Below are 230,686 nucleotides of genomic sequence, written 5' to 3' on the forward strand. Positions count from 1 at the left end.
GGCGGCGTCGTTCAGCTTATCCAGAAAGCGCTTGAGCATGGTGTTGGCGCTGTTCACGCTGCCAGCGGCGGGCGACAAGGCTTCGCGCAGCGCGTGGTAGTTGGCGTGGCCGTCTTCCTCCATGTGGGCAAGCAGTATTTTGACCCCGGTTTGTTGCGCCGGGCTGAGCGTGCGCGCCAGTTTGGTCAGGGATTTTTCGGCTAAGTAGCGGTTGAGAGTGGGCATGTGAATGGCTCCTGATTTCTGTGGTTAAGTGGTGAGCATCATGCCATGGGTAGGTTTTGGATTGCAAGTGCAGACTTTGTTGTTTAAGTTGTAATTAAGTTGTTTCTGGATGTGTTTTTATTGTTTTCATAAAAATTACAATAAAAATCATTTGTTTATTGATTTTTGTATCTTGTGGTTTTTTTTTGGGGCATGGGCTATGCGTGTCATCCATCGTGTAGCTTAAGGTGGGTCTTGGCGGATTTTCGCCGCCACAGCCACAATCCGCCATCCCTTGTCTGTCGTCGCCCTTGTGCGCAAGGGTGATGCTTGCACTATCTGATAGTCGAATCTTGTGCAGCCAGTTTTGCGGCGGCTTTGTATAAAATTTGCCTACACCCGCCCGCTGTGCGCAACGCCGCAGTGGGCAGTTTGTGACGGTTTGCGTCGCGTTGACGAACAAATTTGCCGCGTTTTTGTACGATCCTGTCCCCTCTGCGCACGACCCATGCCAATGGTCTGTTTAAAATATTGTGTAAGTGCATGATTCTGCTTTAATAATGCGACGCACAAATTCCATTTGCCCGAGGGGGGGTGAAGTCTTACAATCGAAACATTTTCTTTATCAGTTCTGTAGGCAACGAAGCATGGAAAGACAGCAGTGGTTGCAGGGCACGCTCTACCGCCCAGACTTTGAACAGGACAGCTGCGGCTTTGGTCTGATCGCCCACATGGACGACAAACCGAGCCACTGGCTGGTTAAAACCGCAATCAGCTCCCTGGCGCAGCTGACCCATCGTGGGGCCGTGGCCGCCGATGGCAAGTCAGGGGACGGTTGCGGCCTGTTGTTCCGCAAGCCAGATGGCTTTCTGCGCGAAGTGGCGGCTGAGGCCGGCATCGCCCTGAAGTCGGTATATGCGGCGGGCCTGGTATTTTCCAATCCTCAGGATGGCGAACGCAGCTCGCTGGTGCGCCTGACTGAAGCGCTGACCGCCCAGGGGCTGGAAGTGGCGGGCTACCGCGAGGTGCCGACCGATGTGTCGGCCTGCGGCGAGTACGCGCTGAAAACCCTGCCGGCCATCCGCCAGGTGTTCGTCAACTGTCCGTTCGGCATGGACGAGCTGCGTTTCCAGCGCGGCCTGTACATGGGCCGGCGCATGGCAGAAAAAGCCAACGCCGACGATCCGTTCTTCTACATTCCCACGCTGTCGCCGTTTACCCTGTCGTACAAGGGTCTGGTGACGCCGGATAATCTGCCGGTGTTCTTCAGGGACCTGCAGGACGAACGCTTCGAATCCAGCCTGGCGGTGTTCCATCAGCGCTTCTCCACCAACACCTGGCCGCAATGGAAGCTGGCGCAGCCGTTCCGTTTTGTGGCGCACAACGGTGAAATCAACACCGTACAGGGCAACCGCAACTGGTCGCGCGCGCGCGAACAGATCATGCAGTCCGAACTGCTGGACATGGACGCCGTGCGGCCAATCGTGCAGACCAATGGCTCGGATTCGATGAGCCTGGACAATATGCTCGAAGGCCTGCTGATGGGCGGCATTCCGCTGTTCCGCGCGCTGCGTATGCTGGTGCCGCCGGCCTGGCAGAATGTGGACAGCACCGACAAGGACCTGCGCGCCTTCTACGAATACAACTCGATGCACATGGAGCCGTGGGACGGCCCCGCCGGCATCGTGCTGACCGATGGCCGCTACGCCGGCTGCCTGCTGGACCGCAACGGCCTGCGCCCGGCGCGCTATGTGGTCACCAAAGACCGCATCCTGACCATTTCGTCAGAAGTGGGCGTGTGGGACTACAAGCCGGAAGACGTGGTGAAAAAGGGCCGGGTCAAGCCGGGCCAGATTGTCGCGGTTGACCTGCACAACGGCGAACTGCTGCTGCCGGAAGCGATTGACGAAATCCTCAAGACGGCGCAGCCGTATCGCCAGTGGATTCGCCATAACGCCCGCCATCTGGAAATCTCGCTGGAAGAAGATTCCACCATGCCCAGCATGGCCAAGGACGAGTTTTCCCGTCAGCAAAAGCTGTTTGGCCTGAGCTTTGAAGAGCGCGACCAGATTCTGCGCGTGCTGGCCGAAGATGCCCAGGAAGCCGTGGGTTCGATGGGTGACGACACGCCGATGGCCGTGCTGTCGCAGCAGGTGCGTTCGCCGTTTGACTACCTGCGCCAGCAGTTTGCCCAGGTGACCAACCCGCCGATCGATCCGATCCGCGAAGCGGTGGTGATGTCGCTGAACACCTGCTTTGGCCCGGAACGCAGCATGTTCCAGGAATCGGCTGAACACGCCAAGCGCCTGGAAGTGCGTTCGCCGCTGCTGTCCTACGAAAAATTCACCTTTGTGGTGTCGCAGGCCGAATCGCAGTTCAAGGCCGCCCGCTTTGACCTGAACTACGACCCGGCCAGCCTGAGCCTGGAAGCCGCGCTGCGCAAGCTGACCAGCGAAGTGATTGCCGCCGTGCGCGAAGGCACGGTGATTGTGGTGCTGTCCGACCGCGCCATTGCCGCTGACCGTCTGCCGATTCATGCGCTGTTTGCCACCGGCGCGGTGCATCACGCGCTGATCGACGCCGGTCTGCGCTGCCAGGCCAATCTGGTGATTGAAACCGGCGCGGCACGCGACCCGCACCAGATTGCCTGTCTGGTGGGCTATGGTGCCACGGCGGTGTATCCGTACCTGGCTTACCAGGCCATTCTGGACATGATCGCCACCGGCGGCATCCAGGCCGACCCGGTGGATGCACTGCGCAACTACCGCAAGGGCATCAACAAGGGCCTGCTCAAGGTGCTGTCGAAGATGGGGATTTCCACCATCGCCAGCTATCGCGGTGCCCAGCTGTTTGAAATTGTCGGCATGCACGACGAAGTGGTTAATCTGTGCCTGCGCGGCACCGTGTCGCGCGTGTCTGGTGCGCACTTCTCCGACTTTGAAACCGACCAGAAAAAACTGGCCCGTCTGGCATTCAACCCGATGCGCCCGATTGCCCAGGGCGGCCTGCTCAAGTACGTCCACGGCGAGGAATACCACGCCTATAACCCGGACGTGGTGATGATGCTGCAAAAGGCGGTGCAGAACAGCGATTACGATGCCTACCAGACCTACGCCGATCTGGTGAACACCCGTCCGGTGGCGATGTTCCGCGATCTGCTCAAGCTCAAGACCGACCAGTCCATCCCGCTGGACGAAGTCGAGCCGGTGGAAGCCATTCTCAAGCGCTTTGACTCGGCGGGCATGTCGCTGGGCGCGCTGTCGCCAGAAGCCCACGAAGCGCTGGCCGAGGCAATGAACCGCCTGGGTGGACGCTCCAACTCGGGTGAGGGTGGCGAAGATCCGGCCCGCTACGGCACGATCAAGATGTCCAAGATCAAGCAGGTGGCGTCGGGCCGCTTTGGCGTGACCCCGCATTACCTGGTCAACGCCGAAGTGCTGCAGATCAAGGTGGCTCAGGGTGCCAAGCCGGGCGAAGGCGGTCAGTTGCCGGGCGACAAGGTGAGCCCGCTGATTGCCAAGCTGCGCTGTTCCAAACCGGGCATCAGCCTGATTTCGCCGCCGCCGCATCACGACATCTACTCGATTGAAGATCTGGCCCAGCTGATTTTTGACCTGAAACAGGTCAACCCGACTGCGCTGGTGTCGGTCAAGCTGGTGGCCGGTCCGGGCGTGGGCACCATTGCCGCCGGCGTGGCCAAGGCCTACGCCGACCTGATCACCATCTCCGGTTACGATGGTGGTACCGGTGCTTCGCCGCTGACCTCGGTCAAGTACGCCGGCACGCCGTGGGAGCTTGGCCTGACCGAAGCTCAGCAGGTGCTGCGTGCCAACGGCCTGCGCGGTCGCGTGCGCATGCAGACCGACGGCGGCCTGAAAACCGGCCTGGACGTGGTCAAGGCCGCCATCCTCGGTGCCGAAAGCTTTGGCTTTGGCACCGGCCCGATGGTGGCGCTGGGTTGCAAGTTCCTGCGTATCTGCCACCTGAACAACTGCGCCACCGGCGTGGCCACCCAGGAAATCAAGCTGCGCCAGAAGCACTTCATCGGCCTGCCGGAAATGGTGATGAACTACTTCACCTTCATCGCCCGCGAAACCCGCGAGTGGATGGCCAAGCTGGGCGTGCGCAGCATGGAAGAGCTGATTGGCCGTCTGGACCTGCTCAACCTGGAAGGCGCCAGCACCGACAAGCAAAAGGGTCTGAACCTGAACGCGCTGCTCAGCCAGGGCACGATTCCGGCTGACCAGCCGCGTTTCTGCACCACCACCGGCAACCCGAGCTTTGACAAGGGCGAGCTGGCGGAACAGATGGTGATCGACGCCGAACCGGCGCTGTCGGCCACTCAGGCGCAGCTGCTGGAATACCCGATCCGCAACATCAACCGGTCGATCGGTGCGCGCCTGTCGGGTGAAATTGCCCGCCGCCACGGTGCCGCCGGCCTGCCGGATGGCATGCTGAAGGTGAAATTCCACGGTTCTGCCGGGCAGAGCTTTGGTGTGTGGAACGCCAAGGGTCTGGCGCTGGAGCTGGAAGGCGACGCCAACGACTACGTGGGCAAGGGCATGGCTGGCGGTTCGCTGGTGATTTACCCGCCGAAGAACTCGTCGTTTGCCAGCAACGAAGCCATCATCGTCGGCAACACCTGCCTGTACGGTGCCACCGGTGGCGAGCTGTACGCTGCTGGCCTGGCTGGCGAGCGCTTTGGCGTGCGCAATTCCGGCGCGCTGGCGGTGATTGAAGGCGCAGGCGACCATTGCTGCGAATACATGACCGGCGGTTGCGTGATCGTGCTGGGTGAAACCGGCTACAACTTCGGCGCGGGCATGACCGGCGGCTTTGGCTTTGTGTTTGACCGCGAAGAAAAGTTTGCCTACCGCTACAACAACGAGCTGATCGACATCAACCTCATCAACGGCGAAGCCATGGGCCAGTACCGTGCCTTCCTGCTGGACAAGCTGGCACGTCATGCCGAGCTGACCGGCAGCGCCCTGGCCGCCGACATGGTGAAGAACTTTGACGATTACGTGGATTACTTCTGGCTGGTCAAGCCGAAGGCTGCCAAGCTCGACAGTCTGCTGAAGGATTGATCGCACTGGGTGGCGGCGCGCCGCCACCCAGGTGACAAGGACGCACTAAGCGTGCTGCCTGCCGTGGGCAACGGCAGCACTTGCGAGGAACATCATGGGTGACGTATTCCAGTTTATGAATTTGCAGCGCAACCCCGGCGACAAGATCGCCGCCGAGGTGCGCAAGCAAAAGTTTTTTGAAATCTACGAACCGCTGAAAACCGCCGAAGCCGGCGAGCAGGCCGGGCGTTGCCTGGGCTGCGGCAACCCCTACTGCGAATGGGAATGCCCGGTACACAACTACATCCCCAACTGGCTGAAGCTGGTGAAGGAAGGCAAGCTGTTCGAAGCCGCCGAGTTGTCGCACAAAACCAATAGCCTGCCGGAAATCTGTGGCCGCGTCTGCCCGCAGGATCGTCTGTGCGAAGGCTCATGCACGCTCAACCAGGGCGGCTTTGGCGCGGTCACCATCGGCTCGGTGGAAAAATACATCACCGACGAGGCCTACAAGGCCGGCTGGCGTCCGGACATGAGCCAGGTGGTATGGACCGACAAGAAAGTGGCCATCATCGGTGCCGGCCCGGCGGGCCTGGGCTGTGCCGACGTACTGGCGCGCAACGGCGTCAAGCCGGTGGTATTTGACCGCTACGAAGAAATCGGCGGCCTGCTGACCTTTGGCATCCCCGAGTTCAAGCTGGAAAAATCGGTGGTGCAGCGCCGCCGCGAGCTGATGGAAGGCATGGGCGTCGAGTTCCGCCTGAACACCGAAGTGGGCCGCGACATCACCATTGGCCAGCTGCTGGGCGAATACGACGCCGTGTTCATGGGCATGGGCGCTTACCAGTACATGAAGGGTGGCTTCCCTGGCGAAGACCTGCCGGGCGTGGCCGAAGCGTTGCCGTTCCTGATCAACAATGTGCGCAACAGCATGGGCACCCTGGGCGATGCGCCGTTTGACAGCGTGGCCGGCCAGCGCGTGGTGGTGCTGGGCGGTGGCGACACCGCCATGGACTGCAACCGCACCTCGATCCGCCAGGGCGCGGCGCGCGTGGTGTGCGCCTACCGCCGTGACGAAGCCAATATGCCGGGCTCCAAGCGTGAAGTGACCAATGCCAAGGAAGAAGGCGTTGAGTTTCTGTGGAACCGTCAGCCGGTGGAAATCGTCCAGCACAATGGCGCGCTGGGGGTGAAACTGGTCACCACCCAGCTGGGCGAGCCGGATGCCAAGGGCCGCCGTGCGCCGGAAGTGGTGCCGGGTTCGGAAGAAATCATCGAATGCGACCGCGTGATCGTGGCCTTTGGTTTCCAGGTCAAGCCGGAAAACTGGTTTGAAGCCGCCGGGATCAAGACCGACGGGCGTGGCCGTACCGTGGCCCCGCTGAGCCAGGCGTTCAAGCATCAGACCAGCAACCCGAAGATCTTTGCCGGCGGCGACCAGGTGCGCGGCGCTGATCTGGTGGTGCGTGCGGTGTACGAAGGTCGTCAGGCTGCAGAAGGCATGCTGGGTTACCTGGGTATCTGGTAAGCCGAACACGCTGTGCTGTGTGACAAAAAGCCCGCCTTGGCGGGCTTTTTGTTGTCTGAGCGGGAGGTGCCGGGTTGGGCCAACCCCCGTCATCCTGCTTGCCCCACGGGCCAATTTGCGCTGTAATGTTACATTATTACATTTATGGGCGTCGCCATGGCCTTGCTTCCTGTGACCGTGCTGTCCGGTTTTTTAGGCGCGGGTAAAACCACCCTGCTCAATCATGTGCTGAACAACCTGGATGGCCTGCGGGTGGCCGTTATTGTCAACGACATGGCCGAGGTGAATATCGACGCCGGGCTGATCCGGGCGGGCAGCCAGCTGCACCACACCCCGGCACGCATGGTGGAACTGAGCAATGGCTGTATCTGCTGCACCCTGCGTGAAGACTTGCTGGTGGAAATCAGTCAGATGGCCCGCGCCGGCTGTTTTGATTATCTGCTGATTGAATCCACCGGCATTGGCGAGCCCTTGCCGGTGGCCGAAACGTTTACGTTCCGCGATGAACACGGCCACAGCCTGTCCGACCTGGCCCGGCTGGATACCCTGGTGACCGTGGTGGATGCAGCGGCGTTTCTGGCCGACTATCAATCCAGCGATTCGCTGGCAGAGCGCGGCTCGGTGGCAGGTGAGGAGGATAACCGCGCGCTGGTGGAATTGCTGATCGAGCAGGTGGAATTCTGCAATGTGATTGTACTGAACAAGATTGACCGGGTCAGCCCAGCCGACCGGCTGATCGTGCGGGCCATCCTGCAGCGGCTGAACCCCGAGGCGCAACTGATTGAAGCCGAGTTTGGCCGTGTGCCGCTGGATCGGCTGCTGAACACCGGCTTGTTCGATTTTGCCCGCGCTGCCGAAGCACCGGGCTGGCTGGCCGAGCTGCGCGGGGCGCATGTGCCGGAAACCGACGCTTTTGGTATTGGCAGCTTTGTCTGGCGCGCGCGCCGGCCCATGCATGCGCAACGCTTCTGGCAGTTGATCCACCAGCCCTGGCAGGGGGTGTTGCGCTCCAAGGGCTGGTTCTGGCTGGCCAGCCAGCATGATATTGCTGGCAACTGGTCGCAGGCCGGGGGGGCGTGCCGGCATGGCCCCGCCGGCCTGTGGGGTGCTGCCGTGGCCGAAGAGGACTGGCCCGCTGACCCCGACTGGCTGGCCGAGGTGCGCGAGGTGTGGGAAGCCCCATGGGGCGACCGGCGTCAGGAACTGGTGCTGATTGGCATTGACATGGATGAGCCCGCGCTGTGCGCTCAGCTGAACGCCTGTTTGCTGGACGATGCCGAGCTGGCCGCCGGGCCTGCACAGTGGGCCACGTGGGAAAATCCATTTGGCGACTGGCTGGCGGACGAAGGTAGCCAGGAAACGTAATCGCACGCTAAACCGTCGGACGCATCGGTGGGCGTGTGCGGAAAGACATTTGTTCGGATAAATTGAACAAAACCGACAGAACATTCCGATTTTTTTTCTGGGGCAGGGCTCGTATCCTGTGTCTATCAGCTTTGCCACAGTGTGCCGGCGCATCGGGTGCCGCGCTGTGGCATCTACAGGAGAATTGACCATGACCACCTTGCTGCAAGTGAATGCCAGCCTGTCGCCCCTGGGCCAGTCCGATCAGCTTGCCGACCGTTTTGTTGCCGCCTGGCGCGCCAGCCATCCGGATGCCCAGGTGAGCGTGCGCGACCTGTCGGCCCAGCCGCTGGCGCATTTGTCGGCAGACGAAGTGGGCGCATTCTTTACCCCGGCAGACGCCCGTAGTGCCGAACAACAGGCGCTGGTGGCCGTTTCGGATGCGCTGGTGGCCGAGTTGCGCGCTGCCGATGTACTGGTTTTGGGTGTGCCGATGTACAATTTCGGCATCCCGTCCACGCTGAAAGCGTACTTTGACCGGCTGGCCCGCGCCGGGGTAACGTTCAAATACACCGAAACCGGCCCGGTTGGCCTGCTGACGGGCAAAAAAGCCTATGTGCTGGCCGCCCGTGGCGGGATGTATCAGGGCACGCCCAAGGATAGCCAGACGGCCTACCTGAAAGATTTTCTGTCGTTTATCGGCATCGAAGACGTAACATTTGTCTACGCCGAAGGTCTGAACATGGGCGAGGCTGGCCGCGATGCCGCGCTGGCTGCCGCCCACCAGCAGATTGCCCAACTGACTGCCTGATTTGCCTGCCTGAGCAGGGTCGCCCGGTGCGCCCTTGCCGGCGGGACAGGCTTCTTTTCCTGCCCGCAAGGGCGTTTTTGTTGTACGACGACCGCTGCCATGTCTATTTCTGCTGTTGCTGCCGAGCTGCCGGTATTTGCCGGCCCGGCCCGTCTGCCCACCCGCTGGGGTGAGTTCCGTTTGTATGCCGTCAGCGAGCCGCACTCCGGCAAGGAGCACGCCATGCTGGTGATGGGCGACGCCTTGGACCAGGGCGAGCCGGTCTTGCTGCGCGTGCATTCCGAGTGCCTGACCGGCGATGCCTTCCACAGCCGGCGCTGCGATTGTGGTGATCAGCTGGAGCGGGCCATGGCCATGCTGGCCGAAGCCGGGCGTGGGGTGATTCTGTATCTGCGCCAGGAAGGGCGCGGCATTGGCCTGCTGGAAAAGGTCAAGGCCTACATCCTGCAAGAGTCTGGCCTGGACACCCTGGACGCCAATCTGGCGCTGGGGCATCAGGGCGACGCCCGCCAGTACGCCATTTGCCAGCCCATGCTGGATTTTCTGGGGGTGAAGGCAGTGCGGGTGCTGACCAACAACCCGGACAAGCTCGACGCGCTGTCGCCGTGGGTGAATGTGGTGGGGCGCGTGCCATTCTGGGGCGAACAGATGGCCGACAATGCCGCCTACCTGGCCACCAAGCAGGCACGCATGGGGCACTTGCCGGGGTGAGGTGGGCGTCTCGCGCTGGCCACGGCCAGCTGGCATGTGCGCAGCGCAACATCCGCCCCTGCCGCCCTCTGCTAAAATTGGCCGATTGTCCCACGAGCGTCTGCCATGTCCCTGCACCAACTCAATCCGCCACAAATGGCGGCCATTCACTATCTGGACGGCCCGCTGCTGGTGCTGGCTGGCGCGGGCAGCGGCAAAACCCGGGTGATCACCCAGAAAATTGCCTATCTGATCCAGAAAGCCGACTTTCCGGCCCGGCATATTGCCGCCATTACCTTTACCAACAAGGCGGCGCGCGAGATGCTGGAGCGGGTGGGCAAGCTGCTCAAGCCGGGCGAAGGGCGCGGGCTGACCGTGTCCACCTTTCATTCACTGGGCATGCATCTGCTGCGGCAAGAGGCGCGTGAGCTGGGCTATAAGCCACAGTTTTCCATTCTGGACGCCGCTGATGCCGGCAAGATTGTTTCGGATATTGTCGCCAGCACCGACAAGCAGGAAATCCGCCGGGTGCAAAACGCCATTTCGCGCTGGAAAAACGCGCTGATCAACCCGGCCAGCGCGCTGGCGCAGGCCGACAACGAGCTGGATCTGGCTGCTGCGCGGGTGTATCTGTCTTATCAGGAAACCCTGTTTGCCTACCAGGCGATGGACTTTGACGACCTGATCCGCTTGCCGGTGGAGCTGCTGCGCGACAAGCCTGCGGTGCTGGAGCGCTGGCAGAACAAGCTGCGTTATCTGCTGATCGACGAATACCAGGACACCAACACCTGCCAGTACCAGCTGGTGAAACTGCTGACCGGCGCGCGCGGCATGTTCACCGCCGTGGGTGATGATGACCAGTCGATCTACGCCTGGCGCGGGGCGAATATGGAAAACCTGGCGCTGCTGCAGCAGGATTTCCCCCGGCTCAAGCTGATCAAGCTGGAGCAGAATTACCGCTCGACGCTGCGCATCCTGCGGGCGGCCAACAGCGTGATTGCCAATAATCCCAAACTGTTCGAGAAAAAACTGTGGAGCGAGCTTGGCCACGGCGACCCGCTGACCGTGGTGCAGTGCAAGGACGAGGAAGGCGAAGCCGAAACCGTCACCGCTCGGCTGCTGGCGCACAAGTTTGAGCACCGCACGCTGTTTTCCGATTACGCCGTGCTGTATCGCGGCAACCATCAGGCGCGCATCATCGAGCAGGCGTTTCGCAACCAGAAAATCCCCTATTTGATCTCGGGCGGCCAGTCGTTTTTCGACAAGGCCGAGATCAAGGACATCCTGTCCTGGCTGCGCCTGCTGGTGAACGAAGACGACGACCCGGCCTTTATCCGCGCCATCACCACGCCCAAGCGTGGGGTGGGGGCGGTGACGCTGGAAAAACTGGGGGCTTACGCGGGCGAGCGCAAGATTTCGCTGTTTGCCGCCACCCAGGAAGAAGGCCTGCGCCACCGCATGGCCGAGACGCAGCGTGCGCCGCTGGAGGCGTTTGCCCAGTTCATCCTGCGCTACCAGCACCGCGCCAGCCGCGAGGCAGCCGGACCGCTGATTGTCGAGCTGGTGGCCGGCATGGGCTACGAGGCCTGGCTGTTCGACAGCGAAGAGCCGCGCCCGGCGGAAAGCAAGTGGAAGAACGTGCAGGAGCTGATGCGATGGCTGGGCGAAAAAGGCGAGCGCGACGGCAAAAGCCTGATCGAACTGACCCAGACTATTGCGCTGATCACCATGCTGGAGGGGCGCGAAGAAGGCGAGGTGGACGCGGTGCGGCTCTCCACCCTGCACGCGTCCAAGGGGCTGGAATATGGCCATGTGTTCCTGATTGGCTGCGAGGAAGGCATCCTGCCGCATCAGGAATCGATCGACAACGAGCAGATCGAGGAAGAGCGCCGGCTGATGTATGTCGGCATCACCCGCGCCCAGCGCAGCCTGACCATCAGCCACTGCCACAAGCGCAAGCGCGCTGGCGAATGGCTGTTTGTCGAGCCGTCACGGTTTATCAGCGAACTGGTGCAGGAAGACGTGCGCTACATCGGCAAACCGGGCGCGGCGGCCACCACCAACCGCGAAGCCGGCCAGGCGCGGTTGAACGCGCTGAAAGCCGCCATGGCGCGCAGCAAGCAGGAGCGGCAAAACGGCGACGCCGGCTGACGCCGCACCGGCCTTAACGCAGCTAACAAAAACTCAGCGCAGCGGTTCTGACGACTAGACCGCTTTCGGCTGAACCTTACCAAAACTTGTCGTTCCCGCGCAGCCGGGAACCCAGGCCGCGCCACCGCGTGCGCCGTGGGCGTGGGGCAGGTGGGACGGTCGTGAGCGCATACCCCCGCTGCACGCTGTGGATGCCCCTGGATTCCCGCCTGCGCGGGAATGACGGGGTGGGGCGCAGAAGATAGTTCGCTGTGGCAAAGTAAAGCTTTGTTTTAACAGAAATTAAACCAAGATACCCGGCATGAACTTGCTCGTATGAACCCTTGTGTTTCAACGTGACTGACGACTAGACCGCTTTCGGCTGAACCTTACCAAAACTTGTCGTTCCCGCGCAGGCGGGAACCCGGACCGCGCCACCGCGTGCGCCGTGGGCGTGGGGCAGGTGGGACGGTCGTGAGCGCATACCTCCGCTGCACGCTGTGGATGCCCCTGGATTCCCGCCTGCGCGGGAATGACGAGTGGGGCGCAGAAGACAGTTCGCTGTGGCAAAGTAAGGCTTTGTTTTAACAGAAATTAAACCAAGATGCCCGGCATGAACTTGCTCGTATGAACCCTTGTGTTTCAACGTGACTGACGACTCGACTGCTTTCGGTTGAATCTCACCTTACGTGTCGTTCCCGCGCAGGCGGGAACCCAGACCGTGCCACCGCGTGCGCCGTGGGCGTGGCGCATGGCGGGACGGTCGTGAGAACTCATACCCGCTGCACGCTGTGGATGCCCCTGGATTCCCGCCTGCGCGGGAATGACGATTTTTTCAGCGTGTCCTTAATGTCCGAGGTTTTTCTTCATTTTCTGTGTGCCCCACCACACCCCGGCGGCCACCAGTGGAATGGCCAGGCCGGTAGTCAGCTCCGGGTTGATTGGCATGCCGGCCACTTTCAGCGCCTTGGCCACATAGCCAATCAGGCCCACGGCATAGTAGGTGAGCACCCCCACCGACAGTCCTTCCACGGTTTCCTGCAGCCGCAACTGCAGCTCGGCGCGGCGGTCCATCGACGCCAGCAGCGCCTGATTCTGCCCCTGCAGCGCCACCTCCACCCGCGTGCGCAGCAGCGCCGTGGCGCGCTGGATGCGCGCGGCCAGCTGGGTTTGCCGGCTGCTGACGGTTTCGCAGGTGGCCATGGCCGGGGCCAGACGGCGGATGGTGAATTCACGAAACGGCTGCACCCCGCCCAGCCGGGCTTCGCGCAGTTCCTCGATGCGCCGCTCCACCTGACGGAAATACGCCTGCGCTGCCGAAAAACGGTACTGGGTGCTGGAAATCACGTCTTCCAGATCGGCGGCCAGTTCGGTCAGCTGGTCTAGCAGCGCATCATCACCACTGCGCGAGCCCGCCTGGCCGCTCATCTTGGCGGTGAGTTCGCGCATGCGGCTGCCCAGCGTGTCCATGGTGCGCATCTGCGCCTTGGCCACCGGCAGCGCCAGCAGGGCCAGCATGCGGTAGGTTTCCAGCTCGAACAGCCGCTGCAGCATGCGCCCGCGCTGCGATGGGCTCATGCCGTAATCCAGCACCAGCAGGCGGGTGACCCCTGCGCCCAGATTGCGGTCGGGATGCAGGCGCAGGTCGGTCAGCGCCAGTGCATTGCCGTCGCCAATGCTGGCACCGATCAGGTCATTGCCGGCAAACCATTGCTGCGCCAGCGTTTCGGTGTCGGCGTGGCCGGCGTCTTCCTGCGGCAGGATGACGGCGTGAATCGCCACCAGCAGCGGGTCGGGCTGATTGGCCAGCCAGTCCAGTGGCAACCCTTCAAACGCGCTGTCGGCAAATGGTTCGCCAGTGCGTCCCCGGCGCAGCAGGGTGTAGCGGGCAAATTCGGTGTGCAGCCCCCAGTTCAGGCGCAGGCCGGGCAGTTCGGCCTGGTATTGCACCGCGTCTGCTGCGGGCAGCGGCAGGCCCAGTTGCTCGGCCAGGCGCGCCAGCGAGGCGCGCTGGCTGCCGCCGTCGCCGTCAAAGAAAAACGCCAGGGAGGTGACCTGCGCCGGCGAGGGCACCGAGGTGGAGGTGCGCGCGTGCGCTTCGTTGTTCAGCAGCTGGCGCTGCGGATGCAGGAAAAAGGTGTCGGTCATGGTGTGGTGATGACGGAAGCTCAAAAGGGAAAGACGTCTGGCGCACTGTGCGCACACTAAAACAGCGGTTTGATATTGGCAATGCGCCTGGGGTGCCGCTGGTTAGCGGCTCGGCCATTGGGTATATCACCGTTTAGACTGTTTTGCTATTAGCAATTGGTATCTAGTTTTTTCTGGCTATATAAAAATCCCGGATACTGGCCCTCGACATCCGCACACCCCGTAATCTGTCAGGAGCCATCATGAAAACCAAATTGTCACTGCTTGTGGCCGGCGCGCTGGTCCTCGCCCCGTCGGCGTGGGCAGCCTCGCTGCTGAATGTGTCCTACGACCCCACCCGCGAACTGTACAAGGAAATCAACCCGGCCTTTATCCAATCCTGGCAGAGCCAGACCGGTGAAACGCTGACCATTCAACAATCACACGGTGGTTCTGGCAAGCAGGCGCGCTCGGTGATTGACGGGCTGACTGCTGACGTGGTGACGCTGGCGCTGGCGCACGACATTGATGAAATTGCCGAAAAAACCAAGCTCTTGCCTAGCAATTGGCAGGCCCGCCTGCCGCACAACAGCTCGCCGTACACTTCCACCATCGTTTTTCTGGTGCGCAAGGGCAACCCCAAAGCCATCAAGGACTGGAACGACCTGGTCAAGCCGGGCGTGCAGGTGATTACCCCCAACCCGAAAACCTCGGGCGGCGCACGCTGGAATTATCTGGCCGCCTGGGGCTATGCGCTGAAACAGCCGGGTGGCAACGAAGCCAAGGCGCGTGACTTCGTCAAGGCACTGTTCAAGAACGTGCCGGTGCTGGATACCGGCGCGCGTGGCTCGACCATGACCTTTGTCGAACGCGGCATTGGCGATGTGCTGCTGGCCTGGGAAAACGAAGCCCTGCTGGCCAAGAAGGAACTTGGCCCGGAAAAATTCGACATCATTGCGCCGCCGCTGTCGATTCTGGCTGAACCCCCCGTGGCCGTGGTGGACAAGAATGCCGAGAAAAAAGGCACGCTCAAGCAGGCCAACGCCTATCTGAAGTTCCTCTATACCCCACAAGCACAGACCATCATTGCCGAAAACTACTTCCGCCCGATCGACCCGACGGTGGCCGCCAAGTACGCCACCCAGTATCCGAAGGTGAAGCTGTTCAATATTCAGGACCTGGGCGGCTGGCGCAAGGCGCAGACCGTGCATTTCAGCGATGGCGGGGTCTTTGACCAGATCAACGTCCGCTAAGCCGGTCTCTGCCGTATTCTTGCGCCCTGTGCCATCCGGACAGGGCGTGATCTTTCGCATCTGGCCCCGTGCGCTGCCTACCCGCAGGCCGGGCCGTGTTGCCTGAATTTTGAGGAAAACGTCATGTTTCGCGCCACTCTTCGTCGTGTTGCCCTGTTATGTGCGCTGGTGTCCGGGTCGGTGTGGGCCGATGCCACCCTGCTGAATGTCAGCTACGATGTCACCCGTGACTTCTATAAGGATTACAATCCGGAATTCCAGCGCTACTGGAAGGCCAAAACCGGCGAGACCGTCACCCTGCAGCAGTCGCATGGCGGCTCCAGCAAGCAGGCGATGAGCGTGGTGGCCGGGCTGGCGGCGGACGTGATCACCATGAACCAGGCCCCGGATATCGACCTGCTGGCGGAACGCGGCCAGCTGGTGCCGGTTAACTGGCAACAGCGCCTGCCGGACAATAGCTCGCCGTTTACCTCGACCATTGTGTTCATCGTGCGTCAGGGTAACCCCAAGGCCATCAAGGATTGGGCCGACCTGGCCCAGCCTGGTGTGCAGGTGGTGGTGCCCAATCCGAAAACCAGTGGCAATGGCCGTTACACTTATCTGGCGGCCTGGGGGCAGGCCCAGCTGACCGGCAATGCCGCGCAGGCGCAGGACTACGTCAAGCGGCTGTTTGCCAATGTGCCGGTGCTGGATGCCGGTGGCCGCGCCGCCACCACCACCTTCATGCAGCGCCAGATTGGCGATGTGCTGGTGACGTTTGAAAACGAAGCCGAAATGGTGGCCCGCGAGTTTGGTCGCGGCAGCTTTGAAGTGGTTTACCCGAAAGTGTCCATCCTGGCGGAAAACCCGGTGAGCGTGGTAGATAGCGTGGTGGATAAAAAAGGCACGCGCAAGGTGGCCCAGGCTTATCTGGAATACCTGTGGAGCCCGGCAGGCCAGGAATTGGCCGCACAAAACTACCTGCGCCCGCGCAACCCGGATATTTTGAAAAAATACGCCAAACAGTTTCCGCCGCTGCGCACGTTTTCGGTGGAACACACCTTTGGCAGCTGGCGCAAGGCGATGGACACCCACTTCCGCGATGGCGGACTGTTCGACCAGCTGTACACCAAAAAACCCACTTGAGCAGGGAGATGGAAACACCATGACCGACATCGCGCCAAATTTTGTGGACTGGCTGAATGCGCGCTTCATTCAGCAAGGGGCTGAAGTGGAGTTTCGTCACGACGGCCACAGCATTGCCGCCCACGGTTTTGGCGTGGCGCTCGGTTCTGCCTTCCAGCCCATTATTGGCGCGGTTTCCGGGCGCACGCTGGGCTGGGAAGGCCTGGTGCGTCCGCGCAACCTGGCAGGCCAGGCCCTGCCAGTGGCGGCGTTTCTCGACAACTTTGCCACCGGCAATGAAATGGCCAGGGTAGACCGCATCTGCCGCAGCCTGCACCTGGCCAACTTTGTTCGCGCCGCACCCAGCGACGGCTATCTATTCCTCAATCTGCATCCACGCCACCTGCTCAGTACCCGCCACCATGGCGAAGTGTTTGCCCGCATTGCCGAGGCCGCCAATGTGCCGCCCCAGCGCATTGTGATGGAAATCCTCGAACACAAAACCTCGGACGAAGCCCAGCTGGCCGAAGCGGTCAAGGCGCTGAAAGCCCGGGGTTTCCTGATTGCGCTGGACGACTTTGGCCAGGAAGGCCACAGCGTGCACTACGACCGGCTGACCGCGCTGAAACCCAATATCGTCAAGTTCGACCGCAGCCTGATTGCCGGCGGCAGCGACGCGCGCCAGTACCTGCTGCGCCGGCTGGTGGGGGCCGTGCATGCCTTGGGTGCCACGGTGGTGGCCGAAGGGGTGGAAACCGACATCGAAGCCAATATGGCGCGCGAGGCCGGGGTGGACATGCTGCAGGGCTATCTGATTGGCCGACCGCATGGCGAGCTGAGCGAGGGGCGCTTGCCGGAGGGGGAGACTGCGCCTGTTTCATCGTACGCACCCACTCACACATACGCCCACATTTCAGCAATGCCCTGAACCATATTGCTCAGTTGCTTGCATTGCTTCCCGATGTGCTCACTGATGGCATGCACCACGCGTGCTTCCGCTCCTTCATTGACCGCTATCGCGCCGATGTGCTGACGGGCCTGTGCGGTTTGCTTGATGAGGCGGGTCAGTTCGTGTTGCAGCAGCCTGACGGGAATGTCTGCCTGTTTGGCAAAATTTGCCCACTCGTAGGCGCACAGTGCCGCTGGGTCAAAGGCGTCGCCAATTGCCATGGCATAGGTGTCTGCCAGATTAAGATCAGCGTAAGGGTGCGCGCATACCAAGTCGTAGGCTGGTGCCAGGCTTAATCCGCCTGGCCCGGTTTTGAAGCTCAGGTTTTTGGCATGGGCATCGGTATTGCTGATCAGCACTTGAAAAATAACCCAGCGCAGCAAGGCCAGGCGCTCAAGTGCCGGGCGGGCGCTACACTTCAATACCTCAAACAGTTTGGGCAATGAGGCTCCCGCCCGATACTCCCGCACATCTCGTCCATCGCCGTGTGGACGCTCATATTTTGCCGCTACTGCCAGCCCGAGCGCCTGGCAGCCGTCGATGACTGGCTGGCGCTGGATTGCGCCAGTGTGCAGGCGTAGGCGGTCGAAACGTTCAATCAGCAATACCGGTTCTGGAATATGCCACAGGGTCACTGGCGCAACGGCCAAACCTGCTGCCTGGGCCAGGCGCATGCAATAGAATTCATTGCTGGTCAGCCCAGCCAACTGCGGGTTGAGGGGGTCTGGCTTCAGGATGTGTGTGGATGCCAGCGCCGGGCCATCCGCCAGCGCCCACTCGCCCGGGGCTGTTTCGTGGACGGCCAGTTTGTCCTGATAGCCGGCGATGGAAAGGCGTACTTTCTTATCCCAGATGGAAAAAGCCTGTTCGCGCCGTTTCTGGATGCGTTCGGACAGCTCTTCCCACGGTACCGGGCGCAAGCTGCTGACAGCGGGCTGAGCCTGATCGGGGGGCACAATCCGCAAGGCACCGGCAGATTCACCACCAATCACCGCCAGTAGGCCCAGCACGCTGGTTTTGGATACCGCACACAGAATCGACACATCGTCCAGTGCCTGACCTTCTGGCAGCAAGTTTTCAAAGAAGGTGCGCACTGCGCGGCTATGGGCTTCCGCACTGTGTGCAATGGGTATCAGGGGTAGCGATGGGCACAGGGCAAATGCATCGGTGCGGTTTAGCCAATCTGAGCTGTATTCAAAGGCATACTGATTGGCGTGGATATCGTGTGCAAGCCATCCCATAAAGGCGTTGTCCATCCAGACTTCCAGGCGCATTTCATGCCTCCTTGGCGGGCACTGGCTCGCTGCTCAGCAGCCGTCTGACGCGTTCTTGCTGCTCGCTCTGAATCGCAAACAACGATACCCCCAGCGCTCTGGCTACCATCATGACCGTGCCCAGCCCTACCGTGGCCGGATTGGTTTCAATGTTCTGCATGGTTTGTTTGGCCACGCCCACGCTGAGTGCGGCTTCTTCCAGCGTGAGGCCGCTTTGGGTGCGCGCCGCACGGATATGTGCGCCCAGTTCCTGCGCGTTGGCAAGCAGTGGGTTGGTCGGCGTGGGCAGGGGTTTCACGCTTTTCATGAGGGATCCTGACGTTGGGGGCAGCCGATGACCAGAATAGCAATATAAATCCTATTGTAGTAGGTTAATAGTGGTGATTATCGCGGATTCTGAATTAAATCCTAATTTAGTGGGATTTAAACTGAGGTGACTCCGCGGGCAAAATGACGCGTTTTCCACTGTTCAAACGGCTTTATTGTCCTGCGAGCAAGCACACGCTGGCTTCCCGATACCTCCCCTGCTGTTCTTTTAGATCTTCTTATTATAAAAAACACACTCATAAGCTTTGACCGTTCCTAGCGATCCCCAGTGTAATCAGGCCTTCCGTGACCTGATTCTGGCAAATGCTCCCATGCAACTCAAACAACACAGTGTGCTTCCCGGCTTTGGCCTGGGCCTGGGCTACAGCCTGTTCTGGCTGTGTCTGATCGTGCTGCTGCCGCTGGCGGCGCTGGTGCTGAAAAGCGGCATGCTCGGAATAGAAGCCTTCTGGACCACCGTCACCACCGATCGGGTGCTGGCTTCCTTGCGGCTGTCGTTTGGCGCGTCGCTGCTGGCGGCGGGGCTGAATGCGGTGTTTGGCCTGCTGGTGGCCTGGGTGCTGGTGCGCTATCCGTTTCCCGGCAAGCGGCTGATTGATGCACTGGTGGATTTGCCGTTTGCCCTGCCCACGGCGGTGGCCGGCATTGCGCTGACCACACTGTATGCGCCCAATGGCTGGTTTGGCCAGTTGCTCACCCCGCTGGGCATCAAGGTGGCGTTTACCCCGCTGGGGATTGTGGTGGCGCTCACCTTCATCGGCCTGCCGTTTGTGGTGCGCACGGTGCAACCGGTGCTGCAGGATCTGGAACCCGAGCTGGAAGAAGCCGCCACTTGCCTGGGCGCGCGGCGCTGGCAGATTGTGCGCCGGGTGATTTTTCCGGCGGTGCTGCCCGCGCTGCTGACTGGCTTCACCCTGGCCTTTGCCCGCGCCACCGGTGAATTTGGCTCGGTCATCTTTATTGCCGGCAATATCCCCATGGTGTCGGAAATTACCCCCTTGCTGATCATCAGCAAGCTGGAGCAGTACGACTACGCCGGTGCCAGCGCGATTGCGGTGCTGATGCTGGGCATCTCGTTTGCCATGCTGCTGACCATCAACCTGATTCAGTGGTGGGCCAGCCGCCGTCCAGGCCTGGCGCGCTGATTTCCCCTGGTGTGCTCCGACCCCCTGTTGCTTACCTTTCGAGGATTTTCCATGCATGCAATTTCTGCGGCGGACGCCCGCACTCAGTCCACCACCGAACCGGCACCGGTGCGCTGGCTGCTGACGGGCGTGGCACTGTGTTATCTGGCGATTTTTTTGCTGACGCCGTTGGTCAGCGTGTTTTACGAAGCCCTGTCCAAGGGTGTGGCGCTGTACTGGGCGGCACTGATCGACCCGGAGGCGCGTTCGGCCATCGAGCTGACGCTGTGGGCCACATTGATTGCCGTACCGCTGAACCTGGTGTTTGGCGTGGCGGCGGCGTGGGCGATTGCCAAGTTTGAGTTTCGCGGCAAGCAGGTGCTGATCACCCTGATTGACCTGCCGTTTTCGGTGTCGCCGGTGGTGGCCGGGCTGATCTACGTGCTGCTGTTTGGCGCACAAGGCTGGCTGGGGCCCTGGCTGTCGGCACACGACGTGAAAATCATTTTTGCCATCCCCGGCATTGTGCTGGCCACGGTGTTTGTCACCTTTCCGTTTGTCGCCCGCGAGCTGATTCCGCTGATGCAGGCGCAGGGTACCGATGAAGAACAGGCGGCGCTGGTGCTGGGTGCATCGGGCTGGCAAACCTTTTACCGGGTGACGCTGCCGAATATCAAATGGGGCCTGCTGTATGGGGTGATCTTGTGTACTGCCCGGGCGATGGGCGAGTTTGGCGCGGTCAGTGTGGTGTCCGGGCATATTCGCGGCGAAACCAACACCATTCCGCTGCATGTGGAAATTTTGTACAACGAATACAACTTTGTCGGCGCCTTTGCCTGCGCCTCGCTGCTGGCGCTAACCGCCTTGCTGACGCTGGGGCTGAAGTCGCTGGTGGAATGGCGCGCCAGCCGTCCGGCGGCCAGCCGGGCCATCCCGACCGAAGTGCTGGCCCGCGCCGCAGCCAGCCCTGCTGCCGACGCGCCAGGTGCCCCGGCGGCCCGGCTGCCGATGGCTGAAACCTACTGATTGCCCCGTCGACTTGCTTCCAGGATACGACCATGAGTATTGAAATCCGCAACCTGCGTAAAACCTTTGGCCAGTTCGACGTGCTCAAGGAACTGAGCCTCACCGTTGAATCTGGCGAACTGCTCGCCCTGCTCGGCCCGTCCGGGTGTGGCAAAACCACCTTGCTGCGCATCATTGCCGGTCTGGAAACCGCCGACGCCGGCCAGGTGCTGTTTCACGGCGAAGACGCCACCCAGCGTACCGTGTCCGAGCGCCAGGTGGGCTTTGTGTTCCAGCATTACGCGCTGTTCCGCCATATGACCGTGTTTGACAATGTCGCGTTTGGCCTGAGCGTGCGCCCGCGCGCCAGCCGGCCCAGCAAGCTGGAGATCCGCGAACGGGTGATGCGCCTGCTGAAACTGGTGCAGCTGGACTGGCTGGCCGATGCCTACCCGGACCAGTTGTCCGGTGGCCAGCGCCAGCGCATTGCCCTGGCACGCTCGCTGGCGGTGGAACCCAGCGTGCTGTTGCTAGATGAACCGTTTGGCGCGCTGGACGCCAAGGTGCGCAAGGATTTGCGTCGCTGGCTGCGTCAGCTGCACGACGACATCCACCTGACCAGCGTGTTTGTCACCCACGACCAGGAAGAAGCGCTGGAAGTGTCTGACCGCGTGGTGGTGATGAACCGTGGGGTGATTGAGCAGGTGGGCCGTCCGGAAGAGATTTACGAACACCCGGCCAGCCCGTTTGTCACCCAGTTTCTGGGCGATGTGAACCTGTTCCATGGCCGGGTCAACGTCAATCAAGTGGAAATTGGCGATTACGCCCATCCGCTGGAAACTTCAGTCAGCCACCATGGCAATGGCGACGCCAGCATTTATATCCGCCCGCACGACCTGGCGCTGAGTCGCGAGCCGGGCCAGGCGCTGGCCACCGGCACGGTGGAGCATATCCACACCGTCGGCCCGATTGTGCGGGTGGAGCTGCGCCGGCAGGGCAGCGGCGATTTGATCGACGCCGCGCTGACCCGCGACGACTACCAGACTTTGCGGCTGATGTTGGGCGATACGGTGTATGTGCGCCCGCGCAAGCTGGCGGTGTTTCTGGATGATGGGGCGAATATTTGAGGATACGCTGAGAACGGGGGCATTGCCGCGAAGGGGGGCTCCAGGGTGTTGATTTTACTGGATGTTACTTTTGGCAAACACGACTTTCTGAACCAGTCAGCGCGTCCTTAAGCAAGGCTGAAAACCTCGTTGCCTGGCGCAACTGGGTTAAGCGCCGCTCACAAAACCCTCCTGGCGTTGTTGCGCGGCCTTGCCGTATTGCTTGTACTGTCTGCGGCCGCACGCCTAGCCAGGCGCGCTGCGCTGAGTTTCGTGAGCGGCTCTCATCCCGACGCACAGCCCCCGCCTGGCACCTTGCACGGCCCGCTGGCATGACGCTGGCGGGCCGTGGCGTTTGCAGGGGGACGCTCAAGCGTGACCAATACGGGGGCGTTGTTCCGGATGCGCGCCCTGATTCAGCCTGCGGTGCGTCATTCATGCGCTTGTTCCACTCCGCCCGCGTCCCGACGACTGTTGTATGATGGCGCAATCCCCCAACCCTCGCGAAATCCCTGCCATGAATCTTGTCACCTACCTGGGCAAACAGGTGCTGGGCGTGCTGGCCAGCTATCGGAACGGCGATATCGCCGTGGACATCTGCGGCGTATACCCGCAATGGGACAACCGTCTGCGGGTGTTTTTTCCGCGCGGCCACAGCCTGCAAGTGGGCGAACTGGCCACCCTGCATCTGGACAATCGCAGCGGGGTGGACGAGTTTGACTCGGCCATCCGTGTTTACCGCGCCTCGTACAAAGGCCGGGTGCTCAGCGTGGAAGACGATTGGGCGCTGCTGGAGCCGCGCGAGTGCGTGCTGATGCACAGCTTTACCCCAGCGGTGGAAATCACCGAACCGGGCTATGCCTTTCCGCCCGATGCCCGTCCGGAGCACCCGGTGCCCGTCTCGCCGCTGGTCAACTTGCCACGCATCGAGGGCCGCGATCGGGAAAACAAGGTGGGCGTGCTGATCACCCAGGCACAAGAACAGCCGCACACCACCGTGCTGGCGTTCTTGTCCAGCGAAGACGACGACATCTTTTTGATCACCTTCCCGGAAACCTTCAAGTCGCGCCTGCTCAAGCGCAACCCGCACTGCTTTTTTGTGATGGACGAACGCGCCACCTTTACCTTTGAGCGTGCCATCCAGTGGAACTACACCATCATCGAAGGCGACGCCCACCAGATTGCCAACGGCAGCGCGCTGTTCGAATCGGTGCGCCAGGCCTTCATCGACAAGAATCCGTGGGAGCTGCCATTTTTCCTGCGCGAAGACCTGGAGATGTACCACATCCGCTGCCAGCGCGTGGTGTGCCCCGGCATTCGCCACTGAGCCGGCGCGCCGGTATGCCGCTGGCGCATACTGGTCATCACGCCAGCCAGATGGGAAACCCCGGCTGGCCTTGTTACAGTGTGATGACCTGTAGCCTTGTTCCGATTTTTTTTTGTTTATTTCAGCTAAGGAAAACACCATGTTGCTGTCCCGTCTGAAAACCCTGGCCGTCGCGCTGACGGTGGCTGTTTCCGGCCTGGGCGCGGCCCATGCCGCTGACCCGGTCAAGGCCGGCTTTGTTTATATCGGCCCGACTGGCGACCACGGCTGGACCTACGCCCACGACGTGGGCCGCAAGGCGCTGGAAGCCCAGTCTGGCGGCAAAGTGGCCACCACCTTTGTCGAAAACGTGCCGGAAACCGCCGACGCTGAGCGGGTATTCCGCGACCTGGCGCAAAAAGGCCATAAAGTGGTGTTTGGCACCTCGTTTGGCTACATGAACCAGATGGTGAAAGTGGCCAAAGCCTTCCCCAACACCATCTTCATGCACGCCACCGGCTACAAAACCAGCGCCAACCTGGGCGTGTACGACGTGCGCACCTACGAAGGTGCCTACATGCTGGGCGTGGTGGCCGGCAAGATGAGCAAGGGCAACAAGCTGGGCGTGGTGGCCTCCATCCCCATTCCGGAAGTGATCCGCAACATCAACGCCTTCACCCTGGGCGCGCGCAGCGTCAACCCGGCCATCACCACCCGCGCCATCTGGGTGAATGCCTGGTTTGACCCGGGCAAGGAACGCGAAGCCGCCCTGGCGCTGATTTCGCAAGGCTGTGACGTGCTGATGCAGAACACCGATTCGCCCGCCGTGGTGCAGGCCGCGCAGGAAAAAGGCGTGCTGGCGTTTGGCTGGGATTCCGACATGAGCAAGTTTGGCGGCAAGGCCCACCTGGCTGCTTCGGTGCTGAACTGGGGGGTGATCTACAAGAAAACCCTGGACGAAGTGCAAGCCGGCACCTGGAAAACCGGCGACCTGTGGTGGGGCGTGAAAGAAGGCGCGGTGAATATCGACAACTTTGGCCCGGCAGTGCCTGCCGACGTCAAGAAGCTGGCCGAACAACGCCGCGACGCCATCAAGGCCGGCAAGCTGCACCCGTTTGGCGGCCCGATCAAGGATCAGTCCGGCAAGGAAGTGCTGGCCAGCGGCAAAAGCTATACCGATGCCGAGCTGAAAAAAATGAGCTTCTACGTGCAAGGCGTGGAAGGCAATATTCCCAAGTGATCCAGCTTGCCTGAGCGATCCTGAAGGGCGTTTGCCCTGTTCTGCATCACGCCACGGCTGCCCTGCGCCCGTGGCGTGATGCGTTATCCCCAAGGAGTTTTTCATGACCGCAACCGCCGACACCGCCCTGCAACTGGCACTGAGCATGCCCAAGGCTGAACTGCATGTGCATATCGAAGGCACGCTGGAGCCCGATCTGGCCTTTGCCCTGGCCCGACGCAACGGTATTACCCTGCCCTACGCCGACGAAGCCGCCCTGGCCGCCGCCTACGATTTCGACAGCCTGCAATCCTTCCTCGATCTGTATTACGCCTGTGCCGACGTGCTGCGCACCGCAGACGACTTCCGCGACCTGATGCTCGCCTATCTGGAGCGTGCCGCCGCCGACCATGTGATCCACGCTGAAATTTTCTTCGACCCGCAAACCCACACCGCGCGCGGCATTCCGTTTGCCACCGTGCTCGACGGCCTGGAAGACGGCCTCAAACAGGGCCAGGCGTGCTGGGGCATCAGTGGCCGGCTGATTCTGTGCTTTTTGCGCCATCTGAGCGAAGCCGACGCCTTTGCCACCCTGGCCGAAGCCGAACCGCATCTGGCCCGTATTGACGGCTTTGGCCTGGATTCCTCAGAACAAGGCAACCCGCCCAGCAAGTTCCAGCGCGTTTTTGCCCGCTGCCGCGAGCTGGGCAAACCGGTGGTGGCGCACGCTGGTGAGGAAGGCCCGCCAGAGTACATCAGCCAAGCCCTCGATTTGCTTGGCTCGACACGTATCGATCACGGCGTGCGCGCCCTTGAGGATGCCGCCGTGGTCGAACGCCTGGTGCGCGAAGGCGTGCCACTGACGGTGTGCCCGCTGTCGAATATCCGGCTTTGCGTGTTCAAGGACATGACCGAGCACACCTTGGGCAAGCTGTTGGCGCAGGGGGCCAAGGTCACGCTGAACAGCGACGACCCGGCGTATTTTGGCGGGTATCTGAACGACAACATCCGCGCCGTGCAGGCGGCGTTTCAGTTTGACGTGGCGACCTGGAAACAACTGGCAAAAAACAGCTTTGAGGCGAGTTTTGCCAGCGATGCCGCAAAAGCCCGCTGGATTGAGCAGCTGGATGCGTGCTTTACGCCAGCTTGAGGCCGCAAGGGTGTTCGGGCACCTGCACTTCAAATCTTGAGGTGTCGGTCCCATGGTGCGGGGTCCCCGCTGAACCGCGCCGCCAGAAAATCCACCAGCAGGCGCAAGGCCAGTGGCTGGTGCTGGCGTGACAGATAAATGGCGTGGATGCCCAGCACCTCTGGTGCATATTCAGGCAGCAGCGGAATCAGATGCCCACTGCGCAGGTCGTCTCCCAGGTAATAGGTGGGCAGCATGCCAATGCCGGCTCCGGACAATACCGCCCGGCGCAGGACGGCGGTTTCGTTGGTGTGAAAGCGCCAAGTGACCGGCACGCTGATGGTTTCGTCATCCCGGGTCAGGCGGTATTGCTTGCCAATTCCAAAGGCATGGGCAATGCAATGGTGCTGGCGTAAATCTTCTGCGCTGCGCGGCATCCCATGGCGTTGTAAATACGCCGGGGCGGCACACAGCATGGAGCGACAGCGCGCCAGTGGTCGCGCAATGATCGTGGGGTCCAGCGTGTTGGTGGTGCGCACCGCCAGATCTACCCGCTCAGCCACCAGGTCGGTGGGTTTGTCGCCGACGGACAGCACGATTTCCACCTGCGGATACAGCGCCTGAAATTCAATCAGCGCTGGCGTCAGCTGGGCGTCGGCAAACGAGCCGGACGTGGTCACGCGCAGCAGGCCGGCGGGCTCACGGTTGCGCTGCGCGGCAATGTCGCGCGCTTCTTCGGCAAGGCCCAGCATTTGCCGGCAGGCGGGCAGCGCGGCCAGGCCGGCATCGGTGAGGCTGACCTTGCGCGTGGTCCGGTGCAGCAAGCGGGCATCGAACCAGTCTTCAACGGCGGCGAGGTAGCGGCTGACCATGGCCACCGACATGTCCAGGTGCTCGGCGGTCTGCGTCAGGCTGCCCCGGTCAGCAATCTCGACAAAAACCTGTACGGCAGTCAGGCGGTCCATTTTATTAATCCATGCAATAAACAATCAACTGATCTGAACTTTATCAATTATTTTGCAAAATATAAAGTGCGTGTCACCCCCATTGTTTATCGCTTCAAGGAGATCTCCATGGCCCATACCCGCACCCTTACCCACCTGGTTTTTTCTGCCCTGATGACGCTGGGCATGGTGGCGGCAACCGCTGCCCACGCCGAAGTGACCGCCCCGCTAAAGCTCAAGATTTACCACGCCGACAGCGAGAGCTTCCACGTCAATGCCGTGGTGGTCAGCGGCAAGAGCGAGGCCATGGTGATTGACACCGGCTTTACCCGTGCCGATGCGTTGCGCGTTGCCGCCAATGTGCTCGACAGCGGCAAAACACTGAAAACCATCTTCATCAGCAACGCCGACCCGGACTTTTATTTTGGTGCCGAGGTGTTGAAAGGCATTTTTCCGCAGGCCCAGGTGCTGACCACTCCGGCAGTGCGCGCACAGATCCAGGCCAAGCTGGCTGACAAGGTGGCTTTCTGGGGGCCGAAGATGGGGGCCAACGCCCCCCAACAGCCCATCGTGCCAGACCTGCTGCCAGGCAATACGCTGACGGTGGATGGCGAAACCATCGAAGTGCGCGGCACCACCGGTGAGCTGGCGCATCGCCCCTATGTGTGGATTCCGTCGATCAAGACCATCACCGGCAATATTGCCATTTTCAGCAATTTGCATGTGTGGACGGCTGACACCCAAAAAGCCAGCGAACGCCGGGCATGGATTGCGCAGTTGAATGAAATTGAAGCACTCAAGCCCGCCACGGTGGTGCCCGGCCACATGACCGCCGGCAGCGCACTCAACGCCAGCGCCATCCGCTATACCCGCAACTATCTGCAGCGCTTTGATGCCGAAGCAGCCAAGGCCAAGACCGGGGCCGAGCTGATCCGGGCGATGACCAAAGCGTATCCGAAAGCTGGTGAAGTGATGGCGCTCGACATTGGTGCCAAGGTCAACAAGGGCGAAATGAAGTGGTAATCGGCCCGGTCTGGCCCAAATCGCCCCGACAGGCGTTGCGGGCCAGGCAAACCGGCCTTTACCCCACAAGACATATTGATTGGAGTCCCGGATGAGCACCCTGCATTACCTCTACGATCCGCTCTGCGGCTGGTGCTACGGTGCCGCGCCGCTGGTCAGCGCTGCGCGCCAAGTCATCACCGTTCAGGCGCACGGCGGCGGCATGATGACCGGTGCCAACCGCCAGCAGGTGACGCCGCAACTGCGCGCCTACGTCCAGCAACACGATGCGCGCATCGCGCAACTGACCGGCCAGGCCTTCGGCCCGGCCTATGTTGACGGCCTGCTGCACGCCAGCGATGTGATGCTCGATTCCGAGCCGCCCACGGTGGCCATCCTGGCTGCTGAAGCGATCGCCGGGCGTGGGCTGGACATGCTGGCAAAACTGCAGATCGCGCATTACGTCGAAGGCCGCCGGATTGCCGAACCTGCCACGCTGCTTGAGATCGCTACCGAACTCGGCCTCAATACGCAGGCCTTTGCCGCAGCGTTCGCGCAACATTCTGGTGCCGCCGTCCAGCGCCATATCGAGGAAACCCGGCATTTGATGGAAGAGGTTGGTGCCCGTGGTTTTCCCTCATTTGTACTCGAAACCAATGGCGTCTTGCAGGGCATTGATATCGGGGGCTACTTGGGCCAGCCGCAAGCTTTTCAGGATTGGTTGCGTAGCCGGGTTTGGATACCGGGGGGCGGGAGTGCCGGTGATGCGCCGGTCTGCGACATTAATGGTTGTGCGATCTGAAGCGGGGAGGGGCTGGATGGTTTGTGGCTGGTTCTCGGCCAAAGCAGTCATTGCTTGATGTAACTGGCAATGACTGCTTTTGTCTGAACAGTGTCGTGCTCTAATCTTTTCGAACAATCCGATAGATGGATCAATCCCCCCACCCCAAGAACATCGAACATGCCACAAACCCGTCGCAACTTCACCGCCGAGTTCAAACTCGAAATCGCCTAAAAAATCGTCGACCAATAACACAACATCGCAGAGCTCTGCCGCGACCCTGGACTCGGCGAAACCGCTGTCTGGCGCTGGGCGGCCCAATACCGCGCTGAACTCAGTGACCAACCAAACCACTGACCCCAGACCAGCAACGCATCCGGCAACCTGAAGCTGAACTGCGCTCGCGCCGGGTGATTGTCTGGGCGACGGAGCCACACATGCGCGTCGAACAGGCTGATCATGGTGCCCGTGCAGGCTTGAGCGGCTGACTCCCTATCGGGGTGTTCGAAAAAACTTGACCAGTACACGTGTATTTCTATGCGCGTGCATTTGAGCTGCCGTTCATGGTCAGCGATGCCACCTCGGGCAGCCGTGCGGTGTGGAAATACTACCAGCAACACGCACAAAAAGAATTTGCCGCCTACAAGGTGCTGGCGTTTCAGGTGGATGGCGGCCAGGCGGTGAACACTGCCAAGCGTGAGGTGAAAACCCTGGCCGACTGGCAGGGATTGAAGCTGCGCAGCTCCACCCGCCTGGGGGCCAAAACGCTGGCGGCGCTGGGCGGCTCGCCGGTGGCCATGCCGCCGGCGCAGGTGACCGAGGCTATCGCCAAAGGCGTGGTGGATGGCGCGCTGGGTGCCTGGGAAATGGTGATTCCCACCAAGATCAACGAGGTGGCCAAGTTCCACAGCCAGCCGGTGGCTGGCCAGCCCTATCCCACCGCCACGGTGCTGATGGTGCTGATGAACAAGCAAAAGTTTGATGGCCTGCCTGCCGACCTGAAAGCCATCATCGACAAGCACAGCGGCGCGGTAATGGTGGACAAGCTGGGGCAAACCTTTGACGACGAAGCGGCCGCTGCGCGCAAGAAGATTGCCGCCCAGGGCAACAAGATTGCCGAGTTCAGCGCCAGCGAGCTGGCGGCCATGAAAAAAGCCAGCGCCGGGGTGGAGCAAGAATGGGTTCAGCAACTGAACGCCAAGGGGCTGGATGGCGCCGCGCTGGCGGCGGCGGCCCGCGAGCTGGCCGGCAAGAAGTAATGCAGCCCGGCGGGCCGGCAACAACCCAGGCGCTGGCGGTGATCCCGCCAGGGGCACACCGCCCCGTCTGGCTGCCGGCCCGGTTGATGACCCACAAGGGAGATTGAAATGCACGATCCAATGGGCCTGCCCCACCAACTGGTTGAACACGACCGGACGGAGCACTGGCTGATTCTTGCCAGCAAAGCCATGGCGGTATCCGGGGGGCTGTTGTTTGTCGGGCTGATTGCCATGTCGCTGGTGTCGATCATTGGCCGCAAGCTGGGCTTTGGCTCGGTCAACGGCGACATCGAACTGATGCAGGCTGGCACCGCCGTGGCGGCGTCGGCGTTTTTACCGTATTGCACCTTGCTGGGGGAGCACATCAAGGTGGATTTCTTTACTGAAAACATGCGTGCCTCGCGCAAGCGCCCGATTGATGGCGTGGCCGAGCTGTTATTGGCCGGTGTGGCCGGCGTGCTGGCCTGGCGCACCCTGCTGGCCGCCGAGGCCATTCACGAAGCGGGCGAAGTCACCACGCTGGTGTCGCTGCCAGTGTGGATGCCCACTCTGGCGCTGGTGCCGGGGCTGGCGCTGATGGCGCTGTGCGCGCTGTATCGGGCCTGGGCGTCGTTCAAGCCAAATAAAACCCTGCCGGGGAGAGCATGAGCATGAGTGGCACCACTGTAGGCTTGATCGGATTTGCCGTGCTGCTGGCCATGCTGGCGGTGCGGGTACATATTGCCGTGGCGATGTTTTTAACCGGATCGGGCATTTATCTGGTGATCAACGCCGGGATGATGGATGGCTTGCTGTATACGCTGAATAATCTGGTGTATGCGCGGGTGTCCAATTACGACCTGGCGGTGATTCCGCTGTTTATCCTGATGGGCCAGTTTGCCACCCATGGCGGCTTGTCCAAGGCGCTGTTCAAGGCGGCGGGGGCCTTGATTGGCCACTGGCGCGGCGGGCTTGCCATGGCGGCCACGGCGGCGTGTGCGGCGTTTGGTGCCATTTGTGGTTCGTCGCTGGCCACCGCCGCCACCATGGGCCAGGTGGCGCTGCCCGAGCTGCGCGCGCATGGCTATTCTGGCCGGCTGGCCACCGCCACGCTGGCGGCGTCGGGCACGCTGGGCATCATGATTCCGCCGTCGGTGCCGCTGGTGATTTACGCGGTGCTGACCCAGGAATCCATCGGCAAGCTGTTTGTCGCCGCCGTGGTGCCGGGCATTCTGGCGGCGCTGGGGTATTTGCTGGTGATTGCCATCATTGTGCGCCGCGACCCGAGCGCTGGCCCAGCCGGTGAAAAAACCCCGTTTGCCGAGATGATCCGGGCGCAGATCAACATCATTCCGGTGCTGCTGGTGTTTCTGGTGGTGATTGTCGGTATCTACGGCGGCTGGGCCAACCCGACCGAAGCCGCGTCGATTGGCGCGGCGGCCTGCGGCGTGCTGGCGGTGGTCACTGGCGGCATGCGCAGCAAGGGCTTTCTGGACAGCATTTACGGCACGGCGCACGCCACCGGCATGATTTTTATGGTGCTGATCGGTGCGGACTTGCTGAACGCCAGCCTGGCGCTGTCGCAAATGCCCGGTGAGCTGGCGCACTGGGTGAAGGATAGCGGCCTGCCGCCGTTGTTGGTGCTGTTGTCCATTCTGCTGATCTACATTCTGCTGGGTTGCGTGATGGATTCGCTGGCAATGATCCTGCTGACCATCCCGATTTTTTACCCGATGATCATGGGCCTGGACTTCTTCGGCATGCCAGTGGAAGACAAATCGGTGTGGTTTGGCATTCTGGCGCTGATGGTGGTGGAAATCGGCCTGGTGCATCCACCGGTGGGGATGAATCTGTACGTGATCAACAAGCTGGCCAAGGACGTGCCAATGAAGGAAACCGCCATCGGGGTGATGCCCTTCCTGGCGTCGGACTTCCTGCGCATCATCCTGCTGGTGTTTGTGCCGGGGCTGAGTCTGGCGCTGGTGCACTGGCTGGGCTAACCCGTTGGCGCGACGCCCGGCATACCGGGTGTCGCGCCATGCATCGGCTTGAAGCCCGGCGACTTTCTCGCTTATAGTGGCCGCTCACTGATATTTTTTGATTGTGCATTCCGCCCATGTCTGCCTGCCGACACGCCCTGCCTGCTGTGCCCACTGCCGCCCTGACGGTTGGGCTGGCCTGCGCGCCGGTTGCCTGCGCCGGTTTGAAATCGAAAAAACGACGCCTCCGCTGACCCGGTGCGCGGCAAGCCCCGCCGTTCAGGGCGGGGAAGGATAGCGCGGACGGCGTAGCCGTCCTTGCCGTCGATGGGGGTGGGCTGTATAAAATACCAGTATGCAACGCCTTCAAGCCTACAAATACGAACTGATGCCGACCGGCGAACAGCAGCGCGACATGCGCCGCTTTGCTGGCTCGTGCCGGTTCGTCTTCAACAAGGCATTGGCCTTGCAAAAGGAGCGCTACGAGCAAGGCAAGAAGAAGCTCGGCTACGCAGGGCTGTGCAAGCTGCTCACCGAGTGGCGCAATGGATCTGAAACGCCATGGCTGGCCGATGCGCCAACGCATCCGCTGCAGCAGACGCTCAAGGACCTGGAGCGCGCTTACACCAACTTTTTCGCCAGGCGGGCCGACTTCCCGCGTTTCAAGAAAAAGGGCCAGTCCGACAGCTTCCGTTATCCAGACCCGAAACAGATCAGGCTCGATCAGGCCAACAGCCGAATCTTCCTGCCCAAGCTCGGCTGGCTGCGCTACCGCAACAGCCGGGAAGTATTGGGTGCGGTGAAAAACGTGACCGTCAGCCTGTCGGCAGGCAAGTGCTTCGTCTCGATCCAGACCGAACGCGAGGTCGAACAGCCGATACCCAACGGCGGTTCAGTCGGCATCGACCTGGGCGTGGTGCGCTTCGCCACGCTCTCGGATGGCACGTTCTACGCACCGCTCAACAGCTTCAGGCGGCATGAAACGGCGCTGCGCAAAGCGCAACAGGCCATGAGCCGCAAGACCAAATTCAGCAGCAACTGGAAGAAGGCGAAAACCCGCGTCCAGCGCATCCATTCCCGCATCGGCAATGCCCGCCGCGACTTCCTGCACAAGGCCACGACCACGATCAGCCAAAACCACGCGATGGTGTGTATCGAGGACTTGCAGGTGCGGAATATGTCCAGGTCGGCGGCAGGTACAACCGGGCAGCCGGGCAGAAACGTTCGGGCAAAATCCGGGCTGAACAAGGCCATTCTGGATCAGGGATGGGCCGAGTTCAGGCGGCAACTGGACTACAAGCTGGCGTGGAACGGTGGGCATCTCATCGCCGTGCCGGCGCAGAACACCAGCCGCAGGTGTCCATGTTGCGGCCATGTGTCGGCGGACAACCGGCGCACACAGGAACGGTTTGCGTGCGTTGGATGCGGTTTCGAGGAAAACGCCGATCTGGTCGGCGCGATCAATGTGCTAAGGGCGGGACACGCCCAGTTAGCCTGTGAAGTGAGCGGTGCGGTCATGCCGCCAGCAGCAGGAACCCGCCGAAGCGACTCATGCCAGCTTGATGCCGAGATGAGCGCCGTAGGAATCCCCCGACTTTAGGCGGGGGAGGATGTCAAGGGGATGTCGTGTCCTGTCGGGCGGATTGCCGGACGGGATGTCAGTCGTGCCTTATTGCCACACCTGCTTTCAGTCTGCGGCCCTGCCGATGGGACGGTGTATCCGTTTCCCACTTCCGACTGAAAGGTTTCTCCCATGCAAACGTGTTTTTCAGGTGTCTGGCTGCCCATTCTCACCCCGTTTCACCACGACCACATCGACCACCCCGCACTGGCGCAGCTGGCCCAGGACCGGGTAGCGCAAGGCGTGGCCGGCCTGGTGGCCGGGGCCACCACTGGCGAAGGCGTGCTGCTGCACCCCTGCGAGCAAGAGGCGATTTTTGCCACCCTGCGCGCCGCCGTGCCCGACACGCCCATTGTGCTTGGCGTCACCCAGTTTGCCAGCCACGCTGCCGTGGCCCAGGCGCGCAGCCTGGCCGCGCTGGCCCCGGATGGCCTGCTGGTCACGCCGCCCAGCTATGTGCGTCCCTCGCAGAACGGCATGCGCCGGCATTTTGAAGCAGTAGCCGAAGCCAGCGACCTGCCGCTGCTGATTTACGATATTCCCTATCGCACCGGTGCCACCCTCAGCCTGGACACCCTGCAGGCGCTCAGCCAGGACCCACGGATTGCCGGCATCAAGGCATGTGGCTGCACGGTAGAACGCTGGATGCAACTGATCCACGCCACCCGGCTGCAGGTGCTGTGCGGCGACGACGCGCAAAATTTCACCGCGCTGTGCCTGGGCGCACACGGCACCATTGCCGCCTCGGCCCATGTGCTGACCCGCTGGCATGTACGCCTGCAAGCGCAGATTGCCGCCGAACAGCTTAACCATGCCCGCCAGATTGCCGTGGCGCTGGACCCGCTGATCCAGCTACTGTTTGCCGAGCCCAATCCGGCCCCGCTGAAGGCGCTGCTGGCCCGCAGCGGCGAATGCCGGGACGAACTGCGCGCCCCTTTTGCCCCAGCCAGCGCGGGGCTGGGCGAAGCGCTGTGGGCGGGGTATCAGCAGGCGCAGGCCAGATTGGCCGAGATGGCGGATTAACCCTGCCTGGCGGGCCATCGCCCGCTGAAAAGGCCATCTCCCTGCCCGCGTTCAGCTACGCGCGCGCCGAGTAAAAACTCCACTCGCCCTGCGCATTGCGCTGCGGGGTGATGGGCCAGGCAAAGGCGTCGTGCAGGATGCTGGCGGTCAGCACCTGTTCCGGCGCACCCACGGCGCGCAGCTGGCCTTCAGCCAACAGGATGATCCAGTCTGCGTAGCTGGCGGCCAGTTCCAGGTCGTGCAGCACTTGCACCACGGTCTTGCCCTGGCGGGTCAGTTGGCGCAGCAGGCCCTGCACGCCGTGCTGGTGACGGATATCGAGGTGGTTGGTGGGTTCGTCCAGCAGCAGCAGCGGGGTGTCCTGCGCCAGGGCGCGGGCGATGGCCACGCGCTGGCGTTCGCCGCCAGACAGGCTGGCAAAGCGGTGGCTGGCCTTGTGGCTGAGCGCCACCGCCTGCAGCGCGTGGTCCACTGCCTGCTGGTCGGTGGATGACGGCAGCTGAAACCAGGCCTGATGCGGCTGGCGGCCCAGCGCCACACAGGCGCGCACCGACAGTGGCAGCTGGCTGGGCGGGTGCTGGGCCACCCAGGCCAATTGCCTGGCGCGTTGCGCGGCGGACAACTGATCAAAAGACACGCCAAACAGGGTCATCTGGCCCGACTGGCTGGGCTCCAGCCCGCCCAGCAGACGCAACAGGGTGGATTTGCCCGCGCCATTGGGGCCAATGATGGCGGTGACGGCACCATGGGGAATCTGCACGCTCAGCCGGGCCAGACGCCGTTGTGCGCCCTGCTGGCGGCTGATGTCACTGGCGCACAGCGCCCACGGCGAATCAAGCCTGTCCATGTGCTTCCCGTCGGTGGCGCTGCCACAGCAACCAGATAAAAAATGGTGGCCCGGTAAACGCGGCCAGCAGGCCGGCGGGCAAGTCCACCGGGTAAACCACGCTGCGGGCGGCGCTGTCGATCAACAACAAGAACAGCCCGCCCACCCAGGCCGAACGCACAATCAGCTGGCGACGGGTGCCGCCCAGCAGCAGGCTGAGCGCATTGGGTACCATCATGCCGATAAAGCCAATTACCCCAGACAAGGACACCGCTGCCCCTACCGCCAGTGCCGCGCCCAGCGTGGTGAGCAGCCGGGTGCGCGCCACGTCGATGCCCAGTGCCTGGGCAGATTCTTCGCCCAGCAACAACGCATCCAGCTGGCGGCCTACCGCCAGCAACAGCGCCAGCCCAAGCAACATGATGAGGCCGGCGCTGCCCAGTGAGGCAAAGCCCGCCTCGCCCAGATTACCGGCCAGCCAGGCCATTGCCCCGCGCAAGGTCAGGTCATCCGACAAAAACAGCAGCAGGCTGGTCAGTGCGCCACAGCACGCGCCCACCACCAGGCCAATCAGCAGCAAGCCGGTTTCGCCGCCGCGCACCAGGCCGTTGAGCAACACAATCAGCTGGGTGACGGCCAAGCCGCCCGCAAAGGCTGCCAGCGGCACGCTCAGCCCACCCACCCCACCCAAAAACAGCAGCAGAATCACCCCGAGCGCGGCCCCGCTGGCGGTGCCAATCAAGCCTGGGTCGGCCAGCGGGTTGCGAAACAGCGCCTGCAAGGCCGCGCCGCTGGCAGCCAGCGCCGCCCCCACCAGCAGCGCGGTCAGCACGCGCGGCATGCGCAAACCGTGCACCATCGGATCCTGCCAGTCTGGCCAATGCCAACTGCCGCCGCCCAGCCCGCAGGCCCACAGGCCCAGCGCCACGCCAGGCAGCAGCCAGACCAGCCACGGTGTCATCCCGCGCCTGTTCATAGCGCCCGCAGCTGCCGGATAATCTCCGGGCTGTCCAGGGTAATCATGAACACCTCATGCGCGCGCATTTCCACCACCTTGCCCTGGCGCACCGCCGGGCTGCCGGCCAGCTCGGGCCGGGCCTTGAGCGCGTCCACGCTGCCGTACACGGCGCGATTATGGCTGGCGACAATCACCACATCCGGGCGGGCTTGCTGCCAGGCTTCACGGTTGAGCGGCTTGATGCCGTCCACCTGCCCGGCGGCGTTGATGCCGCCGGCGGCGCGAATCAGCGTGTCGGCAGCGGTGCCGCGCCCGGCCACCATACGGCCATCGTAGCTGATCAGATAGCGCCTGCCGCTGGCCGGCTGGGCCGCCATGCCGTCCTGCCAGCGTCTGGCCAGCTGGCGGGCGTCGGCATCGCGGCCCAGCCATTGGCCAATGCGCACAATGGCCTGGGCAAAGTCGCGGCCATCTTCGTGGCTGGCCACCTGGCGGGCGGGAATGCCCAGGGTGTCCAGCTGCTTCCAGATGCCGGGCGGCTGTGCCTGTTCACTGCCCAGCACCAGGGTGGGCTTGAGCGGCACAATCGGCTCGGCGTTCAGCGAGCGGGCAAAGCCGATTTCCCGGGCGTGGGCCAGTGCCGGATGGCGCGACGAGCGGTCGCGCCCCACCACCTGTGGTGCCGCGCCCAGTGCCACCACAATATCGGCCACGTCGGAGGTGAGCACCACAATCCGTTCGCTGGCCTGACACAGTGCGCTGGCCAGCAGCAAGGCCAGCATCGCCAGCGCGCGCGACGGCGGCTTAGCCATGGCGGGCCTCTTTGGGCAGGCTGTCCATCAGCGCTTGCCAGGCGGGCTGTTCGGGCTGGCCGGGTTTGCGCGCGCCAAAAAAGGTCACCACCGACTGGCCATCGCGGTCGAACAGCTCCAGCGAGGTCACCACACCGCTGTCGCCTGGCTTGTGCGTCACCCAGGCCGCGTCGATCAAGTCTTCGCGCAGGTGCAGATTAAAACCGGGGTCGAGCACATTCAGCCAGGCACCCACGGTTTCGATCCGTTGCACCGGCCCGGTGTGGATCTGGATCATCCCGGCATTGCCCACAAACGCCATGATGGGCAGTTGCCGGCTGGCGGCGCTGCGCAGCATGTGCTCGGTGGCGTTCAACGTCACCCGCCAGGCTTGCCCCGGCGGGGCCAGGCGAAACCCCTGCTGGCGGCTGACGCCAAAATCACGCAAGAAACCATGAAACTGGTGCACATCGTTCAGTGCGCGCCAGCCGGCATGAAACGCCGCCAGGTCGATGTCACGGTCGGCGCGTTCTACCCCCCGCGCCGGGCGCGGCTCGGGGGCCACGCTGCGCGGTTCTGGGTGACGCCAGGCCGCAACCAGCGCGTCAAATGCCGCGACATCGCTGTCGGCGGTCAGAAACACTTTCTGGATGGCGTCGCCGTGGCGATCAAAAAACTGCACGCTGCGCTGTGGGCCGCGTTCGCTGTGGTGGGTCAACGCAAACGCGTGCCGCCAGTGAAACAAAAAGATGCGCAGGTCGATGTCCGGATTCAGCGCCAGCCCTACCTTGCCGTCAAAGCTGAGCTGGTCGTACACGCCGGTTTTTTCATGGACGCAGGCTTCGTTGCGGGTCAGCGCCATCACCCGGCCCAGGCTGGCCAGCTGGCCCAGCAAGCCAGGCCAGTCATCGCTGCGCAAAGGAAGGCTGGCCGGATCGGCAGCCACCAGTTCGGCCTCGCTGATCTGCAATTGCTGGGCCGCATCGCGGGCGCGCAGTTGCGGGGTGTCGCGCTTGAGGGCTTCGTAGGCTTGCCAGATGGCGGGGGCGGCTCGTTCCATCACATATCCTTTCAGTTCACAGGGCAATAGGCCAATTACAGAAAACGGTATTCAAACGACGCCGACAGATTGCGTCCCGGCTGGGTGTAGCGCGGCAAGGCCGGGTCGCTGGCCAGCTGGCCGCGCATGTCCGACCACTGCCAGTAGCGGCGGTCGAACAGATTGTTCACCCCCACCGTCACGCGCGCGGCCTTGCTGAGCTGCCAGTAGCCACTCAGATCCAGCACCTGATAGCCACCGGGGCGGAAGTAGCTCGGGTCGCTGACCCGGCTTTTGCGCGCTACCGCCGTCAGGTAGCCACTCACCCCCCATTGCTCGCCGCGATAGCCCAGATTCAGCACCCATTTCAGTGGATCGACGGTGTCTTGCGGCTGGCCAGTGGTTTGGTTGTCGCCCTGCGCCCAGGCCAGTGAGCTGCCCAGCTGCCAGTGCGGGGCAAACTGCCACTGGCCCTTGAATTCCAGGCCATGAATATTCACCCGACCGACATTGCGCACCTGGTATTCCAGCGGCACGCCGTTGCCATTGGTGTCGCGTGACGACAGCAGGGTTTGCTCCAGAAAATCGCTGTAGCGGTTGTAAAACGCCGTGGCCGCCAGGCTCAGCCCGGTCCACTCGCCCTTTACCCCCAGCTCCAGCCCGCGCGAGCGTTCGGACTTCAGATTGGCGTTGGGCAGTACCTCGTAGCCGTAGGTGCGGTTGGCAAAGGCCATGGTGGCGTCGTCAAACGGCGGTGCCCGAAAGCCGGTGGCGGCCTGGGCAAACAGCGTCAGCGGCTCGCTGACTTGCCAGGCGGCGGTCAGCTTGGGCGACAGCGCCGAATCCTTGAAGGTGGCGATGGGGTAATTATTGGGGTTGATCACGTTAAACAGCGCGTCGGTGTGCGGGCGCATGCGATACCAGTCAAAGCGCACGCCCGGCGTCAGGCTCAGGCCGTTGTCCCAACGCATTTCATCCTGCACAAACACCCCCAGCCGGTCGCTGGTGGAGTCGGGGAAATTGCGCTGCGGAAACGGCTCGCCGGCCACCAGCTTGCTGGTGCTGCCATTGGCGTTGATCTGGGTGCGGTCGCGCAGCCGGCTGGTTTCGCTGCGGCTGGCTTCCACGCCGTACACCAGGCTGTGCGCGGCGTTGAAGGCGGCAAAGCGGCTTTCCAGCTGCGCCTGCGCGCCGGTCTGCGTTTGCTCGAAAGTGTTGTCGGTCAGCCGCACAATATTGCCGGTGCGTGATTCGCGGGCTTTTTCCGTGGCCAGCATGTTCTGCCAGTACACCTGCCACTGCGCGCGCTTAAGCCACGGCAGGTTCAGCTCCATGGCGTGCGCCAGGCTCACCCGGTCGCGGCTGACGCTATCGCTGACCGGCTGCGCCACAATGGCGCTGGTCTGCGAGGAAATCAGCTCGGTGTCGGTATCGCGGCGAAAGCGTTCGTAGGTCAGCGTCAGCGCATGGCCATCCGCCGGCTTGAAACCCAGCTTGGCCAGCACGTTGTCGCTATGCCAGCGCTGTGGATTGGGTGTGCTGCGCAGGCTGCCCTGGCTGCCAGACAGATCGGCATCGCCCCGGTTGTCGGTTTCCTGGCCATCGCGGTGGGTGACACGCACCAAGGCCGACAGCGCCTCGCTGCGCCCGGCCAGGGTGGCGCTGCCGCCCACGCTGCGGTCGGCGCTGTGGGCAAAGCCTTTAACGCTCACATGCCGGCTTTCGCCCGCCGCCAGCAAATCCTCCACGCCCAGCGTGCGATACGCCACCACCCCGCCAATGGCGTCGCTGCCATAGCTGCCAGAGAACGGCCCCTTGAGGATTTCTACTGATTTCAGGCTGTCCAGCTCGGTGTAATCACGCCCGGCAATCGCCCCGGAACCGCCGCCGCCCTTGTATTGATCGGGCAGGCGCACGCCATCCACCAGCATCAGCACACGGTTGCCGTCGATGCCGCGAATGGTGTAGCCCGCATGGCCGCGCCGGCTCGGGTCGGTGAGCACCGACACGCCCGGCTCCATGCGCACCAGGTCCTTGATGTCGCGCACTGGCGCGCGCAGCGGTGAATCCGGCTCAAGTACCGCCACGCTGGGCGCGGTTTCATTCAGGGGTTTTTCCACCCGGCTAGCCGCTACCGACACGGTGGGCAACTGCAAGGCCAACCGCGCAGGCGCTTCATCGGCATGAACAAACAGCGGAAAAGCCGCCAACACACACAGGCCAGCCTCAGACAGCGAGCACGCTTTGAACATACACACTCCAGATAAAAAGAAGTGCGCGGGCTGGCGGCAAGCGGGCTGGCGCGGGGGCGTAGAAACGCCAAGAGAGAATCACACGGGTTGATGCCGTCAACCCCCCCCCCCGGCATTGCCGGGTGCCCCCTTGGGGGCAACAGGAACAGACAGGCTTACTTGGTCAGAATCAGCTTGCCCTGCCGGGTTTGCCGCAACCGGTACACCTCCCCCTGATGGGTGATGTAAATCTCCGTCTGCCCAGCCAGCAGCTGGACACTGTCGAATACCCGCGCAGCCTCAGGCAAGGCGCTGGCGGATAGTGGCGGGACGGAAGACGGCGGCAAGGGAAGAATGGGGGTGTTCATGGCGTTAACGATAATAGTTATCGTTAACTTAGTCAAGCACGATGGGGCACACGCAAATGGTGCCGACCGCATTCAGCCGGCACAGATCCGAAAAAACCCACCGGTGATGCGCCAGCAGCAGTGGCAAACACGCCGCCAGCGCACCTTACTGGGCAAATACCCCGGCCAGCGTATCGGCATCCAGCGCCCGATCCAGCCACAATTCCAACTCGTCCACACGGGCGGTTTGCAGGCGGGCGAGCACGTCTTCAGACAGCGGGCCAAAGCGTTTTTGCAGCAGGCGTTGCAAAGCGTAGGCTTCGCCCTCGGCACGTCCCTGGATCAATCCCTGCTGCATCCATTTTTCGCTATACAACTGCTCAACAGAAGTGACGTAACGCATTTTCTCTTGCTCCTCAAGCACTTCGATATTGTGCCACAGCGACCGTTTCAACTGCTCTGGCAGTCGCATCATCCAGTCCATCACGCTGAACAGATCAATCACCCGCTGTTTATCCCAGCCACGCTGGTATAACAACTGCACCAGCTTCCACTTGGCGGCGAAGCGGGCATTCATGTCCTGGCGGGTGGCCTGGGTCAGCAGGTGGGCCAGGGTCACCAGGGCGAACGGGTTCGGGTTGGCGTACAACCCCGCTTGATCTTGGGTGTAGTCCAGCAGTTTTGCCACGGGAAAGCATAACTCGTGCTTGCAGCCCAGTACGGCAAATGAAAAGTGATCTGGCCGCCAGTGTGGGGTGGTGTCGGCCAGCAGCGCCAGGCTGGCCACCGGCTGGCGGTAGCGGTCATACAGGCGGTAGTTGTAGACAAACATCTGCTCGGCAAATTCTGCCTGGGCGCTGCCCTGTACTTCCAGATGGACATACACCCAGCGCTCGCTGCCGTCTTGCAGAGCCACTTTGGCCAGTTTATCGACAAAGCGTTTGCCCAGTTCAGCATCCTGCACCACGGCGCGCAGTTCCTGATCGAGAAATTCATGACCACGCGCCCAGTTTATTTGCTGGCTGGCATCGGGAAAGTAAAAGGCGATGAACTCGGGAAAGTAATGCTCAACGGCGTCTTTCCACGGGCTGTCGTAGTCGTCGGGGGTGTCCATGGGGATTAGCCTGAACTATGGAGGAGGTGTCAGCATAGGCCAAAATAAAGCCATTAACCATATTTTGAGTGACGGCATTGCTCGGCGGCCATTTACGCTGCCGACAGCACACTGTGGCACTGACTTTATTCCCGCGCCACACAGGAATATCCCATCCCCAAGCGGGAACACACTGCACCAAGTGCGCCACGACCGTGCGCCCTACCCCACCACCAAATGGTTATCCCACATCACTGCCAACCTCCGCCCGCGCGCCGGGTCCACCTCCCGCGTGCCCGCATCCACCCAATGCAGCTCACCATGCTCATTGCTGACCACCCAGGCGCGTTGGTCCGGGGTTGCAGCAATCCCTGCGGGGCGGGGGGTGGCGAATTCGCCCAGGTATTCGCCGTTGCGGTGCCAGAACAGCACGCGGTGGCCACGGGTGGCGGTGATGGCCAGCACCGGGCCGCAGGCGGCGATGCTGGCGGCGTAGCCCAGGCAGGCGGTTTCGATGGCTTCGGGGGCGCGCAGCAGGCTTAGGCCGTGGTCGCGATGCCACACGGCGGCCAGTGGCAGGCCGTGGTCGAGGTTTTCCGCTTGCAGGGCGACGCCATGCCAGCCGTCGCCGGCGTCGGCCAGGTGGCGGATGGACAGTTGTGCATCGGGCAGGGTCCAGCGCTCGCGTAGGGTGCCGCTGGCGGGGTCCAGCAGGCAGAGGTCGGGCTGCATGGTCTGGCGGTTGAGTTTGATGCGGCCGCTTTCCGGCAGGGTGAGGATGCCGCCGTTGGCCACCAGCAGGCTGCCATCGGTGCAGGCCAGCAGTTGGTGCGGGCCGATGCCGGCGGAGGGAAATTCGCGGCGCACTTGCAGGGTGTCGGGGTCGCGCACGGCAATCAGGCCGTGGCCGGTGTCGATATCGCTGTCGGTGGTATATAGCTGGCCGTGGGCGTAGACGCCGTGGCCAAAGCCGTGGCGGTTTTCCGGGTAGTCAAAGCGCGCCAGGGTGCGGCCGCGCTGCCAGTCAATATACTGGATTTCGCGGCCAGGGCGGCGGGCAAACACCCAGGCGCGGCCCCGGCGGCGTGGGTCGGGCTCGATGTGGTGGCCGCGTTGCGCCAGCGGCACGCCGCGCTGACCGTCCGGGCTGCCGGCGCGGTGTTCGCTGCGCGACAGGCTCCAGGCGGACAGCACTGCCAGCGGCGCGGCACCGGCGCGCGCCGGCAGGCTGACAGCCAGGCAGCCGGCGGCCAGGCCGTGCAAAAAGGTGCGTCGGTCAATCGCCATCGGATTCATTAAAGCTCACCGTAATGCCCAGCGCGTCGGTCACCGGGTTTTCCAATAGGGTTTGGGTGTGTTTCAGCGCTTGCGCGGCGGCCTGGCCGGCACCGGGTTTGCCGGGGGTGAGCGGGTCAGGCAGGGCGGCGATGGCCTGGCGGCTGGCTTCCAGGCTGTCGCGCAGTTGGCGGGCCAGCACCGGTTTGTCGGCGGCGTGGTCCAGGTAGTCCGCCAGGCCGCTGTGGCCGTCGGCACCGCGAATCAGCGTGCGCAGGGTGTCAAACTGGCGCAGTACGGCAGCCTTGCTGCTGCCGCTGCGCTGGCCGGGCACGGCGTCGGCTTTCAGGCGCGGCAGCTTGAGCAGGGTTTTGTCGCGCAGTTCGTTGATACCGGCAATCAGCAGATTGGCCAGTTCTTCGATGGCGGCGCTGGCCTTGGGGTAAAGCTGGGTGTCGGCCTGGCCAGCGCGGGCCAGTTGGCCGGCAAACTCGCGCCAGTCGGTGGCCAGTTGGGCGGTGTGGGCGGCGGCGTCCTGGCCTTGTTGCGTCAGCCAGGCGCAGCGCGCCGGCTGGCTGAGTTGGGCCGGGCGGGTCCACAGCAGGTATTCGATGGCGGCCAGGCCACGGGCGGGTGCGCCCACGCGCTGGGCGGCGTCGGGCTGACGACCTGCATCGGCGCTGATGGCCTGTTCAATGGCGTCGGGACGGGCGGGCTGGAAGGCCAGTTGGCGGTGGCTGCGCGCCAGCGCGGTGGGGCCCCAGTTCAGCGGGGCGACCGCCATCCAGTCCAGATAGGCGTCGCGCCAGCGCTGGCGGGCGGCATCCAGCCGCTGGGCGTCGGGCGCGGCGCACAGCGTATTCAGCGCCTCGGACAGGGTCTGGCTGTGGCGGGCCAGTTGCTGATAGCGCGGCAGCAGGGTGGTTTCGCCCACTTCGCGCAGCAGCTGGCCGTCGCGCGGGCCGGGTTCGACAGCCAGCGCCGCTGGCGCGGTGGCCAGCATGGGCAGCGCCAGCAACAGGGAAAGCAATCGGATCATGGTAGGGCTCGGCAAGAAAAATGCGCCCGTCGGCAGGCCGGCGGGCGCAGGGGTTACAGCGAGTTCAAAAAGCTCAGCAGGGCGTCGCGGTCAGCCTTGTTGAACTGCACAAAGCGTTGCTTGGCGGCTTCGGCCTCGCCGCCGTGCCAGAGAATGGCCTCGGTCAGGTTGCGGGCGCGGCCATCGTGCAGGTAATGGGTGTGCTCGTTGACATCATTGAACAAACCGATGCCCCACAGCGGCGGGGTTTTCCATTCGCGGCCATCGGCCAGCCCATCCGGTCGGTGGTCGGCCAGCCCTTCACCCATGTCGTGCAGCAGCAGGTCGGTGTAGGGGCGGATGCGCTGTTTAGACACTTCCGGCACGCCGGCCAGCACACCGGTGGTGTAGTTGGCCACATGGCAGCTGGTGCAGCGCGCCTGGTTGAACAGCCATTGACCACGGCGTACCTGCTCGCTGTCGGCGTTGCGCTGCGCCGGCACGGCCAGGGTGCGGCTGTAAAAAATCACCGCGTCCATTTTATTGGCGGGGATTTCCGGCTGGCCGCCGGACGGCGCGCGCAGGCAGTCGGTTTGCGCTGGCATGCATTCTTCGTGGCGAAATTTGGGCGAGGTGATGCCGATATCGCCTAAAAATGCACCGGCGGATTGGTGGGCGACGGTGGCAACGTTGGCTTTCCAGCCAAAGCGGCCAATCAGCTTTTTGCCGGCGTAGGCGTCGTGGACGTAGTTGGGCCGGCCAGACACGCCGTCAGGGCCGGTTTTTTGTTGCTGGGCAATCGCCAGAATATCCTGCTCGCGGATGGCTTCCAGCAGGCCCAGGCCAATCACTTGCGGGGCGATGCGCGGCGAGACTTCCACTTTGGCGTGCATCGGGCCGTAGCCCAGCTCGGTGAAGGCGTAACTGGGCGCGCGCAGGCTGTAGGCTTCGCCATCGGGGAACTGGCCTGGCTGTTCGCGGTAGCTGATCTGCACCTTGCCTTCTGGCTTCACGCCGGGAATGGCGTCGTTGTTGAACTGGCCGCCGTACACCGGTTCGGGCTTGCCGGCCACCGACAGGCGAAACAGCAAGGCCATGGGCTGCTCGGCCTGCAATTGATGGTCAAAGGCCGGCGGCGCGCCACGGCCATCCAGGGCATGACAGGCCCCGCACGAGCGGGCAATGAAATGCGGGCCCAGGCCATCGCGGGCGGTGGTGGACGATGGCGCTTCCACCCAGGCTTTCTTGAAGAAAGAATTGCCGACAAAAAACTGCGTTTGCCGGTCGGTGTGCATATTGGCCGCCGGCAGCGAGAAGGCGTTGCGGCCGGTTTCATATACGGTGGTGTCGCCGCCGAGTTTTTCATCGCCGGGGCGATAGTCGGCCAGTTGATTGGCGGCAAAGCCGGTGGTCAGCGCCACGGCTGAAACGGCCAGCGCCGCCCCCAGCCAGGGACGAAGGGTAAGAATAGACATCAGACACTCCCGAACAGATCAAATAAAGAGGCTTGCCGGACCAGGGCTGGTGGACACGGCGGGCAAGGCTGGCTGGCCTTCTGGCTGGCTGGCGGATCAGTCGGGAAGAAGGCGGGCGCAGGCGTCCCGCTGGCGCGGCCATAGCCGCCGCGCCCTGGCCGGCGGGCGTTTAACCCTTGACGTTAAGCTTGCGGATGCCCAGCGCCTTGGCGGCTTCCACCAGGCTGTTGGCCTGTTTTTTCAGGGCGTTGATGGTGGCTTGCACGCGCTTGCGGCCATCGGCTTGCACAATTTCCTGGTCAAACGGGGCTTTGATGCCCTGGGCGGCGGCCAGGGTGGCGTCCATGTCGGCGCTCACCTTGTCGGCGGCTTTGGCGTCTTTGTCGGCCACCAGGTCGCGCAGGCTGGGGCCCTTGAGCACGCTGCCGTCCAGGCGCTGGTATTCACCCAGCCAGACATTGCGGATGCCCAGCGCATTGGTGAGGATGTCGCGGTGGGTGTTGTCGGAGAAGCACGAGTGTTCGTCTTCCTGGTTTTTGCTGTCCAGCGCCACTTCCATGCGCTCGCCGGCCAGCTCGGCGCGCGACAGCACGCCAATGCCCACCATCATCTTGCGCAGCGCGTCCGGGTCTTTTTCAAACTTGGCGCGGTAGTTGGCGCTATTGGCTTGCCAGGCTTTGGCCACGCTGGCGATATCTTCCACCAGCAGGTCGGCAATGATTTTCAGGTAGTCACGGCGGCGGTCGGCATTGGCGGCCTGGCCATCGACAAAATCATTCCAGCTGCGTTTGCCGGGGCCGTTGGCGTCAAAATCCTGGCCCCACAGCAAAAATTCGATGGCGTGATAGCCGGTGGAGATGTTTTCTTCGCCGCCGCGCTCGTTCAGTGCCGCCAGCTTGTCCTTGCTCAGCACAATCTTGCGGTTGTTGATGATGCCGCTGTTGGCCTTGCCCTTGACCGAATCAATATAGGCTTCGTCCAGCGGCCAGGCATTGATGCGGCCTTCCGGGCCTTTGGCGTCGTCAATCGGGCCGCTGTAAAAACGGAAGGCTTCGGTCTGGCCGTAGGGTTCGCGCGCGGCCAGCCAGGCCTGGCGGGCGCTGGTCAGCGTGGCTTCGCTGGGGGTGGCGACAAAAGCATGGATGGCGTCGCGCAGCAAGCGGGCGCTGGTCAGCGTATCAGTGTAGCTGGCTTCCACCACGGTGGCGTAATGGCGGGCCACGTCTTCACGCGACACCGGCCCGGCAAAGGCGGAAGACGACAACACAGCAGCAGACAGGGCAAAACCAAGCAGGGTGTGACGGAACATGGCGGGTATCCCAAACGGAAGTGAGCGTATTTGAACGAAGATGATAGTTGCTATCATTATCAGCAGTCAATCGCCGCGCCGTCTTAAGAGTTGATATGAATCAACCTTATTCCCGCCCGCCTCCCCGCCCCAGCAACAGGCATCACACTCCTGACACCAGGCTGTCAGGAGCAGGTGATTATCATGACTGTCACGCATTACCCCCCTTGCCCAGCCACTTGCCGTATGGCCACCCCAGTGGGTGGCCTGATGGGAATTCAGGGGGTTTCCCTGTGTGTGTTACCTGCTTATTTAAAGGAGTTTGCCCATGTTATCTCCCAATATGACCATTCTGGTGGTCAGCGACCCGATGATCAGCGCACGTTTTTATCAGGCCGTACTGGGCCTGGCACCGGTGGAGCTGTCCGCTACTTTTGCCCTGTTTGTGCTGCCCGGCGGGCTGAAGCTGGGCCTGTGGCAGCGTGAGGGTGTGGTGCCCAGTGTGACCGCAGCGCCCGGCTGCGTTGAACTGGCCGCGGCGCTGGCAGATGAAGCCAGCTTGCAGCAGATGCACCAGCACTGGCAAACCCTGGGGCTGGAGGTGATTCAGGCCCCCACCGCCATGGACTTTGGCCTGACCATGACTGCCGCCGACCCGGACGGCCATCGCTTGCGGGTGTTTGTGCCGGCGGCAATGTAAGCCACGCACCGGGTTGGCCCAGGCAATGCCCATGGCGTGGCGGATGGCAACGGGTTTAGCCAAATCAGCCCGGTGGGGCATGCCGACATGCCGCCGGGTGCGACAGGGCAATCGCATGAATGCCATTGCCCTAACGCCTACAAGCCATGACGCCCCAGACTGTTCACCTGCCCCTGATTTGTGTAGCGTCCCGCTTTTTGGGAGCGACTCATGGAGACAGAAGGCAAGTTGCAGCTAGCGGATGTGTTTGTCTCCATCACCGACCCTCGCCAAACCCGCAAGACACGGCACGATCTGGTCGAAGTGCTCGTGGTCGCCGTCAACGGCGTACTGGCCGGTGCCGACACCTTCGTCGAGATCGAAGCCTGGGCCAACGAGAAACTGACATGGTTTCGTCGCTATCTCAAGCTGGAACACGGCATTCCCTCTCATGACACGTTTGGGCGGCTGTTCGGGCTGATTGATCCAACAGAATTCGAGTCTGCCTTTCAACGCTGGGTTCGCAGCATACTGCCCGCTCTGGCTGCTCAGGATGTGGTGGCAATCGACGGCAAAACCAGCCGACGCTCCGGCAAGGTGGACGCCACCGCACTGCATCTGGTCAGCGCCTTTGCCGCCGGGGCCGGGCTGGTGATGGGACAAACGGCAACGGCAAAAAAATCCAATGAAAAAACCGCCATCCCGACGCTGCTCAATACCCTGGCGCTGGAAGGTTGCATCGTGACCATCGACGCGATGGGCACGCAAACCAACATTGCCCAGGCCATCCGCGACAAGAAAGCTGACTATGTTCTGGCGGTCAAGGACAACCACCCTACGCTCGCCGACTCAATGCGCGACTTCTTCACACAGTTCCAATCTGCCCCGGCGGAACAAACCCCGCACAGCTTTCATGAGCAGATAGAGAAGGATCACGGACGTATTGAACATCGTCGCTGCTACGTCTTCGACCAACTGGATTGTCTGTACAAACCAACGCAATGGCCTGATTTATATGCTTTTGTGGTGATGGATTCAGAGCGTCTGGTCAAAGGCAAAACCACCCGCGAGCAGCGCTACTACCTCACCAGTCTGGCAGCGGATGCACAACGCCTGGCGCATGCCATCAGGGCGCATTGGTCAGTTGAGAACCGCCTGCACTGGTGCATGGACGTGGTGTTTGGTGATGATCAGATGCGTGCCCGTACGGGCCATGCCGCGCACAACCTGGCGGTGCTCAAGCACATCACGCTGAATCTGATTCGGCTGGATCCGATTCCGCGCAAGGGGGGCATCAAGGTGCGCCGACTGATTGCGGCGACGTCGGATGAATACCGTGAGCAGCTCTTCGGACTTGGGCGGGCGTGAATTCATGCGATTGCCCTGGCTGGTCCAGCAGCAGAGCAATCGCATGAATGCCATGATCCTAACCACCGGTAGCTGTAGAAGTCGCGACCAGATCTGACAGTCTCCCGTTCTGACGGTGCTGGATTGTCAGATCAAATTCAAGCTTGCGACTTTCTCGCTCCACGCCTCCTTCCCTGCAATCAGGGTTTGCACAGGCGTGCGTCCGCAGCACATCTTACCCTGATGAGTTCGCTCATTGTTGTAATAGGCCATCCAGGCATCAAGATCAGCCTGTAACTCGTCCAGCGACAGGTACAGCTTGCGCCGGAACGCCACCTGATAAAACTCCTGCAAGATCGTTTTGTGGAAGCGCTCGCAGATGCCGTTCGTCTGTGGATGCCTCGCCTTGGTCTTGGTATGCTCAATGTCGTTCAGAGCCAGATAAAGCTGGTAATCATGGGTTTCCGGCTTGCCGCAATACTCTGTGCCGCGATCGGTCAGCATGCGGATGATGCCCATGCCGTGTTCGTCAAAGAACGGCAACACCCGGTCATTCAACAGATCAGCGGCGGTAATTGGCGTCTTGGTCGTGTAGAGCTTGGTCATGGCGACCTTGCTGTAGGTATCGACGAAAGTCTGCTGATAAATCCGCCCAACACCTTTGATCGTGCCGACGTAGAAGGTGTCCTGCGACCCGAGGTAGCCGGGATGGGCGGTTTCGATTTCGCCATGGGCCAGATCATCGTCCTGCTTACGCTCCAGCGCCGCCACCTGGGCATCAGTCAGCAGGATGCCTTGTTCGGCAGCCTGTTTCTCCAGTGCGGCCAGACGCTGCTTGAACGAAGCCAGACTATTGCGCAACCAGATGGAACGAACGCCAGACGGTGAAACGAAGATGCCTCGCTGGCGAAGTTCGTTGCTGGCTCTGACCTGACCGTGGGCAGGTTGCTCAATGGCGTAGGCGAGAACAGCCGTTTCTGTGGCTTCTGCCACCCGATTCTTTGGGTTCGGTTTACGCCGGTTGCTGTCGAACAGTGCTTCGACACCGCCTTCGGCAACGGCATTCTGGTAACGGTAGAAGGTGTCACGGGACAGGCCCATCACCTTGCAAGCTTTTGAGACGTTGCCCAATTCGGCGGCCAGATTCAGCAGGCCGATCTTGTGACGAATGACATTCTGGTTGAAACTGCTCATGGGGTTGCTCCCTGGCGCTCTCGCGCTGTTTTGATGAAGATTCGCACCTCTATCAAAACGGGTAACCCCACCCTTTGGCAAGGCCCTGCTGTCAGATCAAGTCTGAACTTCTACACAACAGCTGCTCACGATAGCCCACATTCGACAACGCCCTCATCTTGCGTCGGCGCATGCTCAATGTGCTCTCATCATTCACCCGCATCATGTTCAACGCCATTCGCCGAATCACCCCCAGATTCGACGCCGCATGCTTTGCACTTGTCTGATTGTCATCTTCTCCAAATTGCACATCCAGCACCCAGTGTTGCTGGTTTTCAATCCGCCAGTGCTCTCGGATCGCCTGGGCTATCTTTTTCGGATCACTGATTGAACTCAGGTAGTAGCGCCGCTCCACGCTTGTCTTCCCCTTGATATGGCGGCTGGACTCCACCATCGCCACCGCTTTCAGCCCTGCCCATTGGGTCCGTTGCGCCAGCCAGGCCAGATCGGTGCTCACCGCCACTCGCCGGGTTTCCAGTCGGCCATGGTCTTTCTCCACGCTCTCGGTTTGCCGAACATAGCCCTGGCTGTCGCAGTCATCCAGCCACACACTGATGTCTTCGTACAGATTGGGGTGGTTTTCTTTCAGGGCGAGCACGTAATCCGCTTTGTTGTCAGTGAGGATTCTGGCTACGGATTTCTGACAGCCCATGGCGTCAATGGTGACGATGGCGCCTTTGAGCTCCAGTTGCGCCAGTATGTTTGGGATGGCGTGGATTTCATTATGTTTCTTGTCCACTTCCTGCACGCCAAGCACCAGCCTGGCCTGGGTGGCGAAGGCTGTCATCAGATGCACGCTCGATTGCGCGCCACGAGCGCTGCCGCGCAGGGTTTTGCCATCCAGCGCGATCTGATGACCAGCCAGGCTGGGCAGGGCTTCTTGCACCCAGGCGGAGAAAGCCTGGCTGAAGGCGGTTTTGTCGATGCGGCCCATCACGTCACTGAGTGTGTCGTGCGAGGGGATGCCGTTGGGCAGCGCCAGAAACGTGCGCAGCCAGGCTTCGTGTTCATGGGCAAAATCTTCGATGCCAACCCAGTCTTCCTGGCCGCAGAGGGTGGCGCACAGGGTGATCATCACGATGTCTTCGAGTGCGTGCAGTTTGTTGCGAGTGATGCGGCGAGGGTCAGGAAGTGTGGCGAAGTGGCGTTGGGGTGAGTTCAGGGTTTGCACAATGGGCTCCGGGCTTTGGCTGAGCTGACTGTTGTTTTGTCGATTGTGCGGGCAGGGCTCCCTTTTTGCATAGCGCGATTGCCCTGCGAAAAAAGCCAAAAAATGGTTAAAGACAGCCATTTTCTGCTATCTTGAGGGCAACTTTCCTTCCCGGATGTGTGTACGGAAGAGATGTGTGTCGCGGGATGACTTAATCCCTATATTTGCCTTGCACGCACCACTAAATTATGCTAAAAAAGTCACTGATATGACTTGGCTCACATAATGGCACCTGACCATAGAGTTCGTCTCACAACTAGGAGCACGATGTTGCCAAGGCAATGTTACCGAGTGAGTGAGATAGTGGCAGAAGGCGTGACGCCTCTACCAACTGAGGCTCCGGCTAATTCGCAACCTAAGGCCCTGTGCCTGATTTGCGAAAATATGCAGCAGCCTACTCCGGGTCATATTAGTAACTAAGTGCCTTTGTTCGTTTTGAGTCACTCTTTTCAGAACAGCTTAGGAGGCAGAAATAACTGCCGGACCTTGGTAAACCTTCCCTTTAGTTTGGCCGTGCGCCTCACTGAAGAAGGCAGCTTAGAATCCCACGTTAATAGTTAGCTATGCAGAAATCCTGCTAGTCAGCACCCCCCCGATGCTCGCCTACGGGGCTCAACTCAACTTAAAAGAGGAGTAATGTGTTTATTGTTCTTCAGTATCCGTTTGCAGATATGCGTGATTTCTTAAGAGCGAATGGATGGCGACTCTCCAAGCCATGGCTTTTGTCTAACCCAAGCGTGGATTTTGTACGGGCGTCTGGCCTAATTATGGATCGTAGACAAGGAGGTATCGAGGAGTGGGCAGGGGAAGAAATTTATGGCGATGCATCTTTAGCTCTTCGGCTTCCAAATTTTTTAAAAAAAACTTCCTCTACTCACCTTTCAGGTAATAGCTCTATAAGCCATGTATTCAGGAGATTTTATTCTAACGGCATAACATCAAGAATGGATATTGGCTTCAAAATAAAACCACAAGAAGAAATTGAAGAGCCTATATGCATAAATGCATCAAATGTCTTGAGGCACTTAACCACCCTCCCCGCCAGAGCAAGGGTCCAAAACGGATATCACCCCTCCCTACCTCTGATAGAGTTAGGCAATATGCTCGCTCAGCATTTTCTTAACGCCACCACTGACAGAAAAAGAGTCAAAGGAAAAATCCATCCATGGTGGTTTAGCGCCGGGGAACCCGTTGTTATATTTGAATGCCCAAAAAAAATACCTTTACAACTTCCAAAGCATTGCCGCCACATATTGGCCATCCCAAATGAAGACATAGCAATCCTACATACACGCCTAAATGTCAACAAGAAAAATTATAGCTGCTGGTTTATGATTGTAGGGGATAGCGACCCGGACGCCGTTAGGCGAGTTAGAATTCACCTCGGTCGCTTACATGCCGAGTGCGAAAGCGTAAAGCAAGTGCTAGTAAATTTATATAAGGAAAAAGATTGGGCTAACTCACTAGATTCGATCACCTCAGACCTTCTGCAAAATTATATCAATACAACTATCAGCTTAATCGAAAAACCAAAAAGATTTGGCATTCAAAACAAATGTCTTTTAGCTGCCGCCAGAACTGCCATCAAACTAGCCCCAGAAGGGCGGATAACATCGCTGGTTTCCATGCGCCGTCAGGTAAAAGCAAAAATTGAAAGATATATTATGGAGTCTCAATCCAACCACAACAAAGAAAAGGACATGAAATCCATGCCTGAAATTAACCTCAAGGACATATCGATTGACGGGGATTTTAATTTTAATTTAATCGCTGGCAACAATAATAAAAATCTTAACAAATCAAGCAGCGAGACTCCGTCTGAACTCCAGGAAAAATTAAAGTATTTGTCAGACACGATCTTCAACTTGACTACAAGACTTGAGAAAAATGACGCAGCGGAGGCCAGCAAAAATCTAGACCTGTTGTTAACAGAGGCAGAGTCAAGAAGTCCAAACAAAGCCAAGTACGAAAGATATGCGGAAACACTTATACACCTTGCACAGAAAACAGCAGAGTTAGCTGAGCCAGCCACCAAGGCTATTCAAGCAGTTATTAAACTACTACAGCAATAAGTATTTCTGCAAAATAAACTGGGAGACTAGGGATACGCTGAAAAAATCGTCATTCCCGCGAAGGTGGGAGTCCAGAGCTTTTATTTTGCTGGGTTTTGCTTTTGGCAAAAACGGTTTTTCTGAATAAATCAGCGTGTCCCTAGGGATGCGCGGGGGAAATTGCCACTCCCGCGAAGATCGAACGGGCCAAGGTTGAACATCCGTTTTCAGGATCATCAAGAACCTCTTCGGTTTGAAGAAGGTGCCCTACCGTGGACTGGCAAAGAACACGGCGCAGCTGTACACGCTCTTTGGGCTGACGAACCTATTGATTGGTAAGTCCTTGAGCGCTCGCAATACCCAAAATAGGTACAAAAGAGACAAAGCAAGGGGGTGTGCTGCGAGATAGTGTGACTTCTGACTGAAAATAGCGCTGGGCAGGTGTTTTTTACTCACCGATGCCCCATTGCCAAATTAAGGTGAGCAGCGTTGCTCGCCTTTAAAGGGTGTTTACAAAACCTAAGTAGTCAAGCGGCGGAGCAACAAGCGCGCACCAGCCAGCCACACCCATGTCTCGGAAACCTGTGGCAGTCGATCATGATGCATGATCAAACGACGCGCCCGCTCGTTCCAGGCATGGGTGCGTTCAACCACCCAGCGCTTGGGCTGCACGACAAACCCCTGCGCATCCGCCTGAACGGTGAACAGATCCGCTTGTTTGTCGTTTACCCAGCGTCCAACGTTGCGGTTCGCCGGATGACGCACCACCTGTGTCCGGATGTCATGGCAGTGGGAAACCAGTTGCGCACATTTCCCTGCATAGGCGGAGTCCACGAACAAAGTCTCAATCGTCGGATACTTGGCCATCATCCTGCTCACCACCGGATATGCACCATCACGATCTTGCACACTGGCGGCGGTCACGCTCACCGCCAGCAATAGGCCCAAGGTGTCCACAACCAGATGGCGCTTGCGCCCTTTGACCTTCTTGCCCGCGTCAAAGCCACTGTCGCCGCCCTGTGGTGAGCTGCGCGTGGATTGTGAGTCAAGCACGGCGGCGGTTGGTTCATCGTTGCGCTTGGCGCGCTCTCGCCACTGCGCGCGCAAGCGATCATGCATCAGTTCGAATTTGCCCTGCTCGCTCCAGCGCCGAAAGGTGCGGTAGACGTTCTGCCAGCGTGGAAAGTCCACTGGTAGCATCCGCCACGAGCATCCGGTGCGCACCACGTAGCAGCAGGCATCCACCAGCTTTCGGCGGCTGACAGTGGGCGGAAGGCCACGCCCACCGGGGTTTTCAAACAGATCACGCACCAACGTCCATTCGGCGTCGGTCAGGCTGCTGGAATAGCCTTGCTCGGGTTCGTGCCGTCGATGCGCATTGGTATAGCCGTAGCGACGCGCGCTGGGTTTGCGCTCGACGCAGACGGCCTGCTCGCTGGGCACGCGCTGAATGCCAAGCTTGCGCAAGGTTTTAACGATCGTCTGCTCATGCACATCAATGCCGGTGCGCCGCTTGAGTTCGTGGCGGATTTCAGTCAGCGTGGCAGTGCGGTCTGATTCGACGATGGCCACAAGTTGCGCGGCGTCGTCTGCCTGAATTTTTGCTGGGCGCCCCATTTTGGCCATGTGACTTGCTCCCTTAGTCGTTAGGGGCAAGTTTACATTTTTTTGTAGACACCGCTCTTAGCGTGAAAGAGCCCACCACCAGGACGAGCGCCACCCTGGCCCGAAGGCCATGTAAAAAAACGCCCATGCAGAATCAGGCGCTGGCTGGCGTGATAAAACCAAATTTAGTCAGCGCCTTGATCCAGCGTGGGGCATTGCGCTGAACAGAGAGCGCCTCGTAATCCGTCGCGCAATCCCGGTAATGCTCGCGCCGCTTGAGCATGAAGAACAGCGTGCGCAGAATTTTGTGACCAATTGCAATAATGGCGCGTTTGTAGCCACGCCTGACCACAAGAGCCTGGAACTTCGACTTGAACACCGATGTGGTGCGACTGGCGGCATGCGCAAACTCGCACAGCAGGCGGCGCACATATGGGTTGCCCTTGCGGGTGTGGCCTGACTTGCGCTTGCCCGCCGACTCGTTGTTGCCCGGGCAAACGCCAACCCACGAAGCCAAACGATCTGCGCTGCCGAAGGCGCCCATGTCCGAGCCAATTTCCACCAACAGCATCGCCGCGCCGATCAGGTCAACGCCAGGGATCGTTTGCAGCAGCGCCAGCGTGCCCCGCTCGGATTCAAGCCCAGCCAGCAATCGGACGTCGAAGCGGTCGATCCTGGCTTCGATCTCCTCAATATGCTGCATCAGTTCGTCGAGCACGAAGCGGTGACTGGCGGTCAGCTCGCCTTGCAGGGCATCGAAGATCTCCTCACGGCTGGCCTTCAGTCGGCGGCTGGCCAGGTTGATCACCTGTTGTGGGGCTTGCCCGGCGATGATCGCCTTGACCATGGCGCGGGCAGATTGCCCATGCAGATCGCTGACCACTACGCCAAGGCGAATTCCACTGTCGGTCAGCACTTTGTGCAGCCGGTTCTTCTCAGAGGCCAGTTGGCCAACCAGTTTCTGTCGCTGACGGGCAATCAGGCGCAATTCGCGCAATGCTGCAGGCGGGACAAACGAGGCGCGCAACAAACCGGCCCGCGCCAGCATCGCCAGCCAATGGGCATCGCCCACATCGGTCTTGCGGCCCGGGACATGCTTGACGTGGCGGGCATTCACCACCTTGGCGCGGATGCCGACTGCCTCCAGCGCGGCATACGGGCTCTTCCAGTAGATGCCGGTGCTCTCCATCACGACTTCATCCGGGTGCAAGGAAGCGGCCCAATCCGCGAGTTCCCGGCGGTCGCGGGCAAAGCCGCCAAACTGCCGCTGCTCGATGCGCGTGCTGCCATCGGGTTGCTGAATCAATGCGCAGGCGGTGATTTGCGCCTGATGGACGTCGAGTCCGATGACGCATTTGTACAGTGCTGACAGTTCCATGGCGCTTCCTATCGATTTACACTTGAGGATGGAAGGAGGCGGGCACCAGGACTGAATGAGCCTGAAGGCGACAAGTCGCCAACGGCCTGTTTAGCGTGCGCTCTCGATGGAAGCAATCCGGGGTGCGAGTCAGTCTGGCAGGTCACGTTAGAGGCTGGGTCAAGCCGCAAAGTACTAATACGACCTCGACCCGCCAACTTCCACCCGATAGTCTCTTTCATCTTCTGGGGTGGCGCTACTCTCCATGATCGTTAGAGCGGCCAACAAAACTCAGCGCTGCCCCCCCCCCGGCCAGACGCGCAGCCACAGATACCGGGAAAGACTGCGCCTGCGCGCCCTTAATGTTGCCCCACCATGACGAGGGCCATGCCGAACACCGTACAATTTTTGCAAGATCTTGGTAAACCTTATGGTCGATGCTGCGTTAAAGGTGTGTTATGGCCTTGCGTCCGGGTGCGGCAAGTGTCTGACTGGCGTGCGCTGCCCAAGCCGGGCCGTGCACCGATTTTTAAGCCTGCCACCCTGTTGTGTTTCTGCCAAGCCTATGAAAAAGAAAGACATTGAATTTCTCGATGTCCTGTCCCTGCGTGGACCTAACATCTGGACGTATCGCCCGGTGCTGGAAGCCTGGATCGACATTGGCGAACTGGAAGACTTCCCGTCCAACACCCTGCCCGGTTTCAACGAGCGGCTGAGCGCCTGGTTGCCGTCGCTGATTGAACACCGCTGCAGCATTGGCGAGCGCGGCGGTTTTCTGCAACGACTGCGCGACGGCACCTGGCCGGGACACATCCTCGAGCATGTCACCCTGGAGCTGCAAAACCTGGCCGGCATGCAGGCCGGATTTGGCAAGGCGCGGGAAACCCGCGAACGCGGGGTGTACAAGGTGGTGGTGCGCGCGCGCAACGAACAGGTATCGCGCGCCGCGCTGCAGGCCGCCCGCGACCTGCTGATGGCGGCCATCGAAGACCGCCCGTTTGACGTGGATGCCACTCTGGCCCACCTGCGCGACCTGGTGGACGCCCACTGCCTGGGCCCGAGCACCGCGTGTATTGTTGATGCGGCCACCGAACGCGGCATTCCGTCGCTGCGGCTGAACGACGGCAATCTGGTACAACTGGGCTATGGTGCCAGCCAGCGCCGGATCTGGACCGCCGAAACCGACCAGACCAGCGCCATTGGCGAAAGTATTTCCCGCGACAAAGACCTGACCAAACAACTGCTGGCCTCCTGCGGCGTGCCGATTCCGGAAGGCCGGCTGGTGGACAGCGCAGAAGACGCCTGGGCCGCCGCCGAAGACATTGGCCTGCCGGTGGTGGTCAAGCCCTACGACGGCAACCATGGCCGTGGCGTGTGCGCCAACCTGAATTCGCGTGAAGAAGTGATGGCTGCCTACCCGGTGGCGCGCGCCGAAGGCAGCGGGGTGATTGTCGAACGCTTTATTTTCGGTGCCGAACACCGCCTGCTGGTGGTGGGCGGCAAGCTGGCCGCCGCTGCGCGCGGCGAAGAAGCCGCCGTGGTGGGCGATGGCCGCTCGACCATTGTCGAGCTGATCAACAGCCAGCTCAACACCGACCCGCGTCGCGGCGAGGAAGAAGAATTCCCGCTCACCCCCATCCTGCTGGAGCGTGAACCCGCCGCCCGGCTGGAGTTGTCGCGCCAGGGCTACGATGGCCAGTCCATCCCGCCCGCCGGCCAGCGCGTGCTGGTGCAGCGCAACGGCAACATGACCTGCGACATCACCGGCCTGGTCCACCCCGACGTGGCCGCCGCCGCCGTGCTGGCCGCCCGCGTGGTCGGGCTGGACATTGCCGGGGTGGACGTGGTGGCCGAAGACATCCGCCGCCCGCTGGAAGACCAGCGCGGGGCGATTGTCGAAGTCAACGCCGGCCCAGGCCTGCTGATGCACCTGAAACCAGAATCCGGCGAGCCGCGCCCGGTGGGCCGGGCGATTGTCGACAGCCTGTTCCCGCAGGACAGCCAGGGCCGCATCCCGATTGTTGGCGTGACCGGCATCAACGGCAAGACCGTGGTGGCCCAGTTGGTGGCCAGCCTGCTGCGCCTGAGCGACAAGCGGGTGGGGCTGGCCTGCAGCGACGGCCTGTTCCTCGACCAGCGCCGGATTGGCCAGGGCGACGGCTGTCACTGGGACGCTGCACACAAGCTGCTGGTCAACCGTGCCATTGAAGCCGCCGTGATTGAAAGCGACACCCAGCACATCCTGCGCGAGGGCCTGGTCTACGACCGTTGTCAGGTGGCGGTGATCACCGGCATTGGCGAAGGCGACCATCTTGGCGAATACGACATCCACGAACCGGAACAGCTGTTTACCGTGCTGCGCACCCTGGTGGACGTGGTGCTGCCGGGCGGTGCCGCCGTGCTGAACGCCGCTGACCCACAGCTGGTGGAAATGGCCGAACTGTGTGATGGCGAAGTGATTTACTTTGCCCGCGACCCCGAGCTGCCGGTGATTCGCCAGCATCTGGCGGCAGGGGGTCGGGCAGTGCTGGTCAAGCAGGGTCAGCTGGTGCTGGCGCAGGGCCGGGAAGAAACCGACCTGGGTGCCGTGGCCGGCGTGCCGCTGACCTACGATGGCCGGGTGGCCTTCCAGGTGGACAATCTGCTGGCCGCCATTGGTGCCACCTGGGCGCTGGGGCTGAGCGCAGACCTGATGCGCACCGGGGTGGACACCTTTGATGTCGGCCAGGCCGGCGTACCGGGGCGGTTTACCGTATTCCAGCGCGGGCTGGCCACCGTGGTGGTGGACGACGCCCACAATGCCGACGCACTGCGCGCGCTGGTGGCCGCGCTGGATACGTTCCCTGGTCAGCCGCCGCGCAGCGCGGTGTTTGCCCCCGGGCTGGCGCGCAATGCCGCCGCCTGGCAGGCACAGGCCGCCATTCTGGGTGCAGCGTTCGATCAGGTCACGCTGACCACTGACAGCAGTGTGCCCGCTCTGGCGGCAGACACCCGGCGGGAACAGCTGGATCTGGCCTTGCGCGCCGGCCCGCGCCTGCAGCAATGCGTGCATCAGCCGGATACCCGGCTGGCGATTGAACATGCCCTGGCCGCCCTGGGGGACGATCAGGGCGTGTTGTGGATTCAAACCGGAGAAGGACATGGAGGGGCAACCCTGGCGCTGGAACTCGCGCGCCAGTGGGCAGGCCGGGCCTGATTCCGTTTACACGGAGCGGGCGCAGGTCGGACAGACACACTGATTACAACAACGGTTGCTTGTGGCCGCCGAGGGCCGGCCACAGGAACAACCGGGCATCACAGGAACCATTCTCAAGCTATGGACGTATCTCGTATCCGCGCCCTGCGCGGCCCCAATCTGTGGAGCCGGCACACGGCAATCGAAGCCATTGTGTCGTGTGCAACGGCAGAATGCGCCATCAGCGATCTGCCCGGCTTTGAAGCCGGCCTGCGCGCCCGCTTTCCGGCCATTGGCGAACTGGGCCACCGGGGCCAGGCGTCGATGGCCGACGCACTGGAAGCCGCCGCGCTGGCGCTGCAGGCGCATGCCGGTTGCCCGGTCACCTTCAGCCGCACCTCGCCCACCATCGAACCTGGCGTGTTTCAGGTGGTCGTGGAATACAGCGAGGAAGCCGTTGGCCGGCTGGCGTTTGATCTGGCCCGCCAACTGTGCCAGGCCGCGCAGGACAACGCCCCCTTCAACCTGGACGCCGCGCTGACCCAGCTGCGCGACCTGGACGAAGACGTGCGTCTGGGCCCGAGCACCGGAGCCATTGTCAGCGCCGCCGTGACACGCGGCATTCCGTTCCGTCGCCTGACCGATGGCAGCCTGGTGCAGTTTGGCTGGGGCAGCCGCCAGCAACGCATCCAGGCGGCGGAAACCAGCCGCACCAGCGCGATTGCCGAGTCCATCGCCCAGGATAAAGAACTGACCAAGATGCTGCTCGAATCCGCTGGCGTGCCAGTGCCCACCGGGCGCTCGGTGAGCGACGCCGAGGATGCCTGGGCCGCCGCCTGCGAGCTGGGCGGGCCGGTGGTGGTCAAGCCACGCGACGGCAACCAGGGCAAGGGCGTGGCGGTGAACATCGCCACCCGCGAAGAAGTGATGGCCGCTTATGCCGTGGCGGTCGAGTTCCGCGACGATGTGATGGTGGAGCGCTACCTGCCCGGCCACGATTACCGCCTGCTGGTGATCGGCAACCAACTGGTGGCTGCCGCCCGGCGCGACCCGCCGCAAGTGATTGGCGACGGCGAGCACACCATTCGCGAGCTGGTGGAAATCGTCAACCGCGACCCGCTGCGCAGCGACGGCCACGCCACCTCGCTGACCAAAATCCGTTTTGACGACATTGCCCTGGCCACCCTGGCCGGCCAGCATCTGCAAGCCACATCGGTGCCAGCGCGCGGCCAGCGGGTGATCCTGCGCAACAACGCCAACCTGAGCACCGGCGGCAGCGCCACCGACGTGACCGATGATGTGCATCCGGACGTGGCCGCCCGCGCCGTGGCCGCCGCGCGCATGGTGGGGCTGGACATCTGCGGCGTGGACGTGATTTGCGAAACCGTGCTGAAACCGCTGGAAGAACAAGGCGGCGGCATTGTCGAAGTCAACGCCGCACCAGGCCTGCGCATGCACTTGTCGCCGTCGTTTGGCAAAGGCCGCGCCGTCGGTGAAGCCATTATCAACACCATGTTTGCGCCGGGCGACAATGGCCGCATCCCGGTGGTGGCGGTAGCCGGCACCAACGGCAAAACCACCACCGTGCGCCTGATTGCCCACCTGCTGGGCAGCAAGGGCCTACGCGTGGGCATGACCAACTCCGATGGCGTATACATCCAGCGCCGGCGCATCGACACCGGCGACTGCTCCGGCCCGCGCAGCGCACGCAATGTGCTGATGCACCCGGAAGTGGACGCCGCCGTATTTGAAACCGCCCGGGGTGGCGTGCTGCGCGAAGGCCTGGCTTTCGACCGCTGCGACGTGGCCGTGGTCACCAATATCGGCATGGGCGACCATCTGGGGCTGTCGTATATCAGCACCGTCGAAGACCTGGCTGTGGTCAAGCGGGTGATTGTGCAAAACGTCGCCCCCACCGGCATGGCCGTGCTCAACGCCGCCGACCCCAATGTGGTGGTGATGGCCAATAGCTGCCCCGGCGGCGTGACCTTCTTTGCCAACGACCGCAACCACCCGGTGATGGCCACCCATCGCGCCCAGGGCCACCGCATTGTTTACGTGGAAGACGGCCAGATCGTCGCCGCCCAGGGCGAAATGCGCCACCGCATCGCCCTGACCGAAATTCCGCTCACCCAGGGTGGGCGCATCGGTTTTCAGGTGGAAAACGCCATGGCCGCCGTCGCCGCTGCCTGGGCGCTGGGGCTGGAATGGCCGGTGGTACACGCTGGCCTGGCCTCGTTCATCAACGACGCCGCCACCGCGCCGGGCCGCTTCAACACCTTTAGCTACAAAGGCGCGATGGTCATCGCCGACTACGGCCACAACCCCGACGCCATGCTGGCACTGGTGCAGGCCATCGACAACCTGCCCAGCGAGCGCCGCAGCGTGGTGATCAGCGGCGCCGGCGACCGCCGCGACGAAGACATCCGCGAGCAAACCCGGATTCTGAGCGCCGCGTTTGATTCGGTGATCCTCTACCAGGACGCCTGCCAGCGCGGCCGCGCCGACGGCGAAGTGCTCGGCCTGCTGCGCCAAGGCCTGGAAGGCGCAGCGCGCACCCGCCACAGCGAAGAAATCCTCGGCGAATTCAACGCGATTGACCGCGCGCTGGAACAGCTCAAGCCGGGTGATTTGTGCCTGATTCTGGTCGATCAGGTGGAAGAAGCGCTGGCGCATATCGCCAAGCGGGTGGCGGAAGTGGGTTGAGGTCGGGAGAGGCGGCGGGCGGTGGGATCAAATACGCTGCCTGGGATGCCTGAAGAAAATGACAAAGGCCACGCCGGAGACGGCGTGGCCTTTGTCATCTATGGCGCTCAATTAGCGGCGGGCGGGATGGGCAAGCCGAGTTTGCGCATGCTGGCCTCAATAGCCGCCACATCCGCCAACTGGAGCTGACGAGCGGCTTGTAAGACTTGAGCGAACAACTCAGCAGCGCGAGTGCGGTCGCAGTCGGTGTTGCGTTGCCAAAGCAAAATAGCGATATTGGCACGGGCAATAGTTTTCCCACGAATATCGCCCAGTTGCTCGTACACCGGCAAAACTTCTTGCTGGAGAATACGCAAGGCTTCGTCGAGCTGGCCGCGCTGAGTCAAAATATCGGCAATCTTACCCCGCGTCACTGCACGCTCACGAATATCCCCCCGTCGCTCGAATACCGGTAATACTTCTTGCAGATGAATGCGCAAAGCTTCGTCAAGCTGGCCGCTCAGGGTCAAAATATCGGCAATCTTGCTATGCGCCACCGCACGCTCACGAACATCGCCCAGTTGCTCGAACATTGGCAGCACTTCCTGCTGGCGAATGCGCAAGGCTTCGTCGAGCTGGCCACGCATGGTCAAAATATCGGCAATCTTGCCCTGCGTCACCGCACGCGAACGAATATCGCCCAGTTGCTCGTACACTGGCAACTGTTCCTGCTGGAGAATGCGTAAGGCCTCGTCGAACTGGCCGCGCTGCTGAAAAATGTTGGCAATGCGCCCTTGCGTCACTGCGATACTGTACATATCGCCCAGCGCCTCCTGCAAGCGCAGCACATGCTGCTGATAGGCCGCCAGCGCCTGCTCCCACCAACCTTGCGAAGTGTAGATATCCCCCAACTCCCCCCACAAACGCCAAGCTAATTCCGGTTCCATCTCTCCTTGCAGCCAGTCGCGCAATTCGGCAATCCGTTTGCCGGCTTGCACTTGCGTCGGGCGTTTTTGATAGCAATCAAATTGTGGCTGCCATTCCTCTGCTCGTAGGGGCATCGGCGTTGGTTCTGTGCTGAACACATACACCCCAGCACGCCAGGCCCACCAATCCGGGGCGAGGGTGAGCAGTTGCTGGATGCCGTCGGCGTCCAGCCACAGCAACAGGCGGCGGGGGACGTGTTCGGCGATGCGTTCGCGGCGGATGTTCAGCGCGTCCCAGCGGCCAGGCCGCTGTTCGGCGTCCAGCCAGGCGCGTGCGCCCAGGCAGTGGATGACTTGGCTGCGCTCGGCCAGTTGCCGCAGCTGTATTTCCAGCGCGGCCACGTCGCTGGGAACGTCGTCGGCTGGCTGGGCGGCAGTGTGCAGGGTGAGGGTGGCGGCGTGCAGGCCGGCGGCGTCCAGCACCGGGTTCAGGCAGTCCAGCTGTTGGCGGCGCAAGCGCTCGTCGCGGCAATCCAGCAGCAGCAGCTGAAAATCCGGGCCATACACCAGTTTTTTGCTGAGCCGTTTGAATTCAGCAAATTGCGCGGTATTCAGCTGTTGCGCAACGGTGGAAATCGCGCGCTGGATGGCAAAGCGCCGGGCGTCGTCGCTCATGGCTGGGCCAGCGCCTGCTGGGCGCGGTGATAGCCTTCCAGCGTGCGCACCACCGGATGGCTGCGCCGCCAGCTGCCGTCGTTGTATTCCAGCAGCGCCAGTTTATACAGCAGTTGCTGGATGGCTTCGGTGTTGCCGTCATGCTGAGGGGTGGTGTCCAGCTGCGCCAGAATCGTGTAGTCGTCCGGGCTGAGAAAGCGCCGGTAATCCGCCGCCAGCAGTTTGACAGCGGCGTCCAGCACGGCGCGGTCGATCAGTTCATCATCCGCCACTTCGCAGCACAAGCCCAGCAGGCGCAACAGCTCGCGCGGGTGGCCGCCGCAATAGCCAATCAAATCGTCAATCAAGGCCGGCTCGGCAAACAGCGCCAAGTCAATGCGCCGGGCCAGCAGTTCGCGCAGCGCCGTCCAGCCCGCCTCGCAGCGCGCGCCGTCGCGCTCGTGCAGCTTGATCATCGGCAACACCAAGTCTTGTAGCTTGCCCACCAGCTTGCCGGAGTATTTCAGGTGCAGCGGCGCGGTGTAGATGACAAAGGCGTCAATCGCCAGCAGTTGCTCGGCGTCGTGGATAAAAAACTGCTCGGTGTCGTCGCCGCGCAGTTTGTCGGTGCCGTCAATTACAAAGGCAATGCGCGTGCGCTGGCCGCGCGCGCCGCTGAGCTGGGTTTCCAGCTCGCGCAACAGGGTGTTGAAGTGCTCGGCCAGGGTGGTAAAGCGGTTGCGCACCTCCTGCCGCCATTGTTCTTTATAACTGGCCCCGGTTTTGGCCGAGGCGGTGATTTTGGCCAATACCTTGGCGATCACCCCCAGGCTGATTCCAGCGCTCAACTCGCCCTTGATTTCGTGATTCAGCGTGCTTTCGCATTCATGCACCACCCGGTTGAACCAGTCGTGCAGCGGCTGCAAGGTGGCGGCCGGCACCACGCAGCCATCGGCGCTCAGGCGCTCGACCAAGGCTTCGGCCATGGCCAGCAGCACTTCGCTGTATTGCAGGTTGTTGCGGTCCAGCCGGCTGAGCACATCCACTTCCACGCCATAGATAAAGCCGCTGTCGGCCAGCGCGCGGGCGTATTGGCGCAGCTCGGTGGTTTTGCCGCTGCCGACATGGCCAAAAAACAGCACATGGGCGCTGGCCGGCGGCAAGAATTTGTGTTGTTTAAAGTCGCAACCCAGTTTTCTGGTCAGCCGGCTTAACGTGTGCTGGCTGCCGCGCGCCTCACGGGTGTCCACATAGCGCGGGTCATCAGCGCTGAGCGCGTCTTCGTAGTGCAGGGATTGCAGGACTTCCAGCAGCGAGGTGGGCAGGGTCATGGCGAATTCGAGGGAGGAGGGGGCAGGGGTTTCTCCGGCCTGGCTAAGTCGGGCAGCGTCTTGCAGCGCTTGCAAAGCCAGGTGTCCGGGGTGGATGGGCAAAGTAACGCGAAAATAACTGCGTTGTTCGGCGTCAAAATCAAACTGCGGAGGCGGCGAGCCATTGTCAGCCATGGCGCGGCGGATTTTGGGCAGGCCGCTACCTCGGCCTTCGGCCAGTTTCAGCTCTTTGAGAAATTCGCCAATACGGCGGTTGCGCGCCGGCACAGGGGGCGCGGGTTTGTCACTGTTCAGGTGTGCGGCGTCAATACCAGGCACCGGCCCAGGATAGCTGATGATTTCCATCCGGTCCGGGTAGAGATGCACCTTAATGGGCTCAGGAGCGTTGCTCTCGTAGCTGCGGTGATACACCGCGTTGGCCAGCGCCTCGCGCACCGCCAGCAACGGATAGCTAAGCTGATGGGTTGCCTGAGCTTGATCGTGCTTGTGAATAGTGCGCGCCGACAGGGTTTCCAGGTAGCTCAGGCAGTCGCGCAATTGTTCATGGATAGGGCTGTGAGCAAAACGGTGCTCATCCAGCACATTGCTGCCGGCTTCGCCAGCAAAGCGCGCCACTTCGATGCGCGCACCAGCAAACCAAATTTCCGGGTTCTGGCTGAAAAACAGCAAGCCGATATTGCGTGGAGCGTCGTGACCATTGACGGGTTCGGCAATGCGCAAATTGCGGTATAGCGTGCGGGTGTCGCGTTCTTCAAGCAATCCACTGCCGATATCGTGCAGAAATTCGCGCACCTTGGTTTCCCGCAGCTCATGCACACTGACATCACGGGCGCGCTGGTCGTCAAACGGCACCCGGGTAGTGAGGTGCAGCAGTTGGGTTTTCAGCGCAGGATCACGCTCGGCATCCACGGTGTCGGCACCCAGGCGGATGTAATATTTGCGCACCGCGCCTTTTTCACCGGATTCCGGCGCTTGGTGCGGACGCATCTGGCTGCCCGGTGCCCACAACACCAGCAGGTGGCGATCTTCATGGCACTCGGGCGACATCACCGGGAAATACACTGGGTCGATGGTGTTGCAGCGACCGCGCAGCCAGTTCTGTGCGGCTTCCAGTTCTTCGATGCTCAATCCCTTGGCCGGCAGTTGTGCCTGGCCGTTACGCTCTGCCACACCAATCACCACATAGCCGCCATTGAGGTTTTGAAAATCATTGGCAAAGGCACATAGCGTGCGGACCACCTGCGGGCCGGTGGTTTTTTCATCCCAGGAGGCTTTGAACTCGACGCGCGCGGATTCGATATTGCGCCCGTACAGCAGGTCGTCCAGGTTGATGGGCAGAATCGACGGCATTGGGCATTCCTTGTGGTACGGGTGGGGTCAGTTCGTTCTGCGCAGAACCACCGCCTGGCTTGCGTCGGGAAGCAGCCAGACGCAGATAGTGCGGAAAACCAATCTACGCAGCCATCACCCGCAAGATGACGGTGTAAAAAAGACCGCCAGCGGGTGCGGTTTCCTGGCAAGGGCGCACGAAATCACACTGGACGGGCAGAATCTAAACAATGGATTGTAGCGGTTTTACCGCACTTAGCGGGATACGCCCCGAGCCATCGCCATCTAAGCGACCATCACAGGTCAGCAGCACGACACCCCTGCCGCCTCAGCTCCGGCTAAACCGCCCAATCCCCTCGGCCATGCGCGCCAGCGGCAGCACTTCTGCTGCGCCGCCCAGGCGGATGGCTTCCTTGGGCATGCCAAACACCACACAGGAGGATTCGTCTTCGGCCAGGGTGTGTGCGCCGGCGTCGCGCATTTCCTTCAGGCCACGGGCACCGTCGTCGCCCATGCCGGTCATGATGATGCCCAGGGCATTGCCGCCGGCGCACTTGGCCACCGAGCGGAACAGCACGTCCACCGACGGTTTGTGCCGATTGACCAGCGGGCCATCGACCACGTCCACCACGTATTGCGCGCCATTGCGCTTGACCATCATATGCCGGCCACCCGGCGCAATCAGCGCCAGGCCGGGCAGCACCCGGTCGCCGCTGCGCGCTTCGCGCACTTCGATCTGGCACAGGCCGTTCAGCCGCTGGGCAAACATGGCGGTAAATTTTTCGGGCATATGCTGCACCACCACCAGGCCGGGGCAGTCGGTGGGCAGGGCGGTCAGCACGGCTTCCAGCGCCTGGGTGCCGCCAGTCGAGGTACCAATCGCCACCAGCCGGTCGGTGGTGCGCCCCAGCGAGGCCGGGCCGGCGGGCAGGATCACGTCTGCCGACAGGCTGGGCGTGGGCTGCAGTATCGGGTTGGCCGGGCGGGGCCGGCTGCTGACACCGCCGCTGCTGGGGCGGGATTTGGCAGCGGCCTTGACCGCCTGGATGATGTCGTTGGCGGCGTTGTCCAGAAAAGCTTTCAGGCCAATTTTCGGCTTGGTGATCAGGCTGACTGCACCGGCAGCCAGCGCGTCAAGCGCCACTTGCGCGCCCTGTTCGGCCAGCGAGGAACAGATCACCACCGGGGTGGGCCGTTCGGCCATGATCCGGCGCAAGAAGGTCAGGCCGTCCATGCGTGGCATTTCCAGATCGAGCACAATCACGTCGGGCCAGTTGGCTTTCATTTTTTCCAGGGCAAACAGCGGGTCGAGCGCCGACCCGATCACCTCGATGCCGGGGTCGCGCGACAGGGTTTGTGTCACCACCTGGCGCACCACGGCAGAATCATCCACCACCATGACTCGGATTTTGCGGCTCATGACAACGGGTCTCCCAGGGAAGCATAACGGTCAGGGCGGGCCAGCCACACATCGCCGCTCCACAGTTCAAATACCAGCTTGCGGTGCGCGTTGCCGCCCACATGTTCGGCAATCAGCGCCATGCCGGCCTGGGCCAGCAGGTCGCGGCCAATTTCGATATTGCGCCGACCAATGTCCATCACCCCGCCCATGGCGTTTTCAAACATATTGCCGCCGCCAAACAGCTTGGCCTGATATTCGGCAGGGCGTGAGCCGGTTTCGCGGATGCGCGCCAGCAGCCATTCCATGGCTTCGTCGCCATAGCGGCCACACAGCGGCCCGTTCGGGCGCTGGCGATTGGGCAGCATGTAATGGCACATGCCACCCACTGCCAGCCGGGGATGCCAGACCGTGATCGACACGCACGACCCCAGCAAGGTAGCAATCCGGGTATTGCCGCCGCCAAAGTAAAACTCGCCAGGATGCAAGAACACCGTGCGGGGATCGGTCAGGCTGTCGGCCATGGGAGCAAACATGTCAATGTGCGCCAGACAGACGATAAATGGTGGGCTTGACCAGCTGCACCCGCTCGCTGACGTTCTGCAGGGTTTCGGCGTGGCCGATAAACAGGGTGCCGCCAGGCTTGAGCCGGCTCAGCACGTTGTCCACCACCCGGCGCTTGGTTTCCAGATCAAAGTAAATCATCACGTTTCGCAAGAAAATCACGTCAAACCGGCCAATATCCGGCAGCGGGGCCAATAGATTAGCGGGTAAAAAGTGGGTGCGCTGCACCAGATGCGTCATCACCCGCATCGAGCCAGCCTGGCTGCGCACGCCGCGCAGGCAGTATTTTTTCAGCAGGGCAGGCGGAATCTCAGTCGAGCGCTCAATTGGATACACCCCCAGCCGGGCCTGGGCCACCACCCGGTGGCTGATGTCGGTGCCGACAATTTCCCAGGCCGCGTCGCCAAATTTTTCTGCCAGCTCAAACGCCAGGGTATAGGCTTCCTCGCCGGTGGAGCTGGCGGCGCTCCAGGCGCGAAATGGGGTACCGGCAGGATGGTGCGGCAGCACTTGCTCGCGCAGAAACACAAAATGCTGCGGCTCGCGAAAGAAATGGGTTTCGTTGGTGGTCAGCAGATCAATCATCCGCTGCAGCTCCACCTCGCCGCCCGCGCGGGACACCCGGTCAAAATACTCACCAAACGAGTCGATTTCCAGCTCACGCAGGCGTCGTCCCAGCCGGCCAATCAGCAGCGGTTGCTTGTTATCGGCCAGATGAATGCCGCTCTGCTGATACAGCAGGCGACGAAAACGCTCAAAATCGGCAGTCGAAATCGTGTCCAGCGCCATACGGCGGCTCCCTCCCGACGGGGTCCAGTGCCTTGACCAACCACATTGGCCAGGGGAAACGAACAGTGTGCCTGATTTTAGGACAAATGGGAAATGGCATGCGCAGGAAACCCGGCCTGTCCGGGCAAAACCAACGGCCCGCCAGGCACAAGGCCGGCGGGCCGTTAGGGAAAGGTCACACACGCAGCGTGCCGGTCAGACGGCGTGCTGGGGGCCACGCCTCACAAGGTGCTGACGCTGGTGGTGTCGATATTGTCGTGTTCGCCCAGCGAGGCCAGGGTGGCAATTTCATCCACCGACAGCACCCGCTCGATATCCAGCAGGATGACAAAATGGCCGTCCACCTTGCCCATGCCCACAATGAAATCGGCGCGAATCCGCGCGCCAAACGCCGGCGGCGGCTCGATTTCGCTGCTGGGGATGTCCAGCACCGCCGACACGCTGTCCACCAGCACGCCCAGCGTCTGGCAGCTGTCTTCGTGACGGATTTCCAGAATGATGATGCAGGTGCGCCGCGATGGAATGGTCGGCGTGTTGCCAAAGCGGGCGGCCAGATCAATCACCGGTACCACCGCACCGCGCAGGTTGATTACCCCGCAGATAAACGCCGGCACCATTGGGATTTCGGTGACCGAACCGTACTCAATAATTTCCTTGACCGTCAGAATGCCCACGCCAAACATCTCGCCGGACAGGCTGAAGGTGAGGAACTGCTGCGAACCAGCCAGGTTCGCTGTGGTGTCATGTTGTCCCATACCCAATCCTTCTGCCCTGTCAGAAACGCTCAAAATCCTGCTCATTGACCGGACCGCTCGCCAGGGGCAGCGTTGGCGGGGCGGCAGCGTGATGCGCATGCCCCTTGTTCCCAAGCGGCTTGCCGGTCGATGCCGCTTTGCTGGCCGGTCGGCTGACCTTGCGACCACCGTCATCTTGCCCCAAATGGAAGAAGGTCATCAACTCCTGCAATTGCTCGGCCTGGCTGCCCAGCTCTTCGGCAGTGGCCGCCAGCTGTTCGGAAGCCGAAGCGTTTTGCTGGGTGGCCTGATTGAGCTGACCCATGGCGCTGTTGATTTGCGACACGCCGGACGACTGCTCGGACGACGCGGCGGCGATTTCCTGCACCAGATCGGAAGTCTTGCGAATCGACGGCACCATTTCGTCCAGCAGGTTACCCGCACGCTCGGCCAGCTTGACGCTGGAACCGGCCAGTTGGCTGATTTCCTGCGCAGCCACCTGGCTGCGTTCGGCCAGCTTGCGCACTTCGGCGGCCACCACGGCAAAGCCCTTGCCGTGCTCGCCAGCGCGGGCGGCTTCGATGGCGGCGTTCAGCGCCAGCAGATTGGTCTGGTAAGCGATGTCGTCGATGATGCCAATCCGGGTGGCAATGTCCTGCATGGCGCTGGAGGTGCGCCGCACCGCATCACCGCCTTCCGCCGCCTCTTGCGACGCCTTGGAGGCCATGCCGTCGGTGACTCTGGCATTTTCGGTGTTCTGGGCAATCGATGCGGTAATCTGCTCGATGCTGGCCGTGGTTTCTTCTACGCTGGCAGCCTGCTCGCTGGACGCCTGCGACAGCGACTGCGCGGTGGCCGACACCTGAGTGGAGGCATTGGTCAGCGCGTTGGCCGAAGAACGCACCTCACCAATAATCTGCGTCAGCTTGGCCACCATATTGCGCATGGCGTCGAGCAACTGGCCGGTTTCATCGCGCGACACGCTGTTGATGCGTACATCCAGCTGGCCATCGGCCAGTTGGCCGGCGATGGCTACCGCTTCTTTCAGCGGGCGGGTAATCGAGCGGGTCATCATCACCCCGGTCAGCAGGGCAAACAGCAGCGCCAGGCCAGAGGCACCGGCCACCACTATCAGCGTCTGGTTAACCCGCTCCTGGGTGGCCAGGCCAATATGGTTGACCTGCTCGCCTTCATACTGCACCAGCTCGTTGACCGCGCCAATGTAGTTGCGGAACAGCGGACGATAGTCGGTGTACATCAGGTGCAATGCCTGCTTGTGGTCACCGGCCTTGACCAGACGATTGAGGTTGGCAACCCCGGCAAAGTACACCGCCCGGTGTTCTTCAATTGCTTTGGTAATCTGCCGCTCGCGGTCGGTGTTGGCCAGCGCAATCAGCTTGCGCGAGCCTTCTTCGATGCGCGTTTTGGCTTCCATCACTTTTTGCAGCTCGCTGTCCATGCCCTGGCTATCGCCAATCAGCATGGCGTTACGAATGGCAATGCCCGCCGCGTTGACATCGGCAATCATCTGGTTGGCCATCGCCACCTTGGGCGTATGGTCGTTGATGATGTCTTCAACATCTTCATTGATGGTGGTCAGCCGGGCCAGGGCAGTCAGCCCCACGGCCAGCATCATGACGATCAGGACGGCAAAACCGATGGCCAACCTTACGCCGATTTTCAAGTTGGAAAACACGTTATGTCCCCTTTAATTCCTACTTCAGATTACGGCTGTTTATGGGTGCGGGGGGCCGGCTCAAAGCTTCGGGCTTCACGCCGGCTGGCTCGGCGTGCCAGCAGCGGAACATCCAGAATCAGCCCCACATCGCCACTACCCAGGATGGTGGAGCCGCCAATGCCGCGCAAATTGCGGAACAGCGGACCAAGTGGTTTGATCACCGTCTGGAACTCCCCGTGCAGACGGTCAACCACCAGGCCCACCTTGTGCCCGGCATACTGCACCACCACCACACTTTGCCGTGTCGAAGGCTCGCCATCCAGTTCAAATTCCTCGCGCAAGCGCAGGAATGGCAGCACCTCGCCACGCAAATTCAGATACTCCCGCTCGCTGACTGTGGGCAGTTCGATGCACTCCACCACGGTGTCCAGCGGGACAATAAAGAAATTGTTGCCGACAGCGGTCAAAAAACCGTCAATGATTGCCAGCGTCAGCGGCAGGCGGATGATGAAGCGCGAGCCCTTGCCTGGCTGGCTTTTGATTTCCACCGTGCCGCGCAGCGACTGAATATTGCGCGCCACCACGTCCAGCCCCACGCCGCGCCCGGACAGATTGCTCACCCGGTCGGCGGTAGAAAATCCAGGACGGAAAATCAGCGCGGCAATTTCATCTTCGCTCAGCGCCTGATTGGCCGGCACCAGCCCCTGCGCCACAGCCTTGGCCAGAATCTTGTCGTAGGGCAGGCCGCCACCGTCGTCGATCACCTCGATCACCACGCTGCTGGAGTCGTGGTAAGCGTTCAGCTCAATCCGCCCGCGCGCCGACTTGCCGGCGGCCAGACGTTTTTCCTGCGACTCGATGCCATGGTCCATCGCGTTGCGCACCAGGTGCATCAGTGGGTCGCCCACTTTTTCAATCAGGGATTTGTCCAGTTCGGTGTCGCCGCCGCGAATCACCAGGCCGATATCCTTGTTCAGCTCATGGCTGACATCGCGCACCACCCGGTTGAAGCGGTTAAAGGTTTCGCCAATCTGCACCATGCGCAGCTGCAGCGCGCTGTCGCGAATGTCTTCCACCAGCCGGGACAGCAGCGATGTGGCTTCCACCAGCGCATTGGCCCCGGCCTGACGGGCCAGTTCCGTAGCGCTGGCACCGGCAATCACCAGCTCACCCACCAGATCGATCAGTCGGTCCAGCTTGTCGGCCTGCACCCGCAGCATGCGCGCTTCAGCGGCGCTGGGGCGGGCGGCTTTGGCCGGTTTGGCCGGCGGATGGTCGCCAGCCTGCGCCGGATGCGGCTGCGCCTCATGCAGCGCCATGGCCTGCGGCTCTACGGCCAGATGGCCATCAACCGGGTCCTGTTCAAGCTCGGCGACGGGTTCATCCTGAATCAGCGCACTTTGCTTGTTGATGGCCGCCGCCACCACTTCCGGGCGCACGCTCTTGTGTTCAATCAGAATCTCGCCAATGGGCGGGCTGGCGTCGGCATATGCCTTGGCCAGCTGCTGGCTGTCCAGGCCAATCGCCAGCTCCGATTCGGTCAGCGCGCCGCTGCGCACCAGCATCTCGCCCAGCAGCAGCGGATCGCCGGGCAGGGCGTTGATCAGGGCAATATAGTCTTCCGAGCGGCTTTGCGGCGGCAGGATATGCAGTTCACACTCGTCGCGGACAAAATCGAACACCGCTTCGATTTCGGCCTTGCCTACGCTGGTTTCCAGACGGATTTCAAAGCCCAGATAGCAGGCTTCCGGGTCCATCATGTTGGCGGATGGCATGCTGTCGGCCAGCATTTGCAGGTCGCGGATCTCTCCCAGCGAGGCCAGATAGCGCAAAAAGGCAATCGGGTCCATGCCGTTGCGCAACACATTTTCGCCAAAGCGCACCGAAACATGCCAGATATCTGCCGACCCACCGCCCGCTGGTGCGGCGTCGGCCAGCACCACGGCGGTGTCTGGCGCAGCTGGCGCATCAATGGCCTGCTCCAGCCGGTGGCGCAATGCCTCATCGTCGGCTTGCAGATCGGCGTCCAGCACGGTTTCGCCCCGCTCCAGCAGCCCCAGCAGCTGGCCAATATGGTCAGCGCAGTCCAGCAGCAGGCTGATGCGCGCCTCGGTAGGATTCAGCCGACCGTCGCGCAGTTGATCCAGCAGGTTTTCCACCTTGTGGGTAAACCCCTCGAGAAACGCGCACTCAACGACCCCCGCGCCCCCTTTAATGGTGTGCGCGGCGCGGAAAATGGCGTTGATGTCACTGGCGTCTTCCGGGTCGGCTTCCAGCGCCAGCAGGCCGGCTTCCATCTCGGCCAATTGCTCCCGGCTTTCCTGGACAAATACGCCGGTCAGTTCATCCATAGTTTATGCAGCCTCCACAGCAGGCTCCGCCACAACCGGTGCGGCAAAATCGCCGGTCAGACGACAAAAGGCCAGCAAGTCGGCCACAGCCGGGCTGACTGCCACAATATTCAATGCCCGACCTGCGGCGCGCGCCTCCCGGCGCAACAGCCACAGCAGTTGCAGACCGGCAGTGTCGATTTCGGCCACCTGGGACAAATCCAGGCGCAATTCACCTTCAGAGTGGTTGAATGCCTCCAGCCAGCGTTGCTTGATGGCCTGGGCGTGGTAAATGGTCAGATCGTGGTCGGCATACAGCATGGGGGCAAGCGAGGTCATGTCCGGCATCCTGTTCAGGGTTGCGAGGTGGGCAGGCCAGGCTGGCCGGCCCACTTCGGAAAAATTACGGGTATTGCATGGGTTTGGCAGAGTATGCCTTAAAAATTTGTCATTCTGGTGGCCTGTTGCTGCGACGTTGTCACCACCACGCCCGGGCTCAGCCATCCTCCATCAGCCAGATGGTTCAAACAGGGTTTGCTCCAAAGCAAGCAGGGTGCGCCTGCTTCAGCCAGCACGGGCCGTTTGCGCCGCAGGCAACCCGGTCGATGAACCTATTTTCAGCAAGCCAGACCATCCCACATTCTCTCCCGGTTGCGCAACCCTGAATCCAGCTCAGGCTGGCCTGGATCAAGTTTTTGCCCGTTCAGCAGCAGAGTTTAAACGCGATAAGGGCAGCGATGGATTGCCAGAAATGCCCATATTCAATATATAAGGCGTTTCGATAGTATGCGACTATGCCAAGCCGTATAGTTAAAGCCTATTCCTATAATTGCCCTGACATTTTGTACACTGTGGCCCATGATAGGTCATCGCATCCGGGAAGCCCGAAAACTCCGCGGCTATAATCAACAATGGCTAGCCGAGCAGGTCGGTGTTTCCCAACCCTCCGTCAGCGACTGGGAATCCGGTCGCAATGATCCCACCATGGACAATCTGGCCATGGCTGCGCGCGTGCTCGACGTTCATATTGAATGGTTGGCCACGGGCCGTGGCCAGCGTGATTATATCGAAACCGCGCCCCTGGCCACGCTCTGCCAGGATCCGCCAGAAGCCTATGTTTATACACAGAAAACCTTGATTCCACCGCCCAGCCGCCAGGAAACCCTGGAAGTATCGCGTCTGTTCCGCCGCCTGCATCCCACCCAGCGCGATTTACTGCTGGGGGTATTGCGCAGCCTGCTGGATGGCGTGTCTGAGTCAAAAGGCATTTAGCTGCCGGCCACCCGGCGCTGAATGCCAGCAAAATACCCCGCGCCCCAATTGCATCATGGCCTTGGCCCAGTAATATTCCAGCAGCACACCCAGCCAGAATGCGGCATATGCCACATTCGGAACACCCATTCTTTTTGCATGTTTATCCGGCAACCCCGACAAAAAATGGCTGAACGATTCACTCAGTATCGTTCAGCCATCGGCGATCGGCCAGCAGGACTCAGTGCCTTCAGAACAACTCTACCTTGGGTCCTTCACTGCCCGCCCCCGCGCGGGCAGTGCCGCCACCGCTCAGGGTGCGCAGATGGGTGTCGCGCTGTTGCGACATCACATACTGGTCAAACATGGCGCTCAGATGCTCGGACAACGGGGTGAAATCCATCTGTGGGTTTTCAAAGGCACGCAGCCGCTCCGCCAGCATGATGGCGTGGCTGTCCAGCCGGCGCAGGGCGGCACCCACATGCTCCAGCTGCTGGCGGGTAACGTCCTGAAACTGCACGCTGGCCAGGGTGTCCATGAACATGGACGACAGTTCGGTGCTGCATTCCTGCACGGTGGCCAGCACATTCTTGACGTTTTCCGTGGCTTCTTCGTAGCTGCGCGACAATTCGGCCATCTGTTCGGAAAACACCTTGAGAATCGCCCGTTCCTTGTCCACCTGCTGGGTGGACAGCGCGTCGCTGAACTGCTCTTCGATGGTGGTGGCCACGGCCTGAATACCCTGGTTGATCCGGGTCACCGCCTTGTCACTTTCCTGCGACAGCTTGCGCACTTCGTCGGCCACCACGGCAAAACCGCGCCCGGCTTCGCCAGCGCGGGCCGCTTCAATGGCGGCATTCAGCGCCAGCAGATTGGTCTGGGCGGCAATATCGCGGATCAGCTGCACCAGCGACTCCAGCGCCCGTGCCTCGGCCACCACCTGGCTGACCCGCTGCTGGTCGGTTTCGGCGGCGGCAATCCGGCGCTGGATGTATTCGGTCATCTTGCCGATCATCGCCCGGTTTTGCGCAATGCTGGCTTCCGAATCCTCGATGCGCTGCAGCGATTCGCTGGTGGTGCGGGTGACAAAATTGTCCAGCCGGCCCACCACCTGGTCGATGGTCTGCAGACGCTGGGTCATGTCGAAGGCAGCCGATTCGGTCTGGTCCACCACGCCGTCCAGCTGATTGCGCACCACGTCATCGAAGGTTTTCACCGCCAGCAATTCGCCAGCCACTTCGTCGGCCACCAGGCGCATTTTTTCCCGTTCTTCGCGCATGCGGGTCTGCATGTGGGCCACGCCAAACATTTCGTCGTTAAACAACGTGCGTGACACCACCAGTTGGCCCACCAGCGCGGCCATCATGGCCAGCAGGGTGCCCAGGGCATCGCCCAGCGCTACGCTGACACCCAAAGTGGGCAGCAGGCTGGCGTGGTACCAGCCATGAGCAAGAAAAACAAACCAGCAGGTCACCACGGACACACCCAGCGTCACCAGGATGGAACGCAACATGATCTGGCGCGGCTTGCGCGGGGAAGATGGCGACATGGACAGGCCTCAGCGGAGCACGAGTTTGATGGTATTGAGCAGGGATTCCGCCGTGGCCGGCTTGACCAGCCAGCCCGACGCCCCGGCGGCCTTGGCTTCGGCTCGCTTGGTTTGCTGGGATTCGGTGGTCAGGAACAAAATGGGCATGAAGCGGTAATTGGGCAGCTTGCGCACTTCCTTGATCAGCTCGATGCCATTCATGCCCGGCATGTTCAGATCGGTAATCAGCAAGTCCACCTTGACCCCGGACTGAAATTTGCGCAACGCTTCTTCGGCATTGGCGGCCTTTTCAGTTTCAAATCCGGCCTTGGTCAGAATATTGGAAATACTCAACAGAATAGTGGCGGAATCATCCACCAGAAAAATACGTTTACTCATGGTAGGGTAACTCTTTCTTCAGGTCATGGAGACGGCAACACGCAACACCAGCAGACCGGATTTCCCGGATATTGTTCGGTTGTTGCCACATGGCTCGCTCTTTAGCTTTCACCTCGCCATTACCCTGGGCCGTTACCCTGACGGCTGCCCTGGACAAAAGACGAAGTGCATTCAAGCGCCAAAACAAACGAGCATTCTACGGTGCCATCCCGATGCACAGTTGATGCCAGTCAAAATTTTGCATGAACACTGCGCGACTTAAGCACTGATTTGACCGCTTGGCAACCGTAAAACTACGGATTCCCCTACGGCAGTGCCATCGAAAAATCGGAAAACAGGGGAAACGTCTTTCAGAATAGCCCGACCTGCCAGAAAATCCAGCGTCATCCCATGCTCGGAGGCACGCGCATGATGGCATGGCACGCGGCTCAGGAGAAGGGGTTTACTCGTGCATCAGCCCTGTCTCCAGGCCGATTTGCGGCGCATTCAGGCACAATCCGGCCTGGCTGCCGGCAGAAAAACCGTCACCCGCAAACCCGCGCCCTGATGGCCGTGACTGAGCTGAATCTGTCCATGCAAGGCCTGCACGCACTCGGCCACAATCGCCAGACCCAGGCCGCAGCCGGTTTCCTGGCTCTGGCCCAGCACCCGGTAAAACCGCTCGAATACCCGCTCGCGCTCGCTGACGGCAATGCCAGGGCCGTTGTCTTCCACGCTGAGTAGCCAGCCACCTTCGGCGCAGGTCACCCCCAGGGTGATCTGCCCGCCGGGCTGGGTGTAACGAATGGCATTGTCGGTCAGATTCACCAGTAATTCATGCACACACAGCGCCTGGCCAACAATCCACGCCGATGCCACCTCGGCGTCCAGCGCCAGATCCTGCTGGCGCGCGCGCGCCAGCGGTGCCATTTCCAGCGCCAGCTCACGCACCATCGCCACCAGCTCCAGCCGCTCGCCAGGCAGATGGCTGTGATCTGGTTCCAGCCGTGACAGAGACAGCAGTTGATTGGCCAGGCGGATGGTCTGGCCGGTATGGGCATGCAGTGCGGTCACCACCTCGCGCAGCGCCACCGGGTCGGTCTGTCGCAGGGCAAATTCAGCCTGGGTGTTCAGCAAGGTGAGTGGGGTGCGCAGCTGGTGCGAGGCGTCGGCAATAAAGCGTTGCTGCAGCCCACGCTGGGCAGACAGACGATGCATGTACTGGTTGAGCGCCGCCACCAGCGGCGACAGTTCGCTGGGCACGGTGTGTTCTGGCAGCGGCGTCAGCGAGGTGGCGTCACGCTGCAAGATGGCGTCGCGCAGACGCAAGACCGGGCGCATGCCGCGAGCTAAGCGCATCCCACAGGATGCTATGGTTGACATCCTCCCCCGCCTAAAGTCGGGGGATTCCTACGGCGCTCATCCCGGCATCTAGCCGGCATAAGTCGCTTCGGCGGGTTCCTGCTGCTGGCGGCATGACTGCACCGCTCACTTCACAGGCTAACCGGGCGTGTCCCGCCCTTAGCACATTGATCGCGCCGACCAGATCGGCGTTTTCCTTAAAACCGCATTCAACACACTGGAACCGGGCTTGCGTCTGGCGGTTGTCCGCCGACACATGGCCGCAGCACGGACACGTCCGGCTGGTGTTCTGCGCCGGCACGGCGATGAGATGTCCACCGTTCCACGCCAGCTTGTAGTCCAGTTGCCGCCTGAACTCGGCCCATCCCTGATCCAGAATGGCCTTGTTCAGCCCGGATTTTGCCCGAACGTTCTTGCCCGGTGTTTCGGTTGTACCTGCCGCCGACCTGGACATATTCCGCACCTGCAAGTCCTCGATACACACCATCGCGTGGTTTTGGCTGATCGTGGTCGTGGCTTTGTGCAGGAAGTCGCGGCGGGCGTTGCCGATGCGGGAATGGATGCGCTGGACGCGGGTTTTCGCCTTCTTCCAGTTGTGGCTGAACTTGGTCTTGCGGCTCATGGCCTGTTGCGCTTTGCGCAGCGCCGTTTCATGCCGCCTGAAGCTGTTGAGCGGTGCGTAGAACGTGCCATCCGAGAGCGTGGCGAAGCGCACCACGCCCAGGTCGATGCCGACTGAACCGCCGTTGGGTATCGGCTGTTCGACCTCGCGTTCGGTCTGGATCGAGACGAAGCACTTGCCTGCCGACAGGCTGACGGTCACGTTTTTCACCGCACCCAATACTTCCCGGCTGTTGCGGTAGCGCAGCCAGCCGAGCTTGGGCAGGAAGATTCGGCTGTTGGCCTGGTCGAGCTTGATCTGTTTCGGGTCTGGATAGCGGAAGCTGTCGGACTGGCCCTTATTCTTGAAACGCGGGAAGTCGGCCCGCTTGGCGAAGAAGTTGGTGTAAGCACGCTCCAGATCCTTGAGCGTTTGTTGCAGCGGATGAACGGGCGCATCGGCCAGCCACGGCGTTTCAGATCCATTGCGCCACTCGGTGAGCAGCTTGCACAGCCCTGCGTAGCCAAGCTTCTTCTTGCCTTGCTCGTAGCGCTCCTTTTGCAACGCCAGCGCCTTGTTGAACACGAAGCGACACGACCCGGCGAAGCGGCGCATGTCGCGCTGCTGTTCGCCGGTCGGCATCAGTTCGTATTTGTAGGCTTGAAGGCGTTGCATACTGGTATTTTATACAGCCCACCCCCATCGCCGGCTGAATGGCCAGATCAGCGAGGTGCGCGATGGTCGCGCCAGGATCAGCGGCGAGGGTTGGTCGTTCTGGGGCAGCCTGCGTGGCGACGCCCAGCCCGGCCGCGCCGCCACGGCGATGATCCGCCTGGAGCGCGTGCGCGTGGCCGACGGCCCCGGCGACAACCACATTGCCCTGCCGCTGGTGACATCAATGTTCCTTGGCGACCGCTGGGAATACCTGTTCCACCCCGGCCACACCCGGCTGCGCGCCTACGGCGAACGGGCGCTGGGGGCGGGCGAGCACTGGCTGGCGCTGCCAGAACAGGATGTATGGATTTTTCCGGGCTGATACTAACGATAGCTGGCGGGCACCAGGATCCCCTCCTGGTACCCGCCAGCCTCTGCATCCCCAGCCTTGTGGCGGGCCGGCTTGATCCCGGCGTTGGCCCGCCATTTTTTTCACTTCCCCGAATCGGGCATGCGATGATTCCGGAGATGAATGTGCCCCGTGCTGGAGAATGTGATGTCTGTCCGGAGTGTTCCGACTGTTGTGCAACTGTTTACCGGGTTTTCCACCGTCGCCCTGTCCGGGTTTGGCGGCGTACTGCCCATCACCCGCCGCACCCTGGTGGAAAAACGCGGCTGGCTGGATGAAGCCGAATTCGTTGAACTGCTCAGCCTGGGTCAGTTATTGCCTGGCCCGAATATTGTCAACCTGGCGGTGATGCTGGGCGACCGCCGCCGGGGCCTGCCCGGCGCGCTGGCAGCAGTGGCCGGCCTGTTGACCGGCCCGCTGATCGTGGTGCTCAGCCTGGCCACCCTGCACCAGCGCTATGGCCACCTGCCGGTGGTGCAGCACGCCATCAGTGGCATGGCTGCCGCTGCCTGCGGTCTGCTGGTGGCCATGGGCCTGAAAATGGCCTGGCTGCACCCGAAAAACCCACGCACCGTGGCCGTGGCGCTGCTGGCCATGGCCGCCATCGCCGGACTGGGCTGGCCCTTGCTCAAGGTGCTGCTGATTGCCGGCCCGATGGCGCTGCTCTGGGCGGCACGCGAGGAGCGCTGACATGCACGACGAAAGCCTGTGGCCAGAAATTGCCTGGCTGTGCCTGATGATTTCGCTGATGGCCATTGGCGGTGCCAACGCCATGGTGCCGGAGATTCACCGCTATGTGATCGAGCAGCGCGGCTGGATGCGCGGCGACGAATTCGCCGCGCTGTTTGCCATTGCCCAGGCCTCGCCCGGGCCGAATGTGCTGTTTATCACCCTGATTGGCTGGAAAGTGGCCGGCTGGCCGGGGGCGGTGGCATCCACGGTAGCCATGTGTGGCCCCTCGTCCACCCTGGCGCTGCTGGCGGGCCGTGCCATGGCGCGCAACCCGCAAGCGCGCTGGCGGCGGGTGATCAAATCCGGTCTGGCCCCGCTGACCATCGGCCTGATTCTGGCTGCCGGCTGGGTACTCACCCGCAACACCGTGCACAGCTGGGCCGATGCCGCGCTGTGCGCCGTGGCGGTGGCGGCCTCGCTGCACGGGCGCATCAACCCGGTGTGGCTGATTGGCCTGGGTGCGGCGGCGGGAGTGATAGGGGGCTAAAGCACAGGTAAGACACACAATTGATATTGCAATAATCCGAAGGGCATCACCCCACCGAGGACGCCCTTCTCCTGACCGGGCCATCCGCCTGGGTCAGGCAGGAATCCGGGCAGGGCGGCTACCCGCCACCCTGCCCATCCGCGTCGGGGCAATACGCTCCGACATCCTGGAGCCAGGCACAAAACACCTTTCAAGGTGTGGCGCTGGGCCGTACTGCATGCAGCTACGGCAGGCCACACACGATTGCGTTTTGTGCCGCGCTCAGTGTGTTGAAAAAGAAGGTCTCTGAAAAATGGAAATTTCAGTTCAGCAGTTTGCCGGGATTGCACATTGCTTTCCCTTGCAACGCGGCAATTTGACATCCTCCCCCGCCTAAAGTCGGGGGATTCCTACGGCGCTCATCCCGGCATCGAGTCGGCATGAGTCGCTTCGGTGGGTTCCTGCTGCTGGCGGCATGACCGCACCGCTCACTTCACAGGCGATCCGGGCTACGGTTTCCCGCCCGGCGGAAGCGTCCGCCGTGTCCTGCCCTTCGTCTCGCAATCGTTGCATCCCGCGAGACAGGATGTTGATCGCGCCGACCAGATCGGCGTTTTCCTCGAAACCGCATTCCACACACTGAAACCGTGCCTGCGTCTGGCGGTTGTCCGCCGACACATGGCCGCAGCACGGACACGTCCGGCTGGTGTTCTGCGCCGGCACGGCGATGAGATGTCCACCGTTCCACGCCAGTTTGTAGTCCAATTGGCGGCGGAACTCGGCCCATCCTTGATCGAGGATGGACTTGTTCAGGCCGGACTTGGCCCGAACATTTCTTCCCGGTGCATCTGCCGTGCCTGCTGCCGACCTGGACATGTTCCTCACCTGCAAGTCCTCGATACACACCATCGCGTGGTTTTGGCTGATCGTGGTGGAGCACTTGTGCAGGAAGTCGCGGCGGGCATTGCCGATACGGGAATGGATACGCTGGATTCTGGACTTTGCCTTCTTCCAGTTGTTGCTGAATCTGGTCTTGCGGCTCATGGCCTGCTGCGCTTTGCGCAAGCGGGCTTCGTGTCGCTTGAAGCTGTTGAGCGGGGCATGAAAGGTGCCATCCGAGAGCGTGGCAAACCGTGCAATGCCCAGGTCGATGCCGACTGCACCGCCCTGCGGGATGGGCTGCTCGACCTCGCGTTCGGTCTGGATCGACACGGACCATTTGCCGCAGGACTGGCTGACGGTCACGTTTTTCACCGCACCCAACACTTCCCGGCTGTTGCAGTAGCGCAGCCAGCCGAGCTTGGGCAGGAAGATTCGGGCATTGGCCTGGTCGAGCTTGATCTGTTTCGGGTCTGGATAACGGAAGCTGTCGGACTGGCCCTTCTTCTTGAAACGCGGGAAGTCGGCCCGCTTGGCGAAGAAGTTGGCGTAAGCGCGCTCCAGGTCCTTGAGCGTCTGTTGCAGCGGATGAACCGGCGCATCGGCCAGCCACGGCGTTTCAGATCCATTGCGCCACTCGGTGAGCAGCTTGCACAGCCCTGCGTAGCCGAGCTTCTTCTTGCCTTGCTCGTAGCGCTCCTTTTGCAAGGCCAATGCCTTGTTGAACACGAAGCGGCACGAGCCAGCAAAGCGGCGCATGTCGCGCTGCTGTTGGCCGGTCGGCATCAGTTCGTATTTGTAGGCTTGAAGGCGTTGCATACGGGTATTTTTACAGCCCACCCCCATCGACGGCAAGGACGGCTACGCCGTCCGCGCTATCCTTCCTCGCCCTGAACGGTGGGGCTTGCCGTGCACCGGGTCAATCTGTCAATGGTGAGTGACACGTCCGATACTGACACGGTCCTGGCCGACCCAAGCACCACGCAGGATACCCCCAGCCGCTACCGGGTTGATGGGCCGCGCCAGGTGATGCATCTGCGCACCACCCTGCCCGCTCAGCGACACGCCAGTGCCGCCAGCACGGCGTCGCTGAGTGCCGCCGGGTGGGCCGTGATGCGCAGCAGGTGATTGGCCGCCGGGTGCGGCGGTCGGTGCAGGGCAATCCCCTGCGCCAGCAAAGCCTGCTGGATGCGCTCGGCTTCCTGGCTGTCGGCGCAGGCCAGGCAGACAAAGTTGGTCGATGACGGAAACGGCTGCCGGCCACGCGCCAGCAAGGCGGCGCTCAGTTGTTCACGCAGCTGCAGCGTATGCTGGCACAGGGCCGGCGCGTAAGCCGGATCGGCCAGCACGGTCTGCGCGGCCGCCTGCGCCCAGCTGGACAGGGCAAACTGCGGGCGAATCTGGTCTGCCTTGGCTATCAGGCTCGCCTCGCCCAGCGCATAGCCCACTCGCAAGCCGGCCAGCGCATACGCCTTGGACAAGGTGCGCAAACGCAGTGTGCCCGGCAACACCCCAGCTGGCGGAGCCTTGGCCGGGTCGATGAACTCCACATAGGCTTCATCCAGCAGCAACAGCGTGTCCGGATTCAGCGCGGCACGCAACGCCAGAATCACCTCTGCCGGCCAGGCGTAGCCGGTTGGGTTATCCGGATTGGCCAGATACAGCACCGCCGCGCGCTCCGCGTTGGCGGTTGCCACCAGCGCCGCCCAATCCGGGCGCAGGCCCTGTGCATATGGCTGGTAAGGCACCTCCACCAGCCGCGCGCCCACCCCTTCGGCAAAATAACGAAAAGTCGGATAACTGCCCGCCGTGGTCACCACCGGATCGCCAGGATTCACGCACAGCCGCAAGGCCAGCAGAATCAGGCTGTCTGCTCCGGCGTCGATCACCACCTGCTCGGGCTGGCAGCCGGCCAGGGTGGCCAGTTGCTCGCGCAGCGCCAGTGCATACGGGTCGGGATAGAGCCGGGCCAGATCCGCCAGCGCCGGGCCAAAGGCCGCCACCAGCGGCGACGCCGGCTCGGCCAGGCCTTCGTTGGAGCCAATGCGCACCGGCACGGCATGGCCCAGCCGACGCTCCAGCTTCACAATGCCGGGAAAGGGGTTGACGATGGTGTGTTCGGCCAGATGGCGGGCGTAACGAGGCATGCAGACGACTCCTGACAGACTGCGCCCAGGCGGCGCAATGGACAAGGCGTCAGTATCGCCCAGCCCGCGAGGGCGCGCATGTCCGGAATGTGCTGAGCTTATGCAGAGGAGGGGGGATGCAGCGGCAGGCGGCCTTGCCAGGCGGTGACGCACAGCGCCCGGCAAGGCAAGACGGCTTAATCCTGCAGGCGGAATTCCGCGCTGCGTGCGTGCGCGGTCAGGCCTTCACCGTGGGCCAGGGTGCTGGCGATGCGGCCCAGCGTCTGTGCGCCAACGGCGGACACTTCAATCAGGCTGGTGCGCTTCTGGAAGTCGTATACCCCCAGCGGGCTGGCAAAGCGGGCGGTGCGGCTGGTGGGCAGCACGTGGTTGGGGCCGGCACAGTAGTCGCCCAGGCTTTCCGAGGCAAAGCGGCCCATGAAGATGGCACCGGCGTGCTTGAGCTTGGGCAGCCAGGCCGCTGGCTCGGCCACCGACAGCTCCAGATGTTCCGGGGCAATGAAGTTGGCAATCTGGCAGGCTTCATCCAGGTCAGCCACCTGAATCAGCGCACCGCGACCCGACAGCGAGGCGCGGATGATGTCCTGGCGCGGCATCTCCGGCAGCAGGCGCTCGATACTGGCACGCACACGGGCAATAAAGTCGGCATCCGGACACAGCAGGATGGCCTGGGCGATTTCGTCGTGCTCGGCCTGGCTGAACAGGTCCATGGCAATCCAGTCCGGGTCGGTCTGGCCGTCGCAAATCACCAGGATTTCCGACGGGCCGGCCACCATGTCGATGCCAACCACGCCAAACACCCGGCGCTTGGCGGCGGCCACGTAGGCGTTGCCGGGGCCGGTGATCTTGTCCACTGCCGGGATGGTTTCGGTGCCGTAGGCCAGCGCGGCCACCGCCTGGGCACCGCCGACGGTGAACACGCGATCCACGCCGGCAATGCGCGCGGCGGCCAGCACGATGTCGTTACGTTCCCCGCCCGGAGTCGGTGCCACCATAATGATTTCGCCCACGCCGGCGACCTTGGCCGGGATGGCGTTCATCAGCACCGACGACGGGTAGGACGCCTTGCCGCCGGGTACATAAATGCCGACGCGGTCCAGCGCGGTGACTTGCTGGCCCAGCCGGGTGCCGTCAGCCTCGGTATAGCTCCACGACTGCATCACCTGGCGCTCATGGTAGCTGCGCACGCGCTCGGCAGCGGCTTCCAGCGCGGCGCGGGTGGCGGCGGGCAGGCGTCGCAGCGCGGCGTCGAGTTCCGCCTGACTCAGCTCCAGCTGGCTGGCGTCGGACACGCTCAGGCGGTCGAAGCGGGCGGTATATTCCATCAGCGCGGCGTTGCCACGGGTTTGCACGTTGGCAATGATCTCGGCCACGGCATGGTCCACCGCCGGGTCCTGCGCGGTTTCAAACGCCAGCAAGTGGTGCAGCGCGGCGTCAAAGCCAGGCTGACGGGAATCAAGCAGATGCATCATGTCGGGTATCCAGCTAAAGGAATGTTAAACAAGGTCATCGCACCCGCTGCAAAAACAGGGGGGAAGGGGCAGGCTGCGCGGCGCACCAAGGCGGATGGAGGCAAGCGGGCGCGGCACCCGGTTACGACAGGCCAACCTTGACCCCCAGCGCCACCAGCACCCCGCCCAGCAGGCGGTCGATGCGGCCCTGCACCCGGCGCAGGCTGCCCAGCACGGCAGGATGCTGCACCGCCAGCACCACCAGCGGCCAGTACACCACCCCCAGCAGCAGGATGATCAGGCCGATCAGGGCTTTTTCGGCCAGGCTGGAATCAGGGCGCAGCAGCTGGGTGAACACGCTGAAGAAAAACAGCGTGGCCTTGGGGTTGAGCAGATTGCACAGCAGGCCCTCCCAGAACGCCCGCCGCAGGCTGACCGGCTGGCGTGGGTGTGCCGTCGGACCGTCGCCCAGCGCGTCGGTGCGGCTGAACAGCGCCTGCACGCCAATCCAGATCAGGTAGCCGGCCCCCGCATACTTGAGCAGGCCAAACAGCCAGGGCGTCTGGGCGATGATCAGCGCCAGACCCAGAATGCAATAGCTCATGTGCACGGCAATGCCCAGATTGATGCCCAGCGTGGTCATCAACGCCGCCTGGCGCGAATGGCGCGCGGCGTTTTTCACCACCAGCACAAAATCCGGGCCTGGGCTGACCATGGCCAGGGTGGCAATCACCGTCACGGTAAGGGCGGATTCCCACATTGGGCGTCTCCTGACGATCCGGCCTGCGCCGGATTCAGCGGGTGAGCGTGGCCGCGAAGGCGTCGATCACCGGGCGGATGGCGGCGTGCTTGAGCTTGAGCGCCGCCTGGTTGACGATCAGTTGCGAGCTGATGTCGAGAATATGCTCGACCGGGGTCAGGTTATTGGCTTTCAGCGTGCCACCGGTAGACACCAGATCGACAATCGCATCGGCCAGCCCCACCAGCGGGGCCAGCTCCATCGAGCCATACAGCTTGATCACGTCCACATGCACGCCCTTGGCGGCAAAGTGTTCGCGGGCAATATTCGGGTACTTGGTGGCCACCGACAGGCGCGCGCCATGCTGCACGGCGGCGGCGTAGTCAAAGCCATTGGGCGCAGCCACCATCATCTTGCAGCAGGCAATGTTCAGGTCCAGCGGCTGATAGAGGCCAGCACCGCCATGCTCGATCAGCACATCGCGCCCGGCAATGCCCAGGTCGGCTGCGCCGTGTTGCACATAGGTGGGGACATCGGTGGCGCGCACAATCACCAGCCGGACGTCGGGCTGGTTGGTGGCCAGAATCAGCTTGCGGGAGGATTCCGGGTCTTCGGCGGGGATGATGCCAGCCGCAGCCAGAAGCGGCAGCGTTTCATCAAAGATCCGCCCCTTGGAGAGGGCAATGGTGAGCATGCGGGCAGCGCCGTATCAAGCAAAACCCCGATTTTAGCGGGATCAGGCCGAAATGGACAGGCCGGATGCCGCGCCCAGGGCGTTTCGGGGCGGGCGCAGGCCGGCACCCTGCCGCGTGTGCCGCAGCCAGTGCCTTGGGGAAGCACTGATTTATTCAGAAAAATCGTGTTTGCCAAAAGCAAAACCCAGCAAAATCAACACCCTGGATTCCCGCCTTTGTGGGAATGACGATTTTTTCAGCGTTTCCTCAGCAAAGTATTCTCTCGGTGCATTTGGCACGACCCTCAATCAATATGCCAAAGCATAATTCTGACAACATCCCCTCAAAAACAAGCATCCACACCATCATCACGCTTCTTGCCGCATTGCGCCAAAACAAGCAGCCAGCATATGCTCGGATCACATAATTAAAAAGCATAATTCTGACAACCAACCCGGCTTAATCTCGATCAGACAAGGAAAAGCCCGACGCACAAAACCATTTTATTTGTAGGGATACTTCGATCCTGCTACCCTGCCAGCGCCGGATAACCATGTATTTGTATCGCAAAGCAATTTTATTTCATCCTGAGCGCGGTATAATTCGGCTAATATTCAGAACAATCATCTTCCGCCACGCCTGCCAAGGATACGCTGATTCATTCAGAAAAACCGTGTTCGCCAAAATTAAAACATAGCAAAATCAACATCCTGGCCTCCCACCCTCGCGGGAATGGTGGTTTTTTCAGCGTCCCCCTAAATTCACGCCCGCTAAATTGTTGAGGAGCTTCAAATTGGCCCATTTGCCAAACCAACTGCGTTTCCCGCCAGGGCATTGGACCAGGGGGGCGGTGTTGTTGTGCGTCAGCAGTCTGGCCATGGCGCAGGAAGTGCCAGGTATTCCCGCGCTGGACCGCCAGGTGGATGAAGCGTTTCGTCAGGTGCTGAAAACCCCGGCCAACCATGAAATCGGCCTGCAATACGCCCGGCTGCTGATTGCCGCCGGCAATTACGAAGGCGGCGTGGCCGCGCTGGAGCGTCTGCTGCTGAACGCCGACCCGCAGCCGGCCATCCGGGTGGAGCTGGCGGTGCTGTACTACCGGCTGGGCTCATACCAGATGTCGGAAAGCCTGTTGCGTCAGGCACTGGACGACGCCCGGCTGGCCAGCGAACAGCGCACGATGGCGCAAACCCTGCTGCGCGATGTCAGCGCCCGCAATCAGCCCTCGCAGCTGACCGGGGTGGTGATGCTCGGCGTGCGCCGGCAAAGCAACCCCAGCGCACGCAGTGACGCCGCGCAGGTATACGCCGCCGGCAGCCTGACGCCGCTGGCCGAAGGGATCAAGCCCAAGGCTGACACCGATGTGCAGCTGACCGCCCGGCTGGACCACCGCTACGACCTGGGCTGGCAGAACGAAGCCGCGCTGGTCAGCTCGCTGGTGGGGCAGATCACCGACTACCAGTCATCCACTGGCCGGCAACTGCGCGCCAATCAGGAAGACCCTTACGATCTGGCCTTTGGCGAGCTGACCACCGGGGTGCGCTTCAAGCCGGCAGCCATTGCCCTGCCTGGCCTGCGCGTGCGCCCCTACCTGATTCTGGCCGAGCTGGCCGCGCAAGGGCATCGCTACCTGAGCAACCGTGGGCTGGGGCTGGACGCAGACTACCAGATTGACGAAAAAACCCTGGCCAGCGCCACGTATGAATATCGTCGCACCCACTACGCCAACCGGGTGGATGTGCCCGCCGCCGAGCAGCTGAGCGGCCCGGACAACCATCTGCGTCTGCAACTGAGCCGGGAAATCGCCCCTGGCCACCTGCTCAGCGCCGAACTGGGCTTGCGCCATCACCAGACTGGCCGGGCCTACTATGATTACAACGGCCAGGAGCTGCGCATCACCTATTCCACCAGCTACGCCAGCCCGCTGTCCGGCGTGGCCGGCGGCTACTGGAGCAACGCACTGTGGGCCGGGGCTGGGCAACGCAAGTATGGCGCGGCGGATCCGGACATCCACGCGGGCGTGTCGCGCAAGGACAATGACTGGCGCGTGGGGGCCAGCCTGTCGGTGCCGATCAGCAGCAGCTGGTCGGTGCTGATGCAGCTGGAACACGTCAAAACCCATTCCAACCTGGCCAACTACCAGGCCAAGAACACCTCGCTGATGGGCGCGGTGGCTTACCGTTTCTGAATCGACCCCATATGCCTTTTTACCTGACGCAATCCGGCGCTGATCGCCCAAGGAGTTTGCCATGAGCCCACCCTTTTACCGCGACTGGTGGCTCGCCGCCGCGCTGACCAGCACTGCGCTGCCGGTGGGCATTGCCCAGGCAGCGGACATTCCGGCACCCGTGGGCGTGGTCACCGCGCTCAGCCCGAGCAGCACGCCCGCCGATGGCGGCAATACCCTGCACGTGGGCAGCGACATCACCCCGGGCATGCGTCTGCACACCCAGAGTGATAGTCCGCTGCATGTGCTGTTTCTGGATCAATCGGCGCTGACGCTGGGCCCGGATTCGGAACTGACCATCGATGAATTCAGCTACGACGCCGACGCCCGGCAAGGGCAGATTCGCCTGGGGCTGAACAAAGGCTCGTTGCGGATTGTCGGCGGCCATATCAGCAAAAATAACGCGGCAGTGATCACCACGCCGGATGCCACGGTGGAAGTGCTGGGCGGCATCACCCTGGTGTCGGTGTCCGGCGGCGGCACCCAGTCTACTTTCCTGTTTGGCCAGCAAATGCGGGTGAGCAATGGCAGTGGCTCGCAAACCGTCACCCGGCCAGGTTTTTCGGTGCGCAGCAACAGCAATGGCCCGTCTGCGCCCACCCGGATGGAACCCCAGCAGCTGACCAACCAGCTGACCCAGCTGGAGCGGACCCAGGCCCGTCCCAACCAGCCGCCACCACCACCCACCCCGCCGCAACCGCTGGTCAGCCTCAGCGACCGGCCCGGCAGCCCCAACCTGCCCGAGCAGCAGCTGGCACCAGACCGCGTGCGCACCAATACCGACAGCACGCAGCAGGCCAACCCCACCCTGGTGCTGAACACGCTGCTCAACAGCAATTCCAGCACCATTCAATCCTGATGGCCAGCGGGCAGACACTCCGCTGACGATCGTTTTTCCCAGCCAGGCAGGCGAGCATGCGTGTTCTTTTTGTGTCCAACTACCCTCACCTGCCTGACATTCACGGCGGCTTGCAAACCACCACCCACGACCTGTGCCTGGCAATTCAGGCCATGGGCGGCCATGCCGCCGTGCTGTGTGGCCAGCCCAACGCCAGCGCCACACCCCTGAGTCAGGACAGCCAACTGGGCTATCGGGTGATGCGCGCGCACCACCCAGAAACCGCGCTGGCCGAGGCAGCGGCAAGCTGGCACGCCGAGGTGATAGTGGTGCAAACCGGAACCAGCCTGCTGCCGATGGTGATTCGCAGCCTGGCCACCGGCCTGCCCACGGCGGTGTACCTGCACAATGTGGAAACCCACCAGCTGGCCGGCACGCTGACCCCCGATCCCTCGCTACGCTACTTTGCCAATTCCGACTTTACCGCCCAACGCTGGCGGGCGCTCAGCGGCATCGACTGCTGCGTGATTCCACCGATTGTCGACCCCGAACGCTATCTGGTAGCGCACACTGGCGAGCAGGTGCTGTTTATCAATCCAACGCCAATCAAGGGGGTGGAAATCCTGTTTGCCCTGGCCGCCGCCTGCCCGGAGCTGCCGTTTCTGGTGTACGAAAGCTGGCATCTGGCCCCGGCCTGGCGTGAGCATTGCCTGGTGCGCGCCCAGGAGCTGGGCAATATCCACTGGTGTGCGCCCACGCTGGACATGCGTGAAGCGTATGCCCAGGCCAAGGTGCTGCTGATGCCGTCGATCTGGGAAGAATCGTTTGGCCGCACGGTGATCGAGGCCCAGCTCAATGGCCTGCCGGTGCTGGCCAGCCACCGGGGCGCGCTGCCGGCGCTGGTGGGCGAGAGCGGCATCACGCTGGACCCGCACGCGCCCATGGCCCACTGGGCGCAAGCACTGCGCCAACTGTACGCCACCGCCCCCGACTACCACCACACCGCCCGCCAACGCGGCATGCGCCACGCCGCATCCACCCCGCTGGTGGTGGGCCGGCTGCTGACCGAACTGGCGCTGCACGCCGCTGCGCGCGCGCCGCACTGAGCCGCCGACGCCCCATTTACCGCTGACTTAACAAGGATGATTACCGATGCCTGCCCAAGCGCACACCCAGCCGTTATTTGCCACGTATCCCCGGCCTGCGCGCCAGGACTGCAGTTTTTATCACTCGTTTGACCTGGCTGAAGGCGAGGTCATCGGTCAGTGGGATTTGCGCCAGCATGCCGCCCAATACCTGGGTGGAGTGAGCCTGGATCAGCGCTCGGTGCTGGAAGTGGGGCCGGCCAGTGGTTTTCTGTCGTTTTACATGGAAAGCCAGGGCGCTCGCGTCACCTGCGTGGAACCGCCGCTGTCCTACCTGTGGGATGCCGTGCCGTTCGAGGGCTACGACTTTGCCGCCTGGCGGCGTGAATTCACCGCCGAAATCCAGAAGGTGCGCAATTCGTTCTGGTATGTCCACCACGAAAAACACTCGCACGTGCGGCTGCTGGAAACCGACCCAAACCAGATTCCGGCTGAAGCCGGGCAGTTTGACATCGGCCTGCTGGCCTCAGTGCTGCTGCACTGCCGCCGCCCGTTCGACCTGCTGGAAAGCGTGGCCAGGCGCACCGAACGCACGATGATCATCACCGAAGTATGGAACCCGACGCTGGGCGACGGGCCAGTGTGCATGCTGCTGCCGCATCAAGGCATGAAACAGGTGCACACCTGGTGGCATTTCACCCCGCAGTTTTTCATTTCGGCGCTGGGCATTCTGGGCTTTACCGACGCGCGGGTGAGCTTTCACACCCAGGGCCAGCCGGCAGAAGGCCGCGAAGTCACCCTGTTCACCGTGGTGTGTGAACGCCCCTTGTCAACTTCCCCCCAGCGCTGACCATGCACGCACCGAATCCTCTCGACCCCCTGCTTGAACACGCCTGGCAATGCAGTGCGGCTGGCGATGTCGCCAGCGCGCTGCAACTGGCGCAACAAGCCTACGCCCAGGATCCAGGCCACGCCCCTGCCGCCACGGCGCTGGGCTATTTTCTGCTGCATGCCGGCCAGCATGAGGCAGCCCACGCGGTGCTGGAACCTGCGGCCCGACAGTGGCCCCAGTCGGCCACCCTGCAGTGGTATGCCGGGCTGGCCCAACGCCAGCTGGGCCACGCCGAATCGGCCATCACACTGCTGCGCTGGGCCTGCACCCTCGACCCCAGCTTGCACGACGCCGCCTTTACCCTGGCCTGGGCGCTGCACGACCATGGCGAACAGGAAGAAGCGCTGTACTGGGCCCACCATGCGCTGGCCGCCCAGCGCAGCGCGCCGCGCCTGCTGCAAACCGGCTGGCTGCTGCAACGCACCGGACAGCATGCCGCCGCCGTCGAACACTATCAGCACGCCATGGCCGGCTATCGCGCCGATGCCGCTGAACAGCGCCAGCTGCACCTGCAACTGGCCGAGTGCCAGCTGCTGCTGGGACACAGCACGCAGGCCGGGGACACCCTGGAAGCCGGTCTGCGCCGCTTTCCGGACGACCCCGGCCTGCTCACCACCCTGGCGCATCTGCAGTGGCAGCGCGGCGACCGGCTGGCGGCGATTGCCCTTGCCCGGCAACTGACCGAGCTCGACCCGGAACGGGTGGCCAGCTGGCACCTGCTGGGCGCGTTCCTGCAGGATTCCGGCGACTGGCTGGCAGCCGACCCCTGCTTTGACCAGGTGCAGCGACGCGACCTCAGCCAGAGCGATGCGCTGTTCCGCCGCGCGCAGATTCAGGCGCGCGCCGGCAGGCCGATCGACGCGCAATGGCTGCTGCAACAGGTGCTGCACCATCAGCCCGACGCCCAGCCAGCGCAAACGCTGATGGCGCAGGTGCTGCTGGACATGCGCCAGGCCGACGAGGCGCGCCGCTTGCTGCTGCGCTGGCTGCGCGCCGCCCCCCGCCACAGCGAACGCTGGCGTTTGCTGGCCATCGCGCACCAGCAGCGCGGTCGCCCGGCGCTGGCGCGCCGCGCCCTGCAGCGCGCCCTGCGCCTGGATCCCGACAATATCGAAGCCCTGCGCCTGCTGGCCTGGGTGGCGCTGGCGCAACACGACCGCCCGGCGGCAGTCCACGCCGCCAACCAGCTGCTGGCCCGCCGGCCTGACGATGTCAGCACGCAGATTCAGGCGGCGTTTGTCCATGCCATGGCCGGCGACCGCGCACTGGCGGCGCGCTGCGCCGAACAGGCGGTGGCCCATGCGCCAGACAACGCCGAAGCCTGGCGCGCGCTGTCGCAGGTGCGCTACCAGCAGCAACGGCTGCATGAAGCAGAAGCAGCCATTGAAATCGCCCTGCAACTGGCCCCCGACCGGCTGGACAGCCTGCGCCAGCTGGGCTGGATTCTGATTGCCCGGCAACGGCTGGGGCATGCCGAACTGGCATTCCTGCGCGTGCAGGCGCTGACCCCGGACGACCCGGTGGCGCTGCTCGAACTGGCCGAAGTGCGGCTGCGCGCCGGCCTGTTTGCTGCCGGACTGGCCAGCATCCACGCCCTGAAGGCGCTCGGCCCGCTGTCTGCGCCAGCCCAACTGACCCAGGCGCGGCTGCTGATCGAAGGCGGCCAGGCGCTGCAGCAAGCCCAATGGCACGCCGACGCATTGGCCATCTGTCGCCGCCTGCTGGCCGACCCGGCCCGACTGGGCGACGCCGCCGAGCTGCTGGCACGCCTGCGCGGGCTGGGGGTGGAAGCCGCCCGGCCACTGTGCGCCATGCTGCCGCACTCGCTGTGGCGACTGAGCTGCCAGCAGGCGCTGAACACCGCCATCACCCGCCATGGCCACCGCTACCTCAGCCAGTTGGCCAAGCTGGCGCGCGAAGCATTTCCCGACCAGCCATGGCTGGCGCTGGCAGCGCTATACCAGGATTCACTGTCGGCACACAGCACGCCCGAACAGCTGGCCTGGACGGCGCGCAATGCCTTTCGCCTGCTGAAACTGCACAGCGGGCTGTCGCCGGCGTGGGGCAGGCGCCGCCCACGCGCCCACGCCAGCCGCCTGCGCATTGCCTATGTGGCCAGCCAGCAGCATGAGCGGCTGCTGCAACGGGTGCTGGCCAGCCACGACCCGACGCAGGTTGAGGTGTTTGTGTTCACCTCGCTGCGTCTGTCCGGTCTGCCAGCGCATCTTCATTGCCAGCCGCTGGATCTGGACCAGCTGGAGGCCGCTTGCGCCGCCAACCAGATTGACGTGCTGATCGACGCGGGCGGTCTGCAACCGTTTGAAGGCCAGTACGCCCTGCTTGAGCGCTACGCCAGACGGCTGGCTCCGGTGCAGGTGGGCTGGCTGGGCAGCTGGGGCAGCGCCGGCGGTCTGTTTGACGCGCTGCTCACTGACCGGACTGGCGTGCCGCTGGCCGATGAAGCCCACTACGAAGAAGCCATCTGGACGCTGGACGGCGGCCAGTGGAGCTGGGACCCGCCGCTGCACGCGCCCACCCCGCAGCCGTCCCCGGCAGCCACCTATGGCTGGGTAACCTTTGGCGTCACCGCCCGTGGCTTGCGCCTGAACGACGACAGCCTGCGCGCCTGGGCGGCGATTGTGGCGGCCATGCCCTTGTCGCGGCTGCGTTTTATCGGCGCGGTCAGCCTGGACTGGCCACAACGGGCAGAGATTCTGGCCACCCTGCAGCGCCACGGCGTGGCTGCCGAACGGGTGACGTTTGACCCACCCGGCGACTATGCCAGCTGGCTGGCCTGGTTCCAGCAGGTGGACATCGTGCTGGACAGTTTTCCTGGCAATGGCGGGCTGAGCCTGCTGGATGCGCTATGGATGGGGGTGCCGGTGGTCAGCCGCAGCGGGCGCTGGCTGGGGGCGCGCCAGGGCGCGTCGATCCTGCACAGCCTGGGGCAGGACGACTGGGTAGCCGACAGCGAAGCCGGCTTTATCGCCGCCGCCGTGGCGCTGGCGCAGGATCTGCCGGCGCTGCAACACGCCCGCGCCCAGTTGCGCCAGCGCATGCGGCACTCGCCGCTGCTGGATGGCCAGCGCGTCGCCCGCCAGATTGAACAGCATTGCGCGGCCTGGCTGGCGCACCACGCGGGGGTAACCGCTGGCGGCGACCTCAAGCAAATGGTACGCAGCCATGCGCAAGGTGGGCTGCAAACCTGGCTGGACAAACCCGCCAACGCCATCCGCCTGCCCAGCCTGGCTGCCGATGACACCCCGGCGCTGTCGGTGGTGCTCATCCTGTACAACCAGGCCGGGCTGACCCTGCGCACCCTGCAGGCGCTGGCCGACCAGCGCGGTACCACATTCGAAACCCTGATCATCGACAACGCCTCCAGCGACCAGACCAGCGAATTGCTGGCGCGGGTACACGGCACGCAGATTGTGCGCAACCGCGACAATCTGGGCTTTGTGCTGGCGGCCAATCAGGGCGCAGCAATGGCGCGTGGCCGGCATCTGCTGCTGCTGAACAACGACGCCATCGTCCAGTCCGGTGCGCTGGCCGCCACCTGTCGGCGGCTGGACGCCGACCCGACCCTTGGCGCACTGGGCGGGCGGATTGTGCTGATGTCCGGCGGCCTGCAAGAGGCCGGCAATGTGATTTTCCAGGATGGATCCACTGCCGGCATTGGCCGGGGTGAAGACCCATTCTCTCCGGCAGCGCTGGCCCGCCGTTGCGCCGACTATTGCTCGGGCGTCTACCTGGCCGTGCCGCTGGCGTTGTGGCGCATGCTGGATGGCTTTGACCGCGACTTTGTGCCGGCCTACTACGAAGATGCCGACTTCTGCCTGCGCGTGTGGCAGGCCGGCTTCCGGGTGGAATATGCGCCCGAGGTGCTGGTGGAACACCTGGAATGGGGCAGCGCCGGCAACAACGAAGCCCAGCAGCGCATGCGCGACAACCGCCTGCGCTTTGTCGCCAAACATGGCGACTGGCTTAGCCGCCAGCCGCGCCCTGGGCGGACCTCACTGGACGACGACCGCTGGCGCAGCCCGGCTGATGCGCCGCGCCTGCCACGGGTGCTGATTCTGGACAATGAAGTGCCGCATATGGCGCGCGGCGGCGGCCTGCCGCGCGCGCGGCTGATGCTGCAGGCGCTGCGCGACTGGCCGGTGACGCTGTTTCCGCTGTGGTCATTCGACGACGACTGGGCGCAGGTACACGCCTCGATCCCGGACACAGTGGAAGTGATGCTCGGCCTGGGTCTGGCTCAGCTGGAAGGTTTTCTGGCGCGCCGGCGCGGCCTGTACGACGTGCTGTGGGTCAGCCGCCCCCCCAATCTGCAGGCGCTGGCTCCGCTGCGCGCGCGCCGGCCCGAGCTGTTTGCCGGCATGCGGCTGATTTACGATTCGGAAGCGCTGTTCGCCCTGCGCGAAATTGGCGAGCTGGCGGTGAAAGGCCGGGCGCTGACGCCAGCACAGGCGCAAGCGCGGCTGGACAAGGAACTGGCGCTGGCACAGGGGGTGGATCAGGTAGTGGTGGTGTCCGAACGCGACGCCAGGCATTTCCGCCAACGCGGCCACCCGGTGGCGATTCTCAGCCATGCCATGCCCGTGCGCCGCAGCGTGCCCAGCCCGAAACGCCGCGCCGGACTGGTATTTGTCGGTGCCTTGCACCCGGACACCCCCAACGAAGACGGGCTGCTGTGGTTTGTCGAGCAGGTGGCACCGCGCTTGCGCGCGCTATTGCCCGAACCGCCCACCCTGGACGTGGTGGGCGAATGCCGCTCGGAGCGGATTGCCGCGCTGGCCAGCGCGGACATTCGCCTGTTGGGCCCCCAGGCCGACCTGCGCCCCTGCTACGACCGCGCCAAGGTGTTTATCGCGCCGGTGCGCTTTGCCGGCGGGGTACCGGTGAAGGTGATCGAAGCCGCCGCCCAGGGCATTCCCGTAGTGGCTTCGGCCATTTTGCTGCGTCAGCTGGGCTGGCAGGATGGCCTGGAGATTCAGGGTGCACGCGACGCCGAGGCCTTTGCCCGCGCCATCGCACGCCTGCTGACCGACGACGCGCGATGGCGTCGCCAGCAGGCCGCCGCTTGGGCGCGCTGCGAAGCTGACTACCATCCCGACGACTTTGCCCGGCAGACCCGCGCCCTGCTGCTGGCCCATTCCGCCCAGGAGGCAACATGACCCCCCATCCGCTGGACACCGCCGCCATGCGCCATTACCGGCGCTGGATGGCCAAGGGCAACCGGGTGCAAGCCGAAACCAGCCTGCGCCGAATGCTGGCGCGGGAAGCCAATCTGCCCGCCGCCCACTCGGCGCTGGCACGGCTGCGCTGGCCCGGGCCCGACTACCGCGCCTGGCTGGCCTGGCTGCATCGTCAGCTCGCCCCCCGTGTGTATGTGGAAATTGGCGTGGAATCCGGCGCATCGCTGGCGCTGGTGCAGCCGGACACCCAGGTGATTGCGATCGATCCCGAGCCGGTGGGCAACCCCTTGCACGCCTGCCCGGGCGTTGGCCAGTTGTTTGCGCAGACCAGCGCGGCATTTTTTGCCCAGTCGTGTGCGACCAGCGGATTGAGCCACACCGGCTTCAATCTGGCATTCATCGATGGCGACCATCGTTTTGAAAGTGTGCTAGACGACTTCATCGCCCTGGAGCGCCACGCCGCCCCCGGTGCCGTGGTGCTGCTGCACGACACCCTGCCGCTGACCGAATCCACCTCGGGCGGCGAACGGCACACCGGCTTTTACAGCGGCGACGCCTGGAAAGTGGTGCCGTGCCTGCGCGCGCTACGCCCCGACCTGCGGCTGACCACGCTGCCCACTGCGCCGACCGGGCTGACCGTCATCACCGGGCTTGACCCCAGCTCACGCGTGCTGGACACCCGGCGGGCGCTGATTCATCAGGTGTACGCCCGCCTGCCCAGCGCCCACGCGGTGGCGCATCCGCACACGCTGTTCAATCTGGGCGAAAACGATCCGGCGTGGCTGGCGCGCTGGCTGGCGCACGGGCAATAACGCAGGCAAAGTCATGGTCGAGCTGGCCGGCCTGATACAGCTCGTCTTCAGCGGCCATGACACTGCGCAGATACGCTTCACCTGATGTGCCGATGAAGTTCTGCGCCACCCCGGCCAGCAGCATGTGCAAAATCGCCCCGCCGTAGGGGCGCACGCGCACCGCGCTGAAATACTCGGGCAACAGCGGCAAGAGCCGCGACGAGCAAATCGCCTCACTGGGGTCTACCGCCACCACTTCGGCCACACTGGGGCGGCGGAAATCACGCTTGCAGCCACCGTCGCGCAGGGTCATCAACGCCTCGGGCAATAGTCGGGCAATCTGGTTGAGGCGCTGCATCTGGCTGTCGGGCCACTGAAACTGGTCCGGCCCGACGTATTCATCCAGAAAAAACCAGCCGCCCGGTGCCAGCAATCGCCCAATGTGGCGGTACAGCAGTGCCAGATTGGCGCAATGATGCACGCTGGACACCCCCAGCACGGCGTCAAAGCTGCCCGGGGTGAACGGTGGCTGTCCTACCGGCAGGTGGTTCATGTCGGCCTGAAAATAGCGGATGGCGTCCAGCCCCTCGGCCTGCGCCTGCGCGTGCGCCACTTCCAGCACCTTGGCCGACAGGTCAATCGCCACAATCTCGCGCGCCCAGCCATGCTGGGCGATTTCCCGCTCCAGCGTGCCGCTGCCACAGCCCAGCACCAGCACCCGATCCAGCGGCAGCGGCTGTTCAGCGGCGACCATCCGGAAAAACCAGGCCAGCGGCGACACGCTGGCGTCGCCGCTCACCTTGCGATTGATGGCCGCGCGGATTTCCGGCAGATGAGTCCAATGCAAGCCCTGGGCCGTCCAGGTGTCCGGGTCGCCCCAGGTGAGGTCCAGCTGGTCGGCCAGACCGCTATCAATGGCGCCCAGCGGGCAGATAAGTGACATGAGGGCGGGTCGCAAAAGAGTTCAGGAAGGGGAAAAGTCTAGCATGACTGCCCTGACCGGGCGGACGGGCGCAACCACGGTGCTCGCCGCCCGGAATGGTCGGTGCTCAAGTGGACCGCCCTTGCTTGACACGGTCCTCGCTGGCCGCCTGCCAGGCCAGCACGGCATCGCTGCCGTGCACCCGGCCATTCATATAGCGCCCAACGCGATCCAGCATGCGCTGGGGGTGGCGGGCCAGTTGGGCCTGGTCCTTGAGGAACACCGCCACCTGATCGTTCCAGATGTCCTGATCCTGATAGGCAGTGAAGGATTCCAGCAGCACGCAGGCAAATCCGCTGCGCTGGCCCCAGCGCGCCAGGGCCACACCGGCATCCGGGTAAAAGCGCCAGCAGTCCACCGGGTAGCGGTGAAAATCGCCATTGGCCGGGGCGTTCAGATACAGCAGGCCGCCCGGTGTCAGCACGCGCAGCGCCTCATTGAACATCAGCCAGAAAAATTCGATGTGCTCAAAGCACGAGCTACTCACCACCACCTCCACGCTGGCGTCGGCAAACGGCAGGTGATAGGGATCGTCCAATACCATGTCCACGCCGGGGCCGGGGACAAAATCCACGCCGATATAGCGGCAGCCAGCGGGTGCGCCATGGCGCAGGCTGCCGTTGATGTCCTGCGCGCCGATATCGACGATGGTAACGGCGGCCTCGCGACCAAGGTAGGTGTCAAAAAACAACTGTCCGTGCTTCAATGCGCTGACATGCATGGTGTTTCCTCTAGTGCGAGACGAAGGGCAGGACACGGCGGACACTTCCGCCGGGCGGGAAACCACAGCCCGGATCGCCTGTAAAGTGAGCGGTGCAGTCATGCCGCCAGCAGCAGGAACCCGCCGAAGCGACTTATGCCGGCTCGATGCCGGGATGAGCGCCGTAGGAATCCCCCGACTTTAGGCGGGGGAGGATGTCAACCGCGCGGGATCTTCGCAGAGAACATCACCCGCTATCGCCGTGGGTGTTGAGCGTGGCATGGTGGTGAGAACTCGCATCTGCTGCGCGCTGTGGATGCCCCTGGATTCCCGCCTGAGCGGGAATGACGGAGTGGCATGCGGAGGGGGGCCACCATGGCAAGGCAAGGCTCTGTTTTAGCAGAAATAAATCGAGATGCCCGACGTAAGCTTGCTCGCATGTACCCTTGTGTTTCAACGTGACTGGCTACTAAGCGCTGGCTGCGGGCTCAGTCGGCCCGGCGGCGCAACACCACCACATCCTGATTGCCGGCCATGGCCTCAATGATGTCGAGCACGTCGAAATACCGCCCCCAGTGCGACAGAATATAATCCGGCGAATGCAGCACATCGCGGCCATGCCCGGCGTCCGCGCCGGCCAGGCCGCAGGCGTCATGAAACCCGACATGGTGCGCCGCCTGCTTGCGGGCGGGTGGCGTGCGGTATAACGCCATTTGCGCCATTCCCTGCACCGACAGCAGCAGCAAGCCGCCTGGCCGGGTCAGGCGCTGCAACTCGGCCAGCCAGGCGTCCTGCACCGGCTCGGCCAGGTGGGGCAATACCGCCAGGCCAAGCACCAGGTCAAAACTGGCGGTTGCCAGTGCGGTAGGCGGCAGCAGGTCCACCGGCAAGAACTCGGCGTCGGGCAGCGTTTGCCGGCATAGCTGCACCATGTCCGGGTCGATGTCCACCCCGGTGACCGGAGGGCCATAATCCAGCAGATAGCGGGTCAGCCGCCCGGCACCGCAGCCCCAGTCCAGAATGGCGGCAAACGACGACAGCGGACGGCCAAAGCGCTCGGCCAGCAACTGGGCAAAGCGCGACACAATGGTCGCCCCGCCCCAGCAGAAGGCGTGTGCATCCGGTGTGCCAATCATGCTGGCGATCTGCGCTGGCGCGGGCAGCGGGCGTTCACCCGTCGGGTCGGCCAGAAACCAGGCGCTGCGGTACGACCAGGCGTGTTCGCCAGACTGGGAAGTGACATTAAAGCGGGCCATCCCATCCGGAAACAGCGTGGCCGGGTCGGAAAAATAATGCTGGCAGCGAAAGCGCGACGCCTCGGCGTGCGGAATGTCCGGAAAACACGCCAGCAGGTCGGGCGAGGGCAATGGCCACGCCAGCATGTCAAAATCCACGCCGTTGATCAGAAACCGACGATCTTCCCTGGCGTCCCACGCGCTGACGGCCCAGCCTTCCATTGTCAGGCTGTCCTCCCCCAGCGTGATGCGATCGGGCATCCAGCGCAGGTGTCGGGTCACAGCGAGTTGAAGATCAGCCTGATAAAGCGTCATGTTCAAAATCCAGTGCGGGGGAATGGCCCGATTATGGCATAGCGCTTCTGCCAGCCGAAACGCACCGGCTCATTCAGCCAGCGTCAGCCTCGTCGGGTCGATTCTGCACCAGGGGGTCCAGCGGCATGACTTCCACCCGGTTGCGCCCACTGGACTTGGCCAGGTACAGCGCCTTGTCGGCCCGCTGCAGCACCATGTCCAGCGACGCGTCATCTGGCATCAGGCTGGCCACGCCAATGCTGACGGTAAAACGCACCGGCATGCCAAAATCGTCGTGGGCGTCAAGACACTCTGCGGCACGGGCGCGCAGGCGCTCGGCCAGCGTCAGCGCGCCGGCCAGGCCAGTTTCGGGCAGGATGGCGGCAAACTCCTCGCCGCCCAGCCGTCCACCACTATCCTGCTGGCGTATTGCCGCACACAGCAGCCGGGCCATCATCTGGATCACCCGGTCCCCGGTGGCATGGCCCCAGCGGTCGTTGACTGTCTTGAAGTGGTCGATGTCCACCATCAGCACCGACAGCGGGCGCTGGTAGCGGCGCGCACGCGCCACTTCCTGCGCGCCCACCTCCATCAGGTGACGGCGATTGGCCACGCCGGTCAGTTCATCGGTAATGGCCAGCTTGCGCATCGCCTCACCCTGGCGCAGGGCGGTGAGGTGGGCGCGCAAGGCCAGCACCGACACCACTGCCAGCACGGCAAACCCCACCAGAAACTGCCAGGCGCGGTGCTGCCAGCCCGTGAGAATGCGGCTCTTGTCAAATCCGACCATGGCCACAAACGGAAAACGCGCCAGCCGGCTCAGGCCAAAAATCCGCTCACGCCGATCCAGCGGCGAAGTGGCCCAGAACATGCTGGTGCGCCCCATCTGGGCAAATGACGGGTAACCCGGTGGGGGGGATGTGGGCTTGCCCAGCGCAGTGGCCAGCGGGGGGTTGCGTGCCAGCACAATGCCATCGGTGTCGACAATCGCCATCACATCGTTGGGCTCCAGCTCAAACGATTCAATCCAGTGCTGGGCGTGGGCCAGATCAATCACCGCCAGCACCCCACCCTGCAACTGGCCGAGTGCATCGCTGAACGGCAGTGACATCAGTACTACCGGCTTGCCGCTGGCCGAGCGTTCTGCCGGCATGTATTCAATCTGCAAAGGCTCGGTCAGATTCAGCTGACGGCTGGCGCAAAAGCGCTGCTGGCTTTTGAACCCCAGCAGTTGCTGGCGGCTGGCCACCGCAGTAAACCGGCAGTGACGATCAAACAGCACCAGGTCTTCCAGGCCGGATACCGTGGTCAGCTTGGCTTTGAGCAAGCTGCTCAACTGGCGCTGATGCGCCGGGTCGGTATCCGGGTACACCAGGTCGCGCTCGATATCAATGCGCCCGGCCACATCGCGCAGCACGTAGTCGGTGGACAGAAATGCATCGCCAAACACACTGCTGAGCAACTGGCTTTTGTGCAGTGCCAGCCGGCCCATTTCATCCAGCGCGCGGGCGCGCTCATGCAGGAAATCCAGCGCCAGCCAGCCCCCTGTCACCCCAAGAAACAGCAGGATGCCGGCGTACAGGCTCCAGCGGCGTCGGGTGGAATGTGCGGTGGCAGAGGAAAACACATGCATGGCGATGGCAGGGGTGAGGTGATGGGTGCTTAAGGCACACAAAAACACAGTGTACGTGGCCGGCAGGGGGATTTCGAGTAATTCAGTATAGGATCATGAAAAAACCCCGCCAGAAGACGGGGTTTTTTCGGGTGCAGCCAGAACCAGCGTTGCGAAACGGTTTAGTTCTTGGATTGGTCAACCAGCTTGTTCTTGGCAATCCACGGCATCATCGCACGCAGTTGTGCGCCCACTTTTTCGATCGGGTGATCGGCGGTCAGGCGACGACGGGCGGTCATGCTCGGGTAGTTGGTCTTGCCTTCCAGGATGAACATCTTGGCGTATTCGCCAGACTGGATGCGATACAGGGCTTTCTTCATCGCTTCCTTGGTGGCGGAGGTCACCACTTCCGGGCCGGTCACGTATTCGCCGTATTCGGCGTTGTTGGAGATCGAGTAGTTCATGTTGGCGATGCCGCCTTCGTACATGAGGTCAACGATCAGCTTCAGTTCGTGCAGGCACTCGAAGTAAGCCATTTCCGGTGCGTAGCCGGCTTCGGTCAGGGTTTCAAAACCCGCCTTGACCAGTTCCACGGCACCACCGCACAGCACGGCCTGTTCGCCGAACAGGTCGGTTTCGGTTTCTTCGCGGAAGTTGGTTTCGATCACGCCGCCCTTGGTGCCGCCATTGGCCGCCGCGTAGGACAGGGCGATGTCGCGGGCCTTGCCGGAGTTGTCCTGGTAGACAGCGATCAGGGTCGGCACGCCGCCGCCCTTCACGTACTCGGAGCGCACGGTGTGGCCCGGGCCTTTCGGGGCCACCATGATCACATCGACTTCAGCCGGCGGTACGATCTGGTTGTAATGGATGTTGAAACCGTGGGCAAACGCCAGGGCAGCGCCCTTTTTCAGGTTCGGGGCGATGTCGTTGCGGTAGACGTCCGGCTGGGATTCGTCCGGCAGCAGAATCATCACCACGTCGGCTTTTTTCACGGCGTCGGCCACTTCCTTGACCTTGTGGCCAGCGGTTTCGGCTTTTTTCCAGGATGCGCCATCCTTGCGCAGGCCAACCACGACGTCCACGCCGGAATCCTTCAGGTTCTGGGCGTGGGCATGGCCTTGCGAGCCATAACCGATGATGGCGACCTTCTTGCCCTTGATGATGGAGAGATCGGCGTCCTTGTCGTAAAACACTTGCATGTTGGGTGTCCCCTGCTGTTCTGTATAAGATAAGTTCAAGACCGGGCCTGCCTGGCAAGCCCGGTCACGGTGTGGTGTCAGGCGGCGTCAGACCTTGAGGATGCGCTCGCCGCGACCGATGCCGGACGCGCCGGTGCGGACCGTTTCCAGGATCACTGTACGATCCAGCGCGTCGATGAAGGCATTGAGCTTGTCGCTCGTGCCGGTCAGTTCGACAGTGTAGGTCTTTTCGGTCACATCAATGATACGGCCACGGAAAATATCCGCCATCCGTTTCATTTCTTCGCGGTCCTTGCCGGCAGCGCGGACCTTGATCAGCATCATTTCGCGCTCGACGTGCTCGGATTCGTTCAGGTCGATCACCTTGACCACTTCAATCAGCTTGTTGAGCTGCTTGGTGATCTGTTCAATCACATCGTCCGAGCCGTGGGTGACGATGGTCATCCGCGACAGGGTGGGGTCTTCGGTGGTGGACACCGTGAGCGAGTCGATATTGTAACCGCGTGCGGAAAACAGACCGACCACACGGGACAATGCCCCGGCTTCGTTTTCAATCAGAATGGAAAGAATGTGTCGCATGGTGCTGTGGTCTTCTTAGCTCAGGTTGCCGTAGTCGCGGTCGTAAGGCGGAACGCCCAGCTGCAGGTCGCGCATGTGCGGGGGCAGATCCATCTGGTTCAGCCCCTTGCCATTGCCCACCATCGGGAAGACGTTGGCTTTCTGGTCGGTGAGGAAGTCCATGAACACCAGACGTTCCTTCAGCTTCATCGCTTCACGCAGCGCCGGCTCGACATCAGCCGGGCGCTCGATGCGCATGCCGACGTGGCCATAGGCCTCGGCCAGTTTGACGAAGTCAGGCAGCGCGTCCATGTACGACTCGGAATAGCGGTTGCCGTAGAAGAATTCCTGCCACTGACGCACCATGCCCAGATAACGGTTGTTCAGGTTCACAATCTTCACCGGCACGTGGTACTGCTTGCAGGTGGACAGCTCCTGAATGTTCATCTGGATCGAGGCTTCACCGGTGACGCAGGCCACGGTGGCCCCCGGGTTGGCCAGCTGCGCGCCCATGGCGGCGGGCAGGCCAAAGCCCATGGTGCCCAGGCCGCCGGAGTTGATCCACTGCTTGGGCCGGTCAAACTTGTAGTATTGCGCGGCAAACATCTGGTGCTGACCGACGTCGGAGGTGATGAAGGCGTCGCCGCCGGTCACTTCCCACAGCTTCTGCACCACAAACTGCGGCTTGATGATGTCGTCCGGCTGGTCAAACCACAGCGAGTTCGGCGCACGCCAGGTTTCCACCTGCGCCCACCAGTTGCTCAGCGCTTCGGCGTCGGGGCGGACATTGCCGGCCTTGAGCTGGGCGAGCATTTCCACCAGCACGTCCTTGACGTTGCCAACGATGGGGATGTCCACCTTGACGCGCTTGGCGATCGACGACGGGTCGATGTCGATGTGAATGATCTTTTTCGGCTGCGCCAGGAAGTGCGACGGCACGCTGATGACGCGGTCGTCAAAGCGCGCGCCGATGGCCACCAGCACATCACAGTACTGCATGGCCATATTGGCTTCGTAGGTACCGTGCATGCCGAGCATGCCGACAAACTGCGGGTCGGTGCCCGGATAGGCACCCAGGCCCATCAGCGTGTTGGTACACGGGGCGTTGATCAGCCGCACCAGCTCGCGCACTTCTTCGCTGGCGTTGGCCAGCACCGCGCCGCCGCCAACATAGACAAATGGCCGTTTGGCCTCGCCCAGCAGGCTGACGGCCTTCTTGATTTGTCCGGGGTGCCCTTTGTTGATCGGCACGTAGGAACGGATATTCACCGACTCCGGGTAGTGGAAGTCGGCCTTGGCAATCGTGACATCCTTTGGGATGTCCACCACCACCGGGCCGGGTCGGCCTGTGCTGGCGATATAGAAGGCTTTTTTCAGGGTCGAGGCCAGATCGTTGACATCCTTGACCAGGAAGTTGTGCTTCACGCACGGGCGGGTGATGCCCACCATGTCCACTTCCTGAAAGGCGTCCAGGCCAATGGCCGGGGTGCCCACCTGACCGGACAGCACCACCATCGGGATGGAATCCGAGTAGGCAGTGGCAATGCCGGTCACGGCGTTGGTGGCCCCTGGGCCCGAGGTCACCAGGGCGACGCCAACTTTGTTGCTGGAGCGGGAGTAGCCATCAGCGGCATGCACTGCCGCCTGTTCGTGGCGAACCAAAACATGCCTGAAGCTATCCTGCTGAAAGATAGCATCATAGATTTCCAACACTGCGCCGCCGGGGTAGCCGAAAACAAATTCGACGCCTTCCTCCTGCAAGCAGCGCACGACGATTTCCGCGCCCGAGATCTGCATTATTGCCTCTTGTTAGTCTTGTCCGGGCCCGTCACGGTGAAGGGAGACGAATCGCGCACAGTGGGTCAACGCGGTTTGCTTGCCGACTGTGGCCAGGCCCCAAGTTCATGCCTTTGTAAAAAAATGAACTTATCTTATTCGACAAAGCACGGTCAAGCACTTGTTGGGCTGCAACATGGCGCTAATCGACCCCGATCCCGGTTGTGGCAACGGCAAGATGCACGGCTGCCTACCGGCCAGCCGTGGCTTTTGATACCATGGCCCCTTGTAGCGAACCGGCAGAGCGCAGCGCGATTTCATGGCCACCCCAATCGAGATGACCACCTTCCTGACGGAAGTGGAGCGCCGCGCCTTCAAGCAGGCCATGCACGCCACCCACGACGAAGACGCCGCCCTGGACATTGTCCAGGACGCCATGTTCAAGCTGGCCGACCGTTATCCTCATGCACCTGGCGGTGAATTGCCGCTGCTGTTTCAGCGTATCCTGCAAAACACCATTCGTGATCACTACCGCCGCAGCCAGGTGCGCAACCGCTGGGTCAGCCTGTTTTCGCTGTTGCGCCCCAGCCACGCCAGCCAGCACGACAGCGACGCCAGCGGCGACGGGCTGGACCCTGACGACATTCTGGCTGCCGACGACAGCAACCCGGCCTCGCCGGAAGACTGGCTCAGCCGCAAGCAGATTGCCGAGAAAATCGACGCCGCGCTGGAAAATTTGCCCCTGCGTCAACGACAAGCCTTCCTGCTGCGTTATTGGGAAGGAATGGACGTTGCCGACACCGCTGCGGCCATGGGCTGCTCGCAAGGCAGCGTAAAAACCCACTGCTCACGCGCCACGCATGCGCTGGCCGCCTGGCTGTCGCGACACGGCGTGACACTCTGACATCATGAAAAACGACGCACTTCATCGCTTGGTGGTTGACCACCTGAACACGCAACCGGTTTCCGGGTCTGTGGCAGCGCGCCTGCGCCAGGCGCGCCTGGCGGCGCTGGCCCGGCACGCCCATCACCGGGCTCAGCCCGCCCCGATGCAGGAAACCCTGTCCCGCTGGTGGATAACCCACACCAGTGCCGCCCGACGCGGTGCCTGGGCCATGGCCGTGGCCACCGTGCTGTCGGTCAGCTATATGGGCTGGATGGAATGGGCCATGCCCAGCGAGGCCGATGTCGACATTGCCTTGCTGACCAGTGATCTGCCGGTAGAAGCCTACCTGCACCCCACTTTCACCACCGACTTGTAACCATGCGCTGGCTGCTGCCTTGTTGTTTTTGCCTTGGCCTGCTCAGCGCGGCGGCGAGCGCCACGCCTGCCCAGCCCGGACCCGTGGTGGCCAGCCCGGCCAAACCGGCGGCCACCGGGCCCTACTGGCACGAACTGACGCCAGTGCAACGCCAGCTTCTGGCCCCGGTGGCCACCGACTGGAACGGGTTTTCCTCGCCCAAAAAACAACGCCTGCTCAATGTGGCCAAGCGCTATCCAGACATGAGCCCGGCTGAACAGGCCAAAATCCGCGAGCGGCTGCCACACTGGACCGAACTGCCGCAAACCACCCGTGACGAAGCGCGCAACAATATGAAAAAGTTGCTGCAGCTGCCGCCGGATGAACGCAAGCGCACAGAAGAAAAACTGCGTGCCAAACTGGCCCCGCCGCCGGTGGCGGCACCAGCGGTCACACCGCCTGCGCCTGCCCTTGCCGCGCCGGTGGCCAACCCTGTTGCCCCGGCCAGCCCCCCGCTCCCCCCTGCCGAACCGGCAAAACCGGTACAATAAGCGCCTTCCTGTGTTTGCCCCGATTGCGCCAATGACCCTCCCTCCGCTTGCCGGCCTTGGCCGCCGGCTGGGCAGCCTGCTTTATGAAGCGCTGCTGCTGGCTGCACTATTGCTGACCGCTGCCGCCGTGTTTCAACCCCTGTTTGTCTGGCTGGACCATTCCCGCGCGCTGGATGCGCTGTTTCAGCTGTATCTGCTGGCCGTGCTGTACGCTTACTGCGACTGGTCGTGGCGGCGCGGCGGACAAACGCTGGCCATGAAAACCTGGCAGTTGCGCCTGCTGCGCGAAGATGGCCAGGGCCTGGACCGACGCAGCGCCGCCCTGCGCTTTGCCGTGCTGGCGTTTTTGCTGCTGGCCCTGCCGGCGCTGTCCTACCTGGCCTGGGGGCGCATCCTGTCGCCACGCCAGGCCAGCACGCTGGCAGCATTATGGCTGATTCTGCCCTACGCCTGGGCCGGGTTTGACCCGGACAAACAGTTTTTGCATGATCGCCTGGCCAAAACCCGACTGGTGATGGCCCCCCGCCCGCCTGCCCGTAAAAAATAAAGCTTGCCCGCCAGAGGAGCCACCGCCCCCTCTGGCACTGGCGCTGCGCTATGCTGAAGCGGTTTCCCCTGACATGATGGCCTTTCTCCCATGACCCGGTTTCTGATGCCCCGTTGCCTTACCCCGCTGGCCTGCGCCATGGCGGCTACCGTGCTGCTTGGCCTGGGCGGCTGCTCCCCGGCACCGTCCACCCCGCCCCTTGCGTTTCAGGGCAGCGATGTCAGCGGTGCCGCCCTCTCCGACTTCACCCTGACCGACCACACCGGCCAGCCACGCAAGCTGTCGGATTATCGCGGCAAGGCCGTCGTGCTGTATTTTGGCTACACCCACTGTCCGGATGTCTGCCCCACCACGCTGGCCGAGCTGGCGCAGGCCATGCGTGAACTGGGGCCGCAGGCGGCGCAGGTGCAGGTGCTGTTTGTCACCATCGACCCGCAACGCGACACCCTGCCGCTGCTGGCCCAATACGCTCCGGCATTTGACCCCAGCTTTGTCGGGCTGACTGGCGCTCCCGAACAAATTGCCCAGGTGGCCAGGCAGTTCAAGGCGGTTTACCGGCGGCAGGATGGCCAGGGCGGCAGCCAGGGCAACGACTACACCATGGACCATAGCGCTGGCGCGTATCTGCTCGACCGCGAGGGCAAGCTGCGCGTGCATGTGGCCTACGGCAGCGGCAGCGCCGCGTTTGTGCATGACCTGCAGCTGCTGCTGAAATAAGCAGCAAAAGCATGTAAAATACAGATCAGGCAGGAGCGTGCTGAAACACCGCGCCACACCCGCCAGCCAGCCCCATGCCTGCGCCACTCAGGGCGCCCGCAACGCGGCGGTTTCCGTATTGTGCGCCGGACGCAGTGTGCGTCCGCTTACCTCAAGGTAACTATCGTGACCGAATCCGTCCACAAACACGCCATCGAAGACGCGGGCAAAGAAGAACTCACCCGGTTCACCACCACCTCGGCGAGTGATATCTTCCATCACCTGCGCATGCTGGTGAACCATGGTGACCCGGTCACCATCTTCTCCAACCATGGCCGCAGCTTCATGGTGTCGCGCCTGCTGGGGGTGGACCACAAAAGCTGCTGTCTGTATTTCAGCCAGAGCGGCAACTCGGAAGCCAACCGTCAGTTGCTCAATAGCGAACGCACGGTGTTCACCTGCTCGCCGGGCGGGGTAAAAACCCAGTTTCTGCTTACCGACGTCACCGCCGTGGACTACGACGGCCAGATGGCGTTTATGGCCCCGCTGCCCAACGAAGTGACCAAGCTGCAGCGGCGCGAGTACTTCCGCATCCAGATGCCTGCCGGCATTCCAGTCACCTGCACGCTGTACGACTATCAGGGTGGAGCCGCCATTACCCTGCAGGTGTACGACATCAGCCTGGGCGGCCTGTCGCTGGTGCTCAATGCGCGCATCCCCGGCTTTGAAATCGGCACCATTTATAACCGCTGCGAGCTCGACCTGCGCGAATACGGCATCATTCCGCTGGTGCTGAAAATCCGCAACCAGCTGGTCACCCGCACCACCTCCGGTGCCGAACAGCGCCGGGTAGGCACCGAATTCATCGAGCTGGAATCGCGGGCGCAAACCCTGGTGCAGCGCTATATTGCCCAGCTGGAGCGTGAACGCCGGGCCATGGCCTCGTCACGCGACGACTGAGCGCGCTGGCGGATTGACGCCTCGCCCATCTTGTCCGCCGCCACCCCGACAGCGATTCAGGTAAAATACCGCGATTGTTAACCTGACTGTTGAAGGCGTGGCGTGTCCAACCCCTATCCCCACCCCATCCTGGCCCGCGAAGGCTGGCCATTCATTCTGTGCAGCGTCTGCCTGTCGGTCATCCTCAGCTTTGTCCTGGGCCTGTGGTCCCTGCCGTTCTGGCTGATTACCGTATTTGTGGTGCAGTTTTTCCGCGACCCGGCGCGCACCATCCCGCAGCAGGCCAACGCCGTGCTCAGCCCAGCCGATGGCCGGATTGTCGTGGTGGAGCGCAGCCAGGATCCGCAACTCAAGCGCGATGCCATCAAGGTCAGCGTGTTCATGAATGTGTTCAATGTTCACTCCAACCGCAGCCCGGTGGATGGCGTGGTCACCCAAGTGGATTATTTTCGCGGCAGCTTTGTCAACGCCGCCCTGCAAAAAGCCTCGCTGGAAAACGAACGCAACGCCGTATCGGTGCGTCTGAACGACGGCACCGACATCACCTTCATCCAGATTGCCGGCCTGGTGGCGCGACGCATCCTGTGCTACGCCAAGCCCGGCGACACCCTGCATCGCGGCCAGCGCTACGGCTTTATCCGCTTTGGCTCGCGGGTGGATGTCTACCTGCCGCTCACCGCTACCGTCAAGGTCAGCATTGGTGATAAAGTGTCCGCCACCGAAACCATTCTGGCTGAGCTGGCGCGCTGACCGTGCGCCAGGCGGCGTGTGACGCGCCGCCTGCTGGCCTGACGAGTCCCTATGCCTCCACTCGATTCCCATCATAAACTGTCCCTGCGTCAGCAAAGCATCTACCTGCTGCCTAACCTGTTTACCCTGGCCGCGCTGTTTGCCGGCTTTTTTGCCGTGGTTCAGTCGATGAACCAGCGCTTTGAAGTGGCCGCCGTGGCGGTGTTCATTGCCATGGTGCTCGACAGCCTGGATGGCCGGGTAGCGCGCATGACCCATAGCCAGAGCGCCTTTGGCGCCGAGTTCGACAGCTTGTCGGACATGGTCAGCTTTGGCGTTGCCCCGGCACTGATTGCCTACGAATGGATGCTGCGCGGCATGGGCAAGCTGGGCTGGATGGTGGCATTCCTGTACTGCGCCTGCGCCGCCCTGCGCCTGGCCCGCTTCAACACCATGATCGGCATTGCCGACAAGCGCTGGTTCATTGGACTGCCCAGCCCGGCGGCAGCAGCGCTGGTGGCCGGGCTGGTGTGGATTTGCCATGCCTACCATTACACCGACCTGCCCTACCTGAACTGGATCACCCTGGGCTTCACCGCCTTTGCCGGCTGCTCAATGGTGGTCAACACCCGGTTCTGGAGCTTCAAGGAGCTGCACATCCGCCGCAAGGTGCCGTTTGTAGCGCTGCTGCTGGTGGTGGTGGCCATTTTGTTGATTGTGTCCGAACCGCCGCTGGTGCTGTTTGGCTTTTTCGTGCTTTACAGCCTGTCGGGCTACTGGATGGCCATCATGCGCAAACTGCGCCCCGCCGCTCCGGTGGCCAAAGCCCCCTGAGCCAGGGTGAGCCCAGGGGTGTCCAAAGGTGGCTGCGGCCACCTTTTTATTTATGTATTGTCAGGAAATTCTGGCCACACCCGACAAAATTAGACATAAAGTCAAAATCAGCTAACCACACCTGTCTATTTTGGGTAAAATATACCGTAAACCGCGAAAATCATTTGACTTGATGTCCAATGGTTCGCTATTCTGCACCACAGCAAGACAAGGAACTGCCATGCAACTGGACATTGACCGCCTGATTACCCATTTTGGTGGCCCGACCGCCCTGGCTGATGCGCTCACCCGCACCTTCCCGGACGACCCGGTATCCAGAGCCGCCATTTACAAGTGGCGCGAGCGCGGCAGCCTGCCGCTGGCCCAACTGAACAAGCTGGCGCAACTGGCCGCCCTGCACGGCCAGGCTTTCAGCTTCAATGATTATCTGACCGGCCTGACCATGCCGGCGACGACGGAGAATTGCACCATGACCGACCGCCTCATCATTTTTGACACCACCTTGCGCGATGGCGAACAAAGCCCCGGCGCGGCAATGACCAAGGAAGAAAAAATCCGCATTGCCCGTCAGCTGGAAAAGCTGGGTGTTGACGTGATCGAGGCCGGGTTTGCGGCGGCCAGCCCCGGCGACGCCGACGCCATCCGCGCCATTGCCGAAGTGGTCAAGCACTCCACCGTCTGTAGCCTGGCACGCGCCAACGAACGCGACGTGCGCACCGCCGGCGAGGCCATCCGCCCAGCCGCCAAGGGCCGCATCCACACCTTCATCGCCACCAGCCCGATCCACATGGAGAAAAAGCTGCGCATGACGCCGGACCAGGTCGTGGAAGCCGCCGTGGCCGCCGTGCGCATCGCCAAGGAATACACCGACGACGTGGAATTCTCCGCTGAAGACGCCGTGCGTTCGGACATGGATTTTCTGGTGCGTATCTTTGAAGCGGTGATCGACGCCGGTGCCAAAACCATCAATGTGCCAGACACGGTGGGCTACAGCATTCCGTCGGCCTGGCGCGAGCGGTTTTCCACCTTGATCAGCCGGGTGAAAAACAGCGACCAGGTGATCTGGTCCACCCACTGCCACAACGACCTGGGCATGGCCGTGGCCAACTCGCTGGCTGCGGTGCAGGGCGGTGCGCGTCAGGTGGAATGCACCATCAATGGCCTGGGCGAACGCGCCGGCAATGCCTCGCTGGAAGAAGTGGTGATGGCGGTCAAAACCCGCCGCGATCTGTTTAATGTCGATACCGGCATCGAACCCACCCAGATCGTGCCGACCTCCAAGCTGGTGTCTACCATCACCGGCTACCCGGTACAGCCAAACAAGGCAATTGTCGGTGCCAACGCCTTCTCGCACGAATCCGGCATTCATCAGGATGGCGTGCTCAAGCACCGCGAAACCTACGAAATCATGAGCGCCGAGTCGGTGGGCTGGAGTGCCAACCGCCTGACCCTGGGCAAGCTGTCTGGCCGCAATGCGTTCAAGACCAAGCTGGCCGAACTGGGCATTGAATTGTCTGGCGAAGAAGCCGTCAACGCCGCCTTTGCCCGCTTCAAGGACCTGGCCGACCGCAAGCGCGAGATCTTCGACGAAGACCTGCACGCGCTGTTGTCCGACGGCGACGCCGGCCACAGCGGCGACAGCTACAAATTCATCTCGCTGAAAGTGGCGACTGAAACCGGGGAAACCCCGCTGGCCAATATCGTGTTTGCCGAACACGGCGTGGAAAAACGCGCCGAATCCGGCGGCTCCGGCCCGGTGGACGCGGCGTTCAAGGCCATCGAATCGCTGGTGAACAGCGGCGCCGAACTGGAGCTGTATTCGGTGAACGCCATCACCAAGGGCACTGAATCGCAAGGCGAAGTCACCGTGCGCCTGGCGCGCGATGGCCGCATCGCCAACGGCCAGGGTGCTGACACCGACATCATTGTCGCCAGCGCCAAGGCTTACCTGTCCGCGCTCAATCGTCTGAGCCAGCGTGGCGAGCGCATGAATCCGCAAACCGAAGTCTGAGGCGCGATCCGCCCCTGACTCACGAAACCGCTTCGCCGGGTGATCCCCGGCCACGGCCCGGCGGGCAGGTGTGATCCACCTGTCCGCCTCAGTGCATTTGGACCACGCTAAGCGTCTTTTTTTAAGAGTCGCTCACAAAACCCAGCGCAGCGCTCCTGGCTAGGCGTGCGGCCGCAGACAGTACAAGCAGTACGGCAGGGCCGCGCAACAACGCCAGGAGGGTTTTGTGAGCGGCTCTTAGCGGCCCAGCGCGTAAAACTCGGCATTTGGCCGCATGCTGGTCACATTGGCCAGCCGGTTGGACATGCCAAAAAACGCCGCAATCGCGGCAATATCCCAGATGTCATCCTCGTCAAAGTCATGCGCTTTCAGCGCCGCAAAATCGGCCTCGCCCACCAGATGTGCGCTGGCCGACACCTTGACGGCAAAGTCCAGCATGGCTTTTTGCCGCTCGCTGATGTCCGCCTTGCGATAGTTGATCGCCACCTGATCGGCAATCAGCGGGTCTTTGGCGCGAATGCGCAAAATTGCCCCATGCGCCACCACGCAATACTGGCACTGATTCAGATTGCTGGTGGCCACCACAATCATCTCGCACTCAGCCTTGCTCAGATTGCCGGGTTTGTCCATCAGCGCATCGTGGTAGGCAAAAAAGGCACGAAACTCATCTGGCCGATGCGCCAGGGTGAGAAACACATTGGGGATGAAGCCGGATTTGTCCTGCACGGCCAGGATGCGTGCGCGCAGATCTTCGGGCAGGGAGTCGAGTTCTGGCACGGGAAAACGGCTGATGGCCGGGGTGGCGATGGCATTGCTCATGACAAACTCCTGAAAAATAAATACTGCGTGCGGTAAACCACACGCGCCACATGCCCTGTCTGCGCTCGCGCGCGCAGCCAGGGCGGCGGCTTAGCGGTTGACGTCCACCACCACACGGCCACGCACTTCGCCCTGCAACAGGCGCGAAGCCAGCGGAATGACTTCATCCAGGCCCACTTCCTGGCTGCCAATCTGCGCCAGCTTGTCCAACGACAAATCCTGCGTCAGCCGCTGCCAGGCCAGCAGCCGGTCGGCGCGCGGGCGCATCACGCTGTCTACGCCGGCCAGGGTGACACCGCGCAAAATAAACGGCGCCACCGTGGCTGGCAGCGCCATACCCGCAGCCAGCCCGCACGCCGCCACCACGCCCTGGTATTGCATACTGGCGCAGACATTGGCCAGCACCTGGCCGCCGGCCACGTCCACCGCACCCGCCCAGCGCTCCTTGGCCAGCGGCTTGCCTGGCTCGGTGTATGGCCCGCGCTCGATCACCTCCGTGGCACCCAGTGCGCGCAGATAGTCGGCATCCTGTAGACGGCCCGTCATCGCCGTCACCCGATAGCCCAACTGGCTGAGCACGGCCACCGCCACACTGCCCACGCCGCCCGCCGCACCAGTCACCAGCACTTCGCCGTCTTTGGGCTGCACGCCGTAGCGCTCCAGTGCCATCACGCACAGCATGGCGGTGTAGCCGGCGGTACCAAGCGCCATGGCCTGTGGGGCGGTCAAGCCGGCTGGCAGCGGAATCAGCCAATCGCCATTCAACTGCACCCGTTGCGCCAGCCCGCCCCAGTGGGTTTCGCCCACGCCCCAGCCATTCAGCAACACCGCATCGCCCGGCTGGTAATCCGGGTGTTGGCTGGTTTCCACCATGCCAGCCAGATCAATGCCGGGGACCATCGGAAACTTGCGCACCACCGGCCCCTGGCCGGTGATGGCCAGCGCGTCTTTGTAGTTCAGCGTGGAATGGCTGACGCGCACGCGCACATTGCCCTCGGGCAAGGCGGCCTCGTCCAGCGTTTGCACGCCGGCGCGGTAGCCGGTGTGGTCTTTTTCAATCAGGATGGCCTTGAACATGCTTTCCCCCTTACATTTAGACTGATCGTCTATTTATTGGCAAAAAATTCAGCGCGGCAATCCGGCCAAAAAAAACCGGGCAAACAGCAGCAGCGGCTCGGCACACTGCTCCAGCTTGGCACGCAGCACCGCACCTTCCCAGCCAATCCAGAAAAACGCCGACAAAGCATCGGCATCGGCGCTGGCTGACAGCTCGCCCGCCTGTTGCGCCTGACGCAGGCACGCCGCCAACCGCGCCTGCCAATCTTCAAAAGTGACTTGCAAGCAAGAGCGAAAGCTTTCAGGCAGCGCGCCCATCTCCTGGCCCAGATTGCCAATCAAACAACCGCGACGATAGCCGTAGCGCGCCATGCCGGCCTGGGCATCGTCAACAAACGCCTGCAACCGCGCCAGCGGTGAGAGGTCGGCACGTTGGAAATGCCGGTCCAGCTTGCGGGCAAAAAAATCGGCATAGCGCTCAATCAGCGCCAGGCCAAACGCTTCCTTGCTGTCAAAGTAATGATAAAACGAGCCCTTGGGCACCCCCACACGGCCCAGGATTTCATCCAGCCCGGCGGTAGCAAAGCCTTTTTCGGTGAGCGTTTCCAGCCCGGCGCGCAGCAGCAGCTCGCGCGTGTCGGTCAGCGCATCGCGCGACTTGGGTGGCCGGCCTCGGCGGCGGGAAGGGGTCGGGGAGACGGTGTGCATGTGGCGGATAATAGACTGAGCGTCTTTAAAAAACAATCCAGCCCCCTCTTGCCGAGCCAGGCCAGGGGTGGCACTCTAACCCGATGACGACTTCCGCCCCCTCCCATCGCCTGGCCTATGTGCTGCTGGTGCTGACCGCCTTGTTCTGGTCGGGCAATTTTGTCCTGGCCCGCGCCATGCACGCCGCCGTCCCGCCGATGACGCTTTCCTTTATGCGCTGGCTGATTGCCTTTGCCCTGCTGGCACCATTTTCGCTGCACCACGCCTGGCGCGAACGCGCCTTGCTATGGCAATGTCGCGGGCGGATTCTGGCGCTGTCGCTGCTGGGCATCACTGCGTTCAACTCGCTGGTGTACACCGGCGTGCAGACCACCACCGCCACCAACGCCGTGCTGCTGAACTCGTTCATCCCCATCCTCACCGTGCTGTTTGGCGCGCTGTGGTTTGGCCAGCGCCTGGGCGGACGGCAGGTACTGGGGCTGGCGGTGTCGTTTGTCGGGGTGCTGGCGATTGTCTCGCACGGCGAATGGGCGCGGTTGGTCGGGCTGGATCTCAACCACGGTGACATGATCGTGTTTCTGGCCATGGTCAGCTGGGCGCTGTACACCCTGGCGTTGCGCGGCCTGCCCGCCGGACTGAACCGCTTTGGCCTGCTGATCACCATGGTGGTGGTTGGCCTGCTGGCCATCCTGCCATTTTTTGTCTGGGAGGTGGCCAGCGATCGCGTGGTCGAGCTGAACACCGCCACCCTGGCCACTTTTGCCTATGTCGGCACCTTTCCATCAGTGGTCGCCTATCTGTTCTTCAACTACGGCGTGGCCCGCGTCGGCCCGGCGCGGGCGGCAATGTTCATCCACCTGATGCCGGCGTTTGGCGCGCTATTGTCTACGGTGTTTCTCGGCGAAACCCTGGCCTGGTATCACCTGGCCGGCATCAGCGCGATTTTTCTCGGGTTGTCGCTATCCACGCGCGGGCAGTGAACAGATGCGGCACCAGATGCCCTTGAGCTAGTAGCCAGTCACCATGATCTGAACAGATAATAGGCACAGCTGCTGCATACAGGACGGCACAACCCCGCTGAGGAAACCACCATGCCCGCCATCAAGTATCGTGTCACGCTGACAGATGACGAAGTCGAAATGCTGGAAGCCATACTGCGCAAGGGCAAGTGCGCCGCGCGCAAGCAAACGCGGGCCAGGATACTGCTGAAGGCGGCAGCGGGCTGTAAGGATACGGCGATCATGGAAGCCCTGGCCGTGTCCGCCACCATGATCCACCACACCCGGCAACGATGTGTCGAAGAAGGCGTCGAAGCCGCGTTGAGCGATAGACCGCGTCCTGGAAAAGCACCGAAATTGACGGATAAGCAATGCGCCCATGTGATTGCCACCGCCTGTACCCCACCTCCCGCCGGACATGAGCACTGGACCTTGCGTCTCTTGGCCGACAAGGTCGTACAACTGGGATACGCCGATTCGTTCAGTCACGAAACGGTGCGTCGGCTTTTAAAAAAACACCTTAAAACCGTGGCAGGTGCAGGAGTGGTGTATTCCTGAGGTCGGTGCCGAATTTGTTGCGCCGATGGAAGATCTGCTTGATTTGTACGCAGAACCCTATGATCCGGCACGCCCGGTCATCTGCTTTGACGAAAGCCCGAAGCAACTGATTGGTGAGGTGCGTGAACCCATACCGCCACAACCCAGCGCGCCCGCTCGTCAGGATACTGAATACAAGCGCAACGGCGTGCGCAATCTGATGATGATCTGCGAACCGAAGCGGGGCTGGCGGGATGTACTGATCATGCAGCGCCGCACCAAGATCGACTTTGCTCACGCCATGCGGCACATCGTCGAATGCTACCCGGACGCGGAAGTGATTCGGGTTGTTCTGGACAACCTGAACACCCACAAAACAGCCTCTCTCTACGAAGCGTTTCAGCCAGAAGAAGCCCGCGCCATTGCCAGGAAGCTGGAGTTTCACTACACCCCCAAGCATGGCAGTTGGCTCAACATCGCTGAGCTTGAGCTGGCGGTGCTGTCTAACATGTGTTTGTCGCAACGTATCGCCGATGAAGAAATGCTGCGACGCGAGGTTGAGGCCAATGTGCGTGAACGCAACGCCAACGCCATCCCCGTCAAGTGGAAGTTCTCCACTCAGGATGCCCGGCGTAAGCTTGCTCGTCTTTATCCTTGTGTTTCAACGTGACTGGCTACTAGCCCACCTGCTGACCCAGGCCACCCGGCAAGACATGAACGCCCGCTTTGCCGCCAAGTGGAAGCTGGTGCAGTTGTTATACCAGCGCGGCTGGGACAAACAGCGGGTGATTGATCTGTTCAGCGTGATGGACTGGATGATGCGGCTGCCAGAGCAGTTGAAACGGTCGCTGTGGCACAATATCGAAGCGCTTGAGGAGCAAGAAAAAATGCGTTATGTGACTTCTGTGGAGCAGCTGTATAACGAAAAATGGATGCAGCAGGGGCTGCAACAGGGCATGCAACAGGGCATGCAGCAGGGACTACAGCAAGGCATGCAGCAAGGCTTGATGCAGGGGCGCATCGAAGGCGAGCAACGCGGCATTATCAAAGGCGAAGCCTACGCTTTGCAACGCCTGCTGCAAAAGCGCTTTGGCCCCTTATCCGAAGATCTGCTCGCCCGTTTGCAAACCGCCCGTGTGGACGAGCTGGAATTGTGGCTGGACCGGGCGCTGGATGCCGATACGCTGGCCGGGGTGTTTGCCCAGTGAGGCAATGACGCCATCCCGGCCCGAAAAACACCCTGCACCGGTCGTTCGGTGCAGGGTGTGGCACGCCTGACCGTCTAACGATCATGGAGAGTAGCGCCACCCCAGAAGATGAAAGAGACTATCGGGTGGAAGTTGGCGGGTCGAGGTCGTATTAGTACTTTGCGGCTTGACCCAGCCTCTAACGTGACCTGCCAGACTGACTCGCACCCCGGATTGCTTCCATCGAGAGCGCACGCTAAACAGGCCGTTGGCGACTTGTCGCCTTCAGGCTCATTCAGTCCTGGTGCCCGCCTCCTTCCATCCTTCATTCAGTCCTGGTGCCCGCCTCCTTCCATCCTCAAGTGTAAATCGATAGGAAGCGCCATGGAACTGTCAGCACTGTACAAATGCGTCATCGGACTCGACGTCCATCAGGCGCAAATCACCGCCTGCGCATTGATTCAGCAACCCGATGGCAGCACGCGCATCGAGCAGCGGCAGTTTGGCGGCTTTGCCCGCGACCGCCGGGAACTCGCGGATTGGGCCGCTTCCTTGCACCCGGATGAAGTCGTGATGGAGAGCACCGGCATCTACTGGAAGAGCCCGTATGCCGCGCTGGAGGCAGTCGGCATCCGCGCCAAGGTGGTGAATGCCCGCCACGTCAAGCATGTCCCTGGCCGCAAGACCGATGTGGGCGATGCCCATTGGCTGGCGATGCTGGCGCGGGCCGGTTTGTTGCGCGCCTCGTTTGTCCCGCCTGCAGCATTGCGCGAATTGCGCCTGATTGCCCGTCAGCGACAGAAACTGGTTGGCCAACTGGCCTCTGAGAAGAACCGGCTGCACAAAGTGCTGACCGACAGTGGAATTCGCCTTGGCGTAGTGGTCAGCGATCTGCATGGGCAATCTGCCCGCGCCATGGTCAAGGCGATCATCGCCGGGCAAGCCCCACAACAGGTGATCAACCTGGCCAGCCGCCGACTGAAGGCCAGCCGTGAGGAGATCTTCGATGCCCTGCAAGGCGAGCTGACCGCCAGTCACCGCTTCGTGCTCGACGAACTGATGCAGCATATTGAGGAGATCGAAGCCAGGATCGACCGCTTCGACGTCCGATTGCTGGCTGGGCTTGAATCCGAGCGGGGCACGCTGGCGCTGCTGCAAACGATCCCTGGCGTTGACCTGATCGGCGCGGCGATGCTGTTGGTGGAAATTGGCTCGGACATGGGCGCCTTCGGCAGCGCAGATCGTTTGGCTTCGTGGGTTGGCGTTTGCCCGGGCAACAACGAGTCGGCGGGCAAGCGCAAGTCAGGCCACACCCGCAAGGGCAACCCATATGTGCGCCGCCTGCTGTGCGAGTTTGCGCATGCCGCCAGTCGCACCACATCGGTGTTCAAGTCGAAGTTCCAGGCTCTTGTGGTCAGGCGTGGCTACAAACGCGCCATTATTGCAATTGGTCACAAAATTCTGCGCACGCTGTTCTTCATGCTCAAGCGGCGCGAGCATTACCGGGATTGCGCGACGGATTACGAGGCGCTCTCTGTTCAGCGCAATGCCCCACGCTGGATCAAGGCGCTGACTAAATTTGGTTTTATCACGCCAGCCAGCGCCTGATTCTGCATGGGCGTTTTTTTACATGGCCTTCGGGCCAGGGTGGCGCTCGTCCTGGTGGTGGGCTCTTTCACGCTAAATCGACTGATTTATCTGCGGTTCAACGCCCGCGCGCCAATATCCCGGCGCAGCTGACGGCCATCAAACTGGATGGCGTCGGCCACGGCGTAAGCGGTTTCCCGCGCGCTTTGCACCGTCTCACCCAGACCCACCGCGCACAGCACCCGCCCGCCGCTGGTAACCAGCTGGCCATCGGCATTGAATGCGGTGCCGGCATGGAAGGTCATACTGTCGGCGCAGGCAGCCGGAATGCCGGTGATCACGTCGCCCTTGCGTGGGGCATCCGGGTAGCCGGCGGCGGCCAGCACCACGCCCATGGCCACGCGCGGATCCCAGTCGGCGCTGACCGTGTCCAGCTTGCCGTCGATGCCGGCTTCCAGCAGCACGGTGAAGTCGCTGGTCAGACGGGCCATGATCGGCTGGGTTTCCGGGTCGCCAAAGCGGCAGTTGAACTCGATGGTGTACGGGTCGCCGTGGGCGTCGATCATCAGGCCGGCGTACAAAAAGCCGGTGTAGGTGTGGCCATCGGCCTGCATGCCGCGCACGGTCGGCAGGATGATGCGCTCCATCACCTTCTGGTGCACGGCCTCGGTGACCACCGGGGCTGGGCTGTACGCCCCCATGCCGCCGGTGTTCGGGCCTTGGTCGTTGTCCAGCAGGCGCTTGTGATCCTGGCTGGTGGCCATGGCCAGCACATGCTCGCCATCCACCATGACGATGAAGCTGGCTTCTTCGCCTTGCAGGAAGTCTTCAATCACCACGCGCGCGCCAGCGGCACCCATTTTGTTGCCCAGCAGCATGTCGTCGATGGCAGCGTGCGCTTCTTCCAGCGTCATCGCCACCACCACGCCCTTGCCGGCGGCCAGGCCGTCGGCCTTGATAACAATCGGCGCGCCCTTGCCGTCCACATAGGCGCGGGCAGCGGCAGCATCAGTGAAAGTCTGGTAGCCGGCAGTGGGAATACCGTGGCGCTGCATGAAGGCCTTGGCGAAGTCTTTCGAGCTTTCCAGCTGGGCGGCATACTGGGTGGGGCCAAAGATGCGCAGGCCGGCGGCGCGGAAAGCGTCTACCACGCCAGCAGCCAGCGGCGCTTCCGGGCCAACCACGGTGAAGGCAATGGCCTGTTCGCGGGCAAAGCTGACCAAGTCGGGAATGGCGCTCAGGGCAAGATTGGACAAACTGGCATCCAGCGCGGTGCCCGCGTTACCGGGGGCGACAAACACCTGGGTTACCCGTGGCGACTGGGCAATGCGCCAGGCCAGGGCGTGTTCACGGCCACCAGAGCCAATGACGAGAACTTTCATCGGGGAGCACTCCTTGTGCGCCCGGCCAGCGCACAGGCTGGCCGGGAGGGGGTCATCTGTCAGATCAATGGCGGAAGTGGCGCACGCCGGTCAGCACCATGGCAATACCGTGCTCGTTGGCGGCAGCAAACACTTCTTCGTCACGCATCGAGCCACCCGGATGGATGATGGCCTTGATGCCTTGCTCGGCAATCACGTCGATGCCGTCACGGAACGGGAAGAACGCATCCGAGGCAGCCACAGCGCCCACCAGCGGCAGGCCCGCGTCAGTGGCCTTGCGTGCAGCGATGCGGGTGGAATCCACCCGGCTCATCTGGCCAGCGCCAATACCGGCGGTCTGGCCATCCTTGCAGAATACGATGGCGTTGGATTTGACGAACTTGGCCACGCGCCAGGCAAACAGCAGGTCGGACATTTCCTGTTCGCTGGGGGCGCGCTCGGTGACCACGCGCAGCTCCGGCAGGGTGACGTTGCGCACGTCCGGGGTTTGCACCAGCACGCCGCCGCCAACGCGCTTGAGCTCGAACGGGTTGGCCCCGGCGGCCAGCGGGATTTCCAGCACGCGCACATTCTTCTTGGCGGCGATCAGCGCCTTGGCTTCGGCGGTGAACGACGGGGCGAGCAGCACTTCCAGGAACTGGGCGCTGACCACTTCCACGGTGGCAGCGTCTACTTCACGGTTAAAGGCGATGATGCCGCCAAAGGCGCTGGTGGTGTCGGTGGCAAAGGCCAGACGATAGGCGCTGAGCGGATCGGCGGCCACCGCCACGCCACACGGGTTGGCGTGCTTGACGATGACGCAGGCCGGGGCGTCGAAGGTCTTGACCGCTTCCCAGGCGGCGTCGGCGTCGGCGATATTGTTGTACGACAGTTCCTTGCCTTGCAGTTGGCGGTAGTTGGCGATGCTGCCGGCAGCCGGGTCGAGGTCGCGGTAGAACGCAGCGGCCTGGTGCGGGTTTTCGCCGTAGCGCATGTCCTGCACCTTGACCAATTGCAGGTTCAGGCGATTGGGGAAGGCCACCCGTTCCGGCGTACCAGTGACTTCACCTTCGGCCAGGCTGGTCAGGTAGTTGGAAATCGCGCCATCGTAGGCGGCGGTGTGGGTGAAGGCTTTTTTGGCCAGAGCAAAGCGGGTGGGCTTGGACAGCTTGCCGGCGTTGGCGCGCAGCTCTTCGCTCAGCGCGGCGTAGTCGGCGCTGTCGGTGACGATGGCCACATGCGCCCAGTTTTTGGCCGCCGAGCGCACCATGGTCGGGCCACCGATATCGATGTTTTCGATGGCGTCTTCCAGCGTGCAGTCCGGGTTGGCGATGGTGGCTTCAAACGGATACAGATTGACGCACACCAGGTCGATGTTGCCAATGCCGTGTTCGGCCATCTTGGCCACATGTTCGGGCAGGTCGCGCCGGCCCAGAATGCCGCCATGCACCTTGGGGTGCAGGGTTTTCACCCGGCCATCCAGCATTTCCGGAAAACCGGTGTAGTCGGCCACTTCGATCACCGGCAGGCCTTGTTCGGCCAGCAGCTTGGCGGTACCGCCAGTGGAGAGGATTTCCACCCCGGCCTGCGCCAGGGCCTGGGCAAATTCGACGATGCCGGTTTTGTCGGAAACGCTAATCAGCGCGCGGGTGATGGGTGTCATGGTCAACGGTTCGCTTGTGCTAAAGGGGATGGGAAAGACGTCAAAACAGGGGTCAGGCCCGGTTCAGATCAGATCGTACTGTTTCATTTTCTTGCGCAGGGTGTTGCGGTTCAGCCCCAGCAGCTCGGCGGCGCGGGTCTGGTTGCCTTGCGCGTGCGCCAGCACCACTTCGATCAGCGGTTTTTCCACCTGGGCCAGCACCATGTCGTAAATCGGCTGCGGCGCTTCGCCGTCCAGATCGAGAAAGTATTGCTGCATTGCCAGTCGCACGGAAGCGGCAATGTCGTCTTGGCTGTTCATGATATCAGTCGTTTCTGCGTGTTTTCAGTATTCTGGCAAGGACTCAGCCTTGCAAAGGGCACCCTCGGCACCAGCGGGCAGCTCAAGGTAGCGCAGGCGCTCGCCGTGTTCGGCCAGGCGGTGAAAAAAACCGGCCACGGCGGCACGCTGGGCGGCGGTGTCTTCCAGCTGGTACATGGTCTGGCGAAAGGCGTTGCCGCCTTCCAGGCCACGGGTGTACCAGGCAATATGCTTGCGGGCGATGCGGCAGCCGGCGTATTCCCCGTAAAACTGGTAAAGGTCATCCAGGTGGGCCAGCAGCACCTCGCAGATTTCCGCCACTTCCGGCGGCGGCAGGCAGGTGCCGGTGTCCAGATAATGCTGGATTTCGCGAAAGATCCACGGCCTTCCCTGCGCGGCGCGGCCAATCATGATGCCGTCTGCGCCGGTGTAGTCGAGCACAAAGCGGGCTTTTTGCGGGCTGTCGATGTCGCCATTGGCCAGCACCGGAATGCCCACCGCCGCCTTCACCGCGCGGATGGTGTCGTATTCGGCCTGGCCGTGGTACATGTCTTCGCGGCTGCGCCCGTGCAGCGCCAGCGCGGCAATGCCGCTGTCTTCGGCCAGTTTGGCCACACGCAGCGCGGTGTTGTTGTCCCGGCTCCAGCCAGTGCGGGTTTTCAGCGTCACCGGCACGTCCACCGCGGCCACCACGGCATCGAGGATGCGCGCCACCAGCGGCTCGTCACGCAGCAGCGCCGAACCGGCAGCCACATTGCACACCTTCTTGGCCGGGCAGCCCATATTGATGTCGATGATCTGCGCGCCCTGCGCCACCGACAACCGCGCGGCCTCGGCCATTTGCGCCGGATCGCCACCGGCAATCTGCACCACAATCGGGGCCACTTCGCCCTGGTGGTCGGCGCGGCGCAGGCTTTTCTTGCTGGCCCACAGCGCGGTGTTGGACGCCAGCATTTCGCTGACCGCCATGCCCGCGCCCATGCGTTTGCACAGCATGCGAAATGGCCGGTCGGTCACCCCCGCCATCGGGGCCACCACCAGTCGGTTGTTCAAGGTATACGGGCCGATCTGCATGGTTGGGCTTTGGCGGGACGCGTGCGGGAAAAGGGAGGGCATTTTAATGCGATTTCCGCCGCTGGTAAAAGAATTTTGCTTATTTTTTGACCAGCCGCAGGGGGAATCAGCCAGGCAGGCGGCATCCGGCTCAAGCCCGCTGCGCTTGCCGTCGATATGCATGAACCAGGCCGCCCTGAGCCCACCATGCCATGATAGTATGTTCCCCGTTTCGCATACCCCAGCTTATGTGAGTGATTCCATCATGAAATCCGCCCTTCTGCGCCCCGCGCTGCCTGGCCTTGCCCTGTGCGCCAGTCTGTTTTTGACGGCGTGCACCACCCCGTACAGTGAAGCCCCGGTGGCCACCAACTTTCCCAGCAGCAAGCAGCACAAGCTGCAAGCCGGCGCGCACTGGAATGTGATTGCCAACGACGCCGCCAGCACGCTGGTCAGTTCGATCCGGCTGGGCAAGGGCTGTATTGCCGCCTACCCGGATTGCAACCGGCTGGCGCTGCGCCCGCCCAAGGAACCCACGGCGTTTGCCCGAGGCTTCCACACCCTGCTGGCCACCGCCCTGGTCAACCAGGGCGTGCAACTGGCCCCGGATGCGGCGTCGGCCATGATGATGCCGGCCAACGTCACCACCACGGCCACCACGCCAGCCAGCCCACCGCGCGTGGTCAGCCGCAAGACAAAAACCAGCAAGGCGGGCAAGACCAGCAAAACCCAACGCAGCGTCATCCAGCGCCCGGCCAGCGTCCAGATGGTCACGCTGACCCCGCCCGCGCCGCTGCGCCAGGAGCTGGAGGTGGATATCCAGGTGGTGAAGTTCTCACCAGGCCGGCTGGATGGCCGCTACTTTGTCAGTGGCACCGCGCTGAGCACTGGGGTGTGGGGCTTGCGTGGACTGTGGAGCCAAACCTCGCCACAGGGCGCTGGCGTGGGTGTGGCCCTGGGCATGACCTTCGACGCCTACCGCTGGTTCAGCTCTGAATTTGCCCGTGGCCCGCTGCCGCAGCTGGAAATGATTGTCACCGTATCGGCCTTGAGCAATGGCATTTATATTGGCCGGGTCAGCAATCTGTATTATCTGTCTGACAACGACCTGTCGCTGTACGTGCCGGCCACGCCCACCCCGGTCTATCTCAACGGAGGTGCCTGATGAACCGTCCACTCTTCCTGGCCCTGAGCGCGCTGAGCCTGACCCTGCTGGCCGGTTGCGCCAGCGACAGCCAGTATAGCCGCCCGCCGGAGCCCACCTACGAAGCCGCCGCCCGCAATGAGCTGGTCAGCACCAATTACCGTGCCGCCGATCACCTGCTCAGTCAGGTGCGCAGCTACGAAGACGACGGCCCGATGCTGGTGGCCACGCTGGTGAACATCGACGCGCTGGACCGCTCGTCCACCCTGGGCCGGCTGATTTCCGAACAGGTGGCCGCCCGCTTTGCCCAGCAAGGCCGGCGGATGATCGAGCTGAAACTGCGCAACAATATGTATATGCGCAAAAGCGAAGGCGAGCTGGCGCTGACCCGGGAAATCACCGAAGTAGCCCGTCAGCATAATGCCAAGGCGGTGCTGCTGGGCAGCTATGGACTGAGCGGCGATTCGGTATTCATCAATCTGAAGGTGGTGCAACCGGGCAGCACGCTGGTACTGGCCGCCTACGATTATGTGCTGCCGCTTAACCGCGAAATCCGCAGCCTGCTGGGCTTGCCGCGCTAAGCGGCGGCAACCTTGCTCGGCGCGCCAGCCTGCGCGCCAAAATCTGGCATACTCTCGCGCGCATGGCGTCATGCGCGCGACCGCCGGCCCGGCCAAGGGCGGCGGTGGCCTCAGCCCGGAAAGGTAATTGATGAAACAATTGGCAGGTTTTGTGCTGGCGCTCCTGGCCAGCGGGTGCTCGGCAGTGGGTTATCACGGCGGTGCCGTTACCGTCACGGATGGGTATTTTCTGGAGAAAAAAATCACCCCGTTGTCCGGACGCGACGTGCAGATCACCATCTGGGCGCACGCCAACAGTGATGGCGTGCTGGAGCAAACCTTGCGCGAAGAAGCCCGCGCCTATGGCCTGCGCCAGGATTGCCCAAGTACGGCGGTGGAAAACATGGTGTTTGGCCTGAGCAACGCCATGCTCGACGCCCGACGCTTTGTCCGCGCCACCGTGCGCTGCCAGAACTTCGGCTACACCGGCTACAACAACAGCGGCTATGGCAGCCCACAGCCCCTGAACGCCAATGCTCCGCTGCCGGAGCCGCTGATCCAGCCGAATATGAATAGCTATAGCAACAGCAGCAGCACCGGCAACACCAGCCGTGCGCAAAAAGCCCGCTGACACGGGTCGTCAAAAACAAAAACGGGACAGCGCCGATGGCCTGTCCCGTTTTTGCTGGCAATTCAAGCGCAAAGTCAGCCTGTAAGCCGGGTTCTGTACCGGTGTTGCCACCGGTGACAGTCATTCCTCTAGGCCGGCAGTTACCTGACGGCTCCAGCAATCTACCCGGGAACCATGCGGGCCACATGAACGTTCCCCTATTTGATCTTGCTCCGGATGGGGTTTAGCCTGCCGTCCGTGTTGCCACGTCCGCGGTGCGCTCTTACCGGAATGCCTGTTGCCAGCCATCCACCCCGAAGGGCCACCTTTTCACCCTTGCCTGTGCCGGTTGCCCGGCCATCGGCGGTTCTGCTCTCTGTTCCACTTTCCGTCGCCTCGCGACGCCCGGTCGTTAACCGGCATCCTGCCCTATGGAGCCCGGACTTTCCTCTCCCTGTAAACAGGCAGCGACTGTCCGGCTGACTTTGCCGGGGCGATTGTAGCACTGTGCGGGAACTTGGGGCGTAAAAGCGCACGGGCCAAAGAGAGCCAGCCGGCTGAACTGATGCCCTGGCGGCCAAAAGGGAGCGCCAACGCGGGGGAACAGGCAAGCCATCGACAGCAGCCCCAGCGCCCACAGGTGTGGATATTATCGGCAGCACAGCCGCAAGACAGCCCCCTCCCACTCACTCCACCGTCACACTCTTGGCCAGATTGCGCGGTTTATCCACATCGGTCCCCTTGCGAATCGCCGTGTGATAGGCCAGCAATTGCAGCGGGATGGTGTACAGCAGCGGGTTGAGGTCACGCATGCCGACGGGCAGGGCGAGCACATGCTGGCCGGGGCCGGCTTCGACGGCGGCGTCGGACAGCACAAACAGTTCGCCGTTGCGTGCGCGCACCTCTTGCATATTGGATGCCAGCTTGTCGAACAGCGCGTCATTGGGCGCGCAGACGATGATCGGCATATCGCGGTCCACCAGCGCCAGCGGACCGTGCTTGAGCTCGCCAGCCGGGTAGGCTTCGGCGTGGATGTAGGAAATTTCCTTGAGCTTGAGCGCGCCTTCCAGGGCAATCGGGAACAGGGTGTGACGACCCAGGAACAGCGCGTGCTGGCGGGTGGCCAGTGCTTCCGACCATTGTTCCAGTCCGGCTTCCAGCCCAAGCAGGGTTTGCACCGCGCCGGGCAGGCGTTTCAGGTCGGCCAGCGCGCCGGTTTCACGTTCGGCGCTCAGCCGGCCATGCACCTTGGCCAGCGACAGGGTGAGCAGATACAGCGCCACCAGCTGGGTGGTGAAGGCTTTGGTCGAAGCCACGCCGATTTCCGGGCCGGCATGGGTGAGAAAACGCAGCGCCGACAGGCGGATCAGCGAGCTTTCCGGCACATTGCAGATGCTCAGCGTCTTGTCGTGGCCCAGCGCCTTGGCGTGCTTGAGCGCGGCCAGGGTGTCGGCGGTTTCGCCGGATTGCGAGATGGTGACTACCAGTGCTGACGGGTTGGCCACGCTGTCGCGGTAGCGGTATTCGCTGGCCACTTCCACGCTGGTAGGCAGGCCAGCCAGGCTTTCCAGCCAGTATTTGGCCACCAGGCCGGCGTGATAGCTGGTGCCGCAGGCGATGATGCTGACCGCGTTGACCTGGGCAAACAGCGCTGGCGCTTCGGCACCAAACAGGCTGGGCTCGATGGTGTTGCCCACCCGCTCCAGCGTATCGGCCAGCGCGCGCGGCTGTTCGTGAATTTCCTTTTGCATGTAATGGCGATAGGCACCCAGTTCGGCCACGTCAGCCGACAGTTCGGACACATGCACCACGGGCTCGACGCGCTCGCCCGTCGGGTTGAATACTTCCACCTCGGTCAGCGTCAGCCGGGCAATTTCGCCTTCTTCCAGGTAAATCACCTTCTGGGTGACCGGCAGCAGCGCGGAGACGTCGGAGGCAAAGAAGTTTTCTTCGATACCCAAGCCCAGCAGCAGCGGGCTGCCATGACGGGCGCACACCAGCACGCCGGGGTTGTCGGCAGCAATCACGCCGATAGCGTAAGCGCCATGCAGCTCGGCCAGCGCTTGCTGGGTGGCGCGCAGCAGGTCGTGGTGGTGAACGTAGTGGGAGTGAATCAGATGCACCATCACTTCGGTGTCGGTGTCCGATTCAAACGTGTAGCCCTGCGCTGCCAGGCGTTCGCGCAGCGGCTGGTGGTTTTCGATGATGCCGTTGTGCACCAGCGAGAGCAGGCCATTGGAAAAATGCGGGTGGGCATTGCGCTCGCACGGGGCACCGTGGGTGGCCCAGCGGGTGTGGCCAATGCCAATCAAGCCTTTGAGGCCGACGCGGCGGGTTTGTTCTGCCAGTTCGGCCACGCGCTCGGTTGAACGTTCACGGGACAGCCCTTGGTCGGTGACGACGGCCACGCCGACAGAATCATACCCACGATATTCCAGGCGACGCAGGCCTTCGAGCAGGATGGGAACGACATTTCGTTGCGCAATGGCACCAACAATTCCGCACATAGGGGATATCCTCAGATCTGGATCGAGAGTAGGGAGTGATCCGGCCATTTTACGCGGGAAGCCCCCGACGCGCTCATGCCGTTTAGTTAAAAAGGCGGCGCGCAACGGGGGCAAGGCAGTCTGGGTGGATAGTGGTGGCTATTCCACTTAGCTACGCTTGACCGGACGCTGCCAGTGACTCAGGCTGATCTGCTTGGCGCGCGCCACGGTCAGTTGGCCGGATGGGGCGGCTTTGGTCAGCACCGAACCGGCCCCCACCGTGGCACCCTCACCCACCGTCACCGGGGCCACCAGCATGGTGCCAGAGCCAATAAACGCACCGGCTTCGATGGTGGTGCGGAATTTGTTCACGCCATCGTAATTGCAGGTGATGGTGCCGGCACCCACGTTCACTTTGGCACCAATATCGGCATCGCCCACGTAACTGAGGTGGTTGACCTTGGCACCGGCGGCCAGCACGCTGTTCTTGATTTCCACAAAATTGCCGATATGCACGGCCTCCCCCAGACGGGCACCGGGGCGCAGCCGGGCAAACGGGCCAATCCGCGCATCGGCGGCCACGTCGGCGCTTTCCAGATGGGAAAATGCTGCCACCTGGGTTCCGGCGGCCAGACTGACGTTTTTCAGCACGCAGTGAGGACCAATAACCACGCCATCGCCCAGGCTGACCTGACCTTCAAATACGCAGTTGACGTCAATGCTGACATCCTGGCCACACTGTAGCTGGCCACGAATATCAATGCGGGCCGGGTCGGCCAGGGTGACACCGGCTTCGAGCAGGGCGCGGGCCTGGTTGGCCTGCAGAATGCGCTCCAGTTCGGCCAGTTGTACCTTGTTGTTCACCCCGGCAGCCTGCCAGGAGTCGGGGACTGCCACGCCATGTACCGCCACGCCATCACGCACCGCCAGGCCAATTACGTCTGTCAGATAGTATTCGCCCTGGGCATTGCCGTTGTTCAGTTCGGCCAGCCAGCCGGCCAGCCGGGCATTAGGCAGCACCACGATGCCGGTGTTGATTTCCTGCAGGGCCTTTTCTGCCGGTGAAGCGTCTTTTTCTTCGACAATGCGCTGGATCTGGCCTTGGGCATTGCGCACGATGCGGCCATAGCCTGTGGGGTTAACCAGCGTATCGGTCAGCAGCGCCACCTGGTCAGCCGGGGTATCGAGCAGACGGGCCAGAGTGTCGGCTTCGGTCAGCGGCACGTCGCCGTACAGCACCAGGGTGCGGCCATCGGCAGGCAGGTGCGGCAACGCCATTTTCACTGCGTGGCCGGTGCCCAGTTGCTCGGTTTGCAGGGCAAATGCCAGCGGACCGGGCTGGCTGGCAAAGGCGGCGCGAACCTGCTCGGCACCGTGGCCAATCACCACCACACACTGTGCCGGGGTGAGCGCCTGGGCCAGGTCGAGCACGCGGGCCAGCATGGGCCGGCCACCCAGCGGGTGCAGCACTTTGGGCAGGTTGGAATACATGCGTTTGCCGCGTCCCGCGGCGAGGATGACAACAGACACGGAATTCATGAACGGCCTCAAATCAGGGCTGCCACGCCGTATTGGCCAACGCTGGCCTGCCGGGCGGCAAGGATAAACAATGCCCAAGCATAACAAACAAAAAGGCCACCGTCTGTGAACGGTGGCCTTGAACCGGCAGGCTGCCCAAGTGGGCAGCAGCCTGTTTTAGTGTACCCGCTTGCGCAGGTATTCGAGCGCGTGCAGCTCGGCAATTGCCGCCTTGAGGGCTGCGCGAGCCTGCGCAGTCTCTTGGTCATCGGTGGCCTTGGACAGCGCCGCCTCGGCATCGCGTTTGGCAGTCTGCGCGCGTTGCTCGTCGAGCTCCTCGCCGCGAATCGCCGTATCGGCAAGCACGGTAATGAGATTGGGCTGCACTTCCATCATGCCACCCGACACCACCACCAGCACTTCTTTGGCCTGGCCCGGTACGCGGATGCGCAGCGAGCCGGGCTTGATACGGGTCAGTAGCGGCACGTGACGGGGATAAACGCCAATCTCGCCCATTTCGGCGGGAGCCACGAGAAACTCGGCTTCGCCGGAATAGATTTGCGCTTCGGCGCTGACCACGTCAACATGCATCGTACTAGCCATAACAAGCCCCTTCCATTACACGGTTTTGGCTTTCTCGATGACTTCGTCGATACCACCCACCATGTAGAACGCTTGTTCCGGCAGATGATCGTACTCGCCACTGAGAATCGACTTGAAGCCCGCAATGGTGTCTTTCAGCGACACGTATTTGCCCGGAGAACCGGTAAACACTTCAGCCACAAAGAACGGTTGCGACAGGAAACGCTGGATCTTACGCGCACGGGCCACGGTGAGCTTGTCGTCTTCCGACAGTTCATCCATACCCAGAATCGCGATAATGTCACGCAGTTCCTTGTACTTCTGCAGGGTAGCCTGCACGCCACGAGCCACCGCGTAGTGGTCTTCGCCCACCACCAGCGGATCAAGCTGACGGGAGGTGGAGTCCAGCGGGTCCACAGCCGGGTAGATACCCAGCGAGGCGATGTCACGCGACAGCACCACGGTGGCATCCAAGTGAGCAAACGTGGTAGCCGGCGACGGGTCGGTCAAGTCATCGGCAGGCACATACACGGCCTGGATGGAGGTGATCGAACCGGTCTTGGTGGAAGCCACGCGTTCCTGGAATTTACCCATTTCTTCGGCCAGCGTCGGTTGGTAACCCACGGCAGAAGGCATACGACCCAGCAGCGCGGACACTTCGGTACCGGCCAGGGTGTAACGGTAAATGTTGTCCACGAACAGCAGAACGTCGCGACCTTCGTCACGGAAGTTCTCGGCCATGGTCAGGCCGGAGAGCGCCACGCGCAGGCGGTTGCCCGGCGGTTCGTTCATCTGACCGTACACCAGCGACACTTTGTCCAGCACGTTGGAGTCGTTCATTTCGTGGTAGAAGTCGTTACCCTCACGAGTACGCTCACCCACGCCGGTAAACACCGAGTAGCCGCTGTGTTCGATGGCGATGTTACGAATCAGCTCCATCATGTTCACAGTCTTGCCCACACCGGCACCACCGAACAGGCCCACTTTACCGCCCTTGGCGAACGGGCACAGCAGGTCGATCACCTTGATGCCGGTTTCCAGCAGTTCGGTGGCCGGGGACAGCTCGTCAAATGCCGGGGCCTTGCGGTGGATCGGCATGCGCTTTTCTTCGCCGATCGGACCTTTTTCGTCAATCGGGTCGCCCAGCACGTCCATGATACGGCCCAGCGTAGCCTTGCCGACCGGCACGGATACGGGCGCGCCGGTACCATTGACTGCCAAGCCGCGACGCAGACCGTCGGAGCTACCCATGGCGATCGCACGAACCACGCCGTCGCCCAGCTGCTGCTGGACTTCAAGCGTCAGGCCCGTCTCGAGCACCTTCAATGCGTCATAAACCTTTGGCATGGCATCGCGCGGAAATTCCACGTCGACAACCGCGCCAATGATCTGAACGATTTTGCCTTGGCTCATTATCGGTTCCTAAAAAATATATCGGTTGCCCGCGCCTTACACGGCAGCTGCGCCAGAGACGATTTCGGAAAGTTCCGTGGTAATCGCCGCTTGACGGGCCTTGTTGTAAGTGAGCTTGAGGCTCTCGATCAGGCTGGCAGCATTATCCGTTGCGGCCTTCATGGCCACCATCCGTGCGGCCTGTTCCGAAGCCATGTTTTCCGCCTGGCACTGGTAAATCACCGATTCCAGATAGCGGCGGGTCAGGAAGTCGATCACCGACTTCACATCCGGTTCGTACAGGTATTCCCACGGGTGAGAATGCTCAACAGCCATATGCTCGGTCGAGAGCGGCAGCAGTTGCTCGAATGTCGGCTCCTGCTTCATGGTGTTCACGAAGCGGGTGTAGACAATGTACAGCTCGTCGATGCGGCCTTCCGTGTAGGCTTTAATCATCACGGAAACCGGACCAATTAGCTTGTCCATTTGCGGGGTGTCACCCAGCTGGGTGGCACTGGCCACGACATTCATCTTCAGGCGCTGCGAAGCAGCCAGGCCTTTCTGGCCCAGTGCACATACGTCAACCTCAATGCCCTTGTCCATCATCGCATCTGCCTTCAGGCAGAATTGACGCAACAGGTTGGCATTGAGGCCGCCGGCCAAACCCTTGTCGGACGTGATCAAGATCACGCCGACACGCTTGACGCTGTCGCGCTTGGTCAGCAGCGCGTTTTCGGCGTCGGGATTGGTTTGGGCAAGGTGCGCCATCACCTGGCGCACCTTTTCGGCGTAAGGACGAGCAGCGCGCATGCGATCCTGCGTTTTCCGCATTTTCGACGTTGCAACCATCTGCATGGCGCGAGTGATCTTTTGCGTGTTTTGCACGCTCTTGATCTTGGTGCGAATCTCTTTGCCGACTGCCATTCCCTGTTCCTTTCAGTCTGTTATCCGAAAGGATCAGTTGAAATTGAAGCCGGATTTGAACGACTCGAGGGCCTTGGCCAGAATTTTCTCGTTGTCGCCAGACAAATCACCAGACGCTTCAATGGCAGCCAGCAGGTCAGCATGGTTGGCCTTCATATGCGACAGGAATGCCGCTTCGAATGCCAGGGCTTGCTTGACCGGAACGCTTTCGTAGTAACCCTTGGTCACGGCATACAGCGTCAGCGCCATCTCGGACACTTTCAGGGTCGAGAATTGCTTCTGCTTCATCAGCTCGGTCACCACTTCGCCGTGTTGCAGCTGTTTGCGGGTTGCTTCATCCAGATCGGAAGCAAACTGGGCAAACGAGGCAAGTTCGCGATACTGAGCCAGAGCCAGACGAATACCACCGCCCAGTTTCTTGATGACCTTGGTCTGCGCTGCACCACCCACGCGGGACACCGAGATACCGGCGTTAATGGCCGGACGGATACCCGAGTTGAACAGGTCAGTTTCCAGGAAGATCTGACCGTCGGTAATCGAAATCACGTTGGTCGGCACGAAAGCAGACACGTCACCGGCTTGGGTTTCGATGATCGGCAGAGCGGTCAGCGAACCGGTTTTGCCCTTCACTTCGCCGTTGGTGAACTTTTCGACGTAGTCGGCGTTCACGCGGGCAGCGCGTTCGAGCAGGCGGCTGTGCAGATAGAACACGTCGCCAGGATAGGCTTCACGGCCCGGCGGACGACGCAGCAGCAGGGAAATCTGACGGTAAGCCACGGCTTGTTTGGACAAGTCGTCGTATACAATCAGGGCATCCTGGCCACGGTCACGGAAGTATTCGCCCATGGTGCAACCGGAGTACGGTGCAATGTATTGCAGGGCAGCTGCTTCAGAAGCCGAGGCAGCCACAACGATGGTGTGACCCAGGGCGTCGTGTTCTTCCAGCTTGCGCACCACGTTGGCAATCGAAGAGGCTTTTTGGCCAATTGCCACGTAGATACAAATGACGCCGGAGCCTTTTTGGTTGACGATGGTGTCAAGGGCAACGGCGGTTTTACCGGTTTGGCGGTCACCGATGATCAGCTCACGCTGGCCACGGCCAACCGGAACCATCGAGTCGATGGCCTTCAGGCCGGTTTGCATCGGTTGGTCAACCGATTTACGGGCAATCACGCCCGGTGCGATCTTTTCGATCGGCGAAGTCAGTTTGGTGTTCAGCGGGCCTTTGCCGTCAATCGGCTGACCCAGGGAGTTCACCACGCGACCGATCAGTTCCGGGCCAACCGGGACTTCCAGAATACGGCCAGTGGTCTTGACTTCGTCGCCTTCACTGATGTGCTCGTATTCACCCAGCACCACAGCACCCACCGAGTCACGCTCGAGGTTCATGGCGAGACCGAAGGTGTTGCCCGGGAATTCGAGCATTTCGCCCTGCATCACATCGGCCAGGCCGTGGACGCGGACGATACCATCCGTCACCGAAACGACGGTACCGGTGGTACGCACTTCGGTGCTGGACGGCAGGTTCTGAATCTTCACGCGAATCAACTCGCTGATTTCAGAAGGGTTTAACTGCATGATCTCTCCTAACTTTTGAGGCTTACCGCCATTGCTTGCAGTTTGCCGCGCACCGAGGCGTCAATGACTTCGTCGCCCACCTTGATCCGCACCCCACCGATCAGGTTGGGGTCGACGCTCGTCGAAAGCCGGATGTCCTTGCCAAATTGCGCTTTAAGCGTTGTGGCAAGTTCAGCGGCCTGAGCATCGTTCAGCGGAAAGGCGGATTCGACCGTGGCTTCCACCACGCTCTCTTCACGCGATTTAAGGAGTTCAAACTGTCTGGCAATTTCCGGTAGCAACGTCAGACGGTGGTTTTCCAGCAGCACGGCAATGAAGTTTTTTACTTCGCTGTCGGCGCGGTCACCTAGCACATCGACGATCAGCTTTTCGGCCTCTTGAGCGGTACGCTTCGGATGGGTGACATACGTCACCGCATCCGAGTTTTCCATCATGGCAGCAAGGATGGTCAGCGCGTCGCCCCAGGGGAGCAGGCGCTTCTCATCTTTGGCCAACCGGAATACCGCTTCGGCGTAAGGCCTCGCTACGGTAATGATTTCTGCCATGAGTTAATTACAACTCCGCTTTGATGGAGGCTAGCAGATCAGCGTGTTTGGCTGCATCGATTTCCTTGCGCAGGATCTTCTCTGCGCCGGCGACGGCAATGCTGGCCACTTGGCTGCGCAGAGCTTCTTTGGCGCGCAGCACTTCCTGATCAATCTCGGCCTTGGCGTCAGCAATAATGCGTTCGCCTTCGGTCCGGGCAGCCTGTTTCGCTTCATCGATGACCTGGTTGGCACGTTTCTCGGCGGTGAGGATGAGTTCGGTTGCCTGTTGCTTGGCAGCACGAATTTCAGCCTCGACACGCAGAGATGCCTGTTCCAGATCCTGTTTACCGCGTTCCGCAGCGGCCAAGCCATCAGCAATGCGCTTGGCGCGCTCGTCCATCATGTTGGTCAGCGGAGGCCAAACAAATTTCATGGTGAACCACACCAGAACAGCGAAGGTAATCGCCTGTCCCAGCAGTGTCGCGTTAATATCCACGCTTGTTTTCCCCCAGAGTGTTTACAACAACCGGACTTGCGGCAAATTAAGCGCCAGCGCCTGCCTTGACAACAGCCAGGGCGGAGGTCAGGAACGGGTTGTTGAAGGTGTACAGCAGACCGACACCCACGCCGATCATGGAGATGGCATCAAGCAGACCAGCGATAATGAACAGCTTGGTTTGCAGAACCGGGATCATTTCCGGTTGACGGGCCGAGCTTTCCAGGAACTTGCCGCCCAGAATGCCGAAACCCAGTGCGGTGCCGATGGCGCCCAAGCCAATCATGATGGCAGCGGCCAGTGCGGTCATGCCCTGAATCTGCGAAACGAGTGCTTCCATTGATATCTCCTAAGGATTACAGAAGGATGGTTGAGAAAACTTATTTGCGAAAATCGCGTTGAATCAGTGGTCTTCCACGGCCAGGCTCAGGTACACGATGGTCAGCATCATGAACACGAACGCTTGCAGCGTGATTACCAGGATGTGGAAGATGGCCCACGGAGCGCCCAGCAGCCACTGCATATACCACGGCAGCAGGGCAATCAGGATGAAAATCAGTTCGCCAGCGTACATGTTGCCGAACAACCGCAGTGCCAGGGAAATCGGCTTGGCAATCAGTTCGATCAGCTGGAAGATGAAGTTGATCGGGCCAACCTTCGGGCCAAACGGCGCGGAGAACAGCTCGTGCATGTAACCGCCAAAGCCCTTGGCCTTGATCGAGAAGGCAATGATCAGGATCATCACCGACAGGGACATGGCGAAAGTCGCGTTAACGTCAGCGGAAGGCACCACACGCAGATAAACGTGATGCGGGTCAGCACCCAGGGCACCGCCAATCAGTTGGGCGATGTAGGGCAGGAAATCCACCGGCAGCATGTCCATCGCGTTCATCAGGAACACCCAGCAGAACACGGTCAGTGCCAGCGGGGCCACCATGGCGCTCTTGGCATGGAAGATGTCTTTCACCTGAGTGGCCACCATGTCGACGATGATTTCCACCAGACACTGCAGACGGCCCGGCTTTTCAATGCTGAACGTGCGCACCACGCGGGCAAACACGAACAGAAAGATAAAACCCAGCAGCAGCGATACGGAGAAGGTATCGACGTTGAGCGACCAAAAACCGCCATCATGTGGCGCTTTGGCGTGAGTCAGGTGGTGCTTGATGTAGTCAGTAGCGGAGCCTGCCATAACACGTTCTCGATTTATTTAGATAGAAGGGCGATCCAATAGGCCGCCAGCGTTGCAAAAAAACTTGAAAATAACGCTAACGGCACAACATCCTTATATAGCCACAGAACCAGTACGAACATCAGTACCGTGACGGCCAGCTTGGCAGCTTCGGCCACAAAGTGAGCTGCCAGCAATCTTCCGGGTGCGCCTCGCGGTTGGCGGTAGGCGACACGAACATAAACCAGCGCTGGCACGATACCGACCAGTGCGCCCATGACGGCAGACAGGGCGGGATGCCAATCCGGCAGGCCCAGCACGGTGCAGAGGATGATAATCGGCAGCGCCAGACGAATTTGCCAGACCAGAACATTACTTACGGTATGGGCCAGTTGCTTGGGCAGCCCAAGCACGAACTCAGAGATTATACTCACAGGGCATCGCGTCCGTCAATGAATAGCGCAGTCTTATACAAGACCGGCCATGTTTTAAACATCTGAAAGGCTTGAAAATTTCACGAACGACGGCTCAGCGCGGCAATCAGCGTGTCCAGCTGATCGAGTGAGGCGTACTCCACCAGCAACTTGCCGCTCCCATGCTTGCCAGGCCGGATCATCACCTTGGCCCCCACACGCTCAGAGACCTCCTCAGCCAGCCGCAATACGTCCGGATCGGCCCCGGCCTGAGGGCGAACCAGCGGGGGATGCAAGAGCTGCTGGGCACGCTGCTCGGCATCGCGCACCGACAGACCACGTTCAGCAATGTCCTGTGCCAGGCTGACCTGCTGCATCACCGGCAGGGTGAGCAGCGCACGGGCATGACCCATGTCCAGCTTGCCATCGTTGACCAGCGCCTGCACCGGCTCAGCCAGATTGAGCAGACGCAACAGGTTACTGACGGCGCTGCGCGAGCGGCCCACCGCCGCCGCCACGGCTTCGTGGGTCATGCCAAATTCGTCAGCCAGCCGCTTCAGGCCCAGCGCTTCTTCCAGCGGATTGAGCCCTTCGCGCTGAATATTTTCAATCAGCGCCATCGCCAGCGCGGCTTCGTCCGGCACGGTGCGCACAATGGCCGCCACCTCGCTCAGGCCGGCCAGTTGGCAGGCGCGCCAGCGCCGTTCGCCGGCAATCAGCTCGTAGCGCTCGTAGCCCACCGGACGCACCACCAGTGGCTGGATCACCCCCTGGGCGCGAATCGATTCCGCCAGGGACTCCAGCGATGCCGCATCCATGCGCGTGCGTGGCTGGTATTTGCCCGGCTGAATGGCCGTCACCGGCAAGGTCTGCAGCTGATCATCGCTGTGATTGACTGCCAGCAGGGCATCCAGCCCGCGACCGAGTCCTTTGGGTTTGACCATAGTTAAGCCGTTTGCTTGGGTAAGGTGAGATGGAGCCGTCCGGCGATTTCTGCCGCCAGGGCCACGTAAGCCTTGGCCCCGCGCGAACTGCGGTCGTACACCAGCGCCGGCATGCCATAGCTGGGGGCTTCGGCCAGACGGATGTTGCGCGGGATGGCAGTATCGAACACTTTATCACGGAAGTGTTCACTCAACTGCGCTGCCACCTGCTGAGCCAGCGTGCTGCGCGGGTCGTACATGGTGCGCAGCAAGCCGAGGATGTCAATGCCGGGGTTGAGCGACGCCCGGACTTTCTTCAGGGTGTTGACCAGGTCCGACAGGCCTTCCAGCGCATAATATTCGCACTGCATCGGAATGATGATCCGGCTGGCAGCAGCCAGGCCATTCAGCGTCAGCAGATTCAGCGCTGGCGGGCAGTCCAGAATCATCAGGTCATACTCGTCGCGCACGGCGGCCAGCGCATCTTTCAGGCGCTGTTCGCGGCGCGGGGCCGACACCAGCTCGACTTCGGCACCGCCCAGTTCGCGGTTGGCCGGCAGCACGTCATAGCCGCCAGACTCCGACCGGCAGCGAATGGCTTCCAGGCTGGCCTCGCCCAGCAGCAGGCTGTACAGGCCGCCGCCAGGCAGCCGGGACTTGTCCACGCCGCTGCCCATGGTGGCGTTGGCTTGCGGATCGAGGTCCACCACCAGCACACGCAGGCCCAGGGCAGCAAAACTGGCGGCCAGGTTGACCACGGTGGTGGTTTTGCCGACGCCGCCTTTTTGGTTGGTGATCGCAATAACCGTTGCCATGCCGGACTTCCTTATGGGTTATGCACGCGCCAGGGTCACCAGATGCCGTTCCGCATCCAGCCCTGGCACCTTGAGTTCCTGCACCGACACCACACGGATGTCCTCGGGCAGCTGGGCAATTTCTTCGTAAGGATACACGCCTTTCAGGGCGGCCCACACGCCACCTTCGGCCAGCAGTGGCCGGGTCAGCCGCACAAACTCGGCCAGTTCGGCAAATGCCCGCGAGGTGATCACGTCAAACGGCGCGCTGACCTGCAGCGCTTCGGCGCGCTCGCACTGCACGTCCACATTGTCCAACCCCAGCTCAATCACCGCCTGACGCAGGAAGGTGGTTTTCTTGTGGTTGGCGTCCAGCAGGGTCAGCTGCCAGTCCGGGCGGGCAATGGCAAACAGCATGCCGGGCATGCCGCCGCCGGAGCCCACGTCCAGCACCCGCCCACCCCGGACATGCGGCAAGGCGCTCAGGCTGTCGAGCACATGGTAGGCCACCATGCGCTCGGTTTCGCGCACGGCGGTCAGGTTATAGGTTTTGTTCCACTTGTCCAGCAGGGCCAGATACTGATTCAGCCGGGCCACCTGTTCAGCGGAAAAATCCAGGCCCAGCACTGCCAGGCCGTGTTCGAGTTCTTGTTCAAGCGTCATGGGAAGTCTTTCGGGCCTCAGCGTGGGCGCGTTTCAGATACACCAGCAGCAGCGACACCGCCGCCGGGGTCATGCCGGACAGGCGCGATGCCTGACCCAGGGTTTCCGGGCGATGCTGCGTCAGTTTTTGTTGCACTTCTTTAGATAAGCCAGGCACCTGCGCGTAGTCCATCGCGGCGGGCAGCAATACGGTTTCGATCTGGTCGCGGCGGGCGTTTTCTTCAGCCTGACGGTCAATATAGCCTTGGTATTTGACCTGAATTTCCACCTGCTCGGCAACCTCCGCCGGCGCGGCTTCTGCGCCAAAACCAGGCAGGGTGGCCAGGCTGGCGTAATCCACCCCAGGGCGGCGCAGCAAATCCTGCAGGCTGTATTCGCGTTCGATACCCTTGCCCAGCACCCGCTCGGCGTCGGCAGCGGCCAGCACGCGCGGATTCACCCAGGTGGTGCGCAAGCGCTCCAGCTCGGCTGCCACCGCGTCGCGCTTGCGACTGAACACCGCCCACTGCGCATCGCCCACCACCCCCAACTGGCGGCCCATATCCGTCAGGCGCAAGTCGGCGTTGTCCTCGCGCAATTGCAGGCGAAACTCGGCGCGGCTGGTGAACATCCGGTACGGCTCGGTCACCCCACGGGTAATCAGGTCATCCACCAGCACCCCCAGATAGGCCTGGTCACGGCCAGGGCACCAGCTGTCACGCTCCTGCACCAGCAGCCCGGCGTTGATCCCGGCCAGACAGCCTTGTGCCGCCGCTTCTTCGTAACCAGTGGTGCCGTTGATCTGGCCGGCAAAGAACAGCCCGGCAATATGCTTGCTTTCCAGGCTGGACTTCAGGGCGCGCGGGTCAAAGTAATCGTATTCGATGGCGTAGCCGGGGCGCAGGATATGCACATTTTCCAGCCCGCGCATGCTGCGCACTGCCGCCAGCTGGATATCGAACGGCAGACTGGTGGAAATGCCGTTCGGGTAGATTTCGTGGGTATCCAGCCCTTCCGGCTCGAGAAAAATCTGGTGACTGTCACGGTCGGCAAAACGGTTGATCTTGTCTTCGATCGACGGACAATAGCGCGGACCAACGCCTTCGATTACCCCGGTAAACATCGGTGAGCGGTCAAAGCCGGAGCGGATGATGTCGTGGGTCTGGGTATTGGTGTGGGTGATCCAGCACGGCAGCTGACGCGGGTGCATCTCGCGCGAGCCGCGCACCGAAAACACCGGGCGCGGGTCATCGCCCGGCTGCACTTCCAGCTGGTCAAAGCGGATGGTACGTCCGTCCAGACGCGGCGGCGTGCCGGTTTTCAGCCGGCCCACCGGCAAGGCCAGCTCGCGCAGGCGCGCGCCCAGCGTCAGCGCCGCCGGGTCGCCGGCGCGACCGCCCACGTAGTGTTCCAGGCCAATATGAATTTTGCCGGACAAAAAGGTCCCGGCGGTCAGCACCACCGAACGGGCGCGAAAAGTGATGCCGGCCTGGGTGATCACCCCGGCCACCCGGTCGCCGTCCAGCAACAAGTCATCCACCGCCTGCTGAAACAGCAAGAGATTGTCCTGGTTTTCCAGCATATGGCGGATGGCCGCCTTGTAGCGCACCCGGTCGGCCTGGGCGCGGGTGGCGCGCACCGCCGGGCCTTTCGAGCTGTTCAGCGTGCGAAACTGGATGCCGCCGATGTCGGTGGCCAGCGCCATGGCGCCGCCCAGCGCATCCACCTCGCGCACCAGATGCCCCTTGCCGATGCCGCCAATCGACGGATTGCACGACATCTGGCCCAGCGTTTCAATATTGTGGCTAAGCAGCAGGGTAGACCGGCCCATGCGGGCGGCTGCCAGTGCAGCTTCGGTGCCGGCGTGGCCGCCGCCAACAACAATCACGTCAAACTGAGTGGGGTAGATCATTGCGCCCTCACCGGCAGAAAAATATTCACAAACAGGGGGCAATATTGTATGCGAAAACCGTTCTCGATGTAAGTTGTTGATTTCCCAACAGCCAGCCATTTTCCTGCCTGGGCTTCCCCGGCGACACGATTCCTTCATGTCGATGTCAAACCGCTGTCATCGCCCGATTGCACACTGAGCGTCAACCATGATCGGGAGAAAAACATGCTGCAAGAACGACTTGCCCGTGCCCCGCGCGCGGCGCGCCTCACCGTGCGCCTGGCACAAAGCGCCGACGAAGTGCGCCAGGCGCAAAAGCTGCGCTACCGCATTTTTGGCGAAGAAATGGGTGCCCGGCTGGCTTCGGCGGAAATGGGCATTGACTGCGACGACTACGACGAACTGTGCGATCACCTGATCGTGCTCAACCAGGCCAGCGGCGAAGTGATCGGCACCTACCGCATGCTCAGCCCGGACAACGCCCGCCGTGCGCCGCAACTGTATTCCGAACATGAGTTTGACCTGTCGCGGCTGACGCATGTGCGCGACCGCCTGGTAGAAGTGGGCCGCTCCTGTGTTCACCCCGATTACCGCACGGGCGGCACCATTGCCCTGCTCTGGTCGGGCCTGGCCCAGTATGTGCGCGAACAGAATGCCGAATACCTGGCCGGCTGCGCCAGCGTCAGCCTGAACGACGGTGGCCATCAGGCCGCCAGCCTGTATCGCAAGCTGGAGGCCACCCACCTGGCCCCGACCGACTGGCGGGTGTTTCCGCACCTACCGCTGCCACTGGCCGAGCTGAGCGATACCGTCGATGTGGCGATTCCGGCGCTGATCAAGGGCTATTTGCGCGCCGGTTCGTTTGTTTGCGGCGAACCGGCCTGGGACCCTGATTTTAACTGCGCTGATTTTTTCATGCTGCTGCCGATGGGACGGGTGACCGACCGGTATAACAAGCATTTTGTGGCCGAGCATTAACTCCCCCGGCCAAGCCGGGAGCCTTCATGCATGTTGCGCGCCGCTCAACGCGGCTGAACGGGGACGCTCACGCGGCCCCGCTTTCTTGGTGCCACGGCACCGCATCGCTTACCTCAGCTTCCGCTGCGCCAGCTGTCGAAACACGCCTCCCAAGTGCCTGCGCCGGCTTGCGTACCACGCTTTTCTTCGGCACGCCGGCATGAGCCCCACAGGGCACGCCCACTGGCTGCGGCTCAGGTTCATTTGAGGGCGCTGGTGAAGTTTTACGGTCGCCAGCCCGTCTTCAGCCGTCGGTACAGCGTGCGTTCGCTGATGCCCAGTTGCGTGGCCAGCGCCTTGCGGCTGGCTGGGCTATTTGCTGGCGCGGTGGCAACCGGGAGCGTGGCGGCGGGTACCAGCCAGGGGCTGTCCAGCGGGTCGTCCAGGTGCTGAGGCTCGATTTGTGCGCCATCGCACAGCAGGCTGGCGCGCTCCAGCAGGTTGCGTAGTTCGCGCACATTGCCCGGAAACGGCATGCCGGCCAGCCGGGCCAGCGCGGTCGGGCTCAGGCGCAGCCCACGACCGGGTGCGACGCGTTCCAGCAACGCTTCGGTCAGCGCCGGGATGTCCTCGCGCCGGGCGCGCAAGGGTGGCAGGGCAATCGGAAAGGTGTTCAGCCGGAAGAACAAATCCTGACGAAAGCGCCCGTCCGCCACCATCTGCCGCAATGGCCGGTGGGTGGCGGAGATCACCCGCACATCAGCGTGGCGTGGCTCAACCGAGCCAACTCGACGAAAAGCGCCGGTTTCCAGCAGGCGCAGCAGCTTGACCTGCAAGGTCAGCGGAATATCCCCCACTTCATCCAGAAACAGCGTGCCGCCCTGAGCCGCTTCGATCAGCCCGATCTGGCGGCTGACCGCACCGGTGAAGGCACCGCGCTCGTGGCCAAACAGCGCGCTCTCGAACAGGGTTTCCGGCAGGCCGGAACAATCCACCACCACAAAGGGCCGGTTGGCACGCTTGCTGGCGCGGTGTATCGCCTGCGCCACCAGCTCCTTGCCTGAGCCCGATTCGCCTTGCAACAACACAGTGGCGTCTGACGGTGCCACCCGGCTGATCTGCTCCAGCATGCGCACAAACGTTGGTGCCCGGCCAATCAGGCCGTCGTCGCCATGGCGACGGGCGCTGGGCAACGGCGTCATGCGCTCGACAAACCAGCTGATTTCGCCATGGGCATTGCGCAGCGGAATCAGCTCGATATCGACGTATTCCTCGCCATGCGGGGTGTGATGCAGATGCAGCACGCGCTCGCGCTGGCCGGATTGCCGGCTGCGCGCCAACGGACAGCTTTCGCCGGATTCATCACACGGTGCGTCGTAGTGATGCGAGACGTGATAGCAGGTTTGCCCAAGCAGTGCGCGCCCACTGCCGTGTGAATCGCGATAGGCGCGGTTGGCGAACACGATGCGGTAATCCGGGGTGAACAGGATGTGCGGCTCGGGCAGTTGCTCCAGCAGCGAGCGCAGCTCGGCCGGGATGGCGGGCAGGCTCATGGCATCTCCGGCACGGCAGGCTTGCGACGATATGCCGCATCGGCAGCAGCGTTGGCACGCGCTAAAGTGTCGAGACCGTCAGTGTTAACTGCCATTCTGACACTGACAAAGCTGCCAAACTGCCAGCCTTCCGATAGGCAAAAACACGTAATCATTTGAATTTTATTGGTTTTCATCATTGGCACGGAAGTTGATAAAGCCTGGAGTCATCAGGAGGAGCCATGTTCCGTTCCCATCTTTCCCCGCTGGCCCGCCATCTGTGGTGGATTGTGCTAGCCAAGCTGTGTGTGTTGTGCGCGCTGTGGTGGGTATTCATCCGCCCCGAGCGGGTCAGCGTGGACGACACACGCATGGCCGGGCGGCTGGCTGCACCGCCCGTTGCTGTTTATACGAAAGGATCTGCACATGAGCATTGACCATGTGGTAGACGTGTCACGCTTGCAGTTTGCCGTGACCGCACTTTACCACTTTCTGTTTGTTCCGCTGACGCTGGGCATGACCTGGCTGCTGGTGATCATGGAGGCCACCTATGTGATGACCGGCAAGCAGGTGTACCAAGACATGACCCGCTTCTGGGGCAAGCTGTTCGGCATCAATTTTGCGCTGGGGGTGACCACCGGCATCACCATGGAATTCCAGTTTGGTACCAACTGGGCGTATTACTCGCACTATGTGGGCGATATCTTTGGCGCGCCGCTGGCCATCGAAGGGCTGATGGCGTTTTTTCTGGAATCCACCTTCATTGGCCTGTTCTTTTTTGGCTGGGACCGCTTGTCGCGCCGCCAGCATTTGCTGGTGACGCTGCTGATGGCGGTGGGCACCAATCTGTCGGCCTTGTGGATTCTGATTGCCAATGGCTGGATGCAGAATCCGGTAGGAGCCGAGTTCAGCTATCACACCATGCGCATGGAAATGACCGACTTCTGGGCGGTGGTGTTCAACCCCGACGCCCAGGCCAAGTTCGTGCATACCGTGTCGGCGGGCTATGTCACCGGGGCGATGTTCGTGCTGTCGATTTCCAGCTGGTATCTGCTGCGCGGGCGCGATGTCGAATTTGCCGGCAAGAGCTTTCGCATTGCCGCTGCATTTGGCTTTGCCAGCGTGTGTTCGGTGATCGTGCTGGGGGACGAATCCGGCTACACCGTGGGCGAGGCGCAGCAAACCAAGCTGGCCGCCATGGAAGCAATGTGGCACACCGAGCCGGCACCCGCGCCGTTCAATGTGCTGGCCTGGCCAAATGAAACCACCATGCAGAACGACTGGCAGGTGCAGATTCCCTGGCTGATGGGCCTGATCGGCACCCGCACGCTCAGCCAGCCAATCCCCGGCATTCACGACATCATCGCCGTCAATCGCGCACGGATTGTTTCTGGCGCGCAGGCAGTGACCGCGTTGGCCCGGCTGCGTCAGCAACGCAATGATGCCATGGCACTGGCGCGCTTTGACGCCCACAAGGCGGATCTGGGCTTTGGCCTGCTGCTGAAAAAATACACCGACGATGTCAGCACCGCCACGCCGGCGATGATCGACGCCGCCGCGCGCGACACCATTCCGAAAGTGGCACCGATGTTCTGGAGCTTCCGACTGATGGTGGCGCTGGGCATGGCCATGCTGGTGCTGTTTGGCCTGGCACTGTGGGCGTCGGTGAAAGGCGATTTTGCCCGCCGTCCGCGCCTGCTCAAGGCGGCGCTGTACTGCCTGCCCATGCCCTGGCTGGCGTGCGAGCTGGGCTGGTTTGTCGCGGAATATGGCCGCCAGCCGTGGACCATCTACGGCGTGCTGCCCACGCATTTGTCGGTGTCCACCTTGTCGGTGGAATCCCTGTACGGCTCGCTGGCCGGTTTCATCGGCTTTTATACCGTGCTGCTGTGCGTGGAAATGTACCTGATGGTGCGCTTTGCCCGTCAGGGCCCGGGCAGCCTGGGCACCGGCCACTACGCCGGCGACAGCACCCAGCCCCATCTTGCCCACTGAAGCCAACGCAAAGGAACCGTGATGCTGGAATATGCAACCTTGAAACTGATCTGGTGGGGGCTGGTTGGCGTGTTGCTGATCGGCTTTGCCATCATGGATGGCCACGACATGGGCGTGGGCACGCTGCTGCCCTTTGTTGGCCGCGACGATATCGAGCGTCGGGTGGTGATCAACACCGTCGGCCCGCACTGGGACGGCAATCAGGTGTGGTTCATCACCGCCGGCGGGGCGATTTTTGCTGCCTGGCCGCTGGTGTATGCCACGGCGTTTTCTGGATTCTACTGGGCCATGCTGGCAGTGCTGTGGGCGCTGTTCTTCCGCCCGGTGGGGTTTGATTACCGCAGCAAAATTCATCATCCGCGCTGGCGGCAGCTGTGGGACTGGGGGCTGTTTATTGGTGGGGCCGTGCCGCCGCTGATTTTTGGCGTGGCGTTTGGCAATCTGCTGCAGGGCGTGCCGTTTTACTTCCGCCCGGATCTGGTGTCGGTGTATCAGGGCAGCTTCTGGGCCTTGCTCAATCCGTTTGCCCTGCTGTGCGGCGTGGTGTCCAGTGCCATGGTCACCGCACATGGTGCGATTTACCTGATGCACCGCACCGAAGGCGAGATCCAGCGCCGCGCCGGGCGCTGGCTGAACGCTTGCCTGGCAGTGGCGGCACTGGCTTTCACCGTGGCGGGCCTGTGGCTGGCGCGCAGCATCGACGGCTATGTGATCACCTCTGCCGTGGCGGCCAATGCCCTGCCCGACCCGCTGGCCAAGGAAGTCAGCCGTCAGGCCGGTGCCTGGCTGGCCAATTACCAGCGCTGGCCGTGGACCTGGGGGCTGCCGCTGGCGGCCTATCTGGGCTGGCTGGCTACCGCCTGGCTGGCGCGCGCGGGCCGCACCTTTGCCGGCTTCTGGGCCTCGGCACTGGCGCTCAGCGGGGTGATTGCCACCGCCGGAACATCGATGTTTCCATTCATCATGCCGTCCAGCAGCCATCCGGCCTCCAGTCTGACGGTATGGGACAGCGCCTCCAGCCAGCTGACGCTGGGGCTGATGCTGGGAGCCACGGTGATTTTCATGCCCTTGATCATTTTTTACACCCGCTGGGCCTACCAGGTGATGGCCGGCAAGGTCACGGCAGAGTACATCCGTGAACACAGCCACAGCGCCTATTGAGTCGGGCCATCACGGCAGAAAGGATATGGCGCACATGCACATCGCCATTTGTTGTCAGAACGGTCGGGAAGTCAGCGCCCATCCGGGCAAATGCACCCGCTTTATTCTGCTGGACACCGACAGCGACCAGGCGCAGTGGCTGACACTGTCGGCCAACGCCATGCTGCGTCTGGCCACGCTGGACACTCATCCACTGCGCCGCTGCCAGACGGTGCTGGCCCGCGATGGCGGTGCCGACCTGGCCCAACGGCTGGCGGCGGTGGGGGTGACGCTGGCGCTGACGACGCAGGCCGAGCCAGGTGTGGCCGTGGCCGCGTATCTGGCTGGCGACAGCCTGCCGGCCTTGCGCGCCGGCAAGGGGGTGTGTACGCCAGCCTGAACCTTAGCGCGGCGGACAAAACCCTCCTGGCGTGCTGGTGTGACCGTACCGTCTGCGGTCGCCTCGCCAGAAGCGCTACGCTGAGCATTGCAAGTCGTACTTGAGAATCTTCCAGAAAGGACATGATCATGTGGTATTTCGCCTGGGTACTGGGGCTCGGCTTTGCCGTGCTGCTGGCCATTCTCAACGCCATGTGGGGCGAATACGCCCCCAATCGTCAGGGCGGTGGCGATGAAGGCCCGGCCTGACTCGGCCCGACCGCACGCGGCCTTACTGATGCTGGCGGTGGCACTGATGCTGGGGCTGACGCTGGCCCCCCGGCTGTTGCGCCAGGCGGATGGCAGCGCCGACACCTTGACGGCACTGTGGCTGTGCTGGGCAATGTGCGCTGGCTTTGTGCGCGGCGTGGGCTTTGTCCCGTCCAGCCGACCGCTACGCTGGCTACTGGGTGCGCCAGCCTGTGGGCTGGCATTGGCGCTGGCAGCCTGGCGCGTGCTCTGAACCTTGCATTGCCATGGCCCCGCCCGCCCCCGGCGGTGCGCCAGGGTTTCTCCGCTGCCGGCGCTTGCGCCGGCATTTTCTTGCCGAAGTGCCAAATGCACCCAGCCATGGCAAGCGACGCTTGCTCTGGCCGCCGGCTCCCGTAACAATACGCCATGCATTCCACTTACTCCTTGCAGCCCATCGGCATCCTGCACAGCCCCTACCGGGAAAAATTTGGCATCCCACGCCAGCCGGGACTGGCCCCGCATGCGCTGGCCAGCGTGACCCTGCTGCCGCCGTACAATCAGATTGACAGCGTGCGTGGCCTGGACAGCTTTTCTCATGTCTGGCTGATTTTTGCCTTCCACCAAACCGCCGGACACGGCTGGCGGCCCACCGTGCGGCCGCCCCGGCTGGGCGGCAATGCCAGAGTGGGTGTTTTTGCCAGCCGCTCCACCTTCCGCCCCAACCCACTCGGGCTGAGCGTGGCCGAACTGCTCGGCATCGACAGCGAACATGGCGTGGTGCTGCGCCTGCGCGGCGTGGACCTGCTCGACGGCACGCCCATTCTCGATATCAAGCCCTATATCCCGTTTGTGGACAGCCAGCCACAGGCGCGCGGCGGCTTTGTTGATGGCCCGCCGGCCACGCTGGCGGTGGAATGGAGCGCCGCCGCCGCTGCCGCCGTGCAGCGTCATCAAGCCCAGCACCCCGAACTGGCGGCATTGATTGAAGAAGTGCTGGCGCAAGACCCGCGCCCGGCCTACCAGGACAATCCGGCGCGCGAATACGGCGTGCACCTCTATAATTACAATATCCGCTTCCGGATTGACGGGCAGCGCGCTTACGTACTTGATGTGATCGACACCTGCCCCCATGTGCAAGGAACCCCGGCAGGCTGATCTTGTCCAAGCCGGTAGCCAGCCTCTCTTGGCAGCCGGCCCGCCGGCTTACCCCGCATGACCTTATATTTAGGAGACTTCGCATACCATGGCCCACACTGCCAAACATCTCGTCCTGACCCTGGCCACGGCAGCCTTGTTTACTGCACCGTTTGCCGACGCTGCCAAGTTTGGCGGTGGCAAATCCAGCGGCATGCAACGCTCCACCCCGTCCAAGAGCCAATCCTATAACGCCACCCCGGCCCAGCAGGCACCTGCTGCGCCGATGTACGGCAAGACCGCGCCCAATAGCGCGCCACAGCAACGTTCGGGGCCAGGCATTGGTACCGCTGTTGCCGCTGGCGTCGCCGGTGCCGCAGCAGGCTATATGCTGGGCTCGGCCATGAGCGACAACCCAGCGCCAGCCGCTGCCGCCAATGGTGCAGCAGCACCGCAAGCCGCAGGCGCGCCGATGCCGGCCCAACAAGCCCAGGCACTGACCGGTGCCGCGCCGGCAGCGCCGGCCAGCAGTGGCATGCCGTGGGGCACGCTGTTGCTGCTGGCCGCCCTGCTGGGTGGTGGCCTGTGGTGGATGATGCGGCGCAAGGCCACCCCGGCGCTGGGTCGTGGCGGCAAGTCGTCTGGCCAGGGCGCCCGCGACAGCCTGCTGAACAACAATAACAGCCTGCGCAATGGCCCAAGCAACAGCAACCCGCCAGCACCGGGCACGGGCGGTGGCCTGTTTGACCAGTTCAGTCCGGCCCAGCCGGCGGCACCGCTGGCCAATGGCCGCCTGCCGGACGGCACCGAAGTGCCGCACTTCCTGCGTCAGGCCAAAGCCACTTTCATGCACCTGCAAAGCATGAACAACCCGGCCAATGTGGGCGAAGTGGCCAAATACCTGACCCCGGAAATGTTTGCTGCGGTCAAGGCGGAAGTTACCCACAACAGCGAAGTGGCCGATTTTCCGACGCTGAACTGCGACCTGCTGGAAGCAGTGGAAGAAAATGGCCGCTATATCGCCAGCGTGCATTTCCATGGCATGGTCAGCGAATCGGTCAATGCCCCGATCACCCCGTTCTCGGAAGTCTGGCACTACGTCAAAGGCCACGACACCGACAACAAGTGGCTGGTGGCCGGGATTCAGCAGCAGTAAGCCGGATGTGCTGCACGCCGTGAAAAAGGCCCGCCCTGTGCGGGCCTTTTTTGGTGCAAGACGAGACAAAACCATGCACAATTGCGCCGCTTGTGCGGCAGACTGGCGCAAACCGACCATCCTGGCCGCGATTCCGGCAGATTCTGCCCCATCAGAAACAACTGGCATGACATTTGCTGCAAGAACACACCCTGGCCCTCGACCTCTCCACGCCTGACCCTGCCACCATGAACGCACATCTTGCTCCCCCTTGCCTGCCATTATCGGCCCCTGCGCCGGCGGGATTGGTGTGCAGTTCGCATTTTCAGCCCATTTACAGCCTGGCGCACCGCCGGCTGATTGGCGTGGAAGGCCTGTTGCGGGCACATGACCCTCAGGGTCAACCCTTGTCGCCGGCAGACCTGTTTGCCCCGCATATGCCCTTGAACCAGCGCACGGCGCTGGACCGTCACGCCCGTGCGCTGCATGTGGCCCACTATGCCCGGCTGGGGCTGAACAACAGCTGGCTGTTCCTCAATGCCGACGCCGAAGGGTTCTTGCTTGACCCGCAGGCGGTTGACCGCTTTCCCGACTGGCTGGCCGCCCACGGCCTGACGCCAGACTGTGTGGTGCTGGAAGTGCTGGAGCACCGGATTGACGACCTGGATGCGCTGGTGGCAGCGCTGCAGCAGCTCAAGCAGCAAGGCTGCGTGATCGCGGTGGATGACTTTGGTGCCGGCCACGCCAATATCGACCGGCTGTGGCGGCTGGAGCCCGACATCGTCAAGCTCGACCGCTCGCTGCTGCGCGACGCCAGCCAGACCCGCCAGGCGCGCGCACTGTATCCCCGGCTGGTGGCCATGCTGCAGGAAATCGGCGCACTGGTGGTGGCAGAGGGCGTGGAAACCGAACGGGAAGGGGTGATTGCGCTGGAATCGCAGGCAGATTTTGTCCAGGGCTATTACTTTGCCCGCCCGGCCCCGCAATTGCCGGACAGCCTGCAGGTGCTGCCGGTGCTGGATACCCTGTGGCATGATTTTGAAGTGCGCGAACAGGCGCGCCGGCAGAACGCCGCCGCCGTCTACCGCAGTGTCCACGCTGCCTTTCGCCAGTGCGCCAATGCGCTGGCGGCAGGCATTCCCCTGGCGGAAGCCAGCATCATGCTGCGCCAGCATCCGGACGTGCTGCGCTGCTTCTTGCTGAATCAGTTTGGCGAGCAGGTTGGCGACAATATCGGGGCCTACAGCGCCAGCAGCCTGCGCCGCTTTGCGCCGCTGGCCGACGCCAAGGGCGCACGCTGGTCACGCCGGCCTTATTTTCGCAGCGCGCTGGAGCAACCAGGCCGGGTGCAACTGACCCAGCCGTACCTGTCGGTCACCGAGCCGGTATCGTGCGTCACCATGTCGCTGGCGCTGGAAGTGCATGAGCGGGTGCATGTGCTGTGCACCGACCTGCACTGGCACGAACGGGTCAGCCTGCCGCCAGCCTGAGCGGCGCACGCTTTATTCGCGGCGTTCGTTCAGGTATTCGTACAAGGTCACCACTTTTTGCACGCCAGATGTCTCGCTGGCCAGACGGGCCGCTTCTTCGCCCTCGACATCCGACACCAATCCCAGCAAATACACCTCGCCGCGCTCAACCACCACCTTGAAATGGTTGGACGAGAAGTTCTTGCCTTCCAGCAGACGGGCGCGCACCTTGGTGCTCAGGCCGCTGTCGTTCAGCCGGTTGCCCAGGGTGGAGTTGGGTGCAATCACCAGGTAGTTGTGCAGCTTGCGCACACCCGGCAACGCGCGGGCCGTAAAGTCGGCCTGGGCGCGGGCCTGTTCGTCTGGCACTTCGCCGGTCAGCAGGATGGCCCGATTGAACGCAGTCACATTGACATGCGCGCCCGGTGTCTTGCTGCTGATCTGCGAGGCCAGCTTGACTTCAAAGGTTTGGTCATCGGTGTAAGAACCGGTGGTGCGCCGGTCATTGCCCACCCACAGCGCGGCCCCCGCCCCCGCCACCACCGCTGGCACACATGCCGACAGCGTCGGCAAGGCAGCCAGCACACACAGCGCAACAGCAAGACGGCGGCGCATGATCATTCTCCTCCCAGCAGCATGTAGTCGATGGCATCACACAGGGCGTGGATCATCAGGATATGCACCTCCTGGATGCGGGCAGTGCGGTATACCGGCACATTGAGCAGGATGTCTTCGCTGGTGAGCAGCTCGCCAATCTGGCCGCCATCCTTGCCGGTAAAGGCAATCACCGTCATCTGCCGTTCGTGGGCGGAATGAATGGCTTCAATCACATTGGCCGAGTTGCCCGAGGTGGAAATGGCCAGCAGGATGTCGCCAGTCTGGCCAAGTGCGCGCACCTGCTTGGAAAAAATCATGTCGAAGTCGTAGTCGTTGCCAATGGCGGTCAACGCCGAACTGTCGGTGGCCAGCGACAGCGCCGCCAGCCCCGGACGTTCTTTTTCAAACCGGCCAACCATTTCGGCGGCAAAGTGCTGGGCGTCGGCGGCAGATCCACCATTGCCACATGCCAGCACCTTGCCTTCGTTCATCAGGCAGGCCACCATTTTTTCTGCTGCCACGGCAATACCCGGTGACAGCACTTCCATCGCCTGCTGTTTGGCAGCAATGCTTTCAATAAAATGTTCGTTGACGCGCTGGATCAAATCCATCGGGCTTCCTTATCAAATAATGTTTTGCAGCCACTCGGGCGGCTGCTGGCCATCCAGCAGAACGGCATCAAACCGACAGGGTGGCAGGCTGGGCAGCGTGTGCAGATAATGTTCTGCCGTGCGCACCAGCCGGGCCTGCTTGGCCGGGGTAATACTGGCGGCAGCGCCGCCAAAACGGGCCGAGCGGCGCTGGCGTACTTCCACAAACACCAGGGTGGTGCCATCGTGCATGATGAGGTCGATTTCCCCCATCCGGCAGCGATAATTACGGGTCACACACACCAGGCCACGCTGCTGCAACCAGCTCAGCGCCAGCGCTTCGGCCTGCTGTCCACGTTCATTCATGGCTTACTCATCCAGCCAGAGCTGACCGGTGGGCGAGCTTAGCAACAGGCTGCGCTGAACCTCCCGCCCAGACCCCAGTCGCAAACGACCACTCACCCCATCCAGCCACAAGCCAGAGGTATTGCGCCCGGCCAGACGGCGCGCCACGCGAAAGGCATCAATGCCCAGTGCATACAGCCGCTCGGTGGCATGGGTCAGAGGCTCAAGCGGTCGGGGGTAACGTGCCGAAACACCGCTATCTGGCGTCAGCAACCACGGCATGTCCAGCACGGTCACGGTCAACCCTTCCGACCCAACTGGCGCCTGCTCGTTCAGGCTGGGCGGCAAATATGCCGGCACTGCCCCCAGCGTCGGGCGCAGTGCTGCCCATTCTGCCGTATTCAGCATCACCGCCACGGCATCCACCGACTCGCGCTGCTGCTGCCAGCGTTCAGCCTCGGCAGGCCAGCGCAGCGTGCGCGGCTGCCGTCCGGCCAGCTCCACCCAGGCCGCCGTCCACGCCTGAGCCTGGCGCTGCGACAAGGGATCACTGCCAACCATCAGCATCGGAAACACCGAGCCGGCATGGTGCATGGCCTGCGCCACCTGCTCGGCGTCAGCCTCTGCCGCCAGATGCAGCGCGTATAAGCCTGGTGCCGGCTTGGCCGGCAGGGTATTCAGCGCCAGGGTCGGCATCTTGACCAGGGGCGCAATTGCGGCAATTTCCGGACGGGTCAGTGGGCCAATCACCACCTCGGCACCTTCGCTCAGAGCCTGCTGATAGCGCGCCTGCACATCGTCCAGGCGGGTGGTGTACCAGCGCAACTCGGCATCGCCATCCACTTTCCAGGCCGCTTCAATCCCCTGCCGCACCACCTGAGCGGCCTCCCCCAGGCTGTCGCTGCTCAAAGGCAGCAAGATTGCCATTTTCGGTGCAGGGCCAGCAGGCATGGTTTCCACCCGCTTTTCCGCCTGGGCTGGCGGGTGATCGAGAATGGCGGTCAGTGGGGATCTCAGCGCCGGCACGTCGTCCAGTTCAATGCTATAGTTCGGGCCGGCGGCCAACGCCGGTCCGCCCCATCCCATCATCAGCATGGCTGCCAGCAGCATTCGCACCCAAGGAGCCCGTCGTTGCATACTCCACTCTTTCCGATTGTCGAAGACGCGCGTGCGTCTCTGGTGAACGGCACATTATATGTGGTGGCCACACCGATTGGGAACGTAGCCGACATCAGCCTGCGTGCGCTGGCCGTGCTCAGCGCCGCGCATATCGTCTGCGCCGAGGATACCCGGGTAACCGGCCAGTTGCTGTCTCGCTATGGCCTGCACAGCAAGCTGGTCAGTGTACGCGAACATAACGAATGTGCGATGGCAGAAAAAATCTGTGGCTGGCTGGCCGAAGGCCAGATTGTCGCCCAGGTTTCCGATGCGGGCACCCCCGCCGTGTCGGACCCGGGTGCCCGGCTGGTGCACGCCGTGCGGGCGGCCGGCTATCCGGTTTGCCCCATTCCCGGTGCCTGCGCGGCAGTCACTGCGCTGGCCGGCAGCGGCATCACCACCTCCGACTGGCTGTTTCATGGCTTTCTGCCGCCCAAAAGCACCGCCCGCTGCAAGCAGCTGGCGCAGTGGCAGGACGCACCCTATGCCGTGGTACTGTACGAAGCACCGCACCGGATGGCCGACTGCACCCACGATATTGCGGCCACCCTGGGCGCGGATCGGCAAGTGACGCTGGGCCGTGAGCTGACCAAAACCTTTGAAACCCTGCGCACCCTGCCCGCCGGTGAACTGGCCGCCTGGGTGGCCAGCGACAGCAATCAGCAGCGCGGTGAATGCGTGCTGATCATCGACGCCGCCCCGGCGGTGATCGCCAACAACGCCATTGACGCACAGGCCGAACACACCCTGCGCGTGCTGATGGCCGAACTGCCGCCGAAACAGGCGGCCAAACTCACCGCCACGCTGACCGGCGTCCCGCGTGATGCGCTGTACCAGCTGGCCGTCAGCTGGAAACAGGGGCCTGCGGATGAGTCGAATTGACACCGGGGAGCTACGCGCGCAGTTTACAGCGCTAAGCCAGCCCTGTATTATGCCGCTCTTACCACAGGGTGTTTGAATCTCACACCATCCTGACACCTGCCCAGGTGGCGAAATCGGTAGACGCAGGGGACTCAAAATCCCCCGCCGCAAGGCGTGTCGGTTCGAGTCCGACCCTGGGCACCAGCTTAAGCAAGACCGGCCACAAGGCAAATCACCCGCACAGTGCATACTGGCGGGTTTTTTATTGCCCCGGAAAAAAACCGCCCCCCGCCCAGTTGCACTGGTACGGGGGCGGTTTGCCATCACATCAGGCTGACGGATCCTTACGCCACGCCAATCACGCCGCCATCGTCACGGCGAATCACCACGGTGGCCGAACGCGGGCGACCACCGCTGGCACCATCCGGCCAGGCGGAAATGGCTTTCGGCGCAGCCGGATCAGACCGCTCGGACGACGTTTCACCCGGATGCTGGATATTGATGAACAGGGTGCGGTTGTCCGGGGTGAAGGCAATGCCGGTGATTTCGCAGCCACGCGGACCGGTGAGGAAGCGACGGAATTCGCCGCGTTCGGGAATCACCGCCAACATCTGGTTATTGCCCATGCCCAGGTAGTCTTTTTCGTTGAGCGTGCTGGTGGACACATCAGTTTGCACCCACAGCAGGCCATTGCTGGAGAATTTCAGGCCGTCCGGGCTGCCAAAGGTGTCGCCCTGCACGCTGGCCTTCTTGTCGCCCTTGCCGGTTGGGCTGCCGCCCAGCGCAAACAGGTCCCAGACAAACGCCGTCGATGCCGGGTTATTGTCGCCTTCAAACCAGCGGATGATCTGACCAAAGGTGTTGTCCACGCGCGGATTGGCCGCGTCCACCCCTGCTTTCCCGTCTTTGCCGCGCTCGCTGTTGTTGGTCAGCGTGCAGTAGATTTCATACGGCTTGTGCGGGTGAGCAGCAATCCACTCCGGGCGGTCCATCTTGGTAGCCCCCACCAGGTCGGCGGCGCGGCGGGTGTGGATGGAGATATCGGCCTGGCTGGCAAAGCCGTTGGCGGCGGTCAGGCCGTTCTTGCCGTGGCTGAGTTCCAGCCAGTGGCCAGTGTTGTCCTTGTCAAAGCGCGCCACGTACAGCGTGCCGTGATCAAGCAGGTCAAAGTTGGCCTTGCGGTTTTTCGGGTTGTACGTCTTGCTGGACACAAATTTGTAAATGTACTCAAAGCGCTGGTCGTCGCCCATGTACACCACCACGCGGTTGTCCGGTGCCAGCACCACGGTGGCACCTTCGTGCTTGATCCGACCCAGCGCGGTGCGCTTGACCGGGGTGGATTTGGCATCAAACGGATCGATTTCCACCACCCAGCCAAAGCGGTGCGCTTCATTCGGGGTGACCTGGCGGTCAAAGCGGAAATCGGTTTCGGCCCATTTATAGCCGGTGTCGGTGGCTTTAATGCCGTAGCGCTTGTCGTCGGCGCTCAGTTCGCCATTGTTGGCGAAGTAATCGCTCCAGTTTTCTTCACAGGTCAGGTAGGTACCCCACGGCGTCTGGCCGTTGGCGCAGTTGTTCAGCGTGCCCAGAATACGCTCGCCCTTGGGGTCATCCTGGGTTTTCATCAGCGCATGGCCCTTGGCCGGGCCGCCAATGGCACACGGCGTGGTGGCGGTGATGCGGCGGGCCAGTGCCGACGGGCGCACCACGCGCCAGCCTTTGCCGGTGTCTTCCACTTCAATCACTGATACGCCGACAGCGGCCTGGGCTTTGGCGGTTTTTTTCTCACTCCAGTGAGCCATACCATCGGTATGCAGCAAGCCGTCGTCAGTGTATTCGTGGTTGATGGCCAGCAAGCCGCGCTTGCTGTGCGCCGAGCCAAACGGCAGCGGGAAATAGGCCATGCCGTCGTGGTGCATGCCCGCTTGCACGGCCTGTTCTTCGGCGCTATTGCTGGCATCCTGCTTGAACGCCGGCATCTTGCCCGGCACGCCCACCGGATCACCCCAGGCATACAGCACATTGGCGTGGTAGCCCGCCGGCACACGCACCACATCATCGGTCGTGAACGGCAGGCCGGTAAACCCCAGATTCAGCGGGGCCAGCGGGGCGTTGGCAGCAGCAGCCAGCTGGCTGACGCTGGAGCCAGCCAGACCCAGCGCCAGCGAAGCGCCCAAGCCCTTGAGCAGGCCACGACGCTGCAGCGAAGCATCCAGAATGGAAGAAAAAGCCAGGTTGGACGAGTCATTGACGATACTGTCGTCGGTTTTGATCAGGCGGCTCATGGGGTCAGGCTCCGGGAATCAGCAGGCAGGTTGGGAACCTGCCGAAAATACGTCATCCGGATGACACAATCGTGGCCAAATCATGACAAAACCGTGACACGCTGTTGCCCCCAGCGGGCGACGGCGTGTCACGGTGGTACCATCAGGGTTTGCAGCTGGTCGGTTTCAGCCCGGCCAGACCGGCAGTGGCCTTGCTCAGGCTGGCGCTGGCGGCTTCGTCCAGCCCATCCACCCGCACAGTGCTGCTGCTCACTGGCGTGCCGCCACGCGGAGCCAGCTTGGCCGGGTAGCCACTGTCGTTCAGACGCTTGAGCATGGCCTTGGCGCTGTCTTCCTGTGAAAACAGCCCCATCGACAAGGCGTTCTTGTGTTCGCCATCAGTATTGACCACATAGTTGTCAAAGCCCTTGTCTTTCAGGCTGGCCGACTGTTTGAGCACTTCGTCACGGTTGCTTTGCGCTGGCAGATACACCCAGAACTTGCCGCCGGTCCGCCCGGTTTCGTGCACGCTTTCCTGCATCTTGCTGGCCAGGCCGGCCTTGTTCAGCGCAGCTTTCAGCTTGGTGGCAGTGGCACTGTCCAGCTCAGCTGACTGATAGCACATCAGCTTGGGTTTGGCCTTGGCCGCGTCGGTTTTTTCCGGCTTGGCTGCTTCAGGCTTGGGCTCCAGCTTGGCCACTTTATTGTCTGCCGCTGGCTTGGCCTCGGCTTTGGCAGGTGCTTTCGCTTCAGGTTTGGTTTCTGGCTTGGGCTCAGGCTTGGGTTCGGGTTTTTTCACTTCTGCCGGCTTGGCCGCTGGCTTGGTTTCCGCTTTGGTTGGTTCAGGCTTGGCAGGTTCAGGCTTGGTGGGTTCAGCCTTGGGCGCACTGGCCGCAGGTTTGGCCGCGGGTAGCGGCTTGGCGTCAGCTTTGCCAGGCGTTGGCGCAAGCGCCGCCGCAGGTGCTGAAGGTGCGGCAGCAGGACTGGCCGAATGTGCGGCTTCCGGTGCCAGCGCGGCGGCCAGCGAAGCCACAGGCGGCGTGGTCGGCGCAGCAACCGGGGCCGGGGCGTCGGGCTTGGGTGGCAGCGCCGAGCCCGCCTTGGGTGCGGTCAGGGCGGCCAATGGGCTGAGCTCGCCAGTGGGCACCAGCTTGATCTGATTGGCGTTGCTTTCCCGAGTTGTAATATCGGTCACCACCGGCTTGCTGAGTGCGCCCAACAGGGCGATCAGCACATTCGCCGCGACCAGCGCAGCAAGAAACCACTTCATGGACATGTTATCCTGGCTAATCCGTCTAGCGCGAGATTATCCACAATCTGATAGCAAACGGGGAGATACTGCGCAATCAATTTGGCATCGCCCCCGGTCAAATAAACCGTAACAGGGCCATCCAGCGCGCTCAGCCGCTGCGCCTGCTGGACAATCGGTGCCAGCAGGGCATTCAGGCAACCGCTGTAAATCGCATCGGCAGTCTGGGTGGGGTAGTCGGCATACTGGCCATCCGGACGCCCGAGCCGGGCGGTACCGCTGGCCAGGCTGTTGCGCATCAGCGTCAAGCCAGGGGCAATGGAGCCGCCCAGAAACAGGCCGTCAGCGCGCAATGCATCAATGGTCAACGCGGTGCCGGCGCACACCACCACCTTGGCACCCGGCGCGGCACCACCAGCGCCCAGCAGCGCCATCCAGCGGTCGGCACCCAACTGGCGGGTGTCGTAATCACAGCGCACCCCGGCCTGCTCGGCCTGTGGCCATTGCCAGGCCACCGCCAGCCCAGGCGGCAGGCAGGCGGCAATCTGCTGGCCCAGCGCCTCGCTGGCCACGGTGCAGCCCAGCGCCCAGCGTGGACGCCAGCGCTGGCAATCCACCGCCAGCGCCGACAGGTCATCATGCAGCGCGGCCCCTTCGGCCAGCACCTGAGCAGACGCCACCGCGACGATCCGCCATTTCACCCGGGTATTGCCGGCATCGATCAATAATTTCATGCATGCCTCCGCAGGCTGATTTCACCGGCATGCACCGCTTGTTCACCGTGGGCAGTCATCAGCCGTAGCGCGCCATGCGCATCAATGCCCAAGGCAATGCCGGCCAGTGCCTCACCCTGCATGGGCAACAGCACGACGGGCTCGTCCTGCCAGGCGTGCCAATGCTCCCATTCCGCCCGGAATGGCGCAAAGCCGTCATGGGCAAACTGGGTCAGCAGGTCAGCCAGCTCGCTTAACAGCGCAGCGGCCAGGGCGTTGCGCGACAGGCTCAGGCCGGCGTCTGATAGCGCAGCGGCAGGCTGGCCAACATCGCCCGCCGGATGCACGTTCAAGCCCACACCAATCACCACCGCCGACGGGCCAAGCGCATCGCCGGCCAGTTCAATCAAAATCCCGGCCAGCTTACGTTCGCCCAACAAGACATCGTTGGGCCACTTCAGCCTGACCGGTGCTCCCAGGCGATTGAGCACCCGGGTCAGCGCCACGCCAACCAGCAGGCTCAAGCCAGACAACTGACCGACACCACAATCAAACCGCCAGAGCAGGGAAAAAGTCAGTCCGCTGCCCAGCGGGGTTTGCCAGCGCCGGCCCAGCCGGCCACGGCCAGCGGTTTGCACTTCGGCCAGCCGCACCAGGCCATTGGCCTCACCCTGCGCCGCCCGCGCCAGCACATCGCTATTGGTGGAACCGGTTTCATCGACCACCTCCACCCGCAGGCCAGCCGGTAGTCCAGGCTGGATGGCGGAGGCGTCAAGCCAGTCAATCGGGGTGAGCAGGCGATAGCCCTGGCCGCGCACGCGGTCGATCTGCAGATGGTAGTGCTCGGCCAGCGATTGAATGCGGGTGCAGACCGAGGCGCGCGAACAGCCAAGCTCTTCGGCCATACGTTCGCCAGAATGAAAACCGCCGTCAGACAGACGGCGCAAGACTGCCAGAGCCGGGGCTTTCACTGCGCTTAGCCCTGGCTGCGGATGCGGGTGAGCATGGCGGTGGTCGAGGTGGCAAATTCAAACGGAATGGAATGCACCTGCCCGCCGCGCGCCAGGGTTTCTGCACTGCCCACAATCCGGTCAATTGGCCAGTCACCGCCTTTGACCAGCACATCAGGGCGCACCTGTTCAATCAGTTCTGCCGGGGTATCCTGGTCGAACCAGGTGACCAATGACACGCTTTCCAGCGCGGCCATCACGGCGGCGCGCTGTTCCAGCGGGTTGACCGGCCTGTCATCACCCTTGCCCTGCCGGCGCACCGAGGCATCGGTATTCAGCGCCACCACCAGCCCGGCCCCCAGCGCACGCGCCTGGGCCAGATAGGTGACATGCCCCCGATGCAGGATGTCAAAGCAGCCATTGGTCATCACCAGCGGGCGCGGCAGGCTGGCCAGACGGGTGGCCAGTTGCTCGGGAGGACATAGCTTGCGTTCAAACTCGGGGGCAGGGTAGTTCATGGCGTTCCATCACGCGGTGGCGGCAACCAGCTCCTTGCGGTAACGGTTGAGTTGCTGCACCGACTCAAAAGTGCGTTCAAACAAACTCGACAAGTTGCGAAGGATACCACCCACCACGCGGGATTCCCATTCACTGTTGAAGCAAATCTTGTGGGTCAGCCAGTCATCCAGCCAGTCTGGGTCAGGCAAACGGCTTTGTACCGTGTCATTGGGGAACAGCGACTGATTGACATGCAGATTGGTCGGATGCAACGGCTTGCCGGAACGGCCACTGGAGGCCATCAGCATGCCGATTTTGGCAAACGCCAGCCGGGCTTGATCGCCCGAGCGCGCAATCGCCTGCTTCATGTATTTGAGGTAAGCACCGCCATGGCGGGCTTCATCACGCGACAGCGTGCTGTAGATATGCTTGATCACTGGCTCAGTGTGCCATTCGGAGGCGCAGCGATACCACTGGGTCAGCCGAACTTCGCCACAAAAGTGCAACATCAGGGTTTCCAGCGGCGGTGCCGGATCGAACTCGAAGCGCACCGCGTGCAGTTCTTCTTCAGTGGGCATCAGGTCTGGACGGAAACGGCGCAGGTATTCGATCAGCACCAGGGAGTGCTTTTGTTCTTCGTAAAACCAGATGGACATGAATGCAGAAAAATCACTGTCATGCCGGTTATCACGCAAAAACATTTCGGTGGCTGGCAGCGCCGACCATTCGGTGATGGCGTTCAGGCGGATGGTTTGCGCCTGTTCGTCGCTCAGCAGTTCGGGGGAGAAGGTATCCCACGGAATATCCGTGGCCATGTCCCAGCGGGCTTTTTCCAGCTGGACAAACAATTCGGGGTAAAGCATCAGGGGGCGTCCTTGTGGGCGTCTCAACAAGGTTCTGATTGTAGAGTATCGCTGGCCAAGACGAAAATGTTATCTATTTCCATCCTGTCAATAGGGTTTTGTTCTATAAGGCATTTTCCCCCACAAACACCGGATTTACCCCTGTTCAGCCCAGAATTCAGCCAGATTTCCCCACATTGATGCGCTCAAACAGCGCATTCTTCCCGGATAGCGAGGCACAATGGCTGCGCAAAAAATTGACGCTAAAAAGACAAAACCCCCTGTACCGTTGGTACAGGGGGTTTGAATGGGAGCCTGGCGTTGACCTACTTTCACACGGGTAATCCGCACTATCATTGGCGCGAAGCGGTTTCACTGTCCTGTTCGGGATGGGAAGGAGTGGGACCCACTTGCTATGGACACCAGGCATAAGCTGTCGTGCGCTGCATTGCTGCAACACACCAAAACGGGAAGAGTAACTTCAGTCATCAACTGGATCAGATCACATCTAAAACACCTGAAGCATCGCGGCTTATAGGATCAAGCCGCACGGGCAATTAGTATTGGTTAGCTTAATGCATTACTGCACTTCCACACCCAACCTATCAACGTCCTGGTCTCGAACGACCCTTCAGGGCACTCTAGGTGCCAGGGAAGTCTCATCTTAAGGCAAGTTTCGCGCTTAGATGCTTTCAGCGCTTATCTCTTCCGAACTTAGCTACCCGGCGATACGACTGGCGTCATAACCGGTACACCAGAGGTTCGTCCACTCCGGTCCTCTCGTACTAGGAGCAGCCCCCTTCAAACTTCCAACGCCCACTGCAGATAGGGACCAAACTGTCTCACGACGTTTTAAACCCAGCTCACGTACCACTTTAAATGGCGAACAGCCATACCCTTGGGACCGGCTACAGCCCCAGGATGTGATGAGCCGACATCGAGGTGCCAAACTCCGCCGTCGATATGAACTCTTGGGCGGAATCAGCCTGTTATCCCCGGAGTACCTTTTATCCGTTGAGCGATGGCCCTTCCATTCAGAACCACCGGATCACTATGTCCTGCTTTCGCACCTGCTCGACTTGTGGGTCTCGCAGTTAAGCTACCTTTTGCCATTGCACTATCAGTACGATGTCCGACCGTACCTAGGTAACCTTCGAACTCCTCCGTTACACTTTGGGAGGAGACCGCCCCAGTCAAACTGCCTACCATGCACGGTCCCCGATCCGGATGACGGACCAAGGTTAGAACCTCAAACACACCAGGGTGGTATTTCAAGGGCGGCTCCACAGAAACTGGCGTCTCTGCTTCAAAGCCTCCCACCTATCCTACACAAGTCTGTTCAAAGTCCAATGCAAAGCTACAGTAAAGGTTCACGGGGTCTTTCCGTCTAGCAGCGGGGAGATTGCATCTTCACAAACATTTCAACTTCGCTGAGTCTCGGGTTGAGACAGTGTGGCCATCGTTACGCCATTCGTGCGGGTCGGAACTTACCCGACAAGGAATTTCGCTACCTTAGGACCGTTATAGTTACGGCCGCCGTTTACTGGGACTTCAGTCAAGAGCTTGCACCCCATCATTTAATCTTCCAGCACCGGGCAGGCGTCACACCGTATACGTCCACTTTCGTGTTGGCACAGTGCTGTGTTTTTATTAAACAGTCGCAGCCACCTTTTCACTGCAACCCCATCGAGCTCCGGACGCGAGGTCCTTCACCCTACCGGGGCACACCTTCTCCCGAAGTTACGGTGTCAATTTGCCGAGTTCCTTAACCCGAGTTCTCTCAAGCGCCTTAGAATTCTCATCCTACCCACCTGTGTCGGTTTGCGGTACGGTCAATTGTGAGCTGAAGCTTAGAGGCTTTTCCTGGAAGCATGGGATTACTCACTTCAGTGCCGTAGCACCTCGTTATCACGCCTCAGCATTGGCCCACCGGATTTGCCTGATGGACCTGCCTACACGCTTGAACCAACTATTCCAACAGTTGGCTGAGCTACCCTTCTCCGTCCCCCCATCGCACTCACAATCGGTACAGGAATTTTAACCTGTTTCCCATCGACTACGCATTTCTGCCTCGCCTTAGGGGCCGACTCACCCTACGCCGATGAACGTTGCGTAGGAAACCTTGGGTTTTCGGCGTGCGGGACTTTCACCCGCATTATCGCTACTCATGTCAGCATTCGCACTTCTGATACCTCCAGCAGCCTTTACAAGCCACCTTCGCAGGCCTACAGAACGCTCTCCTACCATATGTACAGAGTACATATCCGCAGCTTCGGTTACATGCTTGAGCCCCGTTACATCTTCCGCGCAGGACGACTCGACCAGTGAGCTATTACGCTTTCTTTAAATGATGGCTGCTTCTAAGCCAACATCCTGGCTGTCTAGGCCTTCCCACTTCGTTTACCACTTAGCATGTCATTTGGGACCTTAGCTGGCGGTCTGGGTTGTTTCCCTCTTGACACCGGACGTTAGCACCCGATGTCTGTCTCCCAGGCTCGTACTTGACGGTATTCGGAGTTTGCCATGGGTTGGTAAGTCGCGATGACCCCCTAGCCATAACAGTGCTCTACCCCCGTCAGTAATACCTGAGGCACTACCTAAATAGTTTTCGGAGAGAACCAGCTATTTCCAAGTTTGTTTAGCCTTTCACCCCTATCCACAGCTCATCCCCTAATTTTGCAACATTAGTGGGTTCGGTCCTCCAGTGCGTGTTACCGCACCTTCAACCTGGCCATGGATAGATCACTTGGTTTCGGGTCTACGCCCAGCAACTGAACGCCCTATTCGGACTCGGTTTCCCTACGCCTCCCCTATTCGGTTAAGCTTGCTACTGAACGTAAGTCGCTGACCCATTATACAAAAGGTACGCAGTCACGGAACAAGTCCGCTCCCACTGTTTGTATGCATCCGGTTTCAGGATCTATTTCACTCCCCTTCCGGGGTTCTTTTCGCCTTTCCCTCACGGTACTGGTTCACTATCGGTCGATGATGAGTATTTAGCCTTGGAGGATGGTCCCCCCATCTTCGGACAGGATTTCACGTGTCCCGCCTTACTTGTCGCATGCTTAGTACCACGGTTGTGTTTTCGGATACGGGGCTATCACCCACTATGGCCAACCTTTCCAGGTTCTTCTCCTAACACTACCGCTATCACATGCAGGCTGATCCGTGTTCGCTCGCCACTACTTACGGAATCTCGGTTGATTTCTTTTCCTCGGGGTACTTAGATGTTTCAGTTCTCCCGGTTCGCTCTACCCACCCTATGTGTTCAGGTGGGAGTACTCATTGCTGAGTGGGTTTCCCCATTCGGACATCTACGGATCAAAGCTTCATTGCCAGCTCCCCGTAGCTTTTCGCAGGCTTGCACGTCCTTCGTCGCCTATCATCGCCAAGGCATCCACCAGATGCACTTATTCGCTTGATCCTATAAGTCGAGAGACTTACAGGTGTTTGCTTTTACGACCACGCTTCCCAGCGTGATCGCGATACAATCTGACCCATTTCTTTTCCTGACTGATGGTTTGACCCATCAATCTGGCATTGATTTGTGTCGTTACTCTTCCGTTTTGTTAAAGATCAGTGCGTTAAACACGCAAAAGACAAGGTTTCGCCTTCTCTTTTGAGCGCTTGTGTGAGGGTGGTGGAGGATGACGGGATCGAACCGACGACCCTCTGCTTGCAAAGCAGATGCTCTCCCAGCTGAGCTAATCCCCCGCTAAACCTTTCATGCTGCGTTGTTCGGTCGCTCGTGTACATGAGTACACGTCGCTTCCTCTCGCCTTGCCTGAAAGCTTTATCGTTTTTGTTCCGACGACCCAATTAAGCTTTGAATCGGTGGAACAGAGAACTTTATCACACTGATATTGATCGCGCAAATAAACGCGATTTCTATCAGCACCAGATTGTTCAGGACAAGGCGTCGGAACGGCGACGTGTACAACAAGTACACGAGTCGTTTCGCAACGCAGTCATGGACAATCTGGTGGGTCTGGTTGGACTCGAACCAACGACCCCCGCCTTATCAAGACGGTGCTCTAACCAGCTGAGCTACAAACCCATGTTCCGTTCGGAACCGGAGTTTGTTCAGGGACACTCCCCGATTCCTCTCACTGCACTTTTTTCGACAACCGATAAGTTGTAGACGCTTATTCCAGAGGTTTCTCTAGAAAGGAGGTGATCCAGCCGCAGGTTCCCCTACGGCTACCTTGTTACGACTTCACCCCAGTCATGAAGCATACCGTGGTAAGCGGCCTCCTTGCGGTTAGCCTACCCACTTCTGGTATCCCCCACTCCCATGGTGTGACGGGCGGTGTGTACAAGGCCCGGGAACGTATTCACCGCGACATGCTGATCCGCGATTACTAGCGATTCCGACTTCACGCAGTCGAGTTGCAGACTGCGATCCGGACTACGATCGGTTTTATGAGATTAGCTCCACCTCGCGGCTTGGCAACCCTCTGTACCGACCATTGTATGACGTGTGAAGCCCTGGTCATAAGGGCCATGAGGACTTGACGTCATCCCCACCTTCCTCCGGTTTGTCACCGGCAGTCCCATTAAAGTGCCCAACTTAATGATGGCAACTAATGGCAAGGGTTGCGCTCGTTGCGGGACTTAACCCAACATCTCACGACACGAGCTGACGACAGCCATGCAGCACCTGTGTTAGCGTTCCCTTTCGGGCACTCCTGCGTCTCTGCAGGATTCGCTACATGTCAAGACCAGGTAAGGTTTTTCGCGTTGCATCGAATTAATCCACATCATCCACCGCTTGTGCGGGCCCCCGTCAATTCCTTTGAGTTTTAATCTTGCGACCGTACTCCCCAGGCGGTCTACTTCACGCGTTAGCTGCGTTACCAAGAGATTCCTCTCCCGACAACTAGTAGACATCGTTTAGGGCGTGGACTACCAGGGTATCTAATCCTGTTTGCTCCCCACGCTTTCGTGCATGAGCGTCAGTGTTATCCCAGGGGGCTGCCTTCGCCATCGGTATTCCTCCACATCTCTACGCATTTCACTGCTACACGTGGAATTCTACCCCCCTCTGACACACTCTAGTCTTGCAGTTCCAAACGCAGTTCCCAAGTTAAGCTCGGGGATTTCACATCTGGCTTACAAAACCGCCTGCGCACGCTTTACGCCCAGTAATTCCGATTAACGCTTGCACCCTACGTATTACCGCGGCTGCTGGCACGTAGTTAGCCGGTGCTTATTCTTCCAGTACTGTCATCCCCGACCCGTATTAGGGGTCAGGATTTCCTCCCGGACAAAAGAGCTTTACAACCCGAAGGCCTTCTTCACTCACGCGGCATGGCTGGATCAGGCTTTCGCCCATTGTCCAAAATTCCCCACTGCTGCCTCCCGTAGGAGTCTGGGCCGTGTCTCAGTCCCAGTGTGGCGGATCATCCTCTCAGACCCGCTACGGATCGTCGCCTTGGTGAGCCTTTACCTCACCAACTAGCTAATCCGACATCGGCCGCTCTATCAGCGCGAGGCCCTAAGGTCCCCCGCTTTCATCCTCGGATAATATGCGGTATTAGCACATCTTTCGATGTGTTATCCCCCACTGATAGGTACGTTCCGATGCATTACTCACCCGTTCGCCACTCGCCACCAGGTGCAAGCACCCGTGCTGCCGTTCGACTTGCATGTGTAAAGCATGCCGCCAGCGTTCAATCTGAGCCAGGATCAAACTCTTCAGTTCAATCTCTGCAAATATTACTTCGCTTGACGCAAACTCTCAGAGAATCTAACGATTCTTTGATCATTCTTGTGCAAGCTCTTGTTCCTCGGAACAAGCGCCTACACTTATCGGTTGTCATTCTGTTAAAGAGCAGTTGCTTTCCAACCCAGAAACCGGTAACGTCAGCGGTTTGTTTCGCTTCGTTTCGTTTTCTGCGTCAGCAGCAGAGAGGCGAACTATACGCACCACCTGGAAAACCGTCAACACCCCAAAACACACTTTTTTGCGCAAAACCGTGAAAAACACGATAAACCGCTGAAATCACACGGAAAACTTTTTGCAAAAAATCGCAAAAAAGTTTCACACCCTCGCAAAATCGCTGTCACGCCGGCTTCACACCACGGCTGAAACGTTGGATTTTTGTCACGCACTCAGTAAAAAACGCCCGATCGGGCGTTTTTTACTGAGTCATCCAACCAATCAGGCTACAAAACGTAGCGCGCCAGGTCTTCACGCTGGGCCAATTGCGCCAGTTTGCTGTCCACATAGTCAGCGTCGATCTCCACTTGCTCGCTGCGGGCGGCAAACGACAGCTCTTCCAGCAGCTTCTCCATCACCGTGTGCAAACGACGGGCACCGATGTTTTCCATCTTCTCGTTAACCTGCCAGGCAATCTCGGCCATGCGGCGAATGCCGGTATCGGTAAACACCAGCTCGGTGCCTTCGGTGGCCAACAGCGCCTGGTACTGACGGGTCAGGCAGGCATCGGTGTTGGTGAGGATTTCCACAAAGTCGTCCACCGACAGCGCCGACAGCTCAACCCGGATCGGAAAACGGCCTTGCAGTTCGGGCACCAGGTCTGACGGTTTGGACAGATGGAAGGCCCCGGAGGCAATAAAGAGGATATGGTCGGTTTTGACCATGCCGAACTTGGTCGATACGGTGGTGCCTTCCACCAGCGGCAGCAGGTCGCGCTGCACGCCTGCACGCGAAACATCCGAGCCGGAAGTTTCGCCGCGTGCGGTCACCTTGTCGATTTCATCAATAAAGACGATGCCGTTCTGCTCGACATTGCGCAGCGCATCCTGCTTGGTGTCGTCTTCGTTGACGAACTTGGCCGCCTCTTCGTCAGTAATCAGCTTGAGCGCCTCGGCAATTTTCATCTTGCGCGATTTTTTCTGGCTGTTGCCCAGATTGGCAAACATGCCCTGAATCTGCTGGGTGAGTTCTTCCATCCCCGGCGGAGCAATCATTTCCACATGGGCGCTGGTCTGGGCCACGTCGATCTCGATGTCCTTGTCGTCCAGCTTGCCCTCGCGCAGCATCTTGCGAAACTTCTGCCGGGTGTCGCTGTGCTCGGCCGCCGGCTCCTGGGCAAAACCCGCAACCGGGCGGGCTGCCGGCAACAGGGCATCCAGAATCCGTTCTTCGGCAGCGTCTTCGGCGCGATGGCGGTTTTTGCGGATGGCGTCTTCGCGTGCCTGCTTGACCGCCACCTCGGCCAGGTCGCGAATAATGCTGTCCACGTCACGCCCCACATAGCCCACTTCGGTAAATTTGGTGGCTTCCACTTTAATGAAGGGTGCGTTGGCCAAACGGGCCAGGCGGCGGGCGATTTCGGTTTTGCCCACCCCGGTCGGGCCGATCATCAGGATGTTCTTCGGGGTAATTTCGGTTTTCAGCGGCTCGGCCACCTGCTGGCGACGCCAGCGGTTGCGCAGGGCAATGGCCACGGCGCGCTTGGCAGCAGCCTGACCAATAATATGTTTGTCCAGCTCGTGGACAATTTCCTGGGGGGTCATTTGTTCGGACATGGGTTCAGATCCTGGCTGGGTGTGGCAACGGCAGGCTAAGGCCGGAACACTCATGCCCGCCACCCGGCAAGCAGAGCCCCCCGACACACCTTACCTGAGCACCACACTTAGCCCAAAGTTTCGATGACGTGATTCTGATTAGTATAGATACAGATATCGCCAGCGATGGTCAGCGCCTTCTTGACGATATCTGCCGGGGCCAGTTCGGTGTTCTCATATAAGGCACGCGCCGCCGACTGGGCAAACGCGCCACCAGAGCCAATTGCAGCAATGCCATATTCAGGTTCGAGCACGTCGCCATTGCCGGTAATCACCAGCGTGCGTTCACGGTCAGCCACCGCCAGCATGGCTTCCAGCCGGCGCAGGGCACGGTCGCTGCGCCAGTCCTTGGCCAGTTCGATGGCGGAAATCAGCAGATTGCCCTGGTATTTTTGCAGCTTGGCTTCAAACCGCTCAATCAGGGTGAAGGCATCGGCAGTGCCGCCGGCAAAGCCGGCCAGCACCTGGTCGTTATGGAGACGGCGCACCTTGCGCGCGGTCGATTTGATGACAATATTGCCCAGAGTCACCTGACCATCGCCCCCCAGGGCGACTTGTTGACCCCGGCGCACCGAGAGGATGGTGGTTCCATCAAATTGTTGCATGGCACAGCGCCTTTGGAGAAAAACAAAAAGCTGCCAGCACAACGCCGGCAGCTTTGAGGATATGCAGACACTCAGGCAGATTACAAGATGCCCGACCATCCTGCCTCAGACAGCAAAGTCTGCGGCCTGCATCATTTGGTAGAGCTGGTCCTTCAGCGACAGCCGTTGCTTTTTCAGATCTTCCAGCGCGAGGTCGGACATCACTTCCGAGCCATTTTCCACCCGGACCACCGCCTTGTCGGCGACTTCATAAGCCTGGAACAGGCGGGCAAAGTGCGCGTCGCTCTGCTTGAGTGAATGAATCACATGCTTGAAAGTGGGAAACTCGGCAACCAGCGGGTGATGATCAATATGCATGCGGGACTCCTCCTGTATTGTTGTGTGCAACTGAGTCCAGCTTAAACAGACGGATGTCGGTCACGTTTGACATGGATCAACCCAGCCGGGAATGCCGGCCCCAACCGGGCCAACTTCAGCCACCCTGCCTGACACGATCGCTAACGACGCTCGCCCGGCGGCATGCGTATAATTCAGTCGGCCAAGCCAGGATGGCACATCCCCGGATGCGCGTCCTGAATCCTTTTCATTGCCCCCTGCCCATCCGGCAGAGCGCCCGTGATTGCAGACCATGAAACCGTTGTCACCCCGTTCGCGGCTAAAGGGAGATCCCTTTCTGCCCAACCGCTTTATTTTTGGTGATGCCATCGATCAGCATGGTATCGAAGAGTACGAATATCTGGTGCATACCGAGCAACCCAGCTTTGTCTGCCGGCTGATGCATCGCGCCATTCCGTTTGACGGTGCCGACGCCGAAGGCTTTGCCAGCGCCATGCTGTTTGATCCGGAAGAGAACGTCAGCTACTACACCTGCAACGACGGGCTGGCAATGACCGATTTTGTGTTTCTCGGCGAAGGCGACAGCGAACCCACCGCAGGCAAGCTGCAAAAAATCTGCGATGAGGCCGTGGCGGCGTACTGGGCCATTGACGAAGCCTACAAGAAAAATCCGCCCGAGCTGAACGAATATGGCCGTCGCCCACGCCAGCTAGATCCGGTACAACTGGAAGACAACGCCCGCCTGCAAGCCGTGGCCGAACTGGCGCGTGCCGCACGCGATGCGCTGGACACCCAGGAACGGGCACCGCAGCTGATTGCCCACACCCACACCGCGCTGCACGCCGGCGACCCCAGAGTGCTGGCCGAAGCGCTGTTTGCCCTGCATGATGCCCCCGCTGCACGCGAACGCCTGATTGACACCGCCAGGGCGCTGATTGCCCAGCCAGAAGTGGCCCGACCGGATGGGTCATTCATCCCTTATGAACTGTGGGCAATGCCGCTGCTGTACAACACCAATCACGCTGGCGACTGCTGGTTCTTTCCGCGTCTGGCCGAGCTGGAGCTGGTGCTGCAAAAAACCCTGGGCATTCCGTATGGCAAGGGTCTGCATGTCTCGCCCACCCTGTTTACCCCGGACATGCTGTACGCCTCCGGCTGCCAGGTGCTCAGCCAACTGGCCGGCATGCTGGATGCCGGCGAAGCCTATATTCCCGGCGACATTACCGCAATGCGCAGTGCCTACCAGGAAGGCAAGCAGCGCTTTGTGCCACGCATGACGCTGAACTGGATTGTGTTTGCCGTCGAGCATGACTCGCTGGACACCACCCTGCTGACCGAGCCTAAACCCGTGCTGGACGCGCTGATGCCGGTGATTGAAGCGGCGCTGGGCGAATATATCGACTACGCCGAAGCCACGCTCTTTATGCCGGAACCGTTGTGGCGCAGCCTGACCACCGGCACCCGCGCCTCCAACCAGCAGCGGCTGGCGTTTACCTCCACCCTGCTGGACAAACGCATTGGCCTGGCCAATGTCCACGCCCATATCGAACTGATGCCAGCCCAGGGTGCCTTTCAGCTCAAGCTACAAGGGGTGGACGAACAGGACAACGACACAGTGGAAACCAGCTTTGCCTGGCTGATGACACCAGATATTGCCCCCAACCGCGAAGCTGCGCTGGCTGAACTGGAAGCTATTTTGCAGATTCATGGGATTGCATGCGACACCTACCAGGATCGCTTACACTAACCGGCGACACCTCTTGCCTTGGCCAGCGACACCCGGCCCCATCGCAGCAGGCAAGAGGGGAATATTGTGCTGCATGCCCGGTTTGCCGGACTTGCGCTTTATTTCGCAAAGGACTAAATTAGAAAAATGGAAAATATGCTGAGCACAGAGATGCGCCCTCATGCCCACGCGGCGGCCCAGTTTCTGAAAGCCTTGGCACATGAAGAGCGGCTGATGATTTTGTGCCATCTGCTGGAAGGTGAGCGTACCGCAGGTGAATTGTGGCAGCGCTCCGAACTGTCGCAGTCAGCGTTTTCCCAGCACCTGGCCGTGCTGCGCAGTGAAGGATTGATTAGCGCACGCAAAACCGCCCAGACCATTCACTATTCGCTGGCACCTTCGGCAGCGGTGGACGTGCTACGCGTGTTGCAAACCGCCTTCTGCCCAGACAAGGCGTAAATTTTTTGCTTTTTATTTCGTATTTTTCTAATTTAGTTTTAAACAAAGGAAATAACCATGCCGAACTACCGCGAACTCACCCAGGGCATCAGCAGCAGCATGGCCGGCCTGCGTCAGGACATTCCCGAAGTGATGAAGGGCTTTGGTGCGCTGGCGCATGCCGCTACCCAGGATGGTGCACTGGACAAGAAAACCAAGGAACTGATTGCCCTGGCGATTGGCGTGGCCGTGCGCTGTGATGGCTGCATCGGCTTTCATATGCAGGCACTGCTGAAGCTGGGTGCCAGCAAGGCGGAAATTGAAGAAACACTGGGGATGGCGGTGTATATGGGCGGTGGGCCGTCGCTGATGTACGCCGCCCATGCCATGCAGGCTTACGACCAGATGACGGCAGCCTGATCCGCCAAGCACGGGCAGGTGCGTCGCCCCGTAGGGATGACGCACCCGGCATGGCTTAGAGATACGCTGAAAAAATCGTCATTCCCGCGAAGGCGGGAATCCAGGGATTTGATTTTGCTGGATTTTGCTTTTGGCAAAAACGATTTTGCTGAATCAATCAGCGCGTCCTTAGCGCCGCCCCAGCTTGGCGGGTCCTGGTCAGGTGTGCTGCCGAAAGACAGCACAACAATGCCAGGAAGGGGGTTGCGGCGCTTACTTAATGGTATTCCAGATCGTCGTGCTTGCCCTGCACCAGGCGGCCAGCAAACAGCGACATCAGCAGGATGGCAATCCGTTCATGCATAATCAGCGTATGTTCGTTGCCGGTATCCTGCATATGGCGGCGCAGACTTTCGCGCACCACCGGCACGCCGGTGACATCAATCAGGATGTCCACGCCGTCGCCCAGTCGGGCCAGATCCATGAAATCCGAGGTGACCATCACGCCATGGCCACGGGCCAGCGAGATGCCTGGTTGCGACAGGTCGAGATCGGCCACGCCCACCACCTGCACAAAAGGTGCCTCAAACAAGCGGGCCAGCAGTGGCGTTCCGGTTTCGCCAGCGCCGATAATGCCAATCCGGATGTGATCCATAATAGGTGCTCCCAAAATTAATCTACGAAGCATAATGGAAAATACCCGACAAGATGTTGATATTTATCAATTCTTACGGCCACCCCGCTTGCGTATCAGGCATGAAAAAACCCTGCCGCAGCAGGGTTGACCGGGTTCAGCGGGCCAACATCAGGCGCGCTTCTTGAACTCACCGGTGCGGGTGTCGATTTCGATCTTGTCGCCGATATCGATAAAGGCGGCCACCGGCAGTTCGTGGCCATTTTTCAGGCGGCCCGGCTTCATCACCTTGCCCGAGGTATCGCCGCGCACAGCCGGCTCGGTGTAGATCACTTCACGCACGATGGTGGTCGGCAGTTCAACAGAAATGGCCTTGCCATCGTAGAAGGTGACTTCGCACTGATCTTCCATGCCGTCTTCCAGATAGTTCAGCACGTCAGACATATTGTCGGCTTCAACTTCGTACTGGTTGAACTCGGTGTCCATGAACACATACATCGGGTCAGCAAAGTAAGAGTAGGTGCATTCCTTGCGGTCCAGCACCACCACGTCAAACTTTTCGTCAGCCTTGTACACAGCTTCGCTGGCCGAGCCCGACAGCAGGCTCTTCATTTTCATCTTCACCACGGCGGCGTTACGACCGGACTTGTTGTACTCGGTCTTTTGCACGACCATCGGCTGGCCGTCCAGCATGAACACGTTACCAGCGCGGAGTTCCTGAGCGGTTTTCATCAAATATCCTGTTTGCAGTTCTGAAGTAAGCAGCCCGCGTCGGGCTGCTGATTAGCGAAAACGCGTGATTATAAAAGACTTTCGCAAAAACGCGCCAGATTGGCTGCCAGCCCGCCGCGTCGGGCCAGCTGCGCAGCCCAGCCACGGGCATGGCGGGCCAGGGCCAAACGCTGTGCCATCAAGCCCCGCCAGGCCGGCTCGATGCCCACGCCGTGATTCCACGCCAGCCAGAAATCGGTCAGCGCCGCCGCTGCTTCGGCAGGCAGTTCGGCCTGATAAAGGGAGAGAAACGCCCGCAGCTTGTCCAGATGGGCCGAATCATCCTGCGGGTAGATATGCCAGACAAACGGCAGCGCCGCCCACTGGGCGCGCACAAACGAATCCTCGCCACGCACCAGATTGATGTCGCACAGCCACAACAGGCTGTCGTACTGCTCCTGGGCCATGAACGGCACACTCACCACACTGACACAGCCGCGCTGCCCCTGCCAGCCAGGCGATGGCCATTGCCCGCACCAATGCGCCGCCTCTGTCGCGCCCAGCCCTTCCGGCACCACCACGCGCACCGGCTGGCCCTGGTCGGCCAGCGCTGTCAGCCAGTCGCCCACCCGCTCGCCACCATAGCAAAACAGCGAAACACATAGCGTGCCGTCTGGCGGCGGTGTCAGCCCCAGCGCGGCCCAGGCCGCCTGACGGCGGGCGGGGTCGTGCTGGAGCGCATCACGCCGGGCAGAGAGATCGGCCTCGCCCAGCACGCCGCCGGTATTGTCGCGAAAGCCGGGAAAGAAAAAATACTTGCGCAAAGGCAAGCTGGGGTGGGGCGATGGCATGCCGTGACAGTCACCCACCCAGCGCTCGGCGCTGAGGTACTCCAGGTTGATCCACGCCGGTGCCGCATCGCTGGCGGCCATGGCCTGGACAAAGGCATCAGGCAGATTGCAGGCAAATGCCTCTACCACCCGCCGCGCAGGGATCACCTCTTCCAGCGTGCTCCAGTCAGCCGGCCAGTGGCGCACCTGCACCCCTTGCACCGTCTGCTGTGCCAGCGTGCGGTCCACTGCCGGGCACAAGGCGGCAAAGCTGGCCAGATCGTCCACCCACAGCCGCACCGCATGACCGGCTTCGTGCTGCAGTTGCCGGGCCAGACGCCAGCACACGCCGATATCACCGAAGTTATCCACCACGGTGCAAAAAATATCCCAGTCCGGACGGTGGGCAGGGTCAATGCAGGCAATCGGTTTCATAGGCTCACCGGCAGTTCCAGGGTTTCCTTCACTTCTTCCATCACCACATAGCTGCGCGATTCGTTGGCGCAGGGCAGTTTCAGCAGAATATCACCAAGCAATTGCCGATACAGGGACATGTCGGGAATTCTGGCCTTGATCAGATAATCAAAGTCGCCAGACACCAGATGGCAATCGAGCACATGCGGCAGGGTCAGCACTTCGCGGCGGAAGGCTTCAAAAATCTCGCCGGATTTGGTCGACAGCTTGATCTCGACAAACACCAGCAGTGGCAAGTCCATCGCCTTGGGATCAAGCCGGGCGTAATAACCCTGGATCACCCCGGCTTTTTCCAGCCGGCGCACCCGTTCGGTGCACGGGGTGGCCGACAAGCCCACCCGTTCGGCCAGGTCAGTCATGGAAATCCGGCCATCACTTTGCAAAATATCCAGGATGCGCCGGTCGATGCGGTCGAGCTCTTTAAAGCCCTGATAACGGGTTCTCATGTTTCCCTGCTTTTTTCAAAAAACACACATTGCCTTCACTGGCCTTCTCGATTCTTTGGTGAAATTCACCGGCCATTGCTTCCTATACTAACGCAAATCACTGGCGCTTCAAGCGCCTTTTACTTGACCTGATTTCCGCAGTGCCCGGCAACGCACCAGACCAGTGCCCGCCCCGCAACCCAAGCCAGCGCTGCATAGACGGAGGATGTCCCCATGAAAGTCGTGATTCTGGGTGGTGGTGTAATCGGTGTGGCCAGCGCCTACTATCTGGCCAAAGCGGGCTGCGAAGTGACGGTGATCGAACGTCAGGCCGGCCCGGCGCTGGAAACCAGCTTTGCCAATGCCGGGCAAATTTCTCCCGGCTATTCTGCCCCCTGGGCCGCGCCTGGCATTCCGCTGAAAGCGCTGAAGTGGCTGTTCCAGAAACATGCCCCGCTGGCCATCCGCATGGACGGCAGTCTGTACCAGTGGCAATGGGTGGCCAAGATGCTGTCCAACTGCAACGAAAAAAGCTACGCGGTGAACAAGGCGCGCATGATGCGCCTGGCCGAGTACAGCCGCGACTGCATCAAGGCATTGCGCGCCGATACCGGCATTGCCTACGAAGGCCGCCAGCAAGGCACGCTGCAGGTGTTCCGCACCCAGGCCCAGCTGGATGCCATGGCCAAGGACATTGCCGTGCTGAAGGAATGCGGCGTGCCGTTCAAGGTGATGAACCGGGCCGAGATTGTCGCCACCGAACCGGCACTGGCCCGCGTGCAGGACAAGCTGGTGGGCGCGCTGCAGCTGCCCAACGACGAAACCGGCGACTGCCAGCTGTTTACCGAACAATTGGCCAAACTCGCTGCCGGGCTGGGCGTGCAGTTCCGCTGGAACACCCCGATTGATGCCCTGCTGACTGATGGCGACCGGATTGCCGGCGTGCGCTGCGGTGGCGAAACCCTGCAGGCCGACCACTATGTGCTGGCCCTGGGCAGCTACTCGCGTGCGCTGCTGAAAACCCTGGCCATTGATATCCCGGTTTACCCGGTCAAGGGCTATTCGCTGACCGTGCCGATTACCCACGCCGACGCCGCGCCGGTGTCCACGGTGATGGATGAAACCTACAAAGTGGCAATCACCCGCTTTGACAACCGCATTCGCGTGGGCGGCATGGCCGAGCTGGCCGGGTTTGATCTGTCGCTCAACCCGCAACGCCGCGCCACGCTGGAAATGGTGGTGGGCGATCTGTTCCCCGATGGCGGCAATATCCCGGCGGCAGAATTCTGGACCGGCCTGCGCCCGATGACCCCGGACGGCACACCCGTCATTGGCGGCACGCGCTTTACCAACCTGTCGCTGAACACCGGCCACGGCACCCTGGGCTGGACCATGAGCGCCGGCTCGGGCAAATTGCTCGCCGACCTGGTGACCCAGCGCACGCCGGATATCAGCACCGAAGGCCTGTCGATTGCCCGCTACGGCCAGCCGGCCCGCCAACCGGCCCGTCCGGCGCAACTGACCCCGCGCCTGTCTTGATCGGGGACTTCCCGCCTCATCTGCGCGCCCCAGACCCGCTCTACCGCTTCCCTCGGTTCTGCCCCCAGCAGATCCTTTTCCCCGGCCCCGCCTGACGCGGGGCCGTTTTTTGTCCGGCAAAATGTCGTATAAATACAACAATTGAATCATTCCTGTGGTTGACTTGGCCACGATCAGCGCTATACCTATACAGCAATGACAACGACACATTATGCTTTTCAGTTGAACCGATCCACAGCCTGACCCGCCTGCTACCAGCATGCCAAACCGCACCCTGCGCCAGCCCACTGAAAAGTCATGGCGATTTTGGTCCGATTGTGCCGTGATACCGGCCCTGCGGCAGACTGACAGCCCCAGCTTGGCCTGTGCTTGGCAGTGGTGCGGGGGGTTGGTGCGTCGCCTTGCAGGCGGCGCACCCTACAGGTAAGGAAATGGCATGAAACTGACCTGGTTTTACTCACATCACCGCCTGCTCAAGCTGGTCTGGCCTTTTGTCCTGACCGTCATTCTGCAAGTGGCCCTTGGCGTGTTCAGCCTGAACATCCTGTCTGCCGTGCGCGCCTACGTTGGCGGGGAAAGCCTGTGGTCCAAAGCGCAAAAAGACGCCATTCATGCGCTGTACCGCTACGCCGACGGCGGCGACATTGCCGATTTCCAGCGCTACCAGAGCGCCCTGGCTATCACCAACGGCGACCGCCAGGCACGGGAAGCGCTGGACCAGGCCACCCCCAACCGTGAACAAGCGCGGGATGGCTTTCTGGCCGGCGGCAACGCCCCGCACGACATCGACAGCCTGATCTGGCTGTTTGTCGAGTTCCGCAATGATGACGACATTACCCACATCACCCGGCTATGGCAGGAGGGCGACCGGCTGATGGACGAACTGGCCGTGGTGGCGCTGCGCCTGAACGATGGCTACCGCAACAGCAGCCTGACCCCGGCCAAGCAGCACGCCTTGCGCCAGCACATCTACCGGGTCAACGACCAGATCACCCCGCTGACCAAGGCATTTTCCCGTTCGCTCAGCGACCTGGCCCGCCGGGTGGAAAACATCCTGCTGCTCACCCATCTGTTTGCCGGCATCACCCTGGTCGGGCTGGCCTTGTGGCGCACCAGCAAGCTGCTGGCACAGAGTGAAAACTACGCGCTGGCGCTCAGGCAAAGCGAAGAACGCTTCAAACTGGCAGTGCAAGGCAGCAATGACGGCATCTGGGACTGGGACATGCGCACAGGAGCGGTGTATTTTTCGCCGCGTTACAAAGAGCTGCTTGGCTTCAGCGCCGACGACCCCAGCGTGGACTTTGCCACCCTGACCGCCCGGCTGCACCCGGAAGATCGCGACCGGGCACTGGATGCCCTGCGTCGCCATCTGGCTGATGAAGCCCACTACGACGTGGAATACCGTCTGCGCACCCGCGCGGGCGACTACCGCTGGTACCGGGCGCGTGGCCGGGTCTTGCGCAATGCCGAAGGTGCGCCGCAACGGATGTCTGGCTCGCTGACCGATGTCACCGACCGCAAGCAGGCCGAGGCCGACCTGTACACCGAAAAGGAACGCGCCGAAGCCACCCTGGCCGCCATTGGCGAGGCGGTGATCACCACCGATGCACAAGACCATGTGGAATACATGAACCCCAGCGCCGAGCAGTTGCTGGACTGCAGCCTGGTTCTGGCCAGGGGCAAGCCTTTGTCCAGCCTGTTCCGCCTGATTGAAGCCCAGCGCCGGCATAGCGAGATTGCGCTGCACACCCTGGCCCAGCAAGCGCTGCCGCCCGGCATCGGCAGCCAGACACAGCGCAACCTGCTGCTGATTCAGCCAGATGGCAATGAAGTGGCGGTGGACATGACCCACACCGCCATCCACAGCCATGCCGGTCAGTTGCAGGGGCAAGTGCTGGTGCTGCACGACATGACCCGCGAACAGCAATACCTGGCCAGCCTGTCCTGGCAGGCCAGCCACGACATGCTGACCGGGCTATATAACCGTCGCGAATTTGAACGCCGGCTGCTGGCCGCGCTGGCCACCGCCGAGCAGGATGCCTACGCGCTGATGTACCTGGACCTGGACCAGTTCAAAACCGTCAACGACACCTGCGGCCATGCGGCGGGCGATGCCCTGCTGCGCCAGACCAGCGCCATCCTGCAGCAGCAGCTGGACCCCCAGGACCTGCTGGCCCGGCTGGGCGGGGATGAGTTTGGCGTGCTGCTGCCGCGCTGCAGCCCGGCGCGCGCCGAAGAAGTGGCCGAAACGCTGCGCCGACGGGTGCTGGAGCTGAACTTCACCTGGGGTGGCCAGTTGTTTTCGGTCAGCGTCAGCATTGGCCTGGTGCATCTGGACCACCATCCGGCCACCCTGGCCGAAGTGCTGCGCGCTGCCGACGTGGCGTGCTATATGGCCAAGGAAAAAGGCCGCAACCGGGTGCAGTTCTACCGGCCACAGGACAGCGAAGTGTCGGTACGCTACGACGAAATGGAATGGGTGCACCGCATTCACCGCGCGCTGGAAGACAACCGCTTCTGCCTGTATGCACAGACCATCCTGCCGCTGGGAGCCCAATCGGTGGGCGAGCATTTTGAAGTGCTGCTACGCCTGCGCGACGAACAGGGCGATCTGGTGCCGCCAATTGCCTTCATTCCTGCCGCCGAACGCTACAACCTGATGCCGCTGATTGACCGCTGGGTGGTCAGCGCCACCCTGGGTGCATTGGCTGCCCGCCAGGCCCTGCCAGACGCCATTCCGCTGGGCATGTGCGCCATCAATCTGTCTGGCGCGTCGATCGGCGACGAGCAATTCCTCAACTTCCTGCGCGACACCCTGCGCCACAGCCCGGTGCCCACCCACACCCTGTGCTTTGAAGTCACCGAAACCAGCGCGATTGCCAACCTGGCCACCGCCGCCCATGTGATCAGCGAACTGCGCGCACTGGGCTGCCATTTTGCCCTGGATGATTTTGGTGCCGGCATGTCGTCGTTTGCCTACCTGAAGCACCTGCCGGTGAACTACCTGAAAATCGACGGCAGCTTTGTCAAGGACATGGTGCGCGACCCGATTGACCGCGCCATGGTGGAAATGATCCAGCGCATTGCCAACATCATGGGCAAGCACACCATTGCCGAATACGTGGAAGACAGCGACACCCTGGAGCTGCTGCGCAGCACCGGGGTGAACTATGCACAAGGTTACGGCATTGCCCGCCCGCAACCCTTTTACGACCCGCCACTCCGACCTGCCCGGCAGCCGCCTGCCACACAGCAGTGAAGACCGTGGCCCTTTGTACCTCCAGGAGACCCCATGAACACGCCCTATAACCGCACCGGCCCGCTGATGGAGCTGTCCAGCTACCCCGAATGGGCCCAGAAGTTGGTGGACGACTGCGCCGCCGACCGCGCCCGCGTGACCGGCCATGTGCTGTTCCAGCGCATGCGCGACGCCACCCTGCCCTACCCGGTCATGCGCCATTTTCTGATTGGCGTCTGGCCGGTGATCGAGCAGTTTCCGCAATATATGGCGTTCAACCTGCTCAAGGTACGTTATGGCCGTCACCCCGGCGAAGACCTGGCCCGCACCTGGCTGATCCGCAACCTGCGGGTGGAACAGCACCATGCCGACTACTGGGTGGACTGGGCCGAAGCCAGCGATGTCAGCCGCGACGCGCTGATTGCCGGCACCGACGACCCAGCCACCAGCGCGCTGGCGCACTGGTGCTGGCGCACCTGCGAACGCGAAGCGCTGGCTATATCGGTGGCCGCCACCCACTATGCCATTGAAGGTGCCACTGGCGAGTGGTCCAATCTGGTGTGCTCTACCCCGACTTACGCCAACCTCTTTGCCGAATCCGAGCGCAAGAAAGCCACCCGCTGGCTGCGCCAGCACGCCCAGTACGATGACACCCACCCGTGGGAAGCGCTGGACATCATGTGCACCCTGCTGGGCACCCAGCCAGATCCGGCGCAAGTCACCCCGATACGCACCGCCATTTGCACCAGCTACCGCTATATGGCCATGACGCTGGACCGCTGCATGGCGCTGGAACAGCCGGCCAGCTGAACGACAGCGGTAGGCACCATGCAAACACCCCATGCACAATTGGCGCATGGGGTGTTTGCATGGCGGGCCAAAAGCCGCCCGACCCATCAGGACTTGAACGACTTCAACACGGTCAGCAGGCTGGTCAGGTTGTCGGCCACGCCGGCCTGGCTCATTTTTTCGGTAGCGCCTGCGGCCACCATGGTGTTCATGCTGTAAATCTGCATCACACCCTGATTGGCAGCAGCCTGGCTCAGGGTATTTTGCTGTTGCTGTGCCGACACGGCATTCTGGAACAGAATGCCAGTGGAATGGGCCATGGTCTGGTACAGCGACCCCATGGCCATGGCCGGCGACTCAGCCAGCACCTTGACATTCACCTGGGTCACCGCATCGGTAATCTGATTGTTCACAGTCGTCGGAAAAGCCATTTCATGCTCCTGAAAATAAATACACTACAGCGTATGGCGTCATCAGGCCGGGCAAGCCGTGCGCGTGCCTGAACGCCGCGAATAGACAATGAAGGCAGACCAGCAACCAGCCGGAGAGGGACCCCCCCCTCCGGGCCTGGAGCCACTGCGGCTTAACGACGGAACGCGTTGAGCACGGTCAGCAGGCTGGTCAGGTTGTCGCTGACCCCACCCTGGCTGACTTTCTCGGTTGCCGCCGCGTCAGACATGGTGGCCATGCTGTACAGCTGGATCACCCCCTGATTGGCTGCGGCCTGGCTCAGGGTGTTTTGCTGCTGCTGAGCCGATGCCGAGTTTTCAAACAGGATGCCGGTGGAATGCGCCATGGTCTGGTACAGCGACCCCATGGCCATGGCTGGCGATTCCGCCAATACCTTGACGTTGGTCTGGGTCACCGCATCGGTGATTTGCGCATTGACCGTCGGCGTGGAAGCATCATCTGCCATCGTTGACGTCCTTTATCAGTTGATGGGTCCCGAAACGATCAAGACTTGAACGACTGCAGCACGGTCAGCAGGCTGGTCAGGTTGTCGGCCACGCCAGCCTGGCTGACTTTTTCGGTGGCGGCAGCGTCGGCCATGGTGTCCATGCTGTAGATCTGCATCACGCCCTGGTTGGTGGCGGCCTGGGTCAGGGTGTTTTGCTGCTGCTGCGCCGACACGGCGTTTTCGAACAGGATGCCGGTGGAATGCGCCATGGTCTGGTAGATCGAGCCCATGGCCATGGCCGGCGATTCAGCCAGCACCTTGACGTTGGTCTGGGTCACCGCATCGGTGATTTGCGCGTTGACGGCGAGCGGCGTGGTATCAGATGTTGCCATGATGAATCTCCTTTATCGGGAATAAAAAACAGCGATGCAACGGATCAGCGATGCCGCAATCAGCCCTTGAACGATTGCAGCACGGTCAGCAGGCTGGTCAGGTTGTCAGCCACGCCAGCCTGGCTGACTTTTTCGGTGGCGGCAGCGTCGGCCATGGTGCCCATGCTGTAGATTTGCAGCACGCCCTGGTTGGTGGACGCCTGGGTCAGGGTGTTTTGCTGTTGCTGTGCCGACACGGCGTTTTCAAACAGGATGCCGGTGGAGTGCGCCATGGTCTGGTAGATCGAGCCCATGGCCATGGCCGGCGATTCAGCCAGCACCTTGACGTTAACCTGGGTGACTGCGTCGGTGATTTGATCAAGCGCCATTGTAAATCTCCTTAAGAAAGAGGTAGCGGCACGACACATGCCGTGCTCACCGGACAGAACGCGAGGCGTTGGCCGGTGTGAACATCAACCTGCCGATGGCGTCATCGAAGTGTCTGCCATCACACTCGGCGCGGCAGCGCTGGCTGGCGCGGTAGCCACCGCAGCCTGCGGCACAGGCGCATTGGCCGGTGCCAGCTGGGCCATGGCGGCTTCGGTTTTGGCCTGTTGCTGGTTCAGGCGGTTGATGACATCACTCAAGGCGTTTTGCAGCGGGCCAAATGACTCCTTGAAACAACGCTCCACCTCCTGCTTGGCCAGCCCGGCCAGCCGGTCAGCAATCTGCGACAAGGCCATCTGCCCGCCCGCACCCACCCCGCTCCCCAGCGGGGCCAGGCTGGCAGGCCGCAGCTCGGCCAGCGAGCGGGCGGCCTCCACCACCTTGAGAATGGCCTGCTCTTCCTTGTCCTGCACCTGCATGGCCTGGCTGGCGTTGTTCTGGATAGCCTCCAGCGCCTGACGCACACTGGCTTCGGTCTGGGCCCGGCTGGCGCTCAGCGTGGCCCCGGCCTGCTGGCCGGGGCTGAGCGTGGTTTGCCCGGCCTGAAAGGCCTGCAAACGGGCCAGCTCCTGCGGGGTAAGCGGACGGTTAAGCCAGCTCTGGGCCAGCTGCTGCAGATTGGGATCCAGGGAACGGTCTGGGCTACTCATCGGGGTTGACTCCTTGTCTGGGTTGATCAGCAAAATGACGCCAGACGGCCACGCACATGGCCGCCCGGCCAGGGCTTACTGGGCGGTGTGCAGCCACCAGCGGGATGCTTCGGTGCGATTGGAGACACCCAGCACCCGGTACATGCTGTAGAGCTGGTTTTTGATGGTGCCTTCCGCCACCGACAGACGACGGGCAATCTGCTTGTTGGACTGCCCCTCGGCCACCAGCCAGAGGATTTCCTGCTGGCGGGCAGTCAGCGATGGCCCGCCCAGCGCAGACGCCTGCTGGCCAGCCTCGCCAATCGAGGTGGGAATGAAACAATCCTCCTGCAGCACCTGCAGGCACAGCGACACCAGCATCTGCGGGTTCAGCGCCTTGTTGAACACTCCGCTGCCGCCGGCCTGGCGCACCGCTGCCGCCAGCCCGGCCTTGCCATCACACACGCTGACAATGCAGCGAATCTGCGGGTGACGCAGATGCAGCTGGCGAATCAGCTCCAGCTCGGCCTGCGCACCCCACGATGCTTCCAGCAACAGCACATCAGGCAGAGTGGCCGGCAGATCCGCCAGGGCAGGCAGAGTTTTCAGGTGGTCCAGCGTCACCGGATGCCCCATGCGGGCAAACGCAGCTTCAACCCCGGCGGCAAACACCGGGACACGGTCAACAACCAGAATTCGCGGGGTAATCGTCATGAGCAGGCTCCATGCAGTAAACGTACTGCTGGAACGCCTGGGCCGGCGGGCTGTGAAATCCCTCCCATGGCCAGGGCCATCCGGACAAGCAAAACCCCCTGGCAAGGCAGGGGGTTTCAGCACACATGGCCAATGCCAGCCAACCCTTACACCGGGGTCAGGAACAGCGCGCGCTCCGCATTGCGACGGGCCAGCAAGCCAGCCACTTCCTTGCCGCCGGCGCGATCCCAGCGCGGAAACTGGTCGGCAGCGGCCTGGAAATTACCGGCGTTGAGCAAACGCAGCAGGGTGGAGTTTTGCAGCGAGCCCAAGCCCAGGTTGTAGGAGAAGCTCACCAGCGCATCAAACTGGTTTTGATTGAGCTTCACCGTCACCAGCGCATTGACGCCATTGTTGAAGCGCACCAGATCATTGATCAGCAGTTGGTCGGCCTGTTGCTGGCCAATCACCAGCCCCGGTTTCACATCCGGGCCAGTGTGGCCATAGCCGATGGTCCACACCCCCACCATATCCTGGTATGCCGTCAGGCGCAGGCCTTCAAATTTTTTAATCAGGGCCTGGCCATTCGGGCTGCAGCTGAGTTGATTGATGCTCATGTTTTTTCCTTTGCAAGAGAGATCACACCGGGAAACCAGCGAAAACGGGCCGCCACGACGTTCATGCCAGCTTAGCGGCGCTGACAGGCTGCCGAGAGGCGGGTACCCAATAGCCATCCAGCCTGAATGACATGGCTAATGAATATAATATGGCCTGTTATCGGCAGCCTACCGGTAACAGGCCATGTCAGTATGCCACGATAAAATCTATCATTCAGTTACGCGCAGTGACTCAGGCGTACTGCGCCCCACCCGGTTTATCGCAGTTATCCAGAATGGCCGGTCATCACACCGATGGCATGACAGACCAGCAGCCGATCAGGAGGTCACCCGATGGCTGTCGCGATGAGTCGGGCGGATATCGATTTTTTCCGCACTGGCCACTTGCTCCAGCTTGGCCAGCATGTCCACATAGCCCATTTCGCGGCGGCGCTTGATCGAGCCTTCCGAGAATTCGGCATCGCTGAACGAACTTTCTTCCCCGGTATGCCGATAGGTAATGGTGTGGATATCGATATTGCGCAGCCGGCGACCCAGCACTTCTTCTGCCCAGCCATGCAGCAGATCATGCACTGGCGCGCATTCCGGGCTATGCAGCAGGCGGCCAAACAGCTTCTGGTATTTGCGCAGCGTGCTGTGCTGCTCCATCCGGCTGGCGTACTGAATTTCCTTCTGCCGCCAGGCCACCCCGTCCATGGTCACCGGGGCCTGGCCATGCGCCCCCCACAAATCCACCATGAACACGCGCAAATCTGCGGTTTCGTGGGTGTCGTCCAGCACGGCCTGCAGCGGGGTATTGGTTACGCAGCCCCCATCCCAGTAAAAGCGCCCGTCAATCTCGGTAGCCGGAAACCCTGGCGGCAGCGAGCCGCTGGCCAGTGCGTGCGCCGGGCGCAGCGGCGTGTGCAGCGAATCAAAGAACTCCAGCTTGCCGGTGTCCACCCGGGTGGCCCCCAGACTCAGCCGGGCACCGTGGCCCTGGTGATGCCAGGCAAAATTGCAGTGTCTGGCCAGGGTGTCCAGCATCGGCGAGGTGTCGTAGTAGCTGGCTTCGGTGGGTTTGGAAAACTGCACCTCCGCCCCGCCCATGCCCATCATCACATTGACTCTGGGGGTCCAGAAATTCGGCAACCCCTGCAGCATCGACTTGGCCACCACCGATTTGTTGTACAGGCTGCGGTAATGCCCGGTGCAATGCGCGGCAGCGCCGTCCGGACGGGAAATATCCTTCCAGAATTCAGTCATCTTGCGCAGCCGGTCTTCCGGCTTGTTGGTGGCCAGCACCGCCGCATTCAGCGCCCCAATGGAAATCCCGGTCACCCAATCGGGCTCGAAACCCAGCTCATGCAGCGCCTCATACGCACCAATATGGTAAGCGCCCAGTGCACCGCCGCCTTGCAGCACCAGTACATTCTTGACGGGAGGGTGAGAAACGGCCTTGGCTGAAACATGCTCTTTCATCATAAACTCCTGAGACTTCACGTAATTCAACCCTGGCGGGGAAGGGTTGCCGACAGGCGCGCACGATCACTGCCGTTGCCGGCAGCCATCCCGCACGCATTAACTGGATCGATTGGCCAATGTGGTGTTGTATTTCTCAATACTCTGGTCGATCTTGTCCAAAGCAAAATGCGCCGATTCGGCTTCGATGGCGCCAGCGGCGGCGGCCACGGCTGCCGCAGTGCCCATCAGCAAATCGGTAATCAGCAGACCCAGTGCATCCTCCGCCGCCCCTTTCAGGTCTTCGGAAGCAAATTTCTCGGTCATGTCTTTCAGCAGCACGCTTTTACTGGCCAGCACCATTTTGCTGGCCCCGTCGAAATACGCCGCCGCTGACTGCGCCACCAGGCCGGAAGCCTGGGCAATCATCATATTGGGTGCCACGGCAATCTGGCTGGGGGCATATGCCGCCGTTTCGGCATTGGTCAGTTGCACCGCCTGCACAATCTGGCTGTTCAGCGCATCGGTATTCGGTGTGGCAGTGGGCTGCCCCAGCGTGGCGGTCATCGCCGACAGCGGGGTTTTCGAGCCGGACGACGCGGGCGGTGTGGCCGCTGCGGGCGGTGGCGTGCCTGCTGGCGGCGCAGTCGCCGGATCAGGCGCAGCAGCAGCAGGCGGCGGCTCGGCGGCAGGCGCAGAGGCCGGCGCAGGGCAGGCAGCGGCAGGGGCCGGATCAGCCGCTGGCGCAGTGGCGGAAGCCGGGGAGGGCGCTGGTGCGCTGGGTTCAGCCGCCGGGGTCGGTGTGGAGGGCGCAGCGCCTGCACCACCGCCACTGGCGGCGGCCAGATTGCTGCCCGAAGTCAGGGTTTTTTTAATGACGTCCATAAGGCCCATTTTTGCGATACTCCATAGGTGATTGCCGGCTTACCCCTTTCACACACCTTGGGCGCACCAGCCAGACACGCCGCCGGCCACAGGCCGACAGGCCGTTATCCGGCAAGCGATTCACCCCATCGCCATCCGGATAACGGGCACACAACCACACCAATCAGCTGCCCTTTTCCCCTACCGACAGAATCATGGTGACCGCCTTGGAAATCACCGCGCTGGAAATCTGATTCAACGCCTGCTGGCTATGAATCGCATTCTGCAACGATAGTCCAGCCGAATGGCTGGCCACCTGATACAGCGCCGCCATGGCCTGCGCCGGCGCTTCCGCCACCACTTTCACATTGGTCTGGGTGACCGCATCGGTAATCTGCGAATTAACGGGGGTGCTATCTGCCATACAAGTCTCCTTGGTTTATCACGGGTAAAGTCATCAAACCGCCACATCACACAGCGCAGCCATGCCCGGCACCAATGGCCACCGGAAAGCCCGCCTCAGCCACAGAACGCCGTTGCCCGGCGGCTGTGAACCTGTGGCCGCGCGTCTGGCTCACTGTGGATGCCGTTGCAGTTGCGCCTGCAATTTTTTGCGCAACAACTCCACCCGCTTGCGCGCCAGCGCCTCGCTGATGCCCAGCTCGCTGGCAATCTGGCTATAGGGCCATTCATGCTCAAACTTCAGCGCAAACAAGTGCTGCTGCTCGGGCGACAGAGTTTCCAGCGCCTGGCGCACCTGCTCCAGCTGTTCCTGCATCAGCAAGGCCTGCAACGGCGAAGGCGACGGGCAGGCCACGGCATGAATCGAATCGGTATCCAGATCCACATACGGATCAATCACCTTTTCTTCACGGGTATTGCGCCGGGCACTATCCAGAAAGGTGTGATTGAGCACCAGAAACAAAAACCCTTCGGCATCGCGCACCCGCTCGGACGCCTGACAGATATACAAAAATGCTTTCAGCGCCGTGCGCGACAGTAACTCCTCGGCGCGATCGTAATCGCCCCGGGTGAGTCGGCGCGCACGCCGGCCCAGATCGGCGTGTACGCTGCGCCAGGCCTGTTCAAACCGTATCCGCCCGCCCAAGGGCAACTCCATCGGTATGGATGGCAAGGCGATGTCCATGTCCTGTTCCATGCTGGCTCTCCTGAATTGGCAAGGAAGGCCAGTGTGTTCACTCAGGACAAAAGCATCTGTTACCCAGGTGACAATTGACAATTAATCTTGATAAATATTTTGCCAAATGGTTTTTTAAACTCACCCCACCCATTCAGACACCGGATAAACCATACGCAATTTTACGTAGTCGATCCATATCGAGAATTTGTAATTGATTGGCTTGGTGGTGAATCAGGCCGCTGCGTTGCCAGCAGCGCAGCTGGGCATTCAGCTTGGGTCGGCTGACATTGATCATCGACGCCAGCACGCTTTGCTTGGGCGGATGCAACCACACCCCCTGCACGCCGGCTGCCGGGCGCGGCGGCTCGCTGACCATGCGCAACAAATGCCGCGCCAGCCGGGGAGCCAGCTGGTGCAGGCACAAGGTTTCCACATGTTCGGTGTGCGCGTGCATGCGCCGGCACACCGACGCAAACATGCGCTTGAGAAACTCGGCATCGGCCAGCAAAGGGCCAAACTGCGCCGAAGACAGCAGCCACACCCGCGCGACATCATCGGCCATGGTGGTACATGGCCGCCGGCCCTGGCCATCCAGCAAGGCGCTTTCCCCCACCCAGTCGCCCACGGCGCTGCGGTCGATGATCAGCTCGCGGCCTTCCTGGTTATGCAACACATGGTAGATCTGCCCGGACAGCACCAGCGCCAGGCAGCTATCTGGCTCGTCCTTCAAAAACAGCACCTGCTGAGGGGCGAGCTGTCTTTCCATGCCATGGCGGGCAATATGCTGGATCAAGGCCAGCGGCAAACCGGCAAACCACGGCAAACCCGCCAGCATGGCAACAACCGGGCTGTCCTGGGCGTATGCGTCCACGGCAATAACCGCATGGGTGGGCGACACAGCACGCACTCCATTCACTGTGAATAAGCTGGAATGCAAAGGACGTAAAACCGGATTGGCTGTGAAGACAGCGTTTTGGCAGGCGGCAAAAACACGCCAGAGACACCGCGCACGCAGCCGCGCAGTCACCCCCATGCAGCGGAGGCCCTGGACAGACAGGCAGGCTGGCAACCGCAGCCCACCAGAAACCGAGATTCAGACAGAAAAAGCCATGCGTTCAACACATCACCTGCGCACAGTTGCCCATGCGCGCAGCGTCCTGCCGGGTGGCAACACCAGCACAGCGCCTTCCCAACACCAGGCCCCAGCCAGACGCAACGCCGCCCATCTTGCACTCAACCGCGTGGATTGATGGCGATATCACATGCGCAACAGCTGCACACGGGTTGGGCTGCATGGCAACGCCTGGCACGCGCCAGACGCCCATGCAGGCAAGTCACCAGCACTGACAGACTGGCGCATTACCCTATCAAATCAATCCACTACAATCGACTACACACCACTACACCGCACAACAGCCGCCTGACGCAGCCCTCCTGCGCGGGCAAGGAAATCTGAGCCAGTACATTCGGTTACATCCTGACACCAGGCACTCACAGACGGCCCGACAGGCGAGGGGTAATCTTCACTCATCGACTGCACCCCGCAGTGATCCCCGGACACCGGGGCGCCCAGACTGCTGTTTGAACCCAGAATATAAGGATGCCAACCATGAACACCGCCCTGAAGACCCTGATCGCCGCCACCCTGACCCTGTCCGCCGCTGTGGGCTTTGCCGCTGACGCACCGAAAGCCGAAGCCAAGCCGGCGGCAGCGCCGGTAACCGCCACCAGCGCCGCCAAGCCGGAAGCCGCCAAGGACGCGGCCAAGGACGCGGCCAAGCCGGAAGTGAAGGCCGAAGCCAAGAAAGACACGCACAAGGCCCACAAGAAAGTACAAGCCAAGACGGTGAAGAAGGCTGACAAAGCTGCGGCCAAGCCGGAAGTGGCCAAGGACGCCGCCAAGCCAGAAGCTGCCAAGCCGGAAACCGCCAAGCAGTAAGCCCCAGCGCAAGTCACCACCCCGGAAAGCCCACCGCCCTGGCCCTCATCAAGAGGGCCAGGGCGGTGGCATTGTGGATAACTTACCCACAGCATCAGGTTTTCCCAGGCTAGATAAGACCTTACCTTCGCTGTGGATAATTTGTCCACAGCAAGGGCCAGCGCTTATGACCGGCGTGGATGAAACACCAGCGGGGCCATCTCCGCCACCGGCGGCGGTGACTGGAACACGGTTTTTTTCATTTTGCCCATCACATGCATCTCACAGGGCCGGCATTCAAATTTCAGCGTGTAGGTTTCGTTGCCGTTTTTCAGCACCATCGGGTCGGCGCGCACCTGGCCCATCACCCCCTGCACCCCCTTGGCCTGCTTGGGGCACAAATTGAACGAAAACCGCAGGCAATGCTTGGTGATCATCAGGCTGACTTCACCCGGCTCCTCGTGCGCCTCGTAAGCCGCGTCGATCAGGCTGACGCCGTGACGGGTATAAAACTGTCGGGCCAGGTGGTTATACACATTGGCCAGATAGCTCAGTGAGCTGTCCGGATAAAGCGCCGGCGGCTCGATTGGCGTTTTGCGCGGCGGGCGTGGCCAGCTGCTGACCCGCAACGCCTCCAGCGCCGCCACCGCATCGCGGCGCAGGCCATTGAGCACAGAGGCGGGGATAAACCACGGCTGACGCAGTTGCAACTGAATATCACGGGCAACAAACAAGGTATTGCCCAGCTTGCCCAGATGCTCGCGCAGACTGGCCAGCGCCTTGTCGCCATCGCGGGCGGCTTCCAGGGTCAGGGCAATCTCGCGGCTGACACTCAGCCCGTCTTCGTCGGTCAGCGTCAGCACCAGGCCGTCAGTGCAGTCGGCCAGCACCAGGTTCAGACCCACGCGCCGCTCGGCGGATTTTTTGCTCAGTGCCTGCTCCCAGCTGTGATCACGGTTGCGGCTGATGGCCACCCCTGGCTTCAGGCTGGCCAGCACGGCGGGGTCGTTGGGCGTCACCTGCCAGCGCCCGCCTTCGTCATCCTCGCCCAGCCATTGCACCGTATTGGCCTGCAGGCCAATCACCTCACGTTTTTTCATGAAGTTCAGCCCATCGCCATTGGCCAGCGCCTCGCGGCTGACCAGCTCGAAGCTGTCCTTGCCCACCCGACTGACCTGGCCCAGCGCCAGGCCAACGTATTTGGGCGAATCAAACGCGCCAATATCGTCTTTGCGGCCAGTGGCAAAGTAATCGGTGCTGCCCCGGTGAAAGGTTTTGTCCGGATCTGGGGTAAAACCGATATGGCACACCCCGCTGGACGCGCGCGCCAGCTCAGGCCGGCGGGTCAGAATCTCGTCCAGCAGCAGGCGGTAATGGGCGGTGATGTTCTTCACATAGTCCATATCCTTGTAGCGGCCTTCGATCTTGAACGAACGCACCCCGGCGTCGATCAAGGCTTCCAGGTTGTCGCTCTGGTTATTGTCCTTCATCGACAGCAAATGCTTGTCGTAGGCCACCACCCGGCCCTGCTCGTCGGCCAGCGTATACGGCAGACGACAGGCTTGCGAACAGTCGCCGCGATTGGCGCTGCGCCCGGTTTCGGCGTGGCTGATGTAGCACTGCCCGGAAAACGCCACACACAGCGCGCCGTGGATGAAATATTCAATCGTCGCCGCCCCACCCACCCGCTCGGCCACCTTGCGGATGTCCGGCAACGACAACTCGCGTGCCAGCACCAGCTGCGACAGCCCGGCGTCGGCCAAAAAACGCGCCTTGTCGGCGCTGCGGATGTCGCACTGAGTCGAGGCGTGTAGCTGAATGGGCGGAATGTCCAGCTCCAGAATGCCCATATCCTGCACAATCAGCGCATCCACCCCGGCATCGTAAAACTGGTGAATCAGCTGCCGCGCCGGCTCCAGCTCGGCGTCGTGCAGAATGGTATTCAGCGTGACAAAAATCCGCGCGTGGTAGCGGTGGGCAAATTCCACCAGCGCGGCAATCTCGCTGACCGAATTGCCGGCATTGTGCCGCGCGCCAAACCCTGGCCCGCCGATATACACCGCATCCGCCCCGTGCAGGATGGCCTCGCGGCCAATATCAGCCGTTTTGGCCGGGGACAGCAGTTCAAGTTGATGCGGCAACAGACTCATGGGGCAACCTGGAAAATAAAAAGAGAAGAAACAGAATTATAGCGAATCCGCGCACACCGCCCGCACACATCCCCGCAGCCAGCGATGCGCCGCATCGCCTTCCATCCGGGGGTGCCACAACAAGGACACGGTGATCCCCGGCACGGCAAATGGCAGGGCAAAGCTGTGCATGCCCACGCGCAGCGCACGGGTGTGGCGTTCTGGCACGCTGGCAATCAGCTCACTGGCGCGGGCCAGCGCCAGGGCAGTGGCAAAACCGCTGACCAGCGTGGCAATCTGCCGCTCCATCCCCAGCGCGAGCAAGGCCCGGTCAATCGGCCCGTGCGCCACCCCGCGCCGGGAGGTGGCAATATGCCGGCCCTGGCAGTAAGCCGCAGCAGTACCCAGACAGTCCGCCAGCGGATGACCGGCGCGAACCACGCCGATAAAGCGGTCGCGAAACAGCGCCTGCACGCGCAGTTCTGGTGCAGTGTCTGCGCCGATCACGCCGGTTTCCAGATCGGCCATGCCATCACGCAGCGGCGCGCTGTCCTTGTCGGTTTTTTGCACAAAACACAAGCGCACGCCAGGGGCCTGCGCGCCAACATGGGCCAGTAGCGCCGGGCCAAAGTTATCCACAAAGCCATCGCTGACGCGCAAGGTGAAGGTGCGCGTCAGCTCGCCCAGCGCCAGCGCAGCAGCCGGACGCAGCACGCTGTGAGCCTCCTGCACCAGCTGACTCACTGGCCCGCGCAAGGCCAGCGCCCGGGGCGTGGGTATCAGCCCGCGTCCGGCGCGCACCAGCAGCGGGTCGCCGGTCACCTTGCGCAGCCGCGCCAGCGCCCGGCTCATCGCCGACGGGCTCAGCTGCAAACGCCGCGCCGCGCCCGCCACGCTGCCTTCGGCCAGCAGGGCATCCAGGGTGATCAGCAAGTTCAGGTCAGGCGGGTTCATCCCCACACCCTAGCACACCCATACCTGGCGTGGCGTGCAGGTATACCGTGCAATCCGTGCGTCTTCCGCCGGCCTGGCGTGCCGCCTAGACTGCCTGAGCCCCCTCCCACTCGAAAAACCCCCACGCCAGGAGTTGAACATGACACCGCCGACAGCCCTTCTTGCCACCGCCCCTCCGCCCCCCGCCTCTCCCTCCCGACAGCGCTGGGGGCTGGTCAGCCTGTCGTTGTCGATGCTGCTGGCGGCGCTGGGAACCAGCATGGTCAATGTGGGGCTGCCGGCGCTGGCACAGGTGCTGCACGCCTCGTTTCAGCAAGTGCAATGGGTGACGCTGGCCTACCTGCTGACCCTGACCGCGCTGAGCGTCAGCGCGGGCCGGTTGGGTGACCTGCTGGGCCGGCGCACCCTGCTGCTGGGTGGCATTGCCGTGTTCACCCTGGCGTCGGCGCTGTGCGCAGTCGCCCCCAGTCTCGGCTGGCTGATTGCGGCGCGGGCGCTGCAAGGGCTGGGCGCGGCCAGCATGATGGCACTGACTCTGGCCAGTGTGGGCGAGCTGGCCGGTGCCAGCGAAACAGGCCGTGCCATGGGTCTGCTGGGCAGCCTGTCTGCCGTGGGCTCGGCGCTGGGCCCGTTGCTGGGCGGAGCCTTGATTGCCGGGTTTGGCTGGCCGGCCATGTTCTGGCTGACCGTGCCGCTGGGCGCACTGGCCTGGGGCCTGGCTTACCGCACCCTGCCGGCCAATGCCCCACGCCAGCCGCTGGCCGGCCAGTTCGACAGCCTGGGGGCGCTGCTGCTGGCGTTGGCACTGGTGGCCTACGCGCAGGCCACCACGCTGGGCCAGGGCCAGCTGGACCGGCGCAATCTGGCCTGGCTGTTGGCCGCGCTGCTCAGCGCCGGCCTATTTGTCCGCCGGCAAGGCCGGGTGGCCTCGCCACTGATCCGGCTGCCCCTGCTGCGTGATCCCGCCCTGCGCAGCGGGCTGCTTGGCAGTGTGCTGGTGTCCACGGTGATGATGGCCACCCTGGTGGTGGGGCCGTTTTATCTGGCGCACGGCCTGGGCCTGCCGCCGCTGCAGCTTGGTCTGGTGGTGGCGGTTGGCCCGCTGCTAGCCGCGCTGACCAGTGCGCCAGCAGGCCGTCTGGTAGACCGCTTTGGCTCGCGGCGCATGGCGCTGCTGGGGCTGGCCAGCCTGCTGATGGGCGCAGGCGGTTTGTCGCTGCTGCCGCTGGCCGCCGGCGTGGCCGCCTACTTGGCCCCGATGGGGCTGATGACCGCCGGCTACGCGCTGTTTCAAACCGCCAACAACACCAGCGTGATGCAACGCGTCACCGCAGCGCAACGCGGCGTAATGGCCGGCATGCTTAATGTGGCACGCAATCTGGGCCTGATGAGCGGCGCATCGCTGATGGGCGCGGTGTTTGCCTGGGGCACCGGGACAAGCGACCTCACCCACGCGCACCCCGACGCGGTGGCAGCAGGCCTGCACGTTACCTTTGGGCTGGCGACGCTGGGCCTGGCAGGCATGCTGGCGATGGCGGGGCGCAGGTAGGCAGAACACGCGGGGAATGCGCAGGCCCCATCGGAAAGCCCGCCCCAACGGGCGGTGTAACCTTCTGCGTGGCGATGTCTCATGGCAAGCCATCGTAGAAGGCAAAAAAACCCAGTATCAGTACACGCCAAAAAACGATACAACACACTGTTTTAAAACAGTATCAGCATGCTACTTCGCCTTGACGCCCCCAACAGACAAAACATCGTTTATTACCTTAAAACATACTATACTCACCGCTCCGCCATAGCCGGAGCTCAGCCCCATGGACACCCCCGACGACTACGACAGCCCGTGGAAAGACGCCGTCGAGCATTACTTTCCCGAGTTCATCGACTTTTACTTTCCCCACGCCAGCCAGCAAATAAACTGGGCGCGTGGTCATGAGTTTCTCGATCAGGAACTGCGCGCCGTGGTGCAGGATGCTGAACTGGGCAAGCGCTTTGTCGATAAACTGGCCAAGGTGGCCCTGCAAGACGGCAGCGAGCGCTGGGTGTATGTGCACCTGGAAGTGCAAGGCAGCGCCCAAGCGGAATTTGCCGAGCGGATGTTTGTCTACAACTACCGCTTGTATGATCGTTACCGCCAGCCGGTGGCCAGCCTGGCGCTGCTGGCCGACACCACCCCAAACTGGCGGCCAGACCGTTTTGCCTTTGCCGTGCTGGGCTGCAAGCACGAGTTATGCTTTCCCGTGGCAAAACTGCTGGACTACACCCAAGACCAAGCTGGTTTGTACAGCAATCCGAACCCGTTCGCCCTGGTCACCCTGGCCCATTTGCTGACCCAGGCCACCCGGCAAGACATGAACGCCCGCTTTGCCGCCAAGTGGAAGCTGGTGCAGTTGTTATACCAGCGTGGCTGGGACAAACAGCGGGTGATTGATTTATTCAGCGTGCTGGACTGGATGATGCGCCTGCCGGAGCACCTGAAACAGTCGCTGTGGCACAATATCGAAGTGCTTGAGGAGCAAGAAAAAATGCGTTACGTGACTTCTGTTGAGCAGATTGGGATTGAGAAGGGGATGCAGCAAGGAATGTTGCAGGGCTTGATGCAGGGCCGTCTGGAAGGCGAGCAAAGCGGCATCGCCAAGGGCGAAGCCTACGCCCTGCGTCGTCTGCTGGAAAAACGCTTCGGCCCACTGTCGGAAGACGTGCTCGCCCGCCTGCAAGCCGCCAGCATTGATGAGTTGGAGTTATGGCTGGATCGGGCGCTGGATGCGGACAGCCTGGCCGGGGTGTTTGCCCAGTAATGCTGTTGTGCGCGGGCGGTGGTTCAGCCACCCGATTGCGTATTTCTCCGAATAGCTTATGCCCGTATCCTGTCCTATGCTGAGCGCGTCACCACTGCCCGAAAGCCCCGCATGGACACCCCCGACGACTACGACAGCCCGTGGAAAGACGCCGTTGAGCATTACTTTCCCGAGTTCATCGCCTTTTACTTTCCCCACGCCAGCCAGCAAATAAACTGGGCGCGTGGTCATGAGTTTCTCGATCAGGAACTGCGCGCCGTGGTGCAGGATGCTGAGCTGGGCAAGCGCTTTGTCGATAAACTGGCCAAGGTGGCCCTGCAAGACGGCAGCGAGCGCTGGGTATACGTGCATCTGGAAGTGCAGGGCAGCGCCCAGGCGGAATTTGCCGAGCGGATGTTTGTCTACCATTACCGGCTGTACGACCGCTATCGGCAACCCATCGCCAGCCTGGCCTTGCTGGCCGATGGCACACCCAGTTGGCGGCCAGGCCAGTTTGGCTATCAGGCGCTGGGCTGTTCGATTGTGCTGAATTTTCCCACGGCCAAGCTGCTGGATTACGGGCAAGATCAGGACGCGCTGTACAGCAACCCCAACCCCTTTGCCCTGGTCACCCTGGCCCACCTGCTGACCCAGGCCACCCGGCAAGACATGAACGCCCGCTTTGCCGCCAAGTGGAAGCTGGTGCAGTTGTTATACCAGCGTGGCTGGGACAAACAGCGGGTGATTGATCTGTTCAGCGTACTGGACTGGATGATGCGTCTGCCAGAGCAGCTGAAACGGTCGCTGTGGCACAATATCGAAGTGCTTGAGGAGCAAGAGAAAATGCGTTACGTGACTTCTGTGGAGCAGATTGGGATTGAGAAGGGCTTATTGCAAGGCTTGCTGCAGGGCCGTCTGGAGGGCGAGCAAAGCGGCATCGCCAAGGGCGAAGCCTACGCCCTGCGCCGCCTACTGGAAAAACGCTTTGGCCCGCTGTCTGAAGACGTGCTCGCCCGCCTGCAAACCGCCAGCATTGATGAGCTGGAGCTGTGGCTGGATCGGGCGCTGGATGCGGACAGCCTGGCCGGGGTGTTTAGCCAGTAATGCTGTTGTGCGCGGGCGGCGGTTCAGCCGCCTGGTTGCGTATTTCTCCGAATAGCTTATGCCCGTATCCTGTCCTATGCTGAGCGCGTCACCACTGCCCGAAAGCCCCGCATGGACACCCCCGACGACTACGACAGCCCGTGGAAAGACGCCGTTGAGCGTTACTTTCCCGAGTTCATCGCCTTTTACTTTCCCCACGCCAGCCAGCAAATAAACTGGGCGCGCGGCCATGAATTTCTCGATCAGGAACTGCGCGCCGTGGTGCAGGATGCTGAATTGGGCAAGCGCTTTGTCGATAAACTGGCCAAGGTGGCCCTGCAAGATGGCAGCGAGCGCTGGGTATACGTACACCTGGAAGTGCAGAGCAGCGCCCAGGCAGAATTTGCCGAGCGGATGTTTGTCTACAACTACCGCTTGTATGATCGTTACCGCCAGCCGGTGGCCAGTTTGGCAGTGTTAGCCGACACCACCGCCAATTGGCGGCCAAACCATTTTGGATTTGCGGTTTTGGGCTGCGAACACGAACTGCGCTTTCCGGCGGTGAAGCTGCTGGACTACGCAGCCGATCAAGACCAGCTCTATCACAACCCCAACCCATTCGCCCTGGTCACCCTGGCCCATTTACTCACCCAAGCCACCCGGCAAGACATGAACGCCCGCTTCGCCGCCAAGTGGAAGCTGGTGCAGTTGTTATACCAGCGTGGCTGGGACAAACAGCGGGTGATTGATCTGTTCAGCGTGATGGACTGGATGATGCGTCTGCCAGAACAGCTGAAACGGTCGCTGTGGCACAATATCGAAGTGCTTGAGGAGCAAGAGAAAATGCGTTACGTGACTTCTGTTGAGCAACTGTATAGTGAAAAATGGATGCAGCAGGGCCTGCTGCAAGGCCGTCTGGAAGGTGAGCAAACCGGCGAGGCAAAAGCACTACGCCGTCTGCTGCAAAAGCGCTTCGGCCCACTGCCCGAAGACCGCCTCGCCCGTCTGCAAACCGCCAGCGTGGATGAGCTGGAACACTGGCTGGATCGCGCGCTGGACGCCGACAGTCTGGCTGAGGTGTTCAGCCAGTAAGCCAGCAGGCGCCCAGCCGCTGGCGGGCGCCGACTCACTTCACCCGATGAATCGCACACAGCTTGTTGCCATCCGGGTCACGCACATAGCCCAGATACAACGGCCCCAAACTGCCCTGACGCGGGCCGGGTGGCGCTTCAATCGACTGGCCGCCATGCGCCACCGCCACATCGTGAAACGCCTGCACCTGCTCGGGCGAATGGCACTTGAAGCCAATCGTGCCGCCATTGGCAAACGTGGCCGGCTCGCCATTGATCGGCTCGCTCACACAAAACATGCTGCCATCGTGCAGATAAAACAGTCGGGTATGGCCCGACGGTGCCTGATTGCGCACCGGCTCACCCGCGCCTAGCACGGCAAGCACCGCGTCGTAAAACTGCTTGGCGTGTTCGATATTGTTGGTTCCGACCATGACGTGGCTGAGCATGAAGTGCCTCCAATAACACATGCGGGAAAAATATGGGGGTTAAGGTAGCACATCTTGCCTGGCCGCTCACGCTGGATTTTGTATGCCGCTAGCTGCTTGTTGCGCCAATAGCCAAGCGCCGATCATGGTCGGGGAAATGGGAGCGATCTCTGATTATTGTGCGATGGCTAACGTTCGAGTTTAGCGGCCTGCGCGGCTTTTTACGCAGGTCCGCTCGAACGCAGAGTTAGAACTGTGGCGGTTGAGGAGTGGTAAGAAGGTAATTCTCAACTGACAGCTTGGCCTTCGATGAAACGGAGCCGCCTCTTATCGTCTGCCACGATATCTCGTGAAAATCTAAGATATCAGTGTCGATGAAATACAGATTGCCTACGTCATAGAGAGCGCCGACATGCTGGATGAAGCCAAGGGCATAGCGAGCCGTTGGGCTCGAACCAACAACATGCTTTACGATGAGATCCTTGTACCGGCCAAACTCCTTTCGCCGATCCTTTCTGAACCAGCCGAGGATTCTCGCTATGACATGCAGTGTGCCTTCTACATCCACCGTGGCGTGATTGGCGGATGATTCTGACGAAAAATGATTCCAAGGGTAGGCTTTTGAATTTGGTGCGACAACCGAAAACAGGGCTTTTGACTGCACATCAATCTTGAGAGTGGGCGGAGCTTGAATAGGTGCCGCTGACTCTATCCGGGTGCTCCCTGCATTCTCACTTCGGACATGTACCCGATCTGTTTCAAAGTGGATAAGTGGTGCACTGATATCACAATCGATGAACTCGAATGTTTGGTCCTTCAGGCCAAACACTACCGTCGAAGTCGTAATCACTTGCGCATTATTGAGGCGTCTGCTGAAAAGAAGCGACTCTGGGTTTACCGCACGAAAGTGAAGATTCTCCACAAGTGGATTTGTCTCATCACTGGCGATCTCAATAGAAAGTGTCTGCGGGTTATCATCGGAAATGAAGAGCAGTAAGCTACTTTGGGTATTCGTGCCTCCAGCATTTGCCGACTCGTAAAGCAACTCAACATCCTCTGCATTCGCCAAACCATCGGAAATGTTATGGTAAAGGCTTGCAAGAATTGGGGTGTATAGCGGGTGGAAAGTATCTATCCAAAGTTGAGCTGCAAATCGCATACGTCCGCTTGTGAGCCCCCTTGCCAAGAGATAGTCTCGGAAGGCTGGTCCTGCAAGAACATTTCCATCTAAAAATGGATGCTGTGGCAAGAAGCTGCGAATCATTTCAGTCAATTCGGAGGCAATATGTGGAACGAACATCTGGCTTAGAGCATAAGCGTCAGATTGATCATTATTAAGAAAGCCAAATAGACGTCTCTGCTGATCTTCCGGAGAATAGATACCATTAAGGCTGAAATCCTTTTCTGATGCAAACCGCTGGTTTACGGCCGCAATAAATTTGTCCTCCTCTCGTCTTTGGATCACATCCAAAATCTCGCCAACGACTTCGGCATATCCAGTTCGAGAGCGATCAAATGATACGGTATAGAGGTTGTCGGACTCGGCCAGAAGTCTTGCGATGGTCTGAAGCACTGGTGCATAACCAAAAAATCGCTCGTGTTCAGGCGATCGCCACCCATCGGAGGCACTAGCGCCGTCATCACCAACAACCGGCATGGCAAACGCCTCTTGGGTCTTTTGCTTCAGAACGATTTCATTACGACTAAGGTAATTGTTACCTTTGAGGCGGGATATTTGAGAAAGGACAAAGTCTGCAGCACCTTCCCGAGAAAAAAAGCCGATACTAGCCTTTGCCAGTCCAACCGAAGACGGAAGAAGATCGGAAAGAATGAGTTCCAATAACTCAGCCGTCTCTCGTCGAGCCAAGAAAACTATCGATGCAGGCTTTGCATTCTTCGTATAGTTGACAATTTCCTTAAGAAATTCTTGTACCCCAGTCCATCCACTATGAAGTTCAGCCTCGTCGAACGCGTCGAAGACTAGGGTTGTTTCTCCAGACTCAATCGAGGCCAAGAAATCTGCTAGATTGACTGTGCCGATTGTTTGCAGAACGCTACCAATAAAGGTATTGGAGCCTAACCGAAGTTTCGCCAAGTCCCACAACATAGCATTTTTAGTCTGTGCCAAGTGAAGGCCGAATGCACTCTTCCCCACTGCCCCGGGGGCAGCGATCACAAGATATCGACTTTGGCGAATGCGAGATTCATCCACAAATGCGTAAGAGGGTTGAACATACTCGAAATCGGCAGGCGTGGTAATAAATTCGACAGGGGTAAATGACCATTTGCGTCCAATAGGAATCAAATTATCCATAGTAGCTTCAATATCTCCTGTTGGTTTAACGTTCGAGCTCACCGGACCGTTGCGGCATGTGGCTAAAGGCCCAAGATGAAGTAGGGGGCCTTTAGCTGGATGCTACAATGGACCCCAGTCGGGCCAATGGTTAGGCCTCAGCGTGCCTAAATACTGAGACCTGTTACCGTTATGTTGGGTACAGACTACTTGCTAGAGCGTTTTTGCCTGTGTATCAAGAATGCGGATGCTCTCTGAGACTCTGGCTCAAGATGGCAAAGGCCAGAAAACATGCCTATCAATTAATACACGTCCCCAACGCTTATGACAAGCCCCCACTACGTACTTCCCAGCAAAAAACCTCTACCACCCAGCCGCTCGCGGTGGCGAGCCCTGGATTCCCGCCTGCGCGGGAATGACCCGGAGAGACACCGTAGTCAGCACATTCATCCAACAAAACGCCATTCCACTAAAATCTATCTCGCCAACAGACCCATTCTCAGCTATTTATCACCCTGTAAACATCCATAGTCGTCCCCGCACCAGGACGCCCCTCCCTCATCGGTTCCCCCACCACCAGCTCCGTCCCCATCTGCTCCGCCAGTCTCCGGGCAGCTTCCGCCGCCCGCTGCATCGCCACCCGCGCACCCAGCAAATCCGGGTAGCGCCGGTGTAAATCTGACACCGGCGCGTTTTGGGGGTGTTCGCCGGCTTGCTCTGGGGTTTGCTCAGGCAAGGGCGTAGGCATCAGGCGTTGTAGCCCAAATTCGGCGCCAAATCTCGTTCCGCCTGTTCCACGCTCACGCCACGGCGTTGTGCATAACTTTCCACCTGATCCTTGCTGATTTTGCCCACGCCAAAGTAGCGGCTGTCGGGGTGGCTGAAGTAAAAGCCGGAGACTGCCGCCGTGGGCAGCATGGCGTAGCCTTCGGTCAAGCTCATGCCGATGCCTGGTGCATCAAGCAGGGTGAAAAGTTCGCGTTTGACAGTATGGTCGGGGCAGGCCGGGTAGCCGGGGGCGGGGCGGATGCCTTGGTATTTTTCGTCAATCAGCGCGTCGTTATCCAGCGCTTCGCCGTGGGCGTAGCCCCAGAATTCGGTACGCACGCGTTTGTGCATCAGTTCGGCAAAGGCTTCGGCAAAGCGGTCGGCTAGGGCTTTGAGCAGGATGGCGCTGTAGTCGTCGTTGGCGGCTTCAAAGCGGGCCACGTGCGGGTCGATGCCCAGGCCGCCGGTGACGGCAAAGGCACCGATGTAATCCTGCACGCCGCTGTCTTTGGGGGCGATGAAGTCAGCCAGGCACCAGTCGGGGGTGGCTTGGCCGTCTTTGGTGGTTTTTACCAGCTGCTGGCGCAGGCCCACCCAGGTCATCAGCGTGGCACCGGTGTCGGGGTCGCGGATTTCGATGTCGTCGTGGTTGATGCTATTGGCCGGAAACAGGCCGATGACGGCGCTGGCGCTCAGCCATTTTTCGTCGATGATCTGCTTGAGCATGGTCTGGGCGTCGGCCCACAGCGCGCTGGCGGATTCGCCCACCACTTCGTCAGTCAGAATGGCGGGGAAGCGGCCTGCCAGTTCCCAGCTCTGGAAGAATGGCGTCCAGTCGATCACGGCGGCAATGTCGGCCAGATTGTACTGTTCAAAGCGGCGCACGCCGGTCCAGGCCGGGGTGGGCGGGGTGTAGCGGGCCCAGTCGATGCGGTGGCGCTGTTCGCGGGCGTCGGCAATTGGCAGCAGCTTGGCGTCGCCCCGGCCTTCAAAGATGGCGCGGGCCTTGGCGTAGTCGTCGGCCACTTCCTGGACAAAGGCGTTGCGCAGAGTGTCGGACAGCAGGTTGGAGCACACGCCCACGGCGCGGCTGGCGTCGGCCACGTACACCACCGGGCCTTGGTAGTGCGGGGCAATTTTAACCGCCGTGTGAACCCGGCTGGTGGTGGCACCGCCAATCAGCAGCGGAATGGTGAAGCCCTGGCGCTGCATTTCTTTGGCGACATGGCTCATTTCTTCCAGGCTGGGGGTAATCAGGCCAGACAGGCCGATGATGTCAGCCTTGTGTTCGATGGCGGCGTCGAGAATTTTCTGGCAGGGCACCATCACGCCCAGGTCGATCACCTGGTAGTTATTGCAGCGCAGCACCACACCAACGATGTTTTTGCCGATGTCGTGCACGTCGCCCTTGACGGTGGCCATGATGATCACGCCCTTGGCTGGCGCGTCCTGCAGGCCCATGCGGATTTTTTCTTCTTCGATGTACGGTTCCAGGTGGGCGACGGCGGCTTTCATCACCCGCGCGGATTTCACCACCTGCGGCAAAAACATCTTGCCGGCACCAAACAGGTCGCCCACCACGTTCATGCCGTCCATCAGCGGGCCTTCGATCACATGAATGGGCCGCGCGCACTTTTGTCGCACTTCTTCGGTGTCTTCGACAATATAGGTGGTGATGCCCTTGATCAGCGCGTGTTCCAGGCGTTTTTCCACCGGCTGCTCGCGCCAGGCCAGGTCTTCGCCCTTGGCTTCTTTGGCGTCGCCCCGGAAGCTTTCGGCCAGGGTAATCAGCGCTTCGGTGACTGCCATGATATCGTCGCCGCGCATCAGCACCACGTCTTCGATACGCTCACGCAGCACCGGGTCTACCTCGTCGTACACTTCCAGCGCGCCGGCATTGACAATGCCCATGGTCATGCCGTTTTTGATGGCGTGATACAGGAACACGGCGTGAATCGCCTCGCGCACCTTGTTATTGCCCCGGAAGGAGAACGACACATTCGACACCCCGCCGGAAATCTTGGCGTGCGGCAGGTGCTGCTTGATCCAACCGGTGGCCTCGATAAAGTCCAGGCCGTAGCGGGCGTGTTCTTCAATGCCGGTGGCCACGGCAAAGATGTTCGGGTCAAAGATGATGTCTTCTGGCGGAAAACCCACTTCGTCCACCAGAATGCGGTAGCTTTTTTCGCAGATTTCTACTTTGCGTGCGTAGGTGTCGGCCTGGCCCACTTCGTCAAACGCCATGACAATCACTGCCGCGCCATAGCGGCGCAGCAGGCGTGCTTGCTGGACAAATTTGTCCACGCCCTCCTTCATCGAGATCGAGTTGACAATGCCCTTGCCCTGAATGCACTTCAGGCCGGCTTCGATCACTTCCCACTTGGAGCTGTCGATCATGATCGGCACGCGGGCGATGTCCGGTTCGGCGGCAATCAGGTTGAGAAAGCGCACCATGGCGGCGTGGGCGTCGAGCATGCCCTCGTCCATATTGATGTCGATGACTTGCGCGCCGTTTTCCACCTGCTGGCGGGCCACGTCCAGCGCGGTGGCGTAGTCGCCGTTGAGAATCAGCCGGGCAAAGGCTTTCGAGCCGGTCACATTGGTGCGCTCGCCCACGTTCACAAACAGGTCTTTGTCGCCGATGTTGAACGGCTCCAGCCCGGCCAGCCGGCATTTGGCTTCAATCTGTGGCAGCGGGCGCGGCGGCAGGTCTTTCACCGCCTGATAGATGGCGGCAATGTGCTCGGGCGTGGTGCCGCAGCAGCCGCCAACAATATTCACCAGGCCAGATTGCGCCCATTCGCGCACTTGCGGGGCCATGGCTTCCGGGGTCAGGTCGTATTCGCCAAAGGCATTGGGCAGGCCGGCGTTGGCGTGTACCGACACAAAAGTGGCGGAAATCCGCGACATTTCTTCTACATACGGGCGCAGCAGGTCGGGGCCGAGTGCGCAGTTCAGGCCAAAGCTCACCGCGTTGGCGTGCGCCAGGCTGTTGTAAAACGCCTCGGTGGTCTGCCCGGTCAGGGTGCGGCCAGATTGGTCGGTGATGGTGCCGGAAATCATGATCGGCAGCCGTTCGGTGTCCGGGTGTTCATCAAAATACTGATGAATGGCAAACACCGCCGCCTTGGCGTTCAGCGTGTCGAAAATGGTTTCCACCAGCAGCACATCCGCGCCGCCCTTCACCAGGCCGTCGATGGCTTCGGTATAGCTTTCCACCAGCGCGTCAAACGTCACATTGCGGTAGCCGGGGTCGTTCACGTCCGGACTGATCGAGCAGGTGCGGTTGGTCGGGCCGAGTACACCGGCGCAAAAGCGCGGTTTGTCCGGGTTGGCGGCGGTCATCGCCACGCACAGGTCTTTTACCAGCCTGGCGGCGGCGTGGTTCATCTCCCACACCAGCGCTTCCATGCCGTAGTCGGCCATGGCAATCGAGGTGGCGTTGAAGGTGTTGGTTTCGATGATGTCGGCACCAGCGTCCAGATACTGCTGGTGAATGCCGCCAATCACGTCGGGCCGGGTGAGCACCAGCAGGTCGTTATTGCCTTTGACATCGCTGGGCCAGTCGGCAAAGCGCGTGCCGCGATAGTCGGCCTCCTGCAGGTGGTGGCGCTGAATCATGGTGCCCATCCCGCCATCCAGAATCAGGATGCGCGAGTCAAGCAGGGAGCGGATGCGTTGGGCGGTCGGTGTGGACATGGCGGCGGGGCAGGCTGGGATAGGGAAATGGCGTTGATTCTATCATGGGCGTTTCAGGACCATGGCAGGGAGGGGCGACGCGACTTGTCCTGCCATGGGGGGGCAATCTCCCTGGTGTCTACGTAGAAACACGCCCATCTCACTCAAGGCCATCGTAGAATGAACCGATGCAGTGATTACGGCGTGGACCCTGGGCAAGTATGGCCATCAGCAAACATCTGTTTCATACCATCAGCACATTTCTTGGCCTGTTGCCCTCGTCCTGGGCATCCGTGCTGACCTTTGTGCTGGCGCTGACCGTCAGCGCGGTGGGCGGCCATCTGGATGCCGAACGTCAGGCGTCGGAAGAGCGCAACCGGGTGCTGGGCGAGCTGGCACTGGCGCGGGCACGGGTGGAAGGCGTGCTCAAGGCCACGTTCAATTCTACCGATGGTTTGGTGCATCTGATTTCGCTGCAGGGCGGCATCCAGCCCGGTTTATTTGTCGAGATGGCCCATCTGGCGATTGGCAAAAACCCGCATGTGCGCAATATCACCGTGGCCCCAAACGATCAGGTCAGCATGGTCTATCCGCTGGCAGGCAATGAAAAAGTGCTGGGCATGCGCTTTGCCGATTATCCCGAGCAATACCGCACGGTTAACCAGGCGCGCGAGCGGCAAACGCCAATTCTGGCCGGCCCGGTGCAGCTGGTGCAGGGCGGACGGGCGCTGATTCAGCGCTCACCAGTGTTCACGTCGCCCCAGCTCCGCCGCGACACGCCGCACTACTGGGGCACGGTGTCGATTGTGGCCAATATCGACCAGCTGCTGCACCCAGACGCCGCCAACCCGTCAGCCATCATCCGGCTGGCCGTGCGCGGCAAAGATGCGCAAGGCGAATCTGGCGCGCTGGTGGATGGCGACGCCGAGGTGTTTGCCTTATCCCCACTGCTGATGGACATCCAGGTGCCGGGCGGCAAGTGGCAGATGGCCGCCGTGCCGCGCCAGGGCTGGAAAACCCGGCTGTTCTACAGCTCACCGTATTTTCATCTGGGCCTGGCCATCAGCCTGCTGCTGGCGCTGCTCACCGGCCTGCGCGCCCGGCACAACCGCCAGTTGCACGAACGCAATGCCGCGCTGGAAACCGAAGTCGGCGAGCGGCAAAAAGTGGAAGAAGCCCTGCGCGAAGAAGAAGAACGCTTTCGCACCCTGTTCGACCAGTCGCCCGATCCATCGTGGATTGTCGAAGGCCACCTGATGGTCAAGGCCAACAGCGCCGCCCGCCGGGTGTTTGGCCAGCACCCCGGCGAAAACCAGGGCTTTCATCCGGCGCAGCTGTCACCGGAATACCAGCCGGATGGGCTGCTGTCGCAGCAAAAAGCCGAACACATGATGACCATCGCCCAGGCACGGGGCAGCCACCGGTTTGAATGGACCCATCTGCGCGGCGACGGCACGCCGTTTTTTACCGAGGTGACCCTGATTGCCGTCACCATGCGCGGCAAGCCAACCATCCATGCCGTGGTGCATGATATTTCCGAACGCAAGCGGGCAGAAGAAGCACTGCAGACCAGCCGCAACCTGTTGCAGGCCATCATCGAAAGCGCCGGCGCGCTGATTTATGTGTTTGACCGCGATGAACGGCTGCTGATGTGCAACCAGCAGTTTGAGCGGACATTTTCCCGGTCGCGCCAGCAGATGATTGGCCAGCGCCGGCATGCCTTCATGCACGCCCGCACCGCCGACGAGCACGAAGCCAACGACCGCAAGGTGATGGCCGCGCGCCAGCGGGTGTCGTTTGAAGAGCGCACCCAGGAAAACGGCCAGGAGCGGATTTACCTGACGGTGAAGTGCCCGATCATCGAGCACGACGAGATTCGCGGCATTGTTGGCATTTCCACCGACATTACCGAGCGCAAGCAAACCGAAGAATCCCTGCGGCTGTACGCCAATATTTTTGAGCAGACCACCGAGGCGATTCTGGTCACCGACCAGAACAACCGGATTGTGCAGGTCAACCCGGCGCTGGAGCAGATTACCGGCTACAGCTTTGCCGAACTGCGCGGGCATATGCCCAGCATTCTGGCCTCGGGCCAAACCCCGGAAGTGACCTATCGGGCGCTGTGGACCGCGCTGACCGACACCGGCCACTGGCAGGGCGAGCTGTGGGACCGGCGCAAGGACGGGGTGATTTACCCCAAGTGGATCAATATTTCGACCATCCGCGACGCCAGCGGCCAGCCGATTTACTACCTGGCGCTGTTTACCGACATCACAGAGCGCAAGCACGCCGAAGAACGCATCCGCCACCTGGCCCACCACGACAAGCTGACCGGGCTGTCCAACCGCCACAGCCTGCAGGAGCGCCTGGGCCAGGCGCTGGCCAGCGCCCAGTACGCCGACACCCGGCTGGCGGTGATGTTCATCGACCTGGACCGCTTCAAGATCATCAACGACACGCTGGGCCACCATATTGGCGACCAACTGCTGGTGGAAGTGGCCGCCCGCCTGCACCGCAGCGTGCACGCCAGCGATATTGTTGCCCGGCTGGGCGGCGATGAATTTGTGGTGGTGCTCACCAGCGACACAGCCGCCCACGACGCGCTGCCGATTGGCTGCCAAATTCTCAGCACCCTGGCCTGCCCGTATGACATCGAAGGCAATACCCTGCACTCCACCCCGAGCATCGGCATCAGCCTGTACCCGGAAGACGGCGACAGCGTGGAAGCGCTAATGAAAACCGCCGACACTGCGATGTACCACGCCAAGGCGCAGGGGCGGAACAATATCCAGTTTTTTACCGCCGACATGAACGCCGCCGCCGCCGAGCGCATGGAGCTGGAGCGCGACCTGCACCACGCGCTGGCCGAACAGCAACTGCAAGTGCATTACCAGCTGCAGGTGCATGCCAACTCCGGCCAGGCATGCGGCGTGGAAGCGCTGGTGCGCTGGCCGCACCCAACGCGCGGCATGGTGCCACCGCTGAAATTCATCCCGATTGCCGAAGAATCCGGCCTGATCGAACCACTGGGTGCCTGGGTGCTGGAACAGGCCTGCCAGCAGGTGGCGTACTGGCAGGCGCAGGGCATTGACGGCGTGCGCATGGCGGTGAATTTGTCCGCCCATCAGCTGCGCTCGGCCAGCCTGGTGGACACGGTCAGCCAGGCCATCCAGCGTCACGGCATTCAGGCGGGCGATCTGGAGCTGGAAATCACCGAATCGGTGGTGATGAAAGACCCGGAAGTGGCCATTCAAAAACTGCAGGCGCTGCGCAATCTGGGGGTATCGCTGGCCATCGACGACTTTGGCACCGGTTATTCCTCACTGGCCTACCTCAAGCTGCTGCCGGTGGACCTGCTGAAAATCGACCGCTCTTTTGTCAAAGACATCGAAACCGACAAGAACGACGCCGCCATCTGCGCGTCGATTCTGGCGCTGGCGCACAGCCTGGGGCTGAAAGTGGTGGCAGAAGGGGTAGAAACCGTCGCCCAGCGCGATTTCTTGCACGCGCATCACTGCGACTATCTGCAAGGCTATCTGTTTGCCAAACCAGAGCCGGGCGCGCAATGCCTGGCGCGGCTAAGCCGGATGCAGCCCGCCGCGCAAGCGTAAACCCGGCGCAGGGAGGGCGGCTAGCGGTGGCACACCCCGCGCACATGCCCGTCCGCTGCCGGTAGCGGGGCCTCCAGGGTGTGAGTCAGCTCGTGCAAAATGCCGCACTGCGCCGCCGCCCCGGTGCTGGCACAGCGCTGACGCAAGCTCAGCAAGGCCTGCTCCAGCGCCTGCAAGGCGTGCAAGCGAGCTTGCACATGGCCCAGATGCGCATCCAGCAAGGCGTTCACCGTGCTGCAATCTGCCTGCGGCTGGTCATGCACGGCCAGCAGCGCGCGGATTTCCTCCAGGCTCATGTCCAGCGTGCGGCAATGACGAATCAGCCGCAGCCGCTCGACATGGCTGTCGGCGTAGTCGCGGAAATTGCCTGCCGAACGCGCCGGCGGCGGCAACAGACCCTGTTTTTCGTAGTAGCGGATGGTGTCCACCGCACACCCGGCTTGCCGGGCCAGTTCACCGATTTGCATGCTGTGCCGTCCTGTTGAATTCAATCAAAGCGTGAGGCGGGCTTGCCTGCCTTCTGCATCATGCTGCCGGCGCACGCGGTGGCAACGGCTGGATTCCCGCCTGCGCGGGCACGACGGCGTGAACGTGCAAGCTGCTGCGGCATGGGCAACAGTGCCATGTTGCGTGTTGGCGCATGCAGCAAGAATGGTCGCCGCCACCTGCCGTTATTCCCCCACCTCGGCCAGAAACCCGCCGCTCTGGTGCGCCCATAGCCGGGCGTACAGGCCACCTTGCGCCAGCAGGCTGGCGTGGTCGCCCTGTTCGACAATCCGGCCCTGATCCAGCACAATCAGCCGGTCCATGGCGGCGATGGTAGACAGGCGGTGGGCAATCGCCACCACGGTTTTGCCTTCCATCAGCGTGTACAGGCTGCTCTGGATAGCAGCTTCCACTTCAGAATCCAGCGCGCTAGTGGCTTCGTCCAGCAGCAGAATCGGGGCGTTTTTCAGCATCACCCGGGCAATGGCAATCCGCTGGCGCTGGCCGCCCGACAGCTTCACCCCACGCTCGCCCACATGGGCATCATAGCCGTGGCGGCCTGCCGGGTCGCTCAGACCCAGAATGAACTCATGCGCTTCGGCACGGCGGGCGGCAGCCATCATCTCGGCCTCGCTGGCGTCGGGCCGGCCATAGCACAGGTTGTCGCGCACCGAGCGATGCAGCAGCGAGGTGTCCTGGGTGACCATGCCCACCTGTGCGCGCAGGCTGTCCTGGGTCACCTCGGCAATATTCTGGCCATCGATCAGAATCCGCCCGCTGGCCACGTCGTCAAAGCGCAGCAGCAGGTTCACCAGGGTAGACTTGCCCGCGCCGCTACGCCCGACCAGGCCAATTTTCTCGCCGGGGCGAATGGTCAGCTCAAGCTGGTCGATCACGGTTTTTTCCCCGCCGTAGCTGAAGCTCACCTGCTCAAAGCGGATTTCACCCTGGCGCACCTGCAGCTCGCCGGCCTCGGCGCGGTCGGTCACCGCTACCGGGCGGGCCAGGGTGGCGATGCCGTCCTGCACCGTGCCGATATGCTCAAACAGATTGGACATTTCCCACATCACCCAGTGCGACACGCCATTGAGCCGCAGCGCCATCGCGGTGGCCGCTGCCACCGCGCCAATGCTCACCTGCCCCTGGCTCCACAGCCACAGCGTGGCCCCGGCGGTGCAGGCAATCAGGCCCATGCTCAGGCTGTGGTTGACGATTTCAAACGCACTGGCCAGACGCATTTGCCGGTAAACAGTGACAATAAACTCCTGCATCGCGCTTCTGGCAAACCCCGCCTCGCGCTCGCGCTGGGAGAACAGCTTGACGGTGACAATATTGGTGTAGGCATCGGTAATCCGCCCGGCCATCAGGCTACGCGCGTCGGCCTGGGCGCTGGCAGCACGGCCCAGACGCGGAATGAAAAACTTCAGCGCCAGCGCGTAAGCCAGCAGCCAGCCGATAAACGGTGCCACCAGCGCCAGATCAAAGCTGCCCACCACCGCCACCATGGTGATGAAGTAAATGGTGATGAACACCATGATGTCGGCAACAATCATCACCGTATCGCGCACCGCCAGCGCGGTTTGCATCACCTTGGCCGACACCCGACCAGCAAATTCGTCCTGATAAAACTGCATGCTCTGGCTGAGCAGGTGGCGATGGAAATTCCAGCGCAGGCGCATGGGAAAATTGCCCAGCAGGCCCTGAAACTTGCACAGCGACTGCAACCACACCAGCAGCGGGCTGGCCAGCAAAATGCCCGCCAGCAGCAATAAATGGCTTTTTTCCTGCTGCCACAGCTGGTCGGGCGGCACCTGGCTTAACCAGTCCACAATCGAACCGAGCATGGAAAACAGCAGCGCTTCAAACGCGCCAATGGTGGCGGTCAGCGCGGTCATCGCCACAATCAGCCCGCGCATGCCAGCGGACGCCGCCCAAATGAATCGAAAAAACCCTGTTGGGGGTTGCGGGGGCGGGCCATCCGGATAGGGATTGATCCGCCGTTCAAACCAGGCAAACATGAAACTTCCTTGTTGATGCAGTGGGGGGCGCGGCAGACAAGCCGGCAACTGCCGACGGTAACTCGAAGCGGCGCATATCACAATGGGACAGTGACAATCAGGCCATGTTGCACGCAAGGCTCGCCCGGCCACGGCAGCCCACCCATCCACCACGCTACCATGCCGTCATGGCACACCTCCACGACAGCGGTTACAAATACCTGTTTTCCCACGCCGAACTGGTGCAGGAACGGCTGGAAGCCTTTGCCCCGCCGGGGGTGTCAGCGTTGCTGGATTACAGCACGCTCCGCCTGGAAAACGGCAACTACGTCACCCCGGCGATCATGAATGCCCCACAACAGCGGGAAGCCACACAAACGCGGCACCGTGGCGGCTGATGGGCCGTCAGGCATGGCATGGATGCAATTGCCTTGATTCCCTCTCGACCCCCGACCCCACACGTTTTAGACTGCACACTTTCCCTGATCGACAGTAAACCGCCATGGCCTCCAAGACTCCTGCCCTGCTCTGCGTACTTGCCGCCGCCACCCTGATGGCCGGGTGCGCCAGCACTTCCGACGTGGACGACGTGCGCCGTCAGCTGACCGAACGCGACCGCATGGCGCAACAACGGCTGGCCCAGATCGAATCCAAGATCAGCAACGAAAAGCTGCTGGAAATGGTCACCCAGGTTGAGCAGCTCAACGCCGAAGTGGCGCGCCTGCGCGGCGACCTTGACGTGGTCAACTACAACCAGCAGACCATGCAAAAGCGCCAGAACGACCTATACAGCGACCTCGACCTGCGCCTGGTCAAGCTGGAAGGCAGCGCGCCACAAACCAAGGCGGCAGCCCCGGCCAGCAGTGAAGCCGACCCCAGCAAAATCGCCGCCAAGACAGCCGACGTCAAGCCAGTGGACGAAGCCACCCAGGAATACGACCGCGCGCTGACCCTGCTGCGCAACCGCGACTTTGCCAAGGCGATCACCGCGCTGAAAGGCTTTGCCGACAAATACCCGGACGCCCGCCAGCAGGCCGACGCCCACTACTGGTTGGGCATGGCCTACGCCGCCGAACGCCAGTGCAAGCCGGCCATCAGCGTACACACCGAATTTGTCAGCAAATACGCCAGCCACGCCAAGGCCCCGGATGCGCTGCGCAATATCGGCAACTGCCAGCGCGACCTGGGCGACATGGCCGCCGCCCGCACCACCTGGGCCAAGCTGATCAAGCAGTTCCCCACCAGCGACGCCGCTGGCAAGGCCAAGCAGCAGATGGCGGCGCTGAAGGAAGGCTGATGCAGCTGACGGTAGAACAGTTATTGCGCACCGCCAGCACGCTGGAACACGCGCTGCTGGCGCGCACCCTGCAGCAGGTATTCGATGCCAGCGCATGAGCTATCCACCCTGGAGCTGGCCCCACGCCACCTGCAGCTGGTGCAGGCGCTGCTGCGCCAGCACACCCCCGGTGCCGAAGTCTGGGCATATGGCAGCCGGGTGACCGGCGGCGCACAGGCATGCAGCGATCTGGACCTGGTGCTGCGCCAGCCGGGCGCACTTGACCAGACGGTGCCTGGCTGGGCATCACTGGTCGGCGCCTTGCAAGACAGCCTGCTGCCCATCAGCGTGGATGTGCACCAGTGGTCGCAGCTGCCCCCGGCTTTCCAGCGCAATATTGAAGCTGGCTATGTGGTGCTCCAGCCCTGAGCGCCGCGCAATTTCATTCAATACACCCGCTTGCCCCACCGCCTACACTGCCGGCTTGTTTCCTGCATTGAGGTGTGTGATGTCCACTCCCTGGCTGATGTCCATCGTGCTGTTTGCCCTGGCGGGCGCCATTTCGCCGGGGCCGGTCAACCTGCTGGCCACGGCGGTGGGGTCGCAGGCGGGGTTTGTCCGGGCGCTACCGCATGTCAGCGGGGCCAGCCTCAGCTATGTGCTGATTGTCTGGCTGTCCGGCGTTGGCCTGCAGCAACTGTGGCACACCTGGCCGGCGCTGGGGGCGATGCTGCCGTATGCCGGGGCGGGCTATGTGCTGTATCTGAGCGGCAAGATTGCCCTGGCCTCACCCAGTTCACCCCAGGATGCCAGCGCGCCGTGCCTGCCTGGCTTCTGGCAGGGCGTGTGCTGCCAGACGCTCAACCCGAAAGCGTGGTGGGTGGCGATGTCCGGGGTGAGTGTGCTGGTGGGCAGCGGGCCGGACAGCGCCGGGCGGCTGGCGGTGTTTTGCGCCATTTCCGGCGTGATATGCTGGGGATCGGTGGCCTGCTGGGCGGCGCTGGGCCAGTTGATCCGCCCCTGGCTGGCGCAGGCCGGCCATCAGCGCTGGTTCAATCGGGGCATGGCGCTGGCCTTGCTAGGGTCGATGGTGCCCATGCTGCTGCCGGCCTCGCAGTAAGCGGCAGCACCCTGCGCCCGATTGATCTCGCCCCACAGAGGAACCACCCGCACATGCACGATCCGACCCTCAGCTTGCAACGTAGCGCCGTGTTGCCCTGGGTGGAAATGCGCCAGGCCAGCCGCTCGTCGGCGTGTTACCACCTGCACAGTCATGATGAGTTTTCTTTTGGCGTGATTGACGCCGGCACGGCGCGCTACCTGAACCATGGCGGCCAGCATGCCATCGGGCCGGGCATGACCGTGCTGATCAACCCCGGCGTGGCCCATGCCTGCAATCCGGCGGCTGGGCAATGGTCGTATCGCATGCTGTTTGTCGATACCGCCTGGGTGGGCCAGTTACAGGACGAACTGCCCGGCCTGCCGCGCCAGGACTACACCCCATTTGCCCGCCCACACCGCGCCGATCCGGCAGCGGCGCAGGCGTTCAGCGCGCTGTTTGCCGGCCTGCAGCACGCCGGTTCAGCGCTGGCGCTGGAAGCCGGATTGATTGATTTTCTGGCCCGTTATGGCTTTAACCTGCCCGCCGACCCCGATCACACCCGCCCCGACGCCAGCCCGCCGGTGCAGCGGGCGCGAGACTGCATCATGGACCAACTGGCCGAACCGCTGTCGCTGGGCGAACTGGCCAGCAGCAGCGGGCTGAGCCGCTACCAGCTGATTCGCCACTTCAAGCACCGCTACGGCCAGACCCCGCACGCCTACCAGATTGACCAGCGCATCAACCGCGCCAAGCAGCTGCTCAAGCGCGGCGAACGGATTGCCGACGTGGCGCTGCAGCTGGGCTTTGCCGACCAGAGCCATTTCCAGCGCCAGTTCAAGCAGCGGCTGGCCACCACGCCGCGCCATTACCAGCAGTGTTTGCAGAGGGTATCGGGGGAAACGCGCTTACGCTGCCCGCAGCCAGCCCATCAGCCCGCGCCGGCGCGGTAACAGCGCCACTCCAGCCGACGCCACCAGTTCTTCGATCAGCACCGGGTTGGCACGCGGCTGCCTGGCCTGCGCCGGCTCACGCCGGCCAGTGGGCATCAACCGGCGCAGGCCGTTCTCCACCTGCAAACGGTATTCTCCGGCACAAGACGGGCACAGCACGGTGTCGCCATCCCCCTGGTGTCGCAACAGCGGAATGATTGGCCCGCAGCCTGGGCAGGTTTGCAGCGGCAGGCCGGGCTCACTGTGGCCGACAATATGCGCCAGCTGTCCTTCCCGCCCCAGCGCAATAAACAGCAAGCCCAGCTCACGATCAAACTGGCTGCCCAGATGCTCCTCGATGATATGCAGCGCACGGGCAATCGGCATGCCGGCCCGGTAGGGTCGCGAGCTGGTCATGGCGTCAAATGCATCGGCAATGCCCACGATGCGCGCCACCAGCGGAATGGCGTCGGCCTTGCGGCCTTGTGGATAACCCCGCCCATCCGGCGTTTCGTGATGCAAGAGCACGGCATCCATCGCCAATTCAGCCAGCGGATGACCGGCCAGCAGATCGGCCCCCACCTGGGGATGGGTCTTGATGATGTCGTATTCTTCGTCAGTCAGCCGGTCGGGTTTGTTCAGCACCGCATCCGGTACGCCAATCTTGCCCAGATCGTGCAGGAAACCGCCCAGGGCAATGCGTTCCACCTCCAGCACAGACAGGCCGCTGGCCTGGGCCAGCAGGCGGGAAAATTGCGCCACCCGCCACAAATGCCCGCCGGTGTAAGCGTCACGCGCCTCCACCATCATGGCCATGGTGTACAGGGTTTTGAGTAGGTCGTGCGGGGAAGGGGCGGACATGGCGGGTCTCCGGTAAGGTGGCGGCGCAACGCCGGCCAGATAGACTATCGGGCCGGGTACCTGGATGAGTCGTGCGGGCAAGACAAACCTGACAGCCGCCGATGAAAAAACCCTGAATGCATTGATCGGCATTCAGGGTTCGGGGGCAGAGTCCTCTGCAAAAGCGGCGCGTTCCGCCAAGCAGGCAGCAGTTGCGCTTACAAACTCTTGTCCATCATCCAGTACGGATAATTGCCCAGCATCGAGCGGTTAAAGCCGGCTTTTTTGTACAGCGCCAGCCCTGGTTCGTTGTCCGGGCGCACTTCCAGGGTCATCTTGCAGCAGCCCATTTCCCGGCCACGCACCGCCACCGCGTCAATCAGCCGGTGGCCAATGCCCTGGCCGCGATGGCTGGGCAATACCGCCAGATCGTGGATATTGATCAGCGGGCGGGCCTGAAAGCTGGAAAAACCGATGAAACACAGCGCCAGCCCCACCGCTTCTTCGCCCTGAAATGCCAGAAAAATCAGCTTGGACGGGTGGGCAATCAGCGCCGGAATCAGCCGTTCGCGCACGTCGGGGGTGAGGCTTTTGCCGCCGCCGATGATGTCGCTGGCGTAGCTGTCCACCAGTTTTACCACTTCGGCAGCGTCATGGGCGTCGTCCAGACGGGCTTCTCGGATCAGCAGGGAAGAATTGGGCATGGTCAGCGGGGTTCCAGCAGATTAAGTTCATTGGCCACCATTTGCGCAAAGCTGTCGCGTTCGCGGATCAGGCGTGGCTGGCCGTTTTCCACCAGCACTTCGGCAGCGCGCGGGCGGGTGTTGTAGTTGGAGCTCATGGTGGAGCCATACGCGCCAGCGGACATCACGGCCAGCAGCGCGCCTTCCTCTACCGCCAGTTGGCGGTCTTTACCCAAAAAGTCGCTGGATTCGCACACCGGGCCGACCACGTCCACCAGATGCGCCGGGCCATCGGTCTGGCTCACCGGCACGATATCGTGCCAGGCGTCGTACAGCGACGGGCGCATCAGGTCGTTCATCGCCGCATCGACAATGGCAAAGTGCTTGGTTTCACCCAGCTTGAGGTATTCCACCCGGGTCAGCAGCACGCCGGCGTTGCCCACCAGCGAGCGGCCCGGCTCCATCAGCACTTTCAGGTTGCGGCCCGCCAGCTTATCGCGCACCGCCTGGGCGTAGCGGTTCAGGTCGGGCGGGGTTTCGTCGCGGTAGCGAATGCCCACGCCGCCGCCGATGTCCAGGTGGTGCAGGGTGATGCCGTCCTCGGCCAGTTGGTCCACCAGCAGCAATAAGCGGTCCAGGGCGTCCAGCAGCGGGCTGAGGTCGGTCAGCTGCGAGCCGATGTGGCAGTCGATGCCCACCACGTCCAGATGCGGCAGCGCGGCGGCGCGGCGGTACACCTCGCGGGCGCTGGCGTAGGCAATGCCAAACTTGTTGTCTTTCAGGCCGGTGGAAATATACGGGTGGGTTTTGGCGTCCACATCCGGGTTGACGCGCAGGCTGACCGGCGCGCGCCGGCCCAAGCTGCCAGCCACCTGGTTGAGCCGCTCCAGCTCGTTGACCGATTCCACATTGAAGCACAGCACGCCGGCTTCCAGCGCCAGGCGCATTTCGGCCGCGGTTTTGCCTACCCCGGAAAACACCACGCGCGCGGCGTCGCCGCCGGCGGCCAGCACGCGCTGCAGTTCGCCACCGGACACAATGTCAAAGCCGGCACCCAGGCGGGCAAAGTGGCGGATGATCGACAGGTTGGAGTTGGCTTTCAGCGCAAAGCACACCAGATGGTCCTGGCCGGCAAAGGCAGTGGCGTAGTGGGCAAAGCTTTCGGTCAGCGCATCGGCAGAATAAACAAAGCTGGGCGTGCCAAAGGTGTCGGCAATCTGGGTCAGCGCAACGGTGTCCACGCACAGGGTGCGGTCTTGGTAGTCAAAATGCGAAATCACGGGGCATCCAGGGCATCAGGGTTGGAGGGGCTTGGCCGCCGGGGCGGGCGTGGGTGCAATCAGCGGGCCTTTATAGCCGCAAGCGCCCAGCGCAAGACATAGCGCAGTGGCAAGGCAGAGCATTCGCATGGCGGTCTCCGGGCAGTAGCGCCTTCTGTGGCACAATCACGAAAACCTCAATCATACCGGTATTCCCGGCCCATATCATGCCGCGCCGCCGCATTGCCAGCCCGGCGTGGCGGCCAAACCGACCAAGAGACCCATCCCCATGACCGAAAGCGAATTTCTCAATGTGTCCGATGCCCTGTTTGAGCGCATCCAGTCGGCGCTGGACGCCGCTGGTGCCGAGGTGGAAAGCCTGCTGCAGGGCAATGTGCTGGAGCTGGAGTTTGACGACGGCAGCAAGGTGATCGTCAACCGCCATGTGCCCAACAGCGAAATGTGGCTGGCCGGCAAGTCCGGCGGGTTTCACTTTCGCCAGGATGCCAGCGGCAACTGGCTGGACACCCGCGATGGCGGAGAGTTCTTTGCCCGGCTGGCGACCATGATCAGCCAGCAGTCCGGCCAGGCGTTCTGTTTTTAAGCGTGCTGGGCCTATCTGCCGCCGACTGGGCGCTGGCCGGACTGGCGCTGTCGGCATTTACCTCGGCCACCATCCTGCCGGGCAATTCCGAGCTGGCGCTGGCGGCGCTGCTGCATTATCAGCCCCAGCTGCTGTGGCAGGCGGTGATGGTGGCCAGCGTGGCCAACACCGCTGGCGGGCTGACCAGCCTGTGGCTGGGCCGGCGCGCGCCGGCAGTCACCACGCCGGGCCGGGCGCTGCGCTGGCTGCAACATTATGGTGCGCCCATGCTGCTGCTGTCGTGGGTGCCCTTGCTGGGCGATGCGCTGTGCGTGGCAGCCGGCTGGCTGCGTCTGGCCTGGTGGCCGTGCGTGCTGTGGCTGACGCTGGGCAAGACACTGCGTTATCTGCTGCTGGCCGGCGCGCTGGAAGGCTTATAATCCCACCACGCCCGCTGTAGGCCACGCTGTCAGCGGGCGTGCGGCGGGCATGCTCCGCCCTCATCGCCAACGCCTGGCCGTTGGCTTTATCCTGACCCACCCGCTGAAAAATTCATGTCCCGACATATCCCGCGTAAACGCTTTGGCCAAAACTTTCTGCAAGACCCACGCACCATCGAAGACATTGTCGATGCGGTCAATCCGGCGCGTGACGACCTGGTAGTGGAAATCGGCCCCGGCCTGGGGGCCATTACCCGGCCCTTGCTGGCGCGGCTGAACCATCTGCATGTGGTGGAAATCGACCGCGACATCATTGCCCGCCTGCGTCGTACCTTTACTGCCACGCAGCTGACCATCCACGAAGGCGACGCACTGGCATTTGACTTTGCCGCGCTGGGCACGCCGCTGAAAATCGTTGGCAACCTGCCGTACAACATTTCCACCCCGTTGTTGTTTCACCTGGCCAGCTTTGGCACGCAAGTCACCGACATGCACTTCATGCTGCAAAAAGAAGTGGTCGACCGCATGGTGGCCGAACCGGGCACGGCGGACTATGGCCGGCTGTCGGTGATGCTGCAGTACCGCTTTTACATGGAGCGGATGCTTGATGTGCCGCCCGAAGCATTCGACCCGCCGCCCAAGGTGGATTCTGCCGTGGTGCGCATGATTCCGCACCCCACCCTGCCGCATCAGGCCCAGGATGAACAGCAGCTGGCACATATTGTGCAGGTAGCGTTCGCCCAGCGGCGCAAGACCCTGCGCAACAACCTCAAGGGCGTGCTCGACGACGAGGGCTTTGCCACCCTGGGCATTGACCCCGGCATTCGCCCGGAAAACCTGCCGGTGGGCGGCTTTGTCGCCATCTGTAATTATCTGACGGCGCAGCCTGGTGGTGCCGTGTAAACGTGCTGCAGCGCAGCTTGCCAAGCAGGGGCTTTGCCCGCAGAATCTGCGCGGTTTTGCCGGGGGGTGATCCTCCCTGGGCAACAGTTCGGGGTTGACGTGGCGCAAAGGCAGCGCCGGGCCCGGTGGCTAATCGGTGGGGTGCGCGCACCCCGTGCGCTGGCCGGGCGTTTTGCAAGGAAATGCAATGATTCGTTTCGTGAATGTGCACAAGTGGTTCCACAAGCTCCATGTGCTCAATGAGGTCAACCTTGAAGTCAAGGCGGGCGAAGTGGTGGTGGTATGCGGGCCGTCCGGCTCGGGCAAGTCCACGCTGATTCGCACGGTTAACCAGCTGGAAGCGATTTCCTCCGGGGAAATCTGGGTGAACGGCCACAATGTGGTCGACCCCAAAACCAACCTCAATGCACTGCGCACCGAAGTGGGTTTTGTGTTCCAGCACTTCAATCTCTACCCGCACCTGTCGGTGCTGGACAACATCACTCTGTCGCCGATTCAGGTGAAAAAGGTCAACCCCGCCGCCGCCCGCACCCTGGGCGAGCAGTTGCTGGAGCGGGTGGGCCTGGCGCACAAGCGCGACGCCTTTCCGGCCCAGCTGTCTGGCGGCCAGCAGCAGCGCGTGGCCATTGCCCGTGGCCTGGCCATGCAGCCCAAGGTGATGCTGTTTGACGAGCCCACCAGCGCGCTCGACCCGGAAATGATTGGCGAAGTGCTCAAGGTGATGAAGGACCTGGCCGAATCCGGCATGACCATGATGGTGGTCACCCACGAAATGGGCTTTGCCCGCGAAGTGGCCGACCGCGTGGTGTTTGTGGACCACGGCCAGATTATCGAAGAAGCGCCGCCTGCCGAGTTCTTTACCCGACCCCAGCACGACCGCGCCAAGCAGTTTCTCAAGCAGGTGCTGTCGCCCATGCACCAAAGCGAGTAAACCCCGCCCTGCCCCGATTTTTTGTGCTGCCCAGCGGGCAGCATCCGTGCTTTGCCCAAGGAGAACTTATGCGCACCCCGATCCGCTTTACCGCTCTGGCGATTGCCACTGCCCTGTGTGCCACCCCAGCCCTGGCCGACGACCTGCCAACCCTGCAAAAGATCAAGAGCAGCGGCACCATCGTCGTCGGCCACCGCGAATCGTCGATCCCGTTCTCCTACCTGGATGGCAACCAGAAGCCGGTGGGCTACTCGATGGACCTGTGCAATAAAGTGGTCGAAGCGGTCAAAAAAGAACTGAAAATGCCGGCGCTGGTGACCAAGCTCACCCCGGTCACCTCGCAAACCCGCATTCCGCTGATGACCAACGGCACCATCGACCTGGAATGTGGCTCGACCACCAATTCGCTGGAACGGCAAAAGCAGGTGGCGTTTGGCGTCACCACCTTTGTGTCGCCGGTGCGCATGGTGGTCAAGGCCGATTCTGGCATCAAGTCGCTGAGCGACCTCAACGGCAAGGCCGTGGCCACCACCACCGGCACCACCTCGGACCGCTACATCAAGCAAAACGAGAAGGGCCAGAGCATTGACGTGAAAAACGTCTACGGCAAGGACCACGCCGAATCCTTCCTGATGGTGGAAACCGGTCGCGCGTCGGCGTTTGTGATGGACGAAGTGCTGCTGGCCGGCTTTATTGCCAGCGCCAGGAACCCGAAAGACTTTGCCCTGGCCGGCCCGGCGCTGTCCACCGAGCCGTACGGCATCATGCTGCGCAAGGACGACCCGCAGTTCAAGGCACTGGTGGACAAAACCCTGACCGACCTGATGAAGTCGGGCGAAATCAACAAGATTTACGCCAAGTGGTTCACCAGCCCGATTCCGCCGAAAAACGTTAACCTGAACCTGCCGATGAATGCCCAGCTGCAGGAAGCGATCAAGAACCCGAACGACAAGGGCATCTGACCCTACCTGGCGGTGTGCGCACCCCCCGCGCCACACCGCCCGGTGACCCCGGCAACCCTTCCCCCGTTGGCCCGCCTGTCGCATTCGCCCCAGCCCCGACGGGGGCTTGCTTCACCTTGAGCAAACAAACCATTGAAGCAGCAGCGGTTTCCCCGCCGGACCAACATGGCGCGGGTTTTGCTGGACGATAGGCATGCACCCCTGCCACCCCCACGCCCCCGATCTGGCCACCCTGGCCCAGTCTGACCAGCCCGCCGGCTGGCTGACCGGCTTTGTCGCCCGCGATTACCCCAAGGGCTATTTACTGGCCAGCCCCGGTGAACGCCGCGATCAGGTGTTTGTGGTCAAATCTGGCCGCCTGCGGGTGTATCTGGCCGGGGAAAACCGCGACCTCAGCCTGAGTTTTCTGGAAGCCGGCGATGTGTACACCACCCACACCCCCACTTACGTGGAAACCGTGACGCCCAGCGTGCTGTGGTGCATCGACACCGCCGACTTTGCCCGCCAGCTGGCGGTAGACCCTTCATTCACCCCAGTGATGATGCGCGTGCTGGGCCGGCTGCTGCGCAATGCGGTGACGCTGATTGACGATCTGGCGTTTCGCGAGGTGCCGGCCCGGCTGGCGCGGTTTTTACTCGGTTTGGTCGATCGACGCGGCCAGCCGCATCCGCAAGGCTGGCTGATTCCGCTGGAGCTGGGCACCGAAGACATTGCCAGCCTGCTGGGCAGCACCCGGCAAACCGTGTCGCTGCTGCTGAATCAGTGGGTGCGCGATGGCATTCTGGCGCGGCCAGGCCGCCGGCAATTGCTGGTGCTGTCGCGTCAGGCGCTGGCCGATTTGTCAGCCAGCTGACGGACGCCGGCACTGGGGCCAGGGTAAAGTGGGGCCAACCCACTGAACCAGGAGAAGCACCATGTCCCAGTCGTCCAGTTGCGCCTGCCGCCAACCCGCCGCCCCCGACCGTTACGTCAGCTTCAAGGATATTGATTGCGACGGCAATGCCCGCCGGATCATGGACTGCATCGCCCGCCACATTGCCATCCCAGAACGCAACAACGCCTTTTGGGAATACTTCATGAAAAAACGTGAGGGCGGCACCGGGCCAAAACCGGATGACCTATTCCTGATTCACTGCAATATCAACCAGGTGCGCGAACTGTTTGAAACCTGGGATGACCAGCAGGCGCTGGAATGGCTGATGCAGCTGGAAGAAGAGTGCTGCTGACCCGAACCGGGTGAGAGGGGGCAGGCAAGCCCGCGCTGAACGCGGGCCGGGGCCCGTTTGAGCCCCTCGCCCAGGCTTACGCCTTCAGCAACTTCTCGATCTGCGCATGCAGTTCGTTAAAATCCGGCTCACCCAGATAGCGCTTGACCACCTTACCGTTCTTGTCGATCAGGATGGAGGTTGGCGTCAGGCGGATTTCACCAAACGCCTTGGCCATGCTGCCCTGATTGTCCAGGGTGACGAAAAACGGCAGCTTGTGCGCGCTGGCGTATTCGCGGACAAACTCCGGCGGATCGTAGCTCATGGCCACGGCCACGGTCTGGTAGCCCTGGCTGGCGTATTTCTGGTGAGTATCCACCAGTTGCGGCATTTCCTTGATGCAGCCCGAGCAGCTGGTGGCCCAGAAATTCACCAGCACCACCTTGCCGCGCAGCTGTTCCATCGAGCTGGCTTCGCCCGCCAGCGAGCTGAACGCCAGCTGCGGAGCCTGGTCGCTGCCGCCCCCGCGCAACCATGCGCCCGCGCCCAGAACCCCCGCCAGCACGGCGACGATCATGACCCATTTTTTCATGCTGTTAACCCCTGAAAATAATGCCGGCCCGGCACACCGGCCAGTCCGGTTGACCCGCCTGATGGCCGGGCGTTCCCTGTCGGACGGATTTTACCTGCTTGGCGCAGAAACCGGCCCCCACCTTAGGCGGGGGTGCCCGGTTCGATCATGGATTCCAGCATGCTTCTGGCTTCACCTTCGATCACGATGGCTTTGTTCTGTTTTTCATCAAACAGCACAAAGGTGATGTCGGCTTCGGACACCACCGTGCTCATGTCGTCCAGGGTGATGCGCTGGTGGATGATGGCGCTGCGGTTGGACAGCGAGCTGACCCCGGTATGCACAATCAGCTGCTCGTTCATGAAGGCCGGGCGACGGTAGTTGATGTTGATGTTGACCACCACAAACGCCAGGCCAGACTGCACAAACCAGTCCAGGCCATGGGTGGCTTCAAAATAGGCCCAGCGGGCTTCTTCCAGAAACTCCAGGTAGCGGGCGTTGTTAACGTGGCCATACAGGTCGAGGTGATAGCCACGGACTTTGATCGGGGTGTGATGCATGACAGCGCTCCGGTTAAGCGCGGCGAACAAAATCCGGCGCAGCGTAGCGGTCCTGGCCAGGCACGCGGCCACAGACAGTACGGGCAGCCAGGAAGGTTTTGTTAGCCGATCCAAGGAAAAAATGGCGTAAAAACAGGCAGAGTAACAACGTCACCTGCCTGCAGGATGCCTGGCCTTCTCAGTTTAAAACAAATGTATGCTTCAAGTATGCTGATCCGGCCACAAAAACCGTTTCAGGCATCCTTGCCGTCATCGTCGCCGTCCAGATCCAGCTCGGCAAAGGCTTCGCGCTCCAGCGGCTCGCTCACCAGGTCGGTCAGCACCGAGTGGACTTCCACGTCAAACCATTGCTGAAACAGGTTGGGCGTGCGTTTTTCCGGCCACAGGGTATCGTCTTCGCACCAGTCGGCCAGTTCGGCGTCAAAAATGCTGCGCCAGTGGCTGCGGATAAACTCGCGGGCGTCTTCAAAATCTTCTGCTGGCGGAATCAGCAGGGCATTGCAGTCCTGACGCAGCGCGTGCAGGGTCAGGGTTTCATCTTGTTCAAACGGCAGGCTGTTGAGCCAGTCAAAAAATGGCTGTTTCGGTTTTACAATGGCTACGCTGCGATTCACTTCATACATGGCAGATCTCCGAGGCAGGGGTATTCCAATGGGCATGAAAGCCGACAAGGCCGCCCGAAAGGGGCGGCCAGGCGGAATTCGCACGGCGAACGTCTCTGGTGTAACACCCTACAGCACGCGGTACAAGTCCTGTCGGGGTGCGGTGCCAGAGCCTAGCGGCGCTTATTCTGCGGCGAGCTGGTTCTCACGGGTAAAAGTCCAGGTGCGCACAATGCGCAAATAATCAAAATCGCGTTTCAGCGCTTCCGGAAAGGCCGCGTATGGGGCGGCCAGTTTGACAATGCGCCGGGCGGCTTCGTCGAGTTCGGCATGGCCGGAGCTGCGGTCCACCCGCACGGTTTTCAGGCTGCCGTCGGCGTTGATTTCCACGCTGAGAATCAGGCTGCCGTACACGCCATTGCGTCGGGCTTCTTCCGGGTAGTTCAGATTGCCCACCCGCTCGATTTTCAGCCGCCAGTCTTCCACATAGCGGGCAAAGCGGTATTCGCGGGTGCGCCCGCCAAAGTCGGCGCGGCGCGGGCGTGACTGCAGGGCGCTGCTTTTTTCAGCAATTTCGCCTTCCAGCCGGGCAATTTCCCGCGCCTGCGCCAGCAGGTCGGTTGGATTCAACCCTTGCCCGCTATGCTGTGGCGATTGCCGGGCAATGGCCTGCTGCGGGCTGGGCCGGCTTTTGGCGGTGGAAATCACTTCGCTTTCGCTGGGCGGCGTGGCCGCCACCGAGGGGCGCGGGCTTTGCGCCACCTTGGGCAACGGCGCATCCTGGCGCTGGCCCGTCGCCGGCAGCGGCGTGCGGCTGCGCAAGCCGGGGTCGATGGTGTTGCCCGCGCCGTTCAGATTGGCCTGCGCCAGCGCATCGGCCTTTTTCGGCGCTTCGCTGTGCCGGCTGTTGACCAGCACCACGTCCAGGGTGCGGTCGGCAAACCAGCTGCGCGGATCGGGCGGCACAAAGCGCACGCCCCACACCAGAATCAGGTGCAGCAACAGGGAAACACCCAACGCCAGCGCCAGCGTGCGAGGGAGCAGAAAAGAAGGAGCAGCAAGCCGGGCGGTCATGACGGGTAGGGAGGCCGAGTCAGTCATGCGGGCAAGTGTAACACGGCAGGACGATGGCTCACGGTGCGGGCGAAGGGCAGGTTGTTGCATGCAGCGTGGTGACCTGACGCTTTGTCCGTCCACCACGCCGGCGATACAGCGCCTGGAGAAAATCCCAGCGCAGAAAGTCTCTTCCCCGAGGTGCCTCCGCGCCGCTCGGGAAGGACGATTTTTCAGATTGTCCTTACGCCAGCAGGCTGCGCAACATCCACGCGGTTTTCTCATGAATCTGCAAGCGCTGGGTCACCAGGTCCGCCGTAGATTCGTCCGCTGCCGCATCCGCCGGGGCCAGCAGCGCACGCGCGGTGCGGCACACCGCTTCGTGGCCTTCCACCAGCAGGGTGATCATGTCGGTCGCCGCCGGCACGCCAACCACTTCCTTGATGCTGGCCAGCTTGGCAAATTCGCTGTAGGTGCCCGGAGCCGGATAGCCCAGAGTGCGGATGCGCTCGGCCACCATGTCCACCGCCATCCACAGCTCGTTGTACTGTTCTTCAAACATCAGGTGCAGGGTGCGAAACTGCGGGCCGGTGACGTTCCAGTGGAAGTAATGGGTGCGCAGATACAGGGTGTAGGTGTCCGCCAGCAGGTGACACAGCCCCTGGGCAATGGCGGCGCGTTCAGGTTCGGCAATGCCAATATTGACGGCTTGCATAGACGGGACAGTTTTGGCTTTGGCCATGAGCAGCTCCTGGATTGGGTTAGAATTCAACGCATGAACGAGACAGACTGGTTGACACTCTCCGGCACAACGGCGCGCCTGACCCTGCACATTCAGCCAGGGGCAAAAAAAACGGCAGTGGCCGGACCACATGGTGATGCACTGAAAATCCGTCTGGCCGCGCCGCCGGTGGACGGCAAGGCCAATGCGGCGCTGCTGGCATTTCTGGCCGATTGCCTGAAGCTGCCCAACCGCGCGGTCACCCTGCGCAGCGGTGATACCAGCCGGCGCAAGGTGGTGGAGGTACAGGTTGGCGGGCTCAGCGCCGAGGCCATTCGCGCGGCGCTGGCAGCAGGCTGACCCCGGCAAGCCAGCGTAGACAGCATGACATGACTATTGGGCTGGCGGCCAGATTTACCAAGGGGGCGGCACGGATTTATCACGATTGTGCCAGGACACCCGCTTGCCCTCTGCTTGCCCTGTCCGCGCGCTAGCCCAGCGCCGTGACCACCTGCTGCACAACCGGCCCCCACTCCCCTTGCCGGGCCTGACGGAAAATCCGCAGGCTGGGGTAGCTGTCGCACTGCTCGCCGCTTAGCCCCCAGCGCCAGTCGGGCACCTGCTGCACCAGAATCCAGCTGGGCACTCCCAGCGCGCCGGCCAGGTGGGCCGGGCCGGTATCCGTGGTAATCAGCAGGTCCAGCTGGCTGAGGATGGCGGCGGTGTCGGCAAAGTCGCGCAACTCACTCCCCCAGGCCTGCCAATGCAAACCCGCTGGCGGCGGGCGCTGGCCTTCGCTACCCATTTGCAGGCTGATCCACTGAACATGGCCCACTGCTGCCAGCGCTGCCAGCTCGGCATGCGGCAGCGAGCGGGTGGGGTTATTGCCGTTCAGCGGATTGCCACTCCAGATCAAGCCAATTTTGCGCCCCGGCGGCAAGGCGGCCATGCGCTCGGCCCACGCCGGTAGCCGGCTGGGGTCGGGGCGCAGATAGGGGGTGAGATACCCCAGGGTGTCATCACTGGCATCCGCCAGATGCGGCAGGCTCATCAGGGGGGCCCAGTAATCCACGGCATGGGCTTCGGCCATGACCTGTTCCGGCAGCAGCAAACGATGCACGCCAGGCACGCCCTGCGCCATCACGGGCCACAGCGCCGGCACCACGGTCAGCCACACCTGCGCGCCCCGCATGGCCAGCAGTTGCGCGTAGCGGCAAAACTGCAGGGTGTCGCCGTGGCCCTGCTCGGGAATCAACAGCACGGTTTTGCCGCGCAGCGGCTCACCCTGCCAGCGCGGTGCGGCCAGATTGGGCAACGGGGCCATTTGCTCGCAGCTAAAACGCCATTCGTATTCCCGCCAGCCAGATTCAAACTGGCCGCACAGCAAATCCAGATGGGCCAGATTGACATGCAGCTGGCCATTGTCCGGCTTGAGCTGGATGGCCCGTTGCAGCGCCAGGCGGGCGTCGTCCAGCCGGGCGAGCTTTTCCAGCGCACAGCCCAGGCAGGACCAGCCGTCGGCCAGCTGGGGATAACGGCGGGTGATGTCCTCGGCCAGCCGGGCGGCTTCGGCGTGCTCGCCCAGCGTGTTCAGCGCATCGCTGAGCATCAGCTGGAGGTTGACCGACTGCGGGCATTGCTGATGCGCCTGGCGCAGGCAGGCGGCCTGTTCGACAAACTGGCCCTGGATTTCACAGATTTGCCCGAGCAGCATCCAGGCGGATTCGTGGTTGGGGGCAATTTCCAGCGCCTGGGTCAGCACCTGGGTCGCCTGGGCGTACTCGCCCAGCTGGCTGAGCACGATGCCCAGATTGGTGCGGATTTGGGCGTGGGTGGCGTCCAGCCGGGCCGCCTGCACCATCAGCTGGGCCGCGTGTTCCAGCTGGCCGTGGCGGCTGGCCACCATGCCCAGCAGGTTCCAGGCCATGGCCGATTCGGGCCACAAGGCAAGCACGTCGCGGGAACATTGCTCACATTGATCAAGCTGGCCAGAAGCCCAGGCAGCTTCGGCCTGGTTCAGCAACGCGGCAATCTGCGCGGTGGGCGGCGGGGTAGCGGGCATGCAGCCATCCGTAACGGGACGAAGAAGCCTGTCACGTTAGCGGGAAGCCTGGCGGCTGACAACTGCGGGAGAGAATAAAGCCTGGAAGCTGCGCCGCCCCGGCAGGGCGACACAGCCAAAACCGTTTAGCAGCGCTTAGCCCAGCACCGCCAGCGCAGCGCCGTAGTTGGGTTCTTCGGTAATTTCTGCCACGCGCTCGGCGTACAGCACCTGATTGTTTTCATCCAGCACCAGCACCGCACGGGCGGCCAGACCGGCCAACGGGCCGCTGCTCAGCGCCACGCCATAATCGGCCAGAAATGCCGCGCCGCGCAGGGTGGACAGGGTTTTCACCTGTTCCAGACCTTCTGCGCCGCAAAAGCGTTTTTGCGCAAACGGCAGGTCGGCAGAAATGCACAGCACCACGGTATTGGCCAGCTGGCCAGCAGCGACGTTGAACTTGCGCACCGAGTTGGCGCATACCGGGGTGTCCACGCTCGGGAAAATATTCAGCACCTTGCGCTGGCCGGCAAACGCCGCCAGCGGCACGTCGGCCAGATCGGCACCTACCAGGGTAAAGTCGGGTGCGGCGCTGCCCACGGCGGGAAAGTGGCCTTGTACGTCGACCGGGTTGCCTTTTAAAGTCACACTCATCTGCTTGCTCCAGGAAGGTTGGCCACGCCGTCAAGCACGGCGATATGCCATGTAGTGTGCGATATTGCCGGGAAATTGCAACCTTGCTGGCAGTGGGGGTTTGCCCACTGACAGCAGAGGGCCGCCTCTGCGCCCGGCCATGCTCAGCAGGGTTATTGATCGCCCGGCAGGCGTTTTTTCGGATCGTCCACCCGGCTGAACTCGCCTTCGATCACCGAATCATTGGCCGCGCGCGGCGGCTCACCGCCCATGCCCGCGCCCAGATCCGGGCCGCGCAATGGCAGCAGCAGCACCAGGGCTATCAGGTCGCTGAAGACCCCCGGGAAAATCAGCAGCACGCCAGCCAGCATAAAGCGCAGCGGCCACAGCATCTGGTACAGCGACATCTGCCCGCCGGCATTCAGCGCCCCCCAGGCGGTGAGCAGCATGCCCAGGCGCTGGTTGCGCAAAATCCACAGGCCGGCCAGCGCGCTGACAATCAGCCACAGCAGCACG

General features: G+C 61.8%; 206 protein-coding genes, 3 tRNA genes, 3 rRNA genes, 1 other RNA gene and 1 pseudogene (2 of these 214 only partly in view). 91 read left to right on the forward strand and 123 right to left on the reverse strand.

The genetic code is table 11. The features are described from left to right. Together BXU06_RS14105 and BXU06_RS17500 are read right to left on the reverse strand one after the other, a co-directional pair. Positions 1–225 carry the beginning of a pentapeptide repeat-containing protein gene (locus BXU06_RS14105; RefSeq protein WP_077300962.1) on the reverse strand. It extends 4,998 nt beyond the left edge of the window, so the window shows 225 of its 5,223 coding nt (coding positions 1–225); the start codon lies at positions 223–225; its stop codon lies off the left edge, out of view. Between the two features lie 94 nt (positions 226–319). Beyond that, positions 320–667 (reverse strand): hypothetical protein, encoded by a 348-nt coding sequence (locus tag BXU06_RS17500; protein WP_150125219.1) that lies wholly within the window; start codon positions 665–667, stop codon positions 320–322. Positions 668–851: 184 nt separating this feature from the next. On the opposite strand from BXU06_RS17500, the gene gltB reads away from it, so the two are divergent. The 6 genes from gltB (at position 852) to BXU06_RS14135 (ending at position 11,791) form a co-directional block, all read left to right on the forward strand. Continuing rightward, positions 852–5,291 carry a glutamate synthase large subunit gene (gltB, locus tag BXU06_RS14110; RefSeq protein ID WP_077300965.1) on the forward strand — a complete coding sequence of 1,480 codons (4,440 nt, stop codon included), beginning with the start codon at positions 852–854 and terminating at the stop codon, positions 5,289–5,291. 94 nt (positions 5,292–5,385) lie between these two features. Then, entirely contained in the window at positions 5,386–6,795 is a 1,410-nt protein-coding gene (locus BXU06_RS14115; RefSeq protein ID WP_077300968.1) for an FAD-dependent oxidoreductase, read from the forward strand. A 156-nt stretch (positions 6,796–6,951) separates the two neighbouring features. Further along, positions 6,952–8,160 carry a zinc metallochaperone GTPase ZigA gene (gene zigA / locus BXU06_RS14120; RefSeq protein ID WP_253189475.1) on the forward strand — a complete coding sequence of 403 codons (1,209 nt, stop codon included), beginning with the start codon at positions 6,952–6,954 and terminating at the stop codon, positions 8,158–8,160. 190 nt (positions 8,161–8,350) lie between these two features. Further along, positions 8,351–8,950 (forward strand): FMN-dependent NADH-azoreductase, encoded by a 600-nt coding sequence (locus BXU06_RS14125; RefSeq protein WP_077300974.1) that lies wholly within the window; start codon positions 8,351–8,353, stop codon positions 8,948–8,950. Between the two features lie 99 nt (positions 8,951–9,049). Beyond that, a complete protein-coding gene (ribA, locus tag BXU06_RS14130) occupies positions 9,050–9,661 on the forward strand; it encodes a GTP cyclohydrolase II (protein WP_077300977.1) in 612 nt (203 codons plus the stop codon). Positions 9,662–9,766: 105 nt separating this feature from the next. Then, positions 9,767–11,791, forward strand: a complete 2,025-nt coding sequence (locus BXU06_RS14135; protein ID WP_077300980.1) for a UvrD-helicase domain-containing protein — start codon at positions 9,767–9,769, stop codon at positions 11,789–11,791. 825 nt (positions 11,792–12,616) lie between these two features. On the opposite strand, the gene BXU06_RS14140 is transcribed toward BXU06_RS14135, so the two are convergent. After that, the gene (locus tag BXU06_RS14140; RefSeq protein WP_077300983.1) at positions 12,617–13,918 is read right to left on the reverse strand and encodes a DUF3422 family protein; all 1,302 of its coding nucleotides are present in this window, start codon (positions 13,916–13,918) and stop codon (positions 12,617–12,619) included. 242 nt (positions 13,919–14,160) lie between these two features. Between BXU06_RS14140 and BXU06_RS14145 the strand changes: the two genes are divergently transcribed. The 3 genes from BXU06_RS14145 (at position 14,161) to BXU06_RS14155 (ending at position 17,182) form a co-directional block, all read left to right on the forward strand. Next, positions 14,161–15,150: a sulfate ABC transporter substrate-binding protein gene (locus BXU06_RS14145; protein WP_077300986.1), complete on the forward strand. Its 990-nt coding sequence runs from the start codon at positions 14,161–14,163 to the stop codon at positions 15,148–15,150. A 123-nt stretch (positions 15,151–15,273) separates the two neighbouring features. Next, on the forward strand, positions 15,274–16,275 hold the full coding sequence (locus BXU06_RS14150; protein ID WP_077300989.1) for a sulfate ABC transporter substrate-binding protein: 1,002 nt from the start codon (positions 15,274–15,276) through the stop codon (positions 16,273–16,275). 19 nt (positions 16,276–16,294) lie between these two features. Beyond that, a complete protein-coding gene (locus tag BXU06_RS14155) occupies positions 16,295–17,182 on the forward strand; it encodes an EAL domain-containing protein (RefSeq protein WP_171982227.1) in 888 nt (295 codons plus the stop codon). Here BXU06_RS14155 and BXU06_RS14160 read toward each other — a convergent pair. Beyond that, complete coding sequence (locus BXU06_RS14160; protein ID WP_077300995.1) at positions 17,149–18,477, reverse strand: HipA domain-containing protein; 1,329 nt, start codon at positions 18,475–18,477, stop codon at positions 17,149–17,151. The two genes, BXU06_RS14155 and BXU06_RS14160, sit on opposite strands and share 34 nt — an antisense overlap. A gap of 1 nt (position 18,478) precedes the next feature. Then, on the reverse strand, positions 18,479–18,784 hold the full coding sequence (locus BXU06_RS14165) for a helix-turn-helix domain-containing protein (RefSeq protein ID WP_077300998.1): 306 nt from the start codon (positions 18,782–18,784) through the stop codon (positions 18,479–18,481). Between the two features lie 331 nt (positions 18,785–19,115). Between BXU06_RS14165 and cysT the strand changes: the two genes are divergently transcribed. The 6 genes from cysT to BXU06_RS14195 all read left to right on the forward strand — a co-directional run bounded on the left by cysT (position 19,116) and on the right by BXU06_RS14195 (position 25,714). Then, positions 19,116–19,949 carry a sulfate ABC transporter permease subunit CysT gene (gene cysT / locus BXU06_RS14170; protein ID WP_077301001.1) on the forward strand — a complete coding sequence of 278 codons (834 nt, stop codon included), beginning with the start codon at positions 19,116–19,118 and terminating at the stop codon, positions 19,947–19,949. Positions 19,950–20,000: 51 nt separating this feature from the next. Beyond that, positions 20,001–20,954: a sulfate ABC transporter permease subunit CysW gene (gene cysW, locus BXU06_RS14175; RefSeq protein ID WP_077301004.1), complete on the forward strand. Its 954-nt coding sequence runs from the start codon at positions 20,001–20,003 to the stop codon at positions 20,952–20,954. A gap of 32 nt (positions 20,955–20,986) precedes the next feature. Beyond that, positions 20,987–22,060, forward strand: coding sequence for a sulfate/molybdate ABC transporter ATP-binding protein (locus tag BXU06_RS14180; protein ID WP_077301007.1), 1,074 nt, complete (start codon positions 20,987–20,989; stop codon positions 22,058–22,060). Between the two features lie 496 nt (positions 22,061–22,556). Beyond that, positions 22,557–23,366 (forward strand): hypothetical protein, encoded by an 810-nt coding sequence (locus BXU06_RS14185; RefSeq protein ID WP_077301010.1) that lies wholly within the window; start codon positions 22,557–22,559, stop codon positions 23,364–23,366. A 139-nt stretch (positions 23,367–23,505) separates the two neighbouring features. Then, positions 23,506–24,585: a BMP family ABC transporter substrate-binding protein gene (locus BXU06_RS14190; protein WP_077301013.1), complete on the forward strand. Its 1,080-nt coding sequence runs from the start codon at positions 23,506–23,508 to the stop codon at positions 24,583–24,585. Positions 24,586–24,688: 103 nt separating this feature from the next. Beyond that, complete coding sequence (locus BXU06_RS14195; RefSeq protein WP_077301016.1) at positions 24,689–25,714, forward strand: adenosine deaminase; 1,026 nt, start codon at positions 24,689–24,691, stop codon at positions 25,712–25,714. Positions 25,715–25,743: 29 nt separating this feature from the next. Here the strand turns inward: BXU06_RS14195 and BXU06_RS14200 are convergent, their stop codons facing one another. Further along, positions 25,744–26,658, reverse strand: coding sequence for a LysR family transcriptional regulator (locus BXU06_RS14200; RefSeq protein WP_077301019.1), 915 nt, complete (start codon positions 26,656–26,658; stop codon positions 25,744–25,746). A gap of 108 nt (positions 26,659–26,766) precedes the next feature. Between BXU06_RS14200 and BXU06_RS14205 the strand changes: the two genes are divergently transcribed. The 7 genes from BXU06_RS14205 to BXU06_RS14235 all read left to right on the forward strand — a co-directional run bounded on the left by BXU06_RS14205 (position 26,767) and on the right by BXU06_RS14235 (position 34,281). After that, on the forward strand, positions 26,767–27,660 hold the full coding sequence (locus BXU06_RS14205; protein ID WP_171982229.1) for an MBL fold metallo-hydrolase: 894 nt from the start codon (positions 26,767–26,769) through the stop codon (positions 27,658–27,660). A 91-nt stretch (positions 27,661–27,751) separates the two neighbouring features. Further along, positions 27,752–28,441 (forward strand): DsbA family protein, encoded by a 690-nt coding sequence (locus BXU06_RS14210; protein WP_077301022.1) that lies wholly within the window; start codon positions 27,752–27,754, stop codon positions 28,439–28,441. A 506-nt stretch (positions 28,442–28,947) separates the two neighbouring features. Further along, the gene (dctP, locus tag BXU06_RS14215; RefSeq protein ID WP_077301025.1) at positions 28,948–29,679 is read left to right on the forward strand and encodes a TRAP transporter substrate-binding protein DctP; all 732 of its coding nucleotides are present in this window, start codon (positions 28,948–28,950) and stop codon (positions 29,677–29,679) included. A gap of 108 nt (positions 29,680–29,787) precedes the next feature. Further along, positions 29,788–30,327, forward strand: a complete 540-nt coding sequence (locus BXU06_RS14220) for a TRAP transporter small permease (protein WP_077301028.1) — start codon at positions 29,788–29,790, stop codon at positions 30,325–30,327. A gap of 2 nt (positions 30,328–30,329) precedes the next feature. After that, complete coding sequence (locus BXU06_RS14225; protein WP_077301031.1) at positions 30,330–31,658, forward strand: TRAP transporter large permease; 1,329 nt, start codon at positions 30,330–30,332, stop codon at positions 31,656–31,658. A gap of 334 nt (positions 31,659–31,992) precedes the next feature. After that, positions 31,993–33,237, forward strand: a complete 1,245-nt coding sequence (locus tag BXU06_RS14230; protein ID WP_077301034.1) for an RNA-guided endonuclease TnpB family protein — start codon at positions 31,993–31,995, stop codon at positions 33,235–33,237. A 153-nt stretch (positions 33,238–33,390) separates the two neighbouring features. Continuing rightward, positions 33,391–34,281: a 4-hydroxy-tetrahydrodipicolinate synthase gene (locus tag BXU06_RS14235; RefSeq protein WP_077301038.1), complete on the forward strand. Its 891-nt coding sequence runs from the start codon at positions 33,391–33,393 to the stop codon at positions 34,279–34,281. Positions 34,282–34,336: 55 nt separating this feature from the next. Here the strand turns inward: BXU06_RS14235 and BXU06_RS14240 are convergent, their stop codons facing one another. From BXU06_RS14240 to BXU06_RS14290, 11 genes are all read right to left on the reverse strand, one after another. Further along, positions 34,337–35,128, reverse strand: a complete 792-nt coding sequence (locus tag BXU06_RS14240) for an ABC transporter ATP-binding protein (RefSeq protein ID WP_077301041.1) — start codon at positions 35,126–35,128, stop codon at positions 34,337–34,339. Beyond that, positions 35,115–36,068, reverse strand: coding sequence for an iron ABC transporter permease (locus tag BXU06_RS14245; RefSeq protein WP_077301044.1), 954 nt, complete (start codon positions 36,066–36,068; stop codon positions 35,115–35,117). The genes BXU06_RS14240 and BXU06_RS14245 overlap by 14 nt, the downstream gene beginning before the upstream one ends. Before the next feature lie 11 nt (positions 36,069–36,079). Continuing rightward, the gene (locus BXU06_RS14250; RefSeq protein WP_150125220.1) at positions 36,080–36,877 is read right to left on the reverse strand and encodes a hemin ABC transporter substrate-binding protein; all 798 of its coding nucleotides are present in this window, start codon (positions 36,875–36,877) and stop codon (positions 36,080–36,082) included. Further along, complete coding sequence (locus BXU06_RS14255) at positions 36,870–37,916, reverse strand: hemin-degrading factor (RefSeq protein ID WP_077301047.1); 1,047 nt, start codon at positions 37,914–37,916, stop codon at positions 36,870–36,872. The genes BXU06_RS14250 and BXU06_RS14255 overlap by 8 nt, the downstream gene beginning before the upstream one ends. Positions 37,917–37,951: 35 nt before the next feature. Beyond that, positions 37,952–40,147: a TonB-dependent hemoglobin/transferrin/lactoferrin family receptor gene (locus BXU06_RS14260; RefSeq protein WP_077301050.1), complete on the reverse strand. Its 2,196-nt coding sequence runs from the start codon at positions 40,145–40,147 to the stop codon at positions 37,952–37,954. A gap of 155 nt (positions 40,148–40,302) precedes the next feature. After that, positions 40,303–40,494, reverse strand: a complete 192-nt coding sequence (hemP, locus tag BXU06_RS14265) for a hemin uptake protein HemP (protein WP_077302926.1) — start codon at positions 40,492–40,494, stop codon at positions 40,303–40,305. A gap of 145 nt (positions 40,495–40,639) precedes the next feature. Further along, positions 40,640–41,587, reverse strand: coding sequence for a DUF4351 domain-containing protein (locus BXU06_RS14270; RefSeq protein ID WP_077301053.1), 948 nt, complete (start codon positions 41,585–41,587; stop codon positions 40,640–40,642). 201 nt (positions 41,588–41,788) lie between these two features. Further along, positions 41,789–42,853, reverse strand: coding sequence for a DUF1513 domain-containing protein (locus tag BXU06_RS14275; RefSeq protein WP_171982230.1), 1,065 nt, complete (start codon positions 42,851–42,853; stop codon positions 41,789–41,791). Further along, complete coding sequence (locus BXU06_RS14280) at positions 42,843–43,880, reverse strand: imelysin family protein (RefSeq protein WP_077301059.1); 1,038 nt, start codon at positions 43,878–43,880, stop codon at positions 42,843–42,845. Before BXU06_RS14280 ends, BXU06_RS14275 begins: the two co-directional genes overlap by 11 nt. A gap of 53 nt (positions 43,881–43,933) precedes the next feature. Continuing rightward, positions 43,934–45,334, reverse strand: a complete 1,401-nt coding sequence (locus tag BXU06_RS14285; RefSeq protein ID WP_077301062.1) for a di-heme oxidoredictase family protein — start codon at positions 45,332–45,334, stop codon at positions 43,934–43,936. Positions 45,335–45,503: 169 nt separating this feature from the next. Next, the gene (locus BXU06_RS14290) at positions 45,504–46,643 is read right to left on the reverse strand and encodes an imelysin family protein (RefSeq protein WP_171982231.1); all 1,140 of its coding nucleotides are present in this window, start codon (positions 46,641–46,643) and stop codon (positions 45,504–45,506) included. Positions 46,644–46,950: 307 nt separating this feature from the next. Between BXU06_RS14290 and BXU06_RS14295 the strand changes: the two genes are divergently transcribed. Further along, positions 46,951–47,322 (forward strand): VOC family protein, encoded by a 372-nt coding sequence (locus BXU06_RS14295; protein WP_077301068.1) that lies wholly within the window; start codon positions 46,951–46,953, stop codon positions 47,320–47,322. Between the two features lie 210 nt (positions 47,323–47,532). Beyond that, a complete protein-coding gene (locus BXU06_RS14300; protein ID WP_077297545.1) occupies positions 47,533–48,669 on the forward strand; it encodes an ISAs1 family transposase in 1,137 nt (378 codons plus the stop codon). Between the two features lie 126 nt (positions 48,670–48,795). Here the strand turns inward: BXU06_RS14300 and BXU06_RS14305 are convergent, their stop codons facing one another. Both BXU06_RS14305 and BXU06_RS14310 read right to left on the reverse strand, forming a co-directional pair. After that, complete coding sequence (locus BXU06_RS14305) at positions 48,796–49,842, reverse strand: IS481 family transposase (RefSeq protein WP_077301071.1); 1,047 nt, start codon at positions 49,840–49,842, stop codon at positions 48,796–48,798. Between the two features lie 91 nt (positions 49,843–49,933). Beyond that, positions 49,934–51,172 carry an ISAs1 family transposase gene (locus BXU06_RS14310; RefSeq protein ID WP_253189476.1) on the reverse strand — a complete coding sequence of 413 codons (1,239 nt, stop codon included), beginning with the start codon at positions 51,170–51,172 and terminating at the stop codon, positions 49,934–49,936. Positions 51,173–51,729: 557 nt separating this feature from the next. Here BXU06_RS14310 and BXU06_RS17505 point away from each other — a divergent pair. Next, a complete protein-coding gene (locus BXU06_RS17505) occupies positions 51,730–53,163 on the forward strand; it encodes a hypothetical protein (RefSeq protein ID WP_150125221.1) in 1,434 nt (477 codons plus the stop codon). Between the two features lie 182 nt (positions 53,164–53,345). After that, positions 53,346–53,551, forward strand: a pseudogene (locus BXU06_RS18260) (transposase); the annotation flags it as partial. A 110-nt stretch (positions 53,552–53,661) separates the two neighbouring features. On the opposite strand, the gene BXU06_RS14320 reads toward BXU06_RS18260, so the two are convergent. Then, positions 53,662–54,768 carry an IS5 family transposase gene (locus BXU06_RS14320; RefSeq protein WP_077301077.1) on the reverse strand — a complete coding sequence of 369 codons (1,107 nt, stop codon included), beginning with the start codon at positions 54,766–54,768 and terminating at the stop codon, positions 53,662–53,664. Positions 54,769–54,901: 133 nt separating this feature from the next. Further along, entirely contained in the window at positions 54,902–56,125 is a 1,224-nt protein-coding gene (locus BXU06_RS14325; RefSeq protein ID WP_077301079.1) for an IS110 family transposase, read from the reverse strand. A gap of 544 nt (positions 56,126–56,669) precedes the next feature. On the opposite strand from BXU06_RS14325, the gene cphA (BXU06_RS14330) reads away from it, so the two are divergent. Both cphA (BXU06_RS14330) and cphA (BXU06_RS14335) read left to right on the forward strand, forming a co-directional pair. After that, a complete protein-coding gene (cphA, locus tag BXU06_RS14330) occupies positions 56,670–59,300 on the forward strand; it encodes a cyanophycin synthetase (RefSeq protein WP_077301081.1) in 2,631 nt (876 codons plus the stop codon). Positions 59,301–59,420: 120 nt separating this feature from the next. Beyond that, complete coding sequence (cphA, locus tag BXU06_RS14335) at positions 59,421–61,985, forward strand: cyanophycin synthetase (protein ID WP_077301083.1); 2,565 nt, start codon at positions 59,421–59,423, stop codon at positions 61,983–61,985. A 107-nt stretch (positions 61,986–62,092) separates the two neighbouring features. Here cphA (BXU06_RS14335) and BXU06_RS17750 read toward each other — a convergent pair whose 3' ends face one another. From BXU06_RS17750 to BXU06_RS14380, 9 genes are all read right to left on the reverse strand, one after another. Further along, positions 62,093–63,565: a tetratricopeptide repeat protein gene (locus tag BXU06_RS17750; RefSeq protein WP_077301085.1), complete on the reverse strand. Its 1,473-nt coding sequence runs from the start codon at positions 63,563–63,565 to the stop codon at positions 62,093–62,095. Continuing rightward, complete coding sequence (locus BXU06_RS14345) at positions 63,562–66,225, reverse strand: ATP-binding protein (RefSeq protein ID WP_077301087.1); 2,664 nt, start codon at positions 66,223–66,225, stop codon at positions 63,562–63,564. Before BXU06_RS14345 ends, BXU06_RS17750 begins: the two co-directional genes overlap by 4 nt. 307 nt (positions 66,226–66,532) lie before the next feature. Continuing rightward, positions 66,533–67,624, reverse strand: coding sequence for a chemotaxis response regulator protein-glutamate methylesterase (locus BXU06_RS14350; protein ID WP_077301089.1), 1,092 nt, complete (start codon positions 67,622–67,624; stop codon positions 66,533–66,535). Then, complete coding sequence (locus tag BXU06_RS14355) at positions 67,621–68,139, reverse strand: chemotaxis protein CheD (protein ID WP_216352488.1); 519 nt, start codon at positions 68,137–68,139, stop codon at positions 67,621–67,623. Before BXU06_RS14355 ends, BXU06_RS14350 begins: the two co-directional genes overlap by 4 nt. Before the next feature lies 1 nt (position 68,140). Continuing rightward, positions 68,141–68,956 carry a protein-glutamate O-methyltransferase CheR gene (locus BXU06_RS14360; protein WP_077301090.1) on the reverse strand — a complete coding sequence of 272 codons (816 nt, stop codon included), beginning with the start codon at positions 68,954–68,956 and terminating at the stop codon, positions 68,141–68,143. Positions 68,957–69,177: 221 nt separating this feature from the next. Further along, a complete protein-coding gene (locus BXU06_RS14365) occupies positions 69,178–69,711 on the reverse strand; it encodes a chemotaxis protein CheW (RefSeq protein WP_077301091.1) in 534 nt (177 codons plus the stop codon). A 19-nt stretch (positions 69,712–69,730) separates the two neighbouring features. Further along, on the reverse strand, positions 69,731–71,386 hold the full coding sequence (locus BXU06_RS14370; protein WP_077301092.1) for a methyl-accepting chemotaxis protein: 1,656 nt from the start codon (positions 71,384–71,386) through the stop codon (positions 69,731–69,733). 29 nt (positions 71,387–71,415) lie between these two features. Continuing rightward, a complete protein-coding gene (locus tag BXU06_RS14375; protein ID WP_077301093.1) occupies positions 71,416–73,719 on the reverse strand; it encodes a chemotaxis protein CheA in 2,304 nt (767 codons plus the stop codon). 3 nt (positions 73,720–73,722) lie between these two features. After that, a complete protein-coding gene (locus BXU06_RS14380) occupies positions 73,723–74,037 on the reverse strand; it encodes a lipid asymmetry maintenance protein MlaB (protein ID WP_171982232.1) in 315 nt (104 codons plus the stop codon). Positions 74,038–74,556: 519 nt separating this feature from the next. Between BXU06_RS14380 and BXU06_RS14385 the strand changes: the two genes are divergently transcribed. Further along, positions 74,557–74,970 carry a helix-turn-helix domain-containing protein gene (locus BXU06_RS14385; RefSeq protein ID WP_077301095.1) on the forward strand — a complete coding sequence of 138 codons (414 nt, stop codon included), beginning with the start codon at positions 74,557–74,559 and terminating at the stop codon, positions 74,968–74,970. A 229-nt stretch (positions 74,971–75,199) separates the two neighbouring features. Here the strand turns inward: BXU06_RS14385 and BXU06_RS14390 are convergent, their stop codons facing one another. From BXU06_RS14390 to BXU06_RS14405, 4 genes are all read right to left on the reverse strand, one after another. Further along, positions 75,200–76,498, reverse strand: coding sequence for a methyl-accepting chemotaxis protein (locus tag BXU06_RS14390; RefSeq protein WP_077301096.1), 1,299 nt, complete (start codon positions 76,496–76,498; stop codon positions 75,200–75,202). Positions 76,499–76,507: 9 nt separating this feature from the next. After that, positions 76,508–76,876: a response regulator gene (locus BXU06_RS14395; protein ID WP_077301097.1), complete on the reverse strand. Its 369-nt coding sequence runs from the start codon at positions 76,874–76,876 to the stop codon at positions 76,508–76,510. Between the two features lie 486 nt (positions 76,877–77,362). Then, entirely contained in the window at positions 77,363–78,214 is an 852-nt protein-coding gene (locus BXU06_RS14400) for a HAMP domain-containing sensor histidine kinase (RefSeq protein WP_171982233.1), read from the reverse strand. 34 nt (positions 78,215–78,248) lie between these two features. Continuing rightward, positions 78,249–79,493: an RNA-guided endonuclease TnpB family protein gene (locus BXU06_RS14405; protein WP_077301100.1), complete on the reverse strand. Its 1,245-nt coding sequence runs from the start codon at positions 79,491–79,493 to the stop codon at positions 78,249–78,251. Positions 79,494–79,548: 55 nt separating this feature from the next. Here BXU06_RS14405 and BXU06_RS14410 point away from each other — a divergent pair, with 55 nt between their 5' ends. The 3 genes from BXU06_RS14410 (at position 79,549) to BXU06_RS14420 (ending at position 81,100) form a co-directional block, all read left to right on the forward strand. Then, positions 79,549–79,854, forward strand: a complete 306-nt coding sequence (locus BXU06_RS14410; RefSeq protein WP_077301103.1) for a hypothetical protein — start codon at positions 79,549–79,551, stop codon at positions 79,852–79,854. A gap of 174 nt (positions 79,855–80,028) precedes the next feature. Next, positions 80,029–80,571: a chromate transporter gene (locus BXU06_RS14415; protein WP_150125222.1), complete on the forward strand. Its 543-nt coding sequence runs from the start codon at positions 80,029–80,031 to the stop codon at positions 80,569–80,571. A 1-nt stretch (position 80,572) separates the two neighbouring features. Next, the gene (locus BXU06_RS14420) at positions 80,573–81,100 is read left to right on the forward strand and encodes a chromate transporter (RefSeq protein ID WP_077301109.1); all 528 of its coding nucleotides are present in this window, start codon (positions 80,573–80,575) and stop codon (positions 81,098–81,100) included. 372 nt (positions 81,101–81,472) lie between these two features. Here BXU06_RS14420 and BXU06_RS14425 read toward each other — a convergent pair whose 3' ends face one another. The 5 genes from BXU06_RS14425 to hisG all read right to left on the reverse strand — a co-directional run bounded on the left by BXU06_RS14425 (position 81,473) and on the right by hisG (position 86,989). Further along, a complete protein-coding gene (locus tag BXU06_RS14425) occupies positions 81,473–82,777 on the reverse strand; it encodes an RNA-guided endonuclease TnpB family protein (protein WP_077302933.1) in 1,305 nt (434 codons plus the stop codon). 236 nt (positions 82,778–83,013) lie between these two features. Beyond that, positions 83,014–84,105, reverse strand: coding sequence for an aminotransferase class I/II-fold pyridoxal phosphate-dependent enzyme (locus BXU06_RS14430; protein ID WP_077301112.1), 1,092 nt, complete (start codon positions 84,103–84,105; stop codon positions 83,014–83,016). A gap of 176 nt (positions 84,106–84,281) precedes the next feature. After that, positions 84,282–85,574: a histidinol dehydrogenase gene (gene hisD / locus BXU06_RS14435; RefSeq protein ID WP_077302935.1), complete on the reverse strand. Its 1,293-nt coding sequence runs from the start codon at positions 85,572–85,574 to the stop codon at positions 84,282–84,284. 124 nt (positions 85,575–85,698) lie between these two features. Next, positions 85,699–86,316, reverse strand: coding sequence for a LysE family translocator (locus BXU06_RS14440; RefSeq protein WP_077301115.1), 618 nt, complete (start codon positions 86,314–86,316; stop codon positions 85,699–85,701). A gap of 34 nt (positions 86,317–86,350) precedes the next feature. Then, the gene (hisG, locus tag BXU06_RS14445) at positions 86,351–86,989 is read right to left on the reverse strand and encodes an ATP phosphoribosyltransferase (protein WP_077301119.1); all 639 of its coding nucleotides are present in this window, start codon (positions 86,987–86,989) and stop codon (positions 86,351–86,353) included. Positions 86,990–87,846: 857 nt separating this feature from the next. Between hisG and BXU06_RS14450 the strand changes: the two genes are divergently transcribed. The 6 genes from BXU06_RS14450 (at position 87,847) to BXU06_RS14470 (ending at position 98,021) form a co-directional block, all read left to right on the forward strand. Beyond that, positions 87,847–89,157 (forward strand): surface lipoprotein assembly modifier, encoded by a 1,311-nt coding sequence (locus BXU06_RS14450; protein WP_216352489.1) that lies wholly within the window; start codon positions 87,847–87,849, stop codon positions 89,155–89,157. Between the two features lie 61 nt (positions 89,158–89,218). Further along, the gene (locus BXU06_RS14455) at positions 89,219–90,055 is read left to right on the forward strand and encodes a FecR domain-containing protein (RefSeq protein ID WP_077301122.1); all 837 of its coding nucleotides are present in this window, start codon (positions 89,219–89,221) and stop codon (positions 90,053–90,055) included. A 56-nt stretch (positions 90,056–90,111) separates the two neighbouring features. Further along, complete coding sequence (locus BXU06_RS17915; RefSeq protein WP_216352490.1) at positions 90,112–91,140, forward strand: glycosyltransferase; 1,029 nt, start codon at positions 90,112–90,114, stop codon at positions 91,138–91,140. A 46-nt stretch (positions 91,141–91,186) separates the two neighbouring features. Further along, positions 91,187–91,969: a bifunctional 2-polyprenyl-6-hydroxyphenol methylase/3-demethylubiquinol 3-O-methyltransferase UbiG gene (locus BXU06_RS17920; RefSeq protein ID WP_216352491.1), complete on the forward strand. Its 783-nt coding sequence runs from the start codon at positions 91,187–91,189 to the stop codon at positions 91,967–91,969. A 2-nt stretch (positions 91,970–91,971) separates the two neighbouring features. Then, positions 91,972–97,188 (forward strand): glycosyltransferase, encoded by a 5,217-nt coding sequence (locus tag BXU06_RS14465; RefSeq protein WP_077301125.1) that lies wholly within the window; start codon positions 91,972–91,974, stop codon positions 97,186–97,188. After that, positions 97,185–98,021 carry a class I SAM-dependent methyltransferase gene (locus tag BXU06_RS14470; RefSeq protein ID WP_077301128.1) on the forward strand — a complete coding sequence of 279 codons (837 nt, stop codon included), beginning with the start codon at positions 97,185–97,187 and terminating at the stop codon, positions 98,019–98,021. The genes BXU06_RS14465 and BXU06_RS14470 overlap by 4 nt, the downstream gene beginning before the upstream one ends. Here the strand turns inward: BXU06_RS14470 and BXU06_RS14475 are convergent. The 7 genes from BXU06_RS14475 to ilvB all read right to left on the reverse strand — a co-directional run bounded on the left by BXU06_RS14475 (position 97,963) and on the right by ilvB (position 106,377). Next, positions 97,963–98,943, reverse strand: coding sequence for a class I SAM-dependent methyltransferase (locus BXU06_RS14475; RefSeq protein ID WP_077301130.1), 981 nt, complete (start codon positions 98,941–98,943; stop codon positions 97,963–97,965). The two genes, BXU06_RS14470 and BXU06_RS14475, sit on opposite strands and share 59 nt — an antisense overlap. 106 nt (positions 98,944–99,049) lie before the next feature. Next, complete coding sequence (locus BXU06_RS14480; protein WP_077301133.1) at positions 99,050–99,703, reverse strand: methyltransferase domain-containing protein; 654 nt, start codon at positions 99,701–99,703, stop codon at positions 99,050–99,052. 467 nt (positions 99,704–100,170) lie between these two features. Continuing rightward, positions 100,171–101,178, reverse strand: coding sequence for a bifunctional 2-polyprenyl-6-hydroxyphenol methylase/3-demethylubiquinol 3-O-methyltransferase UbiG (locus BXU06_RS14485; protein ID WP_216352492.1), 1,008 nt, complete (start codon positions 101,176–101,178; stop codon positions 100,171–100,173). A gap of 127 nt (positions 101,179–101,305) precedes the next feature. After that, the gene (locus BXU06_RS14490) at positions 101,306–102,844 is read right to left on the reverse strand and encodes a GGDEF domain-containing protein (RefSeq protein ID WP_077301138.1); all 1,539 of its coding nucleotides are present in this window, start codon (positions 102,842–102,844) and stop codon (positions 101,306–101,308) included. Positions 102,845–103,005: 161 nt separating this feature from the next. Further along, entirely contained in the window at positions 103,006–104,022 is a 1,017-nt protein-coding gene (gene ilvC / locus BXU06_RS14495; RefSeq protein ID WP_077301141.1) for a ketol-acid reductoisomerase, read from the reverse strand. Between the two features lie 87 nt (positions 104,023–104,109). Next, on the reverse strand, positions 104,110–104,601 hold the full coding sequence (ilvN, locus tag BXU06_RS14500) for an acetolactate synthase small subunit (protein WP_077301144.1): 492 nt from the start codon (positions 104,599–104,601) through the stop codon (positions 104,110–104,112). Positions 104,602–104,616: 15 nt separating this feature from the next. Beyond that, positions 104,617–106,377 carry a biosynthetic-type acetolactate synthase large subunit gene (gene ilvB / locus BXU06_RS14505; RefSeq protein ID WP_077301147.1) on the reverse strand — a complete coding sequence of 587 codons (1,761 nt, stop codon included), beginning with the start codon at positions 106,375–106,377 and terminating at the stop codon, positions 104,617–104,619. A 298-nt stretch (positions 106,378–106,675) separates the two neighbouring features. On the opposite strand from ilvB, the gene BXU06_RS14510 reads away from it, so the two are divergent. The 9 genes from BXU06_RS14510 to BXU06_RS14550 all read left to right on the forward strand — a co-directional run bounded on the left by BXU06_RS14510 (position 106,676) and on the right by BXU06_RS14550 (position 113,925). After that, complete coding sequence (locus BXU06_RS14510; RefSeq protein ID WP_077301150.1) at positions 106,676–107,260, forward strand: RNA polymerase sigma factor; 585 nt, start codon at positions 106,676–106,678, stop codon at positions 107,258–107,260. A gap of 4 nt (positions 107,261–107,264) precedes the next feature. Then, positions 107,265–107,618: a DUF3619 family protein gene (locus BXU06_RS14515; protein WP_077301153.1), complete on the forward strand. Its 354-nt coding sequence runs from the start codon at positions 107,265–107,267 to the stop codon at positions 107,616–107,618. A 2-nt stretch (positions 107,619–107,620) separates the two neighbouring features. Next, a complete protein-coding gene (locus tag BXU06_RS14520) occupies positions 107,621–108,148 on the forward strand; it encodes a DUF3106 domain-containing protein (protein ID WP_077301156.1) in 528 nt (175 codons plus the stop codon). Positions 108,149–108,179: 31 nt separating this feature from the next. After that, positions 108,180–108,695, forward strand: coding sequence for an RDD family protein (locus tag BXU06_RS14525; protein WP_077302939.1), 516 nt, complete (start codon positions 108,180–108,182; stop codon positions 108,693–108,695). A gap of 105 nt (positions 108,696–108,800) precedes the next feature. Further along, entirely contained in the window at positions 108,801–109,412 is a 612-nt protein-coding gene (locus BXU06_RS14530; RefSeq protein ID WP_077302941.1) for an SCO family protein, read from the forward strand. Positions 109,413–109,577: 165 nt separating this feature from the next. Next, positions 109,578–110,351, forward strand: coding sequence for a flagellar brake protein (locus tag BXU06_RS14535; protein ID WP_077301159.1), 774 nt, complete (start codon positions 109,578–109,580; stop codon positions 110,349–110,351). A gap of 102 nt (positions 110,352–110,453) precedes the next feature. Further along, positions 110,454–111,101, forward strand: a complete 648-nt coding sequence (locus BXU06_RS14540; RefSeq protein ID WP_077301162.1) for a phosphatidylserine decarboxylase — start codon at positions 110,454–110,456, stop codon at positions 111,099–111,101. A 51-nt stretch (positions 111,102–111,152) separates the two neighbouring features. Then, positions 111,153–111,914, forward strand: a complete 762-nt coding sequence (gene pssA / locus BXU06_RS14545; RefSeq protein ID WP_077301165.1) for a CDP-diacylglycerol--serine O-phosphatidyltransferase — start codon at positions 111,153–111,155, stop codon at positions 111,912–111,914. A 220-nt stretch (positions 111,915–112,134) separates the two neighbouring features. Further along, a complete protein-coding gene (locus BXU06_RS14550; RefSeq protein WP_077301168.1) occupies positions 112,135–113,925 on the forward strand; it encodes a 2-isopropylmalate synthase in 1,791 nt (596 codons plus the stop codon). 237 nt (positions 113,926–114,162) lie between these two features. On the opposite strand, the gene BXU06_RS14555 is transcribed toward BXU06_RS14550, so the two are convergent. The 3 genes from BXU06_RS14555 to BXU06_RS14565 all read right to left on the reverse strand — a co-directional run bounded on the left by BXU06_RS14555 (position 114,163) and on the right by BXU06_RS14565 (position 116,508). After that, complete coding sequence (locus BXU06_RS14555) at positions 114,163–114,744, reverse strand: peroxidase-related enzyme (protein ID WP_077301171.1); 582 nt, start codon at positions 114,742–114,744, stop codon at positions 114,163–114,165. A gap of 90 nt (positions 114,745–114,834) precedes the next feature. Beyond that, a complete protein-coding gene (locus BXU06_RS14560) occupies positions 114,835–115,821 on the reverse strand; it encodes an MDR family oxidoreductase (RefSeq protein ID WP_077301174.1) in 987 nt (328 codons plus the stop codon). A gap of 48 nt (positions 115,822–115,869) precedes the next feature. Further along, positions 115,870–116,508: a TetR/AcrR family transcriptional regulator gene (locus BXU06_RS14565; RefSeq protein ID WP_077301176.1), complete on the reverse strand. Its 639-nt coding sequence runs from the start codon at positions 116,506–116,508 to the stop codon at positions 115,870–115,872. An 83-nt stretch (positions 116,509–116,591) separates the two neighbouring features. Between BXU06_RS14565 and BXU06_RS14570 the strand changes: the two genes are divergently transcribed. The 4 genes from BXU06_RS14570 to BXU06_RS14590 all read left to right on the forward strand — a co-directional run bounded on the left by BXU06_RS14570 (position 116,592) and on the right by BXU06_RS14590 (position 120,838). Then, positions 116,592–117,488 (forward strand): DMT family transporter, encoded by an 897-nt coding sequence (locus BXU06_RS14570; protein WP_077301179.1) that lies wholly within the window; start codon positions 116,592–116,594, stop codon positions 117,486–117,488. Positions 117,489–117,599: 111 nt separating this feature from the next. Further along, a protein-coding gene (locus tag BXU06_RS14575) for an IS630 family transposase (protein WP_150125224.1) occupies positions 117,600–118,713 on the forward strand; the annotation gives its coding sequence in 2 pieces (ribosomal slippage) (positions 117,600–118,027 and positions 118,026–118,713; 1,116 coding nt in all). Then, a complete protein-coding gene (locus BXU06_RS17755) occupies positions 118,700–119,251 on the forward strand; it encodes a hypothetical protein (RefSeq protein WP_171982234.1) in 552 nt (183 codons plus the stop codon). The genes BXU06_RS14575 and BXU06_RS17755 overlap by 14 nt, the downstream gene beginning before the upstream one ends. 363 nt (positions 119,252–119,614) lie before the next feature. Next, a complete protein-coding gene (locus tag BXU06_RS14590; RefSeq protein WP_077301079.1) occupies positions 119,615–120,838 on the forward strand; it encodes an IS110 family transposase in 1,224 nt (407 codons plus the stop codon). A gap of 86 nt (positions 120,839–120,924) precedes the next feature. Here BXU06_RS14590 and purD read toward each other — a convergent pair whose 3' ends face one another. From purD to dusB, 4 genes are all read right to left on the reverse strand, one after another. Continuing rightward, positions 120,925–122,199: a phosphoribosylamine--glycine ligase gene (purD, locus tag BXU06_RS14595; RefSeq protein ID WP_077301185.1), complete on the reverse strand. Its 1,275-nt coding sequence runs from the start codon at positions 122,197–122,199 to the stop codon at positions 120,925–120,927. A 64-nt stretch (positions 122,200–122,263) separates the two neighbouring features. Further along, on the reverse strand, positions 122,264–123,841 hold the full coding sequence (gene purH, locus BXU06_RS14600) for a bifunctional phosphoribosylaminoimidazolecarboxamide formyltransferase/IMP cyclohydrolase (protein ID WP_077301188.1): 1,578 nt from the start codon (positions 123,839–123,841) through the stop codon (positions 122,264–122,266). Between the two features lie 63 nt (positions 123,842–123,904). After that, positions 123,905–124,141: a helix-turn-helix domain-containing protein gene (locus BXU06_RS14605; RefSeq protein WP_077301191.1), complete on the reverse strand. Its 237-nt coding sequence runs from the start codon at positions 124,139–124,141 to the stop codon at positions 123,905–123,907. 24 nt (positions 124,142–124,165) lie between these two features. Continuing rightward, positions 124,166–125,215, reverse strand: coding sequence for a tRNA dihydrouridine synthase DusB (dusB, locus tag BXU06_RS14610; RefSeq protein WP_077302943.1), 1,050 nt, complete (start codon positions 125,213–125,215; stop codon positions 124,166–124,168). Between the two features lie 244 nt (positions 125,216–125,459). On the opposite strand from dusB, the gene BXU06_RS14615 reads away from it, so the two are divergent. The 3 genes from BXU06_RS14615 (at position 125,460) to BXU06_RS14625 (ending at position 127,529) form a co-directional block, all read left to right on the forward strand. Continuing rightward, complete coding sequence (locus tag BXU06_RS14615) at positions 125,460–126,359, forward strand: hypothetical protein (protein ID WP_077301194.1); 900 nt, start codon at positions 125,460–125,462, stop codon at positions 126,357–126,359. Continuing rightward, positions 126,359–126,919 carry a FlgO family outer membrane protein gene (locus tag BXU06_RS14620; protein ID WP_077301197.1) on the forward strand — a complete coding sequence of 187 codons (561 nt, stop codon included), beginning with the start codon at positions 126,359–126,361 and terminating at the stop codon, positions 126,917–126,919. Before BXU06_RS14615 ends, BXU06_RS14620 begins: the two co-directional genes overlap by 1 nt. Before the next feature lie 130 nt (positions 126,920–127,049). Then, positions 127,050–127,529: a hypothetical protein gene (locus tag BXU06_RS14625; RefSeq protein ID WP_077301200.1), complete on the forward strand. Its 480-nt coding sequence runs from the start codon at positions 127,050–127,052 to the stop codon at positions 127,527–127,529. A 66-nt stretch (positions 127,530–127,595) separates the two neighbouring features. On the opposite strand, the gene rnpB is transcribed toward BXU06_RS14625, so the two are convergent. The 16 genes from rnpB to mnmG form a co-directional block, all read right to left on the reverse strand. Then, positions 127,596–127,995, reverse strand: an RNA gene (gene rnpB / locus BXU06_RS14630) — RNase P RNA component class A. A 199-nt stretch (positions 127,996–128,194) separates the two neighbouring features. Then, a complete protein-coding gene (gene glmS, locus BXU06_RS14635) occupies positions 128,195–130,015 on the reverse strand; it encodes a glutamine--fructose-6-phosphate transaminase (isomerizing) (protein WP_077301203.1) in 1,821 nt (606 codons plus the stop codon). 147 nt (positions 130,016–130,162) lie between these two features. Next, positions 130,163–131,533, reverse strand: a complete 1,371-nt coding sequence (gene glmU / locus BXU06_RS14640; RefSeq protein ID WP_077301206.1) for a bifunctional UDP-N-acetylglucosamine diphosphorylase/glucosamine-1-phosphate N-acetyltransferase GlmU — start codon at positions 131,531–131,533, stop codon at positions 130,163–130,165. Between the two features lie 156 nt (positions 131,534–131,689). Next, the gene (locus BXU06_RS14645) at positions 131,690–132,115 is read right to left on the reverse strand and encodes a F0F1 ATP synthase subunit epsilon (RefSeq protein ID WP_077301209.1); all 426 of its coding nucleotides are present in this window, start codon (positions 132,113–132,115) and stop codon (positions 131,690–131,692) included. A gap of 15 nt (positions 132,116–132,130) precedes the next feature. Further along, positions 132,131–133,507 carry a F0F1 ATP synthase subunit beta gene (atpD, locus tag BXU06_RS14650; protein ID WP_077301212.1) on the reverse strand — a complete coding sequence of 459 codons (1,377 nt, stop codon included), beginning with the start codon at positions 133,505–133,507 and terminating at the stop codon, positions 132,131–132,133. A gap of 36 nt (positions 133,508–133,543) precedes the next feature. Continuing rightward, positions 133,544–134,410, reverse strand: a complete 867-nt coding sequence (atpG, locus tag BXU06_RS14655) for a F0F1 ATP synthase subunit gamma (RefSeq protein ID WP_077301215.1) — start codon at positions 134,408–134,410, stop codon at positions 133,544–133,546. A gap of 33 nt (positions 134,411–134,443) precedes the next feature. Continuing rightward, a complete protein-coding gene (atpA, locus tag BXU06_RS14660; RefSeq protein WP_077301217.1) occupies positions 134,444–135,988 on the reverse strand; it encodes a F0F1 ATP synthase subunit alpha in 1,545 nt (514 codons plus the stop codon). Positions 135,989–135,996: 8 nt separating this feature from the next. Next, positions 135,997–136,533: a F0F1 ATP synthase subunit delta gene (locus BXU06_RS14665; protein WP_077301220.1), complete on the reverse strand. Its 537-nt coding sequence runs from the start codon at positions 136,531–136,533 to the stop codon at positions 135,997–135,999. Between the two features lie 7 nt (positions 136,534–136,540). Further along, the gene (locus tag BXU06_RS14670) at positions 136,541–137,011 is read right to left on the reverse strand and encodes a F0F1 ATP synthase subunit B (protein ID WP_077301223.1); all 471 of its coding nucleotides are present in this window, start codon (positions 137,009–137,011) and stop codon (positions 136,541–136,543) included. Between the two features lie 46 nt (positions 137,012–137,057). Further along, positions 137,058–137,351: a F0F1 ATP synthase subunit C gene (gene atpE / locus BXU06_RS14675; RefSeq protein ID WP_077301226.1), complete on the reverse strand. Its 294-nt coding sequence runs from the start codon at positions 137,349–137,351 to the stop codon at positions 137,058–137,060. Positions 137,352–137,414: 63 nt separating this feature from the next. After that, a complete protein-coding gene (gene atpB / locus BXU06_RS14680; protein WP_077301229.1) occupies positions 137,415–138,203 on the reverse strand; it encodes a F0F1 ATP synthase subunit A in 789 nt (262 codons plus the stop codon). A 14-nt stretch (positions 138,204–138,217) separates the two neighbouring features. Continuing rightward, on the reverse strand, positions 138,218–138,616 hold the full coding sequence (locus tag BXU06_RS14685) for an ATP synthase subunit I (protein ID WP_077301232.1): 399 nt from the start codon (positions 138,614–138,616) through the stop codon (positions 138,218–138,220). An 80-nt stretch (positions 138,617–138,696) separates the two neighbouring features. Further along, a complete protein-coding gene (locus BXU06_RS14690; protein WP_077301235.1) occupies positions 138,697–139,539 on the reverse strand; it encodes a ParB/RepB/Spo0J family partition protein in 843 nt (280 codons plus the stop codon). Between the two features lie 2 nt (positions 139,540–139,541). Then, entirely contained in the window at positions 139,542–140,333 is a 792-nt protein-coding gene (locus BXU06_RS14695; RefSeq protein WP_077301238.1) for a ParA family protein, read from the reverse strand. Positions 140,334–140,351: 18 nt separating this feature from the next. Then, on the reverse strand, positions 140,352–140,975 hold the full coding sequence (gene rsmG, locus BXU06_RS14700; protein ID WP_077301240.1) for a 16S rRNA (guanine(527)-N(7))-methyltransferase RsmG: 624 nt from the start codon (positions 140,973–140,975) through the stop codon (positions 140,352–140,354). Then, positions 140,965–142,866 (reverse strand): tRNA uridine-5-carboxymethylaminomethyl(34) synthesis enzyme MnmG, encoded by a 1,902-nt coding sequence (gene mnmG / locus BXU06_RS14705; RefSeq protein ID WP_077301242.1) that lies wholly within the window; start codon positions 142,864–142,866, stop codon positions 140,965–140,967. Before mnmG ends, rsmG begins: the two co-directional genes overlap by 11 nt. A gap of 204 nt (positions 142,867–143,070) precedes the next feature. Between mnmG and BXU06_RS14710 the strand changes: the two genes are divergently transcribed. After that, positions 143,071–143,823, forward strand: a complete 753-nt coding sequence (locus tag BXU06_RS14710; RefSeq protein WP_077301244.1) for a GNAT family N-acetyltransferase — start codon at positions 143,071–143,073, stop codon at positions 143,821–143,823. A 263-nt stretch (positions 143,824–144,086) separates the two neighbouring features. Here the strand turns inward: BXU06_RS14710 and BXU06_RS14715 are convergent, their stop codons facing one another. Then, positions 144,087–145,355, reverse strand: coding sequence for a sigma-54-dependent Fis family transcriptional regulator (locus BXU06_RS14715; protein WP_077301246.1), 1,269 nt, complete (start codon positions 145,353–145,355; stop codon positions 144,087–144,089). Between the two features lie 221 nt (positions 145,356–145,576). On the opposite strand from BXU06_RS14715, the gene cydP reads away from it, so the two are divergent. The 9 genes from cydP (at position 145,577) to BXU06_RS14755 (ending at position 152,858) form a co-directional block, all read left to right on the forward strand. Continuing rightward, positions 145,577–145,771 (forward strand): cytochrome oxidase putative small subunit CydP, encoded by a 195-nt coding sequence (cydP, locus tag BXU06_RS17525; RefSeq protein ID WP_150125225.1) that lies wholly within the window; start codon positions 145,577–145,579, stop codon positions 145,769–145,771. Further along, positions 145,761–147,329 carry a cytochrome ubiquinol oxidase subunit I gene (locus tag BXU06_RS14720; RefSeq protein WP_077301248.1) on the forward strand — a complete coding sequence of 523 codons (1,569 nt, stop codon included), beginning with the start codon at positions 145,761–145,763 and terminating at the stop codon, positions 147,327–147,329. The genes cydP and BXU06_RS14720 overlap by 11 nt, the downstream gene beginning before the upstream one ends. Before the next feature lie 21 nt (positions 147,330–147,350). Next, complete coding sequence (gene cydB, locus BXU06_RS14725) at positions 147,351–148,490, forward strand: cytochrome d ubiquinol oxidase subunit II (RefSeq protein WP_171982235.1); 1,140 nt, start codon at positions 147,351–147,353, stop codon at positions 148,488–148,490. A 34-nt stretch (positions 148,491–148,524) separates the two neighbouring features. Then, positions 148,525–148,869, forward strand: a complete 345-nt coding sequence (locus BXU06_RS14730; RefSeq protein ID WP_077301253.1) for a hypothetical protein — start codon at positions 148,525–148,527, stop codon at positions 148,867–148,869. 128 nt (positions 148,870–148,997) lie between these two features. Next, positions 148,998–149,117, forward strand: coding sequence for a cytochrome bd-I oxidase subunit CydX (cydX, locus tag BXU06_RS14735; RefSeq protein ID WP_077302945.1), 120 nt, complete (start codon positions 148,998–149,000; stop codon positions 149,115–149,117). Then, positions 149,101–149,370, forward strand: a complete 270-nt coding sequence (locus BXU06_RS14740; RefSeq protein ID WP_077301256.1) for a cyd operon YbgE family protein — start codon at positions 149,101–149,103, stop codon at positions 149,368–149,370. The genes cydX and BXU06_RS14740 overlap by 17 nt, the downstream gene beginning before the upstream one ends. Positions 149,371–149,525: 155 nt before the next feature. Beyond that, positions 149,526–150,254 (forward strand): tRNA (N6-threonylcarbamoyladenosine(37)-N6)-methyltransferase TrmO, encoded by a 729-nt coding sequence (gene tsaA / locus BXU06_RS14745; RefSeq protein ID WP_077301259.1) that lies wholly within the window; start codon positions 149,526–149,528, stop codon positions 150,252–150,254. Between the two features lie 88 nt (positions 150,255–150,342). After that, the gene (locus tag BXU06_RS14750) at positions 150,343–151,389 is read left to right on the forward strand and encodes a Tim44 domain-containing protein (protein WP_077301262.1); all 1,047 of its coding nucleotides are present in this window, start codon (positions 150,343–150,345) and stop codon (positions 151,387–151,389) included. A 287-nt stretch (positions 151,390–151,676) separates the two neighbouring features. Then, positions 151,677–152,858 carry an EAL domain-containing protein gene (locus BXU06_RS14755; protein WP_171982236.1) on the forward strand — a complete coding sequence of 394 codons (1,182 nt, stop codon included), beginning with the start codon at positions 151,677–151,679 and terminating at the stop codon, positions 152,856–152,858. A 12-nt stretch (positions 152,859–152,870) separates the two neighbouring features. Here BXU06_RS14755 and BXU06_RS14760 read toward each other — a convergent pair whose 3' ends face one another. From BXU06_RS14760 to BXU06_RS14775, 4 genes are read right to left on the reverse strand one after another with little or no spacing between them, the layout of a single operon-like run. Next, positions 152,871–153,452: a BON domain-containing protein gene (locus tag BXU06_RS14760; RefSeq protein WP_077301268.1), complete on the reverse strand. Its 582-nt coding sequence runs from the start codon at positions 153,450–153,452 to the stop codon at positions 152,871–152,873. Positions 153,453–153,454: 2 nt separating this feature from the next. After that, on the reverse strand, positions 153,455–154,045 hold the full coding sequence (locus BXU06_RS14765; protein WP_077301271.1) for a phosphoheptose isomerase: 591 nt from the start codon (positions 154,043–154,045) through the stop codon (positions 153,455–153,457). A 12-nt stretch (positions 154,046–154,057) separates the two neighbouring features. Continuing rightward, positions 154,058–154,390, reverse strand: coding sequence for a YraN family protein (locus BXU06_RS14770; protein WP_077301274.1), 333 nt, complete (start codon positions 154,388–154,390; stop codon positions 154,058–154,060). 3 nt (positions 154,391–154,393) lie between these two features. Beyond that, positions 154,394–155,506 (reverse strand): penicillin-binding protein activator, encoded by a 1,113-nt coding sequence (locus BXU06_RS14775; protein WP_077301277.1) that lies wholly within the window; start codon positions 155,504–155,506, stop codon positions 154,394–154,396. On the opposite strand from BXU06_RS14775, the gene rsmI reads away from it, so the two are divergent. Both rsmI and BXU06_RS14785 read left to right on the forward strand, forming a co-directional pair. Continuing rightward, positions 155,501–156,409, forward strand: a complete 909-nt coding sequence (gene rsmI, locus BXU06_RS14780; protein ID WP_253189478.1) for a 16S rRNA (cytidine(1402)-2'-O)-methyltransferase — start codon at positions 155,501–155,503, stop codon at positions 156,407–156,409. The two genes, BXU06_RS14775 and rsmI, sit on opposite strands and share 6 nt — an antisense overlap. Before the next feature lie 98 nt (positions 156,410–156,507). Next, positions 156,508–156,592: transfer RNA gene (locus BXU06_RS14785), tRNA-Leu, on the forward strand. Positions 156,593–156,732: 140 nt separating this feature from the next. Here BXU06_RS14785 and BXU06_RS14790 read toward each other — a convergent pair. The 14 genes from BXU06_RS14790 to BXU06_RS14855 form a co-directional block, all read right to left on the reverse strand. Beyond that, positions 156,733–158,673 carry a PhoX family phosphatase gene (locus BXU06_RS14790; RefSeq protein ID WP_077301280.1) on the reverse strand — a complete coding sequence of 647 codons (1,941 nt, stop codon included), beginning with the start codon at positions 158,671–158,673 and terminating at the stop codon, positions 156,733–156,735. A gap of 142 nt (positions 158,674–158,815) precedes the next feature. Beyond that, positions 158,816–159,922, reverse strand: a complete 1,107-nt coding sequence (locus BXU06_RS14795) for an SPOR domain-containing protein (RefSeq protein ID WP_150125227.1) — start codon at positions 159,920–159,922, stop codon at positions 158,816–158,818. Beyond that, positions 159,919–160,635 carry a type III pantothenate kinase gene (locus tag BXU06_RS14800; protein WP_077301286.1) on the reverse strand — a complete coding sequence of 239 codons (717 nt, stop codon included), beginning with the start codon at positions 160,633–160,635 and terminating at the stop codon, positions 159,919–159,921. The genes BXU06_RS14795 and BXU06_RS14800 overlap by 4 nt, the downstream gene beginning before the upstream one ends. Next, complete coding sequence (locus tag BXU06_RS14805) at positions 160,632–161,585, reverse strand: biotin--[acetyl-CoA-carboxylase] ligase (RefSeq protein ID WP_256364049.1); 954 nt, start codon at positions 161,583–161,585, stop codon at positions 160,632–160,634. Before BXU06_RS14805 ends, BXU06_RS14800 begins: the two co-directional genes overlap by 4 nt. 5 nt (positions 161,586–161,590) lie before the next feature. After that, positions 161,591–162,082, reverse strand: coding sequence for a D-glycero-beta-D-manno-heptose 1-phosphate adenylyltransferase (rfaE2, locus tag BXU06_RS14810; protein WP_077301289.1), 492 nt, complete (start codon positions 162,080–162,082; stop codon positions 161,591–161,593). 9 nt (positions 162,083–162,091) lie between these two features. Further along, a complete protein-coding gene (locus BXU06_RS14815) occupies positions 162,092–162,925 on the reverse strand; it encodes a ferritin (RefSeq protein ID WP_077301292.1) in 834 nt (277 codons plus the stop codon). Between the two features lie 292 nt (positions 162,926–163,217). After that, a 5S ribosomal RNA gene (gene rrf / locus BXU06_RS14820) occupies positions 163,218–163,331 on the reverse strand. A gap of 109 nt (positions 163,332–163,440) precedes the next feature. Then, positions 163,441–166,328, reverse strand: a 23S ribosomal RNA gene (locus BXU06_RS14825). Between the two features lie 214 nt (positions 166,329–166,542). Further along, positions 166,543–166,618 (reverse strand) — tRNA-Ala (locus BXU06_RS14830). A 266-nt stretch (positions 166,619–166,884) separates the two neighbouring features. Next, positions 166,885–166,961: transfer RNA gene (locus BXU06_RS14835), tRNA-Ile, on the reverse strand. Between the two features lie 109 nt (positions 166,962–167,070). Then, positions 167,071–168,608, reverse strand: a 16S ribosomal RNA gene (locus BXU06_RS14840). The 16S, 23S and 5S rRNA genes sit together here with 2 tRNA genes alongside, the layout of an rRNA operon. 464 nt (positions 168,609–169,072) lie before the next feature. After that, the gene (hslU, locus tag BXU06_RS14845) at positions 169,073–170,389 is read right to left on the reverse strand and encodes an ATP-dependent protease ATPase subunit HslU (protein WP_216352614.1); all 1,317 of its coding nucleotides are present in this window, start codon (positions 170,387–170,389) and stop codon (positions 169,073–169,075) included. 119 nt (positions 170,390–170,508) lie between these two features. After that, positions 170,509–171,045, reverse strand: a complete 537-nt coding sequence (gene hslV / locus BXU06_RS14850; protein WP_077301298.1) for an ATP-dependent protease subunit HslV — start codon at positions 171,043–171,045, stop codon at positions 170,509–170,511. A 105-nt stretch (positions 171,046–171,150) separates the two neighbouring features. Beyond that, entirely contained in the window at positions 171,151–171,402 is a 252-nt protein-coding gene (locus BXU06_RS14855) for a YdcH family protein (RefSeq protein ID WP_077301301.1), read from the reverse strand. 271 nt (positions 171,403–171,673) lie between these two features. Between BXU06_RS14855 and BXU06_RS14860 the strand changes: the two genes are divergently transcribed. From BXU06_RS14860 to BXU06_RS14870, 3 genes are all read left to right on the forward strand, one after another. Next, positions 171,674–173,128 (forward strand): hypothetical protein, encoded by a 1,455-nt coding sequence (locus BXU06_RS14860; protein ID WP_077301304.1) that lies wholly within the window; start codon positions 171,674–171,676, stop codon positions 173,126–173,128. Between the two features lie 150 nt (positions 173,129–173,278). Beyond that, complete coding sequence (locus BXU06_RS14865; RefSeq protein ID WP_253189480.1) at positions 173,279–173,566, forward strand: helix-turn-helix transcriptional regulator; 288 nt, start codon at positions 173,279–173,281, stop codon at positions 173,564–173,566. Positions 173,567–173,623: 57 nt separating this feature from the next. After that, positions 173,624–173,965: a carboxymuconolactone decarboxylase family protein gene (locus BXU06_RS14870; RefSeq protein WP_077301307.1), complete on the forward strand. Its 342-nt coding sequence runs from the start codon at positions 173,624–173,626 to the stop codon at positions 173,963–173,965. A gap of 256 nt (positions 173,966–174,221) precedes the next feature. On the opposite strand, the gene BXU06_RS14875 is transcribed toward BXU06_RS14870, so the two are convergent. From BXU06_RS14875 to BXU06_RS14890, 4 genes are all read right to left on the reverse strand, one after another. Then, complete coding sequence (locus tag BXU06_RS14875; protein ID WP_077301310.1) at positions 174,222–174,599, reverse strand: oxidoreductase; 378 nt, start codon at positions 174,597–174,599, stop codon at positions 174,222–174,224. Positions 174,600–174,749: 150 nt separating this feature from the next. Next, positions 174,750–175,310 (reverse strand): elongation factor P, encoded by a 561-nt coding sequence (gene efp / locus BXU06_RS14880; RefSeq protein ID WP_077301313.1) that lies wholly within the window; start codon positions 175,308–175,310, stop codon positions 174,750–174,752. Between the two features lie 68 nt (positions 175,311–175,378). After that, entirely contained in the window at positions 175,379–176,554 is a 1,176-nt protein-coding gene (gene earP / locus BXU06_RS14885; protein ID WP_077301316.1) for an elongation factor P maturation arginine rhamnosyltransferase EarP, read from the reverse strand. Further along, positions 176,551–177,039, reverse strand: coding sequence for a winged helix-turn-helix transcriptional regulator (locus BXU06_RS14890; protein ID WP_077301319.1), 489 nt, complete (start codon positions 177,037–177,039; stop codon positions 176,551–176,553). Before BXU06_RS14890 ends, earP begins: the two co-directional genes overlap by 4 nt. A gap of 213 nt (positions 177,040–177,252) precedes the next feature. Here BXU06_RS14890 and BXU06_RS14895 point away from each other — a divergent pair, with 213 nt between their 5' ends. From BXU06_RS14895 to BXU06_RS14905, 3 genes are all read left to right on the forward strand, one after another. After that, the gene (locus BXU06_RS14895; RefSeq protein WP_077301322.1) at positions 177,253–178,557 is read left to right on the forward strand and encodes a D-amino acid dehydrogenase; all 1,305 of its coding nucleotides are present in this window, start codon (positions 177,253–177,255) and stop codon (positions 178,555–178,557) included. 436 nt (positions 178,558–178,993) lie between these two features. Continuing rightward, positions 178,994–181,816 carry an EAL domain-containing protein gene (locus BXU06_RS14900; RefSeq protein ID WP_077301325.1) on the forward strand — a complete coding sequence of 941 codons (2,823 nt, stop codon included), beginning with the start codon at positions 178,994–178,996 and terminating at the stop codon, positions 181,814–181,816. 33 nt (positions 181,817–181,849) lie between these two features. Continuing rightward, a complete protein-coding gene (locus BXU06_RS14905) occupies positions 181,850–182,605 on the forward strand; it encodes a TenA family transcriptional regulator (protein ID WP_077301328.1) in 756 nt (251 codons plus the stop codon). Positions 182,606–182,691: 86 nt separating this feature from the next. Here BXU06_RS14905 and BXU06_RS14910 read toward each other — a convergent pair whose 3' ends face one another. The 12 genes from BXU06_RS14910 to BXU06_RS14965 all read right to left on the reverse strand — a co-directional run bounded on the left by BXU06_RS14910 (position 182,692) and on the right by BXU06_RS14965 (position 190,582). Further along, the gene (locus BXU06_RS14910; protein WP_077301331.1) at positions 182,692–183,015 is read right to left on the reverse strand and encodes a RebB family R body protein; all 324 of its coding nucleotides are present in this window, start codon (positions 183,013–183,015) and stop codon (positions 182,692–182,694) included. A gap of 152 nt (positions 183,016–183,167) precedes the next feature. Next, positions 183,168–183,500 (reverse strand): RebB family R body protein, encoded by a 333-nt coding sequence (locus tag BXU06_RS14915; RefSeq protein ID WP_077301334.1) that lies wholly within the window; start codon positions 183,498–183,500, stop codon positions 183,168–183,170. Positions 183,501–183,538: 38 nt separating this feature from the next. Then, on the reverse strand, positions 183,539–183,874 hold the full coding sequence (locus tag BXU06_RS14920) for a RebB family R body protein (RefSeq protein ID WP_077301337.1): 336 nt from the start codon (positions 183,872–183,874) through the stop codon (positions 183,539–183,541). A 59-nt stretch (positions 183,875–183,933) separates the two neighbouring features. Further along, positions 183,934–184,242 carry a RebB family R body protein gene (locus BXU06_RS14925; protein ID WP_077301340.1) on the reverse strand — a complete coding sequence of 103 codons (309 nt, stop codon included), beginning with the start codon at positions 184,240–184,242 and terminating at the stop codon, positions 183,934–183,936. A gap of 84 nt (positions 184,243–184,326) precedes the next feature. Then, on the reverse strand, positions 184,327–184,950 hold the full coding sequence (locus BXU06_RS14930; RefSeq protein ID WP_077301343.1) for a hypothetical protein: 624 nt from the start codon (positions 184,948–184,950) through the stop codon (positions 184,327–184,329). A gap of 75 nt (positions 184,951–185,025) precedes the next feature. Next, a complete protein-coding gene (locus BXU06_RS14935) occupies positions 185,026–185,643 on the reverse strand; it encodes a response regulator transcription factor (protein WP_077301346.1) in 618 nt (205 codons plus the stop codon). A 146-nt stretch (positions 185,644–185,789) separates the two neighbouring features. Continuing rightward, positions 185,790–186,239: a lysozyme gene (locus BXU06_RS14940; protein ID WP_077301348.1), complete on the reverse strand. Its 450-nt coding sequence runs from the start codon at positions 186,237–186,239 to the stop codon at positions 185,790–185,792. A gap of 318 nt (positions 186,240–186,557) precedes the next feature. Then, positions 186,558–187,700, reverse strand: a complete 1,143-nt coding sequence (locus BXU06_RS14945) for a patatin-like phospholipase family protein (protein WP_171982237.1) — start codon at positions 187,698–187,700, stop codon at positions 186,558–186,560. A gap of 99 nt (positions 187,701–187,799) precedes the next feature. After that, entirely contained in the window at positions 187,800–188,564 is a 765-nt protein-coding gene (locus tag BXU06_RS17925; RefSeq protein WP_216352493.1) for a hypothetical protein, read from the reverse strand. Positions 188,565–188,727: 163 nt separating this feature from the next. Then, positions 188,728–188,967, reverse strand: coding sequence for a RebB family R body protein (locus tag BXU06_RS14955; protein WP_077301354.1), 240 nt, complete (start codon positions 188,965–188,967; stop codon positions 188,728–188,730). A gap of 150 nt (positions 188,968–189,117) precedes the next feature. After that, complete coding sequence (locus BXU06_RS14960; protein WP_216352494.1) at positions 189,118–189,702, reverse strand: RNA polymerase sigma factor; 585 nt, start codon at positions 189,700–189,702, stop codon at positions 189,118–189,120. A gap of 133 nt (positions 189,703–189,835) precedes the next feature. Further along, positions 189,836–190,582, reverse strand: a complete 747-nt coding sequence (locus tag BXU06_RS14965) for a Crp/Fnr family transcriptional regulator (protein ID WP_171982238.1) — start codon at positions 190,580–190,582, stop codon at positions 189,836–189,838. Between the two features lie 711 nt (positions 190,583–191,293). Here BXU06_RS14965 and BXU06_RS18515 point away from each other — a divergent pair. Beyond that, complete coding sequence (locus tag BXU06_RS18515) at positions 191,294–191,623, forward strand: hypothetical protein (RefSeq protein WP_077301360.1); 330 nt, start codon at positions 191,294–191,296, stop codon at positions 191,621–191,623. Positions 191,624–191,787: 164 nt separating this feature from the next. On the opposite strand, the gene BXU06_RS14975 is transcribed toward BXU06_RS18515, so the two are convergent. Then, positions 191,788–193,752, reverse strand: coding sequence for a U32 family peptidase (locus BXU06_RS14975; protein WP_077301363.1), 1,965 nt, complete (start codon positions 193,750–193,752; stop codon positions 191,788–191,790). A gap of 36 nt (positions 193,753–193,788) precedes the next feature. Further along, on the reverse strand, positions 193,789–194,685 hold the full coding sequence (locus BXU06_RS14980; RefSeq protein ID WP_077301366.1) for a LysR family transcriptional regulator: 897 nt from the start codon (positions 194,683–194,685) through the stop codon (positions 193,789–193,791). 139 nt (positions 194,686–194,824) lie between these two features. Here BXU06_RS14980 and BXU06_RS14985 point away from each other — a divergent pair, with 139 nt between their 5' ends. The 4 genes from BXU06_RS14985 to BXU06_RS15000 all read left to right on the forward strand — a co-directional run bounded on the left by BXU06_RS14985 (position 194,825) and on the right by BXU06_RS15000 (position 199,637). After that, complete coding sequence (locus BXU06_RS14985; protein ID WP_077301369.1) at positions 194,825–196,234, forward strand: MFS transporter; 1,410 nt, start codon at positions 194,825–194,827, stop codon at positions 196,232–196,234. Positions 196,235–196,499: 265 nt separating this feature from the next. Continuing rightward, complete coding sequence (locus BXU06_RS14990; protein ID WP_077301372.1) at positions 196,500–197,483, forward strand: DUF4351 domain-containing protein; 984 nt, start codon at positions 196,500–196,502, stop codon at positions 197,481–197,483. Between the two features lie 111 nt (positions 197,484–197,594). Beyond that, a complete protein-coding gene (locus BXU06_RS14995) occupies positions 197,595–198,566 on the forward strand; it encodes a DUF4351 domain-containing protein (RefSeq protein WP_077301375.1) in 972 nt (323 codons plus the stop codon). A gap of 111 nt (positions 198,567–198,677) precedes the next feature. Beyond that, on the forward strand, positions 198,678–199,637 hold the full coding sequence (locus BXU06_RS15000; protein WP_077301378.1) for a DUF4351 domain-containing protein: 960 nt from the start codon (positions 198,678–198,680) through the stop codon (positions 199,635–199,637). A 34-nt stretch (positions 199,638–199,671) separates the two neighbouring features. Here the strand turns inward: BXU06_RS15000 and BXU06_RS15005 are convergent, their stop codons facing one another. The 3 genes from BXU06_RS15005 to metH all read right to left on the reverse strand — a co-directional run bounded on the left by BXU06_RS15005 (position 199,672) and on the right by metH (position 206,803). Further along, positions 199,672–200,064: a VOC family protein gene (locus BXU06_RS15005; protein WP_077301381.1), complete on the reverse strand. Its 393-nt coding sequence runs from the start codon at positions 200,062–200,064 to the stop codon at positions 199,672–199,674. A gap of 226 nt (positions 200,065–200,290) precedes the next feature. Beyond that, the gene (locus tag BXU06_RS15010) at positions 200,291–202,357 is read right to left on the reverse strand and encodes a hypothetical protein (RefSeq protein WP_077301384.1); all 2,067 of its coding nucleotides are present in this window, start codon (positions 202,355–202,357) and stop codon (positions 200,291–200,293) included. Between the two features lie 726 nt (positions 202,358–203,083). After that, the gene (gene metH, locus BXU06_RS15020) at positions 203,084–206,803 is read right to left on the reverse strand and encodes a methionine synthase (protein ID WP_077301390.1); all 3,720 of its coding nucleotides are present in this window, start codon (positions 206,801–206,803) and stop codon (positions 203,084–203,086) included. Between the two features lie 200 nt (positions 206,804–207,003). Here metH and BXU06_RS15025 point away from each other — a divergent pair, with 200 nt between their 5' ends. Then, a complete protein-coding gene (locus BXU06_RS15025) occupies positions 207,004–210,393 on the forward strand; it encodes an EAL domain-containing protein (protein WP_077301393.1) in 3,390 nt (1,129 codons plus the stop codon). A gap of 20 nt (positions 210,394–210,413) precedes the next feature. Here BXU06_RS15025 and cadR read toward each other — a convergent pair whose 3' ends face one another. Continuing rightward, positions 210,414–210,860: a Cd(II)/Pb(II)-responsive transcriptional regulator gene (gene cadR / locus BXU06_RS15030; protein ID WP_077301396.1), complete on the reverse strand. Its 447-nt coding sequence runs from the start codon at positions 210,858–210,860 to the stop codon at positions 210,414–210,416. A gap of 204 nt (positions 210,861–211,064) precedes the next feature. Then, on the reverse strand, positions 211,065–212,897 hold the full coding sequence (locus BXU06_RS15035) for an ABC transporter ATP-binding protein (protein ID WP_077301399.1): 1,833 nt from the start codon (positions 212,895–212,897) through the stop codon (positions 211,065–211,067). A gap of 167 nt (positions 212,898–213,064) precedes the next feature. Between BXU06_RS15035 and BXU06_RS15040 the strand changes: the two genes are divergently transcribed. From BXU06_RS15040 to BXU06_RS15060, 5 genes are all read left to right on the forward strand, one after another. Continuing rightward, the gene (locus BXU06_RS15040; RefSeq protein ID WP_077301402.1) at positions 213,065–213,274 is read left to right on the forward strand and encodes an Rpn family recombination-promoting nuclease/putative transposase; all 210 of its coding nucleotides are present in this window, start codon (positions 213,065–213,067) and stop codon (positions 213,272–213,274) included. Positions 213,275–213,378: 104 nt separating this feature from the next. Then, a complete protein-coding gene (gene ybgF / locus BXU06_RS15045; RefSeq protein ID WP_077301405.1) occupies positions 213,379–214,173 on the forward strand; it encodes a tol-pal system protein YbgF in 795 nt (264 codons plus the stop codon). An 84-nt stretch (positions 214,174–214,257) separates the two neighbouring features. Further along, positions 214,258–214,581 (forward strand): nucleotidyltransferase family protein, encoded by a 324-nt coding sequence (locus BXU06_RS15050; protein ID WP_077301409.1) that lies wholly within the window; start codon positions 214,258–214,260, stop codon positions 214,579–214,581. A 79-nt stretch (positions 214,582–214,660) separates the two neighbouring features. Continuing rightward, positions 214,661–215,272: a LysE family translocator gene (locus tag BXU06_RS15055; RefSeq protein WP_077301412.1), complete on the forward strand. Its 612-nt coding sequence runs from the start codon at positions 214,661–214,663 to the stop codon at positions 215,270–215,272. A 53-nt stretch (positions 215,273–215,325) separates the two neighbouring features. Then, positions 215,326–216,204, forward strand: coding sequence for an AraC family transcriptional regulator (locus BXU06_RS15060; protein ID WP_077301415.1), 879 nt, complete (start codon positions 215,326–215,328; stop codon positions 216,202–216,204). On the opposite strand, the gene BXU06_RS15065 is transcribed toward BXU06_RS15060, so the two are convergent. The 4 genes from BXU06_RS15065 to BXU06_RS18675 all read right to left on the reverse strand — a co-directional run bounded on the left by BXU06_RS15065 (position 216,160) and on the right by BXU06_RS18675 (position 219,115). Further along, the gene (locus BXU06_RS15065; RefSeq protein WP_077301418.1) at positions 216,160–217,044 is read right to left on the reverse strand and encodes an HD-GYP domain-containing protein; all 885 of its coding nucleotides are present in this window, start codon (positions 217,042–217,044) and stop codon (positions 216,160–216,162) included. The two genes, BXU06_RS15060 and BXU06_RS15065, sit on opposite strands and share 45 nt — an antisense overlap. Before the next feature lie 197 nt (positions 217,045–217,241). Next, on the reverse strand, positions 217,242–217,727 hold the full coding sequence (locus BXU06_RS15070; RefSeq protein WP_077301422.1) for a GNAT family N-acetyltransferase: 486 nt from the start codon (positions 217,725–217,727) through the stop codon (positions 217,242–217,244). 2 nt (positions 217,728–217,729) lie between these two features. After that, the gene (gene lysA, locus BXU06_RS15075; RefSeq protein WP_077302955.1) at positions 217,730–218,983 is read right to left on the reverse strand and encodes a diaminopimelate decarboxylase; all 1,254 of its coding nucleotides are present in this window, start codon (positions 218,981–218,983) and stop codon (positions 217,730–217,732) included. 18 nt (positions 218,984–219,001) lie between these two features. After that, a complete protein-coding gene (locus tag BXU06_RS18675) occupies positions 219,002–219,115 on the reverse strand; it encodes a lipoprotein (protein WP_374754318.1) in 114 nt (37 codons plus the stop codon). Positions 219,116–219,254: 139 nt separating this feature from the next. Here BXU06_RS18675 and cyaY point away from each other — a divergent pair, with 139 nt between their 5' ends. The 7 genes from cyaY to cowN all read left to right on the forward strand — a co-directional run bounded on the left by cyaY (position 219,255) and on the right by cowN (position 224,010). Next, positions 219,255–219,569, forward strand: a complete 315-nt coding sequence (gene cyaY / locus BXU06_RS15080) for an iron donor protein CyaY (RefSeq protein ID WP_077301425.1) — start codon at positions 219,255–219,257, stop codon at positions 219,567–219,569. A 2-nt stretch (positions 219,570–219,571) separates the two neighbouring features. After that, positions 219,572–219,988, forward strand: coding sequence for a YqaA family protein (locus tag BXU06_RS15085; RefSeq protein WP_077301428.1), 417 nt, complete (start codon positions 219,572–219,574; stop codon positions 219,986–219,988). Between the two features lie 114 nt (positions 219,989–220,102). Beyond that, positions 220,103–220,891, forward strand: a complete 789-nt coding sequence (gene rsmA, locus BXU06_RS15090; RefSeq protein ID WP_077301431.1) for a 16S rRNA (adenine(1518)-N(6)/adenine(1519)-N(6))-dimethyltransferase RsmA — start codon at positions 220,103–220,105, stop codon at positions 220,889–220,891. A gap of 187 nt (positions 220,892–221,078) precedes the next feature. Continuing rightward, positions 221,079–221,822 carry an amino acid ABC transporter ATP-binding protein gene (locus BXU06_RS15095; RefSeq protein WP_077301434.1) on the forward strand — a complete coding sequence of 248 codons (744 nt, stop codon included), beginning with the start codon at positions 221,079–221,081 and terminating at the stop codon, positions 221,820–221,822. A 68-nt stretch (positions 221,823–221,890) separates the two neighbouring features. Further along, positions 221,891–222,784 carry a transporter substrate-binding domain-containing protein gene (locus tag BXU06_RS15100; protein WP_077301437.1) on the forward strand — a complete coding sequence of 298 codons (894 nt, stop codon included), beginning with the start codon at positions 221,891–221,893 and terminating at the stop codon, positions 222,782–222,784. 193 nt (positions 222,785–222,977) lie between these two features. After that, a complete protein-coding gene (locus BXU06_RS15105; RefSeq protein WP_077301440.1) occupies positions 222,978–223,637 on the forward strand; it encodes a Crp/Fnr family transcriptional regulator in 660 nt (219 codons plus the stop codon). A gap of 61 nt (positions 223,638–223,698) precedes the next feature. Further along, a complete protein-coding gene (gene cowN / locus BXU06_RS15110) occupies positions 223,699–224,010 on the forward strand; it encodes a N(2)-fixation sustaining protein CowN (RefSeq protein WP_077301443.1) in 312 nt (103 codons plus the stop codon). Positions 224,011–224,086: 76 nt separating this feature from the next. Here the strand turns inward: cowN and BXU06_RS15115 are convergent, their stop codons facing one another. From BXU06_RS15115 to BXU06_RS15135, 5 genes are all read right to left on the reverse strand, one after another. Continuing rightward, positions 224,087–224,581, reverse strand: a complete 495-nt coding sequence (locus BXU06_RS15115; RefSeq protein WP_077301446.1) for a TlpA disulfide reductase family protein — start codon at positions 224,579–224,581, stop codon at positions 224,087–224,089. Positions 224,582–224,703: 122 nt separating this feature from the next. Further along, the gene (locus BXU06_RS15120) at positions 224,704–225,120 is read right to left on the reverse strand and encodes a thioesterase family protein (RefSeq protein ID WP_077301449.1); all 417 of its coding nucleotides are present in this window, start codon (positions 225,118–225,120) and stop codon (positions 224,704–224,706) included. A 233-nt stretch (positions 225,121–225,353) separates the two neighbouring features. Next, positions 225,354–225,743 carry a VacJ gene (locus BXU06_RS15125; protein WP_077301452.1) on the reverse strand — a complete coding sequence of 130 codons (390 nt, stop codon included), beginning with the start codon at positions 225,741–225,743 and terminating at the stop codon, positions 225,354–225,356. 162 nt (positions 225,744–225,905) lie between these two features. Further along, a complete protein-coding gene (locus BXU06_RS15130; protein ID WP_171982239.1) occupies positions 225,906–226,823 on the reverse strand; it encodes an energy transducer TonB in 918 nt (305 codons plus the stop codon). Positions 226,824–227,019: 196 nt separating this feature from the next. Then, the gene (locus BXU06_RS15135; protein WP_077301457.1) at positions 227,020–227,517 is read right to left on the reverse strand and encodes a Dps family protein; all 498 of its coding nucleotides are present in this window, start codon (positions 227,515–227,517) and stop codon (positions 227,020–227,022) included. Positions 227,518–227,550: 33 nt separating this feature from the next. Between BXU06_RS15135 and BXU06_RS15140 the strand changes: the two genes are divergently transcribed. Then, on the forward strand, positions 227,551–227,856 hold the full coding sequence (locus tag BXU06_RS15140; protein WP_077301460.1) for a DUF167 domain-containing protein: 306 nt from the start codon (positions 227,551–227,553) through the stop codon (positions 227,854–227,856). Between the two features lie 130 nt (positions 227,857–227,986). Here the strand turns inward: BXU06_RS15140 and BXU06_RS15145 are convergent, their stop codons facing one another. From BXU06_RS15145 to BXU06_RS15155, 3 genes are all read right to left on the reverse strand, one after another. Continuing rightward, positions 227,987–229,558: a tetratricopeptide repeat protein gene (locus tag BXU06_RS15145; protein ID WP_077301462.1), complete on the reverse strand. Its 1,572-nt coding sequence runs from the start codon at positions 229,556–229,558 to the stop codon at positions 227,987–227,989. A 135-nt stretch (positions 229,559–229,693) separates the two neighbouring features. Then, positions 229,694–230,191 carry a thiol peroxidase gene (gene tpx, locus BXU06_RS15150; RefSeq protein ID WP_077301465.1) on the reverse strand — a complete coding sequence of 166 codons (498 nt, stop codon included), beginning with the start codon at positions 230,189–230,191 and terminating at the stop codon, positions 229,694–229,696. A gap of 152 nt (positions 230,192–230,343) precedes the next feature. Further along, on the reverse strand, positions 230,344–230,686 hold the 3' portion of the coding sequence (locus BXU06_RS15155; RefSeq protein WP_077301468.1) for an FxsA family protein. The gene runs 89 nt beyond the window's last position; only the last 343 of its 432 coding nucleotides appear in the window; its start codon lies off the right edge, out of view; its stop codon occupies positions 230,344–230,346.

The organism is Aquaspirillum sp. LM1 (genome assembly GCF_002002905.1).
Taxonomy (GTDB): Bacteria; Pseudomonadota; Gammaproteobacteria; order Burkholderiales; family Aquaspirillaceae; genus Rivihabitans.

Coding starts and splice junctions, on each gene's coding strand:
- BXU06_RS14920 (WP_077301337.1), bottom strand. CDS start 183,874: ATGGCAACATCTGATACCACGCCGCTCGCCGTCAACGCGCAAATCACC.
- cyaY (WP_077301425.1), top strand. CDS start 219,255: ATGACCGAAAGCGAATTTCTCAATGTGTCCGATGCCCTGTTTGAGCGC.
- BXU06_RS14940 (WP_077301348.1), bottom strand. CDS start 186,239: ATGAGCATCAATCAACTCAGCTGCAGCCCGAATGGCCAGGCCCTGATT.
- BXU06_RS18675 (WP_374754318.1), bottom strand. CDS start 219,115: ATGCGAATGCTCTGCCTTGCCACTGCGCTATGTCTTGCGCTGGGCGCT.
- BXU06_RS14395 (WP_077301097.1), bottom strand. CDS start 76,876: ATGAGTAAACGTATTTTTCTGGTGGATGATTCCGCCACTATTCTGTTG.
- BXU06_RS14985 (WP_077301369.1), top strand. CDS start 194,825: ATGACACCGCCGACAGCCCTTCTTGCCACCGCCCCTCCGCCCCCCGCC.
- BXU06_RS14550 (WP_077301168.1), top strand. CDS start 112,135: ATGCAACTGGACATTGACCGCCTGATTACCCATTTTGGTGGCCCGACC.
- BXU06_RS14760 (WP_077301268.1), bottom strand. CDS start 153,452: ATGCGCCGCCGTCTTGCTGTTGCGCTGTGTGTGCTGGCTGCCTTGCCG.
- rsmG (WP_077301240.1), bottom strand. CDS start 140,975: ATGACGCTTGAACAAGAACTCGAACACGGCCTGGCAGTGCTGGGCCTG.
- BXU06_RS14665 (WP_077301220.1), bottom strand. CDS start 136,533: ATGGCAGAAATCATTACCGTAGCGAGGCCTTACGCCGAAGCGGTATTC.
- ilvB (WP_077301147.1), bottom strand. CDS start 106,377: ATGCAGATCTCGGGCGCGGAAATCGTCGTGCGCTGCTTGCAGGAGGAA.
- BXU06_RS14135 (WP_077300980.1), top strand. CDS start 9,767: ATGTCCCTGCACCAACTCAATCCGCCACAAATGGCGGCCATTCACTAT.
- BXU06_RS14280 (WP_077301059.1), bottom strand. CDS start 43,880: ATGATCCGATTGCTTTCCCTGTTGCTGGCGCTGCCCATGCTGGCCACC.
- BXU06_RS17915 (WP_216352490.1), top strand. CDS start 90,112: ATGCGTGTTCTTTTTGTGTCCAACTACCCTCACCTGCCTGACATTCAC.
- BXU06_RS15070 (WP_077301422.1), bottom strand. CDS start 217,727: ATGCCCAATTCTTCCCTGCTGATCCGAGAAGCCCGTCTGGACGACGCC.
- BXU06_RS14290 (WP_171982231.1), bottom strand. CDS start 46,643: ATGTTCCGTCACACCCTGCTTGGTTTTGCCCTGTCTGCTGCTGTGTTG.
- BXU06_RS15025 (WP_077301393.1), top strand. CDS start 207,004: ATGGCCATCAGCAAACATCTGTTTCATACCATCAGCACATTTCTTGGC.
- BXU06_RS14815 (WP_077301292.1), bottom strand. CDS start 162,925: ATGCTTTACCCCGAATTGTTTGTCCAGCTGGAAAAAGCCCGCTGGGAC.
- BXU06_RS14900 (WP_077301325.1), top strand. CDS start 178,994: ATGAAACTGACCTGGTTTTACTCACATCACCGCCTGCTCAAGCTGGTC.
- hslU (WP_216352614.1), bottom strand. CDS start 170,389: ATGACCCCCCAGGAAATTGTCCACGAGCTGGACAAACATATTATTGGT.
- BXU06_RS15140 (WP_077301460.1), top strand. CDS start 227,551: ATGAACGAGACAGACTGGTTGACACTCTCCGGCACAACGGCGCGCCTG.
- BXU06_RS14160 (WP_077300995.1), bottom strand. CDS start 18,477: ATGCGCCTGGAAGTCTGGATGGACAACGCCTTTATGGGATGGCTTGCA.
- ribA (WP_077300977.1), top strand. CDS start 9,050: ATGTCTATTTCTGCTGTTGCTGCCGAGCTGCCGGTATTTGCCGGCCCG.
- BXU06_RS14860 (WP_077301304.1), top strand. CDS start 171,674: ATGAAACCGTTGTCACCCCGTTCGCGGCTAAAGGGAGATCCCTTTCTG.
- BXU06_RS14235 (WP_077301038.1), top strand. CDS start 33,391: ATGCAAACGTGTTTTTCAGGTGTCTGGCTGCCCATTCTCACCCCGTTT.
- BXU06_RS14145 (WP_077300986.1), top strand. CDS start 14,161: ATGAAAACCAAATTGTCACTGCTTGTGGCCGGCGCGCTGGTCCTCGCC.
- BXU06_RS14520 (WP_077301156.1), top strand. CDS start 107,621: ATGCGCTGGCTGCTGCCTTGTTGTTTTTGCCTTGGCCTGCTCAGCGCG.
- cphA (WP_077301083.1), top strand. CDS start 59,421: ATGGACGTATCTCGTATCCGCGCCCTGCGCGGCCCCAATCTGTGGAGC.
- BXU06_RS14300 (WP_077297545.1), top strand. CDS start 47,533: ATGGAGACAGAAGGCAAGTTGCAGCTAGCGGATGTGTTTGTCTCCATC.
- atpD (WP_077301212.1), bottom strand. CDS start 133,507: ATGAGCCAAGGCAAAATCGTTCAGATCATTGGCGCGGTTGTCGACGTG.
- BXU06_RS14240 (WP_077301041.1), bottom strand. CDS start 35,128: ATGGACAGGCTTGATTCGCCGTGGGCGCTGTGCGCCAGTGACATCAGC.
- BXU06_RS14360 (WP_077301090.1), bottom strand. CDS start 68,956: ATGGCGCTGGACACGATTTCGACTGCCGATTTTGAGCGTTTTCGTCGC.
- BXU06_RS14995 (WP_077301375.1), top strand. CDS start 197,595: ATGGACACCCCCGACGACTACGACAGCCCGTGGAAAGACGCCGTTGAG.
- cphA (WP_077301081.1), top strand. CDS start 56,670: ATGAAAAAGAAAGACATTGAATTTCTCGATGTCCTGTCCCTGCGTGGA.
- cydB (WP_171982235.1), top strand. CDS start 147,351: ATGCTGGAATATGCAACCTTGAAACTGATCTGGTGGGGGCTGGTTGGC.
- BXU06_RS14485 (WP_216352492.1), bottom strand. CDS start 101,178: ATGCCCGATCGCATCACGCTGGGGGAGGACAGCCTGACAATGGAAGGC.
- hslV (WP_077301298.1), bottom strand. CDS start 171,045: ATGCAACAATTTGATGGAACCACCATCCTCTCGGTGCGCCGGGGTCAA.
- BXU06_RS14980 (WP_077301366.1), bottom strand. CDS start 194,685: ATGAACCCGCCTGACCTGAACTTGCTGATCACCCTGGATGCCCTGCTG.
- BXU06_RS14245 (WP_077301044.1), bottom strand. CDS start 36,068: ATGACACCGTGGCTGGTCTGGCTGCTGCCTGGCGTGGCGCTGGGCCTG.
- BXU06_RS14930 (WP_077301343.1), bottom strand. CDS start 184,950: ATGAGTAGCCCAGACCGTTCCCTGGATCCCAATCTGCAGCAGCTGGCC.
- glmU (WP_077301206.1), bottom strand. CDS start 131,533: ATGAATTCCGTGTCTGTTGTCATCCTCGCCGCGGGACGCGGCAAACGC.
- BXU06_RS14165 (WP_077300998.1), bottom strand. CDS start 18,784: ATGAAAAGCGTGAAACCCCTGCCCACGCCGACCAACCCACTGCTTGCC.
- BXU06_RS14905 (WP_077301328.1), top strand. CDS start 181,850: ATGAACACGCCCTATAACCGCACCGGCCCGCTGATGGAGCTGTCCAGC.
- BXU06_RS14350 (WP_077301089.1), bottom strand. CDS start 67,624: ATGAGCCGCAAAATCCGAGTCATGGTGGTGGATGATTCTGCCGTGGTG.
- hisD (WP_077302935.1), bottom strand. CDS start 85,574: ATGCATCTGCTTGATTCCCGTCAGCCTGGCTTTGACGCCGCGCTGCAC.
- BXU06_RS14975 (WP_077301363.1), bottom strand. CDS start 193,752: ATGAGTCTGTTGCCGCATCAACTTGAACTGCTGTCCCCGGCCAAAACG.
- atpG (WP_077301215.1), bottom strand. CDS start 134,410: ATGGCAGTCGGCAAAGAGATTCGCACCAAGATCAAGAGCGTGCAAAAC.
- BXU06_RS14405 (WP_077301100.1), bottom strand. CDS start 79,493: ATGCAACGCCTTCAAGCCTACAAATACGAACTGATGCCGACCGGCGAA.
- BXU06_RS14605 (WP_077301191.1), bottom strand. CDS start 124,141: ATGAACAGCCAAGACGACATTGCCGCTTCCGTGCGACTGGCAATGCAG.
- BXU06_RS14515 (WP_077301153.1), top strand. CDS start 107,265: ATGAAAAACGACGCACTTCATCGCTTGGTGGTTGACCACCTGAACACG.
- BXU06_RS14490 (WP_077301138.1), bottom strand. CDS start 102,844: ATGCATGTGTTTTCCTCTGCCACCGCACATTCCACCCGACGCCGCTGG.
- BXU06_RS14855 (WP_077301301.1), bottom strand. CDS start 171,402: ATGCATATTGATCATCACCCGCTGGTTGCCGAGTTTCCCACTTTCAAG.
- BXU06_RS14765 (WP_077301271.1), bottom strand. CDS start 154,045: ATGGATTTGATCCAGCGCGTCAACGAACATTTTATTGAAAGCATTGCT.
- metH (WP_077301390.1), bottom strand. CDS start 206,803: ATGTCCACACCGACCGCCCAACGCATCCGCTCCCTGCTTGACTCGCGC.
- BXU06_RS14310 (WP_253189476.1), bottom strand. CDS start 51,172: ATGGCTGTCTTTAACCATTTTTTGGCTTTTTTCGCAGGGCAATCGCGC.
- BXU06_RS14990 (WP_077301372.1), top strand. CDS start 196,500: ATGGACACCCCCGACGACTACGACAGCCCGTGGAAAGACGCCGTCGAG.
- BXU06_RS14420 (WP_077301109.1), top strand. CDS start 80,573: ATGCACGACGAAAGCCTGTGGCCAGAAATTGCCTGGCTGTGCCTGATG.
- BXU06_RS15000 (WP_077301378.1), top strand. CDS start 198,678: ATGGACACCCCCGACGACTACGACAGCCCGTGGAAAGACGCCGTTGAG.
- BXU06_RS14225 (WP_077301031.1), top strand. CDS start 30,330: ATGAGTGGCACCACTGTAGGCTTGATCGGATTTGCCGTGCTGCTGGCC.
- BXU06_RS15135 (WP_077301457.1), bottom strand. CDS start 227,517: ATGGCCAAAGCCAAAACTGTCCCGTCTATGCAAGCCGTCAATATTGGC.
- BXU06_RS14430 (WP_077301112.1), bottom strand. CDS start 84,105: ATGCCTCGTTACGCCCGCCATCTGGCCGAACACACCATCGTCAACCCC.
- tsaA (WP_077301259.1), top strand. CDS start 149,526: ATGCATTCCACTTACTCCTTGCAGCCCATCGGCATCCTGCACAGCCCC.
- BXU06_RS15095 (WP_077301434.1), top strand. CDS start 221,079: ATGATTCGTTTCGTGAATGTGCACAAGTGGTTCCACAAGCTCCATGTG.
- BXU06_RS14250 (WP_150125220.1), bottom strand. CDS start 36,877: ATGGCTAAGCCGCCGTCGCGCGCGCTGGCGATGCTGGCCTTGCTGCTG.
- atpA (WP_077301217.1), bottom strand. CDS start 135,988: ATGCAGTTAAACCCTTCTGAAATCAGCGAGTTGATTCGCGTGAAGATT.
- BXU06_RS15120 (WP_077301449.1), bottom strand. CDS start 225,120: ATGCATCACACCCCGATCAAAGTCCGTGGCTATCACCTCGACCTGTAT.
- BXU06_RS14275 (WP_171982230.1), bottom strand. CDS start 42,853: ATGGCGATTGACCGACGCACCTTTTTGCACGGCCTGGCCGCCGGCTGC.
- BXU06_RS14740 (WP_077301256.1), top strand. CDS start 149,101: ATGAAGGCCCGGCCTGACTCGGCCCGACCGCACGCGGCCTTACTGATG.
- BXU06_RS14750 (WP_077301262.1), top strand. CDS start 150,343: ATGGCCCACACTGCCAAACATCTCGTCCTGACCCTGGCCACGGCAGCC.
- BXU06_RS15055 (WP_077301412.1), top strand. CDS start 214,661: ATGTCCACTCCCTGGCTGATGTCCATCGTGCTGTTTGCCCTGGCGGGC.
- atpE (WP_077301226.1), bottom strand. CDS start 137,351: ATGGAAGCACTCGTTTCGCAGATTCAGGGCATGACCGCACTGGCCGCT.
- BXU06_RS14510 (WP_077301150.1), top strand. CDS start 106,676: ATGGCCACCCCAATCGAGATGACCACCTTCCTGACGGAAGTGGAGCGC.
- BXU06_RS14285 (WP_077301062.1), bottom strand. CDS start 45,334: ATGTCTATTCTTACCCTTCGTCCCTGGCTGGGGGCGGCGCTGGCCGTT.
- BXU06_RS14935 (WP_077301346.1), bottom strand. CDS start 185,643: ATGACGATTACCCCGCGAATTCTGGTTGTTGACCGTGTCCCGGTGTTT.
- BXU06_RS14790 (WP_077301280.1), bottom strand. CDS start 158,673: ATGAGCCGCCTGATCAAAACCGACGACAGTATCGTCAATGACTCGTCC.
- BXU06_RS15050 (WP_077301409.1), top strand. CDS start 214,258: ATGCCAGCGCATGAGCTATCCACCCTGGAGCTGGCCCCACGCCACCTG.
- cadR (WP_077301396.1), bottom strand. CDS start 210,860: ATGCAAATCGGTGAACTGGCCCGGCAAGCCGGGTGTGCGGTGGACACC.
- BXU06_RS14625 (WP_077301200.1), top strand. CDS start 127,050: ATGAAACAATTGGCAGGTTTTGTGCTGGCGCTCCTGGCCAGCGGGTGC.
- BXU06_RS15065 (WP_077301418.1), bottom strand. CDS start 217,044: ATGTCCGCCCCTTCCCCGCACGACCTACTCAAAACCCTGTACACCATG.
- BXU06_RS14375 (WP_077301093.1), bottom strand. CDS start 73,719: ATGGATGAACTGACCGGCGTATTTGTCCAGGAAAGCCGGGAGCAATTG.
- BXU06_RS18515 (WP_077301360.1), top strand. CDS start 191,294: ATGAACACCGCCCTGAAGACCCTGATCGCCGCCACCCTGACCCTGTCC.
- BXU06_RS14210 (WP_077301022.1), top strand. CDS start 27,752: ATGAGCACCCTGCATTACCTCTACGATCCGCTCTGCGGCTGGTGCTAC.
- BXU06_RS17750 (WP_077301085.1), bottom strand. CDS start 63,565: ATGAGCGACGACGCCCGGCGCTTTGCCATCCAGCGCGCGATTTCCACC.
- BXU06_RS14770 (WP_077301274.1), bottom strand. CDS start 154,390: ATGAATGAACGTGGACAGCAGGCCGAAGCGCTGGCGCTGAGCTGGTTG.
- BXU06_RS14945 (WP_171982237.1), bottom strand. CDS start 187,700: ATGAAAGAGCATGTTTCAGCCAAGGCCGTTTCTCACCCTCCCGTCAAG.
- BXU06_RS14870 (WP_077301307.1), top strand. CDS start 173,624: ATGCCGAACTACCGCGAACTCACCCAGGGCATCAGCAGCAGCATGGCC.
- pssA (WP_077301165.1), top strand. CDS start 111,153: ATGCCTCCACTCGATTCCCATCATAAACTGTCCCTGCGTCAGCAAAGC.
- BXU06_RS14320 (WP_077301077.1), bottom strand. CDS start 54,768: ATGGCCAAAATGGGGCGCCCAGCAAAAATTCAGGCAGACGACGCCGCG.
- BXU06_RS14140 (WP_077300983.1), bottom strand. CDS start 13,918: ATGACCGACACCTTTTTCCTGCATCCGCAGCGCCAGCTGCTGAACAAC.
- earP (WP_077301316.1), bottom strand. CDS start 176,554: ATGAAACCGATTGCCTGCATTGACCCTGCCCACCGTCCGGACTGGGAT.
- BXU06_RS14185 (WP_077301010.1), top strand. CDS start 22,557: ATGAATCTTGTCACCTACCTGGGCAAACAGGTGCTGGGCGTGCTGGCC.
- BXU06_RS14190 (WP_077301013.1), top strand. CDS start 23,506: ATGTTGCTGTCCCGTCTGAAAACCCTGGCCGTCGCGCTGACGGTGGCT.
- BXU06_RS14710 (WP_077301244.1), top strand. CDS start 143,071: ATGCTGCAAGAACGACTTGCCCGTGCCCCGCGCGCGGCGCGCCTCACC.
- BXU06_RS14180 (WP_077301007.1), top strand. CDS start 20,987: ATGAGTATTGAAATCCGCAACCTGCGTAAAACCTTTGGCCAGTTCGAC.
- glmS (WP_077301203.1), bottom strand. CDS start 130,015: ATGTGCGGAATTGTTGGTGCCATTGCGCAACGAAATGTCGTTCCCATC.
- BXU06_RS14590 (WP_077301079.1), top strand. CDS start 119,615: ATGGAACTGTCAGCACTGTACAAATGCGTCATCGGACTCGACGTCCAT.
- cysW (WP_077301004.1), top strand. CDS start 20,001: ATGCATGCAATTTCTGCGGCGGACGCCCGCACTCAGTCCACCACCGAA.
- cydX (WP_077302945.1), top strand. CDS start 148,998: ATGTGGTATTTCGCCTGGGTACTGGGGCTCGGCTTTGCCGTGCTGCTG.
- BXU06_RS14720 (WP_077301248.1), top strand. CDS start 145,761: ATGAGCATTGACCATGTGGTAGACGTGTCACGCTTGCAGTTTGCCGTG.
- BXU06_RS14570 (WP_077301179.1), top strand. CDS start 116,592: ATGACGACTTCCGCCCCCTCCCATCGCCTGGCCTATGTGCTGCTGGTG.
- BXU06_RS14645 (WP_077301209.1), bottom strand. CDS start 132,115: ATGGCTAGTACGATGCATGTTGACGTGGTCAGCGCCGAAGCGCAAATC.
- BXU06_RS14795 (WP_150125227.1), bottom strand. CDS start 159,922: ATGAAGTGGTTTCTTGCTGCGCTGGTCGCGGCGAATGTGCTGATCGCC.
- atpB (WP_077301229.1), bottom strand. CDS start 138,203: ATGGCAGGCTCCGCTACTGACTACATCAAGCACCACCTGACTCACGCC.
- BXU06_RS14730 (WP_077301253.1), top strand. CDS start 148,525: ATGCACATCGCCATTTGTTGTCAGAACGGTCGGGAAGTCAGCGCCCAT.
- BXU06_RS14690 (WP_077301235.1), bottom strand. CDS start 139,539: ATGGTCAAACCCAAAGGACTCGGTCGCGGGCTGGATGCCCTGCTGGCA.
- BXU06_RS14115 (WP_077300968.1), top strand. CDS start 5,386: ATGGGTGACGTATTCCAGTTTATGAATTTGCAGCGCAACCCCGGCGAC.
- cydP (WP_150125225.1), top strand. CDS start 145,577: ATGTTCCGTTCCCATCTTTCCCCGCTGGCCCGCCATCTGTGGTGGATT.
- BXU06_RS14620 (WP_077301197.1), top strand. CDS start 126,359: ATGAACCGTCCACTCTTCCTGGCCCTGAGCGCGCTGAGCCTGACCCTG.
- ilvC (WP_077301141.1), bottom strand. CDS start 104,022: ATGCAAGTGTTTTACGACAAGGACGCCGATCTCTCCATCATCAAGGGC.
- BXU06_RS14480 (WP_077301133.1), bottom strand. CDS start 99,703: ATGCATGTCAGCGCATTGAAGCACGGACAGTTGTTTTTTGACACCTAC.
- BXU06_RS15040 (WP_077301402.1), top strand. CDS start 213,065: ATGGCACACCTCCACGACAGCGGTTACAAATACCTGTTTTCCCACGCC.
- rsmA (WP_077301431.1), top strand. CDS start 220,103: ATGTCCCGACATATCCCGCGTAAACGCTTTGGCCAAAACTTTCTGCAA.
- BXU06_RS14475 (WP_077301130.1), bottom strand. CDS start 98,943: ATGTCACTTATCTGCCCGCTGGGCGCCATTGATAGCGGTCTGGCCGAC.
- BXU06_RS14390 (WP_077301096.1), bottom strand. CDS start 76,498: ATGTCGCCATCTTCCCCGCGCAAGCCGCGCCAGATCATGTTGCGTTCC.
- BXU06_RS14865 (WP_253189480.1), top strand. CDS start 173,279: ATGCGCCCTCATGCCCACGCGGCGGCCCAGTTTCTGAAAGCCTTGGCA.
- BXU06_RS17925 (WP_216352493.1), bottom strand. CDS start 188,564: ATGGACGTCATTAAAAAAACCCTGACTTCGGGCAGCAATCTGGCCGCC.
- BXU06_RS14955 (WP_077301354.1), bottom strand. CDS start 188,967: ATGGCAGATAGCACCCCCGTTAATTCGCAGATTACCGATGCGGTCACC.
- BXU06_RS14355 (WP_216352488.1), bottom strand. CDS start 68,139: ATGTTTGCTCCCATGGCCGACAGCCTGACCGATCCCCGCACGGTGTTC.
- dusB (WP_077302943.1), bottom strand. CDS start 125,215: ATGCAGATCGGCCCGTATACCTTGAACAACCGACTGGTGGTGGCCCCG.
- BXU06_RS14155 (WP_171982227.1), top strand. CDS start 16,295: ATGACCGACATCGCGCCAAATTTTGTGGACTGGCTGAATGCGCGCTTC.
- BXU06_RS14440 (WP_077301115.1), bottom strand. CDS start 86,316: ATGTGGGAATCCGCCCTTACCGTGACGGTGATTGCCACCCTGGCCATG.
- BXU06_RS14560 (WP_077301174.1), bottom strand. CDS start 115,821: ATGTTCAAGGCCATCCTGATTGAAAAAGACCACACCGGCTACCGCGCC.
- BXU06_RS14270 (WP_077301053.1), bottom strand. CDS start 41,587: ATGGACACCCCCGACGACTACGACAGCCCGTGGAAAGACGCCGTTGAG.
- BXU06_RS14875 (WP_077301310.1), bottom strand. CDS start 174,599: ATGGATCACATCCGGATTGGCATTATCGGCGCTGGCGAAACCGGAACG.
- BXU06_RS14205 (WP_171982229.1), top strand. CDS start 26,767: ATGGCCCATACCCGCACCCTTACCCACCTGGTTTTTTCTGCCCTGATG.
- purD (WP_077301185.1), bottom strand. CDS start 122,199: ATGAAAGTTCTCGTCATTGGCTCTGGTGGCCGTGAACACGCCCTGGCC.
- BXU06_RS15115 (WP_077301446.1), bottom strand. CDS start 224,581: ATGAAAAAATGGGTCATGATCGTCGCCGTGCTGGCGGGGGTTCTGGGC.
- BXU06_RS15100 (WP_077301437.1), top strand. CDS start 221,891: ATGCGCACCCCGATCCGCTTTACCGCTCTGGCGATTGCCACTGCCCTG.
- gltB (WP_077300965.1), top strand. CDS start 852: ATGGAAAGACAGCAGTGGTTGCAGGGCACGCTCTACCGCCCAGACTTT.
- BXU06_RS15005 (WP_077301381.1), bottom strand. CDS start 200,064: ATGCTCAGCCACGTCATGGTCGGAACCAACAATATCGAACACGCCAAG.
- BXU06_RS14365 (WP_077301091.1), bottom strand. CDS start 69,711: ATGGGACAACATGACACCACAGCGAACCTGGCTGGTTCGCAGCAGTTC.
- zigA (WP_253189475.1), top strand. CDS start 6,952: ATGGCCTTGCTTCCTGTGACCGTGCTGTCCGGTTTTTTAGGCGCGGGT.
- hemP (WP_077302926.1), bottom strand. CDS start 40,494: ATGAACACCCCCATTCTTCCCTTGCCGCCGTCTTCCGTCCCGCCACTA.
- BXU06_RS15060 (WP_077301415.1), top strand. CDS start 215,326: ATGCACGATCCGACCCTCAGCTTGCAACGTAGCGCCGTGTTGCCCTGG.
- ybgF (WP_077301405.1), top strand. CDS start 213,379: ATGGCCTCCAAGACTCCTGCCCTGCTCTGCGTACTTGCCGCCGCCACC.
- efp (WP_077301313.1), bottom strand. CDS start 175,310: ATGAAAACCGCTCAGGAACTCCGCGCTGGTAACGTGTTCATGCTGGAC.
- BXU06_RS14615 (WP_077301194.1), top strand. CDS start 125,460: ATGAAATCCGCCCTTCTGCGCCCCGCGCTGCCTGGCCTTGCCCTGTGC.
- BXU06_RS15035 (WP_077301399.1), bottom strand. CDS start 212,897: ATGTTTGCCTGGTTTGAACGGCGGATCAATCCCTATCCGGATGGCCCG.
- BXU06_RS14150 (WP_077300989.1), top strand. CDS start 15,274: ATGTTTCGCGCCACTCTTCGTCGTGTTGCCCTGTTATGTGCGCTGGTG.
- BXU06_RS14220 (WP_077301028.1), top strand. CDS start 29,788: ATGCACGATCCAATGGGCCTGCCCCACCAACTGGTTGAACACGACCGG.
- BXU06_RS14450 (WP_216352489.1), top strand. CDS start 87,847: ATGGCGCAGGAAGTGCCAGGTATTCCCGCGCTGGACCGCCAGGTGGAT.
- BXU06_RS14960 (WP_216352494.1), bottom strand. CDS start 189,702: ATGGAACAGGACATGGACATCGCCTTGCCATCCATACCGATGGAGTTG.
- BXU06_RS14415 (WP_150125222.1), top strand. CDS start 80,029: ATGTCTGTCCGGAGTGTTCCGACTGTTGTGCAACTGTTTACCGGGTTT.
- BXU06_RS14400 (WP_171982233.1), bottom strand. CDS start 78,214: ATGCGCTTAGCTCGCGGCATGCGCCCGGTCTTGCGTCTGCGCGACGCC.
- cysT (WP_077301001.1), top strand. CDS start 19,116: ATGCAACTCAAACAACACAGTGTGCTTCCCGGCTTTGGCCTGGGCCTG.
- BXU06_RS14295 (WP_077301068.1), top strand. CDS start 46,951: ATGTTATCTCCCAATATGACCATTCTGGTGGTCAGCGACCCGATGATC.
- BXU06_RS14325 (WP_077301079.1), bottom strand. CDS start 56,125: ATGGAACTGTCAGCACTGTACAAATGCGTCATCGGACTCGACGTCCAT.
- BXU06_RS14455 (WP_077301122.1), top strand. CDS start 89,219: ATGAGCCCACCCTTTTACCGCGACTGGTGGCTCGCCGCCGCGCTGACC.
- BXU06_RS15125 (WP_077301452.1), bottom strand. CDS start 225,743: ATGTATGAAGTGAATCGCAGCGTAGCCATTGTAAAACCGAAACAGCCA.
- BXU06_RS14775 (WP_077301277.1), bottom strand. CDS start 155,506: ATGCAACGACGGGCTCCTTGGGTGCGAATGCTGCTGGCAGCCATGCTG.
- purH (WP_077301188.1), bottom strand. CDS start 123,841: ATGACACCCATCACCCGCGCGCTGATTAGCGTTTCCGACAAAACCGGC.
- BXU06_RS14555 (WP_077301171.1), bottom strand. CDS start 114,744: ATGAGCAATGCCATCGCCACCCCGGCCATCAGCCGTTTTCCCGTGCCA.
- BXU06_RS14385 (WP_077301095.1), top strand. CDS start 74,557: ATGATAGGTCATCGCATCCGGGAAGCCCGAAAACTCCGCGGCTATAAT.
- rfaE2 (WP_077301289.1), bottom strand. CDS start 162,082: ATGAACTACCCTGCCCCCGAGTTTGAACGCAAGCTATGTCCTCCCGAG.
- BXU06_RS15130 (WP_171982239.1), bottom strand. CDS start 226,823: ATGACTGACTCGGCCTCCCTACCCGTCATGACCGCCCGGCTTGCTGCT.
- BXU06_RS14800 (WP_077301286.1), bottom strand. CDS start 160,635: ATGAAATTATTGATCGATGCCGGCAATACCCGGGTGAAATGGCGGATC.
- BXU06_RS17920 (WP_216352491.1), top strand. CDS start 91,187: ATGCCTGCCCAAGCGCACACCCAGCCGTTATTTGCCACGTATCCCCGG.
- hisG (WP_077301119.1), bottom strand. CDS start 86,989: ATGCTCACCATTGCCCTCTCCAAGGGGCGGATCTTTGATGAAACGCTG.
- BXU06_RS14910 (WP_077301331.1), bottom strand. CDS start 183,015: ATGGCTTTTCCGACGACTGTGAACAATCAGATTACCGATGCGGTGACC.
- BXU06_RS14695 (WP_077301238.1), bottom strand. CDS start 140,333: ATGGCAACGGTTATTGCGATCACCAACCAAAAAGGCGGCGTCGGCAAA.
- tpx (WP_077301465.1), bottom strand. CDS start 230,191: ATGAGTGTGACTTTAAAAGGCAACCCGGTCGACGTACAAGGCCACTTT.
- BXU06_RS14305 (WP_077301071.1), bottom strand. CDS start 49,842: ATGAGCAGTTTCAACCAGAATGTCATTCGTCACAAGATCGGCCTGCTG.
- BXU06_RS14195 (WP_077301016.1), top strand. CDS start 24,689: ATGACCGCAACCGCCGACACCGCCCTGCAACTGGCACTGAGCATGCCC.
- BXU06_RS14895 (WP_077301322.1), top strand. CDS start 177,253: ATGAAAGTCGTGATTCTGGGTGGTGGTGTAATCGGTGTGGCCAGCGCC.
- BXU06_RS14425 (WP_077302933.1), bottom strand. CDS start 82,777: ATGCAACGCCTTCAAGCCTACAAATACGAACTGATGCCGACCGGCCAA.
- BXU06_RS14715 (WP_077301246.1), bottom strand. CDS start 145,355: ATGAGCCTGCCCGCCATCCCGGCCGAGCTGCGCTCGCTGCTGGAGCAA.
- BXU06_RS15105 (WP_077301440.1), top strand. CDS start 222,978: ATGCACCCCTGCCACCCCCACGCCCCCGATCTGGCCACCCTGGCCCAG.
- mnmG (WP_077301242.1), bottom strand. CDS start 142,866: ATGATCTACCCCACTCAGTTTGACGTGATTGTTGTTGGCGGCGGCCAC.
- BXU06_RS14200 (WP_077301019.1), bottom strand. CDS start 26,658: ATGGACCGCCTGACTGCCGTACAGGTTTTTGTCGAGATTGCTGACCGG.
- BXU06_RS14230 (WP_077301034.1), top strand. CDS start 31,993: ATGCAACGCCTTCAAGCCTACAAATACGAACTGATGCCGACCGGCGAA.
- BXU06_RS14345 (WP_077301087.1), bottom strand. CDS start 66,225: ATGCCGTCGATTCTGCCCATCAACCTGGACGACCTGCTGTACGGGCGC.
- ilvN (WP_077301144.1), bottom strand. CDS start 104,601: ATGCGACACATTCTTTCCATTCTGATTGAAAACGAAGCCGGGGCATTG.
- BXU06_RS14915 (WP_077301334.1), bottom strand. CDS start 183,500: ATGGCAGATGATGCTTCCACGCCGACGGTCAATGCGCAAATCACCGAT.
- BXU06_RS15145 (WP_077301462.1), bottom strand. CDS start 229,558: ATGCCCGCTACCCCGCCGCCCACCGCGCAGATTGCCGCGTTGCTGAAC.
- BXU06_RS14380 (WP_171982232.1), bottom strand. CDS start 74,037: ATGACCTCGCTTGCCCCCATGCTGTATGCCGACCACGATCTGACCATT.
- BXU06_RS14465 (WP_077301125.1), top strand. CDS start 91,972: ATGCACGCACCGAATCCTCTCGACCCCCTGCTTGAACACGCCTGGCAA.
- BXU06_RS14890 (WP_077301319.1), bottom strand. CDS start 177,039: ATGAGAACCCGTTATCAGGGCTTTAAAGAGCTCGACCGCATCGACCGG.
- cowN (WP_077301443.1), top strand. CDS start 223,699: ATGTCCCAGTCGTCCAGTTGCGCCTGCCGCCAACCCGCCGCCCCCGAC.
- BXU06_RS14260 (WP_077301050.1), bottom strand. CDS start 40,147: ATGTTCAAAGCGTGCTCGCTGTCTGAGGCTGGCCTGTGTGTGTTGGCG.
- BXU06_RS14530 (WP_077302941.1), top strand. CDS start 108,801: ATGCCCCGTTGCCTTACCCCGCTGGCCTGCGCCATGGCGGCTACCGTG.
- BXU06_RS14925 (WP_077301340.1), bottom strand. CDS start 184,242: ATGGCGCTTGATCAAATCACCGACGCAGTCACCCAGGTTAACGTCAAG.
- BXU06_RS14565 (WP_077301176.1), bottom strand. CDS start 116,508: ATGCACACCGTCTCCCCGACCCCTTCCCGCCGCCGAGGCCGGCCACCC.
- BXU06_RS14470 (WP_077301128.1), top strand. CDS start 97,185: ATGACCCCCCATCCGCTGGACACCGCCGCCATGCGCCATTACCGGCGC.
- BXU06_RS14255 (WP_077301047.1), bottom strand. CDS start 37,916: ATGGAACGAGCCGCCCCCGCCATCTGGCAAGCCTACGAAGCCCTCAAG.
- BXU06_RS15010 (WP_077301384.1), bottom strand. CDS start 202,357: ATGGATAATTTGATTCCTATTGGACGCAAATGGTCATTTACCCCTGTC.
- BXU06_RS14125 (WP_077300974.1), top strand. CDS start 8,351: ATGACCACCTTGCTGCAAGTGAATGCCAGCCTGTCGCCCCTGGGCCAG.
- BXU06_RS14525 (WP_077302939.1), top strand. CDS start 108,180: ATGACCCTCCCTCCGCTTGCCGGCCTTGGCCGCCGGCTGGGCAGCCTG.